A 230686-nucleotide genomic window follows, 5' to 3' on the forward strand; every position below is an offset into this window, starting at 1 on the left:
GCAGTAATTTCGTTTTCTGCAGACATTCGGCTAAAGACTAGAGTGACACTGACCAGGCTAGCAATGGGTATAGCGTAAGCAAGGATTTTAGGTAGGAGCATGATAAACATCTTTAAGATGAAGAACTGTGAAACAGAGGTGTCTAAGCGACTGAGGATTTTGATCATTAAGCCCAGCACAAGTATGAAGGTGAGGACGAGTAGAGAAGCTACGAAAATATATAGTAGGTTCTTTAAAATATGGCGATTAAGTATGTTCATAGTCCAAGCTTATTTTTGGGTCATTTTTCTGTTGCTGAGAAAAGTAATGTCAAATTTAGTTTTTACGAAACCGAATGGCTTGCCACGTTTGTTCTTCCGGGGTGAAAAATATTGGTCGCCCTTGAGTGAGTTCAAGGGTCCAAGCAAAATTGTTGCAGAGCTTTAGCCAATTTTCAGTGAGACGAAGAGTACGTCCATCTAGGGATTGCTGCGTACCCGAACCTTTGGGGTAATGAGCATAAAAAATACCATTTTTGCGTAGAGAGTCAAAAATTTGATTGAGGAAATTGAGTCTATCCTGCGGCTCGACATGCATAAGTGTGGCATTAGCGAAGACCCCATCATATTTATTAGGGCCGAGATCTAGTTGGCTAAATTTTTGGTGGAGAACTTCAGCTTTAATGAGTTTTTGAGCTGCATTACACATTTCCTTAGACCCATCGAGTCCCTCGACTGCGTGCCCTTTGTTTTTAAAGTAAAGTAAGTCTCGTCCGGAGCCGCAGCCTAGGTCGAGGATTTTTGCGGGATTTTCGGCTAGATGAGCCAAGAAATCGGCATAGGGCCAACTCATATCTTCGTGAATTGCCTTGTCGCAATAATCACTAGCGTGTTGATCGTACCAATTTATATTAGTTTCTTCAGTCATAGGAATAAAAAAAGCGGAGTATAGACTCCGCTTTTTAAAAAGAGAACTTAGTGCTTATTCAGCGAAGTATTCTTTAAGACCTGCATCGTTAGGCTTCATTGCTTTGTCGCCTTCGTTCCAGTTTGCTGGGCAAACTTCGCCGTTAGTTTCGAAGAATTGAAGTGCATCAACCATGCGGAGAGCTTCATCAACGTTACGTCCTAGTGGGAGATTGTTAACAACTTGGTGTTGAACTACGCCTTCTTTGTCGATGAGGAAAAGACCACGGAGAGCCATGCCACCACCGAGAAGTACGTCATAATCAGCAGAGATTGTTTTGTTGAAATCAGAAACGATTGGATAACCAACGCCTTCGATACCACCCTGATTTTTAGGAGTGTTGAGCCATGCGAGGTGAGAGAACCAAGAGTCAGTTGAAACACCAACAACTTCAACGCCTTTAGCTTCGAACTCAGCACGTTTTGCTTCGAAAGCGTGAAGCTCAGTAGGGCAAACGAAAGTGAAGTCTAATGGGTAGAAGAAAAGTACAACGTATTTTCCTTTGAATTGTGAGAGAGAGAAGTTTTCGATAACTTCTTGACCTTTAACAGCTTTTTCGCTGAAGTCAGGAGCTTGCTTACCAACTAATACAGCCATGGTATTTTCCTTTGAATTTCATACTTTATCAATGAGACGTGCCTCAATGGACACGATTGCAGAACAAAGGTAACACCAAAGCTGAGGAAAAAAAATTTTTTCCTTTAAAAATTGATTTAAATTAAGTTTTTTTTCAACTTATTTGAAAAATCAATAAATCTAAGGCTAGTTGAACTTGGCTCGAGAGAAAAAATAGGCTGAATCACAGAGTGATTCAGTCCATTGATTTATTCTTGTACCGTGTACTCTCCTGGTTCCTTAAACTCATAAACGGCAGCACCGCGGCTGATAAACTTATAAGCTCTGATTTTGAGGTACTCCGGAATAGAACTGCTGACAGAGCATTCATCTTCACTGAGCTTTACCAGTTTATAACCATCATTATTGAAGGATCCTTTCACAGTGACCTTGGCTCCCGGGCAGGCTTTAATAACTAAGGCACTTGAACCTGAAAGTGCTACATTATCGAGTTTGATGTCTTGGCCGTCGAGTATTAGAGTTGATTCTCCTGAAAGTGAACCACCTTGGACTTTGTTTTTGACTTCTGCGACAGTCATGGCAAAAGAGGGGCGTAAAATGACTTTAGGGCCGAGGGTGAAAGGGACTCCAAGGATGAGCTCTTGGTCAGCGTCGGAAATCTTGACACCAGCTTCTCTGAGGCGTTGACGCCCCACGAGATAGAAGTGGTCTTCAGCAGTAGCACTGGATTCGGGGGGGCTCCCAGCTGCGTACTTGGCTGCCGCATCGATAATATTATTTTTATTGGCAGAGAAACACCATTCACGTGCAAAAATAGAAACACCAACTTTTTCATTTGGGCTAAAAAGTTTTGGTAGATCTTGCATCATCGTTTCTAGGCGAGTGGGTTTCTTGAAAGTAGTTTTACTCTCATCGGCATATTTTGGATTAACAAATTCAGCAATGATGCCTTGAGAAGCCTCTAAGATACGGACATAAGAACTTAATTTGATACATAGGACATTGATGTTGCCCGGAAACATAGAAAAGCCTTGTTCGTTAGGGATATCCCCCTCTGGGCTTACTGTGGCGCGAAGGAGTGGATCAAGCTGGTTATACTCCACGTTGAGAGTGAGGTCAGTATTTTCGCCAACAAGTCTAGCGAGACCACCTACAGCTTCACCGGGAACGCGGTTTACAGCGATTGAGTTAAAGTCATAGTCTTTTTCAGCTGATACGCCAAGGGCTGCAGCGGCTGCATTGAAGACTTGGCCATTGGTATCCTGAATAAAGAGGAAATGCTCAATTCCTTCACGGTGAAGTTTTTTAGCAAGCCCACTTGTGTAAAGCAACATATGAATGTCACCATGACCGTGAGGCTTTAAGATAAGTTCATATTTGTCTTTTAGAGCCATAGAACCTTCATTGTCGGCAATAGCAGGGACGAGTTCTTGACGGAGGATGTGTACTTGCTCTTTCTGAAGGCCAAAGTAATTGTTTTTCTCGAGAGTTTCCATCGTTTTTGGTCCAGTATCACGTGAGACCATGATGATGAAAGGAACTGAACGAGGTGTAGTCATGCGAGCTTCCATAGCCTTGATGCATTGCGCATAGTGAGAAATGTAAGCTGTGGATTCGAGGGTTTCTACTGCAATATCAATCTTGATTCCGTTGTATCCAAGGCGTTCACCTAGGCCACCAGCAACCATGACGATTCCCGTTTTTTCAAATTGTTTTACACCGAGTGCTTCGTAACGGTCGTATTCAGCACCAAATTCTGACAGGTCAACTTTACTAGGTTGCTCGGGTGTGAGACCTTCGAAAGGGTTTTTTCCTTCTTTTGCTTCTGCAAGAAGTTTTTGTGCGTTGGTGATATATGCAGTTAGGCCACCGGGATAATTGGTATTAGTTTTTTCAAGTGTCTCAGCAAAGTTTACTTTTGCATCATCATTCGTACCTGGAGCATCCCAATCAGCAAAAAGGTGAGACTGATTATTCTCGATTAGCTTCGTGAAGAGTTCTTGTTGAGAGTCAGTGAACAGAGTCCAGTTGGCCTTGAATTCTGTGAGTTCTGTTTGATCAAACATGAGTGAATCCTTACTTATAGCCATTGGGGTTTTGTGATTGCCATTTCCATGCGGAGGCAATCATATCATCAAGGTCATACTTTGCATGCCAGCCAAGGTCATTATTGGCAAGACTAGCATCGGCAGTGCATTCGCCAATATCACCTTCTCTACGTGGAGCCACAACAGCTTTGATTTCTTTGCCTGAAATACGACGAAAAGCTTCGATCATTTCTTTGACAGAATAACCACGGCCAGTTCCAATATTATAAATCAGCGTACCTTTATCTTGGCTATCTAGTTTTTCGATAGATTTCACATGGGCTTGAGCAAGGTCAACGACGTGGATGTAATCGCGTACGCCAGTACCATCTGGAGTGTCGTAGTCATCGCCGAAAATGGCAACTTGTTCGCGAATACCTGCAGCTACCTGGCTAACAAAGGGAAGAAGGTTATTGGGGTACTCTGGGTCTTCGCCAATAGTGCCAGATTCATGGGCACCTACTGGGTTGAAATAGCGCAAGAGTGCAACGCCCCAGTCAGTTGCTTTCCCGGTATCCATCAAAATTTGTTCCATCATCGCTTTTGTGTGCCCGTAGGGGTTGGTAGCGCCAATGCGAGCATCTTCTTTGATTGGGACTGTCTCAGGATCACCATAGACTGTGGCCGATGAGCTGAAGACGATTTTATCGACATTGTTTGCTTTCATAACTTCGAAAAGGTTAAGGGACCCAGTGATGTTATTGGAGTAGTAGTAGAGTGGTTTTTCAACCGATTCACCAACGGCTTTTTTTGCGGCGAAATGAATGACGGCATGAACATTGGCTTCTTTTACAAAAACATCGTGTAAGGCTTCTTTGTTTAAGAGGTCGACTTGATAGAAAGATATTTTTTTGCCATTGGCGAGTTTCTCTACGCGACTAAGAGATTCAGTTACCGAATTTGAGAGGTCATCAACAACGACGACTTCATAGCCCGAGTTGAGAAGTTCAAGACAAGTATGGGAGCCAATATATCCTGCACCACCTGTAACAAGTATTTTTTTCATAAGATCGTTTCCTAGACTTTTTTTGTCAGTGCGCCTTGGGCAGCCTGACAGATAATTGTTTGAATTTCTTTACCCGATTTATTTCTATATACAAGTGCGGCTTCATTCGCATATTGTTCGGCATCGCTACTTTTTACTAAATGAATGGAGATTCCACCAAAACCACCACCACTGAGACGTGCACCTAGGCATAGGGGAGAGGCTTTAGCTATTTCAACGAGAGTATCAAGTTCTGGACAGGAATTCTCAAAGTTATCCATTGAACTTTGATGTGAGTCAAATAGGAGTTGGCCAAAAGATGCGAAGTCCGCATTTTTTAAGAATTCCTGAGCTTGAGCAACGCGGGTGTTTTCACCAACTACATGGAGCGCACGTTTAAAATCATTTTCAGCGAGATCATTTTTGTGACTAAGTAGAAGTTCGAGACTGACATCGCGTAGAGCTGTGATCTCTGGATGGAATTTTTGTAGTGTAGCTACGGCATTTTCACATTGCTCACGACGTTCGTTGTATTCGAGACTGAGGTCGTGGGCGACATGAGAGTTGAGTACAACTAATGCTAGTTCAGTGGGAAGAGGTGTATGATTGACGGTAATATCGCGATACTCGCTGATAACAAGTTGCCCTTCTTCGCCTGAGAGTGAGGTGAGCTGATCCATGAGTCCGGTATTGGCGCCGATATAATTATTTTCACACGCCTGACCAATAATCGCTTTCTCTTTGTTGGATAGACCGAGGCCATACAGCTCATCGAGTCCGGTGACAAGAGCCATTTCTAGAGAAGCAGAACTGCTCATACCTGCTGATAGGGGGACGTCTGAAGTAACAAGAGCCTGAAACGCACCAAGTTCATGACCGCGCTTTTGGAGGGCGACAATTGTTCCACGAATGTAATTGGTCCAATCTTTACCTTCTGCAGGTTCCGCAATTCCACTGAGTTTAAATTCGCGAATACCGTCGTTCATGAAGGGGCTGGAAACTTGACAAGTTTCTCCTTCAATTTTACGGAAGCTAATTTGAGTTGTGCAGTTTACCGCAGTGGAGAGAACAAATCCCTCGTTATAGTCAGTGTGGTTTCCAAGAACTTCTAGACGGCCAGGGGCCTGAGCGAGAAGTTCGGGGGATGTGCCGAAAGCTTCGGAAAAGAGTTGTGTGTTGTTTTGGCTCATGGTCTACTTCTTACAGGCCTTGATTTAGTAAGGCCTGTTTTTTTGTTTAGGGTTTAATGAATTACTCAGCTAGGCTCGCATCAATTGGGGAATCTGATGGAATCCCCGGCTTAACGGCTTTCTTAGTGTCCTGAGTAGAAGTTTTAAGTTCAGTCTGTTTTTCAGAGCTACTATCTTTCAAGTTTTGGCTCTCAGTATTTATTTTGCTGTCCTCTTTACTTATGCGCTCCTGTGCAGCTTTTTGAGCAGCTTCAAGTTTTGCTTTGGAGCCAGGGTTATTATGATCTTTACTCACAGCAGAGAAATCGGCAAATGTTGCGTAGATGATGAAAACCATGATAACACATGCTGCCCCAGCGAGGTTGCGGTGCTTCCATGGAGTCATGTCGACAGCTTTCACATCTTCTTGAACGAAGTCTGTGTCTCTTGGCTTAAGTTGACCAATGATGAGCATGGTAACGATGATGATAGCAAAAACTATTCCAAGGAAATGGAAGCCATTAATGTTTTCAATTAATTTAGCTCCAACAGGAACAAAGTAGCAGAAAGGAATAACAGTGAAACCAATCCCCATACCGACTTTTGCAGCTAAGGCAGGGACGCGCTTACTAAGCATACCGACAACGATGACAGCAAATAAAGGAATGAAGTAAATACCGTTCATTTTTTGGAGGTAACCAAAAATACTTTCTTGACCAGCGAGCATCGGAGCAATGAGCATAGAAACAATAGCAATACCGATACCGAATGTTTTACCCGATTTAACGACTTGAGCTTCATCAGCATCTTTATTGATAACTTCTTTATAAAGACCGAGTGAGAAAAGTGTACATGTCGCGTTGAGTGCTGAGTTAAAGGATGAGAGAATGGCACCAACCATAGCGGCGGCAAAGAAACCTGTAAGTGCGGGAGGAAGGGCAAATTGAACGAGTGCACCATAGGCTTTCACGTTTTGATTTTGACCGCCAGAAAGCCTTTCGAGAAGAGTCTGGAATTCGATATTGTTTGTATAGAGATAAAAACCGATCATACCTGGGATGACTAGATAAACAGGACCGAGAAACTTGAGTGCACCAGTGAGAAGCACACCTTTTTGGCCTTCCGCAAGACTGGAAGCACCGAAAGTACGCTGGATGATCTGTTGGTTAGTACACCAGTAGAACATGTTAAGTAGGATAACACCAGAGAAGATGGTTGAAAAGGGAACGGCATCCTTCTTGCCACCAAGTGAATTGAAACGCTCAGGATCTGCTTTTTGCATGATTTCTAGCCCTTCAAACATACCTTGGCCACCACTAACAGCTTGAAGGCCGTAGTAAGCGATTAAGAAACCACCGGCGAGAAGACCAATACCGTTTAGAGTGTCGGACACAGCAACAGTACGAAGGCCGCCAAAAAGAGCGTAGATAGAACCAATAATACCAATGAAAATAACTGTAATCCATAATACAGTAGTATCGTTTTCAACTCCAATTAGTTCGCCGACATTCATCATGGACGAAAGACCTTGCGCACCTGTGTAGAGTACGAGGGGGAGGAGAATGATGGCATAAGCACTGAGGAAAATCATGTCAGCAGCCATACGTGTTTTGTGGTCATAGCGAACATCGAGGTACTGAGGTACTGTGGCGATACCTGAGCGGAGGAATTTTGGTAAGAAGAAAAGTGCCATGATAACGAGGGCAATAACAGCAACAACTTCCCAGACCATAACGTGTAAGCCGTGGTTGAAGGCATCACCATTGAGACCGACGAGTTGCTCGGTAGAAAGGTTAGTTAAAAGTAGAGAACCAGCAATTAACGGGAAGCTTAGGCTTCGTCCGCCAAGAAAATAGCCTTCGCTACTACCGTGATCGTCTTTTCGTGTCCATAGCCATGTGATGAGGCCAACGAGTCCTGTAAAAAACAGGAATGATATGATGGTGCTGTTCATTTTTGTGTTTCTCCTTGTTTTGTAAAAATCATTTATTTAATTTGCAGACTGAGTCACGCTTGATTAGCTCAGGTTCGAAAATGTGATTTTTTGTTTGTGGCGCGTAGTCATCATTTTCGAGGAATTTGAGCATATTTTCGGCCGCGTCTGTAGCGACTTTATCAATATGTGTACTCACAGTTGTTAGTGGTGGTGATAAAAGTTTAGTAAGGTTGATGTTATCAAAGCCAATAATGGATAGATCTTGCGGTATTTGTAATTTGAGTTCTTGAGCAGCACGATAAACACCGATGGCGATATAATCATTAAAGCAAAATAAAGCACTAGGGCGATCGGCTGTTTTTAGTAGCGAAAGAGCTGCGGTGTACCCATCTTCAGCAGAGGATCCACAGGGGAATATGGTATTTGAGTTGATTTCTAAGTTATTATTTTGCATGCATTCAATGAAGCCCGCAGAGCGCTCACGATAAGAGAGTGAACTTTCGGGTCCAGCTAAGTAGGAGATTTCTGTGTGTCCAGATTTAATTAGGTATTGAGTCGCTTCATAGGCGCCATTACGGTTGTTGAAGCCAATTGACATAGATCCTATATCGCGACTTAGGTTGTCGAGCATTATAACTGGTTTTTTATACTGCTTAACAATGGTGCTAATGTTATCTTTTTCTGTGTCTTTAGCGAAGGGCGCAATGAATAGACCGTCAACATTATAGGAATAGAGTGTTTGTAGTGCTTTTCTTTCTCTGTCTAGGTCTGCCATTGAATTCAAAACAATCAGACTGTAACCTTTTTGATGAAGGTGGTCATCGATGATTTTGATCATTTGAGTATAAAAAGGGTTGCTGAGATCGCGGATCAGCATTCCTATTAAATAAGAGGGAAGGCCCTTGAGTGCGTGCGCCATTTTATTGGGGGTGTAATTATGTTCTTTGGCAATGCGTAAGATCTTTTCTCTGGCTTTATCGGAGATGCCACCTTTGCCATTGAGTGCTGCAGAAACGCTGACTCGTGAGTAGCCACAAATATCTGCGAGTTCCTGCATAGAGATCATACTTTACACCTGTTAAGTTGAGTTTTCAAAAAAGGCCCCTTGTATTCAAGGGGCACAAGAAAGTTTACACGAGTAAAGTAGCAGCCTTACTCGTGTAAGTCAAGTGCTTTCAATTATTTTTTTGAGTCGAAGCTGAATTACAAATCATATGGAATGATGACTTATTTCTTCTTTTTCTTCTTCTTTTTAGGTTGTTTCAAACGTTCAAGTTCAGCAGGACTGCGCTCAGAAGCGAATTTAAAAGCGGGGTTTTCTGCTGGAGAATGAGCTTTGTCCATTAATTTTAATAAAGCAGATATTTTTTCTGGGAACTTGGATGACAAGTCTTTTTGTTCAGAAACATCAGCATCCAAATCAAAGAGCTCCATTTTTGGGTTGAGTTCAGTATTAGTTTTATACAAAATTAATTTCCATTTTCCTTGACGGATGGCACGCTTACCTCCCATTTCAAAGAATTCCCAGTAGAGGTAGTCATGTTTGTCTTGTGAGCCTTCTCCTAGGAGCGTGGGGACCATAGAAATGCCGTCAGTGTCTGCCTGCTTTTCAGCACCAGCGAGTTCGCGGACAGTAGGGGAAATATCCCAAAAGGCAGAGATGTGATCTGTCACTTGGCCAGCTTTGATTTTTCCAGGCCAGTAAGCGATCATTGGAGTTCTGACACCACCTTCATACATGTCGCGTTTACCTCCACGGAGGATGCCGTTAGAATCGAAGCTATCGCGCTTATGTCCACCTTCTTGCATTGCGCCATTATCGCTCGCAAACATAATAAGTGTGTTTTCAGCAAGACCTAAGTCTTCGAGTTTTTTAACAAGTAAACCTACGTTATGATCCATATAGGAGATCATGGCAGCAAAAGTCGTTTTTGGCTCACGCTCGTAGGAATAGTGAGGATGTTTTTTTGCAGGGAGGAGTTCTTCTTTTAAGATAGGACGGTATTTAGCTTTCCACTCTTCTTTGGCACGTAAACTCGCGTGAGGTATTTGAAAAGCTAGGTGAAGGAAAAAAGGTCCGTCTTTTTGTCTTTCAACATAATCGAGGGCTTCGTTCATAACGACTTCAGAGCTGTAATTATCTCCTTCATGTAGAGTGTTGTTGGGGTATTCTACTTTAGTGACTTCGCCATTATTTCTCCATAAGTATGTGGGGAAATACCAATGGGCTTGAGTGTGCGAAGTGAATCCGAAAAAGTAATCAAAGCCTTTTTGATAGGGGAGTGCAGCATCGTCGGTATTACAGCCCATGCCAGATTTGCCTATCATCGCGGTGTGATATCCTGCTTTTTGGAGAGCTTTAGGAAAAATTAAGTCATGGGGATCTTGACGCATTTGTAAGTGACCGTTGCCGCGTACGTAGGTATTGCCTGAGTGCTTGCCCTCTAATAGGCAACTGCGAGAAGGGCCACAAACGGTGCTACCAGAATAGTGTTGGGTAAAACGAAGGCCATTGGCAGCCATCTTATCTAAGTGGGGGGTTTGTATGACTTTTTGACCGTAGCACCCTAGATCGCCATAGCCGAGATCATCAGCTAAAATATAAATGATGTTAGGTTTTTCTGCGGCAAAAATACTTAGAGTACAAAAGAGAGAAAATAAAATTGATTTCATGAAAGTCCTTAGCTTAATTGAGTTGTCTTATAAGTTGTTCACAAGATTGATGTAAATCTTTCATCGTTTTAGCAAAAATGTTTTAAAAAAGATATGGCTAGTCAGTACACTAGAGCTTGCGATTGAGTTTCTCGATGATTTGAATCTTGTCCTGTTCAAATAACTCTTCATTGATTTCTCGGCGATAAGCGAAGGCTTTAGAGAGTTCTTTAGTCAGCCGCAGCGGTTGATTAAGAGCAAAACCCGAGGCTTCAATAATACTACTGAGGTTGCGCTTACTTAATTTTATCAAGCTTATGATAAAGGTAGGGATAAGAATAATGAGTAGGGCATTGAAAATACCATTGAAAACATCTGATACATTAAAGGAGGAGAGCTTGGCGATAATGTATGTGAAGGAGGAGCCCAAAGCCGCAAAGGTAAAAATAAGATCTCGAGAAGAGTTGGCGTTACTGTTTTTGCTAGTGGCTGTGGTGTTGAGCTCTTTTTGAATATTTGTCGTACCAGAATTGACTTGCTTTTCTAAGTTTTTTTCTGAGCTGGAGCTGATTTTTTCGATAGCATTGACAATAAGTTCCGAGATTTTTCTAAAGGGATTTACCATGGAGTCGACAAGGCTTACGGGTGTGTCGATAATTTTACTGATTTGAGCATCTCGATGATCACCATTTAAGGTGATGAGAATACCACGCTTGCCAACAGTGTTGATTTTGTTGCGCAAAGCGCAAACGGGAGCGCAGATATATTGTGGTTCATCGTTATTCTTACGATTGACTTTGAGATAAATGCAGAACATTCCGGAACTTTTGGCAACTTTGCTGTGTTCACTGATGTTATCTAGCGGAATGCATAGGTCAAAAACTTTCCCATCTAAGATCAGTGTGCCAGCTTCAAAGGCCGCCCGTTTTTTGGGAATGTAAAAGTATTTATAATTGACGAAATTATTGCAAAAATCAATAAAATATTGCTGTAGGATGATGAGGTCTTTAAGTTGATTGCGAAGGCGAAGTTTATCTCCTAAAATCAGATCATCATAGATGATTTGACTAAGGGTCTCGTAATGATCTTTGTCGAGGTAATCTCTAAGTAATTGCTCATCCAGATGGCTGATGTCTCCTTGAGGCCTTTTGCTCATCCATTTTGAGTAACTATCTAAGGCTTCTTTGGTCTCTTCCCAAGTGCTTTCATTGAGTTCTGTGAGTTGACGACCTAAAATTTTATGGAGGTATTCATTAAAAAATTTCTTGAAAGTTTTTTCGTGGAGTGGGTTTAAAGGCTTGTCTGGACGAAGAGTTTTGAACTTCTTTATGGGGCTGAGTGGAAGTGTGGTAAGTTCTCCATCAACTTTGGCGCCATTTTCAAACTTATCACTGCTTATATTGCTTGTTGAGAGTTCTTTATCCATTGATTCACAGAACTCTAAAGCTTTTCGTGCCTGGAAAAAATGATCAATATGGTCGTGGAGTTGTGTGTATAAGTCCCAGATTTCATCAATGTGATCTTTGAAACTGAGTTCGTGTTTTTCGCCTTCGTCAATCCAGTTTAAATAATCGACAACTTGTTTATGAAAAATATCTAAAGCAGCTTGGTCAAAACCATTGCGTCCAGAGAGATCTTGAGAGTTTTGGCAAGTTTTTACAATGAGTTCAGCAGTTTCACGTAATTCTTTGTCATCTAAATCTTCAGCGGGGACAATACCATCTCCATTGCGGATTCCGCGAGAGAGAAGGAGTTTGTCATTCTCTAAATCTTTTAGTTTAATTAATTTAGGATCAGTGAGGTTCAGGTTTTTACAGACCTCTTCAGCACAATCAACGAGGTCTTGTTGATCAGTTTTTAGGTGAGCAAAATTGAGCTGATCACTCTTATTATCAAAAGCTTCTAGTGAATCGTAATGAGCAAGGATATGTTTTGAAAAATGAATGATGTCTTCGGAAAAAATACGACCCGATTTATTGCGATCTAAGAGCTCTTTGATGGATTTAGGGAAATTCAAATGTTGGCATGGAGCACTGGTGCACATCCAAAAGGCTTCGTGAAGTTCAGGAAGAAGTGCAATGTCATCAGCGCACTCAATAACAAATTGACGACTTCCACCGAAATTTTTAAGTTTAGCTTTGACCATGATGTGAAAAAACTCCCTAAGTAAGTAGTGTTGAAAAACAAGAGTCAATATAAACTGGCAACAGAGAATAAAAAAGGGCAAAGCAATGAATATTGAGATGTGTGAATTTACTGAAAGGCAATATAAAGCCGACTTTTATGGAACTCGTGTAAATCAAGAGATGGTCAATAAAATGATCGATTTAGCTAGAAATCCCTATGAGATTATTCCTGGTTACGCCGATTTTTGCTGTATTCTAGTTTTGAAAAACCGTGACGATTCAGGAAATTATATTTTTTCGGAATTGGAGAGTTTAACTATTGATCGTCAAGAAGCAAAAGCCTTAGGCGCGGAACTTCATTGTGCTTATGAGGCTCGAAATGATAAGGAATTAGCAGTTCTGGTTGATTGGGTCACTGGAATCAAGCCGAGTAAAGCCGAATGGATTCACCTGATTTTATATTCCCGTGAACAAATGGCAAAAGAAGGAGATGAAGTAGAAGCCGATTGGGCGATCGTGTCGATAAATGGAGCTGCGACAAAGGAAGTGGAACCCATGAGACCTATAACTTCGATGCGTAATGCATTAGGAGTAGAAGAGGGTGGCTCGGGTGTGCCGATGGATCGTAAGGCTTATCAAGAGAGCGTTGATTTTTGGTCTAAATACATCATGATTCGCCGAGACGAGGCTTAGTATGAAAGTTGCGGTTGTCGATATAGGATCAAATGCCATAAGAAGTACATTTTATGGCATTGATCAGATTCATGGTGATGAATTGCTAATGAAAAAGCTATCTTATCTACGTTTGCCCATTCGTTTAGGCGAAGACGTTTTCAAAGATGGCAAAATTTCTTTGTCAAAAGTAAGTAAAGTTTTGAGTATGGCGCATGCCTTTAAACATTTATGTATGATTCACGAGGTGACTGATTATCGCCTAGTTGCGACCTCCGCAATGCGAGAAGCTGAAAATGGGCATGAGTTGATAGAATTAGTGAAGTCTCAGAAAGAAGTTGAGATAGAACTTATTTCTGGTGATGAAGAAGCGGAGATGATTTTCGAAAGTATTTTTCTTTGTGAGCAAGTAAAAGCGAATACCTCTTACATGACGATAGACGTCGGTGGAGGAAGTACGGAGATTACTTTTCTAAATAAAGGGAAACGTTGTGAGGCAAAATCCTTTCGTTTGGGTTCAGTACGTTGTCAAAGTGAAGTTGATTCTGAAGAGTGGTCAAGATTTCAAAGCTGGATCAAGAAATATGCTGAACAATATAAACCAAGAAAGGCGATAGGTACTGGTGGCAATATCAACAAGATGCATAGGCTTTGCGGAGTTCGCAATAACAAAACCTTGTCTTTGAAGGACTTTGAAGCGAAGGTTGAATATTTAAAACAGTTTACTTACAAAGAACTCGTAGAAGAAGAAAAATTAAAAACAGACCGTGCCGATGTGATTATTCCCGCATCCAATATTTATCTTGAAGCGATGAAGCAAGCTCAAGTAAAAGAAATCATTGTCCCTAAAGTAGGTCTTGCGGAAGGTGTGGCTAGAAAATTATTTCGTAGGCACTTAGAAAGTTAGTCGAGTGTTTTTAAATAGAAATTCCGATATTTTGCGGAAGTATAAAAAGTAGCTAGGCCTAAGGGTTTACTCGGCTCAACTTCGGGACGAATAGAGAAATTTTTATTCAGAGTCTCAGTATGAATGATTTCTTTGCCATCAACGTAGACTTTTATGAATTTATCTTGCACTATTAGTTCAATATTATACCATTGCTGATTTTTAATGACGACATCACAGGTGCTTTCATTATCTGAAGCATCGAGCTCATTAATGGAAGAAAGTCCTGTAACTGTACCTCCCCAGCCAGAAATGATTAGGCTGCAAAACTGATCTTTTACGGGGAAAGTAAGTCCGACAAAAAAATCATTTCCTTGAGTCCTCATAGCATCCAAGCTAAGTTTATAGTTACTTGTTGGGAGTTGAGGACCAATCCAATTCATTCCTTGAATGGGGTCTCCCATCTCTAGGTTGACGATGTTATTTACAAACTCTAGTTTACCACCACTGCCATAATTGGAGATCTGCCAATTTTCTTTCTTGCTTAGTAAGTTTTTATCCGGCTTCTGTATACTAGAACAAGAGCATAATAAAAGGATTAGTGTGATAGAGATAACTTTCATGAGAATGCCATTTTTTATTTATAATACATGTGAGTTTATAGACTACGAGATGACTTTAGGGATTTTAAATTAAGTAAGGAAGGTTTTGAGGAAAGAAAATTAAAGTTTTTCTTCATAATCTTTAAAAATGTGCACAATAAATTTCCTTTCTTTTCATTAAGGTGGTTTTTTATATTTAGACGCTAACCAAGTCATAGGAGATGATCATGTCAATGTATATGCTTAACTGCCCCACTTGCCTCGTTGAGAAGCCTCAGAGTTGCAAGCATGTTCGTAAAGTTGAAGTCGATGAAAGTAAAGCAATCAAATTTTTTACTTGTCACCAATGTCACAAGAAATATAAAATTCTTGAGGAAAGTGCGGAACATTTAGTTGTGGGTTCTGAGTTAGTTTAACTTAGATTTACATCTACATTATTAAAACCTCACCAGTTGTTGAAACTAAGTGAGGTTTCTTTGTTTATAGAGTATCCAAATTAAGCTCTACGAGTTTTTGGTTTTTCATTTCCTTGGGGGCAACAAGAAAAACTCTAGAACTCGGTATATTGAATTCACTCACTAAAGCTTCTTTAACTGCTTTAGCTCTGTTTAATGCGAGTAGTTCTAATGCATTAGGGTCGAGTGTAGTTTTTTCGAGTAGGAAATTAAATGCAACTTCTTCTGCACTTTGAGTAGGAATGGCTTCAGGAGAACTGACTTCTTCTGCATCATTTCCGTCAGATTTTATGTCTTCATCTTTCTTGGTTTGTAGCGTTTCATTATTTTTATTAGCTTCTACGACTGTTTTCTTAACTGGAGTTCTACGAATGCTTCGGAATTTTCCGACCCCCACTCTTGAACGACGCGAGCGAGTTTTTGTCTGAGTTTGGGTGACACCTAAATCTTCTTGAACTTCAGCAGCACTTTGTAGAGATTTAACTTGCAGACGTTTCTTTAAATTCTTCCAAGATTCACCACTTTCTTGTTCGTATATGGTGGCAAGTGCAAGAGTCTGGAGGTTTGTTTCATCAGGGTCATCATTGCTCAGTAAAGCGGCTTTTACCTTAATTCGTTTTTGCAGATAGTCATTTTTCAACTGTTCAGTGTCAGTATTAAATTCACTATATCCTGTAATATTTAAAGCGAGAGAGGGGCGCTTCTCTAAAGCTGTGCTCAGAGTTTTTAGTTTTGCTTTTTCGATATCATTTAAGTCAAATTTCCCAGCTTCAAACTGTAATTGATTGAGGTCCTCTTGACCGCTGCTTGCGAGATTCGCAAGCAGGCTAAAGGGGGATGTGGCAGCCTTAACGATGATGTTAGAGAATACTTTCCACAGTAAGTTGAGTACACTAAAATTAGGATCGTTGATGTCACCATGGATATTTAAGTCGAGATCGATATTTTTGTTGTAGTCACGGATGAGGGCAACTCCTAATTTGATGGGAAGGTTGACGGCTTTGTCGCTATCAACTGAGTCACCTAATTCGAAGCGGGACATGAGGACTTTATTTTTTCCGTCTAATTCATTGTTCTCTAGGGTGTAATCTAGATCCAAAGATAGTTGACCTTCTTGAAGTTTATAACCTATAAAGGTTCCTGTATAAGGGCTAAAACCTGTGAGTCCAAGGTTATCAAGAGTTAGGTTTAAGTCTAATGCAAATGGACTAGCTAGGAAGCGGCTTTGGCCTTTTACCTTGAGCGGAGCATAATTATCCACAAAGCCTTGAAAGAACCAGTTGGATTCTTGATCAGCATTATTAGTTATGTTATTCACTGTGCCACTGAATTTATCAAGTGAGATTGAGAAATTTGGACTAATGCTGAGGTCTTTAAATTCGCCATGTGCATTATTAATGGTGAACTTTTTTACTTCGATCAAGGGTTTCATATTGCTCTTGTTTTGTTCCACACTAGAAGTTTCTTTTGGCTCAGGTGTTGAATTTGATACTTCCTTTAAAATTGTGCTGAGATTAACTTGAGCCTTCGGATCTACTTCTATGAACATTTTAGGTTCATTTAATTGAATTTCTTCGACTTTTACGGTGAGGTTTAAGGGGTCGATTTCAAAGCCTTGAATAATAAAGTTTTCGAAGGAAACTAGAGGGTCATTTGTGAGCTCATTTAATTGGAAGTTTGAGCTTGTGAAATTTCCTTTGAGTAAAGCTTTGTCATTATCGTATGTGAGTTCTGCCTCGGTAGATATTTTGCATTCATGCAATTTAGCATTTAAAAACTCAGAGAGGTAATTCTGCAGGCTCTTTAATGAAAGGGGTTCTAGGCTTAGTTTGGAATGAACTTTGATGGGGTTTAGGGAAGTCTGTGATATCATCGAGAATTTTGAATGCTGATTAAGTTTGGCATTAAGCGAACTCTCAAAAGAATGGTCGGGACGGTTGCTAAGGTCGGCAACTTTTAATTGAATATCATTAATAGTTTGTTGGGCAGCTTTATTGATGGACTCATCTAAAAAGGCTAAGTTAATTTGATCAAGGTCAATCTTTTTTATAGTAACTTGCCAATCTTTTTGGTTTTCTATTTTAGGGGTTTCTTGCGAAGGTTTTGTTGTGTTTGTGGGCGTAGTCTGGTATTTCTCAAGTGATTGTATGAGTTTAGAAAAGTCACTCGCTTTTATGAAATTTAATTGCTTGTCTTGATCTAAATGGGCATTGAGCTGAAGGCCTTTGAGTTCAATGCTGCCTAAGGTGACTTCTTTCTCACTTAGACTGGAGTGAATTTCTCCAATGAAAAAGTTTCCTAAGTTGATGAGTTCTTTGTCATTGAGTTCTTGGATGACTAATGAGTTTAAGTTTATAGCACCATCACTTGTGCTTAGCTGGAGATTGTCACCAAATTGAATTTTGGCGCGACTCATAAATTCAAAATCGCCAGATCTTACTTTAAAGGGGAGTTCTTTAGCGAAGTGTTCTGCAGCATTGGCAAGATCAATGGATCGTATGTGAAATTCTCCTGCACCGCTACGACTAAGAATATCGAGTTCTCCCATTATATGAATTCGGGAATTTTCATCAACTGATTCATAGGCTTTGAGAAGTTTACTATCACTAAATAAAGCTTTATCAGTAGAATCATCCTTTACTGAAAAGTCGATAAGTTCAACTTCGGTATTTATTTTGCCTTTGGTCAACTGGAATTGCTCATTTAAGGCCAGCTCATATTCAATGATTTGTAGTAAAGAGCCTTGTTCAACAGTGACTGGGAGGCTGAAACGAGTCAAGTATGGGTTAGAAAAGTCCAAGGGGAAATTATTAAGTTGGATTTTCCCTGTGCTATGCACGGGAAAAAGTGCGCCCTCGGAATTTAGTTCAAAGTCAGCTGTTTCATTAATCTTGAATTGACTATTGATTGAAAAGTTTTGAGCGTTATCACTACTTAGATTGTTTAGCTTGAAATTTATTTTTTCAATTTTTGCATGTGGTTTTTGATTAGTACTTTCGTCAGTGAAATAAAGGTTGAGGTCTTCGCCCTGGATTTGTTTGACTAAAAAATTGATAGGCGATTTACTCAATTTAGTTGTTTCTGTGGCAGGAGTTTTTTCGCTCGTTTTGTTTGTCTGTTCCCCAATGAGTGCCTGAGAAAAGGCATCCAATTCTGTTAAGCGGATTGATTTTGGTAAACCTGTTTCGAGTAGAGTGGAATAAGCTTTTGTATCACTAACTTTTATAAGTGGAATGATTAAATTCTGTTCGTTTAGGTCGTATGATGCGTCAGTTATTTCAAATGAATTCAATTGAATCAATGGGGATTCATCTTTGTATTTGACATTAAATTGTTCTAGTGAGAATTTGGCTTCACTAATCTGGAGCTTGAGCTGGTCTTCTAGGGACGCGTTATAGACGAATTCGGTTCCTATATCACCCGATAAAATAGTGAAGGGTAGTTCATCAGCAAAAATATCGCTAATGTTTTTAATTTTTGCTCCATTGATTTTGAGTGAGCCGTGAGATTGAAGGGGTGATAGTGTGACTTGACCTTGCCAGTGTAAGCCAGCATCGTGTTCGGTTAGGACCCTAAAGTCATACTGATTGTTGCTGTCTTTGTTGATTTTTGTGTTGAAGTTACTGATGCTTAAATTGATCAGAGGTACTTGTAGAGATTTCTCTTTAGTTCTTGAGAAATCTTTAATTAAGATTTGCCCATTGCTAATTGTTAGTGAATTTATGGAGACTGGAGGTAAGCTCGTAGGAGCATCGTTTTTCTCAGCTTTTGGTAACTTGTTGAGCGTATCAATGATATCGCTAAAATTAAATAATTTTGCCGTCAGTCGGGATATGTTAACTTTGGGTTCTTTCAGAGCAATCTCTTTAAAGTTCCAAGAAAAAGTGAAGATGGAACTCAATTCAAAATTGATATAAAACTCATCCCAATGAAGGAATTCTTTATTATCCTTTTCAAGGATACTAAAGTTTTTGATACTAAGGCTATTACAAAAAGGGTTGATTGATACTTTCTCAATTTGTACTGGGCGTTGAAGTAAGTTAGATAATTCTTTACTTGCTTGAGAACGAATGATGAGGGGGGCTATCAAGCCTAAGAAAATAAAATAAAAGACTGTGCAGGCAAGTAGTGTGATTCTAATGCGACGCGTTTTTTTTGTTTGCCCTAAGCAGGCGGAGAGTTTTTGGATCATAAAAATAGTTTTTTCTTTTAATTTTACATGATGTTCATCCCAGAATCCAATTTGTTTATGGAGTTTTTGAGGGAAATAACAGAGTTTTAATTGTAGAAATTTTGATTTCCAAATTGAAAAAGTAGATAAAGCAAAGCCTAGAACTTATATTTAGGTATATGCTTTTTTTGGAGTTAGCAATGTCCTTCACACGAATTACCTATTTAATATTTATTTTGAGCTTGTTGTTTTCATGTACCTCAGTGGATGAAGAGGGTGATGAGGCGGTTAAAATTGAAGAAAAAGTCGAACTAGCTGAGAAAGCAGATAAGTCGGTTTTGGGCAGTGTCTTGGAAAATCCAAATGTGTATTTAAATAAGACTTTATCACTTAAGGGTATGCTTGATGCCGTTGAGTTTAAAAAATTAGGGAAACACACCCACTTAGTAAGTTTTAAATTCATACCAGAAGAACGGATAGACGAATGGGCACAAATTCGTTACGATGCGGAGAAGTATACTTTTATAACGCGTTTACAGGAAGCCGACAAGAGTTTTACTAGTCATAAAGATGTGGATTTGTATATTCGCCCCGACGCAGCAAAAAAAATGGCTCTAATGGCACATGATTTCAAGGCAGCATCTCAAGAGGTGAAGGCCATGGGCTATGTGCTTAGTGGCTTAGGTAAGGATTCGCTTTCTTTGGGTGTCGATCAAATTGCGAAGGCCTTTGAGAAATTAGGAGAGGGTTTTTTTGCCCTTGAGGCAGCGGCTAAAAAAGGTGATCTTGAAGATCTGAAAGATGAGAAGGTTCAAAAAAAATGCGAAGAATTTGAAGAATCTCTGCTTAGTGGAGGACGTATTTTATTGCGGCTGTCAAAACAATTACAAACTTCACAGATCCTATTAACTAAGGGACTTCATTCCTTTGATTATGAAAACCGCCTCAGTTTAAAAAACTCTTATGCTATTTTAACTCAAGCAAGTATGATTCGTGCTCATGCTTGGTATAGACGTCAAGAGGGAAAGACAAGTCAAGCAGAAATGAGTTTGGCTTTGGCTGAGGCGCTAACTTTTGTTGGAGAAGGAAATAAAACGCTTCACTTGGGCTTTAAAGAACTTGCGGTAGAACTTGATAAAACGGCGGTTAAATATGCTTTGAAAGCAGGCCCAGCTTTGCAGTGTGCGTATGTAGGTTACAACCGAAGCCACCTCGATCGCTGCTCAAAAAAATTACAACAAGTACCAGGTAACATTCCCGTGACAATTACTGGGACCTTATTAAGGAGTAATCTACGCGAGCAGGTTGGAGTTCTTTGGCTTAACCTAAACTCATTTGAGGTAGATGGTTTCAGTATGCTTTTTCCATTTGACGATAAAAGTAGCTCGGAAATCAAGGCGTCTGATTTCTATGAATGGATGGAAGGAGTGGATGAGAAATGAAATATATTTGCATATCAGTGTTGATACTCACTCTAATGAGTTGTTCGAGCTCAGAAGTAGTTGAAAGAATTGATGCAGAAGCAATACAAGTAGAGATCAAAGATCTCGTGGACACCCCAGAAAAATTTGAGAACAAATTAGTTAAATTTAGTGGCTATTTGATCGGTTCAGAATATTCGCAATACGACGATGCTGAGATATTTATAATTTGTTTAGCAGATGAGCCAATGAGCGGCGACTTGACTGAACGAATTATTTTTCCAGATATTAAATATAAGGTACGCGTTGCTGAAGATGGATATAACGATTCAGTATTAAAGCAATGTTATACACTTAGTCAAAAAGCAGGAAAATTAGGTTTACCAATTGGTGTGGTTGGCGTTTATGCACCAGGTCGACCGTATTTTTATTATCATAAGGGAGTAGATGTGTACTTACAGGAGTTACATATTGACTCACGCATGCTAAATACTGATTATGATGATAAAACAAAATTCTCTCATGATGCCCCCGGGACTTTTAAGAAGGTTTACAAAGGGGGTAAAAAGGTTTTTGAAGTCATAAAAGACTTGATTCCCTAGAGTTTGTGCAAGTTTCATTTAAAGATTTCTAATAAAATCATTAGCAAGTGACTTTTCTAATTAAACTCAAATAAGCTTAAACTAGACTTAAATTCTACAAAAATTGTAAAGTTGGTATGTATTTATTGTGAAGCTGACCTATTTTCCTTGCAAATTTTAAGAGAAAATAAGCAAGGATAAACATATGTCTAGAGTACTAGAGTTTGAGCTTTCTGACGAAGTACAAGAAGAGCTCGTAGAGTTTAAGGGAAAAAAAGAAAACTACGAAAGTGGTGAAATGAGCATGGATGCATGGCAGAAACGCCGTCTCTGGCAGGGTATTTATGGCCAGCGTCAACCCGAAGTTCAAATGATTCGCGTAAAAGTTCCTTACGGTATTACTAACTCAAAACAAGTACGTCAGTTAGCTGCGATGGCAGAAAAACATTCTAATAATGTTTTGCACATTACAACTCGTTCAGCAATTCAAATGCACTATGTACCATTTGCTAACACACCTGAGTTCATTAAAGATTTAACTGAAGTGGGACTCACTTCTCGTGAAGGTTGCGGTAACACAATTCGTAACGTCACGGCAGATCCATTTGCTTCAACAGGTGCTGGTCAGCTTTTTGATGTTGTTCCAGTAGCTAAGCGCGTGGTAGAGCATTCACTACGTAACCCATATGCTCAGAACTTTCCTCGTAAATTCAAAATGACTTTCTCTGGTAATGAAGCAGAAGATAATGGCCATTCATTCATGCATGATGTCGGTTTTATCGCTTCAAAAATTGAAGATGGATCTTACAAGTTTAACGTATATGCCGGTGGCGGTCTTGGTGGTCGTCCAATTGGTGCAGATTTAGTTGATGAAGACCTTCCTGTAGAAGACGCACTTATCTGTGCAACTGCATTTATGCGTATCTTTAATGAGCACGGTAATCGCGAAAACCGCAACAAAGCTCGTATGAAGTTCATTAAACATGAATGGGGACTCGATAAATTTATCGAAGCCTACAAAGCTGAATTCAATCGTATTAAAGAGTCTGAGTATGGTCAATCATTAGTACTTTCTTTTGAAGAAGGTGAGCTTGCTTTACCACAGGATTCTGCGGACGTAAGTAAAGTTAATGCTTTTGTTGATGATGCCGAATGGGTTAAGAACTGTGTTCGCCCACAAAATGTTGAAGACCTTTACACAATTCAAGTAAGAGTTGATCTCGGTGACTTCACTTCTGATCAAGCACGCACACTTAGTGATATCGCAGATAAGTTTGGTTCTGGTGAAATTCGTACCCTACCAAGTCAGAATATCGTACTTACTGATGTGAAATTAGAAAATGTCGCAGGCATTTACGCTGAATTGAAAGCTGCAGGATATGCAAACTCTCAGTTCCACCACATTACAAACGTAGTAGCTTGCCCAGGTCGTTCAACTTGTAACTTGTCAGTGACTTCATCAAAAGGTTTGGCGGAAGCCCTTAACGAATCATTCAAAGACGAAGCCGATATCGCTGAAGTTGGCGATAAAGTTCGTATCAATATTTCTGGTTGTCACAATGGTTGTGGTCGTCACTCAGTCGCTTCAATTGGTTTCAATGGTTCTAGCCGTGTTTTAGGTGACAAAGCTGTACCTTGTGCCATGATGCAAATTGGTGGTGGTGTTGGTTTTGGTCGTCGTGAGATGGCTCGCCGTGTTGGTCGTGTTGCTGCAAAGAAAGCTCCAGAAGCTGTACGCGCAGTAATTGATCACTACAAATCACAGAATTCTGCTCTTAGTTTAGAAGATTGGTTAGTAGAAGTTGATGTAAAAGAACTCAAGCCAATTATCAAGCCTTTTGATGCAGTAGAAGCTTACGATGAAAACCCCGATGTTTATGCCGATTACCAACAAGCGGAAGGCGAAGAGTACTCTCCTGCAGTTGGTGCTGGTGAGTGTGCTGGTGGTGTTCTTAACCTCGTAGGCGAATCACTTGATGATGCACATAACTACATCACAATGGCTCGTAAAGTTTTCGATCAAGAGTTTTTTGCAGATGTTATTTTTAACTCACAAGAAGCAATGCGTCACGCTTTTGATGCCGCTCTTATGCAAGCGGGTGAAAAAGTGTCTGATTATAAAGAAGCCTTCGACAAGTATGTTGAGTTCTTTACTTCAAATACTGTAACACCTGATCCTAAAGCAATTTTAAGAGAAGATACACCTGCTGAAGTTACTTTTGCTTTTGCTGCAGAGTATCTTCAAGCGGCAGAATTATTTGTTAATGATTTTGTTGCTGTATACAACAAAGATAAAGACGCTTGTGCTCCATTCCTCAATACTGAAGAAGAAAAAGATGGTCGCCCATTCTTAGATCTTCGCGGAATTGAATGTCCCATGAACTATGTGAAAGCAAAATTAGTACTCAATGGTTTAGAAGATGGTAAGGAATTAGCGATGATTATTGATACCGGTGATTCTTTCCGTCAAGTGCCTAGTTCACTTAAGAAAGATGGTCACACAGTGGTTGAACTTGACCCGATCAACGATAATCAAAATTATTCTTTGATTGTTTTGAAAAATGGTGAAGCTAACAAGTAAGCCGTTTTAAAGAATCATAAAAAAAGCCCCACAAGATCTACTTGTGGGGCTTTTTATTTTATAGTTAAACTTAGGAAAAAGTACGGGCAAAGGCAATAGTGACAGTGCTACTTTTTTTTGTTAATTCTAAGGCGTATTGATAGGCGTTTTGATAAGCGTCAGCATCGTTTTTAGCATGTAGCAGTACACCGAGAGCACCTTTCTCAGGGGTATAAAATTCATGTAGGTTTAAGCCTCCAATTATACATTTATGTTCATTGAGGAATAAACTGGCATGTAAGTCATTACAGACGTTGCTGTGAACAAATTCTAGATTCTTTAAGAATTTCATTTCGTCATTATTCAAACGGCTGATGCCATATATGACATTTATTTCAGTAGTAGAATTTTTTTTTATTTCTAATAGCTGTTTTAATTTCTTATTGAACTTAAGGACGGGGGTGATGAGGATTATTTTTTTTGTGCTTGGGTCATTAAACGGTGAAAGTGAAATGACAAATCATCATGATTTAAAAATTGGGCCATTAGCTCCTCCTAGAGTACTTAATTCTTGGTCTGAATTAGTAGCTTATGACAGGAAATTAAGCAAATCAAGAAAAATTATAAAGACTTGGCTAATTTTTTCCTAAAACTAATATCTACTTAATAAATTTAGTTTTCGAGCGAGAAGATAGCATTGATTTCAGCCGATATTTTTAAGCTCTTAGGGATTTCGATCGAATTTTTTAACCTTGCAGAAGAGCTACTAGCCCGAGTAAAGCTAAGGTTTTCTCCAAAAGAATCATCAAAACCACCTTCATAAGGATATACCGATAGGATGAAGCGAGAGCCCAGGTCATTAAGTCCTGTGTCAGATATGGCATAGACTGACTTGATCTTAGCACCGGCGATTTCTGCCATGGTTTTTGCCTTATCACGAGCGGTGGCCATGGTATCTTTCATCAGTTGCTTTTTAATGTCTTTGCGTTTTGAAGTGTCGAATTCACTTCTGCTGCCATAAACATGATCGAGTTTGAGTAAATCAGTCATGAATTGAGGGTATATATCGAGTTTGTGAATGGTGATTGTGTAGTTTCGGGAGAAGCGATATGCGGCAATTTTATAACTAGTGCCACTAGATTATTTACTTTTATTATAATTGCGGATGACTTCTTTATTGAGCTCTGAGGCAGTGATGTCTTTACCCAAGATTTTATGTTGCGCTAAAAGTTCTTTAATCAGTTCAGAATTAAGTGCAAATTTATCCATTGCTTTAATGGATTCTTCCTCAGTGACTTGCAGTTTAAAACTTATGGTGGCTATGTTAGGCTTAATGCTGATTTCTGCGTGACCAGTGCTGACTACGAAAGGTTCTGATGGCATATCAGTGGCCATAGCATTGAATATTAAGATAATGAACATGTATAAATACTTCATATGTGTCTCCGTTAGTTTTGTAGACATTAAGTGATGAGAGTACAGATGTGAATAATATTGGACTATTTTTGTGCGTTTTTTAAACTATTTTAAGTCAATTAATGAAGTCGATGAGAGTAAAATGAAAGAAAGAGTTTTAATTACTGGGATACATGGTTTTTTAGGGGCAGAGTTAGCTAATGTCTTATCTAGTAAATTCGAAGTTTATGGAACCTATTTTAGTTCATCACCATCTGAATCAATTCATAAAACGGGATGTTGCGATTTACGCAAATTAAGTGAGGTTAAATCTGCTTTAGATCGAGTAAAACCCCATCGAGTTTTTCATTTAGCAGCATTAAGTGATCCCAATATTTGCGATCGTGAAGCAAAACTTTCAGAAGAGCTCAATTTTCAGGCGAGTACACAATTGGCATCACTCTGTGGCGAGCGAAAAATTACACTAATTTTTACTTCAACAGATTTAGTCTTTGATGGTCGAAAAGGCAATTATTCCGAAGAGGATGATGTGAACCCCTTGAGTCGTTATGCTGAACATAAGGTAATGGCAGAGGAATCAATGCTAGACAATCCATTTGCAAACATCTGTAGGATGCCTCTGATGTATAGTACAAATGATAATAAAAGATCTATGGTGCATGTTATTAAAGAGAAAGTTAAGAACAAAGAGCCTCTAACTTTATTTACAGATGAATTTCGTTCGGCATTACACATTAATTGCGCCTCAAAAGCTCTGATGAAAGCAAGTGTATTAAATGAGGCCGTACTTCACTTGGGAGGACCTCAGCGTCAGAGTCGCTATGAAATGGGAGTGCAGATTGCAGAAGTTTATGGATTGTCTCAAAAATGGATACGTCCATGTTTACAAAAAGATTTACAGATGCCTGCAAAGCGTCCGGCAGATGTTAGTTTAAATAGTGCGAAAGCCCTAAGTTTGGGAGTGATTCCTAGATCTCTTCTAGAGAATTTACTAGTGTAAACCTGGGGTGTTTCTGACAGAACTGTCAGTATTAACTCAAAATTAACACTTTTGTTCATGTAAGCTAGCTCTTTTCTTGTTACAATATACCTAATAATATAAAAACTTGAGTGATAAGATGAAATTCAAATTGACCTGTAGTACTTGTGAACACGTGATGGACCTAGAAGGAACGATTCATGTTGACCGCTTTAAATGCGTTAAATGTGGAGCAGACATTGAACTGCGTCCCGGTCGTATGGAAGAAGGCGTCCGCATTGCGGGCAAGTATCAAACTCTTTATAAAACAAATGATGATGGATATAGTTCTACGTATATTTGTAAAGATTTAAATGATGATGAGTTGAGGTTACTTAGGATATATGATAAGACTTTAACAGATTTGATTAGTAATCCCAAAGAGTTTATAGAATTAGTTGGCGCAGTGTCTTTCATGGCAGGTGAAAATCACATGTTAATTATTGATACAGGCTTGTCGGATAAATATTTGTACCAAGTTATGCCGTTTAGAAAACTTGAAAGTATCGAGCAACTTGTAGCTTACGGATATATCTGGGCGCCTGATCAGGCACTTGACCTTATTTATGAGTTAGTAAAATCTTTGGAGGAAGGTGTGGCTAAGATTGGTACGGGGCATTTTAACCTAAATCCTAATAATATTTTTATTTCAAATAAGGGGAAAGTGCGCTATCAAGGCTTTGGTATCGCACCACAACTGTTGAGTGAAAAATCTTTTGCAAAATCAGAATTACATTTTTTTGATGTGTATTACTTGAGCCCTGAAGTAGCTCGTGGTAAAGGTTATCCAACTCAAGCTAGTGATATCTACTCATTAGGTATGATTCTTTATTATATGATTGCTGGTACCACTCCCTGCGTATCTTCAGATGGTGAAGATGTCGACTACCAAAATCTTGTATTTCCCCAAGCTGTCGAAGCTGAAATTGATGAAGGTTTTTTCAAGATATTTAAATCTATTACCGAAAATGATCCAGCCAATAGGCCACAAAGTTTTAAAGAATTTCGTCAGCAATTAGAGAATTATTTTTCTGCGAAAAATCATCAAAACTTAAATCAAATGGAAGGTGAAAAAACCGACTTATACAAGAAAGACCTATATAAGAAAAAAGTTATTAATCTCCTCAACCCCTTAGGCGATTATAAATCTAAAAACCTTAATGCACCTATGAGTGCTAATGCCGTTCGTCGTAGGATGCTTACTCAAACAGCTTTAGATATTCCCATCGATTTGAGTGAAAAACTTAATGACAAAAAGCGTGTTAAACGCAGACGTATTAAAGCTCATGTTTCACCTACTAAAATTGACCATAGAAATGTTAGAGTACAAAACCAAGCAAACGAAAAATCCCAAGCGCCTCTTTTTATGGGTGTGTTTATAGTTTTAGCAATCAGTTTATCATGGTTGATTTTTGCTAATATGCCTGAAGAAAAACAGGTGGCGCCATTGATAGTTGAAAATGAAAAAGCCTTAGTGATTGAAAAGAATCAAAATAAAGAATTAGAAAGAACAATTAACGCGTCAAAAAAACAACTTGAGTTTAAATTAAATGAGCAATTCTATCTAATTGAAATGAGAAAAAGTGAGCCTGATTTTGATAAGCTCGATAAACAATTACTTCAAGATTTAGACCAAGCAAATAATAATCAGAAAGTAAAGTTGCAAAAGATAGCGAAGGCAATAAATAAGGCGAAATTAGCTGAGCAAAGAAGAATCGTTATTAATTTGAAATCAGAAGTAGGTACAGCTGTTTTTAACAGGGAGTACAATAAAGCTTTAGAAATTTACACTAACTATAAGGGACCATTTGCCCTGGAAACCTTAAAAATTAGAGAAAAGTTGGCTGCCGAATTAAAAAATATAATTAAACAAAAAGAACTTACAGCTAAGCATAGTCAAGATCTTGCACAAAGTTTAATTGAAGTTGCTTTGCGAGAAAAACTTACTGCTGTAGTAGAAAACCTCTTTGCTAAAGAATATAAATTAGCTAGTGCAGGCGTGAAAGAATTATTGCCCTTATATGACTCCGTAGATTTGCTCAATTTTTCAAAACTCATTGAAAAATCAAGCATAGAAGCAATAAATACAGAAATTATGACGACTTTAGCAACTCAAGATGAAGTTCTAGTCTCAGTTAGTTTTAATGGAAGTGATTTTAAGGCAAGCGTAGTTTCTTGCGATTTAGATAATTTAACTGTTGAGGTGAATTTAAATTACTCCAAAGGTGTTATTAAGAAGACTTATAGCATAGATGAATTGAAAGGAGAAGAATTGCAAAAGTGGATTGCTTATGGAGAGGATGAATCAACTAAAGCATTCTTAACAACAATTTTTCATATTTATAGAGACGATTTGATAACAGCCGATAAGTCTTTAGAAACTTATAGGAAAAGTTATGGTGACATTCTTAACTTAGAGTTAAAAGAACGTTTAGCTAATTTGGCTAATGAAGAGATGGAAAGACTTTTTAAAGTGTATAACTACCCATATTTAAGTAATCAAGCTAAGAGTTTAGTGAATGATGATCTAATTGCTTTTTCACATCAGCTGAGACAATTGATAGAATTGTATTCTAGTAGGGTGAATCTCAAAGGTGGTAATGAGTACTATGTAAACTTGTTAAATCAGTTTGATAAATTCACTGAAAGGGATGGGTCTGAAGAGATATTTATAAATAATTCACACAGTAATTTATATTTTAATAAGCAACTTTCAGAAAGATATAATACGGTAAGGGTTTTACCTGGGGATTATGTAGGCGACTTGAAAATTGAAGGAAGAAAAGTCAATCTTATTGGAACAAAAAATGTTACTATTAAAGGTAATTTAATTGTATCTTCTTCTAATATACAAATTAAAAATATAACCTTAATTGGTCGGGTACTCATATATGATAAAGGTAGTCATGTAAATATAAATAACTGTATGATAAAAGGGCCATTGATCGCCTCCAAAGAGGGTGATAATATCAATATTTCCAACTCAATCCTTTCGGGAATTAGAGGAGCGAAAAATAAAAATATTCATGTCGAAAATTCAATTTTAAAGAAACCTATATATGACTTAAGATGTGTGATAAACGGTAATGCAGATTATGAGTTTGTAAATTGTATCATCTATTCTTCTGGGGCACTCATTCATTTCAACAGAGAAAGTAACAAAGGTGATTATAAGAATTGCCTATTGTATGCACCGGGGGCTATTTCAGTAGGACACAAAGGCTCCACTTACTCTTTAGACGAAGCAGATGGTAAAGTCGGTAACTTTAGTAAATGTATTTTAGCGAAGCCAAAGTTTAAAAACGTGAGTAAGGGTGATTTTACTTTGTTAGAATTAAGTGCAGGTTACTTAAAAGGTAGTGACAAAAAATCTATTGGCGTAAGAATGAATGAAGACCTAGATTTACGCTGAAATGTATAATTCCGCATCGCTACAGTTGACGCCTGTGATGTATTGCTTATATTTGAGCTAATTTAATTAGGATCCTATCATGAGTACGTTTTTTATCGTTGGTACCATTTCTTCACTGGATACTTTGAGTGATCTTGCACAGAACCCTATGAAATTAGATGGCTGTGATGTCGTTGAATTGCGCTTTGATGAATACATGGATTTAGCGGAAGCAAAAAGTTTAGCTAAAGAAGTCAGTCAATACCGCCCCATTCTTATCACTATTCGTACCAATAAAGAAGGTGGTACCTGGCAAATTGATGACGCCCACCGATTTGAATTCTTTAAAGAATTTTTTGGTATTGCGACTTACGCAGATATCGAGTTGAAAAGTGATTTGTTTACTTATCAAAAACGTAGTGACTTCCCTAGTGATATGACAATTATTTCTTCCTTCCACAATTATGAAAAATGCCCAAGCCAAGAAGAGATGGCTGATTTGATTAAGCAAGGAGAAGCTTGGGGAGTCGATATTGTGAAGTTAGCTGTGTATTGCAATAAAGCAGAAGACCGTGATATTTTGGAAGAAACTTTGAAATCTCATCCAAATTCAAGTTTAGCTTTGATGGGTATGGGGCCAGAAGGCTTAGAGACGCGTTTCACTTTGCCAAAATTAGGGTCAAAATTCACATACGGCTTTCTTGATAAGCCTGCAGCACCAGGACAGCCATCTTGTATGGCTTTAGCGCAAAAATTGAAATAATTTTAAAAGTGGAATAACTTACTCACAATTATACGTGGATTAGTAAACTTGAACTAAAATAATTAAGAAGAACAATAATAGTATTTTGATATAAATATTATGGAGTAAAAATGAGACAAAATTTAGCAACAAAACAATCCTTCATGGATGAAAATGCACGAGCGCGATTCATTACAAAAACTTATATTAACTTATTTGGCGCGGTCATGGCCTTCATGGCGATAGAATCATTTCTTTTAGAAAATCAACAAGCACAAGAATTGGCGGTGCGTGCTTTGCAAGCAGGATGGTTATGGGTTCTAGGTGGATTTATGATTGTCTCTATGATTGCGACATCTATGGCACGTGCAGCAAGCAAGCCTGTGCAGTATGCAGGTTTATTTTTGTATACGGGGGCTTATGCCTGCCTCTTCTTGCCGCTAATGATGTATGCTCTTCAAGTTGTTCCTGATGGTAACTTAATTTTTGAAGCAGCCATGATCACACTCTCTGGTTTCATTGCGCTCACTGGTATTGCCTTTGTTACGCGTAAAAACTTTTCTTTCTTGCGTGGTTTTCTCATGTGGGGCGGTATTCTTGCGGTAATCGCAATTGTAGCGGGTTCATTAATGGGTTTTAACTTAGGACTTTGGTTTTCAGTAGCGATGGTCGGCTTATCCGGAGCCGGTATTTTATTTACTACTTCAAATATCATTCATGAGTATCGTGAAGATGATTACGTCGGAGCTTCATTAGAATTATTTGCATCTCTCGCAACTATGTTTTGGTATATCTTGCAGATTGTTATCAGTCTCAGTGGCGATGATTAATATCTAAATACATTTACCTTTACAAGGCGTGTCAGATGGCACGCTTTTTTTTATGAGCTCATTCTCCTTTTGAGGGAGAATAGTAGTGTGTAAAAAAAATAATTCACAAAAGCAAGTCACAAAATAAGCCTTTGTGTGGAAAGTCGCCTAAAGGGGCATTATATAACGCGCAAATGAAAAAATAATTTAGGAGACTTGTTTTGAAGAAAAAATCACCTCTCAAGCAAGATATAAAAATGCTGGGTTCATTACTCGGCGATACGATAAAAACTCAGGTTGGACAAGAGTTTTTTGATAAACTTGAAAATATTCGTTTACTTTCCAAGCGTGCTCGAAAAAAAGATGATGAAGCTGCGGATAAAGAACTCAAAGATCTCATTCGTGGTCTTTCTAATGAAGAACTCAAAAATTTAGTTCGTGCCTTTGGCCAGTTTTTAAACCTTGCTAACCTTGCAGAAGCGCATCACTTTATGAGTGACATGAAGGATTATGAAGAAGGTGCCCTTACCAAACACTTAACAAAACTCACGCAAATCATTCCTGAACTTCTGGCTAATGGCAGAAGTAAGCAAGAAATCATCGATACGATTGCAGGAATGAATATTGAGCTCGTTATGACGGCTCACCCGACTGAAGTTAAGCGCAGAACTTGGTTGCATAAGCACGCGCAAATCAATACTTTACTCGATCAGAAAGAAAATTATCGTATGACGCCTTCGGAGCAAAAAGATAATATTAACAGAATCGCTGTTCTTATTACTTCTCTTTGGGAATCCGATGAAATTCGCCGTGTCAGACCTACTCCTTTCGAAGAAGCAAAGTGGGGACTCGCAATTATTGAAGACACGGTATGGGATGCTGTACCACGCTTTATGCTTGAGCTCGACGCAATTGTCGAAAGTTTTACAGGTAAAAAGCTCCCGACTTGGGCAGCTCCGATTAAATTTGCTTCATGGATGGGCGGTGACCGCGATGGTAACCCCAATGTAACACACGAAACAACCGAGCAAGTCTGCCTACGTAATCGTTGGACGGCTTCCGAACTCTATTATAAAGAGATTAATAAAGCGATTCAAAGAATCTCAGAAACTGATTGTAGTGATGAGCTTCGTGCCATCGTCGGTGACGTTCACGAACCTTATCGCGTATTCTTACGTCCTTTCCGTGCACGTTTCCTCGAAACCAAAAAATGGACTCAAGCTCAGCTTGAAGGGAAATCTTACGAGCCTCAGCTGCCATTAATGGAAGATATCAACGAATTCCTTGACGCGCTTCACATTTGTCACCGTTCGCTTGTTGAATGCAGTGGTAAAGATCTAGCCGATGCGAGTGTGTTGAAAATTATTCGTCGAGCAAGCTGCTTTGGTCTCAACATTTTAAAACTTGATGTTCGTCAAGAATCAACTCGCCATAGCGATGTGATTAACGCAATTACCGAACACCTTGAACTCGGTAGTTACGATGAGTGGGATGAAGCGAAGAAGCAAGAATTCCTAGTTCGTGAATTAAAAAGTAAACGTCCACTTTTGCCAAGAGATATTCAATTTGATGCCGATTGCCAAGAAGTTGTTGATACGGTAAAAACAATTGCGAAGCAACCAGAAGAAGCTTTAGGTGCTTATGTAATCTCAATGTCGCGTGCAGCTTCTGATGTATTAGCCGTACACCTTCTTCAGAAAGAGTGTGGCGTTAAGAAACCTTTGCGCGTTGCACCTTTATTTGAGACTCTTGAAGACCTTGAGAACTCAGGCGATATTATGGATACGCTCTTTGGTATTGACTGGTACAAAGAAGCCAGCCATGGTTCACAAGAAGTGATGATTGGCTATTCAGATTCTGGTAAAGATGCAGGTAAACTGGCAGCAAGTTGGGCTCAGTACACAGCTCAAGAAGCTTTGCACCAAGTTAGTGAAAAACACGGAATTAAATTAACACTTTTCCACGGTCGCGGTGGTTCTGTCGGCCGCGGTGGCGGCCCAGTTGAGCATGCACTCATGTCTCAACCTCCAGGTACGGTTGATGGTCGTATGCGTGTAACGGAGCAGGGCGAAGTTCTGCAAGCTAAGTACTCAACGATTGATGTCGCTTGCCACAACCTCCTTCTCTATGTGACTGCAGTACTTCAGGCAACTCTTGCCAAGCCTCCTGTACCAAAGCCTGAATGGCGTGAACTCATGGACAAGATGTCAGTGATTTCTTGCGATGCTTATCGTGATATCGTTCGTGGACGTGAAAACTTTGTTAAATACTTCCGTCAAGTAACTCCAGAGCAGGAGCTCGGTCGCCTTCATATTGGTAGTCGCCCTGCCAAGCGTAAAAAGAGCGGTGGTATTGAATCACTTCGTGCGATTCCTTGGATTTTTGCTTGGACTCAAATTCGTCTCATGCTTCCTTCTTGGCTCGGTGTTGGTGAAGCACTCAAAGTAGCACTTGATGACGACAAGCACGATATGCTTCAGGAAATGATTCAAGATTGGCCCTTCTTCTACTTCCTTATGGATATGATTGATATGGTCCTTGTAAAAACGGATCACCGTGTCGCTAAATATTATGACGAAATCCTTGCAGATGATGATGTGAAAGAACTCGGTTTAGAACTTCGCGGTAAACTCAAGCAGACAATCATGACTGCACAGCAAGTTGTGGCGGGTTTAAGCACTCAGGAAGAGCGCGTAGCACTGCGTGCATCAATCAAAGTACGTAATCCTTATGCAGACACACTCAATTACCTTCAGGGTGAATGTATGCGTCGACTCTACAAAGAAAATCAAGATGGTGACCCCGTTCTTGAAGACGCTGTTATGGCAACCATTGCCGGTATTGCAGCCGCAATGAAAAACACGGGTTAATCAGCACCAAAAAAATACTCTAAACGGCAGTGCGTTCGCGTACTGCCGTTTTTAGTTTGCCCAGCAAAGCTGGAAACCCTATTTGATTGAAGTAGAGTTTGGTCTCTAGGACCAAAGAGAAGTCAATACGAGTGGTGAGCGTCAGATTTATATAGTCAGCGAATGTATGATTTGGCAAGCTCCGCTGGCGATACTACAAGATATATTTTTAAGAGGTCCTTCATACCTCGAGTTATTCATACCTCTTCCATTATAGTGCTTTGTGCTTACGTATGAACTGAAGCAGTTGGTGGATTTATCCAATTATTTAATACAGTGGAAGGAAAGGTATTATCAAATATTTTCGCAGTCAGTGAAGGTGATTCTAAATTTAATATCAGTAAAGTTGAACCATTATTTTCCATGCTATTATGGCAATGAGCACAGGCTGGATCCTTATAATTAAACCATGACAAATACTTCTTATGAAGGCATAAGGCAGCGTGAAATGGGCTGACTTAATCTCGTCGATTTTGATTTATTTATAATGGAAGGACTATTATTCTTTAAGCCATTTTTTGAATTGCTTCCAAGCGTAAACAAAGTCCATTGGGAGGACAATTACTGATATTAGAAAACACAAAATAGCCAATGATGCTATGACGCCACCTATAATCAAAAACAGTGGGTCAGTAGAATTGTTTGCTTGTGTTGTGAACCATATCCCGAGGAGTATTCCACTAGTTAGAAATCCAATAAATAAGTTGTCAATTGTACTGTTTTTGAGTTTAGTGTGAAGCTGAAATTCTTTGATCATCGAAAATAAGCATGGAACTAAAAATACCGATAACTGCACAACCAACATTCCTCCAAAACTTGGGATGGCCATGGGCACCATAACGTCTGAGCCTCTTCCAGTTGAGCTGAGAATAGGTAGAAGCGCCAGTAAGGTTGTTGCAGTAGTCATTAGGCAAGGTCTGATTCGTCTTTGAGCTCCTGAAATCACAGCTGATCGAATTTGTTTTATATCAGTTCTTTTATCTTTATTGAAACTATCCTTTAAATAAGTTCCCATAACCACACCATCGTCGGTAGCAATTCCAAATAGTGCTAAGAAACCTACCCAAACGGCCACTGATAAGTTAATAGCCTTAATGTCGAATAAAGAGCGGAAGTTGATCCCCATAAAGTCGCCTGCAAGAAACCATTCCTGGCCGTAAAGCCATATGAATATAAAACCACCTGCCCAGGCAACTGCAATACCGCTGAAAACCATCATTGTATTGGGGATGTTCTTAAAGTGAAGATAGAGAAGTATAAAGATAACAAACATCGCTAATGGTAGAACAACACGTAGTTTCTTTTCAGCGCGTAGTTGATTCTCATAAGATCCAGAGAAATGATATTTGACACCATCTGGTACAATTAGTTCTCCACTTTTAATGAGTTCTTTTAAGTATTTTTGGGAACTTTCTACGACATCTACTTCTGCGTAATCTTTGAGTTTATCAAAAAGGACATATCCAGTCAAGAAGGTGTCTTCATTCTTTATTACTTGGGGTCCACGAACATAGTTTATTTTTGCGATTTGTTTTAAGGGGATCTGCTGTCCGTTTACACCAGCTATTAATATGTTTTCAATTTCGTCGATAGAATCTCTCAATTCCCGTTGATAGCGAACTCTGACTGGATAGCGTTCTCTACCTTCCACTGTTTTTGTTAGCGGTTTTCCACCGATAGCAACTTCAATGACCTGTTGAACAGTTTTTATGTGAAGTCCATAGCGCGCTATAGCATCGCGATTTATTTCAATTTCTAGGTAAGGTTTTCCTACAATTCTATCGGCGACTACAGCTGCAGGATTAACCCCAGTAACTTTTTTCATATGTTTTTCAAGTTCTACGCCAAATTGTTCAATAGTATCTAAATCAGGACCATTGACTTTGATGCCCATTGGTGCGCGCATGCCACTTTGAAGCATGACGATTCTCGCGGCAATAGGTTGAAGCTTTGGTGCAGATGTCGTTCCAGGTATTTCACCGGCTTTAACAATTTCATCCCATATGTCATTGGGAGAATTAATGCCAACCCACGCATCTCTATTTTCATTACCTTTCAAATGCGAGTCAAGTGGAAGTCGCCAATTTCTGAATGGCATGCCCTGATCGTCTAGAATTAAATGACCAAGATGATCGCGAAGGAATTTGCCTTGTACGAAATATTCTTTCCCATCATTTGCAAGTACAGCTTCGCCGTGGGAATTGCGCATCAAATCAATTGTATTTTTATCAAATTTAAAACGCTGGCGATGCCCCTGGTCATTAACTATATACTCACTTTTATAATTGATGACTGTTTCAAACATCGATATGGGAGCTGGATCCAATGGAGTTTCAGCTCTTCCTAGTTTTCCTACAGCATTGGCGATTTCCGGAATAGCAGTAAAACTTATATCCTGCTTCTGCATGGCATCATAGGCTTCTCCAAGAGAAGCGTGAACCATGGTTGTGGGCATGTAGAGGTATGAGCCTTCATCAAGAGAAGGCATGAATTCTTTCTGTAAACCAGGTGCTTTATGCTTGAGGTTAACATAGAGTTCTGATTTTTTCCACTTGTCCGGGAGCCATGAAAAAGTATTATCAAAGCCAAGCCAAGCTGATGTGCCACAAACTAAAATAATAGTAATTAGACACAGAAATACGGCTTTAAAAGTTAAGACAAAATGCAGAGTCCATTTGTAGATATATTGCCATAAAAGGAAGATACTCAGTAAGCAGAATATTGGGCTAGCAACTGCTGCAAAGTTCTTAAATTCTCCTGCAGATGGGCCTAGGGGTAGCCAGAGTCCCAATGGCAATAGCTATACCGGAAAGAGCGACAATGTTTGCGTCTACTCCAAATATTTTCATGGCAATAAAACATAAGATAACTGCGAAAGGAAGTGTTATAGAAATGATGCCGGAACTTCGCAAATGCATCATCATAACCAGGATTACGATGATGGTTATGAGAACCTGTTGAGTTATGGCTGTCTCAAGGGTGCCTAAAGTTTCTTTAATTAGGCCAGCTCGATCATAAAATGGGACTATTTTAACTTGGCTTAAAGTTAACCATTTAGGTGGATCCTGCCCACTACTAAGAAAGCTTTTCCATTCATCTTGATTGAGCTTAGCTTCTTTAGTGAATGCTTCAAAACCGTTCTCTTCAGCAAAATTACGTACAGCTTTTATATCAACTTGATTGTAGTCGATAATCACTTTACTGGGTAAACCAGGAGAGATTTCTTTTATTTTTCCCTTGAGAGATTTTATCGCTTCCAGTGGGTTTTCTCCATAGCGTACAACGGCCACGCCACCTACGGCTTCGGCACCTTGTTTATCGAGAATACCACGTCTCAATGCGGGCCCAAGGGCCACATTAGCAACATCTTTTACAAGGATGGGGATATTATCGCTAGTTTTCACCACCGTCTTTTCAATATCTTCAAGACTTTTTATGAAGCCAAGACCACGGATGATGTATTCAGCTTTGTTAATTTCAATTGTACGAGCCCCTACATCCATATTAGACATTTTTATGGCCATAAAAATTTGATCCAGCGTAACGTCTTTTATGCGCATTGCTTCCGGATCAACGTCAATTTGATATTCCTGTACATATCCGCCAACTGATGCTACTTCACTGATTCCTTCTGCTCCTAATAGACCATAACGTACGTACCAGTCCTGTATAGAGCGAAGTTCATGAAGATCCCAGCCACCTGTTGGTATACCGTTTTTAGCTAAACCTTCGAGAGTGTACCAGTAGACTTGTCCCAGAGCAGTGGCATCCGGGCCGAGCATGGGTTTCACCCCATCTGGCAGAGTTCCGGCAGGCAGTGCATTAAGTTTTTCAAGAACGCGTGATCGCGACCAGTAAAATTCAGCACTTTCTTCGAAAATGATATAAATTGAACTGAAACCAAACATAGAAAAGCTGCGGATAGTTTTAACTTCAGGGACTCCAAGTAATGCGGTAGTTAGCGGATAAGTCACCTGGTCTTCCATGTCTTGAGGAGAGCGACCGGGCCAGCGAGTAAAGACTATTTGCTGATTTTCTCCAATATCTGGGATGGCATCTACAGGTACTGGATCCCTGGGGAGAGCGTCGATTTCCCAGTCAAAAGGAGAAACCATTACACCCCATGTAAGAGATGCAATGACCAAAAGGAAAACGAGAAGTTTATTCAGTAGGCAAAATTTAATTATTTTGTCCATCATTCCGTGGCTTTCAGGCTTTTTAGTTTTAAGTTCATCCATTATTTCCCCCCTTTATAAACCTCTAGGATGCCACCGCAGCGATACATTCTTGAGCCCCAGTAGGGGTTCTCCACGCGCTCTTCAGTTTGCAGCCATGAAGCCCCCTGGTCGTTAAAGGCCATAGAGCAATAGGCTTCTCTGACAGTTTGTGAGAATGTGCCCTTTTTTGCTAATGGGATCATTATTTTTGAAAGTGTTTCAAAGTCTTTTCTAGCGTCTTCAATGTCCTTGTGATGCATGTGATTAAGCGTTGCAAGCACTTTGTTGTCTACATTCATTTCCTTAAGTTGATCTAAGATGATTCCCGCATCTTTTGCACTAGGTTTTTTATCTAGACTAAGGTTTTTTTGAATTCTTAAATAAGCCCTTAAAGCTACATCAGAAGGATCATTAGATGTTTCTGTAATCGCAATTTTCTCAGTTTCTCTTTTGTAGTTTTCAGTACTTTTTAATTTCTTATTAGGGCCAAAGGTTTTCTGAATATCACCACAGCGATACATCCCACTACCAAAATATGGGTTGGCAACATCCTCTTCATTTTGTAACCATTTAGCACCTTTATCATTAAAGGCCATAGGGCAATAAGCTAAATGGATAGTATCTGAACTGCCAAACTGTTCAGTAAAGCGAATCATTAATTTAGAGAGTGGCTCAAAGCGAACTCTAGCTGTTTCCAGATCTTCACTGTTACTGAGATACTTGATTTTTATGTGTATCTGCTTAGTTAAATTATCCCAGGTGGTCAGAGCTGTGCCATTTAGAGATGATGTGTCGATGCGCTTAAGGGCATTCTCAAATTCATTGCGAATTTGTTTAATTGTAGAGTAATTATCTTTACTGAGATCAGTACTTAACTTTAGGTATGTATTCTGCATAGGAGCAAATGATTTACGGAATTCAGAACTTAGATTAAACACTACGGGTGTATCTATACTTGTTTCACTCATCATGCTTGGCTTCGCCATGATTTGAAGAGCAGAGTCAATTTTAAAGTTACCGTTGACTACAATCAGTTCGCCTTCTTCGAGACCATCTTTTACGATAAATTCGGTTTCAGATCGTTCTCCAAGTGTGACTACTCGTCCTTCATAGATATGATCTTTGTTTTTAACATAAACTACGGCGCGTTTACCAGTTAGTAGTACGGCTGAAGTCGGGATGACCAGGGGGAGCTCAGTTTCTGTATTTTTGATGAGGCCAAGTTCTGCTGCAGGGACTAGGTCCATTCCACAAACAGTACAGTTTCCAGGTTTGTCACTAATCACTTCAGGATGCATAGGGCTGATCCATTTTCCTTTTAGAAGTTGATTGTTTATATGACCGTCTTTCCCAATATTAACTTTGATCGAAGCACGGACAAACATGGCAGGCTTTAAGCGTCCGTCTTCATTTTTTACATTGAGTCTTATTTTTACAGTTCGAGTTTTGGGGTTGAGCACGGGATGAATAAAATTGATTAAACCTGAAAAAGTTTCACCCGGGTAACTTTCAATTTCAAAATCGACTTTTTGAGCAAAGTGAAGCCAGGGTAGATCTGCTTCATAAGCTTCAAGTTCCACCCATAAACTTTGTAAATTGGCGATACTATAAACTGGGTCGCCTTCCTTAACATATGCACCCTCGTCAAGGTGTTTTTTGATGACAACACCACTAATAGGGGAATACTTCTCCATGTGTTCTAAAACTTTTGAACTGGCTTCTATTTTTTCGATCTGTTTATCATCCATACCCCATAGCCTTAATTTATCACGTGCCGCCTGTACAGTGAGCTTAGAACTAGTTTTGATTATATCTGAACTAGAATCTTTTAAATTCTCAGTATAATTTTTAGCCTGAATAAGTTCTTTCTGAGCTATGATAAGTTCAGGTGAATAGATCTTAAATAGATGATCTCCCTTTTTGACATTTATACCGGTGTAATCGACAAATAATCGATCAAGCCTCCCTGAGAAACGGGCACTTACTTGTTTTATTTGAGTTTCATCAAAATTAATTTTACCCGGAAGTTGTATGTAGCGTGTTATTAGCTTTCGTTCTGCTGGTTTAAGCTCAATTTCAGCTAGTTTCTCAGCATAAGCACTCAGTCGAATCTCCCATTCACCAAGCGATTCACCTTTTTTAAGAGGGATTAATTCCATTCCGCAAATGGGACAGGGGACCTTGTCTTTGAGTTTGAATTGAGGGTGCATCGAGCAGGTCCAGATGATTTCCTCTGCAGGAGACGCTGATTTTGCAGGGTCAGATGTAGTTATATCCTGGGGATTAGTAAAATTCTTTCCGATGAAAAATGATAAGGCGGAACTCAAAACTAGGCTCAGAAAAAAAATCACTAGAAGTTTAATTTTATATTTATTCATTTTTCTTCTCCTCCATCAGGACAGACGAGGTAAGCGCCTGGATCTCTGAGTATTGTTTATAAATTTCGTTTTCAGCTTTCAACTCCATGAGTTGAAACTCGAGTAGCTGTCTTTGAAGATCAATAATTTCGATAAAGCGACTTTTTCCTGTTTTATAAGATTCCATTGTAAGCTTTAAGGATTCTTCATTTTTAGGGATTAGTGTGTATTTATAAAGTTTTAGAGCTCGTTCTTTATCTTCTAGCTCGTATAAAGCGATGGCTAGATCACTTTCAAGGCTGCGGAGTTTTTGAGCTTTTTGATATTCGACACTATCGATTTGTCGTAATGTAGCAAGGCGCCTATGGCGATATTTCTTTTGATTAATGGGGATGGTTAATCCAATTGTAGCCATAATCGGATCTTTACCATTATCATCTACATTCATGTCTGAGGAACTAGTTCTAATATATTTGATTCCAATGGAAAAATCAGGATAGGAGTTTTTATGATCTATATTTGATTGCTGTCTTAAGGCCTCACTCAAATGATTAATTTTTTGTATAGAAGGACTACTTTTTAATTTTGCATATAATTTTTTAGAATCTAATGCCATAGTTTTGGGTTTAGCATGACTGAGTTTTAAGGGGAATCCGGATGGATAGTCGAGTATTTCATTTAGCCTTTCTTTGAGTGGCTTTAATCTAAGTTTTAATTCGGCTACCCGATTCTCTGTTTTTCCAATTTCCATTTGTATTTTTAATAAGTCTGTCAGATTACCTCCAGTTCTAATTTTATTTCTGGAAATGGGCTCAAAACTCTTTAATAGAGTTTGGTTTTCTTCATTGATTCTCAAAGCTTCTTTCACATATACGGTATCAAAATAAAGCTTCTCAACCTGAGACAACACGTTTAGTTTTTCATGCTTAAACTCAGCTTCAGCTACCTTAGCACGTTCTGATTGCATGGCTTTATTGAGTTCTATTTTACCAAACCATGGAAATTTTTGCATGATTGAAATAGCTTGTTTTTGGGGACCTACTCGGGTTTCGACTTCATCAATATAGTGAGTGAAGCTAATTTGAGGGTCCGGTAAAGTTCCTTTTGCATAAACACGAAGTAACTCTGATTGCCAATTTAGGTAAGAAGATTTAAGTACAAGGCTGTTTTTAAAAGCTAAATTTGTCAGTTCTGATAAACTTAATGATTTAGAATAATCAGTTACGATTTCAGAAGTGCTCTGGGTGTTTGAGCCTACATGTGGGGATGTTGCATTGATAGTAAGACCAATGGAGGTGCAGGTCAAAAATATGTGAGTGAGTTTCATAAGTCATCTCTAATAAAGTTAATAATTCAAGGGATAATCACAGTTCGACTGTGAAAAAACACATTGAATGACTAACAGAGAAGAGATGAGTTAATGATAAATAAAGGCTTGGTTTTTGGATGTGTTACGGGATTAGGGGGGGCACGTTGGTGTCTACCAACGTTAATTGATTTTATAGTATCTAGCCTATTCTGAAAGGTGAAATCAATAGAAGAAAAGATATGTGTTTTTACAGGTGTATGGTGCTCAAAATTGCTACAGAAAGTATCATTAAAGTTTATTTTGATTTCATCGCAGCATAAATTATTTATTTCTGCAGCGACTCTTTTTGAGGGACTTTCACTGCAACAACTTTTAACTTGCTTTACCTCAGCGTCTACACAGCATGACTCAAAAATATGAATTGTATTTTGTTGTTTACAGTCATAGAAAGGTAACTTGTACAGCATAAACACTGTGATTGTTAGTGCAGCCAAGCTAATCTGTAAAAATTTAAGCATAATGTATCACATAGTTGTTTATTAGAATAAAATTCTATTTTTATCTTTTGTTAGTTCTAACTTATTAAAAACAGGTAAATTCTGACAGATGATTTGAATATTTATTGATAGGTAAACTCAGATAAAGCCTTGTACGGGCTTTTAGTTTTATATCTGCAGTGATTAATGTCTATCTGTTATGGATCTATACTACAGCTTGTTTTCTAGGGTGGCGGCGAAGGCACCATCGTGTTGGGCGCAGGGGTAGAGTTGTTTCGATTCGATGATTTCGAATTGGGGGTGTTGCTCGATAAAACTTTTGACCTGATTGATGTTTTCTTCGTCTTCAATGGAACAGGTTGAGTAACAGATACGGCCACCAGGTTTGAGCATTTTTGCGGATTGCGCAAGAATGTCGGATTGGAGTGCTACGAGTTCATTCAACTTTTTTGTGGTGAATGACCAGCGAGCATCGGGTTTGCGGCGCATGACACCGGTGTTAGAACAGGGGACGTCGAGCAAGATGGCATCAAACTTTTGTTCGAATTCGGAATTGCGGGCATCGAGGCATTGCACGGTGACGTTTGTTTGTTGTGCTAAATTTTCACGTAATTTTTCTAGACGTTTTTCAGATATATCCGAGGCAAAAACTTGCCCACTGCCTTCGAGTAATTGAGAAATCATTAAAGTTTTTCCTCCAGGCGCAGAGCAGAGGTCGGCAATGTTTTCGTTTTTTTGCGGATTCAGCAAAGTGATACACAGGCTTGTGGCAGGATCTTGAATGTAAAAGTTTTCTTGTGCTGTCTTGGAAATGAAATTTGCAGCATCATTTATTTTATAAAAAGTGAAGGGGGCATTCCAAGGTAAATCATCCAAAGGACTCAAAAACTCAGTGGACTCATAATTGATGAGGCGACAATTGAGCTCGGCTTCTTGGCTCAAAACCTGAGCAAATGCCTTGACTTGAATTGGGCTGAAGGATTTTTTCCAATGTTTTTCAAGCTCATCGCCTAAGTTTAGATCATTCTTTGCATCTTGTAGAAGAGTTTCTTTTTGGGTGATCAATTTGTGAAAAAAGGAATTGAGAAAATTGGCCTCATGTTTGGAAAGTATTTTTTTCGCAGTTTCAACTGCGGAATCCGCAAAGCCCTGTGGGGTGATTTTATCCATGTAGAGCATCGCCGCCATTGAAGGGAGAAGAAGGTGCATGACGCGACCACGCGGTCGTTTTGGACTTAGCTTTTTGATGATCTTTTCTAGGCTTTCTTTATTGCGAAAGACGCAAAGGCAGAGCTGACTCGCGCGTTTGAGTTCAAACTCGTTTTGTCCCTCTCGCCTTAAGCGGTTTAATTCGAGGTCAAAGTTCTGGGATTGAGTCCAGTTTTTTAAGAGTTGAGTTGCAAGGCGGAGAGTTTTTAATGTTTTATTGTCTTTCATAGAAAAGGGCTTAGGTTTGTGCTTATTATTTTAAACAAGTGAATAGGGTTTTGTGAAAAGTCAATTTATCGATTTCGGGCTCGACATTGTGGCGCGAACTTTTATGTACACAGTGCCATATGATGGCGCGAGTGTGGGAGTGTTTTTTGCTAAGCAAGCAAATGAGCAATTAACTTGGTTGGCAGGTGCAGCAGGCTTTCAGGCCTTATTTTTGTATTTATTTATTGTCTCTAAGAGACGTGAGTTTGTGAAACAGCAATGGGTCAATTTTGGACTCTTCTCAATTCCTGCAATCATATTGGTGTTTTTTGGCGCGGATTGGTTTTCACTTTTTGGCGCGAGAGAGCAGGGCTGGGCATGGTTAGGTGGAGCGGCTTTGCTCTTTATAGGCTTCCGACAACACTTAGATTTTATGCAAATCCCCAATACTTTGCGAGCCGCGCAAAAAGCTTCTCAAGAAATTGAGAAGCACAGCGGCTTGAGTTTAAGTCGAAAGGCTTTGGTCGCGAGCCTTTTATCATTACCCCTTTTAGGCTTAAATGGAATCACTTATGCAACGGGTATACTGGTATGTCTCTGTGTTTTTCGTGTCAATGCGCGTCGTGCGTGGTTGGCATCATTAATTATTTCAGCGCCAGTTTTATTCATGGAGCAGATTCGCACTAGCGGTGCTTTTTTTAATCAACAAGTCCCCGATTTTTTGCCCATTGTACTCGTTTATGTCTTCGGGACTATTCTGGCTTTTGTCGGTGCCATTCTCACTGAAAAAATATTGTTGGCAGGCAAAGAAAGGCAATTAGCTTTTGCGCAAATGATTCCTGCTATGATCGTTTTAGCCTACACCGCACATTTTCAGCAAAGGCATGTGTTCACGAGCATGTCGGTGATGGGGACGGAGGCAAAACTCATTGTTTGGGGTGATGAAGGGAAGGCGCAAAATACTCGTAATGAGATGTTGGAGATTTATGCCGAAATCAATGATTCCTTAAGTCTCTACCAAGATGATAGTGAAATAAGCTTGCTGAACAAATCCGCACACATCAAGCCAGTGAAATGTTCTGATCTACTCTGGGAAAACGTTGTTTTGGCCAAGCATATGTACGATTTAACTGAAGGGAACTTTGATGTTACTGTGGGGCCACTCATGCGCTTGTGGGGTTTTTACTCCAAAAAGGGTGAGGAACCTAGTGAAGAAGAAATTGAGGAAGTCTTAAAAATAACTGGTCTGGATAAAGTTGTTTTGGATCCAGAGGATAAGACTGTTTTCTTTAAAGTTCAGGGCATGGTTTTAGATTTTGGTGGGATTACCAAAGGCTATGCAGTCGATAAAGTCACAGCAATGCTTCAAGAGCGTGGTTATCAGCGTGGTTTAGTTGATTTAGGTGGTAATATTCGCGTTTTGGCGGAGTCACCACCAGATCGAGAAGGCTATCCCATGGGAATTCGCGATCCTCGCAATAAAGCTCAACAGATCACCCGTGTAGATATGTTAAATAATGCCATTGCGACAAGTGGTAATTATGAACGTTATGTGACTTATAAAGGTATTCGTTATCCTCATATTATTAACCCTAAAACGGGTCGACCTCAACTTGGAGTGGACTCCGTAAGCGTTATTTGTGAAGAAGCTGTCTATGCAGATGCACTTTCTACGGCATTTTTCCTTGGAGGAGAGCCATTATTGAATAAATTAAAAGGAACATTTGAAAACCTTTCTGTCTTGATGCTAGATTTTGATGATGAAGGGCAATTAAAACAATCAATTTTACGTGGACCTCAATTCGAGGGAAGCGCACTGAATTTAATAGGAGAAAAATAATGCGTTTGATTTTACTGATATCGCTTTTTATGGGCTTTGGTTTAGCGGCGAATGATAAACTACCCATGGATCAGAGTTTAGAGCTCGGGAAACTTAAGAATGGAATGAAGTATATTTTACGTGCTAATCCAAAACCTCCTGGTAAAGTATCCATTTATTTACACGTGAGCTCGGGCTCTTTGGATGAAGAAGATAATCAACTTGGTTTAGCTCACTTCTTGGAGCACATGGCCTTTAATGGCTCGGAGAATTTTGCTCCTGGTGAATTAATTAAATATTTTGAATCTATCGGTCTGACTTTTGGCATGCACCAAAATGCCTTCACCTCTTTCGATCAAACGACCTATTCACTCGATTTACCTTCTACTGATGAAGCGACAATGGATAAGGGGCTCTTGTGTATGTCTGACTTTGCCTACCGACTCACACTACCAAAGACTGAAATTGACCGTGAACGCGGTGTGATTCAAGAAGAAGAAGTTGCTCGCGATAGTTTGGGCTACAGAATGCTTAAAAAATCTTTACCAGAAATTTTGCCAAATTCTCGAATTGCGAATCGCTTACCAATTGGAGATATGGAGATTATAAAAACAGCTCCTAGACAACGCTTTGTCGAATTTTATAAGAAGTGGTATAAGCCCGATAACACAACTTTAATTATTGTTGGTGATGCCGATATGAAAATGGTTGAAGGTCTCATAAAAAAACATTTCTCAGCCTGGGAAGGGGAAGTCGGTACTCATGCGAAACCCGAGGTTAAATCATACAAAGAAGATCGCATTGTGGTTTTAACTGACCCGGAATTGACAACTTCTGAGTTAACACTTTATGGTATTGAGCCTGAAGTAGAAGTTCTTGAGACGGAAGCTGATTATTTTCGTAGCCTACAAGATTCAGTAATCTCATGGATGATGAATAAGCGTTTGGCTAAGCTCAAGCAAACAGGTGAAGCAGCATTCTTATCGGCAAGTATTGGACGTGGCGATTTATGGAATGCCGCAACGATGAATCACATTGGAATAGAAGCTAAAAATGAACGCTGGGAAGAAGCTGTCAAACAAGTTTTAACTGAATTGAAACGTCTTGAACAGCATGGCTTCGATGAAACCGAACTTATTAAAGCTCAGAAAGCACAGTTATCTGCCATTGAAAAAGCAGTGCAAACTTACGGAAATATGAGCAATGGGCAAATTATCAGAGCGATTAATAATGATGTGACTCAGGGAAGCTTATCGATGTCACCCATGCAGGAAAAAGTTTACTTAGAAAAATATCTAGATAAACTCAATCTCGTACAATTACATCAGATTTTCTTGAAAAACTATACGAAAGGTCATCGCCTAGCGATGGTACAAATGCCGAGTTCGGTAGACGTACCTTCAAAGGACAAGATTAAAAAATTACTTGATGAATTAGATCAAGTTGAAACTGAGAAAGGTGAGTTTGCAGCTATAAAAGAACGCTTATTAGAACAAGACCCTAAATCACATGAACCCATCAAAGAAACGGTAGAAGCCGATTTAGGTATTAGTGAATTCCACTTTGAAAATGGTTGTGTTTGCCGTCATCGACATATGGACTATGAAAAGGACCAAGTTTATGTGGAGCTCAATATCGCAGGTGGAGTGTTAGAAGAAAAAGAAAATGAATTAGGCTTAACTCGTATGGCGGGGACAGTCTTAAACCAAGCGAGCTCAAGTCATATGAGTTTTAGCGATATTCGCGATTGGCGCATCGGCAAGAAATTTAGTTTGTCTGCGACCGTGGAAACCACGCGTTTACATTTTTCATTAACGTCAACTAAAAAAGATCTACCTTATGCTTTGGAGATGCTTCACATGTATCTCAGTGACTACAAAATTGATGATAAGCTTTTTGAACAGGCTAGAGAAAAAGCTTTAGTATCACTCAAAGAATTACCTAAGAATTCTAGTGCGATGCTAAGTAAAGGACTCTATGAAAGTGTCTGGGATCACGAAAAACGTTTAAATAGCTTTTTTCGTGAAGACTTTCTGAATTCTGTTCAGCGTTCAGTTGTCGAAGCATGGATACAGAAAATTCTTTATAACAACCCAATAGAAATGAGTGTGGTTGGTGATATTAGCCTAGAAGAATCAAAAGCTTTAATTTCAAAATTCCAAGGATCATTAGCGAAGCGTAAAAACTTAAAAGATATATCTTTAGAAATTGGGCAACCCAAGGGTGATGTGTCAGTAAAGGTTCCCGTCAAAACGAAAGATCAAAAATGTCTAATTTTGAGTGGTTGGAATATTACGGATGTAAGCGATAAAGATGGCTTAGCTCTTTTCCTTGCAGGTAAGGTTGCTGCGACGCGTTTGTTTAAGGAGATTCGCGAAAAACGCAATCTAACTTATTCGATTTTTAGTACTTACGCACCTTCACGTCCTTTACGTCAAACGAGTAAATTTTATATCTATTTCACTGCGCAAGTCGATAAAGCAGAAGATGCTGCCAAGCAAGCACGTCAAGTGATTAAAGAACTCAGAGATAATGGAGTTAAAGATGAAGAGCTTGATAAAGTACGTAAACAGATCAAAAACATTTTGGATCAAGAACTCGTGAAACCTAGCTTTTGGGCGGGTAAATTGGGTTCTTTGGATATCGAAGGCGATAGCTTAACGCGCTATAAAACTTTACAAGAAGATTATGCAGCTGTGACGGCAGAGAAAATTCAGGAGTTGATGAAACATTGCTTCAAAGAAGAGAAGTCTTTTCAAGTGATCACAATTCCCGAGGGGGATGATCAATAATTCGATTAGAAACTGATCTAAATACATACGAGATAAAGCTTTTTGTCACTTCTTTTTCTTCTAAGACGTAATTATAATAGAAGAAAATAATGAGTAAGTACTTATGAGCGATGATAAAAATGAATCTGAAAAATTTGTGGAAAACATCCACGACTTAGGTCATTTTTTTGAAAAAGCTTTTGATGATACTGACTCACCAAGTCCACTCTTCGATAAGTTCATCGAAACAGAGCAACGTTACGAGTACTTAGAGAAACTAGATGAAGGCGGTTCAAAAACAATTCATTTAGTTTACGACGAACAAACCTACCGTCCCGTGGCGATGGCGCAGTTAAAAGATGGCGAAAATCGAGAAAAGTTCGACTCGTTTTTGAGTGAGGCTTTCCTGACGGCTTCTTTAGAGCACCCCAATATCATTCCTCTTTATGAAGCGGGCCTTGATGAAAGTAAACATCCTTATTTCACTATGAAGCTCGTAGAAGGACGGAACCTGAGTGACTTAATTCTAGATGCCAAACAAACTCAAAGTCAGGAATATAGTTTACAAAAACTCCTGGATATTTTTCTCAAAATTTGTGATGCGATTGCCTTTGCCCACTCAAGGCATGTCATTCACCTAGATCTCAAACCAGATAATATCCGTATAGGTACTTATGGTGAAGTTTTGGTCTGTGATTGGGGTATAGCGAAATTGATTGAGAAAGGGGATGAGACAAGTCATACTCAGAATAATTTGGATCCCAATATCATTAATGATCACACTTTGGATGGCGTGATTAAAGGTACCTTGGGTTTTATTGCACCGGAACAAATTGAATCTAATATTGGATCTAAATCTAGGCAGACAGATATTTATCAGTTGGGAGCTATTTTATATAATATGCTCTGTTTAGAGAAACCTATTGTCGCTGAGGATAGTAAGCAGTCCATACAAGCGACTCTTGCGGGCGATATCATAAATCCAAAAAAATACTCACATCAATACTTTCTGATCCCAGAGAGTTTGTCAGCAGTAGCTATGAAGGCTTTATCAACAGAGCCAAAAGATCGTTATGATAGCGTACATGATTTAATAAACGAGATTGTTCATTGGCGTGAAGGTTTTGCGACAGAGGCAGAAGATGCCAGCTTTATACGCGCTATTAGCTTGTTAGTGAAACGCCATAAAGCTGTATCTGGACTGATTAGTTTTTTGTTTATAATCACCGCTTTTTTAGTGTTTCAAATTAAAGAAAATGAACAGGAAGCGATTAAGAGTTCTAATCTCGCAGAATATAACGAGTCATTAGCTAAAGAGAGTGAAAGCCGTGCCTTAGAGGCTTTGGCGCTTTACAAGAAAGAAAAAGCCTTGGCAAAACAAGCAGGTATAGAAGCTTCACCTCGTTTGGTAGAAATGGGAGAAGTACATTTACATAAAGGCCACTTTAAGGAAGCTGAACGAGTGTTTAATAGAGCCCGTGATTTAAATGTTGATAATGAGATCGCCCTTTATTTTCAGGCTTTGACGCAATTTGTCAGGCAAGATTTTAAGCAGTTTTTGTATCTGATGAAAAAGAAAAAAAGAATAACACCAGACTCACGAGTCCTTATTAATCTAGCGCAGAAATATTCAAAGCTTCAAGGAATAAACAAGCGTTTAGGATTTAATGATTTAGTTAAGTTGATTAATGAAATACCATTTACTCGCCCAGCTTACTTACTCGCCCTAGATCATCATCAGAGCCATCCACCGCGAGATCAAAAACATACATTAATTAAATTAATTCTAGCAAAAACAAATCCACATGTTAAAAAATGGGAATATGAAATTGAAGATTTACCCTATGGGTACAACTTTGATTTTCGCAAAACTCCACAAATTAGAGACTTAACAGCTTTAAGAGGTTTACCGATTGGTAAGTTGAATTTGGATGCTTGTGAAGTTCATGATGGTAAAGAATTATCAATATTATTAGTTTCGGAATTGAGTATTCGTCATACCAAAATGAAAAAATTAGGTTTTATTTTAAATATGCCACCATTAAAAAAATTGATACTAGATAAGTCGGATCATAGGGGATGGAACTTTTCTAAATACCCTAGAGTTAAAGTAGAACGTCGTTAAGAGAGTTCTGTACTTAAGCGGCGTACTTCTTCACTTAATTTGGTTTGCATGCGCTTTTGATAAACGTAGACCGTATTGCGAGGTACATCCATTTCGCTGGAGATTTCCGTCGCACTCTTTCCCGACTCAAGAGCCAAGAAAACTTCCACCATTTTGTCTGATATTTTTGAACGCAAGTTTTCGAGAGCAAGATTGACAATATAATTCTTCCATTCTTTCTCAGCCATGGCCTCCATTTCATGTAAGCTATCTTCTTTGTAATAAATCCAATGCTCACTTTCAAAGGCTTTTTCCAAGGATTTCTCACGCCTTTGATTTTTCCGGAAGTAATCCATCGCGGTATTTCGCGTGACACGACAGAGCCAAGAACGAAAGCGTTTATTTTTATCGTAGTTAAAATCGGGGAGCTTTTTCCAGAGTTTAAGCAAGACTAATTGAATAATTTCTTTACTATCGTGATGATTGAAATTACAGCCCAGACAAACCATGTAGAGGTATTTTTCATAATAAAAAACAAACTCTTCCCATGATTGTTCATCATGTTGATCACATATCCTTTGTAGTAGTGTAAATCGCGTATTTAAACTGTCTTTACTCATCGTCGACCTAAGTTGTTTTATATAAACTACGTTCTTAAAACAGCTTTTTTTATCTTTTTATTACTTTTATCAGCTTTGAACAAGAAGTGCAAGCCACTAATACATTGGGACGTGGTGCGACCAAGGATATTAAATTGAGCTCTATTAGGAAGTGACTGAGGTCTGTTTGACTGAAGATCTTTCATGATGTTGACTCGAAAAACTAGATATAGTTTAGTAAAATCAAGTATTTCTTCTTGAGAGTAATCATAAAATATATTTTGCGGCGTTCATTGAGTATAGCTATTATGGAGGTGACGATGAAAATACTGATTATCTTTTTTTTGATTATAAATATTTGTGCTCAAGAAGACAAAGTTCTTTCAAAAGGAAAGCAACTTAGATCTGAACAATTACTGTCTTATTATGAAGAGCTCAAACCTTTGCATCAAGAACTCTTAACTAGGGCTTACTGAATTACTCGCCTTTTGAAATGCTCATTCTCGTTAATGAGACTTATAAAACAATAAACGTGCGCGAATAGCTGCTTATAATACTGGCCGAAAAGTGACAAAAAGGCTAAAGCCTTATCCAAGTTCATCACCATGAATACTAAAGCAATAAGTGTTTCGGATGAAGTCCTGGTTTTCGTAAAGATTCGATCGAGTTTATAGCGTCTTTTGGCTACACCAAAACAGCCCTCTACTTCATTTCTTATAGCTTCATCCTGGCGTTGTATTTCCTTTTGTTCTTCACGTAAAATCGCATCTTTGGGAGGTCTTCCAAGACTGGGTCCACTTATCCTTATTCCGTGTTTTTTACAATACGCTCGATTTTCTTTAGTTCGGTAGATTTTATCAGCATGTGCTGATTCGGGATAATAACCGAAACGCTCTTTATATTTTTCAACTTGTGAAATTAGTTCGGTTCCTTCATTATAAGAATCAAAACTAATCGTATCGACAAAGGTCCAGCCATCGACGACACTGATAGATATTTTAGCTCCGAACTCTGTATGAGCTCCAGCTTTCCCGCGAACAATGGGACGAATATGTGGTTGGTGAATACTTACAATGCGATCATCAACACTTGTTACTTTATTATCATACATGTATTGCTGTTGTTGATAAAGTGTCCCGATCACCAGTAGTTCGCGGTATAAACTAGGTTTCAATAGCCCCAGATCGGCATGCTTTTTGAGTTCATTTATACTAGCGAGGTTCCTCCTTACACAATGAAGTTGTCTATTAATCACTTCACGCCTTTTCTTTTTCGATACACGTTTTTTTAGGACAACACTTAAAAAGATTTTTCTGCCGTCTTCACGATAAGTCCGAGGCTTGACCTTATCTTCGGTATTAAAGCGATGACGCCAAAGAATATCGATGATTTCTTCAGTTTTTTCGCGGGCTTTGTTTAGTAAACCAAGATCTGTTGGATAGTGAATATCAGCAGGGACACAACTAGCGTCAACAATTAAAGCACCCTTATTTGACGGAGGATCATTGTCTGAATCCTTATCGGAGTCTTCTTCTTTTGGACGTGTAGTTTTATGTAATAAATCATCAATATCTTTAATATCCTGAGCTCCAAAACGCTTTCGAAAATGAGTCATCATACTCGGATCAAAAGGTGATTCCTGCTTATATCTTTCAAACCCCAAGAAATATTGAAGGTAGGGGTTTTCAGAAATCATTTCTACAGTTTCTTCATCAGTTAAACTCAGCTTTACTTGAATGATCAGGGAACCAAATGCAGTTCTTGCAGGTAGAGCTTTGGGCCCAGTATGGCTGGTGAAATTTAGTGCATAAATTTCTTCTACATCTTTCCATGGTATTGTTGCCGCTAGCTTGACCCAGCGATTATTGATATTGAGTGTTCCGTCTAGAAAATAAGGTAGATTGGCCATTTTGGGCTCTGTGCCCGTATTTTTATACATCTTATGCAAACCTAATGATTGTTTTGAGGGGTTTTGTTTGCATGTAATATAGCATAATTACCACTTATCTCATTGACTATAAGTAATATATGACTTAATAAGTGAGCCCTAACTATACGTGCAGGGGATTGGTTGGCTCAGCACGAGGAGTCGGGTCAAAGTGTAAAAGAGTACATACGGACGCGTCGAGTACGACCCAATGAGCTGAAGAAATATATTTATATTCAAAGAATTGGCAGCTTTAGTGATAAGCAAAGTGAAATTCTTGATAAGACCAAAAAGTACATGAGCCTATGTTTTGGCGTCGAGCTTAAAGAACTGAAAAAAGTTGAAGAGAAATCTATTCCTCAATCTGGGCAACGCATCCACCCGAGCTGGGGTGTAAAGCAGCTCTATACGAAATATTTATTGGCAAATGTACTCAAAAAACCCAAAGATGCCCTGTGCTTAATTGGATTTACGGCAAGGGATTTATACCCTGATCCCGATTGGAATTTTGTTTTTGGAATTGCTCGACCACGAGATAGTCTGGGCTTGTGGTCAATTTATCGCAATGGAGATCCTGCAGAAAGTGAAGCAGCATATCAAACATGCTTAAAAAGAACAATTCGGGTGGCCATCCACGAGGCAGGACACCTATTTAGCATTAAGCATTGTCTCGCGTATACTTGTGTGATGAATGGCAGTAATTCACTGGAGGAATCCGATCGTAAACCACTTCACTTTTGTCCTTCATGTCTTTATAAACTCTGTGGCAATTTAAAGATCAATCCACAAACGCGTTATGCGAAGCTCGCAAAATTTTGTGAAGAAAATAGTTTTAATATCGAGGCAGAATTTTTCAGGAAATTACACGAAGTAAAGAGCAAGAAATGAGCAAGATTAAAGACCTTTCTTGTAGACATTCCATACAAGTTCGCAAATGATTTTGTGTCCTGCTTGATTGGGGTGAATCCCGTCGGGGAGATTCATTTTTGCGTGACCCGCAACGCCTTCCAACAAGAAAGGAATGAGTTCAAGTTTATTTTTACTAGCGAGTGATGTATAGACCTTTTCAAAACTATCGGAATATTCTTGGCCCATATTAGGAGGAGTCTTCATCCCGGCAATAATAATGCGGATTTTGGGCTTGTGTTTTTTACAGTAATCAATTATTGCTTGCAGATTTTGTTCTAAGACCGTCGTGCTCAGGCCACGCAGACCATCATTGGCACCAAGTGCCAAGATTAAAACATCAACATCTTTTTTGAAGATCCATGGAAGCTTGCGAAGACCTCCCGCAGAGGTGCCTCCACTCGAGCCCGAGTTGACAATGATTCCAGGCTGATTTTCTTGTTTTAATTTTTCTTGAAAGAGTTTTGGCCAAGCCTCATCTTCTTGCACGCCATAACCTGCAGTTAAGCTATCGCCAAGGCAAATAATACGTGGTTCATCCCCAATCGCGGAAAGCGCAAAAAGAAAAAATATTCCGATATACTTCATTTGATTCCAATATTAGTTTTTTGGAATATAAGCCAAAGCTTTGGGATGACAACTAAATCATAAATCGAATAAGAAATCATTCAATGTGGTTTATTTAATTTCCCAAACTGAGATATGATCGAGTTGATAACCTGCACCAGAGATATCGATGTTGAAAGTATTGGCGCGTTCGTTCTTGAGTAGTGAATCGGTCACTTTGAGCTTATGACCGTTGATGGTGTACTCTGCGCTGTCGCCTTTGATCCAAGCTTTAACACTGTACCACTTGTCGAATTTGAGTTTGAAATCTGTAGTTTCAGAAATGACTTTTATTTTGGATTTATCACCCGTGAGGTGATTTTCTAGAACGAGAATTGATTTATCAGCAAGCATTGTGACGCGAATGCAGCGGTGTCCCATATCGAAATAGGCTCGTGCTTTACTTGCGGACTTCGCATCGGCAGGTTTATTGATGAGTACTTTAAATTCGCAGATGTAGTCTTTCGGTAAGTCTGGAAAATTGACTCGAGAAAAGTTACTCTTGGCCCATTTGCTTTGCTTGCCAGTTCCTTTGTAGGCAATCACAGGAGGAATGGCATGGAGTTTGCCACCTTCGACTTTGTACTGGGTTTCTTTGTTGAATTTGACGGACTGCTTTGTGACATCACTTGCTTTATCAAATTCTTTTGCGAAAAGGAGTTTTCCTTTTGCGGGCTCAGCAAGGAGTCCGCAAAGGAAGAAAAAATTTAATAAGGTATATTTCATTTTAGTGAAAAGCCTTTATTTGGAATGAGTTTAGGTGCATCAGTTTCTTCCACCCAATTATCGAGGACTTTTTTCAGTACTTGGGCTTTTTCAGGATTGGTAGAGCTGGTATCCTGGGTTTCTTTTTCGTCATTCTTAAGGTCGTACATCTCTACTTTGTCATATTCAGGGAAGTCAATTAGTTTGTGATCGCCTGAGTAGATCACGTGGCGCCAAGAATCACCCCAGATTTTACTACGCTTGTTGAAACGTGCGTACTTTGGGTAATAACAAAAGATATCGCGATCATCAAGCTTGTCGGTTTTTCCAGTTAAGAGAGGGAGTAGAGATACGCCATCGAGTTGCGGGGTTTCGCTTTTGCTAATGTCGCAAAGAGTGGGAAGGATATCTAATCCGCAGATGCGTTGATCTGAAACTGATCCGGCTTTGATTTTTGCGGGCCATTTGAAGATGTAGGGAACGCGCATGCCACCCTCGTAGACTTGGCCTTTTTTTTCGCGGAGGCCGGCATTGAGGTTGCCGTGATAGGAGCCGTTGTCGGAAGTGAGGATTACGAGCGTATTTTCTTCGATGCCGAGTTCTTTAACTTTATCATTAATTTTGCCCACACAATCATCAAGAAGTTTACTCATAGCTGCGATAACGTGAAGTTCCTTGCCGGCTTTTTTGTCTTTGGGAATATCTTTAAGTTTTTCTTTGAAATGAGCGATATAATCAGCACGACAGTCCATGGGGCCGTGCACGAGAAAGAAAGGGAGGAAGAGAAAGAAAGGCTGATCTTCTTTAACTGATTTATCCATGAATTCGATAGCTTTATCAGTGAAATACTCTGTAGAACTGACATCGTCAGGACATTCTACTGGAGGAATAGCCGTAAATTTATAGTGTGCACCAGAACTGACAATGGCATCATCAAAGCCAAAAGCTTTAGGGTGAGATTCGGGCTTGTTTGAGTTGGAAACATGCCATTTGCCGTAGGAAGCCGTTGCGTAGCCCGCATTTTTCATGGCGCGACCAATATTGAATTCCTCAGCTTTGAGTTCTTTGCATTCTGGAACTTGCCAACGGATGAGCTCTTCGCTACCTTTGTGCTGATTGGAAACACGAAAAACCTGGGTACGAGAACCATAGAGTCCACTAATGATGGCACCGCGACTAGGCTTACAGGTGGGGTAATTAGAGATGCCCTTGGTGAAATTCATGCCTTCGGCAATGAGCTGATCCATGTGAGGAGTTTCTAGGTAATCAGTTCCATTGGCTCGTATGCCACCGAAGCCCATATCATCCACAAGAATAAAAATGACATTTGGTTTTGCGCTCGACCCAAAAGAGATAATAGAAAGAGTGAGTAAAGTAAATAAAAATTTAATCATATGTAGTCCTTATAGTTTTGCTTAGACTAACTGCTACAGATATTAGTTAATTGACAGTGTTAAGTAAAAAAGTTTTAATTTGTGCTGTTAACCTTAACTATAGAATGTGTGTTTTATGTTCTAATATCTGTCTTTAAAATGATTTCTTGTAACAAACAATGCTTTTTGCCGTCTATTAATTGTGACAGAAGGCATTTTTTTTATGAAAAATGATTTTCTGTAACAAAAATTACTTATAGGCGTTAATTAATTCATACAGCAGGTGTTCTATAGTTAAGAACTTAAAATTTTTCATAAATATCAGATCTCTGTAGCTGAGACAATTCTTTGATGTCTACTGTGGTAGATGTCGCAACCACACAAAGTATTGAATCAAGATAAAACCCCAGCGGAGGTCTGATATTTATGGGGAACTTTTTATGGAGTATAAGTTGGGATACCACCATTGCTATTGCCCAAGTTATTTGCAGGAAGAGACATAAGCCCTATCATATATTGATTATAGAAAGCGCCTTCAGGAATCCATTTAATTGATTCAACGTGACCATCCATAAAGGCATAATTTGAGGCCGTTCTACCATGTTTGAATTTGGTGCCATCGCCAGAAGTTTGAGTAATGTAACGATTGTCAAAATCAGGTCGAAAGATATTCCTACCTCTGTTGGCATTGCCATCCCAGTGGTAGATATCACTTAAAAGAATTTCTTGAGAGGGATTGTCAACTATAGTAGCTTTGTAGCCAAGCCAGGATTTATCTGGACCACCACCAGAAATACCATAATCAATACTGTACTGATTTTTATCATCAGTAGTATTTTCTTCTAAAGTGGAGGGGCATCCCCACCATACTTCCGCACCGCCTCGTTCCCAGAATTTAGACCATTGATCTTCATCTATACCGATCTTGCCCCCAAGATAGGTGTCTACACCAATGTTCCAATCAGTATTGTTGAATCTTCCAGAATCGATGAAAGTATGGGCAATGTAACCCTTGTAATCGTCGCGAAACATGGCCATCGCGGTATTAACTTGACGAATGCCATTCATGCAGCTCGCTTGCTTAGCAGTTTCACGAGCTGACTTCAAAGCAGGAAGTAAGAGCGAGGCGAGAATACCAATGATGGCAACCACCACGAGTAATTCTATGAGGGTGAATTTAGCTTTCTTCATGTTAATTTCCTAATTTCATTTACTCGTGTAACTGCCGTGGAATCAAGGATTTGACAGAGAAAATTATATTTCTTTGTCTTTTTTGGATTTCTTTTTCGTGGTTGGTGCGGCTTTGTCACTTTTTGTGAGTGAGAGATTTTTGATTTTAAAATCGCCAGTGAATCCACCAAGGAAAAAGCGCAAAGAGCGTTGACGGTCGACTGAGCGTTTTCTTTCTTCAACAGTAAAGATAAAGCTTTGAGTTTCGAAATCAGCAGGGAATTCCGCAATGACTTCTTTGAGGCCGAGGTTCTCATTCTTCTGTTTTTCAGAACTCTTTTTCTTCTTGCTTTTGTTCTCATCACCATAGGCGCCGTAGCATAGAGTGATGGCACCCTCACCTGTGGCACTCAGATCAAATTTGAATTCATATGTTTGTCCAACTTGAAGGTCAACGGGGGTGAGTAAAGAAAGGTATTGACTTGAGGAAGAAAAATTCGGAGCAATATGAAAAACGCCTTTTTTGTAGGACTCCACGACTTTTTTATATTCGGCCCGTTTGCTGACTTTCCAGTTGTCTTTTGGCTTTTTAAATTCGGGATCTTTAAGGAGGTTGTCGGCAAAAGATACAGAGCTTAAGAGAAGAAGTAAAGATAATAAATATTTCATGGTTTTTCCTTAGTTTATAGGTTCATAGAGTTTGAGTTATTGAAGCGTTATTATTGAAAGTGTAAGTAAGAATTAAGTTATTGTATTTCCTTGATCCATTCGATTTGTTTCCAAGTTTCGGGGCCTTCGTTGCTTTGGGTTGCTCCGGGAGTACTGCGGCCTTCGCGAATTACTTGGGCAAAGACTTTTTTGAGTTCTTGAGCTTTTTCAGGATTAGTTTTGATGAGGTTATTTTCTTCTTTGATATCATCAGCAAGATTGATCAGAGCTGTTTTATTGGGGGTATTCAGATAAGAAAGCTTCCAATCGCCAAGGCGAATAGCTAGGTCACCGGGGAAGCTTTGATGAATGAGGATGCGTTCCTTGGCTTTGGGAGCTTCACCTTTGAGTTCCGCGAGTATGGATACACTATCTTCAGCGGTATTGTCGGCAATCTCTTCGCTTAGCAGTTCAGCACAGGTGGCGTAAAGATCATTGAGCGAAACTGTGGAATCGCATTGTGAGTTTGCAGGAATTGCTTTTGGCCATGAAGCAATGAATGGGACACGATGTCCACCTTCGAGGGTTCTGCCTTTGGCACCGGAATAAATGTAATGGGGATTATGCTGATATTTATCAACGATATCTTGAGGTATGGCTTTGAGTGAAGCACCATTATCAGCAGTAAAGATGATTAATGTATTTTCAAACAGTCCCTTCTCTTTAAGAGCTTTGATGACTTCGCCTACGCTCCAGTCGACTTCGAGGACAAAATCTCCGTAAGAACCAGCACCACTTTTACCACGCCATCTTTCGCTAGGCGTTACAGGCGTATGTGGGGCAGTAAGGGGCATATAAAGAAAGAAAGCTTGATCAGTTGATTGATCTTTGATGTACTCAACGGCGCCTTCGGTAATGAGTGGCATGGCATCAGTAGCTTTCATCCCTTCTTGCATGAGTCCTTTGCGCCAAGCAGCTTTAGGGTATTTCTTCATGATGTCATTGAGCTCTTTGCCCGTGAGTCCATTGGCTTTGGCATCTAGGTATTCTTGAGGACGTGGGTAGTGTTCAGTCTTTGGATTTGTAGGAATGAGATTTTGACTACTAATCATGCGATTTTTCATAAAAGCATAAGGTGCCATATCCCAAGAAGCTGCTGGGCCATACCAATAATCGAAACCAAGATCTAGGGGGCCATGTGTGATGGGTTTAGAGAAATCGACGTCTTGTTCAGATTCGATTGTGGATTTCCCTGGTTTGGGAGTCCAGTCGAGGCCGAGATGCCATTTTCCGATCATGGCAGTTTTATAACCATTGCGCTTAAGAAGCGAGGCTACGGTATCGCGTTCTTTGGGAATGAGGCAGGGAGAGTAGGCGTCAAGAACACGTTCTTTAAGTTTAGTCCTCCAAGCGTGGCGACCAGTCAAGAGTGAATAACGAGTTGGCGTACAGACTGAAGAGCCAGAATGAGCATCATTAAAAACACGCCCTTCATTGGCAAGTGAATCGAGTGCGGGAGTTTTGATTTTGGAATGAGAGTTGAGTACACTTACATCCCCGACACCCATATCATCGGCTAAGATATAGACAATGTTTGGTGACTGTGCTTGAATTAGTATGGGTAAGCTAAGTAGGGCTAAAAGTAATTTCATAAATCATTTCCGTTTGTTTTTAAGTCTAACTGTCAACAAAAGCGTTATGTTGACAATAGAATTATAAAGTTTTTCATTTTTCTTTTTAAGCTTGGAAAGCTTTATTAGGAAAAGCAGATCGAATAGGACGCGATATAATGAGTGATTTTCATCCCACTAGGCAAACCTTGATAGCAAAAATCAGGAATCAGCACGACGAAGGCGCTTGGGGTGATTTTGTGGATTTTTATCGTCCCTATATTTACACAGTAGTGACACGTATGGGCCTCAATCATGAAGTCGCGGAAGATACAGTCCAAAAAGTTATCATGACTCTGTGGAAAAAATTACCTGATTTTGAATACATGCCGGACAAATGCAAGTTTCGTACTTGGATGAACAATGTAACTCGTAAAGAAGTTTTGAATGTCTTTCGAACTGACGGCAGGTATCAGAGGCGTATCGAAAAAGCTTCTACAATGGAAGAATGGAAGCCAGATGACTCGATGCCAGATATTTATAGTATTGCCGATTCGGAATGGAAGTTACACGTGTCAAAATTGGCATGGGAAAAAGTAAAGAGTGAATTTTCGGGCAAAGCGATGGAATGTTTTACTTTATTTAGCCAAGGTAAAACGGTAGAAGAAGTTTGTAATGAGCTCGATTTGAAAGTCAATAGTGCCTATGTTTTACGTAGCCGTGTGGGCGACAAGTTAGCCAAAGAGATACGCAGGCTTGATCAGGAGTTGAGTTGATGCCTAAGGGTGATTTGCCCGATGACTTTCTTATGGGGTTTTATGATAAATCTATAGAAGATACCCCAAGTCCTATTAATGAATCGGAACTCATTCAGTCGATTCAGCATATTAATGAGCGCTACCTTACAAAAGTAGAGATTGGTCAAGGTGGGATGAAATTGATTGATTCCTGTGAAGATAGTGTGGCGGGAAGGCGAGTGGCTAAAGCTCGCATGAAAAACTGTCATTCAGCAGCTGATATAGACAACTTTATCCGCGAAGCTCGGCTTACAGCAATGCTGGAACACTCAAATATTGTGCCTCTCTATGATATAGGTGTCGGAGATGATGGCTTACCTTATTTTACAATGAAACAACTGGGGGGGCAGAACCTACAGGAGATCTTAGTTGAGTGCCAGAAGGGAGAAGTACCAGACGATTTTTCATTGACTAAACGTTTAGATATATTTTTAAAAGTTTGCGATGCTATTTCATATGCGCATTCAAGAGGGATTGTTCACTTAGACATAAAACCAGCTAATATTCAGATTAGTGAGTTTGGCGAGGTTTTAGTTTGTGATTGGGGCTTAGCGCGTGAACTTGACCGTAGTGGACGTTGTGAAACACTAGAATTGAGAAAGGAAGATTACGAGACTTTACCCGAGGTGCCAGTTTCCTTGGATCAATCCATAAAGGGAACACCGGGTTTTATGGCTCCCGAACAAATCAATAGTTCAAAATTTGGTAAGCGAACGAGTCAAACAGATGTTTATAACCTCGGTGCCGTCCTGTATGCTTTACTGGTATTAGAGTCTCCATTTGCAGGGGACTCTGTTAAAGATGCGATTCTTCACACGATGACAGGAGAATTGAAATCGACGATTGAATTGAAACCGGAGTTGCGGATTCCGCAAGCACTCGACGCTGTCGTGATGAAAGCCATGTCAGTTGAAAAAATTAATCGTTATGAAAATGCGGATGATTTAGCAGAGGATATTCGCTCATGGTTAGGTGGTTTTGCGACTTCCGCAGAAGAGGCGGGTTTTATACGTAATATGGCCTTAGTCTTTAAGCGGCATAAAATGGGAACTTTATATGCCACTATCTTTTTGGCCCTTTCATTCATAGTACTTGCGGTGGCTTTTCAGAGGATTAATAAAGAAAAAGAAAGAGCTCTAGGATCAGAAGCACTGGAAAAAGAAGCGCGTCAATATGCGGAGAATTCTGAAAAGACATTATCTCGTACAGTAGATGATTTAGAGGAGGAGAAAAAGCAACGTGAGCTGATCTCTATTAAAGCGGCGGAGAATTTTTATTCCACAGCTTTAAACGCTATTCGTAATGAGCAGTATACCAAAGCTTTGACGATGATTCATGACATTCTAGCCCTTAATCCAGATAATCAAAAAGCTTTGATTGAGCGATCGCGATTGATGATTGGGCAGCTTCGTTTTCATGAGGCTTATATAAATCTTGAGAAAGTGAAAGATCAAAAATTAGTCAAACCCTTAGTTGATTTATCTAAGAAATATCGAGTTCTCAAAGAGCGGGAAGGGAATTTAACTATAGATCAAATCTTTGAGCTTCAAGGTGAAATTAAGCAGATTTCAATAGACTTAAACTGGCACATGCAAGGCATGATTAAGCAATGGCTTTCTAAGCATTATCCACTAGAAAAGAGGCTTGAGTTTGCTCGTAGAGTTATTTCTGGAAATGGAAGGCATAAGTTTGAACTTAGAAAAGTAGATGAATTATACGATCTAGATATTAGTGATCATCCAGGTTTAGCCGACATTTCTGTTCTAACTAATCTTCCCTTAAGGAGTTTGAATATGAGTGGGACATCTGTCCGAGATTTGAGTCCCTTGAAAGATATGGCCTTAGAGCTTTTAAATGTACAACAAACATTCGTTTCAGAGCTAGGGGCTTTACAGAAAATGAAGCTTATAGAAATTGATTTGCGGAATTCACATGTGACAAAAATTAGTTCTTTAAATTTTAGCCGAATGAAGCGGATATATTTAAATGAATTTGTCTTAAATTTGACGCCACTATTCAAAGCAACAAGTTTAGAAGAAATTTACTTACCAAAATCGTATCAGAATAAAAAGCATTTACGTCGTCTACCAAAGACGGTAAAAGTCATTCCTTATTGATTATTATAGCTTAGGGAAGTCGCTCGATTTTTATCACGGGGTAAATGGGGTATGAGCTATGATTTTTTGTCACATAGTCATGATTCCAATTTAAGATGACTTTATCCCCTTTTTTTATATTTGAAGGTAGGGGATATATACCTTCGAGAGGCTTTTTATTAAAGTCGGTGAGTTGGACTTGGAATTGCTTTTGTCTGTCACCATATTTACCATTTTTTTGAAATTTGCGGTATTCTAAGATAGTGAAGCTAGCGATCTCTCCAGATTTACCACATTTGTCAGGACAATCACTTGTGCGACCCATGCATTTTTTATATCGAAGACCATCAAAACGAGCAATGGTTTCATGGATTGCTAAGGTTTCGTGCTTCTGATAGGCTTCGGGGGCTTTATTGGAATAACATGAAGTGAATAAAAAAAAGGAAAGAACTACGCTTGGTAGTAATTTCCTCATTTCCTTCTCTTCCGTGGGCTTTTAACCGGAACGGGTATGGGACGAACTTGTGCTTCTGGTGCCTTGGGGATTTTGCTTAAAATAGCAATGGCAATCAGAGCAATAATAAAACTAGTCATTTGATTTCCCGTTATTAATTGTAGTACACGCTAAGGTAATACGAATCTTCGGGGAATTCAAAAAAAATGGGCAGTTAGATTTAAAGAATCTTAATGTTTTTTTAATTTTAGCTTGGGCTATTCATAAACTTCGTGACATTTGTCACAAGATTTCTTGACTTCAGACCATTTCTTAAACTGTTCCTCTCTTTTTAAACTAGGAAGTTGTGCGATGAAATCATCGATATACTGAGCTGTTCTTTGAGCTTCGTCACGGAAAAATTTATCGGGATGCTGAATAGCAATTAAAGCATGACTTTCTTCTTGTAAGATGCTTAATTGTTGGAGCCAGTCATCTTGTATGAGATGATTAGACTTTTGCATGCGATTAAGAAGCCATGTGGGTTCATCCATGTTTTCCATGATTTCGTCAATTTCAACTGATTTATAGTCGTAATTGGGCTCAGAGCTGGTGCAGCTCAAGAATATGGCGCTAGAAATTAAGAGGCGTATTTTCATTATTGCTTGAGATATAAAAGGTTTTCACGAAGTACTTGCATCTTATAAATGATTGAAAGTAAACGATAACGAGATTCCACTAACTGTAGATTAACATCGCTGACTTGCAAGAGTGTTAACAAGCCGGCGCGGTACTGTTCGCGTGCAATTTTATAATTTTCTTCAGCGAAAGCTAGAGCTTGCTTCTCATTGTAAATTTGTTCTGCCAAGCTTTCCCACTGGCTCTCGAGTTGGAGGTATATGCGTGTGCGTTCACGAATTTCTGCTTTTACGGAAAAATCATTGGCAATAATGTTTTTTGATTCAAATAATTGGCGTGAGCTTCTTTGCTTACCATCTAGTATTGCCCAATTTAAAGTGACTCCCACGAGCCAGCCATCTTCTAAGTCATCTGTATCTGGGCCTGTCACACCTGCACTTGCGAGGCCGTAGAGTTCTGGAGCATATTCGGACTTTACCTGTTCAATTTTAGTACGAGAAACATTGGAGTCAGCTTCTAGGGTAGCAATTTCGAGACTCTTATCTAGCATTCTTTTTACCTCTACTAGAAGTTTCTCAACATGTTTTGGGGGAGATAGGGTTTCAATAGATTTGATTTTGGAATGAACTTTGCCAATTGAAGAAGCAAACTCGAACATACTTTCGTTTAAACGTGACTCTTGTGAACGGGTGGTATTGAGGGCTTGCATTTTGCTGACTTTCGTTTGTAGAACATCTACACGACTTAGGGTTCCCGCTTCAAAAAGGCTTTCGGTATCTTGCTCCTCTTCTTCACTCAGTTTAAGACGTTCTTTGGCGACTTCGAGACCCGCTTGTTCAAAAATATACGACCAATAATCGACTCGAGCTTTAAAGCTGAGGTCACGAATCATCATAGCATTTTGTAAGCGGCTTAACTTCACTTCTGCTAAGCCTTCTTCGAGAGCCCATTTTTTGCGACCAAAACCATAGAGGTATTGACTAATGCTGAGTGAGCTATTTAAGCGTTCATCTTCATTATTTTCAAAGCCAAAAGCAAGGGGCTCACTACTATCAAAAAGATTTTCATAGCCTGCGCTGACATCGCCTTGGGTTTTAAAGCGTGAGACTCGTAGATCTTTGTTGGCTTCAGTTTGTTGAATACGTATTTCGCTGTTGCGGATTTCGCTAAGGTTTTTGACGACAAGAGCCCGAATATCATCTAATTTGACTTGCATGGGCTCGGCCTCAGCTTTTTCCTGTGCATAGCTAAAGCTAAGCATCAAAAAGTATATTGTCATAAGCTGCGTTTTCATATTATCTCCTAAGTATTGTGAAAGCGTTTAAAAAATTTATTTTGTCGAAATCTTTCTAGGATTTCAAAAAGTACGGGAATGATTAACAAAGTCATGCTTGTACTTACAGTCAATCCCGCAATAAAAGCGGTAGCAAAAGGACTCCAGGCAATACTGAAATCGGGAATGCCGATGGCCATGGGAAGTAAGCCAGCGATAGTGGTGAATGTCGTCATCATAATGGGGCGCATGCGCTGATGTCCCGCAGTTAGAAGTGCTTCTTGTAAAGGAAGTCCATCTTTGAGTCGTTGATTAATAAAGTTGATGAGGACAATAGCATCATTGATCACTAGACCGGTTAAACCAACTAAAGCCATGAAGCCGTTAACTGTTAAGAATGAACGCTCTGGGCGAATACTGCCTTCGGGCAGTAAGTCGGCACCCACACCTAATAAGGCCATGACAATAATGACTCCAGTAAAACTGAAGATGATATTTGACATGATGAGTAGAGGTTGCAAATAGCTGCGGAATTGACTGGCTAGAATACCATAAATGAGTATAACCGCCAATAAAAAGGCCGATGCTAAAGAGCGATAACTCTTGCCGGTGCTCTCGGATTCGCCACCAAAGGAAATGATTGTTCCGGGGTAGTTTGTGCGATTTTCCTCCCACCATTTATTAAGTTTTGAACTTACATTCAGGGCGCCAATCTTGGTGTCTTCATCGAGGTTTCCAGAGATAGTGACAATTCGTTGGAAATCCCAGCGAATGAGTGAAGATGAAACGCTTTCGGAAGTAAAATGACCGAGGTCACTAAAAAGTACACGTTTACCATCGGCTTGATTGATAAAAGGAATGTTCATTAGGTCGACAGGATCTTTTAAATGACTTGGAGCTAAGCGGAGTTTTAGCGGGATGTCTTCATCTGAGCGTCTAAAGTCAGCAATGTAAGCACCATCTAAACTATCGGCAATAAATCTTTGTACATCGACTTCGGAGAGTTTTAGCCCGGCTAATTTTTCACGATCAATCTTGAAAGAGAGGATATTTGAACGGAGTTGACGGTCGTGTTTTAAGTCAATGATTCCTTCCAGACTCTTTGTCGATTCATCTTCCAGATAAGCCATGATATCTTTAACGGCCTGCATGATGATTTTATCATTATTACCAGAAACACGGACGTTAATAGGCAGTCCCACAGGAGGGCCATCTTTTGCCGCCACGACTTCGAGATCAATGCCATCGACTTCGAACTCAGTTTCAAGTTCTTTGCGCATGTCGCGAATAAAACGAGCGGCATCATCGAATTCACGATCGGCTTTTGGCGGTAACTCAGCCATAACAAAGCCGTATTGATTACTCATGACGGGTTTATAGTCTAAGTCGACGAGCATGCCTGATTGGGAAGTCGTATTTAAAATACTATTCGGCCCTTTGTTGATGAGTTTCGAACTTATTTTTCTAATGACTTTGTCGGTTTCTTCGAGGGGAGTTCCACCAGGCATACGGACATAAATTTGCATGATTGATGTGTTGTCGGGGAAGAATACTAATTTTAGTAGAGGTTTAAAACCAAAAGCAGGCATGATTATAATAAAAATAGCGACGATAAAGAGTAGGGCGGAACTGAATAGGCTGATGATAGGGTGATTGAGGCACCAGCTTAAGCAAGAGTGATAAAATCGTGAGATTTTCCCCAGTATGCCTTCGCGATGAAGGAAGTCATCTAGGCTTTCTTCTTTATGCGTTTCAGGCGCTTCATCTTTCCCGAGTAGATTTTCTAGGTCAATCACATGGAGGGGTAATAAGATTAGGCATTCAACGATACTTATCGTAAGAGCAGTACAAACGGCAATTGGGACAAGAGAAAAGAAATCACCTACTGCCCCAGTCATCAAGAGTAGCGGAAGAAAAGCCGCCATGGTAGTTAGTGTGGCACTGAGGACCGGCCAAAAGACTTCTGAAGTCCCATCGATAACGGCGATTTTGATTTTTTTGCCCATCTCGCGATGGCGTTGGATATTTTCAATCACTACAATCGCATCATCTACCACAATACCTGAGACCAAGACAAAACCCAGCAAGGTGAGCTCGTTGATTGATTGGCCGGTTAGATAAAAGATTAGTAGGCTACCAAGAAAACTGAAAATAATTCCAGAAATGGTGAGGACGGCAGCGCGACAGGCGTACATTACAAAACAACCGAGTACGCCTATGGCCAGAGCTTGGACTAAGGTAGAACTAGAAGCATAACTTACTATGGTGGCGACTAGCGCCAGAATGCTACCGATAGTGGTCAGTTGCTTACTGCGTTTAGCGAGAAACATAAAGAGTAAGTACATGACAAAAATAATGGAAAGTACTAAGCTTTCAGAGAGTATGCCTAAACCATCTTTAATCTTGTTGGTCGTATCCAAGGTGTAGACTACGTCAAAGGAGTATTGGCTATATTCTTTCTTAAACTCTTCAACACTTATTTTAACGTCATCTTTGATTTTGAAGGCGTTACCTGAACGAAGTTTGAGTACCTTACAGGCAGTAGAATCTGCAGCGTTGATGCTATTGATTAAATTTCCCTGTAGTTTTTGAATACCCGACTCTTTGTCAATTGCTAGATCACCTACTGTGATTTGATTGCCTTCGCCATCTTGGCGAACAGTGACTGAATATATATCTTGCGAAGACCGATAACGTTGATCAATTCTGATTAGACTTTCACCTGCGGGACTGGTGATGCTTCCCGAGGGTGGAGCTTGACCAGCGAGGCGCATTTTGTCGGCAACGTCTTGCAAAGTGATACGATGAGCATCAAGTTTGTGGGGGTCTAAGGCAATGACGTATTGCTCTTGATCATCTCCGAGAAGAAGGACTTTCTTAACTTGATCAATTTGTTCGAGCCTAAGACGAAGGTCTTTTGCCAATAAAACGAGAGTTCGTTTTGGGAGCGGATTTTTGGGATCCTTGGAGATGAGATTGACTTGAATAACTGGGAGCCATTCATCGACGTCAGCTTCAGAAAAAAATGGGGTCAGCGGTTCGCCATTTTGAATAGGGAGGCGATTCTGTATTCCCATGACGCGGAAGCGCAGTTCATTATAAAGCGCCTTGTAGTCGGTGTCATCAACAAATTTGACATTGATATTGGAGCGATCGGCCTGAGAAGTTGACTTGATGTAGTCAAGGTTCTCCATACCTCGTAAGCTATCCTCAATTTCTTCTGTGACGAGCCGCTCGACTTCATCGGGGGTGGCACCAGGATACATGGTGGAGATTTGAACTTCACCAAAAGTGAAATTCGGAAACTGTTCTACAGGCATGTTGGGTAAGGCTATGGTGGCACTAAAAATGATCATGCCAACAAAAATGATATTTAGGAGAACTCCTTGTTTAAGGAAAAATGAAATGAAGCCTTTCATTACTTAGCCTTGATAAGGATGGTGTTTTCAGGGATGATACTTTTTTTGATGATGTAAAAACCTTTAATGCGACGTAGAGCTTGGAAAATGATTTTTTCACCTTTGCTATTGATGAGCCAAGTTTGCTCGAGACCTGTATGAACAAAGCTATTGGGGACCATGAGGGCAGGGGAAGGGTAGTCGACCATTAGTTCGAGTTTAACTTCTAAACCACCCGCAGCATCGCTGAGTTCTTGGCTATCAATACGTAATTCCACATGCCTTTTTCGGCTGACAGGATCATAATTTCTATCGCTACGATGAAGTTTACTTTTTAGCGTTTTCTCTTTGTACTTAAGTTGGATCTCATTAGCTTTTAAAACTTCATATTCTTCTTGACTGAGTCGAAAATTAACACTGAGCTGGCGTAAATCTACGACTTGGCAGATGATTTCGTTGGCATTAAGCCAAGCACCGACTTCACTGATCTGAGTGTTGAGGAGCCAACCTTTTGGGCCGTAGATATAGTGACGAGATAATTTTTCTTTAACAAGTTCAGTGGCGACTTCAGCCTCAATGATCTTCTGTTTTTGTAGGGCAATATTTTGATTGACCTCAATGAGTTGGAGTTCCGCTTGGTCGAACTCATATAAAACGCGGTCAAAATTTGATTTGGCAATTTTTCCATCATCACTCAAGAGGCTAATGCGATCCATTTCGAGTTTACGATATTTCACATTGCGCTTCTCAAGTAAGGCGCGGGCTTCTTGAGTTTTAAGGGTTTGCTTTTGGCTTTTAAGTGCGGCTTGTGTGGCTTTAAGCTCTAGTTCAATTAAACTGGTATCTTGTTTGGCAATCAAGATACGATCTTTTGGTCCATCTAAAATTTGACCTTCTTGGGCTTCATAAGAAATTAATCGCGAGGGATATTCGGCTTTGACGTCGAGGGATTTACAGGGTTCCGTAAAACCCGTTATGACTCTGGTGAGTTTTGCGGGATGTTTGTGCGCATCCCAAGTGTCTTCTGTTGCATAGCTAGAGAAAGCTAATAGGATGATAAAACTGATAGATAAATATTTCATTTGAGGAATTCCTCCATGCGATTGGGATCTTTGAGTATTAAACGTAAGTACATTTTTGCCATTCTTTGAGGTTGTGTACGCAATTGTTCTTCGTCGGCCCACTGCATTTGCCAGATAAGGCCATCAATAGTCGCAACTATAAAACAGGCTAAATCTTCGGGGTGATCGATTTTGTTAAAATAGCCTTCATCAAGGCCTCGTTGGTAATCTGCCAGAGCCAAACTTTGCCAATGAGCGACTTTGATTTGGAATTCTTGGCGGACTATGGTTTTGATGTTTGGGTTAGTTGCAATTAAAAGAGAAAGCTCGTAAAAAAGGCGATTCTCTTCAACACCTTTTTTGAAAAATTCAGAAAGTACCGTGTGTATAGTGGTGTAAATGACTTTGACGGGATTATTACTCGAGTTCTCGAATGAGTCGACTAGGCTATCTATACTTGCTTCAACAGCTTGGCAGTTTTCAATGCAGCAATACATGAGGAGTTCTTCTTTTGAATTAAAGTACTCATAGATAGTGCCTTTGCCGACATTAGCATCTTTGGCAATTTTAGAGATTGTGCTATTGGCAAATCCCTTGTCTTTAAAATTTTGACTAGCTGAAGCTAGAATTGTCTCTCGTTTGTTCATTCAAGCCCTCTATCGACTGACTGGTCGGTCAGTTTTTTTGTAGAACTATATCTCATAAATATAAAAAACAAAATATACAGAGGAAATAAAAGCTTTTTGATCTGTGTATTAAGATTATAATTTAGACTCTTTAGGAGTTGTTATTTTAAAAAGCTGTCCAGGTTTTGTAATTCCCTTTGCTTCCAATTTTAATCATTTTTTGGCGTTCTAAATTTTTTAAAGCCTTGATGATTTGGGACTCACCGTGCTTTCTGAATTTCGATAGGACTTTTTCTTGGACTTTACTACTCTCGCAGAACGCGAGTATTTCCTGTGCCAAAAGATCTAAAAATTGAGGAATAGGTGCTTGAGGATAGATAATGGTATAGCCTGGGTTACCATCGATGTCTTCTCCAAAAGTGAATTTGAGTTTATCAGAGTTTTCACTTAGCGTTCTCCTGATGCGTCGCATGATTTTACCGCCTTCGCCAGATGATCCATAGCCATGAATAACTTTGAACGCCTCTCGTTTAGTTTGATATTGCTTATACTCAGTTAAGAAAACTTTTATAGCTTCATCAGCACTGAGTTCATGTAAGTCAACTTTTTTCATATTCAGGGAGGTTTATTCTTATTGGCTAATCTTTTATGGGATCAATAAAAAACGCCAATTGAATATATTCAATTGGCGTTGGAATGAAAAGTAACTAGACTTTATTCAACAATGGGTTGATTGGCTTTATCGAGAAGATCTAGAGTTTTACCTTTGAGCTCTTCTCTGTAGGCTTCGTCACTTGCAAGTACCCAGGCATAGGCAAGAACTTTTTTCTGCGTGTACTCTTCTTGAGTTAGCTCTTTTTTGTATTGCAGTTTAGAGAGCATACTATCGAGAGCATCAATTTTCAGATGTTTGTCGATGAGATCATCAAGGTGAAGCTTTATCCCTTCACTAAGGTCAGCTACCAATACGTCGTGGTTGCTTTTGTCACTCACAATAGATTTGTTGTTGTCGAGTTCTTTTCTGACATCCCGGAACATTTTTGCAACGTCAGTGCTAATTACTTCATTGATGCTGTCAGTTGCCATTCCAAAGTTTTTGTCTGCAAGAGCAATGATCCCTTCTTTAAGTTCGGGTATTTTCTTATCGAGTTGATCAAAAGCATTGGCCATTTCTCTGTTGGCTAAATCTTCAACACCCTGAATAATGTGATCGTTACTAGGGATTTTTTCTTCAATAATATCCATCACCATAGTGGAAATCACCTCTGGTTGAGTGATAGCCTGTAATTTAGATGGTACATAGAAGGCGTAAATTCCCACGATGACTATCAGGATAGAATAAACGATCTTGGTGATGTTCTGTGACTTTTCAGCAGAAACTTCGAGGGCTTCAACTTTTGCAGCAATGACTTCGAGTTGTTTTTGTATGTCGCTCATAATTAGTTTCTCCTATTGTACTGCTGGTTCAACAGCATCTTCTGGAACGATTTGGTATTTTAAAAGGTCGAGTAGTGCTGCGACAAGCTTTCTTTCTGCGAGGCCGGGATCGATTTTTTCAATATTGACGACATCGACGCTAATGGATGTGAGTCGATCAGCAATAGCATCGAACTCAGGTTCAAGCCTAATGATGGTTTCAGCAGAACTGTCCATAACATTTTTAGTGATTCTTACAGCAATACTTTCAATGTTTTCTTCGAGTTCTTTGATTTCAGCCTCTGAGTAAGTTTCCCCAATATTATCAAAGGCAACGTTTAGGGCGTTTTCGAGGAGTTTGTGGATTCTTTCTTCGGTGACTTTACGTAGATCAGTTTCAAGAGATTTTATATGTTTTTCAAATTTCTCGGAGTTTTTAGCATATTCAGCTTTTACACTGGCACTCAAGCTTGGGAGTAGTTCTTTTTGAGCTTTAGCTTTAAGTGAGGTCAGTCGTTGTTTTAAGAGGTCTTCGGCATCATTCTGCAGAGTTTTGACAATGGCTTCTTGGTTATTTTTAAGTTCATTCGCAATGTTATTTAGGCGCATGAATAAGAGGGCGATTAATGCGAGTATGACAACTAAAGCGATGTTTCTAAAAGAGGCTTGGCTCTTTTTGACTTGCTCGATTTTGTCGATTCGCTTCTCGATGTTTTTGATAATTTCTAGGTCTTTACTACCATCTTGTGTATCACTCATATTTTAGCACTCCTTAATCATATGTGTTTTGAGTATGTAAAGAAGTAAAAAACAAATTATTTAGCTTGTCAAGGTTTGCGTTGTAAGATGTGGGGAATGCATTCATATTAGTTGAGTTTTAATTTATAACTTGGGAAGAAAAATTGAGTTACGCAGCAAGTGCTTTTTTATTAACAGGTGAGACAACAGATTTTTCTGGGGGTCGTATAGCTTTTCGTTTTTTTGGTAGATCTCCAGAATTGGGACCAATAGAAATTTTTATCACAGATGTTCCGGGAGTTATTTTTGGCTCTGATATTGAAGATTCAGAGGCCTTGCCAGAGTTTGATCTTAAAGCGACGAATTTAAAGAAACTCAATGGTGAATCATTAAATAATTACTCTTTTAAGAGTCGAAATGCTCAGCACGGTTTGATTAATACATTTAAAGAGAATGCACAGGAAGTGTTTGAGAGTGATATAAAGCATCATGAGCGTTTTTTAATGGAGCTTGGTATACGTGGAGGTTTATGGATTGAGGGCGATGCAAAAGTAAAAGATGGTCGCACAGTTTTTAGAAACCCCAGATTGAAGCCTTATGAAGTTAAAACGGAATTTCGGAAAGCTTCAATAGATATTGAGAATGGGGTCAACATTGATAGCTTGTTTTCGATTGCAGTACATGTCACAGGCTGTGGTCCCGAGCGCAAAAAAGTGTTTATGCTGGATGATCATAGTCATGAAATGAATGATTTCACGACTTGTTATACGACTGAGGCGGACTTGTTGAATGCCTTCATGGATTATATCGCCGCAGAAGATCCAGATATAATTATTGGTTGGAATGTAATTGGTTATGACTTGGCTCAGTTGCAAAGATATTGTGAACGCAATTACCTGGATTTTAAGCTGGATCGCTTAGGTAAAGAACCGGATATTTTCTCTCCCATGATGGGTGTGAGCTTCGCTTTCATGTCGGGGCGTGTGGTAATTGAAGGCATGTCAGCCATAAGAGACATGGGCTATAGCTTTAAAAACAATCGACTCGAGACAGTTGCAGTTGAGCTCTTAGGTGAAGGAAAACTCATTCATGATGAAGATGACAAATTAGCTGAGATTGAACGTCAGTTCCTCGAAGAAAAAGAAAATTTGGCTAAATATAACTTGCAGGACGTGGAGTTAGTTACACGTTTATTTGATAAAATAGCTGTGGTAGAATTTATGGCGGCAAGAAGCTGTTTGTCAGGTGTCATGTTCAGTCAGCTAGAGATTAACAATGCAATTTTAGAAAATTTATGTATCCCCAGTATCCATCGAGGCGGCTATGTTGCGCTTGGCAATGGGGAGAAAAAGACATCGCGAAATGATGCTTATCGTTTCTTGGGCTCCGAGCCTGGTGTGCATGATAATGTTGTGCAATTGCGAACTCCGCAAATCACCGCATGGGTAGCAAGCTTATTCGAAATCGACCCCTATTCATTGAGCCAAGCAGAAGATGGCAGGGAATTACCTTGGGGGACTAAGCGCAATAAAGGGCAAGCTTTTTTAGTAGAAGAATTTGGCAACTTACTCAGCTATAGAAATAAATTAAAATCGCGAGATTGGCAATATCGTGCAGTAAATCATACGCTTAAGCAATGTATGGAAGAGAGTTTGAAGTCAGCTAATCGCTTTTTTACTCCTTCTTATAAAGGTGCAATTATGCAAGCTTGTGCTTGGTTGACAGAAGAAATTAACCAAGGTTTACTTGCGATCTCCGCAAAATTAGTAGCTTGGAACGATACCAACTTATATGTGAGTTTGGAGGAGGGAGCTTCTGTTGATGTGGCAGATCACTTAAATAATTGTCTTAAAAATGCCTGTACAGATTTAGCCTTGGAGGCAGAGTTTCCTTTCTGTGAACAAGTAGATTCATTTGAACGCATCTTATTTATAAAAAGGAATAACGATAATTTCTTGCGTTACGTCTACATAGGTGAGAATGATGAGCCAAAGATTTCAGGTCTCTACAATACAGGGCCCCGTTGGACGCAGTTGGCGCATTACTTTCAAGAAGAGTTGCTCAAGCAGATCCTTAAGAGCGAAGATTGGCAGGCATGGATACGCGAGTTTACAGAAGGAGTTCGCGAAGGGGATCACCGAGATAAGATATCGTATTTCCGAAAAGTTAAACAATCGGATTTGATTGAGAAAAAAGATCAAGCACAAGTGATTGCCTTGCAGAAATTCTTAGACCACTTTAAACCGAGTGCTCCGGTAAACGTTATTTCATATGTCATGACTTTAGATGATGGGCCAGTTCCAAGTGCTTTGAATCCACGAACGCCAGATATTGAGCATTACATCGAATCCCAGATTGCGAGAGTCGCAAACCCTTATTTAGCGCTAGTGGATAAAACTTTTGAGGAGTTGTTTCACGCTGAGCAATTAAGTCTCTTCGAATTTTAGTAGAAAGAGTTGTTTTTATCTAAGGTTCACACAAATTACAAAAAGTTAATTCTAAATTAGAAAGGAAATACAATGAAAAAAGTGATTATCGTAGGCTCAGGCCCTGCGGGACACACAGCTGCTATCTATGCAGCTAGAGCAGAAATGGAGCCACTCATGTTAGAGGGTTTTATGGCAGGCGGAGTTGCTGCTGGTGGTCAATTAACAACCACAACTGAAGTTGAAAACTTTCCAGGTTTCCCTGAGGGTGTTGATGGCATTACTCTAATGATGAATATGCGTGAGCAATCGATGCGTTATGGTACAGAGATTTTGACTGAAACAGTCGATAAAATAGATGTGAGTTCGCGTCCTTTTAAGGTCGAAGCTAATGGTGTTGAATACGAAGCTGGATCTATAATTATTGCAACAGGTGCGACAGCTAAGCGTTTGGGCCTTCCTGGTGAGGAGCAATACTGGCAGAATGGTATTTCTGCTTGTGCAGTTTGCGATGGAGCACTTCCTATTTTCCGTAATAAACCAATGGTAGTTATTGGCGGTGGTGATTCAGCTTGTGAAGAAGCTATGTTTCTTACGAAGTTTGCATCTAAAGTTTATCTAGTTGTTCGTCGTAACGAAATGCGTGCTTCTAAAGTTATGCAGGAACGTACTAAAGCCAATGAAAAGATCGAGATCTTGTGGGAAACATCTCCTGTAGAAGCTTTAGGTGATGGTAAAGTATTGACACATGTGAAAGTGAAAAGCAATGTTGATGGTAGCGAAAGAGATGTTGAAGCTAACGGTCTCTTTTATGCAATCGGACACAAGCCTAACACGGACTTCTTAAATGGTCAGCTCGAACTTGATGATGCGGGTTACATTGTAACTGCACCTGGTACGGCAAAAACATCCGTAGAAGGCATCTTCGCTTGTGGTGATGTTCAGGACCATGAATGGCGTCAGGCTATTACGGCAGCAGGAAGCGGTTGTATGGCTGCGCTATCTGCGGAAAGATACTTAGGCGAGCTCGGCGAAATTTAGTAGCGACACTTAAGTGTTAGAAAAAAGCGACGAATTGATTTCGTCGCTTTTTTTATGCCTTAAAATTTTGTGAAGAAAACAAAGTAGAGGCCGATATTCATGAATACGATAAGCCCGAGTATATGAATGAAGTAATCGGGAAAAAAGTAGAGGCCAACTAGCGATGAGGTGTTACTGAGGGCATAGGTGAAAACGATAAGTTTTTTTGAGAATGCTTGCCCATTCTCATATTTATCTAATAGGTGAGCTAGGCGCGGTGAGCGCATGACGAATTGTCTGAATTTAGGAGAGCATTTTGTGAAGCAGGCTAAGGAGATAACAAGAAAGACCGTGCCAGGAATCACAGGTAGGAGAAAACCAGCTATGGCCATAAGTAAATTAAGCCAACCTAAAATATAAAGTAGGATGACTTTTAGCGGTTTTGTTTCGTGTTGCATTAAGCTAAAAGAAATTCAGCGAGTTGAATATATTGTTCAATAGTGATGTGCTCAGCACGAGCTTTAGGGTCTAGCCCTAGGCTTTCGTAGGCTTCAGCTAATTTAGGTCCCGCAGTACCTTTCATTAATTTGAAAGCGACTTTGCGTCTCTGGCTGAAGGCTGCACGTACAATTTGATTGAGCTTGTTAAGTACCTTAGGTGGAGGAGGATTCTCTCTGAGTTTTAAAGTAACGAATGCCGATTGAACTTTTGGTGGCGGAAAGAAAACTTCGGGGGGGGACAATTCTTAAAATTTTGACATCATATAAGGCCTGGACACGAACAGTTAATGAGCCGTAATTCTTGCTAGAGTTATCGGCAGCTAGGCGCTCAGCCATTTCTCTCTGGAGAAGGAAGTACATTTCTAGTGGAGGGCTTTCAAGTTCAGACATGATTGATATGAAGATACTTGATATAGCATAAGGCAAGTTTGCTAAGCAGCGGAACTCACGAGGTAAATCCAATATTTCTTTATAATCAACTTTGCAGGCATCGCCTTTGTGGAGTGTGAAATTTTCGTGGACTAAATTTCCACTGAGGTAGCGCTGAATGGCAAAATCAAATTCAACAGCATGGACAATGCCACCTAGTTTGAGCATTTCACGAGTGAGTACACCAGCGCCGGGTCCAACCTCGAGAATAGTTTCTCCTTCTTGGATGTCCATAGAGCGACACATTGCGTCAAGCAGGTTGTTGTCGATTAGGAAGTTTTGTCCGCGACTCTTTGCGGGGGCAATTCCGTATTTCTCAAGAGTAGAAAGGAGCTCAGCTTTTTTCATTACTCAACGTACTTTTCAATTTTAGCGCCGCGTTTAAGGTCGCTAATAAATTGTTCACGATAATGCTTTTCTTGGTCTGAATTGAGTTTGCTCTTTATTTGGTCAGAAATTTTTTCTAGTGGAGGGACTTCGGATTTACGTACTTCACTCAATTGAACAAATAGCATTTGGGCAGTTTCCTCAATAGTAATGTAGTCGCCAGGGTTTTTGTCTTTTAGGGCTTCGAGAAAGTCTGGGCGAATATCGCTCATTTTAAGAAAGCCTAAGTCGCCATTGAATTGTGAATCCGATTGAGGCATGAGTTCATCAAAACTTTTACCTTCTTTGAGTTCAGCTTTAAGTTTTGTGACGCGGCTTTCGAAGTCGCCTTTACTTTTATTGATGATGATGAGTTTAATATGCATTTGAGAAGGGCTGGCAAACTCATTCTTGTTCTCAGCATAATAGAGGGCGATGTCGTGGGGGGTTACGACGATTTTCTTTCTGATGAATTCCATTCTCATTAATTCGAGAATGATACCGCGCTCGATTTCTTCGCGGTATTCTTCCACAGTCATATCTTTTTGGTGAAGCATATCATAGAATTTATCGCGATCAGAGCCAAAGCGGCGTGCAATTGATTTCTCAATGCGTTCCTCAAGGACGGAGGAGGGGACTTGGTAAGCATCATTGCTATTGAAATGGTCGAGGATGAGTTGCTCTTCAATGAGAATGTCTAGGGCGCGTCTTCTTAGGTCAATTATTCGAGAGGGAAGTTCAGGACCATTAAAGATTTGACGAAGGCGCATTTCTTCGCGATAAGAGAGTTCTTGGATGTCATAGCTAGTGATGATGTGGCCATTAACTTTTGCCATGATGCTGTCTTTGTAGACGCGTCCTGCGAAAGAGCTAAGGCAAATAAGTGATATTAAAGCAAAAAATTTCATAATTCTATATATTATAATGTGTGATGTTTAAGGCTGTCAAAATTTATTTAGGATGCTAAACTAGCCGACTCAAAAATAAATGATATTTAGAATTACTTTTTTTATGGAAAAAAAACTACAAAGCAACTGGAAAAAAATCGTATTGCTCGTTATTTTGGGGGCTCTATCACTGGAACCATGGTTTTTGGGCGTTTTAAACGGTCAAAATGATGATTTCGACAAAGAACTAGAAGTCGCAGATTTAAAAATCCGCAATTTTGAGTTACGGAAAGAGGTAGAGGAACTGAAGTTAGTAAAAGTTAGATTGCAAAAAGACTTATTATATAAGGGAAAGCAACTGGCGGTTATTGAAGAAGATCTCGCGTTAATTTCGGCTGACGTAAAGCCAGAAGAAGTTAATGCAGTTTTGCTTAAGGAATTGAGTTCGTGTCGCAATGCGATATTGGCTTTGGAACGAAAGCAGGATGAATTTAGAGAATATGGACGAAAAGCATTAAACTCTCTGAAGGCGGAAAAGCTTCTGTTGGATGAGTACGACAATAAAGCAGCTCTGGTTGATCAAGAGCTAAAGATTGTGAAAAACACAGTTTTTGCCACTAAGAAGGAAGGCGCTGCTTATGTTTTAAGTGTTAATGCAGGACTAAATGTTCTCGCAATGAGTCAAGGTTATGCCCAGGGTGTAATTCAAGGTTCAGATTGGAATGTGACGGTTAACGATCGAAAGGTCGCAACCATAAAAATAATAGAAGCTAGGCGCAATAGTAGTTTAGCTTTGATAACAGAGGGACCTGCGAAGCAAATTATTGCAGGTTCTAAAGTAAGTAAAAAATAACTTTTTGGAAAAAAAGAGATACAAATGGAAGCAACAGCAGTTACGAAATACGTGAGAATGTCGCCATTCAAAGCTCGTGAAGTAATGCGCCATGTTAATGGTAAAGCATACAACGACGCAATTGAATTAGTGACACTTGCGGACCAGAAGGCTGCGGGTATCATCAAGAAGACTCTTGAGTCCGCAAAAGCCAATGCTGAGAACAAAGGTGCTGATATCAGTTCACTTTATGTTAAACTTGGTGTTATCGGCGAAGGCCCCACAATGAAGCGTTTTAAACCCAAAGCAAGAGGCTCAGCGGGTAGAATTAACAAACGTACAAGCCACGTAAAAATCATCCTCAGTGATGAGAAATAAAAGGAGTTTACAGTGGGTCAAAAAGTAAATCCAGTAGGATTCAGAATAGGTTATACGAAAGATTGGCGTTCGCGCTGGTTCGCTAGCAAGAAAGAATTTGCTGGTAAACTCGCAGAAGATATTGAAATTCGTAAGCTTATCAAAGGTAGATTTAAAGAATTTGCTGTGTCACGCATCAATATTGAGCGTTTCGCAAACCGCGTTCGTATCGCTATCCACACTGCCCGTCCAGGTCTAGTGATTGGTAGCAAAGGCGCACAAATTGAAGAAGTAAAACTAGAACTAGCCAAACTTGCTAAGGGTAAAGAAGTATTCCTCGACGTTGTCGAAATACGTAACCCTGAGGTAGACGCTGTTTTGGTAGCCGAAAGTATTGCTCAGCAGCTTGAGAGACGTGTTTCTTACCGCCGTGCAATGAAAAAATCAATCCAGGTCGCTATGGACATGGGTGCTGACGGTATCAAAGTAAAATGCGGTGGTCGTCTCAGTGGTGCTGATATTGCACGTAACGAAGTTTATAGTGAAGGTCGTGTACCTTTACAAACAATCAGCGCAAACATTGATTATGGCTTCGCTGAAGCGAATACGACTTACGGTATTATCGGTGTAAAAGTTTGGATATGTAAACCTAAAAATTTGGAGCAGAATTATGGCACTAATGCCAAAAAGGGTAAAGTACAGAAAGGTACAAAGAGGCAGTCTCGCAGGTAATGCGGGTAACTGTAACAAGCTCGACTTCGGTGAGTTTGGTCTTCAGGTTCTAGATCGTGGCTGGATGACAGCTAGACAAATCGAAGCCTGTCGTGTGACTATGACTAGACACACAAAAAGAAGAGCAAAGGTTTGGATCAGAGTTTTCCCTGATAAACCAATTTCTAAGAAGCCACTTGAAGTACGTATGGGTAAAGGTAAGCCAGGACCAGATCACTGGGTAGCTTGCGTTCGTCCAGGTCGTATCTTATTCGAAATGAGTGGTGTAACTCGTAACACAGCTAAAGAAGCTATGGCACTTGCGGCAAATAAACTCGGAATGCGTACTCGCTTCCTTGCTAAAGAGGATCAAATCTAATGAAAGCTGCAGAAGTAAAAAAATTGACTGACGCGGAGCTAATTGAAAAGCTAGGTGAACTCGACAAGGAGCTTCTGAATCTCAGACTCCAGGCAAAAACAGGTCAAATCGAGAATACGTCAAGTATTCGCGAGGCGCGTAAAACTGTTGCCAGAATTAAAACCGAGCAAACAGCCCGCTCTAAATAAGGATTATGTCCATGAGTGAAAATACAAATCAAGAACGTGGCAACCGCAAGCAGCGTGTTGGCGTTGTTACAAGCGACAAAATGGATAAAACCATCGTTGTAACAGTTAACCGCAAAGCGCGTCACGCTAAATTTAAGAAAGTTATTAACATCAGTAAAAAATACTATGCTCACGACGAGAAGAATGAAGCCAAGATTGGCGATCAGGTTGTCATCGCTGAGACAAGACCTACCAGTAAGAAGAAATGCTGGAGACTTGTGAGTATTCAATCTACTGCTGAATAAGGAGAGTTAGAAAATGATCCAGATGCAGACAAGCCTAGAAGTGGCAGATAACACAGGCGCAAAGCGTATTGTGGCTATCACTGTCCTTGGGCAACGCAAAAAATATGCTGGTGTTGGTGACATTATTACTGCTACAGTAAAAGAAGCCAGCCCTAATGGCGTCGTCAAAAAAGGTGACGTAATTAAAGCTGTTGTTGTTCGTACGAGAAAAAGAATCCGTCGTCCAGATGGTTCTTACCTCAATTTCGACAAGAACGCTGCTGTAGTTATCAACGCAAACAATGAGCCACGTGGTACTCGTATCTTTGGCCCTGTTGCTCGTGAACTCAGAGAAAAGAAATTTATGAAAATAGTTTCTTTAGCACCGGAGGTTCTCTAATGAACGATTTTCCAGTAAAAATGGGTGAAGAAGTAGTTATCATTGCAGGTAAAGACAAGTCACGTGCTGACAAAGTTAAATCTGGCAAGGTTACTTCAATCAACCGTAAGAAGCAAACTATTACTGTTGAAGGTCTCAACATCAGTAAGAAAGCTGTTCGTCCAAGTGAAGCAAATCCAGAAGGCGGAATTGTTGAATTTGAAGCTCCGATTCACGTTTCCAACGTGATGAAGAAAGAAAAATACGACGCTCGTACAGCTAAGAAAGCATAGTAGGTATTCAGATGACTTCAATGAAAGAAAAATATAAGAAGGAAGTTGTAGCCGGATTAATTAAGAAATTCGAATATGGTAACGTTAACATGGTGCCAAAAGTCGAAAAAGTAATTCTTAACTGCGGTATCGGTAACAAGCAAGAGCGTGAAGTTCTTGGTGAAGCTGTAAAACTTCTTACGACCATCACAGGTCAAAAAGCTGTAGAAACAAAAGCAAAGAAATCTATTGCGAACTTCAAACTTCGCGAAGGTCAATCAATCGGAACTAAAGTCACTCTACGTGGTGAAATTATGTTCGATTTCCTTACTCGCTTAATCAACAATGCACTTCCACGTGTACGTGACTTCCGCGGTGTAAAGCCTAATGGTTTTGATGGTTCTGGTAACTACACAATGGGTATCAATGATCAGTCTATCTTTACTGAAATTGACCTCGACAAAATCAAACACACAATTGGTATGAATGTAACAATTGTAACAACTGCAAAGTCAGACGAAGAAGGTCGTGAATTACTCGCACTTCTTGGTATGCCTTTCGCTAAGTAAGGAGTTGAACCATGGCTAAGAAATCTTGGATTCAAAGAAACGAAAAGAAAGCAAAAGTAGTAGCTAAGTACGCTGAGCGTCGCGCAGCTTTGAAAGAAGCTGGTGACTACGAAGGTCTTAGTAAACTCCCCCGTAACGCGAGTCCTACTCGTGTTGTAAATCGCTGCTCAGTCACAGGCAGAAAGCGTGCATACTACCGTAAGTTCGGTGTATCACGTCTTACACTCCGTGAGCTCGCAAGTCAGGGTCTTATTCCCGGCATGAGAAGAGCTAGCTGGTAATAAATTAGGAAATTATAAAATGAACGATACAATCGCAGACTTTCTTACTCGTTTAAGAAACGCAGGTATGGCGAATCTCGCCGAACTGAACATGCCTTCTTCAAAGGTTAATGCGTCTATCTCTTCCATCCTTAAAGAGGAAGGTTACATCGCAGACTACGAAGTCGTAGAATTAGAAAATAACAAGAAGGACCTCAAGGTTCAACTTAAATATCACAAAGGTCAGCCACTTATCCAAGGACTCAAAAGAGTTTCAAAAGGTAGCTGCCGTATTTTTGTGAAAGCTGATCAAATTCCACGTGTACGTGGTGGACTTGGTATTGCTGTTATTTCAACTTCTAAAGGTATGATGACTGGTCAGAAAGCTAAAAGTGAAAACATCGGCGGCGAAGTTGTTGCCCTTGTTTGGTAATTTTTAAGGAGATTCATCATGTCAAGAATTGGTAATAAAGCAATTAGCATCACTGCAGGCGTTGAAGTTAAGATTTCTGGTAAAGAAGTCACTGTCAAAGGCCCTAAAGGTGAACTAAAACACACACTTACTCCTCGCGTAGAGGCCAGCGTTAACGCTGACTCAAACGAAGTTGAAGTAACTCGCCAGGACGATAGCCGTTTTTCAAAAGCTGAGCATGGTCTTAACCGCAGTCTTATCAGTAACATGATTGTTGGTGTAAGCACTGGTTGGAAAAAAGAGCTAGAAATCCGTGGTACTGGTTTCAGAGGTGCTGTTCAAGGTAACAAGCTTAACTTAAACCTAGGTTACTCACACCCCATTAACTACGAGATCCCAGCAGGTATCCAGGTGACTATGCCTGAACCTACAAAGATTATCGTTGAAGGAAGTGACAAACAACTCGTTGGTCAAGTATCCGCTAACATTCGTTTCTACAGAAAACCTGATGCCTATAAAGGTAAAGGTGTTCGTTATGCGGATGAGCATATCGCACTTAAAGAAGGTAAGAGCGCTGGTAAATAACAGCTGCGCCCGGAGATAATTATGAGTACTAAAACTACAAAACAACAAAGAAAGCGCAGACACTGGCACATTCGTAGCAAAGTTGCTGGTACAGCAGAAAAGCCACGTATGGTCGTTTCACGCTCTCTTAATCACATATCCGTTCAGTTTATCGATGATGTTGCTGGCAAGACTCTTGCTTCTGCATCTACAAAAGATAAAGCTTTCGAAGGAAACAATACACAAGCAGGCAACAAGGAAGGCGCTTCATTAGTTGGCACGATTGCTGCTAACAATGCAAAAGCTGCTGGAATTAGCAAAGTCGTTTTCGACCGCGCAGGTTTCCGTTTCCATGGTCGCGTAAAAGAGTTAGCTGACGCAGCGCGTGAAGCTGGCTTGGAATTCTAGGAGATAGAAATGAACGATAAGAAAAATCAAAAAGAAAACTCTTCTGACGCTCCAGAGCTCGACGAAAGAGTAGTAACCATTAACCGCTGTTCTAAAGTGGTTAAAGGTGGTCGTAACTTCAGTTTTTCAGCTCTCGTAGTTGTAGGCGATCACAAGGGTAACGTTGGCGTTGGTCTTGGTAAAGCAAACGAAGTTGTAGATGCAATTAAAAAGGGTGTAAACCTTGCAAAAGCTCACATGGTAAATGTTCCTCTTCATAAGATGACACTTCCACATGAATCGACTGCAAAGCACTCTGGTGCAAAAGTTGTTATTCGCCCTGCTTCTGAGGGTACAGGTCTTATCGCTGGTGGCGGTATGCGTGCTGTACTTGAGCTTGCTGGTTACAGAGATGTACTTGCAAAATCACTCGGTTCAAACAATGCTATGAATGTTGTTCACGCAACTATGAAAGCTATTCAACAGCTTGAAAGTCGTGACGAGATCCTCACTAAGCGTGGCCTTAAGAAGGAGAACGCATAATGAAGCTCAACTCATTCAACAAGCAGGCAACTGCCAAAAACCGTAAGCGCATCTGTCGTGGTGACGGTTCTGGTACTGGTCGCACTGGTGGTCGTGGTGAGAAAGGTCAGAAGTCTCGTTCTGGTAGCACAATCCGTCCTTACTTTGAGGGTGGTCAGATTCCACTTTTCCGTCGTTTACCACATAACCGTGGTTTCAAAGCGCGTAACCATAAGCAGTGGACAATTGTCAACCTTTGTGACCTTGAAGAACACTTCAATGCAGGCGACACCATCGACGGTGATTCCCTTGTAGAGAAGAAATTAATTAGTGCTGTAGTAGGCGCTGGTTTAAAAGTTCTCGCCAATGGTGAAATTTCTAAAGCTTTAACTGTTAAAGCTAATAAATTTTCAAAAACTGCTTCTGATAAGATCGCCGCTGCCGGTGGTTCTGTAGAACTAGTTTAGTAATAGGATTCTGTAATGCTTTCAGCTTTTCAAAATATGTTAAAAGTACAAGACCTTCGTAAGAAGTTATTGTACACGGTTTGGGTCATCGTTTTAGTACGTGTACTTAAAAATGTCCCTATACCAGGAATTGATCTTAATGTTCTCGCAGATTTGCTTGATCATGTTAAAAATCAATCTGACAGTGCCAACAAACTTGTTGGTATGGCCAACGTATTTTCTGGTGGAGCATTACAGAAGCTTGCCATTGGTGTACTAGGTATCATGCCGTATATTACGGCATCGATTATCATGCAGCTCATGACTCCTGTGTTCCCAAATTTGGAGAAACTCAAAAAAGACGGATCACATGGACGTCAGAAGCTCAACCAATACACGCGCTACATGACAATTGTTATTTGTGCGGTTCAAAGTGCGATGATGGCTGTAGCCATGCATACGCCCTCAAAACTTTTAGGTGTTCCTGGTTTTGAGAATCTAGTTATTAACAAAGGCTCTGCTTTTGTAATTCAAACAACTATTATCGTTACTGCTTCCGCAATTCTTATTATGTGGTTAGGTGAGCAAATAACTGATAAAGGTTTAGGTAATGGTGCTTCAATTATCATTACTATTAACGTTCTTTCTTCTATGCCTCAGGCATTCGCAGCTGTTTACTCAAAATACCAAGAGGGTGAATGGAACCTTGTTCAAATCCTCGTTGTTGTGGGTATACTCTTTCTCGTTACAGCTGCTACCGTTGCCCTCGTTCAGGGTATGCGAAAAATCCCTTTAAAATACGCACGAGATGCCTCTAGTCGCAATGCGATGATTGAAAAGACATCTTACCTCCCACTCAAAGTCAATCACGCTGGTGTAATGCCGATTATCTTTGCCTCGGCATTGATGATGTTCCCGCCGATGATTATTAATAAAATTGGTGGCGACTTTGCACGAACTGTAGCTCCATTCTTTGATTTCGGTAGCACTTCTTACCTCATTATTCAGGGTGTAATGATTTTAGTCTTCACTTTCTTCTGGGTTGCAACACAGTTCAATCCAATTCAAATTGCTGATGATTTGAACCGTTCTGGCGCTTTCGTTCCTGGTCATAGACCTGGTGAGCCAACTTCTAAGTTTTTAAATGACACAATGACTAGAATTACAGTTGCAGGCGCAATTTTCCTTGTTATATTGGCGCTCCTTCCTTACGTTCTTATGAACGCTTTAGGATCTGGTTCAACTGACTTTATCATTACTCAGTTCTTTGGTGGAACAAGCTTATTGATTATGGTTGGCGTTGTACTTCAAACAATGCAGCAAATTGAAGTTCAGTTAGTCCAGAACAATTACGACGGTTTCATTACCGGCGGAAGATTGAGAAGCCGTAAAGGTTAACATTTTCCGGGCGATTAGCTCAGCTGGCTAGAGCGACTGGTTTACACCCAGTAGGTCGGGGGTTCAAGTCCCTCATCGCCCACCATTTACATATTGCGATTATCGCAAAGCCATTCAGAGAAATCTGAAGACCGAATTATCGGGCGATTAGCTCAGCTGGCTAGAGCGACTGGTTTACACCCAGTAGGTCGGGGGTTCAAGTCCCTCATCGCCCACCATTTACATATTGCGATTATCGCAAAGCCATTCAGAGAAATCTGAAGACCGAATTATCGGGCGATTAGCTCAGCTGGCTAGAGCGACTGGTTTACACCCAGTAGGTCGGGGGTTCAAGTCCCTCATCGCCCACCATTTACATATTGCGATTATCGCAAAGCCATTCAGAGAAATCTGAAGACCGAATTACCGGGCGATTAGCTCAGCTGGCTAGAGCGACTGGTTTACACCCAGTAGGTCGGGGGTTCAAGTCCCTCATCGCCCACCACTCACATATTGTGCTTAGCGCAAAGCCATTCAGAGAGATCTGAAAAAGTACCGAACTATCGGGCGATTAGCTCAGCTGGCTAGAGCGACTGGTTTACACCCAGTAGGTCGGGGGTTCAAGTCCCTCATCGCCCACCACTCACATATTGCGCTTAGCGCAAAGCCATTCAGAGAGATCTGAAAAATTACCGAATTATCGGGCGATTAGCTCAGCTGGCTAGAGCGACTGGTTTACACCCAGTAGGTCGGGGGTTCAAGTCCCTCATCGCCCACCAATTTACATATTGCGCCTAGCGCAAAGCCATTCACATAAATCTGAAAAAGTACCGAATTATCGGGCGATTAGCTCAGCTGGCTAGAGCGACTGGTTTACACCCAGTAGGTCGGGGGTTCAAGTCCCTCATCGCCCACCACTCACATATTGCGCTTAGCGCAAAGCCATTCAGAGAAATCTGAAAAGTACCGAATTATCGGGCGATTAGCTCAGCTGGCTAGAGCGACTGGTTTACACCCAGTAGGTCGGGGGTTCAAGTCCCTCATCGCCCACCATTTTTGAGCCACAGTTATTAGAACTGTGGCTCTTTTTGTTTAATATATAAAAAAGTTTTAAAAAATTTAATAAGTCGCGACAGATTGTCTTTTTCAGTTCCGTATACTCTATAGAGACACTTTCCGAGGAGTATGAAGAAGGCGCTACACAGAGAACTTGATTTTGTTCGTCTTTTTATAGGAATCATAAGCCCATGTCGTAAGACATGGGCTTTTTTTGGCTTACCATATAATCGCCGGGTTTTCTAATAGCTGTAGAACAGATAGCTGTTTATCATTAATATCTTAGGAAATTGCGTTCTCTAAGTGACAGGTCAATTAGCAGTCTATTGTTAAAATATAATTAACATGAGTCTTTAGTGTCAATTTATTGATATTGATACGATTATATACTTAATTCTAATAAAGTAAGTTGGTGTATAATGCGTAAGTTTAGTTTGATTGAGCTCTTAGTTGTCATGGCAATAATTGGTATTTTAGCTTCCTTGGTTTTACCTGCTTTAAGTAAAGCCCGTAGTACAGCAAAAACTATTGATTGCGTCAGTGAGATGAAGCAATATGGAATCGCGCACTTTATGTACCTAAGTGACAATGATACTAAATTTAGTAAGTCATATTATGGTGGAGAACAGTATTATACAAATGATAAAGTGGTGACAGATGGTGCGGCACCACTTCATACTCAAGTGATTTTAGATAGTTTATATACCAACAATAAAGAATTATACATGTGCACAGAGTCACTTGAAACGGGTGCAGACTCATTTAAAGGGGACCGTTCATTTAATACTGAAATCATTCGAAACAATGGTTCTTTTACTCCAGAAGGTATTAATTATCGAGATATTGAACCTAAACAAATTTTTAAGCCATCACAGTTCATGATTTTGACCGATACTAATTCGGGCTGGTTAAAAACTGATACGCCTGAAAGAATCCAAGTGCGTCACAGTAATAAATCAAAGCTCAATCACCTGTGGTTAGATGGAAGCGTCAATACAAAAATTTGGACTTCGTTTTACAATAATGCACAGTGGATTCAGCCTAATGCGAATTCACAAGTTAGTTTTTCAGACACCTTCAGTTTTGACTAAACTTGCTATGTATTAGTTAAAGCAGCTTTAGCTAATCCACAACATAGTTCTGTGAAGCTAAGACCATCGTGCTTAGCAGCCTTGGGCAATAAAGAACTCGCAGTAAAGCCAGGCATGGTATTAGCCTCTAGAATAATAAAATCATCCTTTTCAGGATTCCAGATCATATCGACTCGCATCAAGTGTCGACCCGTGAGGATTGTAAAGGCCTCTTCACCGCATTTTTTTAGTCGTTCACAGACATCTTCGGGAATTTGTTTTGGGGGACAATTATATTGAGTTTTTCCATTGCTATATGTGTACTTTGCATCGTAATCAAAAAAACCTTCTGGAGGAATAATTTCTACTACGCTTAAGGCCTGGCCATCAATGAGACCGACAGTGCATTCAACGCCTTGAAAAAAGCTTTCAACCAGTACGGTGTCATCATTATCAAAAGCTAATTCTATAGCCTTTTGTAAGTCTTCTTCTTTTTCGACCAGGCTAAGGCTAATACTCGAACCTTGACGATTAGGTTTAACCACACAAGGGAAGGATATGTTGTTAGGCAGACCTTCATCCTTTGATCTTAGCACGAATGATTCACAAACGGGAAGTCCCGCTTTGCGGAGTTCACAAACAGTGGCGTCCTTATCGATACATAGTTCACTGGAAGTAATGTCACAGCCTACGTAGGGAAAGCCTTGTTCTTCTATGAGTTTTTGGACCTGGCCATCTTCTCCAAACTCGCCATGGAGGACAGGAAATACGATGTCAGTATCAGCTGATAGTTGAGGAATAGTAAAATCAGTGATGTCTATTTCATTAACAGTATGACCACCATCACGGAGCGCTTTTGCGACAGCTTCTGCAGATTGCAGGGAAATGGATCGTTCGCTAGAGGGGCCACCTTTCAAGACGGCGATTTTAAGAGCTTTAACTACGTTGATTTTGCGATTATCGCTAAAGACGACTTCTTGCTGTAGACGAATGCCACAAGCATCATAAACCCCTTGTTGAACATATTCCATGATACGAGCGTATTCGTCTGCCGAGCATTTGTCTTCATTGATAAAAAAGTTTGCATGTAAGTCAGAGACTCCACAGTGAGGAAAACTAAGAGATTTAAAGCCGTATTTATCAATTAATTGACCAGCTGCCACATCACCAGGGTTACGGAAAGCACAGCCAGGGTTTCTTCCACCAGGTTGAGTTTTTTTACGGAAATCTCGCGTACTCTGTACGATGGCTTTTGAACGTTGAGGAACAGCGGGTTTAAAGTGCATATCAATATGAGTAATAATGAAATCTTTTGGAAGTGAACAAGATCTATATTCCCAAGTGATTTCGTTTGTACTATATGATTTTTCCTCGCCATCTTTATTAAGACCATAGACTGCGCTAACAAATTCTGAGGTCTCTAAGCCTTGAGCACCGGCATTCATACGAATGCCTCCACCAATTGAGCCTGGGACGGCCGCGAGAGCCTCTGCACCGCCAAGATTATCTTCTTGGAGTCGTTTAATGAGTTTGAGCCATTTAACACCAGCGCCAACGCGTGCAGTTTTACCTTTGATATCTATTTCTGAAAAATCTCCTAGACGTAAACGAATGATGAGGCCATCAAAGAGTTGATCACAACCCACCATGTTGGAGCCTGCGCCCAATATGAGTGTTTTTAGTGAATAGCGTTTAGTAAACTTAATGAGTTCTTGGAGCTCAGCGGTAGTTTTTGGTTCATAGCAAGCGTGTTGAGTTTTTCCTGCTCCCAAAGTGGTGATTTCGGCCCATTCGGGTTCATGTAAAATTGTGAGCTCTGGAAGTCGTTCAGAAATGCTATGTGAAATAAGTTGGTTTTTGATCCAAGGAATGATGTCTTTTACTGTAGCAGCACCAATAACAGTGATGATACAGTGCTCAGTAGTAGGTGTTTGTGCGAGTACTTTTTCAGCGTTGTATTCCCAGTCTTCTCCTGTAAATACTTCTGCTTTAGGACTAAGCAGGAGACGAAGTTTCTCTAATGAAGGTGAGTCTTGACGAGAAGACCACGCAGAAAAAGGTGGAGCAAGAAAAATTTTATCGAAGTGTTTAAGCTCTTCGGCAAAGGCTTCGGTATAGGACTCTAAACGCTCATAACGATGAGGCTGAAAGACGGCTATTTTGTAGTAGGGGTCGTATTGCTCTTCAATGGCTGAATTAAGAGCCTTGAGTTCTTTGGGGTGGTGAGCATAGTCTTCAAACAGGGTGAGGAAAGCCGTTTCGAAATGCACTTGTGAGCGTCTTTGTACACCACAAAATTGACTAAGGACTGTTTTCGCGTCTTCAGTATTAATGCCTTCATTTGAACACGCGGCAATTGCGAGGCTCGCATTGAGGCGCATGAAATCGCCTTTTTGGGTTAATTGTAAATCAGAGTCAGTTGAAATGTAATTGATATTGTCAATATTCTTGAGGACTGAGTGACAAGAATTTTCATCGCTTGCGTATAGTGTTTGGCTTTGTTTAGCAAAGCTACGAAAGTTGTCGTAGAGTTGATTGACTCCACCAACACTCCATGAATGGTCGTCGTCAGTGTTGACAAGTACTCCTGTGCTGGGGTTTAAGGCAGCAATCGTGCCATCAGATTCATCGGCCTCAATAATAAGTGGCCCATTGAGATTGAACTTGGCAGCAGGGAAATGATTTGAGTTTAGATCTCCACCTATCATCCAAGAAGCAGGGGTATCCGTTTGCTTAAAAATCCAAGCACACATCGATGTTACGGTAGTTTTGCCATGAGAACCACCTACCGCAATAACTTTAGGAAAACATGTACAGAGTTCTTTTAAAAAATCTTGACGGGAAAGAATACTTAATCCAATATTTGTGGCATTTTCCAACTCAAGGTTATCACTTTTGACAGCACTACTAATGACAACTAGGCTTATACTCGGTTTGATGAGCTCGCCTTCTTGGTGGTAGGAAATACGAATTCCACTATCTTCTAGTTCACGAGTTTTTGGACTTTGTGTTATGTCTGAACCAGAGACTATAATACCCGCTTGGTGGAGGAGTGAAGCCATTGCGGAAAGTCCAGCTCCGCCAATCCCGATAAAATGTACATGTTTCCAAGGAAACATACTAAAGAACCATTTTTACGCCTTCAGTAGCTGAGATATCAGCTCCGACAGCGCGTAGGGACTCAAGAGTTTGGATGGTGCAAGACAATACCCAAGTTTGAAAGTTGCCATTTTTAGATAATGAGCCTTTAGTAACTTTTGTATCGAGTTGGTGTTTCTCTATGATTTGACTGATGTCAGATTCAATATTTGTGGCATCTGCTTTACAGATGATGCGATACTGACATTCAAGAGGGAATTCTAAATGTTGTCCGGGGTCTTCTTGCATGAATTATGTTATCCTAAAAAATTTCTTGTATTTTAACCCCACATATGATTTTTTTCATCAAAAGCAGTGGATATTAATATGCAAAAAATTAATTAAAGATTGTTTTTTAAGGAGCTGTCCATGAAATGGAGCTAGGTTTAGCAAAATCTCCCATGGCACGAATATTTCCTTTGGGGTTAAGGCAGAGTATGTCAATTTTGCGAATAGCGCATTTTAGCACTGTGAAGTTTTCATATGGGAGTTCACTGCTTTCATGATTACTGAAAGAGAAAGGTTGTTTTAAGGCGGCTCTTGGTGTGGGGCCTGCTGAATAGCAAGTTTTACTTGAGTCACTTAATTTTTTCCAATACGCCTGACAAATAAGGTCTTGGTGATGAAGGCTCACACTGCATAATACAGAAAATTGTAAGCCGATTTCTTCATTATAAAAACATAAGCTCAGTTCTGGCTTAGCAGTAAGTGATTCAACTTTAGCGCTTCTCTGGTCCGTAAAAAAAGTAAGAGTGCCTTTATGGAAATCCCTTAAGACAATCTGCATACAAAGTGGTGAGCCTTCCAGATCACAAAGAGCCAAGGAGGCTAAGCGCCACGGATGACCAGAATTTCTTCCGGCTTCTTTAAGTTGCAAGAGGCAAAAGTCACGGAGTGATTCGGCTGATTCAAGCGCAGTTGAGGGGATTTCAATCATGGCATTATCCTTTTAGGTGGGAGAAGAACTCTTAAGTTTATTAAACAAACCATCTGAAATGGCTTTTTCCAAAGCATTCTTACGATGACTTAAAGAGTTTTTGATTTCTTCGCCTAACTCAGCAAAGCTTTTTTTGTAATCCGTAGGAATGAAAAGCGGATCATAACCAAAGCCTTCCTCACCTTTCATTTCGTCTGAAATATGGCCAAGGCATTTCCCCATGCTGGAGCCAATGAGTTGACCATTATGATCAGCAAGAGCAATGACACAAGCGAAGTAAGCTCTGCGATTATCGCAATCTTTCAACTCAGTCATGAGTTTTTTACAGCGACCTTGGTCGTCTAATCCAGGTCCACCATAGCGAGCACTAAAGACGCCAGGCCGACCATCCAAGGCTTCGACGCATAAGCCTGAATCATCAGAGAGAACTGGCATGCCAAGGTGAGCGGCAGATTCCATAGCTTTCTTGCAGGCGTTTCCTTCAAAAGTATCTTTGTCTTCCACAACATCGGGTATGCCACCTACGTCGGCGGCTGATAATACTTCTATACCGAGCTGAGAAAGGATAGTTTTGAGCTCGACGAGCTTGTGTTTGTTATTGGTGGCAGCAACTATTTTCATAATTAAAGTAGCTTAACTGCAGCTTCAGCAAGTTCACTTCTTTCGCCTTTTGTGAGTTTGATGTGAGCAGCTAAGGGATTGTCGCGGAAACGACCCGCAACATAGGCTAAACCATTAGAGTAGCTATCCATGTAGGGATGGTCGATTTGTTCAACGTCACCAGTAAGTACGATTTTCGAGTTTTTACCCATGCGTGTAACAATGGTTTTTAACTCGAGGGGAGAGAGGTTTTGTGATTCATCGATGACCATGTATTGATTAGGAATACTACGTCCACGAATGTAAGTAAGTGGCTCGATTTGCAGTTCTTCCATATCCATTAGGTTTGAGGGTAAAACGGGCTTGGAGCTTCTGCGATCAATGGAGCGAATGAGTTCTACAGCATCAAAAATTGGTTGCATCCAAGGACGAAGTTTTTCATCGATATCACCAGGTAAGAAACCAATATCTTTACCCATGGGCATGATGGGTCGAGAAACTAAGATTTTGTTAAAGGTGAAGTCGCGAAGAACTTGTCGGAGGCCCGCAGCAACTGCAAGGAGAGTCTTACCGGTTCCGGCCACACCTTGTAGGCTAACTAATTTTATGTTTTCATCTAAGAGCGCTTCTAGAACAAAAGTTTGTTCCATGTTTAGCGGGCGTAGTCCTGAAATATCTTCAGAAGAAAAACGCAGGGGGACAATGATGTTAGGCGCATGGATAGCAACGCGAGCCAGTGCGGCAGTTTTATCTTGTCCTTTTAACTTTAAATTGAGGAATTCATTAGGACGTAATTTTATGTCACCTTCATAGTTGAGTGTGCCGATAGCATTAAACTCATCCAGTTCTTCTTGAGAAACGTGGAGTGTATGCCAGCCATTATAATCCATGATCTCTTCAAAGCGATCTTTTTCATAGCCCTCTGCATGGAGGCCGAGAGCATTAGCTTTTAAGCGTAAATTCAAATCTTTTGATACAATGATGATTTTTTTCTTTGGCTGATCATCGCGCATGTTTTTACCAATGGTTAAAACACTATCGCTTGAGATGCCTGCGTCATTTTGTTCTTTTGAAGCTCGGAAAAGGATCTGTAAGGTTCCCTTGTTATTTAGTTCTATTCCTTCTGTTAAAGAACCTCGTTTACGCAATGTGTCCATGGTGCGGTTGAATTCACGGGCATTTTTACCCAGGTCGTTCATCTCTCGTTTGAATTTATCTACTTTTTCAATGACGCTTAGGGGGATAATGACATGTTCTTCGGGGAAAGAGAAGATAGCGTTTGAGTCATTTAGAATTACTGTGGTGTCAAGAATATAGATTTTGTTCATTGAGTTTCCTTCGTCAATTGCCAGCGTTTGTATGATGGAGGAGTCCTATTAACTCCCTAGGATAAAATGACCTTTTAACTTGATGCTTACAAATTATTTTGAACTGAGAAAGTGATAAAGTTTAAGGTTTTTTCTACTTGGGCTAAAGGGTGCTTCTTAGTGTTTGTTTCGCATAAAAAATATTCATTTGTAAGCGTTGAGGGTTTAGTCTCGGGTTATAGAAGCTTTATAAGAGTAATTGCGTAATAAAGCCCGTGTTAGAACTTGTTGCGTAGTGTTTTTTGATATAAAATGTGCCAAAAATTTTAGGATGTATTTTGTTATTTAAATGTGAAAATTGCGGAGGGATGGTTGATTCCGCTGGTTGTGATTACGGCGAAGAGATTATTTGTGGACATTGTGAACAGTCGGCGACAGTGCCTTCATCAATGTTTTCAAAGAATGCTATTATTGACGATTTTATAATTGAGAAGTTTCTTGGTAAGGGTGGAATGGGCATGGTTTATCGTGCACACCAGATATCCTTAGATAGAACAGTTGCATTAAAAATACTCATGCCTTCAGAGAATATGGGGGCAGAGGCAGTTGATGATTTTGTCAAAGAAGCTCGAAGTGCAGCAAGTCTAAATCACCCTCATATTGTACAGGCCTATGCCGTAGGGAAATACGAAGATATTTACTATTTTGGCATGGAATACGTCGAAGGCCAAACAGTTAAAGAACTCATGGATAAAGAGCCCATCCTTGATGAAGATAGCACATTAGCGATAGGTCTCAATATTGCAGAAGCTTTACGTGAAGCGTGGGATCGCAAAAAAATAATCCACCGCGACATTAAGCCAGATAATATCATGCTTACTGATGAAGGTGTGGTTAAACTGATGGACCTAGGTTTGTGCTGTACTCATAATGAAAGTGCTAACGAGAGTGATACAATTACAGGTACACCCCAATATATTTGTCCTGAGCAGATCATGGGGACTGAAATGGACATTCGTGGGGATCTATATAGTTTGGGCGCCACAATGTATCACATGATGACAGGGGAATTCTGTTTTAATGGCAGTGGTTATAACGAGATTTTACGTGGTCATTTAGAGCGTGAGCCAAAACCTTTAACGGAATATGGGAGAAACATTTCTCAAGCTACTTGGGAAGTCATTAAAAAACTTTTAGAGAAGGACCCTGACGATCGCTATCAAAAAGCCCAAGAATTAATTCAAGCAATTCAAGATGCACGATTGGGTAAGACTGGCTTGCCAGATACATTGACTCCCCCAAAAGGAATGAAGAAACCGGAGGGTTTACAAGCTCCTACATCGCTCAAACCACCCACAGCTAAAGATGAAGTAGGTGGAGATGGTTTGAGCTATTCACCGAAGAAAAAAAATATTTTGAAGTCAAAAAAGTTTTTGATTATGGGGGCTATTCTAGCGATTTTAATTGTTTTACGTATTGTCGTGAGTCTAAGTCCAGATGAAGAAGCATTAGCCAATAAAGAGTTCCTTGAAAAGCAAGCGGGGCTTAATGATGAGCAGGCTAAAAAACGAGCTGAGCGCCAAGCTAAAAAAGCTCAAGAAGAAAAAGTGAAAGCTCAAAAAGCGGCTGAAGCGAAGAAGAAGTTAGATGCTCAAAAAGCAGCTGAAGCGAAGAAGGATTTAGACGCTCAAAAAGCAGCTGAAGCTGCCAAAGCGGCTCAAAAAGTATCCACAAAAAATATTGACATTATAGCCAAAAATTTTCTTTGGAGCTACAACTACACATCAAGTCGAGTCTCATCTACATGGATGAAGTCGGACTTTAATGATTCGCTTTGGAAAAAGGGCAATGCCCCTATCGCTTTTGGGACAACTAAACCCGTAGCAAAAACTAAATTACAAAAGATCAAGAAAGGACTTGGAGTTCTTTATGTAAGAAGGAAATTTGTTCTAAAAGAAGTTGATAAAACTCGTGAATACCGTATTGGACTCATGGTTGATGATGGTGCTGGCGTGTGGGTGAATGGTTCTCGAGTTTTTACATGGAATATAGATTCAAAAAACTTGAAGTATAATGGTTTAGCAAAAAGTGAAAATGCCGATACGACTTTAAAGTTTAAAGGTGGCGCTGCTATTCCACATAATAAACTTAAAGCTGGACTCAATGTAATTGCGGTTGAAGTTCATCCCGCGAGTTCCAGAACGACAGATTTGTTTTTTGATATGAAACTCTTTTCTCGCCCTAAAGGCGAGAAAAAGAAAAAGAAATAATTGTTAGATATTTACTAATAAGTTCTTTAAGCTTTTACCATATTCTTCAATTAATGAAATGAGGCAATACTCATTGTCTTTGTGAGCTTGTGAAGTTAATCCAGGCCCAAAGTTGAAGCAAGGGACGCCCATAGCACTCAACTGAGCAACATCAGTCCATGCTTGCTTGGCTTGAACAGGGAAGTTTAATAATTCACAGGCTTTTGCAAAAAGTTCAGTTTCGTGAACCGTACCTGAAGGAGAGTTATCTTTTATGCTGACTTCTAGGCCATCAACTTTTAAGTTGTTGACGAAGTCTAATACGTATTGCTCAGCTTCTTGCGGAGTTCGCACTGGGGCATAACGGAAGTTGACGTTGGCTTCCCATCTTCCGGGAATAGAAGTACGACCGGGAGTGCAGCTTTCTTCTGTAATAGAGAACACATCGAAAAAATCACAGCCAAAGACTTCGTGCTTGACTGGCTCAAGTTCAGCCATCGCTGAAATAAAGGGTAGAGCTTTATAAAAAGCGTTTTCACCATTCCAAGGACGCGCGGAATGGCAAGCCATTCCCGTGCTCACCACTCGAGCATGTAAACTGCCGCAGCAACCAATTTGGATGGTATTGTCAGTAGGTTCTCCTACAATCGCTAGGTCAATACTTTTGAAGAAATCTGGGTACTCACCAATTAAGTCGTAAAGCCCATTATCTTCCATTTTTGTACCTTCTTCACGTGAGTAGATGACAATGCTGATACGTGAACGTTTAAGGATTTCTTCGTGGTTATCTGCTGTGATACGAAAAAAAGCGGCCTCGGCAGCGAGCATGTCTGATCCACCTGCGCCATAAAGTTTATCCCCTTCAATGTGGGGTTTGAACCACTGAGGAACCACGTCTGAATGTCCAACCATAGTAATGTGGGGAAGGTGAGTGTTTTCTTTTCCGAGCTCAATAATGAGACAATCTTTGAATTCACGTATTTCGGGATTCGGAAAGTTGTCTTGTGCAAAATTTTTGATGAAAGCCGTCAATTCTTGTTCATGAAAAGTGGGCGAGGGGATAGAAAGCATTTCTGTGAGTAATTTGATCATGTAAGTAACCTTATATATTGAGTGCGGAGATGCGTTGGGCAATTTCTTCGCATTGATCGAGAGTTGAGCAATAAACCATGCGAATGAAGCCTTCTCCATCTTGACCAAAAGCGGTGCCAGGAGTGAGAACTAAGTGTTGTTCGATGAATAGTTGCATGAGTTGGTCTGAAGTAGTGAATTGTGGGTGAGAGAACCATAAATAAAAGCTGGCTTCTCCACCAAATATGTTAAAGCCTTTTTTCTCTAAAGCTTCACGGATGATTTTTTGTTTGACTTTGTATTCTTCTGAAAAATCTTTGGGGTGTTGGTCATCATCCCATGCTGCTATGGCGGCATCTTGGATAAAATCGGGGGTGCCAACTCCTAATGCAGGACGCATGAGCAAGATTTTCTTCATTAGTTCCGTGTTTGAACTGAGCAGAGCACCAGAACGAAAACCAGTCATGTGAGATCGTTTTGATAAGGAGCGAATGCAGAGCCAATTTTGACTCTGAGGAAAGTCGAGTATGGAACTAGGGAGTTCTCCATAGAAGATATCGTTATAGCATTCGTCTGAGCATACCAAAAAGTCATGCTTCTCGGCGAGAGATAAAAGTTTTTCTAAGTATTCTTTAGATGCAATAGCACTGGTGGGATTATGTGGGGAATTTATCCAGAAAATTTGGCATTTATCCCATTCATCTACCGGTATTGCATCTAAATCTGGGAGAAAGTTGCTTTCTCGGGATACTGGGAGTTCACGAAAGGGGATATTGAATAGCCCAGCACTTGAGGCGTATACGGGATAGGATAGGGAAGGCGCCCAGATTTCTTGACCTTCAGACCAATCGAAAAGTAAAGCTAAATGAAAGACGGCTTCTTTTGATCCATTAGTTGAGCATATTTGTGTGTCTGGGTCAAGTTCTATTTTATGATTGCGATAGGCCCAATCAGAAATGCTTTTTCGCAAAGGGACCTTGCCTTTGAATGATGGATATTGGGAGATTTTGCGATTCTCCAAACTTTTATCCAAACTTTTATATGCCTCGGCATAGGTTCGTTCCACTGGGTCGCCAATAGTTAAGTTGATCACATGGTGACCATCAGCTTTGAGCTGGTTTGCCAAGTTATGGTACTTGCTCAAAGAGTATTCGTTTTTGCTACTGAGATAAGAATTGTATTTCATGAAATTGAATGTGCCCGTAAAAACTTAAATTAATTACTTCAAACATAGAGCGAACTGTGTTTTTTCAAGAAAATTATGATTTTTTCTTCAATCTTACTGGATAAGGGAAAGAGTGGGAGTATTATCCTCCCACACGGCGCGATAGCCAAGCGGTTAGGCAGGGGTCTGCAAAACCTTTTAGATCGGTTCGACTCCGATTCGCGCCTCTTAAAAAATCCTTAGAATTTCGGTTTTAAGGATTTTTTTGTGTCTAGAGAAAAAGTGTGTTGTGAAAGTCGAGGGGGGTATTTAAAGTGCGCTTAGTGTACTAAGACGAGCGGAAATAAAAAGCCTCAGTGAATTCACTGAGGCTTACGGGCTGCTGAGAACTAAATTATTTAGTTTTAAATACTGAAGCAGGTAGTCCTTCTTTATTGTAGAGGTTAGCACTTTTGGCATTTGCTGCCCATGCATAGCGTACTTCTACAGGCTTAGAAATTTCTGGATGAGAAACCTCAACTTGATTTTTTGAAATTATTTTTGCTGTGGCCCATTTCCAGACATTATCAGCACCTTTGATTTGGAAGTGCTGTAATTCTTCTTTAACTTCGACAACGGGATCAAGTAAAACTTTCTTTCCTGTCATTAGGCCAGAGCCGACATGATCAAAATCGATGATGATTTTCGAGCCTGAAATAGTACTAGATTTGTAGAGAGGGCCACTATGAGCTGGAAGTTTTTTGCCATAGCTTTTTGCAAGAGCCCAAAGAGAAAGGCGTTTACCAGCATCGACTTTGTTATGAGGGTGGATATCGTTAGCTTCACCAATATCATTGAGTACAGCTATACCTGTATTAGGGACAGTAAGCGCTGTTAGCAATTGTTGATTAATCACATTAACCCAACCGTCATTATCGACTGGCTGTTCTACTGGATTTCTAAATTGAGCGAGTTGGCAGAAGTAGAAGTCTAGACGATCTTGCTTCCATGCAGTTCTCCAACCTTCGATTAAAGCAGTGAAATGTTTTTGATAATTTTCGTTTTGGTATTTGGCATTTGATTCACCCTGGTACCAAATAGCGCCCTTGACTGCATAGGGGACGAGAGGAGCAATCATGCCATTGTAAAGCGTAGAAGGGATGCGATTGCTTTTTGCTGGATCGGCAAGCATGCGCGGTTTGCGCTGATTAAATTTTTTGCCTTTTTCTTTAGCGACTTTTTTCTTTTCTTCCCATTCGAGTAATTGTTTTTTGTGTAATTCTTTAGCTTTTTCAGGAGTCCACCACTTGTTAGCTTTATCGAGTTTAGCAACTTTTTCTGCAACATAAAAGTTTTTGAGTTCCTCGTTAGTTTGGTATTTAGCCATGGGAACCCAAGGTTCTACTAAAGTGCCGCCCCAAGCGCATTTAATGAGTCCAACGGGAACGTTGAGGGACTTGCGAAGTTCGCGAGCAAAGAAATAGCCTGTAGCAGTGAAATTGATACTGTTGGCAGGTGCGACAGGAAGCCAGTTGCCATTAATGTTTTTTAATTCAGCATCTGGAGAAACTTCTTTTTTAACTTCGATTTGACGGAAAAGTGGGTCATTTGCCGTTTCGATTTCTTTTTTTACGTATTCAGATATAGGATTGTAGAAAGGGTCACGAGCAGGCTTTGTAAGTTGTGTGAGCTTCCAGTCCATGTTTGACTGGCCCGAGCAGATCCAAACTTCGCCAACCAAGATGTCTTTGACGGTAATAGATTCAGCGCCACTTTTTACGCTAAGTTGACGTGATTCTTCTGAGGCGGAAAGCGAATCTAATTTAATCATCCATTTACCATCAGAATCAGCTTTAGTGCTTTTTGTTTGTCCTGCAAATGAGACTTCGATCTCTTGTCCAGAGTCAGCCCAACCCCAGATAGGGACGGCTTGGCCACGTTGAAAGATGGCGCCATCAGAAAAGAGTTGGTGAAGTTTAATTTCAGCAGAGAGCTGGAATGAGCAGAAGAGGGCAAAGATTGCCATAAGAAGTTTATTCATGTGTGTCCTATTCTTAATTTTTATTAGTAGTGTTATAGGTATTATGTTTGTCAGAACTCAAATCTTACAAATTTTATAAAAAAAGACTAAAGTTTTATCTTAGCCTTAATTAAGTAGAAAATTACATTTTGTAATCTTCAAATAACCATGTGGATAGGTAGCGTTCACCAGTGTCAGGTAAGATACATACGATTTTTTTACCTTTGTTTTCGGGACGTTTTGCCAATTCGAGAGCAGCAGTCATTGATGCACCGCAGGAAATCCCACAGAGAATGCCTTCTTTTTGCGCAAGTTGACGAGCGGTTTCGCCAGATTGTTCATCGTTTACCTTGATAACTTCATCCAGTAATTCAGGATTCATGACACCTGGGATGAAGCCTGCGCCAATGCCTTGGATCTTGTGTTTGCCTGGGCCTTCACCACTAAGTACGGCAGATGTTTCAGGCTCAACAGCAACGATTTTTACATTTGGTACTTCTTTTTTGAAAGTTTTAGCACAACCAGTGATAGTGCCACCTGTACCAACACCTGCTACAAAGAAATCGAAGTCGCCGTTCATGTCGGCAATGATTTCTTTAGCCGTAGTTACTTCGTGAATTGCGGGATTGGAGGGATTCTCGAATTGTTGTGGAATCCATGCACCATCGATGTCTTCTGCGAGTTCCGCAGCTTTGTTAATAGCTCCTTTCATGCCATCAGCACCAGGAGTAAGGACGAGTTCAGCGCCAAAAATTCGCATGAGCTGACGACGTTCGACTGACATAGAGTCAGGCATGCAGAGAATGAGTTTATAGCCGCGAACAGCGCAAGTCATGGCAAGGCCAATTCCCGTATTCCCTGAAGTGGGTTCAATCACAGTCATTCCGGGTTTGAGTGTGCCGTTGGCAATGGCATCATCAATCATAGCTTTTGCAATACGATCTTTTACACAAAAACCAGGGTTTGAGGATTCTGTTTTTGCATAAACTTCTGCATAGGCACCCTCGGTGAGTTTGTTGATTTTTACAAGTGGTGTGTTCCCACATAGTTCGAGTACGTCGTTGGCTTTCATTTTCTATCTCTCCTATAGTTGATGAGTTCTTGCGTAAGGTATGAATCTTTTTGGATAGCGCCGAGGCTAAAGTGACTAAAGCCATGTACCATGGGGTCATATTCGCAGCGTTTCATTTGATTGATGAGTTCTTTGGGATCAGTGCGCCATGAAGCTAATCCGGGGACTAACTTTTTGTTAAGAGGATTTTGCTGCTTCCACCAATTGAGTAATGAGGAAAAGCGTTGTTGTGGCGCTGATTCGGGCCAATAGAGCTGTGGTGAGAGGTAATCAACCCAGCCTTCTCGAAGCCACCTGCGACTATCGCAAGCTAATTTGTCAAACGCGCTGGTGCCTTTGACGTCTCTAGGGTAGCCTGGTTTCCAAATGCCAAAGGGACTAATGCCAAATTCTAATTTAGGTTTGAGACGTTTAAGTCCTTTGTGAAGACTGTAGATTAATGTGTTGACTTGATGTCGACGCCACATCTCACGGTCCATCACTTTACTAGGCTTGGTTTTTAGATAAGCACTGTATTCTTTGTGGTCGGGAAAACCTGTGGGAGGTAAGAAATCTTTATATGGGTAGAAGTAGTCATCTAAATGGATACCGTCAAGTTTATAACGGCGTGCACAGTCAAGTATGACTGTTTGAACGTATTGGCGCACGGCTTTAGAGGATGGATTTAACCAGACATAACCTTTTTTTAAAGGTATGCACCAAGCTTTAGCTTTGCGCTGGAGTGAGTTGTGTGCGAGCGGTTCTTTTACAGTTGGGTGTTGAACTCGATAAGGGTTAAACCAAGCATGTATTTTGAGTTTGCGCTTATGGCATTCATCAATCCAATATTGCAGTGGGTCATAACCCGGATATTTGCCTTGGATACCCGTCAAGCGATCCGACCAAGGTTCAAATGCCGATTTATACAGGGCATCGCCATGAGGGCGTACCTGAAAGATAATCGTGTTGAGTCCAAGTTGAACGGCGAGATCTAAGAGTTTTCGACATTCCATTTGTTGTTGAGTAACACTTAATCCTTTGGCGCTAGGCCAATCGGTGTTGGCAACAGAGGCAACCCAAGCAGCACGCATTTTAGATTGCCCCATTAGAGGACTGATCATGAGGCCAAGAAGACATAGAAATACAGCTCTCAAAAGGTTCTTTTGTTTTGAGGTTTGTACACAAGTCGCCATGTTCTAAACTTGTGTAGCTTCGCAAAGTTGATCAAGTATGCGAAGTGCGTAGCCACTATCGATGGATTTTTTAGCAAGTTCAATACCTTCGCTAAGACTGTCGGCTTTACCCGATGAATAAATTCCTGCGCCTGCATTGAGCAAGACAGCATCGCGATATGCGGATTTATCACCTTTTAGTAATGTGCGTAAAGCATCGGCATTATATTGGGGCTCACCGCCTTGGATATCATTTAATGAGGCCATTTTAAGGCCGAAGTCTTCAGGGCAGATTTGATATTCCTTGATCTGATCACCTTGGACTTCAAAAACTTTTGTGGGTGCACAGATCGAAATTTCATCCATGCCGTCACAGCCATGAACAAATAGCATGTGATCGACGCCAAGGACTTTTGCGCTTTCCGCTAAAACCTTGCAGTATTGTTCTGAGTAAACACCAATTAATCCGCGACGTACACCTGCGGGGTTGCACATGGGGCCGAGTAGATTAAATAGGGTTCTAACGCCAAGGGTTTTGCGTACCTCTATCGTATGTTTAACCGCAGGGTGAAGAAGTGGAGCAAAGAGGAAAGTCATACCGATTTCTTCTAGGCATTGGCTCATTTTTTCTGGAGTTATTTGAGTGTTGATGCCAAGGTGACTCAGTACGTCGGCACTACCTGATTTACTGGAGAAAGCTCGGTTTCCGTGCTTAGCTACGCTTACACCTGCACCAGCAGCGACAAAAGCTGAGCTCGTTGAAATATTGAAAGTGTGATGTCCATCACCACCCGTTCCAACAATATCGATAGCATTGGAGTCTTGGCACTTAACTTTGACGGCACCTTCACGCATGACTTGAATACAGGCAGCGAGTTCTTCAGCAGTTTCGCCCTTTGTATGCATTGCGGTTAGCCATCCAGCTTTAAGGATATCGTTAGTTTCGCCACGGAAAATCTCTTGCATGATTTTACGTGTGAGTTCGGAAGTTAAATTGCGGCCAGCGCAAATTTCATTAATAGCAGTTTTGATTGAGTCAGACATGGTCACCACAGCGAGTTATCATTGGAGAATAAGCGGAAAGAGTTCGTCCCATAGCTTTGTGATTGTTAATGTCGACGCGCAGTGCGAAGAAATCACCAGAGTAGATGGGGTAGGGGTACTGACCATCTTCACCTTGGAAGAGTTGACCAAGTATATAGGAAATATCGGGTTCGTGTAAAATAACCAAGGCTGCTTGTTGATTTTTTGGATCAAAAGTGGAGAGGCAATTGAGAACATCGCTTAAGCCTGCTCCTGGGAGTAAGCTAGTGTCCATGTGGACGGGGATATCTCCAAAAGCATCTGAGATTATTTCTCCACTCATCCGTGAGCGATTGAAGGGGCCAGTGAAAATTCCGTGAGGGTGATAATCCATTTTTTTCATAAATTCACTTACGGCAAGGATGTCGCGTTTACCGGGGCCTGATAAGGGTCTTTCAGCATCGTACTGAACATTAGATTCTTCTAGAGCTAAGGCGCGACCGTGTCGCATGAGATAAAGGTACATCTTATTTTGCTCTCCTATTTCGAACTAAATTTTAATTCTATTTCTTTCATAATGTGGTTAAAGTAATCAACACCTGCCACACTATCAGAAATTTCCATTTGAAGGATGGCGGCAATTATGCGACCGTTTTCTTCCCAAAAATACATGTGATCAATATATTGGACACCATTTCTCAAGGAGCGTACTTCCTTGCCATCAATGAAGACCTTTGGTTTGGGGCTGTATTTAATATCTCTTGAAGGTGGGCTTTTGAGTGTATACTCCATGGCTTCATAATTTTCTATAATTGAATTAACCACATACTTTTTTGTGGGCTCTAGTTTAGTGCCTGGTTTATAGACTTGGATCATAATACTTGGAGTTAACTCACTTTTGAAGCGGTAGATGTTACAGTCTTTTTCACGATTTTTACTAAGGTTCAAGTCACGGGAGTAAGAAATTCTGACATCTTGATCTTCATAGTTTTGGAAGAGGTTTTTGTGCATGCTGACTTTGAGTTCTTTGCCATCAGCAGTTTTATAAACACCTTCTTCATTTTCATTGAGAGGGATTTCTTGGCCTTCGATGAGTACAGTATAATTACGTCTATTCTTCTTGCTTTCTACGGCAATTTCGCGCTGATAAATATTGATAATAAATAAAGGTTGTATATACCAGGCACCACCTACTTTACTGATGTGAATGGGGAAGCCGTATTCGATCATTTTGACACGTGCAATCTGATGTCGCTTAGTAATCATATTTTCATTTACGGAGAAAACCTTGCCATTCCAACGAAAGTTTTCACCTTCCTTGAGCCAATCAATATCGAGCTTGCTCAATTCGCGTTTGAGTTGATCTCTTTCTGCTTCATTCTTTTTTTCGCCAGTCCAAAGAACTTTGAGGTTGTGATGGTCGAGGCATAGAGCACGAAGGTTAGCTTCGTTTTTGTCGATCAAGGCATGGACAAAGCGTCGGACAAGTAATTCTGTTTCGGGCATTTTATCTTGCGCAGTGGCAAGTGAACACAAGAATGAGAAAAACAGTAGTACTCTAACTTTCTGCATAAATGGAACTCCAAGATTAATTCAATTCGTAGAACTTAATTGCGATTTATATTTTTGTTAGTCCACCTACATTGCTAGTAGATTATAAATAATATTTTTCTTCATAAGGTGAGGCATAATTGTCGAATAAGCTATCAGATCCAGGTATTTATTTCCGTTGTAACTTCTGTTATAGCAATTTAAATGCGGAACAAGCTTTAGTGAAAACCAAAATTGCTTGCCCCCATTGTCACCGTCGTGTCACAGTGCCGAAGCCCTCTCTGGGTAGAGGACACCTAATGAAAGACTGGGAAGTTGTGCGCCTTTTGGGACAGGGGTCCATGGGTGAGGTCTATGAAGTAGTTGATAGCGCGGGGCATAAAGGGGCTATGAAAATAGTTCACCAAGACTGTATGAGTGAAGACGAGACTCGTTATTTACAAGAAGAAGCGCAAATCCTACTGAAGTTGAGGCATAAAAACCTAGTTAGAGTCGAAGAAGCGGGTTTCGATGATTTACAATACTTTTTTGTGCAGGATCTAGTTGAAGGTAGAAATGTTGATTTAACTTTGAAAAAATATGGAGCATTGAAGTTGGTCGAAGCTTTGCGGATTTGTCGAGATGTGGCATCAGCAATGGACTATTTATGGCGAGAAGGCAAGATTATTCATCGCGATATTAAACCTGAAAATATTATGTTAAGTCGAGAAGGGGTGGTCAAGCTCATGGATCTAGGCATCGGCTTAACCCAAGAGCAGATTCAAAAAGAAGGTTTTGGGGCTGGGACACCTTATTACATGAGTCCAGAAATGATTCAAAAACCATCGGCATGTGATTTTCGTAGCGATATATATTCTCTGGGAATAAGTTTAGTTGAAATGCTGACGACGCAAAAGCCCTATATGGCAGCAGGTCGTGAGGCTGTATTTGATAAGATTCTGACTGAGAATGTAAATTTACAGCAGTTAAACTGTAGTAGGGAAACTAAAGATTTTGTAGCTAGGATGATTAATCGCAATGTCAAAAAGCGTCCTTCATCCTGGAGTGAATGTGTTCAATTTTTTGAGACTTTGATTAAATTAGAGAATCAGGGTTCATCTAGAAAAGAGCATCAATACGTTTATGATTTAGCTGAAGATAAAACCTTTTCCATACAGTATTACCTGACTTTATTCGCTTTCTTTATCTTCTTATTTACCCTGATTTATTTTTTGTTTTAGAGCTGAGGAATCTCAGCTCTAATAAGGGTCTTATTTTTGTGGCTGAGCCTTCTTTTGCGCGATCATTTGAGTGATCTGCTTTTTTATGTTTTTGGCCATGGAGGCACTTTGGCTATTGGCATCTATTGCAATCACTTCATCCATGAGTTTGTCAGCTATTTGCAAAACACCTTCTTTTCTAGGATCATAGCATTTCAGTTTAGCTAAGAGCGCTTTCTGTTTATTTTCGCCACTTAATTGATGTTTGCTAATAAAGTCATCTACCATTTTTTCTGCTTTGGAAATGTCGCCTTGTCGAGCAATTTGAACCACTTGTCCAGCTAATGCTTTAAGCGAACTTTTTAGTTCGTAGGCTTTTTTGAAACCAGTTGTGTCTTCAGGGTCTGCAGCAAAAATCATTTCCATTTCAGCTTTATAGTGAGAGTTGAGTTCTTGTGGAATGGACTCAAGTGCGATAGCAAGTTTTTTTGCTTGTGCAATACCAGAAGTTTTTTTAGCCTCAGCGAAAGCTTGTTTAATTTTCTGACCCTGTCCAAGTAATTGAGTTAAGTGCTTGTTGTAAGTAGCGGGTCCTCCAGCTTGGTAGCCTGTTTTGGCAAAGGGACGCCCCTCTGCATCCATGACTAATATGGTGGGGTAGCCTTGTATTTGATAAGTGTTTTTAAGCTTTTCATTTTGTGCCTTTATTTCATCGCTCTGCACTTTTTTTTGTGGGTAGTCGATTTCTACAAGTATGAAGTGCTGATTGGCAAAATCACTGAACTCTTTGTGATCAAAAACTTCTTCTTTGAGTCGGATACACCAACCACACCAATCAGTACCAGTGAAATCTACGAGAAGAGCTTTGTTTTCTTTGCTAGCCTTTTGTTTAGCAGCTTCGAAATTTGTTTCCCAGCCATCACCTCCAGCGAATAAATTTAGAGATAAAAATAGACAAAGTGCGAGAGATAAAAACTTTTTCATAGACAATCCTTAGTTTTGTTTATACCCATAATAGGCTTGAGATCGTGAAATATCACTTAGAAATCAAGGCTTTTAATTGGTTCTTCACGGATTTGCGTGATTTGCAATAATTAGTAAAAAAGTCGTTCTCATGATTAAGTTTGATTTACCACAATTAAACAAAATAAAGAGAACGACTTATGTTAACAGATAACTTCCTTTCAAATTTTTGGCAAGGTTTCGCAGTTGAAGATTTTTATATAGATAGAGATAAACTTAGAATTAAGCTTATCCCTCATAAAACGGCTTGCTGCGGACGTTGTGGCCTCATGGGCAATTCTATTCATGATATAAGCGAACGTAAGGTACGTGATTTATCATGTTTCGAATATAAAACATATCTAATAATACAAGTACGTAGAGTTAACTGCTTAGTATGTGGAGTAAGAACTGAGCACATACCGTGGCTAGCACCTTATTCTAGGGTGACAAAACGATTGAAGAATTATACTGAAGCTTTGTGCCGCATTCTTCCCATAAGTCATGTCTCGAATCTTTTAGGATTACATTGGACAACGGTAAAGGATATTGATAAGGGGCGTTTAATTCGTGAAGTTACAGAGCCAGATTATAGTAGAATCAAGCAGCTTGTAATGGATGAATTCGCTCTACACAAAGGTCATCGTTACGCAACTGTGATTGCTGATGCAAATACACAGCAGGTTCTATGGATTGGAGAAGGGAGGGCCAGGAAAAATATTCGACCTTTCTTTGAAGAACTCGGTGAGTACTGTCAGAATATTGAAGCAGTAGCAATGGATATGAATACATCTTTTGATTTGGAAGTGAAAGAACACTGTCCACACGCCGAGGTCGTTTATGATCTGTTTCATGTAATAGCAAAATATGGGCGTGAAGTTATTGATCGAGTTCGTGTAGATCGAGCTAATGAGTTGAAAGAGGACAAAAAAGCGAGAAAAGTAGTCAAGCAAGGACGCTGGTTATTACTGAAAAATAAATCTAATCTTCGCGGTTCTCAAGAAATTAAACTTCAAGAATTACTACAAGCCAATAAGCCTCTCGCTGTTGTTTACATGATGAAGCAGGCCTTAAAAGATATATGGTTTTGTCCCACAGTTAAAGAAGCCTTTAATAACTGGAGGTATTGGTTTAAGCAAGTGAAAGAATCAGGAATAAAGCCTCTTGAAAATTTTGCGAGAAAATTAAGACCCTACGTACGAGGCATTTTAGCATCCTCTAAGTTTCCATTAAACACAAGTGTTCTTGAAGGTATGAATAATAAAATCAAAGTAATCAAAAGAATGGCATACGGTTACAGAGATAGTACATACTTTTTCTTGAAAATCAGGGACGCCTTTCCCGGAAAACCGTGAAGAACCTTTTAATTTAAATTTAATATAAGGCGATGGATAATGGGGTACTTGCTTATGAATGTGACTATGTAAGTAATTTAAAGAGCTTGCTCATTTTGTTACATTAATGTAAATAATTATATATATCTTACATAAGTGTAGATATTGTATTATGAGGTGTTACTTTCATTCTTGTTTTTATAACTTGTATAAAATTTGGAAAAGTCATGGCCGTACAAGAGAAAGTTTTAGTTGATAAAAAAGAATTAGTTAAATTCATGCTTCAAGAGCAGCAAGAATTAACGGTGGTTTCTGACTTTGCACAGAAACATGAAAATCAAGAAATCCCACTTCAGCAGGAATACTACGAAAGTCTCATACCATTGAGTAAGCCAGGAGAAGGTGAGCAGTATGCTTTTAAAGTTAATTTGGATGCATGTACAGGTTGTAAAGCTTGTGTAACGGCATGTCATAGCCTTAATGGTTTGGATGAAGATGAAACTTGGCGATCTGTCGGTTTATTAAGGGGTGGGAGCACAGAGGAAGCGCAACAACAGCATGTGACAAGTGCCTGCCACCATTGTTTAGAGCCAGCTTGTTCTGAGGGCTGCCCTGTTAATGCCTACGATAAAGATGAAGTTACGGGGATTGTGAAACACTTGGATGACCAATGTATAGGTTGTCAGTACTGTATTTTGAAATGCCCTTATGAGGTTCCTCAGTATAATAAACGTATGGGGATTGTGCGTAAATGTGATATGTGTACAGATCGCTTGGCAGTAGGGGAAGCGCCTGCTTGTGTGCAGGCTTGTCCTACCAAAGCGATTAGTATTCAAGTCGTCAATCAAGAGGAAGTTTTGGCTGGATCGATGGATAGTACGGTTGTTCCTGGTGCGCCAAATTCCGAGTTTACACAACCAACAACAAGGTTCGAGAGTGATAAACCTTTGTCAAAGAATATGTTGGGTAGTGATTATTATTCCATTAAACCACAACACTCGCACCCACCACTCGTGGGGATGTTGGTTCTGACGCAACTTTCTGTCGGCGCATTTTGTGTGGATACCCTATTTAATTTATTGAATGAAAATGCACTCATAAATGAAATGCAGGGCTTTCACTCGATAGTGGCATTAGCTTTGGGGATATTAGCTCTTAAAGTTAGTATTCTTCACTTGGGACGCCCGCAATTTGCTTTCCGTGCCTTTTTGGGTCTCAGGACATCTTGGTTGAGTCGTGAGATACTGGGTTTCAGTGTTTTTGCGGGACTCGCAACCCTGTACGCGGCTTTGTTTTGGCTGCCACAGATTGAAAATATCATTGGAATAGCCTTGCCAGAGTTCTTGAAAGGGGAGAGCTTGCGTTTGCAGTTGAGTTTAGCCGTGGCCGTGAGTGGAATTATCGGTGTTATTTGCTCGGTGATGGTTTATGATGACTGTAAAAAGGAGCTTTGGCGCGGGTCTATTACGGGTCTTAAGTTTTTTGGTTCGAGTATTGTTCTTGGTTTGAGTACGATTGCATTGGCTTCTTTAGTTGGTGTGTACTTTATTAAGCCGGAGTATGCCACAGAAGTTGCCAAAGTTTATAGTGCTAACCTAGCGATTTTGATTATTATTGCGAGCTTCGCAAAAATGGCATGGGAAGGAGCGATTTTCCGTCATTTAAAGTCGAAAACTTACTCAATGGAAAAACGCTCAGCAATGTTGATGACTAACCATTTGTTAACGGCGACGCGTTTACGTTATCTAGCGGGCTTTGTTGGTGGGGTGGTATTGCCTTTGTTTCTTTACAATATGAGCCAAGAGCAATCAATAGAACTGAGACAATTAATGCATATGCTTTGGGTAGCAGGAGGGATTTTTGTTCTGACCCTAGTGGGTGAATTAAGCGAGCGTTTCTTGTTCTTTGCCGCAATTGTCAGTAAGAAAATGCCGGGAGATGTATAATGAGTAGCAATCTTAAAGAAAAAATTAGTCATGTCATTCGTCAATGGGAAGGGCCTTTAACCAAAGAACTCCTGCGTGAGCCTGCAAAGTATGGTCTTGGACAAGTGCCAGAGAAATTGGTGCCAGATTCCACAACAACTTTAGTTTGTGGTTTTTGTTCGACTGGTTGCGGTTTAAATTTACATTTAAAAGATGGTGAAGCAGTTAATTTAACTCCCGATACAAAATATCCTGTTAATTTAGGGATGGCCTGCCCCAAGGGTTGGGAAGCCTTAGCTCCGTTGAATGCCAATGATCGTGCCAAATCTCCCATGATTCGCATAAAGAATGGCAAATTAGTTGATGTGGATTGGGATAGTGCCATGAAGCGCATGGTGAGTGAGTTTAAGCAGGTTCAAAGCAAGTATGGTGATGAATCAGTTGCCTTCATTAGTACGGGGCAAATTGTTTCTGAAGAAATGGCCTTTTTAGGTGCGCTGACAAAGTTTGGCATGAATATGATTCACGGCGATGGAAATACACGCCAATGCATGGCGACTGCCGTTGTGTCCTATAAACAGTCTTTTGGTTTTGATGCTCCTCCATACACCTATAAAGATTTTGAAGAATCGGATGTTATTGTTTTGGTTGGATCTAATTTATGTATCGCACACCCAATCATGTGGGAACGCGTCGCAATGAATAAAAACAATCCTGAGATCGTGGTGATTGATCCTCGTAAAACCGAGACAGCCGTTGCGGGTACACAGCATTACCCCATTGCGCCAAAATCTGACTTGGCTTTCTTTTATGGTCTCGCGAACCTTTTGATTCAACAGGGGCATATCAAGCAAGATTATATTGATAAATACACCAATGGTTTTGATGGCTTTGTGGAACATGTAAAAGCCTACACACCCGAAAAAGTGGAAGAGGCAAGTGGCATAAACCCAGAGCAATTACAAAAGCTAGTCGATACAATTGCAGCAGGGAAATGCGTGTCATTTTGGTGGACAATGGGAGTGAATCAGAGTCATGAAGGTGTGCGAGTTGCGCAATCATTAATTAATATTGCTTTGATGACGGGGAATATTGGTCGTCCGGGAACAGGGGCAAACTCAATAACGGGGCAGTGTAATGCCATGGGTTCACGCCTTTTTAGTAATACAACTAATCTTCTCGGAGGGCATGATTTTGCGAATGAAACACATCGTGAAAAAGTAGCGGATATAACGGGTGTGCCAGCCGAATCTATCCCCACGAAATTAGGCTGGGCCTACGATCAAATTATTGATGGGATTGCCGAGGGTAAAATCAAAGCTCTTTGGGTGATTGCAACGAATTCTGCACATAGTTGGATTAATCAGCAAAGTTTTCGTGATGTAGTGAAGAAATTAGATTTTCTTGTGGTGCAGGATATGTACCACACGACCGAAACTGCGGAGATCGCAGATATGATTTTGCCTGCTGCATCATGGGGTGAAAAAACGGGGACCTTTATCAACTCTGAGCGCCGTTATAGTATGGTGAAAAAGGTTAAAAAAGCTCCGGGGCAAGCTTTGTCAGACTTTAACATATTTAAATTAGTGGCGCATTATTGGGGTTGCGATGAGATGTTTAAAAAATGGACGAACCCTGAGGCTGTTTTTCAAATGCTTAAGCAATGTACGAAAGATCAGCCCTGTGATATTACAGGTATCAAAGATTATCAAATGATTGATAGTTCTGGTGGTATTCAGTGGCCCTTGCCTGAAGGCGAAGATTTAGTAGAGCATGAACGACGCTTGTTTGCCGACGGAAAGTTTCACCATCCCGATGGCAAAGCTAAATTTCTTTATGAAGAACCCCGTAAACCCTTAGAGGTTCCTTGCCAAGAATACCCCACCTGGTTATTGACTGGTCGTGGGACTTCATCGCAATGGCATACTCAGACTCGAACGAAAAAATCTAGTGTTCTAACTAAGCTTTACCCAAAAGATATTTATGTAGAAATTAATGCTAAGGAAGCTCGTAAACTTAAGATCGAACCCTCCGAATGGGTGTGGGTAAAATCGCGCCGCGGTAAGTTGAAGGCTCGTGCTTGTCCAACTTATCACGTTCAAGAAGGCCAGGTCTTTATCTCCATGCATAACCCCGAATGCAATTATCTAACCTTTCCAGCTTTTGATCCCTATTCGCGTCAGCCATCTTACAAAGCTTGCGCGGTCAAAGTATCCAAGATGGAGTACTGGGAAAAGTAATTTAAAATGGCTTTTCAATAAGTATAAAAAAAGGCGCTCGATGTGAGCGCCTTTTTTAGTGTTTGCGCCCACCGAAGTGGGCGCGATGTCTGAAGATTTAGTCTTCGGAATCTTCTTTAGGTTCTTCGGAGCTTGCTTCGCTTGGCTCTTCGGATTCTGTTGAATTTTCAGCAGTTTCTTCTTTGACGATAGGATTACCATCTTCATCGAGTTCAACTGGGGCTACGATGGGGTTGCCATCTTCGTCCAATTCTTCTTCTTTCTTGTCGCCTTCGACTTCGACAACGCGAGAGGCAGAGATGATGAGGTCAGAAGATTTTTTGAACTTCATGATAGTCACGCCCTGAGAAGCACGTCCGAGTGAACGGATGGGTTCAGCAGAGATGCGAACCATGAGGCCTTCCATAGTGGTCATGATGATTTCGTCAGTATCTTCGATCATCATCACTTCAACGACATAGTCATCTTCTTTGAGTTTGATGTTACGTACACCTTTGGCACCACGTTTAGTGAGGCGGTAGTCATCGACACAAGAGCGTTTACCCATACCTTTCGCAGTGACAACGAGGATGTCTTCACTTTCTTCAACAATTGACATCGCAACAACTTTATCTGATTCTGAAAGGCGGATACCACGGCAACCACGAGTTACGCGACCTTGGGTTCTACAATCAGATTCTTTGAAGTGACAAGCAATACCTTCACGTGTTGAAAGGATGATCTTTTTGTTGCCATCAGTAAGTTTGGCTTCAATGAGGTCATCGTCTTCGTCGAGTACGATTGCTTTAATTGGTTTTTTACGCATGTTTTTGAAGGCAGCGAGTGCAGTCTTCTTAACAACACCATTGCGAGTCGACATCATGATGAAGCGATCTTCGTCATCGACTTTGTCGACAGAGATCATAGCGCGGACATATTCACCTTTCTCAAACTCGAGGAGGTTAACCATGGCTTTACCTTTTGAAGTACGTTGCGCTTCTGGGATATCATAGACTTTGAGCCAGTGCATGCGACCAAGGTTTGTAAAGAACATGATGTAGTCGTGTGTGCAAGCCGTAGTGAGTTGCTTCACGAAATCATCGTCCTTAGTTTCCATGCCTTTGACACCTTTGCCACCGCGGTTTTGAGTACGGTAGATCTCCGTTGGTACACGTTTGATGTAGCCTTCGTTGGAGATTGTGATCGTTGCAGAAGCACGAGCAATAAGGTCTTCGTAGTTAATGTCGCGTTCACCTGGGCGCATTTCTGTACGACGCTCGTCGGCAAATTTGTCACGAACTTCAATGAGCTCTTCTTTCACTACGTCGAGACGCATTTGGCGATTTGCCAAGAGTTCGCGATAGTGAGCAATGCGTTTCATGAGTTCTTCGTATTCAGCAGTTAGTTCGTCGATTGCTAGGCCAGTGAGCTGGCTAAGGCGCATGTCGAGAATGGCTTTTGCTTGTTCGTTAGAGAGTTCGAAGCGTTCTTTGAGTTGGTTATGTGCATCTTCGCGATTAGCAGAGCCACGGATGATTTTGATGACTTCATCAATGTGATCAACGGCTTTGAGTAAACCTTCGAGGATGTGTGCACGGCGTTCAGCTTTTTCGAGTTCAAACTTGATGCGTCGCGTAATGACATCGAGACGGTGGTCAAGGTAAGCTTGAAGAAGTTGTTTGAGGTTGAGTGTCTTTGGCTGTTTGTTATCAACAACTAAGAATTGGCAACCAATTGAAACTGCGAGCTGTGTGTGTTTGTAGAGCTGGTTGAGCACCACTGTTGCCATGGCGTTACTTTTGACGCCGACAACAACACGAATACCGACGCGAGAAGATGATTCATCGTTAAGTGAGGAGATGCCAGTGATAACTTTGTTATTCACTAGGTCAGCAATCTTCTTAACCATATTCTCTTTATTAACTGCGTAAGGGATTTCGGTAATGACGATTTGCTCACGACCGTTCTTTTCGATGATTTCAGCACGACCACGAAGGTGAACACCGCCACGACCAGTTTCATAAAGGCGACGGATGCCGTCGAAACCAATTGAAATACCAGCAGTTGGGAAGTCAGGACCAGGAAGGTGCTGCATCATTTCTTCGATAGTGATCGAAGGTTGCTCGAGTAGGGCTACAGTAGCATTGATGACTTCAGCTAAGTTGTGTGGCGGGATACTAGTCGCCATACCAACACCAATACCTGTTGTACCGTTAACCAAGAGGTTGGGGTAACGAGCAGGAAGTACTGTAGGTTCGTTTTGGCTACCATCGAAAGTAGGTTGCATGTCGACAGTGTTTTTGTCGAGGTCAGTGAGGAGTTCCTCAGCTAAGCGTTCCATACGACATTCAGTATAACGATAGGCGGCGGCAGAGTCACCGTCAATTGAACCGAAGTTACCTTGACCATCGATAAGAACACCGCGCATAGAGAAGTCCTGTGCCATACGAACCATCGTGTCGTATACAGAGCCGTCACCATGTGGGTGGTATTTACCAATAACATCACCAACCACACGAGCACACTTCATGTAAGAGCTGCCCTTTCTGAGGTTGAGTTTGTCCATCGCAAAAAGGACACGGCGCATGCCTGGTTTAAGGCCATCGCGTACGTCTGGGATAGCACGACCAACGTTAACTGACATGGAGTATTGGAGGTAGGCATCCTTGAGGAGGTCTTCAATACCGCTGGGCGTTACTGTGGAGAAATCTTGTTGATTATCGCTCATGGTTTATTCCTTATACATCCAATTCTTTAAGAGTAGTTGAGTACTTCTCGATGAAGTGACGACGGGGTTCAACAATATCGCCCATGAGAAGTGAGAACATGCGTTCTGCTTCGACAGCATCATCCATAGTAACTTGAAGAAGGTCGCGACGCGTTGGGTCCATAGTTGTTTCCCAGAGCTGGTCAGCGTTCATCTCACCAAGACCTTTATAGCGTTGGAGCTTGAGGCCTTGAGAACCTTCGTCTTTAATCGCTTCAAAGAGTTGGATTAGAGTGAAGATTGGCGTGTCGTTATTGCCATCAGTTAAGTTAAAGATCGGATCGGCAAGAGCGTCTTCAGGCTCGAGGAAATGTTTGAGGTTTAGCTTGAGTGTATCAAGTTTCTCGCGGATTTCTTCGATGAGAGTTTTCTCGTGAAGTTCATTGATCTCGATAGATGGGTGAAGTCCAATTTCTTCGGCTGGGGCTTCGTCTTCAACGAGTTCGCCTTCGAGTATTTCACCATCTTCAAGCGCTACGGACTCAGCATCAGTGTCTACAAAAGTAGCAACTGGTTTGAGGCGCTCAGTAGCATCCTCAATGACTTTGGTGAGTTCTTCTTGGCTTTTCGGGAAGTAGATAGAGTAAGTACCATCATCTTCACGAACACCAACGCGGGCGATTGGCAGTGAGCCATCTTCGCCAACGTGCTGAAGGTAAGTCTCTAGAGTCACACCATGATTTTCTAAGCCTTTACCAACCGCAAGTGTGCGCTTGATAATGGCGAGAACATCATTCGTTTCACGTGGAGAGAGAGTGTTTCCTGCAATTTTACTTTCTAGAGTGACTCCGTCGACACCAAGTTCGAGTAGGAAGTTATTGAGCATGGCATCATTTTTGATGTATTCTTCACGCTTACGGCGCACAACTTTATAAAGAGGGGGCTGAGCAACGTAAATGTAACCTGCTTCGATGAGAGGCTTCATTTGACGGAAGAAGAATGTGAGGAGGAGGGTCATAATGTGTGAACCGTCCACGTCGGCATCCGTCATGATAACGATTTTTTTGTAGCGAATTTTAGCAATGTCAAATTCTTGGCCGACACCACAACCAATTGCACTAATGAGTGAACCAATTTCCGTGTTGGCAAAAACTTTATCAATACGTGCTTTTTCAACATTGATAAGCTTACCACGAAGTGGGAGGATCGCTTGAACTTCTGAGTTACGTCCTTGCTTAGCTGAACCACCCGCAGAGTCACCTTCCACAATGAAGATTTCGCATTCATCTGGATCTTTACTGGAGCAACCAGAGAGTTTACCTGCATCGGCGAAGCCCTCGAGAGTGTTAGTTTTGCGAACCATTTGGCGAGCTTTTAGGGCAGCTGCTTGAGCACGGTTGGCCATAAGAGCTTTTTCACAAATGAGCTTCGCTGATTTTGGATTTTCTTCCATGAACTCGCCAAAGCAAGTGTTTACAATGGATTGAACTATGCCGCGAACTTCGCTATTGCCGAGTTTCGTTTTAGTCTGGCCTTCGAATTGAGGCTCGGGAACTTTAACCGAGATAATCGCAGTTAAACCTTCACGAACATCATTACCGGTAACGTTTTTCTCGTTTTTAAATTTAGCTTCGTTTTTCATGTAGGCGTTAACTGTTGTAGTCAAAGCCGCTTGGAAACCAGTTAAGTGAGTTCCGCCTTCAATAGTATTAATATTGTTGGTGTAGGAATAAATGTTTTCCTGGAAACCATCGTGGTACTGGAGTGAAACGTCAGCCGTGACACCATCTTTTTCAGTTGAGAAAGTAACGACATCAGTAACAATTGTTTTGCCTTCGTTTAAGTGCTTGACGAATTCGCCAATACCACCAGGGAAAAAGAAAGTTTCGTGACGTTCGCCATCTTCAGCACGTTCATCAATGAAATTGATGGTTACGCCTGGGTTGAGGAAAGCTAATTCACGAAGTCGCTTGGCTAGGATGTCCCATTTATAGATGCGAGTTTCGGTGAAGATCTCATGGTCTGGTTTGAAGATAACTTCAGTACCATTGATGCTTGATGAGCCGAGAGTTTTTAGCTGAGTTTCAGTCTTACCGCGCTCAAAGCGAATGAAATGAACTTTGCCTTCGCGGTGAACTTTAACTTCCATCCATTCTGAAAGTGCGTTTACACAAGAAACACCAACACCGTGAAGACCACCAGAAACCTTGTAGGAATCTTTGTCAAATTTACCGCCGGCGTGAAGTTTGGTCAATACGAGCTCAACAGCAGGGATACCTTCTTCTTCGTGAACTTTAACTGGGATACCACGACCGTTATCAATAACAGTGACACTGTTGTCGATGTGTAGTTTTACTGTGATGTCGCTACAGTGGCCAGCTAAAGCTTCGTCAATACTGTTGTCCACAACCTCATAGACAAGGTGGTGTAGTCCGCGTTCGTAGGTGTCGCCAATGTACATACCTGGGCGTTTACGAACAGCTTCTAAGCCCTTCATTACCGAGATACTATCAGCGCCGTATTCACCTGCTTGGTTTTCTTGCTCTTCAGACATATATGGGTCTCTTTTTTATTAATACAAAAATGATTAGTGTAGAATGTAAAAAGACTTTACTTTAAAATGACTGTTTTTCTATTGGTATAAGGGTAAGCTTAAGGCTTAAGTAGTGATTAATTGCATAAAAATGGCCTAAAAATCAATTTTATGCCATTTTTACAAAAAATAGGGCTTTGGTAGTTTATGCCCTTTTTGGGCGGTTTAAGGCAAAAGTGCTATTCGCATTAGTTTTTTGGCTCGAATAAGTCGTGTGCAATTTTCAAGGCTTCGAGGACGTGTTCAGGGTTATGATGGTTTTGGAGTGCAGTGAGCAGTTCCTGTTCAGGTATGTTGTTAGCTTTTTCTCCAGGGAACCAATGATCTTTTTGCCCTAGTAAAGCATAGCGCATTATACCATAGGCATTCATATCCAAAGCCGTTGCTAGGTTGTAGAAGCGAAGAATGTCATAGGTGTTGATTTGCCCTGGCGTTTGAAGTGTTTCTGGGAGTTCTTTATCCCAATTATCTGACCATTTTTTTCCGAGTTTTTCGTCTATCTTCTTAGAGATTTTCTGTGCTATATTATTGACTGTTTGACGATCTTCTAGATGAGGAATGATCTTTAAATGTTCATCAAAATCTGACGGGCGGGCTGCGCCTAAGCTGATGGTGTGGACTAAAGGGTTCTGTAAGCAGAATAAATCATTGAACATCATGGGGGAGAACGGTTGGCAGAGTTCGCTGAGGAGAGGGGGTGGCTCATAGAGTTTTCCACCTTTGTCGCTCGGGCTGATTATAAAAACCCCCATGTCGTGCTTTTTTGCTGCTTCAATAGCGGGGTGGTTTTTTTGCATGAAGTAATACCAATGAAGGTTTACATAATCAAACTCGCCAGATTCTATTGCTTCAATAATGATGTCGGTGGAGCCGTGTGTAGAAAAGCCGATGTGTTTAACTCGCCCTTGTTTTTTCCATTCTTTGGCGCGCTCTAGGCAACCCCCTTTACGTAGAGTCCAATCAAGGCGCTCACGATTATTGATGCCGTGAACTCCCATGAGGTCGAGATGCTCAACTTGCAGGCATGACATGCTATCTTCAAAGTCGCGTTGAAAGTCTTCTACATCGGCATGTGGTTGGATTTTGCTCTGCAGGATATATGAATCACGCTCTAATTTAGGCAAGAGTTTGCCAATCTGGTATTCGCTAGTGCCGTATCCATGTGCAGTTTCAATGTGATTGATGCCAAGTTCTAGGCTTCTCATCAGAGTGGCTTCGAGATTTTTTTGATTGTCCTTTTCAACTTTACCAGTTTCATCTCTCACCCAGCTTTGCTGGTAGCGCATGCCACCACAGGAAAAAATGGGAATTTGAATTTCGGTTCGGCCAAAACGTCGAGTCGGTACTTGCATGTGTGTCTCCTAAATTAATTGCCTTAAAATAAAGAGGTGTTGGATAAATGAAAGGACTTGAGAAATTTATTGTGGGTGGGTTAGTCGGAAAGTTAAGCTTATGCGAGGAGCGCAAGGCTTTTTTGTTTTTCGAAGGCAGTGTTGGGTAGTGTGTTGCAGAGGAGCTCGCATAATGAACAGAGATCCATTTTCTAAATCGAAATCAAGTTTGTTCTTGTGGTCTTGCTTATCTCTTATGGAAAAGCGGCGAACCTGCCCAAAACTCAACATGGCAATGAGAGGCTTGTTACCAAGTTCTTTTTCATTGTCAGCGTGCCAGCCGTTAGAGTCGCTACCATCACGGTAGTAATTGGCTAGCATAGAATTGAATTTCCAGTTACTGGCTTTTTCACACTTCATTTTTAGATTTAATAAGCTTTCGGTCCATGGATTAATTTTTAAATTGATTCCCGAGTATTTATAAGAGATTTCTGGGTCGGCAATCCAGGAATGTAGCCTAGGGATCATGTGCTCCTTGCCCATAATACGGATTTGATCACTCTGCCAATTGATTTGATGTTTTAGGTCGTTAAACAAGGCGTTTGCTTGGGATGGAGAGAGGAAATGAGGGTGATAAATGATTTCGCCACTGCAGAATTTGAATGATTGAGGACTCATAAGCTGGCCGTATCCCTTAAGTTTGGATAAAAAATTGATATTAGAGCTATTTTAAACATGTTTAGCAATTAGCTTCAATGATTCTCTTTTTAACATAAATAAACACTAGGAAAAAATATGAACAGCAAGTTCTTTTTTACAACTGCGGCGTTTAGTTTGATGGCGATTAGCTCAGCTTTTGCTCAAGAGCCCGCGAAAGCAGCTACACCAGCCGCTCCTGCAAAGCCAGCAATGACTTTTGAACAAGCAAGTAAAGTTATCAGTTATAATGAAGGTGTTAACTTAGGTCAAAGACTTTCTGAAGCCAAAGAAATGGATTCTGCAGAATTTCTAAAAGGTATTCAGGCAGGTGTTGAAGGTAAGAAAAATACTCTTCATTCACAGCCAGAAATCATGGAAGCTATGAATGTTATGCGTACTGAGATGCAAAAGCGTCAGGCTGCTGAGGCCGCAAAGTTTGCAGAAGAGCAAAAAACTCTTTCAGTAAGTGCCAAGAAAGAAGCTTTTGGTGATAAAGAAGTTACTAAAACTGCATCTGGTTTAGAGTATGTGGTTATGACTGAAGGTGCTGGAGAAAGCCCCAAAGCAAGTGATAAAGTTTCAGTTCATTACACAGGTAAATTGTTAAATGGCACTGTTTTTGATAGTTCAGTTCAACGTGGCGAGCCAATTGAGTTCCCACTTAATGGCGTAATTCCTGGTTGGACAGAAGGTGTACAGCTAATGAAGCCAGGTGCAAAGTATGTTTTCTACATTCCTTCAAATCTAGCTTATGGTCCAAATGGACAAGGTCCAATTCCTGCGAATGCTGACCTAATCTTTGAAGTTGAGTTACTTAAAGTAGTTAAGTAAGTCGGTTTATTTAGATTTTGCGAGCCTCCCAATTTGGGAGGCTTTTTTTATGCTTAAATACTATTGAGAGCTCGGTAAACTTCGGTAAATTTTCTAATTTTAGAGACGGGGATATCTTGGCCGATTGTGCTGGTGTCTTTCATTTTTGACCCTTCCATTTCGATGAACTTAAGTAAAGACTTAAGTTCATTGAGGTCTCCTGGTGTGATTATTCCAACGGTGTTGACTTCTAGGATTTGTTTTTGAATGAGAGTGTTGACTGCTCCTTCGGTTCGTTCAGAAGGTAGGCCTAAGTTATCAGCGATTTGCTTAGCCAATTGTTCGCGACTATAGCCTGGGAGTTCGTTGTTCTCGGAAATGGCTTGGTAATGAATTTCCATGAAAATATAATATGCTTGAGTTACGACAGGTAGGGCACAACTGGCACTAATGAAAGGGTGGACATCACTATTAGTGTTCTGAAGTTTAAAAGCTAAGGATGAAAGGGTTTTTTCTAGCCATGGTGGCATTTTATTTAATTCGTCTAACATCATTTGTCTCGTGATGACTAAGACAGATGTTTCTTCCATGGCGACGGCATTAGCAGAGCGTTTTTTTCCAGTGAGGAGGGATAATTCACCGATGATGGAGCCTTTTTCACAGACATCGAGGACGTTGTATTTATCGTTATCGTCATGATAGACTTCCACACGTCCTGAAACGACAACATAGGCTTCAGTCCCAGTGCTATCTTTGTGGATGAGTTTTTCACCTCTTTTATAGTGTTTTAAACTGCTCGCGTGTTTGCCGCTGAGGTAGTAATCGATTGAACGTGAAATTTGTTCAACAGATTGAAAACGATCATTTTTGTTTTTAGACATAGCCTGAGTGATGATGTCAGTGACTTGCAAAGGAAGGTTATCACAGCCAGGTTGTTCCAAGGGGTGGAGGTATTTCGCGTTTTCAGCGTGATTGAGTAATTTCGCAACTTCTGTGTAGTTATAGGGGGCCTCTAAAGTCAATAAGTGGTAGAGGGTGGCGCCTAATAAAAAAATGTCAGTGAGGCGATCAATTTCGCGGATGTTACCAAAGGCCTGCTCTGGTGACAAGTAAGCTAAACTTCCTTTTATGATGCCGTCGTGAGTTAGGAAGGAATCTTCAAAGCCATTGTTGTCATATGGATTTGTTTTTTCATCTTCATCATTAATGTGTTTGGCTAATCCCCAGTCAACAAGTAGTACCTCACCATAGGGGCCGAGCATGATATTGGCGGGTTTGATGTCGCGATGGATAATGCCTCGGGAGTGAGAGTAGGCTAAAGCATCGCAAACTTTGCGGAAAACATTGAGGCGCGTAAAGAGGTTGTACTTTTTTTCGTAAATGGGGTCTTTGTCTTTGAGTTTATTGATGACTTCGAGAAGTGATTCACCTTCAATTAACTTCATGGTGTAAAAAGGAGCGTTGGTATCTGGAGAAGTACCTACGTCATGAACTGGGATAATGTTTGGGTGCTGGAGTTGGGCGGTGAAGCGTGCTTCCTTTAAAAAAGACTCAACGGTTGAGGGACTCTTAGCGTGCTTAGGGGCAAGTGTTTTCATCGCTAGAATACGGTTGAGTTGGGTGTCTTCAACGGCATCCACTGTGCCCATGCCGCCTTTGCCTAGGTCAGATTTTACTTGATAGCGATTGTTTACGTCGGCTTGAATGTCTTTGAGGATATCAACAGCGGTGCGTGTTCGGGATGGTGGCATTTACAGTGTAATCCTTCAGTTCGTTTTTTAAATCATTTGGAGCCGTACAGTTTACGTAGATAAAGTTGTCTTCATACTTTTCTTGGTGAACTTTACATTGGCGATGAATTAAGGCCATTATATCAAAGCGATCAAAAGGAATGTGGAGTTCGACATCGAATAATTTATGTTCAATGAGCTCGCACATACGTTCTTGCAGTAGTTCAATTCCTTGGCCAGATTTCACTGACATAAAAATACAGTCTGGATAAGCGCTTCGCAAGGAGGCGAGGCTACTTGTATGCTCAACTTGGTCGATTTTATTAAAAGCAATGATGGTTTTTTTTGTATCGGCTTCCAATTCGTTCAAAACTTTGAAGGTTGTGTCCATTTGTTGAAGGGCATCGGGGTCAGAAGCATCAACAACATGGATGAGGAAGTCTGCTACAATAGTTTCCTCCAGGGTAGCTTTAAAGGCTTCTACTAGATCGTGGGGGAGTTTGCGAATAAAGCCTACAGTGTCTGTTAAAAGAATCTCTTGATTATTGTCTAAGAGGATTCGTCGTGTGGTAGGATCTAAGGTGGCGAATAGTTTATCGTCTGCTAGAATGCCTGCATTGGTAAGGCGGTTGAGTAATGATGACTTGCCAGCATTGGTGTAGCCTACAATAGCAGCATTTGGAACGGGTTTTTTACGTCTCTGTTTTCTTTGAGTCGCTCGTTGAGAGCGGACTTTTTTCAATTCTTTTTGGAGTTGGCTGATTCTGGCGCGAACCATGCGTCGGTCTAATTCAATTTGGCGCTCACCTTCACCCTTCATGTTGGCCCCACCTCGTTGACGAGATAGGTGAGTCCAAGCACGAGTTAGGCGAGGGAGGTCGTATTCAGCTCGAGCTAAATCAATTTGTAGGCGTGCTTCTCGTGTTGTCGCCCTTTGCGAGAAAATTTCTAAAATCACTTCCCTACGGTCAATGACTGCAAGGCATGATTCACGTTCCATGTTTCTCTGTTGTGAGGGACTTATGTCTGCATCAAAAACTATTATTCCAGCTTCTGCTTCCATAACATCGTGAAAAAGTTCTTCAGCCTTACCACTTGTCAAAAGGAAGCGTGCACTAGGTTTTTGGTTGCGGATAGCTTTCTTGCCCGCAACGTCAACACCCATAGTGTGCATCAGTTCTTCAAGTTCATCTAAGAGTTGAATGCATTCTTCGTGTTCATCAGCTTTTTTATATACGCCAACGAGAAAAGCGGTGTTATTTTTGTCGAGTTTTTTTTCGTCACTTATGCTCATATTCTGCGACCTAAAGTAAAAGTTTCGGTGATTTGTTTAGAATCCATGCCTTTGGGGAAAGCGGGTAATTTTGTTAAGCCGGCTAGGAAGGTTTTTGCGGCGCGATTTAGTGCGGCGCTTTTGGCGAGTTTAATAATTTTTTTACTAATGATTCTCCCGCTCCGGTCAATGGTGACCTGAACAGTGACGCGGTCTGATGTGCTAATGGCGCTGTCTAGGTATACGCGATCCCATTGTTGGACGAGACCTGCACTGAGGAGTGATTTATATTGTGTGTTAAGTTTAGATTGTTTAGCGGCGTTAGCTTTTGCAGCGGCCTTTTTTGCCGCTGCGGCACGTTCGCGTGCTCTGCGATCAGCAGCCTCTTTTTGTTTTTTCTCTTCAGCTCTTTTATCTGCCTCCCGTTTGGCTTTAGCTTTGCGTTCACGTTCTTTTTTTGCAGCGGCGTCTTTTTGTTTTTTCTCTGCAGCTTTTTTATCGGCTTCTCGCTTGGCGCGCTCTTTGCGTTCACGTTCTTTTTTTGCATCAGCTAATCTTTTAGCTTCAATAGCTTTATTGGCGTTTTTTATGGCCTCTTTTTTTATTTGCTCTGCACGATCGTTTACTTGTGTGTCAGGTTTGAATCTTTCTACTTTTTCCTCTTTGGGTGTTTCCGGCGCTTTCGTTTCGATAGGGTTGCTATGAGGAGTGGGTGTCGGTGGTTCAGGAGAGGGGCTTAGTTGACTGAGGTCAACACTGACGCTCATAGATGTTTCTTTCACCTGTTCTTTTTTCTTTTTTAAAAAAGGTAAGATGAAAAGTGAAATGAGGACGATTCCATGGAGAGCGACTGAAAATAGGAGTAGTGATTTTCGTCTTTTTTTCTTGCCTTCAGTCATGATTGTTTAATTCTCACTAGAAGTGCCTAAGGAGACGTCGCTGATACCAGCTTTTTTAATAGATCTTAATACAGAGATGACTTCGCCGTAGGGACGGCCTTCATCTGCTTTTACAGTAAAAACTTTATTAGTGGTATCCATCGCTGAAATATAGGATTCCAATTCATCGATAGTAAGTTTAATACCCTCAATAATGACTTCGCCGTCTGCGTTGTACCAAACGGTAGTTTCCAGCTCCGGTTGGGGAGGGGCTTGATCACTCATTTGTGGTAGCTTGATACGGTTTTCCATGGCGGGCATAGTGACCATGAAGGTGATCAATAGAATAAAGGTAATGTCAACTAAGGGAGTGACATCAATGTTTGATAGGACGGCATTTTCACGGTGACGTCGAGCCATTTTATTTTTTCACTCTATGTAATGTAAGGTTTCCGATGTAAAAATCGGTGAAATTATCCATGTGTGAAATGAGTGTGCGGATCTTGGCTGTAAGTAGATTGTAGCCGACGACTGAGGGTATGGCAACTAAGAGTCCTGCAACAGTAGTAAGAAGTGCACCAGCAATGCCAGGGGCAATGGCGGCAATATTTGCTGAACCATGTTCGGCCATTCCGCCAAAAGAAGTCATGACACCATAAACTGTGCCTAAAAGACCACAGAAGGGGCTCACAGATACAATTGTAGAGAGGGAGCTCATTTTTCCTTCGTATCTCAAGATCTCATCATTGACAGACTGTTCCATGGATTTGCGAACGGATTCAATTTCAATCGACGAAATCTGACGAGGCAATAAGTTGTCATGAGCAAATGAGAGGAGCTCATGTTCATTAGTATGAAGTAGAGAGATCAATTGATGATTTGCAGAGCTATAAATTTTTCCGATGGGGTGATCTGCATCAAATTCCTGTGTACATTTTAAAAGGCAAGAGCCACGATCTTGGAGTTGAGATTTAAGTTGAAAGGCATTTTTCAAAGCCGTTTTGACTTCAATCCACTTCTCAAGCATTAAAAACCACGAGACAATAGAGACGAAAAAGAGAAGTAGCACAATGAAACGTCCAAAATTATCGGACATCAAGAAGTAGTAATAAGGTGAGCTTTCGTCAAACATAAAGATAACTTTCGATTTTAAGGATTTGTTAAGATAAATGGTGCTTAATTATCTGATATTAAGTCTTTGGGCATTAAAATCAAGAGATTTATTGCCATAATTTATTGATCTAAGATCAAAAAAGGCTTTACGGTAGTTGAATTACATTTGCAGATATGGTAATATTATCAGCAGTTCGAGCTCATGCTCCAAAGTGGAGGTGGGTTCAAAAATTTTTGTCAAAAAAAAATGTGAGATGAAATATGAGTGACAATATACCAAGACCACCACGCCCACCACGTCCAGGAGCTTCAACAGCGGCAGCTCCAGCCCCAAGAAGCGGCATTCGCCCTGGTGGAGATAGTGCAAACGATTTTGGTGACACACGTACAGTTATCCTATCGCGTAAAAGCATGAGTATGATGCAAACGAAGAAAGGTGATGAGAGTAAGGCTCCATCACAGCCTGCGACGCCTCCTGCAATGCAAAAAGCTCGAGTTGAGAATGGTACAGTATATTGTGTGAGTTGCTCGGCAAGTTTCCCTATTGTTTCTGATGAGTTTTATGGCGCTGTTGTAGAATGTCCAGATTGTGCAGCGGAATTTGTTATTCCCACAAAAGCGGAACTCACTTCACCGGCAGCTGCTCCAGCACCGGCACCTGCACGAGCTGCTGCTCCAGCACCAGCTCCCGTGGCAGAAGCTCCTAAGAAAGCGGCTAAGAAACGTAAGCCAGTCAGGAATGTCCCTAAATATATCGAAAGTGAAGTGAAGGACTCAGAAGAAGTCGTCTTTTGTGAGATCAAAGATATGGGTAGCGGTAGTCAAGCAGGTATCGTTGGTGGTATCGTTGCAATGGCTGGTGGTATCGGCGGTGCAGTCATGGGTGGCGGCATCGGGATTGGCGTCGCTGGTGGTGTCGGAGTACTTGGTATCATTCTAGGTATTGTGCTTGGTAAAAAAGCCGGCGGTAAAGTTGCTGCAGCTATTACTGATGAAAGAATTGTTGTGAAACCCGAGTCAGGAGACTGGGTAGTACAAAGTGAGCTCGAGTAGCCTTAAATAAAATAAATTTTGGTTAACCGCAATTCAAGATTGAGTTGCGGTTTTCCTGTTTTTTAGGATAAAACATGAATAAAAAGATATTGGTATTTTTAATCTTCTTGCTTAGTGGCTCTGTATGTGCGCAAGGTTTTGATAATGAGTCGCTTAAAAGAAATGCCGAGAAAGGTGATGAGTTTTCACAATTTTTACTTGGCTTACTGTATAAAAATGGCCAAGGTGTTAAGCAAAGTTTTTTACAGGCAGCAGAGCAGTTTATGTCTGCGGCTAGCCAAGGTAATGGAGCTGCCTGTCATGAGTTAGGGAAATTTTATGAAGAAGGCTTTGCTTATCGTCAATCTTATGAAAAAGCAGCTGAATGGTATCGACGTGGAATTGTTTTTGGCGAGAAGCGTTGCGTTTACTCCTTGGCGAAGCTCTTGGTTGAGTCGCGAGTCAAGAAACATGAAGGGGAAGACGCAGGCAAAATGTTTGAGGAGGCTTGGACATATTTTGAGTCAAAGGCAAAAAATGATGAAGTTGAAGCTAATTATTACTTAGGTAAAATGAGTTTCAGTGGCTGGGGAACAATGCGTAGTCCGCATAAGTCCCTAGAGTATTTTAAGAAAGGTGCAGATGCTTATGATGGCGCGTGTTTATATGAGTACGCACGTTTCTTTCTAAAGGGTATTATTGTTGAGGCAAGTGCAAAGCAAGGGATCGGTTATTTAGAATCAGCGGAAGAAAATTACTCTGTTGATGCAATTAGAATGAAATTGCGATTAGCGCAAGTTGGAGATAAACACCTTTTTCTTTTGCCAAGTAGAGATCAGCAACTCTTAATAGAAAAGCAATTAGCTGACCGTGGAGTTTCCGAGTTTCAATTTACTTATAGTATGCGCTTAAAAAAGTATAATATGAAAGATTTTCGTCTATCGGGGCTTTCCTACCTGAAAGAAGCCGCGGATCAGCAATGGGCACCAGCTGAATATGAGCTTGGCCAGATATTGCTTTTCGGGAAATATGCGGTGAAGCAAGATGTGATAAATGGTCAGCGCTACATAGAATCGGCTGCAGCAGCAGGCCACGCAAAGTCTAAGCGACTTTTACATGACTTGCGAGAGCATTCGGGTAAGAAATAAGTTTAGCTATTTTCGAGCCACTCAGCAAATCGAGGGTTAACCTGCTGAGGAGAAAATTGTAGAATACATGGGCATTCATAGGAATGGCTAGCCTTGATTTTCTGCTCAACTTCTAATGCCTTGCTTTCTTTGCATTTACATAAAAGAATGAATTCCTGTTCTTCTTTGAGCTCACCTTCCCACATGTAGAGAGAGCTGATGTGAGGGATGATATTAGCGCAGGCAATGAGTCGCTCCTCTAGTAAAGTGCGTGCAATTTTTTTAGCTTCATCTTTACTAGAGCAGGGTGTGTAGATTAGGCGCATTAACTAATGGCGTTGTCGACGATGTTTTGAGCGTCTTTTTGGAGTTCTTTAAGGTGCTCTTCGCTGACAAAACTTTCGGCATATATTTTGTATATATCTTCAGTTCCCGAGGGACGAGCAGCAAACCAACCCGATTCAGTTGTGACTTTTAATCCTCCGATTGCAGCACCATTGCCATTAGCATGACTTAATTTTTCTAGGATGGGATAGCCAGCTAGAGAAGTGGCTGTGATATCTTCTGGAGAAAGTTTCTTGAGTTTGTTTTTTTGTTCTGGGCTTGCGGCGGCATCGATACGAGCGTAAATCGGTGCTCCGTGTTTAAGGGTTAACTCAGTGTATAATTGACCTGGATCTTTTTTGGTGACGGCTAGGATTTCTGCTGCCAGTAGACAGAGGATGATTCCGTCTTTGTCAGTCGTCCAAACTTTGCCGTTTTTCCTAAGGAAAGAGGCGCCTGCACTTTCTTCGCCTCCAAAGGCGATTTTCTGATTGACTAGGCCATCGACAAACCACTTGAAGCCTACTGGGACTTCGCAGACTTTTCGTGAAATTTCTTCACCAACTTTATCAATCATACTGGAGCTTACTAAAGTTTTGCCAATTTCTAAATTTTGATTCCATTCAGTGCGGTTTTGATAGAGGTATTGAATGGCAACTGCTAGGTAATGGTTTGGATTTAGTAGACCTGATGAACGAGTCACTATGCCGTGGCGGTCAGCGTCGGGGTCGTTACCAAAAGCAATGTCGTATTGATCCTTGAGTTTAATTAAGGAACTCATGGCCCAAGGAGAAGAGCAGTCCATGCGTATTTTTCCATCACGGTCGCAAGTCATGAATTTAAATGTAGGGTCGACAGACTCATTAACAATAGTGATATCAACACCATATTTCTCTACAATTGGTTGCCAATAGGGCAGGCTGGCTCCACCAAGTGGGTCTGCGGCAATTTTGATTTTGGCATCTTTGATGGCCTTCATGTCAATGACATTTTCAAGATCGGCAACGTAGTTCGGGATGTAATTATAGGCTGTCATATTAGTTGAATTAAAGACTTCATCAGCATTAAGTTTTTTAACATCATCTAAATTGTTGGCAATGATTTCGTTGGCACGATTTTCAACCCAAGTAGTAATATCTGTGTTAGCAGGTCCACCATCAATGGAGTTGTATTTGAAGCCGCCGTCTTCGGGGGGGTTGTGAGAAGGGGTGATGACAATGCCGTCGGCCAGAGCTTTATTTTTTTCATTCCAAGTCAAGATTGCGTGAGAAATGACGGGTGTTGGAGTTGGCTCAAATTCTTCTTGGTAATAGGCTTCGACATCATTGGCTGCAAGGACTTGTAAACAGGAGATTAGTGCCGGTTTAGAAAGTGCGTGAGTATCAATTCCTACATAAAGCGGTCCGGATATTTCTTGAGATTTGCGGTATTCGCAAATAGCTTGAGAAATGGCTAGGATATGAGTTTCATTAAAGGAAGATTTCAAGGAGCCACCACGGTGACCGGAAGTTCCAAAGCTTACTGGAGCTAGATCGGATTTTCTTGTGCTGTATGCGGAGAGTAATTCGTCAATGTTTAAGAGCTGTTCGTCAGTGGGGAGTTTTCCCGCTTGCGGATGAGTTGCCATATAAATATCCTATTTGTTGGGGACTTTTAACCTAGGGATAGGGATTGTAATTTCTTGATGGAAGTTGTTTAAATTAACTTGTTCATCAGATTTAAAAACTGGTATGGGAGAATAGAAATGTTTTGCTGTAAAACCAACGCCAATTAAACCGAGAATCAGAAATATGACAAAGATAGCACTCCACTTTTGGAGGCTTGAGCTCGCGGGCTTACTTGCGTATTTATCGGGGCCTTTTTGAGCGATGTTGTATTGAGTGTCAAATTCTTCGCCACATAGATTAGCATAAAGTTTGAGTGCTTTGTGGTACTCGATGTTAAGTTCGTGACAAAGGTTCTTGATGTAGCTTTTGGTGTAGATGGGGTCGGGTAAATTAGACCGATTCTCTTCTTCCAAGGCAATGATATAAGCTTCTTTGATATTGGTGCGCCTAGCCAGTTCTTTGATTGTATAACTTGCTTTTTGGCGAGCACTCATGAGCATAGTGCCAATGCTCGAATCATCTTCCATTTCGTAGATAGTGGGTGAGTTCTTTAAGTGGCGCGGTTCTTCTACTTCCGAATGAATTTCGTCAAAGAGTTCCTCTTGTTGGCTTTCTGTCGTTTCTTCCTCGTGCTCGAGTTCTGTGTTAGTTAGTTCAAATACACTTTCTTGTGCAGCGGTGTTTAAAACTTCTTCGTATTCTTCGAGTTCATGGATATGAGGTGGAGGACTAGTGTTAAAGCTGGGGCGATCTTCCTCTTCTTCGGGCGGGAGTTCGACACTCGTCAAGGAAAGTTTACCTTTGTCTTGAGGCAATGGTTTATTGCGAAGGATAATGGTTTGCGGTGAATGTATACCAGGTTCGGGGACTGGATCGTTGGACTCTAGCTGTTTGATGGAGTCTGAGTTGTGTGGACTTTGGATGCCCATGGTTTTGGGTTTAGCGCCACTAAAGAGTTCGCCATCCATACTATTGACCGGCTCGTCTTGATTAAGAGAGGAGCTGCTTGTTGTAGTTTCGTCTAAATCTTCGTTTTGAGTGGGCCTCTCTGGCCTTGCTTGTTCATTTGAAAGTGATTTAAATTCAGGATTGTGTTCCAGTTCGGGTGCTTCAGTTCTTGTCTTTTTGATTAGTAGTGAGGGGCCATTAGTCGAAGATCCAGAAGATTTAATTTTTAAGCCAGACGCAGGAGTGGGGGATTCTGAATGTATAATCAGATCGGAATGGCTTTCTTTTACTGCAACATTTTTAATGGTCAATTGCGGGCGGTTTTGATCTACGGGTTCTTCTGTGGTGTCAGCTTCAGAGGTCTCAGTTTCTTTTTTTAAGATCAAAGGCTTAGGAGATTCCTTGTAGAGCGGAAGTTCTTGTTCGAATAAGTTGTCTTCTTCAGTACTCATGAGGGCTCCTCAGGGTTTTTATAAATATCATCTAAAATTTCGCGTTTGCCGGTGTGATCCGCAGGGCTTAAAAAGCCGATGTCTTCAAGTTCTTCGATAATGTTGGCGGCTTTATTGTAGCCAATGCGCATTTTTCTTTGTAGGTATGAGATCGAAGTTTTTTTATCTCTGCGAATGATCTCCATGGCTTGTGAAATGATGCTGTCTTGCTTGTCGTCATCGTTTGCGTAATCTTCACCATCTGTTCCGTTGGAGCTTTCTGTAGATCCAGTTTTTATGATGTCTTTGAAGCGTTGCCCTTGTTGGTTAGAAATGAATTCAACAACTTTTTCTACATCGGCATCAGGAGTCCACGCAGATTGAATGCGCATTAAGGAGCTAGATGCAGGTGGGTTGAATAACATGTCGCCTTTACCTAGAAGACCTTCAGCACCTTTTGTCCCCAAAATAGTCATGGAATCAATATATGAGCCAACTTGGAAGGCAATGCGCGTTGGGAAGTTAGCTTTGATAATACCAGTGATAACATTTGTTCTGGGGCTTTGTGTTGCAAGAACCAGGTGGATGCCGACGGCACGTGCTTTAGCAGCTAGAGTAGAAACTGAATTTTCGATTTCACCTTTGGTGTTTTTGTTGCTCATCAAATCGGCAAATTCATCGATGATAATAACAGTTATTGGTAGTTTGTCTGGAATAGAATTTCCGTTCTTGTCTTCTGTGGGTTCATTTGGTTTTTTAGTGCGATTGTTAAAGTCAGCGAGATTACGAACTCTAACGGCAGCAAGTAGGTCGTAGCGAACATTCATTTCGAAACACGCCCAGCGCAAGGCTGCAGGGACTTGCTCTGACTCAGTTATAATGGGGCATACGAGATGAGGAATGTCCTCGTATGGAGCTAATTCAACTTTTTTTGGGTCTACCATGATGAGCTCAAGTTCATCGGGCGAGAAGCGGTAAAGTAAGCTCATGATCAAGCAATTCATAAAAACTGATTTACCTGAGCCAGTGGTGCCAGCAATGAGGAGGTGGGGGGCTTTGGCCAAGTCCATAACAGAGGTGTTGCCTGTGCCATCTTTACCAAGGGCAATGGGTATCATGGCATCGGAGTTTTTGAAATCTTTGGCTTGAACCATGCCGCGAAGCCAAACGCTAGAATCTTCATCGTTTGGAACTTCTACACCAACGGAGCGGCGACCAGGTATGGGAGTGATGATACGGATCCCCATGGGAGCCTGAAGTTCCATGGTGAGGTTATTGGAGATGCTATCAATTTTTTCCACACGCACCCCCTTTTCAGGGATTATCTCATAGAGAGTGACTCGAGGTCCAGGAAAGGCTTCGCCCATGCGAGCTTTAATTTTGAAGTGCTCAAGTGTTTCTTGGATGATTTCTTTTTTGCGCTGGAGTTCTTCGGTGCTGATTTTTATGCTGGAGTCGCCATCGGTTAGTAATGATGCTGTGGGTAGTTTGTAGCGAGTCGATTTACTTTGGTGTTGAGGCTCAGTGAGTTGACCAGAGAAGATTTCATGTGGTTTCTCATCATCTAAAATATGATCGTCACTTTCTTCTGTAGGTGTGGAGGCGACTAGAGGGAGTTCTTGCTCGCCTTCGGCTTCTTTGTTCTTCTTAGCTTTTTTACGTGGGCTCGCTTCTTGGCTTAGTTCTACAGGTTTTACTTCTTCACTAACAGCGGGTAAAAAATCATCTACTTCTTTACTGGAAACTTCTTCTAATGTATCCTTGTGGTCATTGTTGGTTTGGAACCAAGAAGCAACAGTGTTTTTCAATTGAGAAAAGGAGTTTTCTTTGCTTTCTTTTGGAGCGACAGTGGCTTGAGGGACTTCTTTTTCTTCTTCGCTTTCTGCACTTTCGTTTTTCTGTTTGGGCCAGTCAAAGCTCATAAATACATAGAGGCTATAGGAGATAAGAGCAAGAGATAGGATGATACATCCTAAACGATTGCAAATGTGGTAGAGCCAGCCGTGTTCTGGATTAGCTAATAAGCTTCCGAGAGCTCCGCCGGGGATCTGTGAAATGTTTAGACTTTTACAAAGGCCAGGCATGAAGTCGGGGTAGCACCCTAGGCAAGTGGATATGCCACTCGCAAAGAAAGCGATCGACAGAAAATATACCCAATTAGTTTTGTGTATGTTTAGGTTAATTAAACGTCGGACGGCGGATGTGAAAATTAGAATTGTGATGGGATAAGTACCGAGACCAAAGCTTAAGATCATGAGGTATGAAATACGAGCTCCAAGTGCACCAAATAAATTGGAGTACTGGTGCTCAAGTTTACCCCCTGTGATGGCACTCACATCTGATGGAGAGTAAGAAATGACGGATATGAATACCATAAGTAGCATGGTAAAAATAAAGGTGTGGAGTCCTCGTTCTTTGGTTTTGTGAAAGAGGGTATTAGTACTTTCCATGAAAAACTTTGGCTTGAATTTTAGTTGATTAAACTAAAGGTAATTTGTCTTGCTCAAAAATAAAGGATGGTGAGGCTCCTTGTGACTCAATTTTACTTTTTTTATGGATATTTATCAGTATTGATTTATTGTGCCGGATTAAATCACAAAATCAGGATGATTAATATGGACACAAATACCGTCTTAAAAAAAATTGGAATTGCTTTTAATCTACAGAAACGAGACTTGCTAGATATTTTTGAATTAGCAGGCTACGATGTGAATTCGAGTCAAGTCGGCGCCTTTATGGTTGCACCAACACACAAGAATTTCAAGAAGATGGAAGAGGCAGTTTTGATAGACTTCTTAGATGCCTTGATTTTGTATTCACGTGGAACTAAAGAAGAGCCAAATGTACCTCCCTTTGCGATATTAAATGCCATCCAATCTTTAGCTGAACGAGGAAACGCTGAGGCGCTCACAGCGATAGATGATTGTACTTCTAAAGCACGTGAAGCGATGGAGTCCGGCCTATTTAAGGGCTAGGTTTTATTGCCTTCGCTTTTAGGGCTCTGAGAAAAGCTTTAAGTTTTGAAAAATTAGTTTGAAAAGTTCCTTGCTCTGCATATATTCGTCTATGCAAATATATAAATATGGAAAACGAATATGAGTAAAATACATACAACACATATCTTCACTTCAGAGTCAGTGTCTGAAGGTCACCCGGATAAAGTTTCTGATCAGATTTCTGATGCAATTCTTGACGCTTGCCTCGAGCAGGATTCAGCAAGCCGCGTTGCATGTGAAACTTTAGTAACAACTGATCTAGTTGTTATCGCAGGTGAAATCACTACTAATGCTAAGATCGATTATGAAGCAATAGCGCGCAAAGTGATTAGCGATATCGGTTATGTGTCTGATGGCATTGGTTTTGACTCATCAACTTGTGAAGTTCAAGTTAGAGTTCATGAGCAGTCTGCGGATATCGCACAAGGCGTTGATGAAGGTGCTGGCCTTCATGTCGAGCAGGGAGCAGGTGACCAAGGAATGATGTTTGGTTATGCGTCAAATGAAACTGAAGCTTTAATGCCAGCTCCAGTATTCTATTCTCATAAGATTTTAGAAAAACTTGCTGATATCAGAAAAAATAATCCTGAGTACTCTTTCTTATTGCCAGATTCAAAGAGTCAGGTTTCAATCCGTTATGAACTTGGCAAGCCAGTTGCGGTAACCGCAATTGTCGTTTCTCACCAGCATACGGCTGCAATGGAGATTGCTCAGCTTGAATCACTCGTGAAGCAAGTTGTTGCTGACGTGATTCCTGCAGAACTTCTCAAAGAAGAAATCGTTTATCACATCAACCCGACAGGTAAATTCATCATTGGTGGTCCTCATGGTGACTGTGGTTTAACTGGTCGTAAGATTATTGTAGACACTTACGGTGGTGTTGGTTCACATGGTGGCGGTGCATTCTCAGGTAAAGATCCATCTAAAGTTGACCGTTCTGCTGCTTACTATAGTCGCTACGTGGCAAAAAATATTGTTGCAGCGGGTTTAGCTGAAAAATGCGAGATTCAAGTAGCTTACGCTATTGGAGTTCCTTATCCAATTTCAGTAAATGTCGATACTTACGGCACGGGTACACTAGAAGATGACGCTCAACTCGAAGCAATTGTTAATGACGTTTTCTCCATGAAGCCTGCAGATCTTATTGCAGAGCTTGAACTGAAGACTCCAAGTACTTGGAAATATCATCAGTCAGCGGCATATGGTCACTTTGGACGTAATATTTTCCCTTGGGAGCAAACCAATAAAGTAGAAGCTCTTAAGGCTGCTGCAGGGATATCGTAAAGTGTCTGCGAAATTCATAGGTGCGGGTTCACCACTTGTAGATATACTTGGACCAGTAGATGATGCCTTTGTTGAAAGTGTAGGAGGTGAAAAAGGTGGGATGATCATGGTCGATCACCTTCAATTAGATGAGATTATTAATGCTTTGCCAAGTAAAAAAGTTGCACCAGGTGGTTCAGCTTCTAATACTTTGATTGGTTTGATGAAGCTTGGTGAAAGTGGAGCCTTTTTGGGTAAAGTCGGTACTGATGAACGCGGTAATTATTTTGTTAATGCTTTCGAAAAATCTGGCGGATCTACTCATGCTTTTAAGTCATGTGAACAAACACCTACAGGAACTTGTATCTCTTTGGTGACGCCTGATACTCAAAGAACACTTAGGACTCATTTGGGCGCGGCTGCGGCTTTAACTGTTGATGAAGTTAGTAAAGCTGACTTTGAGGGTTGCACACACGCGCATTTAGAGGGGTATATGCTCTTTAATTACGATTTAGTTATAAAAACACTTCATGCTGCAAAAGAAGCGGGCTGTACTGTTAGTTTAGATTTAGCGGCTTTTGAAGTCGTGCAAGCCAACTCTGAAGTCTTAGCTGAAATCCTTGATCAATACGTGGATATGGTTTTTGCAAATGAAGATGAAGCTAAAGCCTGGTGTGACAGTGATGATCCACAGGTAGCTCTTGATAGTCTTTCTAAGTACTGTGATGTCGTAGCGGTAAAACTCGGCCCAGAGGGTGCCTGGGTAAGAAAGGCAGATGAGACAGTTTTTGTTAATTCTTATAAAGTAGAAGCAGTTGATACAACTGGTGCTGGGGACCTTTGGGCTTCTGGATTCCTCTACGGTCTATACAATGATTATGGACTTGAAAAAAGCGCAAAACTCGGGGCAAAAACTGGCTCAGAAGTTGTGCAAATCATGGGCGCCGTTATTCCCGAGGCTGGATGGGATAGAATTAAAACATTTTTAAATGAACTATAAAGGAAAAAACTTATGAGTTTTTCAGATTATAAAATTGCCGATATTTCGCTTGCGGATTTCGGACGCAAAGAACTAGATATTGCTGAACACGAAATGCCAGGTCTTATGGCAACACGTGAAAAGTATGGTCAAGAGCAACCTCTCAAGGGTCTTAAGATCATGGGTTCACTCCATATGACAATTCAAACAGCGGTTCTCATCGAAACGCTTACAGCTCTCGGTGCAGATGTTCGTTGGTGTTCATGTAACATTTTCTCTACGCAAGATCACGCTGCTGCTGCTATTGCTGCTGCTGGTACACCTGTGTTTGCTTGGAAGGGTGAAACGCTTGAAGAATACTGGGAATGTACTTATAAATCACTCACATGGCCTGATGGTTCTGGTCCTGACCAGATCGTTGACGATGGTGGTGACGCTACTATGCTTATTCACCTCGGTGTAAAAGCTGAAGCTGGCGATGTGGCTTTCCTCGAAACTCCAGGTAGTGAAGAAGAGCAAGTTTTATTCAACCTTATCAAGCGTATTCTTAAAGAGAAGCCAGGTCACTGGACTGAAGTTGCTAAGAAAGTTGTTGGTGTTTCAGAAGAAACGACTACAGGTGTTCACCGTCTTATTCAGATGGAAGAAAGAGGCGAGCTTCTTTTCCAAGCTATCAATGTAAATGACTCAGTAACTAAGTCAAAATTTGACAATGTTTACGGTTGTCGTCACTCACTCGTAGATGGTATCAAGCGCGCTATGGATGTACTTCTCTCAGGTAAAGTTGCCATGGTTTGTGGTTTTGGTGATGTTGGTAAGGGTTCTGCAGAATCACTCGTTAACGAACGCGCTCGCGTACTAGTTTCTGAAGTTGACCCAATCTGTGCACTCCAGGCTTGTATGACTGGTTACGAAGTGACAACAGTTGAAGATGCACTCCCAATTGCTGATATTTACGTCACAACAACTGGTAATAAAGATATCATTACTGCTAAACATATGGCGAACATGAAGGATCAAGCGATCGTTTGTAATATTGGTCACTTCGATAATGAGATCCAAATGGCTGAGCTCGAAGCAATGCCAGGTGTTGTTAAGATGTCAGTTAAAACTGATGATATCCCAGGTGGCCCAGTTGATCGTTACACCTTCGCAGATGGACGTTCAATCTATGTTCTTGCTGCTGGTCGCTTAATCAACCTCGGTTGTGCTACGGGTCACCCAAGTTTCGTGATGTCTAATAGCTTCACAAACCAGACAATTGCTCAAATTGATATTGCTAAAAATGCTGACCGTAAAATCGGTGTTACGCGTTTGAGTAAAGAGTTAGACGAAGAAGTTGCTCGCCTTCACCTCGGTAAACTTGGTGCTAAACTTACGACTCTTAGCAAAGAACAAGCTGATTATATCGGTGTTCCTGTTGAAGGTCCATACAAGCCTGAGCACTACCGTTACTAAACTTTTATAAGTTTATGTAAAAGCCCGAGAATATTCTCGGGCTTTTTTTTTTGTTTTATAGAGAAAAATTTTTCTCTATTTCTAAAACACTTTATAGTAAAGCAGTGTTAATTATGAATATGGAAGTTTAGGTGAGTATACTAAGAAAATTAATCCCTCCCAAAGGATGGAAATTACCAGCCGCAATAGTTGGTGGTGTGTTAGTCGGTTTGATCATTGATTTATTTTATATATCGAATGCAGCCTCATACCTTTCAGATGACCCTGCGACTTGTATGAACTGTCATGTTATGGGCCCCCAACACGCGAGTTGGAGAAATAGTTCGCATCGTGAGCATGCAACTTGTAATGATTGTCATGTCCCTCACGATAGTTTCGTTAACAAATGGCTATTCAAGGGTAAAGATGGAATTCGTCACGCAAGTCTTTTTACAATTCGTGGTAAGAACCAACATCAAACTGTACAAATGCTTGAAGCTGGGCAAAAGGTTGTTCAGCAAAATTGTCTTCGCTGTCATTCACAGCACTTAGGAGAGACTCATGTAGTATCTCCAAATGGAACCGATAGAAACTGTTGGGAGTGTCACAGGCAAGTCCCGCACGGCGATGTGCGTAGTTTATCGGCAAATCACAAAGCAAATACATCTTTATTAAAAACAGAAATTGCCGATTGGCTAAAAAAGAAATAGGAGAAGATATGAGTAATGAAGGAAACGAAAAGGGATTTAATCCCTGGATTGTTTTTGTTTTGACGGCGATTCTTGTTGTCATTGCAGGCCTAATGCTCTCGAATATAAATGAGCGCAAGGTGGAAGCCGTTCGCATGAATATGGTTGGAGCCGATGTGGCGCCTTATGAACCGCGAAGTGAAAAATGGGCAAAAAACTATCCTAAGCAATATGAAGGTTGGAAAGCGACGATGAAGGGAGAGTTTAAATCTAAGCATAATGGTAGTACTATGGTAGATATGCTTGAAGAGAATCCTGACTTTGTTATCCTATGGGCCGGTTATGGCTTCTCGAAAGATTATAATGCCCCACGCGGTCACATGCATGCTGTTGAAGATATTCATAATACACTTCGTACTGGTGGGCCCCAGAAAGAGGGTGATGGTCCTATGCCTGCTACTTGTTGGGCGTGTAAAAGTCCCGATGTGCCAAGAGTAATGAATGAGACAAGCCCTAAGGAATTCTATAAAGGAAAGTGGTATGACCAAGGTCATGAAATAGCAAACCCAATTGGTTGTGCGGATTGTCATGATGAGGAAACAATGAAGTTGACCATAACTCGTCCTGCACTTGTAGAAGCCTTTGAACGTCAAGGTAGAGATATTGAAGATGCCACTCACCAAGAGATGCGTTCACTTGTTTGTGCACAATGTCACGTTGAATATTACTTTGCGAAAGATGGTAATTATTTAACATTCCCTTGGGATAATGGTTTTACTGTGGAAGATATGGAAAAGTACTACGATGATATAAACTTTTCAGATTGGATTCATCCCATTTCGAAAGCTCCAATGCTCAAAGCTCAACACCCTGGTTACGAAGTTCACATGATGGGGATTCACGGCCAGCGTGGCGTTTCTTGTGCGGATTGTCACATGCCTTATAAAACTGAAGGTGGAGTGAAGTTTTCCGATCACCAAATCATTAGTCCTTTAGCAAATATTCAAAATACTTGTCAAGTTTGTCACCGTGAAAGCGAGAGCGAATTCATGCAGAATGTCTTTGAACGTCAAGACAAAATTTTAGAAAGCCGTCAAGAGTTAGAGAAGCTTCTTGTGAAAGCACATATTGAAGCAGGTTTTGCTTGGGAAAAAGGTGCCACTGAAGAGAGCATGAAGCCAATTCTCCAAGATATTCGCCATGCGCAATGGCGTTGGGACTTTGCTGCAGCAAGCCATGGCGGTAGTTTTCATGCCCCGATTGAGATGGGTAGGGTAGTGTCATCAGGTATTCTAAAGGTTGGGGAAGCTCGTATGAAACTAGTTCGTCTCTTGAACTCATTGGGACATACAGAAGCTGTGCCAATGCCCGATATTTCTACGAAAGCCAAAGCTCAGAAATACGTGGGTTGGAATATGGAAAAACTAGAGAAAGAAAAAGCCGAGTTTAAAGCGAAAGTTTTACCTGAATGGAAAAAGAAAACTGAAGAACGTGAAAGTTCATATAAATAGAGCCTTTTGCAAAAGTCATAAAACAAGCTGAATAAAAGTAGAAACATGTTATCTCAATAGTTACCAAAACAAAAAGAGAAAAAACATGAATCTACCCGGCTTATGGGATACCATAGAAAAGTATTTATTTCCAGGCTTAGAAGAACTTTTAGGCGGAGAATTAACTAAGAAAGAGAAAGAGTTTGTTCGCATCTGCACAATAACTGAGCTTGATCAGTTCAGCCATGAATTTGAATGGTGTGGATTTGGGCGACCTCCGAAAGATCATTTTAATATAGTGAAAGCTTACATAGCCAAATCCGTTTATAACTTCGATACAACAAGATCTTTTATAGACTTTCTCAAATCAAGTACAAAGATACGTCGTTTATGTGGTTGGGAATTTGCAAAACAGCTTCCTCATGAAAGTACTTTTTCTAGAGTATTTGCAGAAATCACCGCCTCTCAGCTCTGCCAAAGAATCCATGAATTCTTAGTGGTAAAACATTGTGGAGACACCTTAGTACCGCACATTAGTAGAGATTCTTCAGCAATTGAAGCTAGAGAAAAAGTCATGTCTGAACCAGGGGCTGAGCCTAAAGCCCCTAAGAAACGAGGGCGGCCTAAAAAAGGTGAGATCCGAATTAAAGAAAAAACCGTAGTGGAAAAGCAGGTCGACCGGTCACTTGAAGAAAACTTAAAAGAGCTCCCAACGCACTGTAATAAAGGGACAAAGAAAAACAGTAATGGTTATAAAGTTTCATGGAAAGGCTACAAGCTTCACTTAGATTGTATTGATGGAGATATACCAGTCGCAGGCCTATTGAGTTCAGCGTCTTTACACGACAGCCAAGCGGCAATCCCTTTAGCACAGATTAGCGCACAACGCATAACTAATTTATATGATTTAATGGATGCAGCCTATGATTCACCTTCTATCCATAAATTCAGCCATCTTTTAGGACATAAATCTATTATTGATCACAATCCTAGAAAAACTGGGGAGAAAAAGATTTTTGACCCGCCTGAAAAAGAACGGTACAAACAGCGGTCATCTGTTGAAAGAGTCTTTTCGAACTTAAAAGACAACTATGGTGGTAGGATGATCAGAGTACGAGGACATGCAAAAGTCATGACTCATCTAATGTTTGGCATTATTGCAATAACAGCAAACCAACTCTTCAAGACTATTTAGCAACTAACATAAAACTATACGTCATGATCAACTTGCGTCCATTTTTGGCTTGTTTATACTCACATGTATCCAATTTCGAGATACATGTGAGCGAGATCTTAAGATTTATCCTGGATGAACTTTTTAATCACTCTAATTCAGGACTTTTGCAAAAGGATCAATAGTTTTTAGCATAAAGCTTTGTTTAGGCCCTCAAGTCATTGAGGGCCTTTTTTATACTCAGCTGCTAAACTGGTAGAAAGTAGAGTGTTTGATTGAGTTTGACGAATACGTGCTTATTTTTGCAACGCAGGTAGTTTAAAGTCATCGTTGAATTGAAGCCCTTGAATGGTGATGTTTTTCATGCCCTTGGGCATATTTAGTGTGCCTTTGAAGAGAATGAGTTCTGCGCCATTATTCAATTTGTAATACATGAACCGATTGCTTGAGCGATCAACTTCCCCAAGTAGATTTAACATTTCTTCTTTAGTCATTCCATCTCTAAGCATGTAGGGGACTGCGATATCGAGGTAGCCATGGGGATAAAACAGTTCTTTCCGAGCTTTTTCCCATTCCACTTCTCCCTTAGTTGATTTACTTAGGTGGGATGAAGAGAGGGTGTATTGCGCATCTCCTTTAGAGTAAAGGTAATTTCCTTCTTTGGTGAGTGTGCATTTAGCTGATCGGAAAAACTGATGGTCTAGGGGACTTTCATATTCCCTAATCATTATTTGTTGGCATGAGATATTAATTAAACAAAATATGGATATGAGTATGAGTTTTTTCATTTTTAGACAGTTTCATCAAAGTTAAATAAGAGTTTTAAGCAGAAATCTTTAGCGTCTTTGTTGAGAGAGGTCTCCATTTCTTCCTGGGAATAGTAGCATTGACCTAAGAATAAACCTTCTGCGGGTGCAGTTACACCAGCCTTAGACCTTTTATGTGATTCGAGGGCATTTAGGGTGTGTTGAGGTTCTTGGAATTCCATACCGACATTGACGACCTCGCCGGCCATTGATCGAACCATGCGGTATAGGAAGCCATCTCCAGTGAAGAGGAGGGCGACAATGTGACCAATCTCGATAAGCTCAGCCTTGAAAACAGTTCGAACCGCATGTCCTTGGAGGTTTTTTCGATCTACAGTGAAGGCAGAAAAGTCGTGTTTTCCCTCTAAATACTTGAGTGATTGACGCATTTTTTCTTTGTTGAGCTTTTTGCGCATGTGCCAGGAATAGGGGGCAAGGATAGGACTTCCTGTAGTCGAGTTATCTATAAAGTAGACATAAGTCTTACCTACGCACGAAAAACGAGCATGGAAATCTGGTGAACAAACAATAGCGGAACGAATTCTGATACTTATGGGCAGGAGAGCATTCATGCCCTTTCTTAATGTATCACTAGTGAATTTTGATTCTTTGGGTTCGGTAAAGCTAGCACAGAGGCCAAAAGCATGGACGCCTGCATCAGTTCTGCCACTACCATCTATTTTAATAGCAGAACAATTGTATAAAGTGTTGAGTGCATTTTCGACTTGTTCTTGAACTGCCTCAAAGTCATTCTGGCTTTGCCAGCCAAACCATGTACTGCCATCAAATTGGATCGAAAGTTTATAGGACTTCATGTCGTGTTACTTGTGTAAGAAAGCTCCGCATTCTAGGCATTCTCCAAGGCCTTTGGCCGCTGATGAGATGTCTTTTGTGGAAAGTTTAAGATGGCAAAAGCCGCAGCTATCATCATGAGTGATGGGTACGATGACAGCTCGAAGTCCGCCTTTTGATTTAAAAACACGTTCATAGTGAATGAGAGTCTCTTCATCGACTGTTTTAGCAAGTTTTGCTCGCTCAGCTTCAGTTTCTGGTAAACTTGCTAATAAATTTTTGTGACGTAGATCAAGATCTTTGATATCTTGTTCTATTTTGCCGAGCATAGATTTTAGTTGATCGGCGAGAACTTTTTTTTGCTTTTTGATTTCTTCAACTTTATCTAGGCTTTCTAAGAAAGAGCTTTCCATGTCGTCGACACGGGCGTCGTAAGTTTCAGCTTCTTTGACGAGTTTTGTGTAGGTGGCATTGTCTTTGGTCTCACCTGATTGGATCATGATCTTAGCTTTTTGTTGTTTTAGTTTGTCAATTTCATGATTGAGGTCCTTGCAAGCTTTTTCGGCTTCTTTTAGCTGAGCATTCAGATCTTCATAGGCGGATTTGTCTTTTTTCAGGGTAGAGATGATAGCTTTCTTTTGCTCGGGAATAGAAGCAGATTGTTTTTCGATTTCCGATTTTCTTAAATCTAGATCTTGTATTTCTAAGAGGGTGTTAAGCAAATCCATTGATTTTATCCTTGATATAATTAAGCTCAGTTAAAATTATCGTTTAAAAAACTCTTTGCAAAAGGCTTTTACCGTAAAAAACACTTTTGTAGATGACATATCAAAATTTTGTTAAGAAATAGCTGTAGCTGATGAGTTGATAAGTTTGCAAGTCGCTTGGGAAAGGCATAGATTTGAGTACAAAATTAAAAATCAGGGATGTGTTTGATGGATCAAATTGATTTAGTCAGCAAGGTTAAAGACGTTAAAGATGTTTTAAATACTGTTATACGGGGTAAAGAAGAGGCTGTTGACCTTTTGTTGACAGGTTTATTTTCTGGGGGGCATTGTTTAATAGAGGATGTTCCTGGAGTGGGAAAAACTTCATTGGCTAAGGCTCTTTCTAAATCTGTAGGTTGTGAATTTCAAAGAGTGCAGTTTACTCCAGACTTATTACCTGCGGATATTACTGGTGGGCCAATTTATAGCCAAAAACAAGAAGAGTTTTTGTTCAGGAAAGGCCCCGTTTTCTGTAATATTTTATTAGCGGACGAAATTAATCGAGCATCACCGAGAACTCAGTCTGCATTATTAGAAGCTATGGGTGAAACGCAGGTTACGATTGCAGGTGAATCCTATGATTTAAAACCTCCTTTTATTGTAATTGCCACTCAAAATAGCATCGAGAACCATGGAACCTTTCCACTTCCTGAAGCACAATTAGATCGTTTTGCCCTATCGTTTTCGATGAATTATCCGGATGCTGAATCTGAAAAGGCAATTTTGCTTGATAGACATAAAGGTGATCCGGCCATGTCTATAGAGGCGAAACTTAGCGAGAGTGAGGTTTTAGAGATTCAAGAACATGTTAGAGAAGTCAAAGTTGATGAAAGTATAGCTACTTATATTGTGGAAATTTTAAATAGTAGCCGTCAGCAAGATCAGCTTCGGACAGGGTGCAGTCCCAGGACAGGTTTAGTTATGTACCGTACCGCACAAGCACATGCTTATTTGAACGGCCGTGACTATGTTACCCCTGATGATATAAGACATTTATGTGTACCGGTTTTATCTCATAGATTACATGTAAAAAAACAGGTGAAGAATAGTGGGATAAGTAATGAAGAGATTGTGAAGGATTTCTTCGATCGCGTCAAACCACCTCATTAGGAATCAATGTGTGAACATTAAGCGCTACATAAGTCAGTTTAGAAAGTATATTCTTTTTGGCAACGAGACAACGGGGGATATTCCTTTCCCCTTGTATATGAAAAATCGACAATTTGTTTATTCATTCTTCTATATACTTAACTTTTATACACAGCGTTTTTTACCTTTGAATGTAAGACTACTGTTATGTTTCTGCTTTTTCTTTTTGGTATACTCAATACAAGACCCTGAACATATTTTGATGGTGCAGGGGATTTATTTCTTTGTGACAGCGTTTTTTATCAGCGCTGTAGTAGGACTTATCTTTAGACCACGCGTCAAATTCACCCGCCGTTTACCCTCGCGTTGTATGGCCAATACAGCCATCCAAGTCGACTACCAACTTAAAAATACATCTTCTCGAGCTATTTGGGACTTACGCATGGATAACTTTCCCTTTTTGAATGCGGAGTTTGTTAAAGGGCATGCAGGGAGTGAATATTTAGCAGCTCACGAAGGGCAACATTTGAATACGGTTGTCATTTTCCCTTTTCGTGGTGTTGTTAAATTGCCGAGATCCTATGCTTGCAGTTCATTCCCTTTTGGTATGTTTGCATGGGGTTGTTTAGGTGGCGGAGATAATTCGGTTTTAGTTTTGCCGCAGGTTAGTGATTTAGATGATGTTGATTTGAGTTTCGGTGGTTATGCTGGAGAAGGTGAAGAAGATCGTAATTCGAATTCAAATGATACCGGTGATCAAGAGTTTATGAAGATTAGGGAATACCGAGAAGGTGACCCCGTACGTCTGATTCATTGGTCAGCTACGGCGCGTTTGGGTCGTCCGGTTGTTAAAGATTTTAATGAAAGTAGTCATCGTAAAATATCGATTTATTTAGATGAAGTTTACAATCCCTCGATTTTAAAAGAACGTCACCTAAAAACCTATCCAGTATTCGAAGCTTCAATTAGTTTAGCGGCATCCTTAGTCGATTGGGCCAAGAGAAATAAAGTAGGTATTTCCTATGTCTTTCTCAACAATCGAACTTATGAACTTGATGGTATGACGATCGAAGAAGAAGCAGATTATGCGATGGAATTGTTAGCAAAGGTTCGTAATAATATTGATAAATCAACTCCCGCATTTCCCGAGATGGAAACTTTTTGTACAGCAGAAGATGAGTCTGCATGCTTTGCGATCTTGAATCACCTTAATGACGAGAGAAAAGAATTTATTAAGAATCACCACGTTGGTACAAAGATAATGACAGTGAATCCACGACTAGGGAAAGTCGATGGTATGGAGGTTGTTGATTATAATGAAGTTCTTGAAAATAGTTTGAGGACTCTTTAGATATGGATTTTAGAGAAGAAGCAGAGCTTAAAAAACGTCGCACAATAAGAGGCGCTCAGTTTTTCTGTGTGTTGGTATCATGTCTTCATTATTGGAGCTTAACTCAATCTATCTTGCCTTTAGTGACCTGTATCTTTGTTTTTGTTCCAATCCTTTTTCGGGGAGTGTATTTAAAACTGGGGACACGTACGATTGTTTATACTTTGGTTTCAGCGATGATCTTGTCCGTTTTACCATATCAATTTATTAAACAAAATAATGTCTTTTTTATGCTGCCGGGTAATTTCTTAGTTCCTTTCTGCATTGTAGGTGCCGCCCATTTGTGTTTATTGGAGCAGAAGAGGATTATTCTGTCGGGCTTTTCAACCTTTATATTCTTGTGTTATTTGATTGGAGGTGATCTCAATACAGGGAAAGGAGCTTGGAAAATTAATAACGCCTTTTTTCTTGATTTAAGATGGAACTATTTGATATCTTTTTCCTTGTGTTTAATTGGTCTATTTGTGATGTACCGAGCTTATGGCTTATCTCGCTTTGTGATACGAAATAAAAAAGCGAGTAAGAAATGGCAAGCTAAGCTCATATGTGTCATGTCCTTTATAGGGATTTTTCTACTCTCACCACATTTACAAAAGTCTTCGGTGCCAGCTCTTAGATACGTCGAGAATTATCTATTGACTCAATTGAATAGTATGGGGCGTCATTATCAGCGAGGCGCTAAAAGGTATGAAAATGAAAACAATATTAACCGTCCAGTTCACAATAAGTTTGGGAGAGACTTAGGTGTGATTGTCATGCGTGTTGCGGGGGAATATCCACCTCAATTGCTAAGGTTTTATTCATATGATACGTATGAAAATGGGATTTGGATGCGTGAATTGGAAAACAAGACATCTGTACGTGAAGAGGATAGTGAAGAAGAGACAGTTGAGTTATTAGTTGTTGAAAATTATATTTTGAATCAAAATAAGTACAGTGAAAAGCTTCGAGAAACCACTGTGTACCCCACCAGTTTTTTAAGTGAAAAAATAGTGCCTTTATCTTATGACTCGGCTGGGATTTCTTTGTCAGTAGATAGCTTAGATGCCTATGTTGATAATAGTTTGGAGGCAAAGGGACTTTCTCAGGCCACAGGGATTAAACTTCTCCGGAGTGGTTTAGGGATGGATCGATCGATCACCAAACCGAGCGTAATGACAAAAGAAAATAAAGAGTTTTATTCTCAGGTGCCAGATAACTTAAGTGAGTACCTCAATTTGAGATGGCAAGATATGAGTCCAGTTACTCATAATGTTAGAGAGGCTGCTGAACGCATTAAGGACTATTTCCATCTCAATTACACGTACGATTTAGATTTCGTGAACATGTATTATGAAGAAACCTATGCTTATGATGAAGATTTTGAAACAAAAGATATTATTGAGTTTTTTCTAAGTAGTGATTACAAAGCAGGTCACTGTGAGCTATTTGCAACATCTACAGTGCTTTTGTTAAGAAGTGCAGGTTTTCAAGCTAGATATGTGAGTGGAAGTACTGTTACGGAGCAAGCATCTAGTGGTGATTATATGATTACTCGAGCTAAAGATTTACATGCTTGGGTTGAAGTTTGGGATCCAAAGAAAAAAGTATGGTTTGATCTTGATCCGACTCCATCTCGAGGGGCCTTTTTTAAAGATTATAAACCTCAAGGATTGGATGCTTTTTTTGAGAGTATGAACTTTAAATTGAAAAAAATCTTCAGCTATGTATTACAAGGGGAAATTACAGTAGCCTTAGCCGCAGCTTTTTTTGCTGTCTATAATCCCTTAGTAGATTTTCTTAAAGAACCCATGAATGCGGGCGTAACTAGCCTTTGTATTTTACTGTTGATTACTTGGCGTATTGCCTGCTGGAAAAGAAAAAACAAGAGCGCCTCCCAGGGCATGAATAAAGAATTATTGAAGGCAAGAAAAATGATTCTGTCAATTGCACAAAAATATGTTCCTAGTCCAGAGCAAGGTTCTCATGAATACATGAGTATTGGGGAAATTAATTTCGCTTTAGCAAAGTTGGGTGTGGGTGAGCAAGTTCTTAAAGAAGTTGACTTCTATCAACAGTGCAGGTTCGGAGATCAAGCTTATGGCAAAGAACAATTGAAACAGTTAAAGAACAGTTTCAAATTGATTCCTCGCTTTATAAAAGAATCAAAGCTTTAAGTAACTATCTACGATGCCTAGAGCAACTAAACCATAATAACTTGATGCAGGATCAGCTTTGAGTTCACGACAGTGAGCTATAAAGCCACCAGTGTTTTGATAATGATCGTGGATGAAGTTTAATGTATCATTCTTAACCGAATCAAATGGTTTGTCTAAGTTTTTTAAAGAGAGTAGAGCGTGAGCAGTACTGTTGATGTCGCCGAAAGGCATGATGTGTGTTGCAAGAAAGCCTCCATCATCGGCCTGCTGTTCACAAATCCAGTTATTTAATTGGTGAGGAATATCTTCTTCAATTGATTTTAATAAACATATCGCAAAGTAGGTGGATGCAATAGACCCGTGTTCAGCTTCATACTGATGTCCAAATGCATCATCTTTTGCTTTAATCTTATTGAGTAGATTTAATACTTTAAGTTCTTCAGGAATAGCTTTTTCAATGTTTTGGTAAGTGGAAAATGCTAACCATGAGCCATAGAGACTAGAATGTGGGGATCTTTTTATGTGGCTCCAGCTAGAGTCAGGGCAACGGATTTGTAGTAAATGATCGGCTATGTCAGCAGCGAGAAATTTGTCTGGAGTATAGTTTTTTAATAGAGACCAACAGGCAGAGTAAGCTTCTAAATTTTGTAAATCCATATGTTGGATATTGGGGGCCTTATTTAAGGTGTTAAAAAGTGCCTTTTCGTATTTTTCTATGCCGTCTAGTGATTTTAAGGTGGCAAAGCAATGCCATGCAAGACTTAGGGTTTCTTCAGGTTTTTCACATTTAAATAAATCATTGATAATGAATGATTGAAGATAATCAATCGTAGTTTGTCTTTGCTCTTTATTGAGCAATGAGGCACCATTTGCTAATGCATCGAGTTCTGCTTGGCGAAAATAAAATGCGCTGGTTTCATTTCTCATAATTTCTTAACCTTAAATTTAATGAATTTGAAGGTAGCACTGAATTTGTGGAACGAAATCATAGTTAATGAAATTGGAGCCAAAAAAAGCCACTCAATTTGAGTGGCTTTAGAAAATCTTTTTAGCGCAGATTAGAGTTTGTCGTAATCAGCTTTGCTACAGAATTTAGTGAGCTTAGTACCATCGTCGTCAACAGCTTTGAAAGCGTAGCGAATTGAAGGGCCTTTAGCAGTCTCTTTTTCGTAAGTAACTTTACTTACGCTACCAGAACTGATTTTAACTTTAGCTTTTTTCTTTACGTTGTAGAATTCAATATCCATGTTTTTGCTCCTTAGCATATTTGTTATAGGTGACAATTAAAATTACTTGTTTTTAAAGGGAAAAAAAGTGTTTTTTGAGCTTAGCCCATAGAAATTCGAGAAAAATCCCGATTTTTTCCAAAAAAAGTGCTTTTTGTCATGTCTTATGAGACGTTTTTGAACGTGTTAATTAACTTTTTTTTGAACAGGGTTCGTACAGGAGTGCGGGAAAGATGAATTCAAAAGCTGTTAATTGCGATATATTGTATAAAAAAAATAAAAGTTTTACGCTTATTTAATAACTTCGTGTCTTATGTCTTGGAGTTCGTGGGAAAACTTCGAATAAGTTAAAAGGTTTATCTTAAGCTGGTCAGGTGCTAAGAAAATTAATTCGTTAATGTCATCGGTGCCAATAGAGCTAATGTCAATGCTCTTGAAGTTAATGAGCATGAGTGGACTCAGATCATTGAGAGGAGATCGTCCTTGGATTTTCAGCGAATCGGAAGCAATGTCTACCGTGTCTATATACTTATTAAGTTTTTTTAATAATACTGAAAATAAAGCTTGTCTCTCTTTTAGCGTTATGGCTTCTTTTAATGAGTGACTAAGGTTCGACATTGCTAGGTCATTGTTTTCCTCATCTAAAAATTCATAAATCTTAATAAGATTAGTGGATCTAAATTTTTGAGTGTCCTCAGTCATCTTGAAACAAAGTTTAGCTATGGGCTGATAGTTTTGTCCAAGTGCATCCAGTTTCCATCCAGCCATTTTAAATTACAGATGTGATTAATCGCAGCCAGTTTCAAGATCTTCTCATTTCTTGGATGGTAGACTAAGGCTTGGCTGATTAAGGACCCTGCTTCTCTAGTTTTGAAATTATAAAGTAGTTTATAATGCCTATCCAGTATTAAAGTCGTGTCGTTAAGATTAAGGTTTGATGGATGCGAAGGTAATTTATGGGTGAGCTTATTGTTAAGGTGAGTGTTTAAATTTTTATAATGAAGCGTTAAAGAAAGGACAATGGCAAAAGCAGCACAGAAAAAGATTGTTCTTAGATTTCGTTTACAAAATAATAAAAAGACAGTTCCTTGTCCAGCTGCCTGTGATGAAGGAGCAAAACCATTTATCCAGTTTTCTAAGTCTTGTTTTAGTAGGTGGACGGCTTGATAACGTAGTTCGGGGTCTTCACTCATTGCTTTATTAATTATGGATAAAAGCCCACTGGGGGTATGTTCAGGATCTTTTTGAAAATCTGGGTCAAGAGGTCCACGCAGACTAATTAAACACTTTAACAAAACACCTAATGAGTAAACGTCACAACGCGGGCTTGGATCGAAAACTTTTGATACCTTAAGTTCCGGGGCAATAAAGCCAGGAGTTCCACAGACAATCCGATTAGCTTTAAGTTCTTTCTTTGAATTTAAGTGGTAAGCTAGGCCCCAGTCACAAACTAGGAGCTCACCGAATGACCCCGTTTGGATGTTTTCTGGTTTCAAATCTAGGTGGATAACATCGCGGCTATGAGCATAGGAAATGGCATCACAGATTTTTAGGAACATATTAATTTTATTCTTGAGTACGAGAGCGGGAGAATCAACTTGTTTTTGGCTTTCTCGACGAATTAAATCTGCTAGGTTTTCTCCAGTCAATAAAGGCATTGTAAAGAAAGGCTCACCTTTATCATCGTGGCCAATGTCGTATATGGGCATAATGTTGGGGTGTTCAAGTCTAGCTGTAATTGTGGATTCGCGAGTGAATTGCTCTAGATCTTGTTGGCTACGGATATTTTTGAGTACGGCCATCGCTACGTCTCTCCCACACAGCTGATCGTAAGTTTTATAAATGTGTTTCATTCCACCGCTGCTTAGGCTCTCAGGTTTTTGGTAGCGACATTCGGGGGAAGAGAAGTCTAAGTAGGCATCTGGTTTCCTGCTGTTGGAAGCGGTGTCATCCATTTGTAGGATGTCTCCAAGACCAGAATGCATACTTTCGTATATATTGAGTGTGTCTTGGGGGTCCATATTCATTCCTATAGTATATATCTACATACTATAGAAGAAAAAAAGAGCTTTGAAATTCTGAATCTCAAAGCTCTTTAAAAATTGTCGTAAAATTAATTCTTAGTGTGTGGCTTCTCCGGCACCGCTTGGAATGCGGATGTGTTCGACCATGTCCTGTACTTCTTGTGGAGGCGCTGGAGTGAATGCACTAATCACAAAAGTAACGATAAAGTTAATGAACATACCTACAAAACCAATGCCTTCAGGTGATATACCAAAGAGGTAGTTAGTATGATCTGCAATGAATTGGAAGTAGACTATGTACGCAAAAGTGAAAGTAATACCACAGATCATTCCCGTAACGGCCCCCTCTTTATTGACTCTCTTAGAAAAGATTCCCATTAATAAGGTGGGGAAAAACGATGATGCAGCCAAACCAAAGGCAAAGGCAACTGTTTTAGCCACGAAGCTAGATGGTGGGTTGATGCCGAAATATGAAGCAATAACTAAAGCACCGAATGAAGCCATTCTCGCATAAGCCATTTCCTGTTTATCAGTAATGTTTGGATTAACAATTTTCTTCATGAGGTCGTGAGATATTGAAGTCGAAAGGACTAAGAGCAGACCCGCCGCAGTAGAAAGTGCAGCCGCAACACAGCCCGCCATCACCAAGGCAATTAGCCACTTTGGAAGTCCTGCCATCTCTGGGTTGGCTAAGACAATAATATCCCTATCGTAATAAACTTCGTTTAAATCTGTAGTTAATTCGTTTTTTACTAAACGTTGACCATGATCACCACGCGTTTCAGCTTCCATTACAGGTTTTCCATTAAAGGCTTTGCCTTTGCCATATTGGATGATACCATCGTTGTTCTTGTCAACCCAAGCGATCATCCCTTGGTTTTCCCAGTTTTTAAACCATGAAGGAGCTTCAGTGTAAGTCTTGTTGTTGATCTCATCGACTAAATTAGTACGAGCAAAAAGGCCTAGAGCCGGTGCCGTTAAGTAGATGATAGCAATAAAGAAAAGCGTCCAACAGGCTGATTTTCTTACCGCTTTTACGCTTTTTACAGTGAAGAAACGCACGATAACGTGGGGTAATCCTGCCGTGCCTGCCATGAGCGCGGCAGTAATACAAAACATGTCGGTTGTACTTAGGGATCCATCGGTGTACTTCGTGACCCCCAGTTCGACGGAGAGATCATTCATTTTTTGAAGCAGGGGAACGGCTTCGCCTCCTCCTTTAGTGAAGTCGCCAATTAAGCCCATTTGTGGAATGACATTACCAGTGAGAGCTAATGAGATGAAAATGACTGGAATTGTATAGGCAAAAACCATGACGCAATACTGAGCTACTTGTGTATAGGTGATGCCTTTCATGCCACCCAAGCCAGCGTAGAAGAAAACAATACTTGCACCGATGATCACACCAGTGGCAATTTCAATGTTAAATAGTCGTGAGAAGACAATGCCTACGCCCCTCATTTGACCCATTATATAGGTCATGCAGATAAAAATCGCGCAGAATACAGCGACAAGTCGAGCTGTTTTTGAGTAAAAACGGTCACCGACAAAATCTGGAACAGTAGCTTTACCAAATTTTCTGAGGTAAGGGACCATTAAAGTAGTAAGTAGTACAAAACCACCCGTCCAGCCCATTAAGAAGCGAGAGGCATCATAACCTGATGCAGCGACAATTCCGGCCATGGATATGAAGGTAGCGGCAGACATCCAGTCAGCACCAGTAGCCATTCCGTTGGCTAGCGCAGAAACCCCGCCACCAGCCGTGTAATATTCTTTAGTTGAACCTGCTTTCGCCCAAAGAGCAATGCCGATGTAGATACCAAAAGTGATCCCGATAAAAATAAAGTTCCAAACATCTTGTGACATTAGCTATCCTCACCAAAACCGTGTTTTTCATCAAGCTTATTCATTAAGAATGTGTAAGCTAAGAGGAGAAGGACGAAGCCAATGATGGAACCTTGTTGAGCCATCCAGAAGCCAAAGGGTGCATTGCCAATTTTAGGCATATTTGCATCCATCCAAGTTCTGAACAAAATGGCGCAGCCAAAGCTGATGAAAGCCCAGATTATTAATATGGAGCCAACTATTTTTAGGCTTCCTTTATAGTGCTCTGCAGCACTGTCTTTATTGTCACTCATGTGTATTCCTATCGACTTAATAATTACATATATAAATTGATGATAAAACCCGCCACTAATAAACACCAAGATTTGAATTTTGTTTCGATCGCACGCTTACAAAGAGGGGTTAATGTTGCAGAATTTTGCAAATCTTTGGAGTTTGGGGTCTTGTAGTATCCTTTATAAAGTAAAAAAAGTGGATAAAAGCAGGAGATGAGGCATAAGGGCGGTAAATGACCCAGGTAAATGGCTAGGATTAATGAGGAGAAGGCCAGTACAGTAACAAGGCGATGAAGAGTGAACCCATTTTCGATTCCTAATCTTACGACTAGGTTATTTTTTTGGACCTGTCTATCTGCAGTGAAGTCGGGGATTTCATTCATCAAGATGATAGCAAAACCAAGGAAGCCTAAGAAAAATGACGGCAGCACAATTTCTGCATGGAGCTCGCCAACAATAGCGAAATACATGGCGGCAATAATGAATAAACCGTTATTCAAGAAGATCACAATTTCGCCCAAGCCACGGTGCGAGAATTTAAGTGGGGGGGCAGAATAGCCCCAACATGAGATGAGCCCTAAAATTGCAAAAATTAAAACTTCAATTCTACTGAGGTAAGCAATGATCATGGAACCAATGAGTGCAATTGCGAAAAATAAATAGGACATTTTTAAAACTCGTTTAGGTGCGAGTTTACCTTCTTCCAGGACACGTGTGCCACCACTAAAAGGTGTGTGAATTTCAACTAAAGCATCGTTTCCAGAGATATGATCATAGTACTCATTAATCATATCTGCCCCCAAGTGAAAAAGCAGACAACCAATAAGAATTAAGAAGGTTAAGAGAGGTGCAAAAATTTGATGGTGGTGATATATGAGTAAGCTACCGAGGAAAACGGGCATAGCTGAAATGAAAAAGAACCCTTGCGACATGCGCATAACTTTCATCCAGTTAATTAAGTCTTCGCTTTTTTCGATGTATTTCATGTGTTCCTAATGTGAAATTATTTTTAAATTAGTGGAATGTAGTTTGCTTCATATTTGTTGCAAGTCACCCAGTTAATGCTAGTTTTATGAGCTATTTTTAAAGGAGTTTATAAATGAAGTTTTACAGTCTTATCCCTTTAGCCTTTCTAGTTGCATGTGCAAGCCAAAGATCGGGCCATGCCCCAGCTAATAAAGCCAAAGATAATGTCCCCAAAAAAAGGATTGCAATTAAGAAATACGATACCCCACAAGTTTCTGTCGAGGTGAAAGATCACAAGGGTAAAGTAGTGTCTCGAATTGAAGAGCAAGATATGACCATCTATAAGCTCAGGATTAAGAATTACGAAGATAAGTCAATTGATGAGCTTGAGGAAATTTTAAAAACTTCTAATGCTCAAGTAACTACTGTAATAATTGAGGCGCTCTTTCACCGCGCGATGGATAACTATAATGCCGCAATGATCAAAAAGAGGGAAGAGGGCTTAGAAGACTCACTACCAGTGAATATTGATCAAGTGGTTCGTATATATGCAAGTTTATTAAAGGATAAGCGCGAAGTTGTATTAGAAGAAGATGACACAACATTGTGGATGGAGTCGAAGAGTATTTACGAAATGCCTCAAATTAGAATTTACGCAGCTTATATGGCGCAACGTATCACTAATGGTGAAATAAAACCTTATTCTTTTGAGTTCAAAAAACACCGCTCAGGGATTTTATACTGCGTAAAAAATGACTTCGCACAAGTCAAAGAAGATGTTGCAGCTAATTGGCTGAAATGGTGGGAAGAGTACGGTAAAGAACAGTACAGTAAGTGATTTACAATAATTTAAAGAACTTGCCGTAACTAGGTAGGTAAATAAGTTCTACTTTTGTTGCTGAACCAGAGTTAGCGACAAAATCACCTTGGATAATTACTTTAAGCTTTTCACTATATAATGAGCTTTTTCTATTTTCGTTTTTTTCAGCAATAATAGATAAATTATCGATCAATTCTTCATTTTGGTTATATGGAATTTCTACGGATAGGTAAGGGTTTAAGTATATAGTACTAGAGCTTTCCTTATTAATTACTTTTTGGATTTGGCCATAAATTTGGAAGGTCTTGTTTTTTTTGTGGACTTTATCGTAGACAGGAGAGAAGAGCATAGCGCTTAAGGCATCCGCTTGACGATAAGATAATAAGTCGTGTTTCCAGTGTGATTCATCAGGTGATTTGATGATGATCTTGTTGCTAGAATAGGAAAGCTGAACTCTGTAGTGTAGGTCAATGATGTTGATTAGGTCCATAAGGTTGCCGTCTTCGAGCTTAAAGCTAATAGGTTTTTTGACTTGTAGACTGCCACTATAAATAACTTCGTCTTCTGAGTTGAAAGAAGATTTCAAGTCTTCACAGAAGGGGAGGGAGTCGATCTCTAAACTGATACCAAGAGGTTTACATTTTTTGTTGATGTAATTTATCAGTAGAAATAACTGAGATGTATTAAAGGAAAGTGACCTAAAGGAAATGTTTTCTAGTTGTGAAACTAAAACATCTTTTGGGGATTCTAAGTGAAGGCCATATTTTTCGCTATAGTCACGGTGGATTTTACTTACTCGATTCTCTACGAGTTCAACAGGAAGTTCACTGAGAAGGTTTTGGTCAAGCTGGCCTATATTATCACATACAAGAGCTATCAATAATTTGATGGCTTCAGATTTTTCAGTATTCTCTAATGAATTGTATTTATCACTTAAGATAGTTTGGAGCTGTAGGCCATTGTCAATTAAGCGTTTATCGCATTCTGTTGGTGCTTGTACTAGTAATTTTTTGATGTCGATACCCTTCCCGGTAGTAAGCTGAGATAGGCGATTCATGTAAATTGCGAGTTTGATGTTCTCGGGGGTTTCTCCTTCATCGACATAACGTTGAGTTAAATAAATTGAAAATCCTTCTTTCACGTCGATCCAGAAAGGATCGACCGAGCTTGTGGTAGATTCTTCAGCAATTAGACCAAAACAGAGGGTAATAAAAAACACAAAATGTTTCATTGTACACCGTGTTTGAGTATTAAGTCAATAAACGTACTATAGTCGTTTTCTGGGGTCATTGTTATTTTATTTTTTAGATAACTCTTTGGTTGAGTGAGTGCATAAAGCATGATTACATTTTGGTCAGATGATTTTTTTGATTCAATCAATTCTTCACTTAATTGGGCGAGTTTAAGAGTCGACTCTTTACTGTTAATCAATATTTTTTCTTCAACAGGGCCGTATAATTTATTTTCTACGAAAGAAATATGTTTAGCATCATAAGTAGAAAGTAAGATTTTTGTGTCTTTATAAGATTTCATTTCCTCCAAAGCTTCATAAAAATGGATACTCAGATTTTGGGCATAGCTGTTATCGGTTACGATAGTGGATATTTTTTTGATGTGCTCGTTTATGTTGCCGTTTTTGAGGCTGGAAATAGCTTTTAGGTGGGCCGTTAGTTTTTTCTCTCTCGGATCTACTTTAGGTGTCTGGATTTTTACGATTGCTTTTTCTGCGGGCTTCGGCGTTTTTACGAGTGGCTTTTTTTTTTCAATCACAGGTTTAGGGTTAGTCCTTTTGTCGTTTAAAAGTTTAGCCTCTCGTTTTTCTTGTTTTAATATCTTTTTTGGTTTCGGGCTCTCTGGAGCTTTTTGTTTCGCTATTGCAGGGGGTGTTTCTACAGGTGGTTTCGTTAGAAGTTCTTCTTTGGTAGGTGAATTACTTTGAGGGGTTTTGCTTTCGCGAGTATTAGTATTTTTATTATCAATATTAATTAAAGTTAAAGCAATCGCAGCAATGATGAAAAAGCCAAGTATCACTGCGATGAGAGTGTTCTTACTTTTATTGTTATCTGCGTGGGCGCGATCAAATACTTTTGACTTACTTTTTTTATCTGAACTGCGCTGATAAACACTCGCTTTAAGTTTAAGCTGCTGCAGTGATTCTAATACTTCGGCCCAAGTCTGTGGACGTTTATGGAGGTCTTTCTCTAAGAGGTGGTCGACAAAGTCAGAGACGCCCTGAGGTATTTTGGCTTTAGCTTTTTTTAATGGGATATGATCTTCTTCAATCTGCATGCGCAAAATTTCTTTGAATGATGGATCCTCGAATGGAGGGTGCCCTGCTAACATGTGATATAAAGTGGCACCAAATGAATAGATGTCGGCTCGTGGATCTCCGTTTTCCCACTGATCCAAAATCATTTCTGGAGCAGCATACATAGGAGTAAGCATGATCCCGTCGCTTTCTCCTTGGATTTCGCCACCCATTCTTGCTAAACCCAGGTCAGCTAACTTAGCTTCTCCTTGGCGAGTAATTAAAATGTTGGCAGGTTTTAAATCGCCATGAGTGAGTTGGCGAGTCGAGTTCCCATAGTGCAAGCCTTCCGCAATACCCGTCATGAGGGGTAAGGCATCTTTATAAATGATCGAATCGTTGCTCTTAATTAATTCTAAAACATCGCCACCATCAACAAGCTCCATTGCAAAATAGTAGAGTTCATCTTCGCTTTGTCCAACATCGTAGGCCTGCACAATGTTTTGGTGAGTGAATGCCGCAGCTGCCTGGGCTTCTCGGAAAAAGCCTCTTAAGAAGTCTTGGTCTTGAACAGTGCTCTCAAAGAGGACTTTTATCGCTACTTTTCTGTTGAGGTTAACTTGAGTCGCCGAGTACACGGTGCCCATGTTGCCACTAGCTATTTTTTCGAGTATACAAAACCCGTTAATTAATGTGCCTGGAGGTAATATTTTGAGTCTCTTAGATTTTAAATTTTGAATAATTTAAAAGAGCTCAAGTAAAAATCCAATCTAATACATGCTTGTACTAAGTCACAAGGGCTCTTTTTTGTCACAATATACGAATGTATTCCAGTCAATCTTACTTTTTAAAACTTTTCGTAGTTTTTGTGGGTCTAAAATTTTACTTTCATTACCCGCTTCATGGCAGTTTAGGGTGCGACCATTTCTTTCGGCAATATCATTCCAACGAAGTGCTTGGCCATCAGAGCATAGATAACGACCTGTTGGTACGGGATTCATTACTGATATTTGGAAGCATACTTGAGCGACCAAGTCAATCTTACATAAATTCACGTGTTTTAAGCCGTTCTTGATACGAGCAAGCCATTTATGCGGTTGCCGCAAATTATCATCCCAAAGTAAGCCACAATGTAGAATGCTGGAAAAGTTTTCAAAATAGCTTTCACAGATGGTTCTTGGGTGTGTCGGCTTGAGTTTGGAATCTTCATTTATGACTTCATTGGGGTTGTTAACTTCGTATAAGCTCGCAGTCGAGATCAAAATAGTTTTTTCATAGTTGTTTTTTGCGAACTCCGCAAGAACTTGGGCTTTCGTCCCTAGGTTTTCAATTGTACAGGAAATGATGAGTAGCTTAGCTGCCGGAAGGGTGTTTAAAGAGGAGGTCTCTAAACAAAAATAAAAGTCTCCATCCTCTTCCAATGAACTCGATTTTACATGGTTAAATTGAGCTTTGATTGCAGAGCCCAAATAACCACTGCCAATGATGAGCGCATCTAACATTTAGTTGAGCATGCCAAAGGTGAAGGCTTGAACAAGGCCAATAACCGCCCCAAGCAAAGCACCAAAGGCAGTGATGTAGCGAAATTGCTCACGACTAAAGCCTAAGATGATCTCTTCGAGTTGCTCGATGTCGAGCTCATTGATCCTAGATTCGATTTTGTGACGAATGTCGAGGTGACCACTACTTAATGCCTCTTCGATGGCCTTACTCAAACCATCAATGATTAAGCTCGTCATTTTCGGGGCGATTGATTCGGCTATTTTTGTATAATTGATTTGGGAGCTCTCTTCGCTGATTTTTTCTTTGATGAGCAGGCGAGTCTCATCAGTAGAGAAAGAGGCTAAAGTTTCGTGACTCAAGGCTTCAATTCCCTCCAAGACTTTTTCGCAAATCTTCCCTTTAAAGGGAGAGGCAACCATGGCGACCATAGCTCCCAAGGAGTCAATGGCCTTGTCAATCATCTGTTCTGCTAAGAGGGGCGCTTTTTCAGCACTAATAGTTACAAATTTATCTTTGGCGGTATTTATGAGGGCAGAGTGAATCATGAAGCTAGTTTGATCTAAAAGCTCAGGATTGTTAATGATATTGGGGAGTTCTTGTTCTAGACCCCTAAAGATTTCAATTTCAAGCTGATCATGCATGTCTTGGGAGGTGAGCATGTCATGGATTTCTTTGCCTGATAAAAGGTGTTTTTCAAATGTCTCCGCAATATTCCCCGCAATAACACTGCGCTGTGAAGGAATGACGCCAGGAGTCATGGGAAGCCTAAGGCCAAAAACATAGACGGGTTTATAGGGCCTAAAGAGCATTTTTATGGCGAGCTCATTGGTTACAGCTCCAATTACAGCTCCAATTGCAGGCATGATAATAAATTCTGTCATTGATATCTTCTGTTTTTATAAATTATGGGACTATATATAGCTCCTGTTTCGCTGAAAAACTAACAATGAGTGTTATTGTGTCAATATAAAATATCAAAATGAGGTTTAATTATGCAGGAATATCATGATTTAAATGAGATTTCTCTACAAGAGCGATTAGAGCGTTGTGATGCAGAGCTCAAAGGGCTTTCATTGGTAATGAATAAGTTACTTAAAAACATTGCTGTTTATAGTGACTTTCTTGAAGATGAACTAGAGGACTCCGTTTCAGGGGAACGCTACTTAGAAAAATTACGTCATGATGTGAAGCAAATTGAATCGGTATTTATGACCATGTCGCAAGACTTGGAGTCAACAGTCGATGACCAAGAAAAAGTTAACTTAAGTAGCTTACTGAATGCCTTTTTTAATCGCAGTAGAAAATTACGCGAAGTTAATGATCAGAACTTAGTTAGTGATGAAGATGAGCTCATTATTCAAGCTAATATGGGGCAGCTTTCTTCAGTATTTATGTTCATGAATTCCTTACTTTCCAGCGAGAAACCATATACGCTTTCAGTTGATAAAGTGAACATAAGCCAACAAGAAAACTTAAGTGATGGCATTTATTACTCGATTGAAATGAAGAGTGCAGAAGGTATCAACGAATATGTTCCTGTGAATTATGATGCCGCAATATTTTCGCAGGCGGATCAAAGAGAGATACTCTTTGTGTTAGGTGCTCTTAAGCGTTTTTCTGGAGCATTGTTTTGTAATGAAACAGCAGACCAACTCTCGCTTCAGCTATTATTACCATCAATGGATTATCACGCAGTAGGTGGGCAATTAGATACAGATCTAAGTTCAGAGGCACTCCAAGGGAATGAGACCATTTTAGTGGTTGATGATGAAGACATGATTTGGGATGTTTTAATCGAAAATCTTCAAAATCTTGGTTACATTGTTTTGCTCGCAGAAAATGGCTTAGATGCGGTGGAGATTTATAGGGAGAATCCCGGTCAAATTGACTTAGTCATTCTCGATATGGTTATGCCCGAAATGAATGGGCGTGAAGCTTTTCATGAATTAAAGAAAATTGACGATGAAGTTAAAGTACTCATTTCTTCTGGCTTTATGGCTGAAAATGAGGCTGGAGACTTAATTGAAGCGGGCGCAGCGGCCTTTTTAAGAAAGCCTTATAGAATGATTGAATTGGCAAAGAAATTAAGAGAGCTCTTAACTTAGTTGCGACCGAAGCGTTTTTTAAGTTCACTATCAGCAATATTAATAAAGACTGGACGTCCCTGTGGGCACGAATAAGGAGTCTCGCATTTATCGAGTTCGACTAAGATTTTACTTGAACTCGCTTCGTTAAACTTAATTCGAGCCGAGCTTGTCTTACAGATAGTTTTTGCCAAATTCAGATGAATATCCCGCTTAAGGCTATCTGGATTATTGTGCAGTGAATCAATTAAATCTTTAATAAGCCCCAAGAGGTTGTCTTCTGGGAAATTAAGCGGCGTCGAATCTAGTAACCATGTATTGGCGCCAAAGTGCCTTAATACCAATCCCAGTTGGCTTAATTGAGTATGGTACTTCTCGATGAGGTGTGAGTCGCTGTGATTGAGTTCTAAACTTATGGGGATTAGTAGAGCCTGAGTGTGTTCACTATTGAGTCGATAATTATCCAACATCTGTTCAAAGACAATTCGTTCACGAGCAGCTTTAAGCGATAGGATAATTAGGCCATTTTCACCCTGGCATATAAGGTATTCATTATTATAAAATGAAATAACTTTGAGCTTGTCGAGTCCATGGCTATAAACTTGTTTTTTCGTGACGTCACTATTTTGCGTGTTATTTGAAATACTTACATCGCTAGAGGCTTCATTTTGATTTTCTCCCTCAGTTGGAAGGGCTTTTTCCTCATGACCTGTCTCAGGAGGTGGTGAATCTACATGAACCTTAGGAGTTGTGTTTCTGGCTTCTTTTCTAGGAGTGAATTCTGTAGGGATATCTCTCTTTTCTGGAGCTAAACTAAGTTGAGGTTTAGCTTTTTCCTCATCTGTATCGGGTGATTTTAAGTGGAGGCTCACAGGCCTAGTATGAGTATCGACCTTTGGATTAAGGAAGGCTGGGGCGACTAACTTTTGTTGAGAGCCACTTAGAGCTCTCAATGCAAGTTCCAAAGAGTGTGTAATGACTTGGCAAATGAGCTGAGGTTCACGAAAGCGAACTTCGCGTTTAGCTGGGTGCACATTTATATCGACTCGAGAAGGATCAATTTCGATATAGAGAATACAGGGAGCAAATTGCCCTTTGTTGATAATGCCTTCATAGGCATTGCGAATGGCGCGATTGATTTCGGGCGCAATTATGGGGCGTTGGTTAATGAAAAAACGCTGTTCACGAGAATTGCCCCGAGCTAATCCTGGACGAGAGCAGAGTCCCTTGATAGAGATTCCTGCTTCTTGGTATTCAACATCAATCATGTTTTTTACAGAATCGCGACTCACGAAAGAGCTAAGTCGAGTCCTCATGTCATTACTAGGGGGAATATTATAAACTTTGCGCTTGTCGCAATGCAGTTCCATATGGATGTCAGGTCTTGAAAGAGCTAACTGAATAAAGGTTTCTTGTATATGAAAATCTTCCGTGCGCTGAGATTTAAGGAACTTTTTTCGAGCAGGAACATTATAGAAAAGTTTTGCGACTCGAATACAGGTTCCAGGAGCACAGCCGATCTTGTCGACAGCGGATATTTCACCACCATTAACTTGGATCATAGTACCTTCCAAATCATCATGTAATCGCGTCAAAATGGTGAACCTAGAAACCGAGGCAATACTCGGGATTGCTTCCCCACGAAAGCCATAGCTACTAATACTGTCTAGATCACTAGCATAAGTGATTTTTGATGTGGCGTGTTGCTCGAGGCAAAGCAGGGCATTGTTTTGATTCATGCCAGAACCATTATCAGAAACTTCTATGAGTGACGTTCCCGCATTTTCGGTGCGAATGACAATTCGTGTCGCTCCCGCATCAATGGCATTGTCGACGAGTTCTTTCAAGACCGAGGCAGGGCGTTCTACGACTTCTCCTGCAGCGATTCGATTGGCAATTTCTGCGCTTAAAACTTTAACATCAGCCATTTTATTGGGTCAGGCTCTTTTTAATGAAATTTGAGTTAGGTGAATGTTCAACTAAGTGCTTTGGGAAGAATGATTGATAAGTACTAAAGTTTTTCATTTTTCCCATCAAGGACTCTAGGCCTGACTTGTTGGGAGTACTCATGATAATAAGACTTAAGAAGTCGGCTTCTTTTTGTGTGAAGAGCGGCAGCTCAGTTAAAACTGTGTAGGCGGAGGGGCTTTTTTTCTTGAGGATAAGGCATCTAGCTAGCTTTATTCGCAGCTCTTTGTTGAGTGGGTAAATTTTTAAAGATTCCACGGTGATCTGTATAGCCTTGTCAACTTCTTTGGCGGCTAACAAGCTGTCAGTGTAGCTATTAATAAAGGCTGGGTTGTCTTTGAAATGTGAGTAAGAGTTTTCGAAAATTTTATTGGCAAAGAGGAACTTACCGCTGCTGACCATTCCTTGCGCAGTCGCACTTTGAACTTCGTAGGGAATGGTGTTTTGTTGCTTGATTGTGCTGGGGCGCACATCTTTTTTGAGCAAAAGTAGAGTGCAGAGTATAATCACACCCAGGCTACTTAATAAAGCAAGGATAGCTTTATTATTCATTTTCTTCTTTGTTTAGGCCACTTCTCAAATAGGCTTGGATGAAAGGATCTAAATCACCATCCAAGACATTATTGGTGTTACTTGTTTCAAAAGAAGTTCGTAGGTCTTTGATCATTTTATAAGGGTGTAAAACATAAGAACGAATTTGGTGTCCCCAACCGATGTCAGTTTTTTCACTCGAGTTCGCATCAATTTCAGCGGCGTGCTCAGCTTGGCGTAATTCTTCGAGTTTTGCACCTAACATTTTTAACGCAGTCGCACGGTTTTTGTGTTGCGATCTTTCCATTTGGCAGGCAACGACAATACCAGTAGGAATATGCGTAATTCGCACTGCAGAGTCCGTGGTATTCACGTGCTGGCCGCCTGCGCCTGAAGCACGAAAAGTATCGACTCTGAGGTCTTTGTCATCAATATCAACTTCGGCTTCATCGCCAATATCAGGGACGACATCTACAGAAGTGAATGAGGTGTGTCGACGTTTGTTTGAGTCAAAAGGAGAGATTCTAACTAGGCGGTGAACGCCGCGTTCCGCTTTCAAGTAACCGAACGCCATAGGCCCTTGAATCATGATGGTGCAGTTTTTTATACCAGCTTCATCACCTTCTTGAATAGAGACAATAGACATTTTGTAGTCTTTGGACTCAGCCCAACGTCTATACATGCGAAATAGCATATCAGCCCAGTCACATGATTCGGTTCCTCCTGCACCAGCATTGATGGAAAGGAAGCAGTTGCCGCTATCGTATTTACCTGATAAGAAACTGAGTAGTTCAATATCGTCAAGAGCTTTTTTGAGTGAGGGGTATTCCTCATCCGCATCTTGCATGAGTTCTGAGCCAGCGCCTTCTTCCTCAATGAGCTCTGTGAGGGTGCTAAAGTCCTCGACTCTTGAGCCAAGTTCTTGGTAGGGGATGACAATGTTTTTCAGTGCAGAGACACGATCGACAGTGGTTTTTGCAGCATTACTATCATCCCAAAAGGATGAACTGCCCATTTCGAGTTCTAATTGATTGAGTTCTTGAGTTTTATTAGGGACGTCAAAGGTACCTCCCCAGGTGCTCGAAACGATCTTGAATCGCTTTAACCTGTTTTTGTAATTCGTCTAAAGTCATGTTCTTCCTGAAAATTAATTAATGTCGCCCTTGGTGCGAAAGTTCTTGTCTTGTAAAAAAGTTGCGACTTGGGCTCTTTTATCACCTTGTAGTTCAAGTGTATCTTCTTTGACTGTTCCTCCGCTACCGATCGCTTTTTTTAAATCACTCAGAAGATCCATCATTTCGATGAGTTCGAGAACGGGTTCAAAACCATAGATCACGGTGACAGTTTTTCCGGCGCGTCCCTTTTTTTCTAAGCGAAGGCGACAAGTGGTGTGTTGGATTTTGTTTTTTGTCTTAGAGCTTTCTTCTTTGTCTTTAGCGACACAGTCAATCTCTAAGTCAGCAAAGGGGTTAACTGCAAAGCCTTCTGTTTTTAAAGGTCTTTTTTTATTCTTGCCCATCAAAAAATACCTTGTAATGATTAGCGAGTCTGGGGTTGAGTTCTGTAGCAATCTTTAAGTAGTCTTTGGCAGCTTGTTCATTTTTGAACCACTCCATGAGTAAAGCTGCTTTGAAGTAATCTTCGGCTGCAGATTCTTGTAGAGTTTTGGCAATGCTATCCGGGCTATCGGTAACTTGATCGAGTTTTGAGCTAGCAAAAAATTCAAGAATTTTAGCAAACTGCACGTCTTCTAATTGAGTGACATCAATTTCTAAAGTGAAGGCGGCGCCATTTCGACCCATTAGAAGTTGGTCATTTTTCACTTCCAAGAATCCATCGATGCTATCCTCAAATTCACGTGAATAAACTTTGCCTACGTAAGGTGAATTAGCCAGAACTTTGATCAAGTAAAAACGAATTCGATTAAGGAGGCGTAGGCGCTCATGCTCAATGGCTTTTCTTTGAGAATCAGGTTGAGAATTTAAATAGTCAATGAATTCAGAAATTGTTGGGCTGAAATCCAAGTTAGAAGGATAAGGGCGCTGCTCTTTATTCACTGGGCTAGGAGAAAATTCAGCAAAAGCCTCGTCAAAATTTTCCATTGCCGTTTCAGGCTTAGGCTCGGCCTCAACTACAGGAGCTGTTTCTTCAGGGGTTACTTCGACGACAGGAGTTTCTTCAATAGCTTCAACTACAGGTGCTTCTTCTTGCTTTGGGGCTTCGTTTTCAGTAGCTTCTTCATCTCCATTAGTAACGTTTTCTGCCTCAACTACAACACTTGTGTTTGTAAGTTCAGTAGGGACCTCCTTAGAAGATTCTTCTTCAACAGAATCACTATCAGCTTTCTTGCTAAGCGCAAAACCGGCAATGCCAATGATTAAAATAAGGACTAATACAATCGGGATGAGAGGGGCTTTTTTAGGTCTGTCTTCCAATTCGATTAAAAGGTCCTCGTGGGCCATGTCTGTATCTTGTAATTTGGCATGCTTGAATTTGTCGGCATCCTTTTCTAGAGGAGCTTTTGATACCGGTGTTTTCATTCGAGTCGCAGACATATTGGCTTGTTGCGGATTGCGCAATTTATCAAATTCTTTTTCAACTTCACTCAAGCTGGGGCGTTCTCCTGGGCGAACAGAAAGCATTTTCTGGACGAAATCACAGAGTTCTTGCGGAGTGTCGCGGCGTAATTCCGAAAGGCTTTTTGGTGTGTCGTCAAGGTGTTTATCCATGAGTTCACTTTGGTCTTTTGCCGAATAGGGGAGCTTACCTGTGACCAACTGCTGAGCAATGAGACCGAGGTGAAAAACATCGCCAGATGAGTCGATATCTTGTCCTTTACGAATAATCTCTGGGGAAACAAACTCAGTACCATACATTTCTTTCTTGTCTAATGAACGCATGATCGAGTAAAAAATATTAAAGTCAGTTACTTTGATTTGCCCATCAGAATTGATTAAAATGTTTCGCGGAGTGAGGTGATGGTGGAATTGTTTGTGGCGACTGTATTCAAGAAGTCCTTTACTTACTTCATGTAAAGTTTTTAGGCATGCATTAATCGGTAAAGAGCCATTAGCTTTTGCAATGAAATTTTCTAAGGATTGTTGGTTCATATACTGACTGACAATAAAGAATTGTTCTTCGTGTGTGCCCGAAGTGTAAATGGGCACGATGTTTTGCTGGGTCAGTGTTGCGCTAAGGCTGAGTTTCTCGATAAGAGTATCTACCAAGGCTTTGTTAGATGAAATCTCTTTGTTGAATATTTTGACACATACTTCTCTGTTCAATGATAAGTCTAGGGCGCGGTAGACTGTGGCTATATCGCCTTCCGAAAGCAAATCTTCGAGTAGAAAGTGTTGGAAGCGTTTTGGAACAATAATAATTTCTGAGCAATTACCGCAGGGGACTTTCTCAAATGATTGTTTACTGGAGAAGTCATTGAGTGCACTACAGGCGTGACATTTAACTTTATTGAGACCATTGCTTGACTCTGTTTCTGGAGCGGTGCTCGAAGCTGCGATTTGCTCTTCAGTAGGCTCAGCTATTACTTCTTCTTTTTTCTCAGTAGGCTCAGCTATTATTTCTTCTTTTTTCTCAGTAGACTCAGTCTTGGTAGGCTCAGTTTTTTCTTCTTTTACTTCTTCCTGCTTAGGATTATCTGATTTTGCATCCTCAGTTTTTCCAATATCACTGGGGACTTTATCTTGAATTGTAGCTGCCGCATTAACATCAACTTTGTCTTTAGCGGTGGCATTGAGGATTCTTTGCTTGGCAGCAGCAATTTTATCTTCTAATTCATTGGTCTCGGTATCAGCTTCGTTTTTTTTGTCTGGAGAAGTGGAGTCAAGAACGCGTTGTTTAGCAGCAGCAATGCGTTTGGCAATGTCGTAACTTGAGCCAGCTTCTTCATCTTCTGTACTTGCTTGAGCTGGAGCTTGAGTTTTTTGACCGGGAAGTTTGACTGCAGCGCCTAGGGCTTTGTGGGCAAGGCTTTTGACAGGCTCAGAGGGAGCAGTTTCTTGAGTTTCTGGCTTGGCGACTTTGTTACTTTGTAGAGTAAGGCTTTCTTCAGGTACTTGGATTTTAGCGTTACAGCCTGGGCAATAAAATTTTGAGTCAATGATCAGGCCCGACACATCAAGTTTAGCATTGCAGGCGGGGCAGAAAATTTTACTTCCTTCGGGAAGTGCAGGTTTGCTTACTTGGTCAGACATCAATACTCCTAAGCTAATAAAAAATAATCACATAAGTTAAACGAAAAACCCCGATGCACAACGTTCTTAGTTGTGCTCGGGGTTAAATTTTGAGTGAGAAATATGTCTTAAACTCTAGTTAAAGCTATTTCCAATGAGTAGTCATCAATTTTAAATTCAAAATCATAACTACCTTCTGAGCTAAAAGAAATCGAATTAGTCAGTGTTTCACCACAAATGTATTCTTGATGTTCTTCTATGGCCAGCTGTAGGTTGTCGTCGCTCTTTACCGTCAATGCAATGCGTTCGCCAACGTTGAAGCCAGCATCTTTTCTTGAGCGCTGAATGCGGTTAATCACTTCGCGAGCTAGGCCTTCACGTAAAAGCTCAGGACTGAGTTCACAGTTGAGTTCAATCGAGATTAAACTATTTGAGAGTGCATCATGGCCTTCGCGAGCTTCTCGGAAAATATCGATGTCACCTTGAGTGAAGACCTCACCATCAAGTTCAATGGATCCTTGTCTTTCAAATTTAGCAATCTCAGCTTCACTTAGTTTCTTGATCAAGCCAGTGAACTTACCCATTTGCTTGCCTAGGCGCTTGCCGAGTGCAGGGAAGTTAGGTTTAGTGAAGAAGTTGATGTACTTAGCTTCGTCTTGATCATAAGAAACGGATTTGATATTGAGCTCAGTTTTGATGTAATTTTCAAGGCGCGCGATCTCTTTGAGAAGAGCTTCATCTTTATGAATTACGGTTAACTCCTGGAGTGGAGTTTTGACCTTGATTTTCACTTGATTACGCTTTTGGCGTCCCAACAAAATGATTTGGTTCATGCGGTCAACGGCATCTTCTAGAAGGCTGTTGATTTTGCTTTCGTCAGCCGTTGGATAAGTACATAAGTGCACTGACTCAGGAGCATCGCTAGAAGAGTTCATCTCCTTGAGTTCTTGATAAATGAACTCAGAAAAGAATGGTGCAAAAGGAGCCATGCTTATGCTAAGCTCTTGGAGAGCTGTATAGAGTGTTGAGTAAGCCGCGCACTTATCAGCTTCTAAACCTTCAGCCCAAAAACGTCCGCGATTAAGACGGATGTACGTATTAGTCAAGTCTTCAATGAAAGTGAACAGAGCTGGCACAACATTGTATAGTTGATAGGCATCCATTTCTTTAGAAATGTTTTTCTTCAAAGTCTGTAGATTAGATATCAACCAGTTGTCCGTAATGTTATCGCCTTCTACGTAGTGTTTCGCAGGATCCCAGCCATCTAAGTCGGCATATGTTTTGAAGAATTTAAATGAGTTGAACCAAGGTAGTAAGGCTGTTCTTACCATATCTTTGACGCCCTTATCATCAAATTTCTGTTCTTCGCCTTTCACGAGGCCAGAGGTGATGAGATAGAGACGAAGTGCATCGGCACCGAACTCTTCCATAAGGTTGTCAGGAGCAGTGAAGTTACGCTCAGATTTGGACATTTTACGTCCGTCTTTAGCTAAAACTAAGCCGTTAACGATAACATTTTTAAAGGCGGGTTTATCAAAAATAGCAGCAGAGAGAACTGTGAGTGTGTAGAACCATCCACGTGTTTGGTCTAAACCTTCAGCAATAAATTCGGCGGGGTAGCCCGCGTCAAACATCTCTTTGTTTTCAAAGGGGTAATGAAGTTGGGCATAAGGCATCGAACCCGATTCAAACCAGCAGTCAAATACTTCTGTGATACGTTTGTAAGTACCTTCCTCACCAGGGATAGAGAAGCTGACATCATCCGTGTTTTCGCGGTGTAAATCGCTGAGTTCAACACCAGAAAGTTCTTTGAGTTGTTCAATAGACGAGATACAAATTCTTTTGTCAGTTGTGTCATTTATCCAGATGGGGATAGGTGTTCCCCAAACGCGATTTCGTGAGATGGCCCAATCTCTGGCACCCTCTAACCATTTACCAAAACGACCTTCTTTAATGTGATCGGGAACCCAATGGATTTGTTTGTTGGCAGCAACCATTTTTTCTTTGATGGCTTCAACATTCACATACCACGAGGGGATAGATTTATAGATGAGCGGAGTCTTGGAACGGGGGCAGAAGGGGTAGGAGTGAAGATATGAACTTCTTTCGTAAAGTCGTCCGCGTTCTTTGAGGTCCTTGATAATCTCTTTGTCAGCATCTTTTACATAAACACCAGCATAATCAGTGATTTTATTAGTGAACTTACCCGCGTCGTCAACTGGGCAGACCGAAGCTTTTATACCCTCTTCCTGCATGACGCGATTATCGTCTTCACCAAAGCCAGGTGCAATGTGCACAATCCCCGTACCGCTTTCTGTCGTTACATAATCATCGTTGAGGATTTGGAAACAATTCTCTTCTGCGAGGTCCGCAAAATAAGGGAAGAGTGGTTCATACTGACGACCCTTGAGGTCTGCGCCTGTGACGGTGCCTAGAACCTCTAGAGTGTTTTTCTTGCTGTAGTGTTCAAGACGTGCTTCGGCCATGTAGAATGTGATTTGCTTTTCTTCATCGCGGACTTTGACGTACTTGATATCAGCATTTGTACAAAGGCATAAATTCGAAGGCAAGGTCCATGGAGTAGTTGTCCATGCAGCTAAATAGGCATCTTCATCCTTGAGTTTGAAAAAGATTGTTACGGCGGGATCCTGAACATCTTGGTAGTTGGAACCAGCTTCAAAATTGGAGAGTACAGTTCCTAGTGCAGTTGAAAAGGGAACAACTTTAGTGCCTTGGTAAATAAGACCTTTTTCCCATAGCTGACCAAAAACCCACCATACCGACTCCATGAAATCAGTATCCATGGTCTTGTAGTCATTTTCAAAATCAACCCAGCGGCCAATGCGAGAAATGGTCTTCTCCCACTCAGAAGTAAAGCGTTGGACGATGCCACGACATTCTTCGTTGTAAGCTTTTACACCAATTTTTTCGACGGCGTCTTGTGCACTCATGCCAAGTTTTTTATCAATCTCATGCTCAATCGGTAGGCCATGGCAATCCCAGCCAAAACGGCGCTCGACATAGCGACCTTTCATCGTGAAATAACGCGGGATAATATCCTTTAAAGTGGAGGCAACTAAATGGCCGTGGTGAGGTAGCCCCGTCGCAAAGGGTGGGCCATCATAAAAAATATAGGGTGGGCAGTCTTTTGTTTGCTCCAGAGATTTCTTGAAGATCTCTTGATCTTTCCAGAAATCAAGGATCTTTTTCTCGCTTTCGACGAAAGAAAAATTCTCGTTTTGGTTTTCGTTATCCATGCTTAGCTCGCTAATAAATTTTAAAGTCCGCTAATATGCTTTTTATTTGATTTTATGCCAATCAATTTTTATGATTGCCAAGGGCAACCATTAAGCACCATGAGTTTTCTGTGAAATGCGACCCCTAGAAACACAAAAACCCTTTATCGCTAAAGGGTTTTACAGGGAAAAGATGATTAGTTATTGAGATTTGTTAGTCATTATTTCGATTTACTTTAGTAGATCGGTAATTTTTTGAGATAGTGCAGGAAGCTCATTGACCACAATACTCCAAACAATGCGGTCATCTATGTGACCATATTCATGTGCTAACATGTTTCTAAATGAAATTGCTTCTCTTGAGCCTGGTATAGAATCAATAGTTTGTGGATCAATTTCTCTAATTCGTCTGAGAGCTTCTCCAAGAATTTCAAACTGCCTTTCTACAGCACTTTGAAGCATTAATGATTGGTCGTATTCATTAAATGTTTTAGCCTCACAAAATGTTTTAATATTGTTTGCTGCTTCAGCAGCATCAAATAACCACTTTTTTACTTTATTTTCCATAAAGCCTAATTCTGTCTTTGTTTACTTCATTAAGTAAGAATGGGTTTGATAATGATTTAGGTGTAAGTAAGTCTACATTTTTCCCAAATTTATCTTCAATACTATGAAGAAAACCAAAATAACGTTTTGAAGCGTGTCTGCTCTTAGGTTCCTGAAAATCAATGATGAGATCTAAATCACTAGATTCAGTACCTTCATCTCTAGCAATGGAACCAAATAAGTCAACGAATGCGATATCATATTTTTCGCATACTTCGGGTAATTCTTTCTTTAGTTCTTCAATGATTTTCATAATATTTAAATATAATGACTTCGAACTTAATTGCAATTGCGTGTTCAAAAATCTAATTTCATGTTTGCCTAAAGACTTAAATGAGCTGTATTTTCTATTTAAAATTTGATTCAAAACGAAAATATCAGTTCGATTTTTTGGTTAGACTTTGTTTTTTTATTTTGCTTTGGGTGAGTCTTGAGTATTAGGTAATGAATCTATTACGCTACCTGCAGTAAGTTTAAATAAAGGGTAAATATCCAATTGAGCACTTTTTAAACCTTTAGCCGTCCATTTATTACATGTATTCATTAGATAATAATTTCCTTCGCCTTTATAGAATTGACTGTTACCATAGATACCGTTTTTTAATTCTATTATTTTATTATCCTTTTTTAAAAAACTCTTAGTGAGATAAGTTATAAAAAGAGCATATTTCTCTTTATTTAACCATAGCCGTTTTACTTCACTATTACGGAAATATTGTTGTGGGATTGTAGGCACTTCAACAACATGCATAACAGATGCTGTAGGCCAAAAGATAGCATGCATTGTTAATTTTGAAGTGATTTCGTTAGCTTGATAAAATCCTTTATCTCCCCAACCAAATTCTAAAAATGGAGTATCTCCAAATCTTTGTTTAAGTTGAGGTAATTCTTTTTGGATTGTTTGAGCAGGTATAACAAACCCTGTGTGCCAACCGTGACTTACTATATATATTTCTTGTCCAGAGGTAACAGAAAGTTGTGTTTCTTTTACAACGAATGGTTTTGAAGAACAACTCGATAAAAGTATAAGGGTAATTAGGTATATAAATTTCATTTTTTATTCTAGTCTAACGACCTAAATTACCTGAATTCGAGGAACGAGAATTTCAGGTTCATTTTTTGGTTAGATTTCGGTTTTACTTTAGCCTATTAGACCAGTATTCGGGGAATCTTTTATGGTGGGCAATTGCGACAATCCAAAGAGCATCATTTTCGATTAGATATACAACTTTAAAGGGGAATCTAGATGTACTAATTCTTCTAGTTCCATCTTCGTATAATTTCCATATAGTAGGATTTAGTGCAATGATTTTGATTGTCTTTTTGACTTCTTTGTGAAAATCTAGTCCTAAGCTTTTATAAAGCTCTTCATAGTACTGGATAGAATTATCAAGTTCCTCAATAGCTTGAGGAAGGAACTTTATGGATATCATGAATATTTCTTTTCTAGTTGAGCAAATACTTCATCAGCATCTACTCCAACAGCAGTTCCTTCATTGATTGATTGAACTCTTTTTTGTATTTCTAATTCATAATTAATTGAATCAGATTCTTGATATTCAAGACTTTCAATTAAATCATGTATTAAATGCGCTCGATCTTCTTGTGAAAGACTTAAAGCTTCATTTTCTATTTTTTGTAAAAGAGTCATAGTTCCGTTATCCGTTGTTAAATAAAGATATATTCTTCTTTTCGTAAATCAATCTATTCATTTAATTTATTAATCTAACGATCTAAATGAGCTGTATTTTCTATTTAAAATTTGATTCAAAACGAAAATATCAGTTCGATTTTTTGGTTATGATTTATTGTTTTCTGTATTCATAAAATGGCTTATATCTTCGTAACCACCTTCACCAGTTGAAACACCTCTGGAAAAGTCTATGTATACTTCCCCAAATTTTGTGTCAAATTTCCATTGATCCCACTGATCCATCTCTGTTTCAGAGTATTCCTTCATGAGTTGAAACATTTTTATTATATCATCATTTTTCATGTTTTTTTTCTATCATAACGACCTAAATTACCTGAATTCGAGGAACGAGAATTTCAGGTTCATTTTTTGGTTAGTGCTGATTGTGGACAATTAACTATAGTTTATCAGATAAACGCGCAATGAAATCTACACTGTGGTGTAATAGTCGTAGTACTTCTATACCTGTCTTTGTTTTTTTATAGAAAATGTAATGTTTACCTTCCGCGATGTAATAAATATGACTAGGTAACATTGGATGTTTTCTGCCAATGTCTGGAAAAGTAGAAGTTGATTGAAGTCTATGTTCTAACTGTTCTGTATATACCTCCACTTGAGTAGAACCCCATTCTTCAAGTGTGTAGTTCATAATGTCGATTAAGTCTTGAGTAGCTTTATTTGAAAGCTTGTATGAGTTGGACATTATTTCTTTAGTACCATATTAGCTATATCTGATACTGTTTTATCACTAGTTCCACTGTTTTCAGCTTCAGACAATACCTTTCTTAATTGATTCCAGGCAAGTTCTTCTTTGTGTGAAGCGGATAAACGTCGAAGTGCATCTCTAACAACTTCACTTGCGTTTGAGTAGTAACCAGATTTTACTTGTTCCTGAACATCATTGTATAATTCAGGAGGTAATGAAACATTCATTTGCATATTAAATTCTCCTTATGTAGATAACTGTATGAATATAGCGCTATTTTCATACACTGACAAGTTTTTGTTCTGCACTAACGTTTAAGCTGAGGGAGATTGAGCCTTAGCGAAAATCTTCCTTCCGGCTTTTTGTTAGCTCTTTTCTATTATTCTTTATTTTCTTTCAATTTTTTCTTTTTGTTTTCTTTCAATTTTTTATCTTGTATTTCTTTGATAGAATGTTGACTGAAAAACAAAGAGTTGAGTATAAACCAAAATGCTTTTTTAAGAGTTTTCATTATTATGAGCTAACGTCTAAACTGAGTTTGTACTTTCTATTTAAATTGTGACTCATAACGAAAGTATCAACTCCAGTTACTGGTTCTGTATTTTTCTATTTTCTTTTAATTTTTTCATTTCTATAGAACTATTGCTGACTTCGCATAATTCTAAATTGAGGATTCGACTTTGCTCTAGAATTTCTAGGTTCAGATAAGATTAAATGTGTGCATCCGCGATTTATTGGATCGTCGTTTCTTTCATTATTCTTTATTCTACAGAACGATCTAAATGAGCTGTATTTTCTATTTAAAATTTGATTCAAAACGAAAATATCAGTTCGATTTTTTGGTTCTGTATTTTGTTATTTTTCATTTCTATAAGACTACATTCTATTTGCTGACTTCGCATTTACTCAGATTGTTTTGAGGAATGAATTGCGTTTATTTTTGATGAATTACTGACTTCGCATCTAAATAGAGTAAAACTGCGTTTTGTGGAATAGGTAGTTGACTTTGATGAGATTGATTTATGTTTCGTATTTTCTTGTAATGATCGATCAATTATTGAGTCTTTGGAGATTTGTTTTGTAAGATTCGTTTTCCTCAAAAATATTTTTTATTATTCCTACAGAACGTCTGAGTTTACCTGTTTTCGAGCCTAGGCGAGAATATCAGGTGCGACTCTTTGTTCGGTATAGTTTCTATTTAGTTTGCTCTAAATTCAATTGAGTTTCTAATATGATATTTAATGATTTACGATCATAATCTAAATCAGTATTTCCATATTGATCTTTATTTCGATTTACCCAACTTTGCTTTACTGAATATTGATCACCTTCATTAATTAACTGAAATCCGTATATATAAAAACTTGTCCAACTACGTTGTAGGTAAGTCCAATCATTTATGGTAGTTATATTCCATTTCTCATCTTGGCTAGTTGCTTTATAACCGTTGAGGATTTTTTCATATTCTTGTTTAGAAAATATTCTTTGATAATTCAATGATTCTTTTTCTAACTTATTAACAATTTCATCTACATAATCTAAATCAATAATGAACTTACTTAGGTTCCCATAAATAAAATTCGATTCTATATCAAGTTTGTTTATATCTCTTTCTTTCAAAGTGATATGTTCAATTTTTAATTGATATAGAAGAATGTTGTATTCCGAAGAACCTTTTTCACATTTATCTATTTCTTCCAATAGGTTTTGGATTCTTTGTAAGTCTTTATCCATGATTTTTTTTATTACCGAACGACCTAAATTACCTGAATTCGAGGAACGAGAATTTCAGGTTCATTTTTTGGTTAGTGTTTTCTATTTCGTTAATCTGAATGAATTATCTTTTGGTTGAGATAATAGTTGTGGTTTATGAGTTCTAATATAATCTAGAAATTCTTTTTTATTTTTTATGAAAATCATAGGTAAAAGTATAAAACTTACTCCTGAAAACCATTTCTTTTCAATCATGTATTGTTCTCTTAAAAATGGGATTTTTCTGAACCGTTTTATACTATCCCATTTAAGTTTCATTTTTTGGATTCTCATCCAGTTTCTGTGAAACCCTTGTTCGTCTACTTCAAAAGAAAGTTCTTTTGCAATCATTACGATAAACAGGAAAAATAATAATTGAACTAAACAAAAAATAAAAAACATTTGTCCTCGCATATGAAACCACATTTGAATAGAGGAAACAAATACTAGTGAGTATAATTTTATAGGGCTGTATTCTACTTTCATTATTGATACACTAACGTTTAAGCTGAGGGAGATTGAGCCTTAGCGAAAATCTTCCTTCCGGCTTCTTGTTAGGTCTTCTCATTTTTAGTTTCGTTTGAACTTCTCATTTTTTCATTTTTCTTCATCATTTTCGGCCATGTAAAAATTGCTTGAACTATGCAAAAAGTACTTACGCCTATATGCATGAAGTCAGATGTTGATTCACCTTTGGAGAACCCCGAAAAGATGAACATGCAGAAGAAGTAAAGTAATACTCCGAATAATGCACTTTTGATATAGATTTTAATCATTTTTTATTCTGACCTAACGACTAAGCTGAGGGAGATTTGAGCCTTAGCGAAAATCTTCCTTCCAGCTTTTGGTTCTGTATTTTGTTATTTTTCATTTCTATAAGACTAATTCTATTTGCTGACTTCGCATTTACTCAGATTGTTTTGAGGAATGAATTGCGTTTATTTTTGATAAATTGCTGACTTCGCATCTACACAGATTAAAACTGCGTTTTGTAGAATAGGTAGTTTACTTTAATGAGATTGATTTATGTTTCGTATTTTCTTGTAATGATCGATCAATTATTGAGTCTTTGGAGATTTGTTTTGTAAGATTCGTTTTACTCAAAAAATATTTTTTATTATTCCTACAGAACGACCTAAATGAGCTGTATTTTCTATTTGAAATTTGATTCAAAACGAAAATATCAGTTCGATTTTTTGGTTAGATTTCGTCCTTTTAATTCTCAGAATCATTGTTGTTATCTTCGTTTCTTTTTTCTTGGAATTTAGTAATTATCCCATGTTTAGAATCAAATAAAAAATGTAATATGATAAACAATATAGCTAAACCAAAAGTGATCATTCCAAGAGCTTTTAGCCAGAAATTTTCCATAGGTGCAAGTACTGCAGAAATAATGCCAAGTAAGGTTCCTAGAATCAACATTTCCGGCTGATAATAGCGAACGATTATTTTACTTTTTCTTTTCATTTTTTATTATCTAACGACTTAAATTACCTGAATTCGAGGAACGAGAATTTCAGGTTCATTTTTTGGTTAGCTATTCAATTGTTGGACTAACTACTTTATTGTTTATTTTTACAGTCTGACCTTCTATTAAAATTGAATCATTTTGTTTAAGCTCACCATAATTTTTACCATTTACTGATAACTTTTTATTTTTAATTTTTACTTCTATGTTTCCAACTTTAACACTAGAAGAGGAGTTGTTTCCTAAATTTATGTTGGTGTTACTTGTCGTTGATCCTTCAGTTTTTATAACTACTTCATGACCTCCTATTGTAACTCTAGTTTCTCCTTTAACTTCAAAATCACATCCTGTGAAAATAAGTATCATTAAAAATATGATTAATTTTTTCATTATAATTTCCTATATTTTTGTTAGCTAACGATTTAAATGAGCTGTATTTTCTATTTAAAATTTGATTCAAAACGAAAATATCAGTTCGATTTTTTGGTTAGAATTTGTCCATTTTGATTGTTGATAAGTAGCCAAATCAGGAATAAAACACATGATTCGATCAATTGCTGATTCCGCATTTACTTATTGTGTTTTGAGTGATGATTTGCGTTTAAGTTTGGTGAATTGTTGACTCTGCATTTAGTCAGCTTAATTCTGTGATTCCAAGAATAAAGTGATTTGCTTTGTCAGTAACAATTCGTTCTAGATTTACTATTCCAATTTCCATTCTAACGACCTAAATCACCTGTTTTCGAGGTACGAGAATATCAGGTGCATTTTTTGGTTCTGTATTTTTCTATTTAGTTTATTTGCATAATTAAGTGCAATATAAATCCGATGATACTGAAACTACCTAAAGTACATACAGTTATCATGATTTTATTACCAAAAGAATCGTTCCATTCTTTTTTTAATTTTGTCCGATGTGTTTTGCTAAAAGGATAGAGTCCCGTTGTTTCTGTAAATTGGTGTTGACCAATTTTAGTTAAACAGACAGATAAACTCTTTTTGTAGCTATCCAGGTTTCATCTAATTCCATAAGAATAGCGGACGCTAATCTAAGCAGTGAAGCTTCATTTGGGAAAATAGACACGGTTCTAGTTCGCCTTAGAATTTCTCGATTCTGTCTTTCAATCATATTGGTGGTTCTCAGTTTTGTCCAACAAGAACGATCTAAATCAAATACAGAAAAGCCTTCAGGAAGTGCGGATTCCATCCATTCAGATAATTGAGAAGCACTGTTTTCATACTTTAAGCAAGTAAGCTTTAAAAGTCTTTCGGCGTCCTGTTTTGAAGGGGTATTAAAGATATCTCGAATGTCTTGTGCAACTTCTGAACGCATCGCTTTCTTAGGCACATAAGCCCCCGCATTCTGCTGTAAATGAAATTGACACCTCTGCCATGGGATTGACCCAAAGACAGTTGTTAAAGCGGCTTTCAGTCCCGAATGACTGTCGCTCGTGATCATCTTAAGACCATGAAGTCCTCGAGCATTCAATGATAGGAAAAAGTTTCTCCAATGAACCTCAGCTTCACTTAAAGAGACACTTGTACCTAAAACTGAGCGTTTTCCTGATTCATCTATCCCATAAGCAATTAACAAAGCACAATCTCGAACAGTCTTATCTACTCTAACTTTTTCGTATCTCGCATCCACCAAAAGGTAATGATATTTCCCTAAAGGACGGTTACGCCACTTTTCTAAGCTTTCATCTAGCTCAGATACAACTCGTGACACCTGTGATTTACTCACGGAAAGACCACACATTTTCTCTAGAAGTTTCGTGACTTTTCTTGTCGAAGTTCCCTGAATATAACTCTCGGCCATAGCTGTCATCAAAGCTCGCTCACTTCGTAAGCCTTTTTCTAAAGAACTTGGATAAAAATCGATTTCACCTCTGACTTGAGGAATGTTGAGCTTCATTGCTCCAAGTCGAGTGTTTACGGTTTTGTTTTTATAGCCATTAGCATAACCTAAGCGATTTTCATTGCGTTCATATGGAGCAGCATCAAGAGAATTACTTCTCTCTACTTTCATCGCTTCATTTAGTAATACTCTCATAGCTTCAAGCATTCCGCTTTCGCCGTTTTCTGTGACTTGGTGGATCATTTCTAATAAGACACTACTGTTCTCGTGTGTAGAGTGGTGCATAATAATTCCTTGTGGGTTGTTTTGGTGCAACACCACTCTGCATCTTCTTTACCCCGAGTTACAAACAACTTCCTCAATTTCGCTCCGACGAGAAAGTTCCCATTCTCGCGAAGTCTCGGAAGCTATTCATAACTCTTAAAGTAGAGCTATAGCAGAATTTACAGAAAATTTGGGACACTACCGCTAAAAGTTGCCATAAACAAATCAAATAAGTGTCTTACTGCACTTAGAAAAAGATCGAATAAGACTTCAAATGCTGCGAAAATTAGTGATCCAGTTATATCCATTATTTATTTACAGAACGTCTAAGCTGAGGGAGATTGAGCCTTAGCGAAAATCTTCCTTCCAGCTTTTGGTTCTGTATTTTGTTATTTTTCATTTCTATAAGATATTTGCTGACTTCGCATTTACTCAGATTGTTTTGAGGAATGAATTGCGTTTATTTTTGATAAATTGCTGACTTCGCATCTACACAGATTAATCTGCGTTCTGTAGAATAGGTAGTTCACTTTAATGAGATTGATTTATGTTTCGTATTTTCTTGCAATGATCGATGAATTATTGAGTCTTTGGAGATTTGCTTTGTAAGATGCGATTTGCTCTAGAATCATTTATTATTATTCCTACAGAACGACCTAAATTACCTGAATTCGAGGAACGAGAATTTCAGGTTCATTTTTTGGTTAGAGATTGTTTTTTGTTATTAGTTCTTTGTGTTCTGTATAAGCTTCAGTTGATATGAAAAAACTACAAAACCAATTATCAGATTCAAAAATAATTTCTTCATCACCTTTTTGAAGTTTACAGAACCAAAAAGATGTTATTGGTGAAAATGTCTCTGCTTTATCTATGAGATTCCAACCACTGTTTTCGAATCTTTTTATGATTTCAAAACCTTCACCAGTATCAACTTCAATATTGTAACCTTTGAGCTTTCTTAAAAGAGATCTCTTTTCAGTAATTTTTATCATTTTTTATTATTCTCTAACGTTTAAGCTGAGGGAGATTGAGCCTTAGCGAAAATCTTCCTTCCGGCTTCTTGTTAGATCTTTTCTTTTTTTCTGTTGATAATTAGATTTATTTTTCTTTTTTATTGCTGAGTTCGCATATACTTGGAATCGTATTTGATGCATAGTTTGCGTTGAATTCTGGTTAATTGCTGAGTTCGCATTTAGTCAGTTTAATTCTGTGATTCCAAGAATAAAGTGATGTGCTTTGTCAGTTACGTTTCCCAAGTAATTTTCATTGATTTTATTCTGATCTAACGTCTAAGCTGAGGGAGATTTGAGCCTTAGCGAAAATCTTCCTTCCAGCTTTTGGTTCTGTATTTTGTTATTTTTCATTTCTATAAGACTACATTCTATTTGCTGACTTCGCATTTACTCAGATTGTTTTGAGGAATGAATTGCGTTTATTTTTGATAAATTGCTGACTTCGCATCTACACAGATTAAAACTGCGTTTTGTAGAATAGATAGTTCACTTTAATGAGATTGATTTATGTTTAGTATTTTCTTGTAATGATCGATCAATTATTGAGTCTTTGGAGATTGGTTTTGTAAGATTCGTTTTACTCAAAAATTATTTTTTATTATTCCTACAGAACGTCTAAGCTGAGGGAGATTGAGCCTTAGCGAAAATCTTCCTTCCGGCTTTTGGTTCTATGTTTTTTTTTGATAAAAAAGTTTTTTATTATTCTGTAGATTCCAAGAAGTATAAATGGTGCTCCAAGTATAATACCTAATTCAAATGCTCCTGCTGCTAGGATCATTGACATAAAGAAAATTATAAATGCTCCAGCTACTATGAAACTAAATCCTGAAGTTGTGACTGGAACCTGACATTCTTTACATTTACAAATTTGTGAAAATCTAATTTTCTCAATTTCACAATCTTTGGATTCTAATCCTTTACCGCATTTCGGACAAAAATATGTATTAAAGATGATCATTTATTATTACCATAGAACGACCTAAATTACCTGAATTCGAGGAACGAGAATTTCAGGTTCATTTTTTGGTTAGTTGCTTAAATGTGTTTAGTAGGCCATAAATCACGATCATTTCCAAATATTATTTGTTGTTGTGCTTTAAGTTCATCTTTGAATTGTTTTTCAGTTATTTTATTTCTTATAACTAAATTATGTAATTTTAAATATTCTTGATGATAAAGCTTTTCTTTTTCTTTATGTTCTTGAGTATTTAATTTTTCATATAACTCTAATTCTTTTTCCATGAGTCGATCTAATTCTATGTTATATGAATCATATTCATCTTTACTAACTTTCGTTAGTTGACCAGCTATATCATTCATTTCTGGATCATGAATAACTAAATGATTTTCAGTTTTAAACTCTAGTGTAAACTCATCATACTCTGTTGTTATAATAAATTTTTTTAAATCTTTTTCTTGTTCGATTTTAAAATCAGATTGATAGTCAATTTCTTCTTCATCTGCTTTTATAATTAAACTACCTTTATCAAAATAAAATGATACCAATTCAAAATAGGGCTTTTTACAACTGCCTACTTTTTGTATCCAATAGCCGTTTAAATTCTTTAATTCTTTATTCATTTTTATGTTCAACTAACGATCTAAATGAGCTGTATTTTCTATTTGAAATTTGATTCAAAACGAAAATATCAGTTCGATTTTTTGGTTAGTTTTTGTCTTCTATTTCTTGTTTCTATATTTATAAAATTCTATCATTTGGGATAAATAATTCAGATCTGATTTTGTTCTAAAATCATCATAATTCAGATAATTCTAACTTCGTGCATCTGCGATTTATTTGGGTTCTCATTTCTACAATTTGTTTTTAATTTTATTTCAAACTAACGACCTAAATCACCTGTTTTCGAGGTACGAGAATATCAGGTGCATTTTCTGGTTCTGTATTTTGTTATTTTTCATTTCTATAAAACTAATTCTATTTGCTGACTTCGCATTTACTCAGATTGTTTTGAGGAATGAATTGCGTTTATTTTTGATGAATTGCTGACTTCGCATCTAAACAGAGTAAAACTGCGTTGAGTATAATAGGTAGTTGACTTTGATGAGATTGATTTACATTTCGTATTTTCTTGTAATGGTCGATCAATTATTGAGTCTTTGGAGATGTGCTTTTTTAGATTCGTTTTACTCAAAAATTATTTTTTATTATTCCTACAGAACGACTTAAATGAGCTGTATTTTCTATTTAAAATTTGATTCAAAACGAAAATATCAGTTCGATTTTTTGGTTAGAATTTGTCCATTTTGATTGTTGATAAGTAGCCAAATCAGGGATAAAACAGATGATTCGATCAATTGCTGATTCCGCATTTACTTATTGTGCTTTGAGTGATGATTTGCGTTTAAGTTTGGTGAATTGTTGACTCTGCATTTAGTCAGCTTAATTCTGTGATTCCAAGAATAAAGTGATTTGCTTTGTCAGTAACAATTCGTTCTAGATTTATTATTCCAATTTTCATTCTAACGACCTAAATTACCTGAATTCGAGGAACGAGAATTTCAGGTTCATTTTTTGGTTCTGCTTTTTATTTCTTTCTTCCATTCAGTTTTCATTTGATCGCTAAATCCACCTAAAAAAGGGTGACCAAAACAGAAATAAATTTCACCTTCTTCCATTTGATCATTAACGATTGTTGCTAAAAATATATTTTGATATCTGGAGATATGTGGTTTAAAAGGGTGGTCCCAAAATCCAATTGTTTTCCAATCAACTGTTTTATAACCATTTTCAAGTATCCATTCTTCCATTTGATCCCAATGTTTAGATGATTTCATCATAGACATGATTCCTGGTAAAGTCAGGACAATTAACATTGGTATGAAAATTAGTAATTGGATAATCATATTTTATTTATGCAGAACGATTTAAATGAGCTGTATTTTCTATTTAAAATTTGATTCAAAACGAAAATATCAGTTCGATTTTTTGGTTAGAATTTGTCCATTTTGATTGTTGATAAGCAGCCAAATCAGGGATAAAACACATGATTCGATCAATTGCTGATTCCGCATTTACTTATTGTGTTTTGAGTTATGGTTTGCGTTTAAGTTTGGTGAATTGTTGCCTCTGCATTTAGTCAGCTTAATTCTTTGATTCTAAGAATAAAGTGATTTGCTTTGTCAGTAACAATTCGTTCTAGAGTTATTATTCCAATTTTCATTCTAACGATCTAAATGAGCTGTATTTTCTATTTGAAATTTGATTCAAAACGAAAATATCAGTTCGATTTTTTGGTTCTGTATTTTGTTATTTTTCATTTCTATAAGACTAATTCAATTTGCTGACTTCGCATTTACTCAGATTGTTTTGAGGAATGAATTGCGTTTATATTTGGTGAATTGCTGAGTTCGCATCTACACAGATTAAGACTGCGTTTTGTAGAATAGGTAGTTCACTTTAATGAGATTTATTTATGTTTCGTATTTTCTTGTAATGATTGATGAATTATTGAGTCTTTGGAGATTTGTTTTTTAAGATCCGTTTTACTCAAAAATTATTTTTTATTTTTCCTACAGAACGACCTAAATTACCTGAATTCGAGGAACGAGAATTTCAGGTTCATTTTTTGGTTAGTATTTCGTCTTTTTTTTGTTTTTTAATTTATAAAATCTGATCATTTGAGATAATTATTTCTGATTCAATTTAGTTCTAAAATTATCTAAGTTCTGATCATTGTGAATGTGTGCATCTGCGATTCATGGGATAATCGTTTCTGACATTTAAATTTATTCTATACTAACATGGTATTAGTAGACTAAATATCGCTTGGGATATTTTTGTGGTTTTTGAGTGTGTGTGTTGTTAACATTGTCTGGTCTGGCTCCTTTGTTACATAGTGATATCTAAGTCAAGTATAATAATTGTAGTAATGATTGTAAATAGAGGCTTGTAACAAAGCGACATTTTAGCTGTGGAATTTTGTCGCTATTCCGGATTAGCTGGAATGAGGTTGGATAATTATATGAAATTCATAATTCAAATTTTAAATGAGTTTAGTCGAATAACCCCGGTTTCTCTGTAAGAGAACTGGAGGAAATCGACTAAAATGGGTCGAATAATCCGGAGTTTACTGATGGACATTATAATGTGTCGTCTAAATACAAAGGCAAAAATACCATTTTTATACTAAAAAATAAAAGCTGTTTTTTAAGTGCCCTTTAGCTAGGCAGGCTCCGCATCAAAAGTGGAAAAAGCACTTTTGTAAAAATAGTGGGGACTGTTTTGTGTGAGTGACTCCTACCTCCAAGTAAATATCAATACTTTAATAGAGCAGGGCTTTGCGTACTCCGCAAAGCTTAGGCGAGAAGGTCGCTATAAATTAAATTGAATTTGTAAGCTATTTTTATGAATAAGTACTTTAGTACGGCAACTTGGCACCACGATGTGAGGATGTTTCGTTCGGAAGTGGTGGAGGTGTTTAAGAGCGGTTTGCGGCTGCCACCGTGGGTGAATGGGGTAGATGAACTTATATAGGCAGTCTAGGTACTCTGTCCCCTTCCCAGTGAGGCTTGCCAGCCATCGACGGGCGAATGGTGAGAAGTGAATTTTAAATTTTGAATGATTAGGGACTTAGGGACTAGAGATTGTTTCTCGAACTCTACGGCTCTGTGACTCTGCGTGAGATTTTGTTCAGAATGTAGAATGTGCTTACGAGTGGGTTTCGGTTCCGGCGGTTGGTAGGGATTATGAGATGAGGGAGCGCTGCCCTCATGCACCCCGCGAGGAATTGCCATTCCTCGACCAGGCGGTAGAAGGCGTAGGGATAAGTTAAATTTATGTAGGCAGTTTGGGGACTCTGTCCCCTTCCCAGCGAGGCTTGCCAGCCATCGACGGGCGAATGGTGAGAAGTGAATTTTTAATTCTTAATTTTAAATTTTGAATGATTAAAGAGCTGAAGACCTAGAGTTTTTTTACTCAGCGTCTTTGTGGCTCTGCGTGAGGTTTATTGAAAAGAAAAGTATGAAGCAGGCGAGACGCCTGCGCTCCCATGGGGAGTGTTCGTCACCGCGGACGGATGGGGAGATGAGTGGTGTATTTATAAAAAAGCCCTAGGTCAGTGTGGTGTTACTGAGCTAGGGCTTTGAGTGTATGGTCTTTAGCCTGGTTTAGGCGAAGAGGCCTTTGATGCCTTCCATCCAGTTGATATAAGGTGCTGGAGCTTGGTCTTTGGGGATTTGCTTGACGATTTCTTCGAGCTGATCCAAGCGATTGAAGATGGGGAGGATCACTGGGGCGGCTTGGTGAAAAGCGGTGCCTTGTGGAGCGGCTTGTGCGAGTGCAAAGGCACGCGGGGCTTGTTCCATAAAGGCGTTACCAGCTAGGTAGCGGTCATAAGCTAAGGAGGCGAAGTAGAAGATCTTCGGCATTTCTGCAGGACCAGAGTTGACTGCAAAAGCATAGAGTGATTCAAGCAGTTCGCGACGATTGAAAAGGGCCTCTACAGGGAGGATACCTTTCCAGGTTAGGAAGTAGGCGAGCTGATGTCCAAGTGCTTGGATGTAGCCCTGGATGAGTGGAGCTTGAATATCTTTAGGGAAGATAGCTTCATCATCATTGCCAGTAACTTCTACATAGAGGCGATTAAAGGCTCTGGTCACGACCAAATGTAAGTCTTTTGCGGGAGCCTTTTCCGAGATGGTCTTAACGACATTGCCATCTAAATCATTGAGGTAAAGATTGAGTTCTGCTACTTTATCTACGCCCTCAAATTTGATGCCACCAGTGACTAAGTAATCGGGAGTGATTTCGTCTAGGTTAGCAATCTTTTTCTTTTGTTCTTGGGGCCAGTCACCTCTTCTCATGACAGGGCCTTGATCTTTCATGACGGGGATGAAAGTCGCAGTACGGATGTCGAGACGTGAAGTGACGGCTTCTTTGAAGAAAAGTGGCACTGCAGTACAGAGGCCAGCAACGACGTTTTGCAGTTCTTGAGGAAGTTTGATGGCGGGGTCATTCTCGATATGTAAAGCGGAAAAATAAATGCGCTTGGCTTCTTCGTTTTTAGCGGGTTCAAGCCAATAGGGTTCGCCGAGGGGGTAGAACCATAAGGGCATGCTGATTTTCATAAACTCAACTTCGGGTGAACTTGCTTGAGCTTTTTCTGCGTGTGCTTTAGCAAAAGCTTGACGATCGATATTGGCGAGTTGAGCGGAGAGTTTGAGGATGTGCTGACGAATATTAGCTTGGTCAAATAGTGCAATGCGGTGCAAGAGATCTTTAGCGACATCGATCTGACCTTCGACAATTAATGACTGCACAAAGTTGAGGCCGGGGATGGGGCCTTGAACATCGGGGTTATAGCGAGGCATGAAAATGCTAATGAGTTCTTTGGTCATTTTCTTGTTGCCTAAATCGCCAGTAGCAGTGGCTAAAACTTGACCATTATTCTCTGATTTATCGAGTGCTTTTTCAAAGTAACTTATGGCTTCGTTAGTTTTGTCAGCTTTCATGAGGCGCTGCCCCAAAATCAACTGTGGGAACCAACTGTCATCGTAGCCCGCTAGGCGTTCGAGTTCTTTGTCAATCGCTTCTTCGCCATCTTTTTGTTTGATGAGATCAAGGTGCCAAGCCATGGCTTGTTCTTGGTTTGGATTGAGGTTGATACTTTTGTCGAGAAGACTTGCGGCGGCTTCTTTGTCTTCTGCCATGAGCTGAATGCGTGCTAGAGCCGTGAGCGCATCAGGGGAGTGCTCGTCTTCTTTAATGTAGTTTTCAAGAGTATTGACGGCAGTTTTGTAGTCGCCATTGAGGCTGAGAGTTGTGGCGTATACAACGGCACCGCGTTCAGGATTAGTATCTGTTTTTGAAAGGTGTTCGGCAGCTTCTAGGACTTCACTAAAACAGGCGGCATCAATGCCCATGCTAATGACTTGATAGAGTGCGCTAGGATTATCCCAAGCTTTCTTGATGGTGTCAGGCAGTGCGCTCTCAGCCCATTTTTCGCGATTGATTTCGATGCGACGTCCGAGTTTATCAAAAGTGGTAATGGTTTCGGGGATGTTGCTTTTAAGTTTATCAGCATTTTCAATTAATTTATCATTGAAGACGGGCTCAGGGATGAAATCGCTGGCTTCTGGGTTGGCGTTCACCGGGCTATCTTCCGGGCGACCGAACATTTTCTTTAAAAAGTCCATGTTGTTTCCTATTTGAGTTGTGCGCTGTCCAATTGCATGGTGACAGGGCCGTTATTATTGATTGTTACTTGCATGTTTGCGCCGAAGCGACCTGAGGAGACTTTGCTGACTTGCGGGTCATTTCTGAAGATCGTTAAGAAGTCTTCGTAGAGTTCATTGGCACGTTCGGGCTTAGCTGCTTGAGTGAAGCTGGGGCGGCGTCCCTTTTTGTATTCAGCGCAGAGGGTGAACTGAGAAATGATGAGGATTTCGCCTTTTATATCGCGGAGGGATAAATCGAACTTGCCGTCTTCGTTGGAGAAGATGCGCAAGTCGCCAAGTTTTTTGGCAAGGATTTGTCCATCATAAGTCTCGTCATTTTGTTCGACACCCAAGAGAACAAGGAGTCCTTGCTCAATGCTGCCTAAGAGTTCGCCATCGCTTCTGACTGATGCTGAACTGACGCGCTGAATTAGTGCTTTCATTTAGTTGACGTCAAAGACCTCGGTTCTAATGACATTGGACTCACGTTCGCTGAGCCAAGCACGCATTTTTTTTATGTTCTCAGTTCTTTGATCACCCGTGAAGCGATTTAGGAATTCTTTAAAGAGAGAGAAGAAGGCTTCTTGGAAAACAAATAATGACTCGAGTCTTTCGATGAAGCGCGCTTTGTATTGGAATTCTGTACCATCAGGAAGTTTCATGCTCTTGAAGCAAAAGAAATCTGCATCGAGGGTGAAAGTCCAGGTGTCGTCGCCGCGAGCAATAGCAATTTTAGCCGTTTTAAGTTTCTTGCCATCTTTGAGGGCAGAGTCGGCTTCTGGGCTGAGGGTAGGGATGCCTTTCTTGACAACTGATTCACGAGCACCATTGAGTTCTGTGATGAAATTAAGGGGGCCATCTACTGAGAAGGCAAATACGCCGAGGTCTGGTACGGTGAATTCGGCATCTTCGTATTCGCTGAGGTACCAAAGCCAAGTGAGGAAATCTCTTCCAGGCCAAGTTTCACCAGCTTCTTCTTGGCTATCGGTAAGTTTGATGGAGTCATAGGAAGAGGCGAGTGAGCCCAGTTGCTCGGACATGTAAGTCTGTGGAGTGAGGGGAATGGGGCTTAGACCAGTACTCTCTACGAGTAGTGCCAAGGCAGAGTCAGCACTTTTTGCTGATGAAGTGGCTACGTAGAGGAGTTTATTAGTGGGGTCAATGACGAGGGGGAAACCCTTGATTGTGGGTTGAGTTTCCGCCAAGAGTTCATCGATAATATTCTCTTTGATTTCTTTTTTACGCTTGCGGTTGATGCCACTTAAGTTTTCTTCTTGCATGGTTTGGAATTCAACTTGTGCACACTTGGCCTTGAGAATAGGGGCCGCTACTTTGAGTTCAGATGAACGGAAATGAACTTGAACATAATCTTCGATCATGCAAGTTTCTTCAGTGAAAATACGCTCGAGAAGGTGACGAGCAGTCCAGCCATTAGAGCTTTCGTCTTTTACTTGGTTGAGGGGGAGTGCGGCACTTTCTTCGAAGAGTTCGAGGATGTTTTCGGGGAGAGCTTCATCGAGTCTGTAAACACAGAATGAGAGGGGGCCATTATCAAAAGCCATATTGAGATCCTATAGTTGAATGTTTGAAAATTAATCCCGCTAAGGGACACTTTTTCAAGTAGAGTTCAAGCTCTATATCTCTTCTATAAGCTTTGATTATGGAAAGAATTTTGCCCCTGCTAGTACATTCTAGTTAGGGCATTTTTTGGTAGATTAATAGGGGGCGGCTTTTACTTCGTTTATTGCTGAGTATATGAAGAAACCGCTGCCAGCCATAGTTAGGAGAAAGAGGAAAATCAAAACACCAAGAATGATTTTGCCGTTCTTATCTAATGTTCTATGAGCTTCGTATCCACCGGGACAGACTAATATCCAATAATAGTACCTAAGCATGACAAAGAGAGCAATTAAGGTGGCAAAAGCACCTACGCTCCAGTGGGCTGCAAAAGCAATACCGCCAATGATAATGACAAATTGTTGAAGGTAACGCCAACCTGACATGCCGAGATTGTGGAGTCGTCTAACTTGTAAGACGATACCAACGATGAAAGATATAATACCTAAGGCGATAATCACGGCACCTTTCGCTCCCGTGAATTGTGCGTAAGGGTCGGATGCATCGATGGCATCAGAGCCAGTAATAGCGTAGGAAATTCCCTGGGTGATTATACCAAAAATAAAGGCGTAGAGCCAGTATTTTCCGCGGCCAAGACCACCAAAATCTTCATCGTCAGGTAAGTCATTGGTCGATGCCTTTGGGGCGGCGTAGGCATTTCTACCTTTTTTTACCTTACTTTTGAGCTTCTTGCCCGTTTGCACATTGATTTCACATGTGAGACAAATGATTTTCCCCACGTCTAAGTGTTCGCCACATGAGGGGCAATCGAGACCATCGGGATGATCAATTTCAACTTGTGTGGGTTTGCGAGCTAAGCGAAGTTTAGCTGTTTCGGAGATAGCTTCCTTGTCTTCCTGGATCTCACGAGCTTCCAAGGGCTTTTCTTCGGGCACTTCTTCTTCAGAAGGTATATCCAATTTAGCTGCCTTGGGATCAGAGCCCATTTTTTGTAGTCGTCCACTCGACGATGTTTCCATTAAGTCCTCCTACGACTGTATGGTAATTGAAAGTGATTTTTTATAGATCTAGACCGCCGTTGGAAGGTTTTGTTGATTTCTCTGGGGCGTTTTTTTGCGTTTTTACTTCAGAGGTCTCTTTTTTGGTATCGCTTTCTGTTTTTGCGGTACTCGCACAAGAAGCGAATATGCAAATAAAGAGCAATGCAAGTAGCTGTTTCATCACAAAAGGGTCCTTTTAAGATATAAAAATTTAGTTGATAAATTTACGATCCATTTTATGAGAATGCAAAAGGCCGGAAATAAATTTCCGGCCTTTTATCAAGAGTAATGATTTAAGGATCTAATTAGTCGTCAGATCCCATGCCATCCTCAAATGAACCCTCAGCAATTGGGAATACCAAGTGCTCAGCAGCATATTGGATTGCATTGGCACTCGTTGCATCGAGGTCACGGTAAGCTGATTCCGCTTCTGTAACTAAGGGAGCAGTCTCAGTGCCCATGATGCTGCAATAGCGTTCTACATAACCGAGATCGATCATGAGTTCAGTGAAACGCATCATGTTCATGTCGCCAGTTGGAATATCGCAGAATTGCATAGCACGCTTGCGCCAATCACCCGTCATTGAACGTAGGTTAATGCCAGGGCGTACGAAGAAGTTTTTAATCGCTACGGCATAGATGCGGTCGCCAACTTTGCGGAAGCGAGTTTCAAAGTCTTCACCTTCCCAGCAGTGAGATGGGTCAGCAGTGACGCCTAAGCATTTGTCGCCATCACAAGCTTTTACGAGCTCGATGAAGTCGTCGGCACAGAGTGCTGCTGAGTTTGGATGGATTTCATGGCAAAGGTAGATGCCAAGTTCGTTAGCTTTAGCGCGGATTTTAGCTGTTTTATCTGCAAAGCGTTGGTTACCTTCTTTGATGAGGTCGTACTCTGGGCCAGAGAAGAAACCGAATGGGTAACCCGTTGCCATTTCAAAGCCGTGAGAAATACCCCAGAACATTGGGATGATTTTTACATTGAGCTCAGCCATGAGATCGAGGAAGTTAAGGATGTATTGTTCAGCCCAAGCTTCAATTTCTTCAGGAGACTTTTCCCAAACACTCTTAGGAAGAAAAGGACGGATAGTTTTTGAGCCTGTCCAAGCCGTCGTGTGTACCCAAAAAGGGCAGTGGCAAGAAATGCCATCGAGCTTCATTCCGTGTTTATCAAAAACGGCTTTGATTTCTGCAACTGACATAAAGCCATCGCCACTTTCGATGTGATAATTGGATGGTTCTGCACCTGCAGCACCAGATTCTTTAGCAAAAATCACGAATTCTTCTAGGGATTTGGCACCGTGTTGAGCACCTTCAATACTGGCGTGAAAAACTGTTTTAGCCATGGTTTTCTCCTCTTAGTTTAAATTGCAGTCCATGCTGCGTTATTTTTAGAACTACCCACAACGGCATCGATAAATTTCATGCCACGTACACCATCGGAAATTGTTGGGTAGTCAAATTTGATTTCTTTATTACCATCTTGGAATTCGCGAATTTGATTGACGAAGTTCAGGTAAATATTGGCAAAGGCTTCGAGGTAGCCTTCTGGGTGACCCGCAGGTGTACGGCAAGCATTAGCAGCCGCTTCACCGAGGTAGCCCATACCAGCGCGATAGATTTGTGTGGGATCTTCAAGCCATTTTACAATCATTGTATTGGGTTCTTGCTGACGCCATTCTAGGCCACCTTTCTCGCCGTAAATGCGAATGTTGAGGTTGTTTTCATCACCAACCGAAATTTGCGAAGAATGCAAAATACCTTTAGCGCCATTATTGAAACGCAAGAGTACATTGGCGTCATCATCCAAGAGACGACCATCAACGAATGCGGTTATGTCTGCAGCGAGTTCTTTGATGTGTAAGCCAGTGATGTATTCGGCAAGGTTTTCGGCGTGGGTACCAATGTCGCCTACGCAACCAGCGGCACCACTTTTTGTGGGGTCAGTACGCCAAGCAGCTTGTTTTTGCTCAGAGTCTTCAACTTTAGTTGCAAGCCAGCCCTGTGGGTATTCCACAACAACTTTGCGGATTTCGCCGAGTTTGCCCTCGGCAATCATTTCTTTGGCTTGCTTTACGAGTGGGTAACCCGTGTAATTGTGAGTCAGTCCGTAGAGAAGTCCCGTTTTTGCTACAATGCCTTCAAGTTCGATTGCTTGTTCTGTGTTGAAGCAAGCAGGCTTATCGGAAAGCACGTGGAAGCCGTTTTCGAGTGCCATTTTTGCTGGAGCGAAGTGCATGTGATTTGGTGTGACAATTGCCACAAAATCCATTCTTTCACCTTCTGGTAGAGTCTTCTCTGTGAGGATCATTTCTTCGTAATTGGCGTAGCAGCGTTCTTCTGGAAGGAAAAAGTCTTGTCCAGAGAGTTTTGATTTTTCAGGAGTGGAACTAAAAGCACCACAGACGAGTTCGATTTGTTGATCAATGGCAGCTGCAATTCTGTGTACGGCACCAATAAATGCACCGCGACCACCGCCGACCATGCCCATGCGAATTTTTCTCATGTATTTCTCCTCAGTTAAGTTTTTGGAATGATACAAGCATAAGGCTTGTGGAGCTAATCTTATTGTTTTAATGAGGCATTCTTTTGTAATATCTCGACAAATGGCTATGTTTTTTATACGTGAGATTTTAATCAGAGGCATTATGAGCGATTTTTGGGCAGAAGTGAAGTTAGATGAATCAATTAAAATTTTATTGAATAACTTGCCGGGTGTACAGGTTTTTGTAAAAGACTTGCATGGGCGATTTACTCATGTTAATGAAGAGGCTTTGCAGGCTTATGGTGCCAGCAAACTAGAAGATATTTTAGGGAAGACGGATCACGAAGTATTTGGTGCGAAATTGGCTGAGAATTACGTTAAATCAGATGCCGATTTATTTAGAGAGAAGCAGCCACAAACCAATATTATTGAATTGGTGCGCAATCGCTATGGTCGTGTGGAGTGGGTAGTGACGACCAAAATTCCTTTGTTTAATCACGGTGGTGAGATAATGGGTTTGATGGGGACGAGTCAGAATTTTGGACGTGCGCAAAAAAACTTACAGCCCTATTTAGACATAGCACCTGGTGTCGAATACATGGAAAATAATTACATGAAAAGTTTTTCTGTTGAAAAATGTGCAGACTTATCTCACCTCTCGGTGCGTCAGTTTGAGCGAAAATTCAAAAAGACTTTTCTAACAAGTCCACAGGATTACATCATGAAAACACGAATTCAGCACGCTTGTAATTATTTGCTGAAATCGAAGATGGGAATTGCGGAAGTCGCATTAAAAGTTGGCTTTTATGATCAGAGTGTGTTTACTCGCCAGTTCAAAAAACAGCAGGGCTTAACACCCGGGGCTTATCGCAAAAAATTCACCTAAGGCTTGATTAAGAAGGGTGCCTTTTATTCGCCCTTTTTTGAAATCATGCTATTATACGCGACAAAATTTCAACTTTCGCGGACTCCGCAAAAACTTTAGGCACAGGATTATGCACGACGTACAAATATTTGATACCACTCTCAGAGATGGTCAGCAGGGCAAGGGGATTTCTTTCACCGTAGAAGACAAGGTGAAGATTGCGAAGCTTTTGGATGAAAATGGAGTGAGTTATATTGAAGGTGGTTGGCCCGGAGCTAGCCCCAAAGTTGAAGCCTTTTTTGAAGAGATTAAAAATGTTGAGCTCAAGAACGCGAAGATGGTGGCCTTTGGCTCCACAAGACGTGCGAGCAATACTGCTGAAGACGATGTGTTTTTAAATAAGATAGTTGATTCGGGTGCCCCCGTTGCTTGTATCTTTGGTAAGAGTTGGGATTTGCACGTCCATGAAGCCTTGAAGATAAGTTTAGAAGAAAATTTGGATGTGATCGAGAGCTCGATTGCCTTCCTTAAAAAATCTGGCTTAGAAGTCTTTTTTGATGCCGAGCACTTTTTTGATGGTTACAAGCGCAATCCAGAATATGCAGTCAAATGCTTACAGGCTGCTGAAGCAGGTGGTGCGGAAGTTTTGGTACTCTGTGATACAAATGGCGGAACTCTCCCTTTTGAACTTTCAGAAATCCTCGAAGAGATCAAACCACAATTGAAGACGCCTTTGGGAATTCACGCGCATAATGATTGTGAGTTGGCTGTAGCGAATTCTTTAACAGCCGTCAAGCATGGCGCGGTTCAAGTTCAGGGAACCATAAATGGTTTCGGTGAACGCTGTGGTAACGCTAATTTATGTTCAATCATTCCCTCGCTTAAATTGAAGATGGGAATTGAAGTAGTTAGTGATGAGCAATTGCAGGCTTTAACGTCCTTATCTCATCACGTTTATGAAATTGCCAATTTATCGCCTGTTGATAGTCAAGCTTATGTGGGGAATAATGCCTTCGCACACAAGGGTGGTGTTCACGTTTCCGCTATTTTAAAGAATCCAGAAACTTATGAGCATATTCGTCCTGAATTGGTGGGCAATAAGCAGGAAGTGACGGTTTCGGATCAAAGCGGTTTATCGAATTTAATCTATAAAGCCGAGAAATTTGGTATAGAGATTAACCCCAAGGACCCCAATATAAAATCACTTGTGCAGCGCACCAAAGAATTGGAGAAGATGGGTTTCACTTTTGAAGAGGGTGAAGCCAGTTTTGAACTATTAATGCGCCGTAAGCTCGGTTTGTTTGATCGCTCTTTTGAGCTTTTGGGTTTCCGTGTCATTGATGAAAAACGCGGGCATGATGAAGATGTGATTGTCGAAGCAACTGTAAAAGTCAATGTAAAAGGAACTGTTTACCATACGGCAGCAGAGGGTGAAGGGCCTGTAGATGCTCTGAATAAAGCTCTGCGCAAAGTGCTTGAGGTTCATTTTCCACAATTGAGTACCGTTTTTCTTAACGACTATAAAGTTCGTGTCTTAAACTCTGAAAAGGGTACTTCATCAAATGTTCGCGTCTTGATCGAAAGTACAGATGGTAAGAAAAATTGGGGCACAGTTGGTGTATCAGCTAACCTGATTGAAGCTACTTGGAAGGCGCTTATTGATGCAATTGAATATAAGTTATTGAAAGGTTGATAGCTGTCTAAATTACGTTAAAATCTTTAATAGATTTTAATTTTGAGCAATAAAAAAAGCAGGCCATGATGGTCTGCTTTTTTATACTTAAATTTGATTATCTAGGAACTTAGAAAGGGCAATCCTCTGGATCGTTGATATCATCAAAGTTTGGCATATCGCTCACGGGAGGGCGCGAATTGTTGAGGTCAGCCATGTCATTAGATGGCTGCTGAAAAGCTGGTGGAGCTTGTTGCTGAAAGTTTTGAGCTTGAGGAGCTTGCTGCTGGAAGTTTTGCGCCTGTGGAGCTTGTTGTTGGTATCCACCGCCCTGGTTTTGGGTAGGCTCCCAAGTGTCAATTGTTAGACTATGAGTCTGGCCATACTGACTGGGCTGGCGTCTCTTGTTCATGTTGAGGTTGACATAACCTTTTGCGTTGAGGTTATTCATTAGTGTTTCGAGGTCTTGTTTGTTAAAGGAGATACGGTGAAATGCACCGAAATTACCATTAACTTCCTTGGCACCGCCGACGTAAATTTTTTCGTTAGACATGTTATGATCCTCCAAGTGGTTTTGATCGTTTTCTCTTGTCAGTAATGAATGGAGCTTATCCAAATTTGCTTATTATGATAAGGGTTGCATTTCAATGCTTCAAGTCGACATGAGTGCTAGTTGGCAAATTTATGGGGCAGTAAAAGTGAATTTGTGAGAGAAAGGATTTTTTGAAAAAAAATCAGCAAATTAATCGTCTAAAAGTTTAATCTAAGGCGCGTCTTAATTGCGTGATTAAATGATCGCAAAGATCAGTTTTTGTCGATGCAGGAATTGAGTTTCCCTCGGGGTCGATGATGTAGGTCTGATGGGCTTCGCCATCCATTTCATCGAGATTGTTGGCGACAATGAGTTCGGCATTTGAAGCTTTCAGGGAATTGAGAGCAATTTCATGGAGCTCTTCACGGCTGAGGCCAACTTGAAGTTTAAACTTCACCAAAAATGATTTGGGTGTGGCTAGTCTGATTTTGTCCACTAATTTTTCAGTGGGAATGAGGGGGATGTTGAAGCCATCTTTGGAGCTTTTTTTACCTTGGTAAACATCTGAAGACTGAAAATCAGAAACGGCAGATGAGTGTAGAATGGCATCGAATTGACTTAAATCAGTTTTTTCGAGTAAATCTTTTAGATCATCATAATAAAAAAACTGTTGGACATTCATTTCAGTCCAATCAGAGGTCTGAAATTTGGCGCGTCCCGGTCCCATGAAGAGAGTGACTTTACAGCCTTGTTCTTTAAAGGACCGAGCAATGCGTAGGCCAGTTTCGCCAGAAAAAACGGAGGTTAGAACCCTGACGCGATCAACTGCAGTCCAAGTTGGGCCTGCAGTGACGAGAATGTGTTTTCCGGCGAGACTCATTTAGCAGTCGTCGAATTGACCAGCTTTTGCGAGGGCCGCAGTTTCTACAGAAATGATGTCCGCATAACCTTGGCTAGAAGCAGGGTTCAAGCCATCAGATGCTTCCATGGAACTATCTGCTTCATTATAGAGTGACGCGTAGATGTCAGTCATGCTCTGGAAGAAAATGTTGCCTTTATAAAGACCGAGTTTTACTTCGCCTTCTGCAGACTCAGTTAGCGTGTCAATAGCAGCGCGGGCAGCCTGAACAGTTTTGTCGTAGTAACGACCATCATATACAAGATTTGAAATGAGCTCACCCATCTGCTTGTAGAGCTTGAATGAATTGCGGTCAAGAGTCGCTTGAAGGATGTTTTCTAGACCAGCGTGGAGGAGTTCCATGCCAGGAGCTTCGTAAACACCACGAGATTTAGTACCGATGATGCGGTTCTCTAAAGCATTTTTCATCCAAATACCATTGCGACCAGCGATCTCATTGGCTTTTTCCATAGCTTGAAGTGGGCTTAATTTTTCACCATTGATTGATGTGCAGTAGCCATGTTGGAAAGTGAGGGTGATATCTTCAATTTTGTCTGGAGCATCAGCAGGCCATACGCCCATTGTAGGCTCTACAATAAGGCAGGAAGTTTCGAGCTCTTCGAGGTCTTCTGCTTCGTGAGAGAGTCCTGCGAGGTTAGCATCGGTAGAATATTTTTTCTTCATACCAATAACTGCTGGGATATCGAATTGAGCGAGGTACTCAGCCATTTCTGTACGACCAGGGAATTGCTCGAGGAGTTCAGGGTCGCGCCAGGGAGCATAAACGCCCATTTCAGGAGCGAGAGCACGAGTGTAACGTTCGAAACGCATTTGGTCATTACCACGACCAGTTGCACCGTGGCAGAGAACGTCAACACCATGTTTTTGCATTTCGCGAATAATGCCACGAACTGTAACTGCACGTGCAATACCTGTAGTGTTCCAGTAGCCACCATCGTATGTCGCTGAAGCTTTAATTGTTTCAAAGCAGATTTCTGCCATGTCATCTTTTACATCAACGATGTAAGTTGGTGCGCCGCAGGGCTCCATTTTGGTAACGATATCATTGATATCTTTTTCATCTGGCTGGCCGAGGTCAGCGCTGAAGCAGAGGACGTCGAGTCCTTCTTCCATAAGTCTTTTAGTAACAGTTTTTGAATCGAGACCACCTGAAACGCAGATGCCGATTTTTTTGCCTTTTAAGTCTTTGAGCAACATAATAATTATTCCTTTAAAAATAGATCAATTTGTATCCGCACAATGTAATGAAAAGCAAGGGATTATCAACACCAAATCAAGACTAAATATATGAATGAAAAAAATGCTTAAGAATCCACTCTTTTTTCAGTCCTAAGGACTCAGGAAAAATGTACTTGGGCAATGGTTTCAAAGTCTTCTGGGCATACGGGAATATTATTGATAGGATGAGTCGAAAAGCGCACGCAATCTAAAGAACTTGCTTGTAGAGTAAGTTTAGGGATAGGAATTTTGAAAAAATCATTGAGTATTCCATGGAGGGGAGTTTCTAGATAAGTTCCTAGGGTAATATGCGGCGTAAAGTTTTTTGCGTTAGGGTCGAGTATGGCCTTAGTTATTTCGCTTGTTTTGGTGAGATCACGGCATGCGATGTAGGGGCAGTGGGGGAATGACTGTATTTTTTCTAAACGTATTAGAGGAGGAGCGAGTTTAAGTCTTTGGAGTTTATCGCTGTAATTCAGGAGGGATGTTAAGTTTACTTCATCTTCCTCAAGTGCGTGTTCAGTCAAAAAACCTGCAGGCGCAATGGTAAGGTGTGGTTTTTGTACGGGATGAAGTTTGATTAAATTAGAGAGCTTTAACTGAAAGTGTTGGCACAAGTCCTGGAGGGAATCCTTATTGAATTGATACATCCAGACGACGTAACATTTACGGCCTTTGTGCCATGTTTCGAAGGGGGCAAGTTGTGCGGCTTTTAGATCCATGAGCTCTTCGTGGAGTTTTAACAATTATTCAATCTTAAGGATATTTATTAAAAGTATAGATTTATCTAAGCTTTTTTTCTGAATTCCAGTATAAAGTCAAGGTTTTTCCTTTATGCTGATGTGATCACACTATAGATTGTTTTACTTAAATCGTAGAGGGACATAGAATGAACTATAAGAATAACGAAACTATTTGTAACTATAAGTCTGCGCAGCTTCTCGATCTGTTTCAGATAAGTTCGAAAGATATTGAATTGATTCAATCAGCGGGCAAAGAATTGTCTGAGCACCTTGATGAATTTATTGCCGATTTTTATGTGTGGCTTAAAGATACAGAAGAATTTTCCATATTTTTTTCAGATCAACAACTTTTACAGCAAGTGAAAAATATTCAGAAGATTTACTGGGCGGAGTTTTTAGAAGCTAAAATTGATGAGAAATATGTACTGAGCCGAGAAACAGTTGGGCTGACTCACGCTCGTATTGGCCTATCACTTTCAGCTTATTTTGTGGCAGTTGATCATAGTTTATTTATTTGGATTAAGAGGATCTTAGGCTCAAAGTGTGAAAGTGATTTAGATGCGGTATGTCGAGCCTTTACTAAGTTGGTTCATTTGGATACGATGATTGTTGTAGAAGCCTTTAGTTTTATGACTAATAAAACTATTTCTAAACAGAGTCAGGCGCTGATGGAAATGTCGACTCCCGTTACCGAGATTTGGGAAGATATTCTGATGTTGCCTTTGGTCGGGATTATTGATTCCAAGAGAAGTCAAGATATAATGAATTCAATTCTGAGTAAAATTTCGCAAACTCAAGCGAGAATTTGCATCCTTGATATTAGCGGCGTGGCAGTCGTCGACACAGCGGTAGCCAATCACTTGATAAAAATTAGCAAGGCGACACGTCTGATGGGCTGTGAATGTAATTTCTCCGGGATTTCTCCAGCGATTGCTCAAACTATCGTTGAGTTGGGCATTGATGTGGGAAGTATTAGAACAAACTCAAACCTTAAAGATGCCTTGAATCATGCCTTCGTTAGTCAAGGTGTTAGAATAAGTAAAGGCTAAGGGAACGCCATGAATCATGTTCCCGGACATTTTATAGATAATTATTTATTATATGCTTTGCCTAGTGATTTAGCTGAGGGTGCTTTTCTAGATTTTAGTGAATTTTTATTAAACGAAGTTACTAAGCGAAAAGTGGAATACTTAATACTGGATTATTCGGCTTACCAGATTATGGATAAGACGGAGTTCCTTCGCTGTCGTAGTTTAGTGAACAAGGTCGAGCTCATGGGTGTCAAGGTTATTAACCATGGTTTAAATGCTGGAGTTGTCAGTGTCTTAGTCGATTTAGTTGATGACTTTGGCGGAATGCAATTTACGGGGAGTTTGAGTACAGCATTAACTCTTGTGGGCGATAATGCAAAATTTTAATTGCTATATATATGATGATGTTTCTGTGTCCACGGGGATTATAGAAGCTCGCGAGTGGTTGGGCGAGAGTGTGGTGGATCATCATGTGAAAAGTTTACTTTTGACCGTTTTTGCGGAGTTGGCACAAAACATTATTAAATATGCGAATAGAGGGAAGATTTTGTTGGAAATGACAAAGTTCGAAGGCGAGGAGTGTTTAATGATTTGTTCAAAAGATCATGGGCCAGGGATAGAAGATATAGAAAAAGCCTTGAGTGAAAATTTTAGTACATCGGGAACCTTAGGCTTGGGCCTCCCAGGAGTGAAGCGAATAATGGATGAGTTCCAAATTGATAGTAAATTAGGAGAAGGAACGACAATTAGGACTTTTAAATACTTATGAATGTAGCGACGAAAGTTCAGGCTCTCATTGGTGAGCGCAATTGCGGTGATTTAGGGATGTATAGGAAGTTTAGGAGTGGTGCATTGCTTGCGCTTCTAATTGATGTGACCGGACACGGTGATGATGCGGGGAGATTAGCAAAAAAAATAGAAAATAATCTAGTCTTTCAAGAAGGTCAGTCAGTGGATTCGTATTTAGATGTGATTGATGATTTATGTAGAGGCGAAGTGGGCTGTGCTGCAGGGGTTCTTTCAGTTGACAAAGAAAATCAACTTACTTACGCAGGGGTTGGGAATGTTTTGTGCCACGTTTATAGTAAAGAAGGCAGGAAGAGCTTTGTCTCGAAAGATGGGATGTTAGGTGTTCGTAAGGGAAGTTATTACACCCAAGAGTATCAATTGGAGAGTGGTGATTTAGTGCTAATGCATACGGATGGTTTATACGATTTTAGTAAAAAAGAACTCGTTTTTTTGGAGTATGAAAATATTGATGCAATTGTCCATCGTCTCATGAGGGACTGTGGTAGAATGACGGATGATATGGGATGCCTAGGAGTGAAAATATGATTGAGATTGGCCATATAAAAGTTAAGTCTGAACTATGTTTGTTAGGCTTACGAAAAAAGTTCTACGCCTTGTTTAAAACACTCGGGCTAGATGATCTGAGCTGTGTCCGTAAAGTGAGTTTCGTGTCCGAATTATTGCGGGAACTCAATTGTCAAAGTGAAATCACAGTACGAATTGAACAACAATTAAGCGGCCACTATATACGTTTAGACTTAAGTCAAGAGATAACAAGACCTGCGGATTTAAAGTACTTTTTCACAGAAGTGATTGAATCTGAAGAGCGATTGATTATAAAAGATTTTTTAGTAGAAAAATTTCATTTTAGCAATGAAAGTATCGCGCAAATGCGCAATAAATTTAGTGAAAAAACGGTCGCACAGTTATTGCATGAACTAGAGCTTAAAAATGAAGAGTTGGCCAATCATGGAGCTGTCTTAGAAGAGAAAGTAGTCAAGCGGACTCGCGATGCGGAGAAAGCACGTGAAGAAGCCGAGAAAGCTAATGTGGCGAAGAGTCAGTTCCTGTCAAATATGAGTCATGAATTACGAACACCTTTGAATGGCGTTTTGGGTTACACTCAAGTTTTGCAGAATGCGCCCGATTTACAAGAGAAGTATAAGGGCAGTTTGAAAGGGATTATGAATTGTGGGGAGCATTTATTAACTGTGATCAATGATATTTTAGATATATCTAAAATTGAAGCTGGAAAACTCGATCTTGTATACGATGAAGTTGACTTGGTGAAAATGGTAAATGATACAGAAGATATACTAAGATATAAGGCTTTAGAGAAGAGTTTAAGTTTGAGTCATACGCTTCAAACAGGGATTCCAAAATCTATAAAATCAGATCCGACGAAGTTAAGGCAAATCTTAGTGAATTTAGTGGGTAATGCCGTTAAATATACAGAGCAGGGAAGTGTAGAGCTGAAAATTTTAGTCGAAGAAGGCAAACTGAAGTTTTTAGTCAAGGATACAGGGATAGGAATCCCGAAAGATAAGCAGAATCACGTTTTTGAAGCTTTTCGACAAGATGAAGGAGGGAGAAAAGAAGGTGGTACAGGACTGGGCTTAGCCATATGTGTAAAGCTTGTTGAAGCACTTGGGGGAGAAATTGGTTTAGAAAGTGAAGAGGGTGAAGGCAGTACTTTTTGGTTTACTCATCCAGCGGATTTTGAAGGTGCATTTACCCTAGAAGCCAGCGACCTTGAAGGTGATCAAGAAGGTGAGGGGGAATCAGAGGTAGAAGAAGTTAATACCATTAATTGGCAAGATTTAAGATTAGAAGAAGAGTGGTTGAAGGACTTGGCTGATGCAGCTGATTTGGGAGATTTTAGTGAGCTGGAAAGCTTAGCGAATGAACTAGGTGATGGCAATGATGATCAAAAACTTAAAGAAATAATTTTGGATAAAGCGAATGATTTTGATTTTTCTGGCATTCAGCAACTGATCCAAAAGTATAAGGAGCTGATGAGTGAATAATCTGGCAGAAGATTTAGTTTTAATTGTTGACGATAATGCCAATAATTTACAAGTTTTATTTAAAACGCTAGCGGTTATTGATGCCAAGATTCTTGTCGCCAAGGGTGGCGTACAAGCTTTGACAACAATCGAGAAAGTGAAACCATCATTAATTTTATTAGACATCATGATGCCGGATAAAGATGGCTATGAAGTGTGTGCAGAATTAAAAGAAAATGATGAGACGAAAGATATTCCGATTATCTTTTTGTCTGCTCTCGGTCAAGTACAAGATAAAGTGAAGGGTTTGAACTTAGGTGCAGTAGATTTTATTACGAAACCATTTCAAGCTGAGGAAGTGGTCTCAAGAGTTAAAACGCAATTGCGTTTGAAACGTTTGACAGAAAGTTTAAAAAACAAAAATGCCTTACTGGAGGAAGAATTAAAAAGAATTCAATACTTAGGGGAAGAGGCAAAAAAGGAGCTAAGTGGCCCATTATTAGGATCAAGCGATGCACTCATCAGTTTGAAAGAAAAAATTGAACATTCAGGCGTGATAGCCAAGCCCTTGATGCTCCTAAGTAAACCAGGCTGTGGAGAAAGTGCAATTGCTCGAGAAATTCATCAAGCATCTAAATATAAGGATCGAGCATTTGTTCATTTAAATTGTACTGAGCTCTATCAGAGTCATTCGGGTTTATTACAGAGTGATAATGAATTGATTGAAAAATTTTCTCTTGCACAGGGCGGGTGTATTTATTTTGAGCAAATTAATAAGCTGCCAGTAGCAAAGCAGGAGGATATTATATCTTACGTTCAAGCTCATTGGTCTTCGGGTGGGAAAGAGGATGGCTTGGTGATTTTTCATGCTAATCGAGATTATGACCCTAATGATATACACCCTGCGGTGTTGGATTATTTATGTGAAAATACAATCCAGATCCCTCGTCTTCATGAAAGACTTGCCGATATAGCTGAAATAGCAAAATTTTATATGAAAAAGTACGCTCAAAAACTCAGTAAAACTATTGATACACTTAGTGAAGAAAGTATTAGGAGCTTAGAGCAATACACTTGGCCGGGTGATGTTAATGAACTGGAAAATGTAATTGAAAGAGAAGTTTTTAAGTGTGAGCTCAATATTCTAGAGATCAATAAGCAAAGCCTTGGAGGTCAACAGACTATCGGGGCTTACCAATTAGATAGTTTGTTAGGAGAAGGTGGGATGGGCGAAGTGTGGCGTGGTATGCATCAGCTTTTAGCGAGACCTGCTGCGATAAAATTAATCAAAAACCTCGACTCCAAAATTTTGAGTAAAGATAATTTAACTCAACGTTTCCACCGTGAAGCTAGGTCAACGGCAAATTTACAATCGCCCCATACAGTGACACTCTATGATTATGGAGTGTCGGACTTGGGAGAATTTTATTATGTTATGGAATTGCTAGAAGGTTTAAGTCTTGGAGAATTGATTAATCAGTTTGGGCCACTTCAGCCAAGTCGTGCTCTTTACCTAATGAAGCAAGCCTGCCGAAGTTTGGCAGAGGCGCATGATATGGGTATGGTTCATAGAGATATAAAGCCAGATAATTTGTTTATTGCAAAGTTGGGTGCTGAATATGACTTTTTGAAAATATTGGATTTTGGAATCGTCTCAAACTCACAAGAAGAAGATATTGATTTGACTGCAGGACAACCCATTGGAACACCTAGCTTTATGGCGCCGGAGACAGCGATGGGTAAAGAGTTGAGTGGTTTGGCGGATATTTATTCTTTGGCATGCACCTTTTATGTGGCTTTATCTGGTGAGCACGTTTTTGATGCGCCAACTCCCATGGCAGTAATGCTGAAACATATTCAAGACGAGCCTGTTAATATTCGTGATGTGGCAAAGTTTGATACACCCAAAGGTTTTGCAGATGTATTGATGAGTTGTATGTCAAAAGAGCCCGCAGATCGACCTCAGTCAGCCCTGGATTTATATAATAAGCTTGATGAATTGGAGGATGAATGGACTTGTCAAACAGCACAGGACTGGTGGGTGTCACATGTGGACCTGAAGCAGAACGAGGAATATAGCCAGGCTATGTCGGATGATTTTAAGACTATGGTGATTGATTAAATCAGACAATAAAAAAGCCACTTCGCAATGAAGTGGCTTTTTTGTGGCTTGGTAGCTTTTAGCTATTAACCACCGTAAACTGCGAGCTCACCAAGTTCTTGCTCGATGCGAAGAAGTTGGTTGTACTTAGCAATACGGTCAGAGCGTGAAGCTGAACCAGTTTTGATTTGGCCTGCGTTAACAGCAACTGCGATGTCAGCAATTGTTGTGTCTTCAGTTTCACCAGAACGGTGAGAAACAACTGCAGTCCAACCATTACGGTTAGCCATAGAGATTGCATCAAGAGTCTCAGTGAGTGTACCGATTTGGTTCACTTTAATGAGGATAGAGTTAGCGCAATCAAGCTCAATACCTTTAGCGAGGTAATCAACGTTAGTCACGAAGAGGTCGTCACCAACGAGCTGACATTTGTCGCCAACGAGAGTGTTAAGCTCTTTCCAACCATCCCAGTCATTTTCGTCCATACCATCTTCGATTGAATCGATTGGGTATTTAGCAACGAGGTCAGCAAGGAAAGCTGCTTGTTCTTTAGAAGAGAGGATAGCTCCGCCTTCGCCTTCGAATTTTACGTAGTTGTACTGGCCATCTACGAAGAACTCAGAAGCAGCACAGTCAAGACCGATTGATACGTCAGCACCATCTTCTTTACGACCAGCTTTGTAGCCAGCAAGCTCAATAGCTTTGATAATTGATTCGAGTGCATCTTCAGTACCGTCGAGAGCTGGTGCAAAACCACCTTCGTCACCAACTGCAGTAGAAAGATTACGATCGTGAAGAACTTTTTTGAGGTTGTGGAAAACTTCCACACCCATGCGAAGACCTTCGCTGAAAGTTTTTGCACCGATAGGACGGATCATGAACTCTTGGAAAGCAATTGGAGCGTCAGAGTGTGAACCACCGTTAATGATGTTCATCATTGGTACAGGAAGTACTTTGGCGTTAGATCCACCGATGTAACGGTAAAGTGGGATTTGGAGGAAGTTAGCTGCAGCGTGTGCACAAGCAAGTGATACACCGAGGATTGCATTAGCACCAAGCTTTGACTTGTTAGGTGTGCCATCGAGGTCAATCATAGCTTTGTCGATAGCTGCTTGGTCAGTCACGTCGTAACCGATGAGCTCTTCAACGATGATTTCTTCAATATTTTCAACAGCTTTGAGAACGCCTTTTCCGAGGTAACGGCTTTTGTCGCCATCGCGAAGCTCGATAGCTTCGTGTTCTCCAGTTGATGCACCAGAAGGTACAGCAGCACGGCCAGCTGTTCCGTCTTCTAATATAACTTCTACTTCTACTGTAGGATTACCGCGTGAGTCGAGGATCTCGCGAGCAATAATGTCGATAATAGTTGACATAATTATTATTCCTTAATCTAGTTTTTGTGTTTAAAGCAGGCATATAATAGAGCTGATTTAAAAAATGTCGTGTTGATCAATCAGCTTAGCGTGTCTTAAAGGTTTTTTTCTTATTAAAATCAGTAATGATTTTAGATAAAAAGCCAAGGCTGATCTATCTAAATCAGCTTTGGCTTTTGTCCTGCATAGTTAAGTTTTTGGTTTATCTTAGGGCTTACTGAATTACTCGCCTTTTGAAATGCTCATTCTCGTTAATGAGACTTATAAAACAATAAACGTGCGCGAATAGCTGCTTATAATACTGGCCGAAAAGTGACAAAAAGGCTAAAGCCTTATCCAAGTTCATCACCATGAATACTAAAGCAATAAGTGTTTCGGATGAAGTCCTAGTTTTCGTAAAGATTCGATCGAGTTTATAGCGTCTTTTGGCTACACCAAAACAGCCCTCTACTTCATTTCTTATAGCTTCATCCTGGCGTTGTATTTCCTTTTGTTCTTCACGTAAAATCGCATCTTTGGGAGGTCTTCCAAGACTGGGTCCACTTATCCTTATTCCGTGTTTTTTACAATACGCTCGATTTTCTTTAGTTCGGTAGATTTTATCAGCATGTGCTGATTCGGGATAATAACCGAAACGCTCTTTATATTTTTCAACTTGTGAAATTAGTTCGGTTCCTTCATTATAAGAATCAAAACTAATCGTATCGACAAAGGTCCAGCCATCGACGACACTGATAGATATTTTAGCTCCGAACTCTGTATGAGCTCCAGCTTTCCCGCGAACAATGGGACGAATATGTGGTTGGTGAATACTTACAATGCGATCATCAACACTTGTTACTTTATTATCATACATGTATTGCTGTTGTTGATAAAGTGTCCCGATCACCAGTAGTTCGCGGTATAAACTAGGTTTCAATAGCCCCAGATCGGCATGCTTTTTGAGTTCATTTATACTAGCGAGGTTCCTCCTTACACAATGAAGTTGTCTATTAATCACTTCACGCCTTTTCTTTTTCGATACACGTTTTTTTAGGACAACACTTAAAAAGATTTTTCTGCCGTCTTCACGATAAGTCCGAGGCTTGACCTTATCTTCGGTATTAAAGCGATGACGCCAAAGAATATCGATGATTTCTTCAGTTTTTTCGCGGGCTTTGTTTAGTAAACCAAGATCTGTTGGATAGTGAATATCAGCAGGGACACAACTAGCGTCAACAATTAAAGCACCCTTATTTGACGGAGGATCATTGTCTGAATCCTTATCGGAGTCTTCTTCTTTTGGACGTGTTGTTTTATGTAATAAATCATCAATATCTTTAATATCCTGAGCTCCAAAACGCTTTCGAAAATGAGTCATCATACTCGGATCAAAAGGTGATTCCTGCTTATATCTTTCAAACCCCAAGAAATATTGAAGGTAGGGGTTTTCAGAAATCATTTCTACAGTTTCTTCATCAGTTAAACTCAGCTTTACTTGAATGATCAGGGAACCAAATGCAGTTCTTGCAGGTAGAGCTTTGGGCCCAGTATGGCTGGTGAAATTTAGTGCATAAATTTCTTCTACATCTTTCCATGGTATTGTTGCCGCTAGCTTGACCCAGCGATTATTGATATTGAGTGTTCCGTCTAGAAAATAAGGTAGATTGGCCATTTTGGGCTCTGTGCCCGTATTTTTATACATCTTATGCAAACCTAATGATTGTTTTGAGGGGTTTTGTTTGCATGTAATATAGCATAATTACCACTTATCTCATTGACTATAAGTAATATATGACTTAATAAGTGAGCCCTATCTTATGAACAAAGATTTCTTGGCCCTAATTTGCTGGCAGGCTATTGTGCTAATTGAGGTGCCTAAAGCATTGGACTTATTCAAAACCTAACTGAGCTTTGCCTGGAGTTTTGTTTTGTAAAAACTTACTTGGAGCTTCTTTTTTAAGTATGGCTAGCATAGCTTTTACTTTCTTAGGATGTTGCTTTGATAGATCAGTGGTTTCCCCTGGATCATCAGCAAGATTGAAGAGCAAACCAGGTGGGTGTACGGCTGTTTTGATCCATTCATCCAAACCACCGCGTTCGGTTACTGTGCCGGGAGGAATGAACTTCCAATCACCCATTCGCAGAGCGACTTGAGAAAGGGCTTCTTCGACTAAGTAATCACGTCCAGAATGATCTTTACCCATGAAAGCGTCCAGCATGTTTTTACCATCCGGGCTGGCATCTTTAGGTAATTCTTGACCAATTAGAGCTGCGATACTCGCAAAGATATCAACTTGGCTAACTAAAGCGGAAGAAGTTCCAGGCTCAATTTTTCCAGGCCATGAAACGATAAAGGGCATGCGAGTTCCCCCTTCCCAAAGGCTATACTTACCACCACGAAAAGGTCCGGCTGCTTTATGGGTGCCATTTTTAACTCTAGAACCCTCCCAGTAACCATCAAAGAGTACGGGGCCATTATCGCTAGATAAGATGATTAAAGTATTCTTATAGATCCCATTTTTTTGTAAGGTTTTGATGAGTTTACCTACAGTCCAGTCAAATTGGACAATGGCATCACCTCGCGGACCAAGAGAAGATGAACCCTGGAAACGTGGATGGGGGCGGCGTGGGACGTGATTATCGTGTGCGGCAAAGTACATAAAGAAGGATTGGTCTTTCGAGCTTTCAATAAATTCGATAGCTTTATTGAGGTAGGTGTCTGACATGTCTTCGTCTTTGAAACGTGCGGCATGACCACCTGTCATGGTGCCAATTCGACTTATGCCATTGACGATTGTTCCAGCATGCTGTTTATCTGCTTGTACCGTGAGTAAGTGTGGGTGACTGATACCAGTGGGCTCAGATCCGACGGGTTTAGCATAACTTACTTTTATGGGATCATTGGGATCAAGATCGACGACTTCGCTATTTTCGATATACACCGAAGGAACGCGGTCACCTGTAGCTGCCATGTAGAATGAATAATCAAAGCCGAGCTCACGTGGGGCAGGTTTGATATTGGAATTCCAATCAAATGATCCATCCGCGAGACCCAAACCCAAATGCCATTTACCGACTAGAGCAGTGTTATAACCCGCGGATTTCATATAGGAAGCGATATTAGCTTTGTTGGGGTCAATGATTAAGGGAGCATTGCCAGGAAGAATCTTGGCCGACTTGTTGCGGAAGGCGTATTCACCAGTAAGTAGCGAGTAGCGCGAGGGAGTACAAGTGGCGGCAGAGGCATAGCCAGAGCTGAAGCGTATACCGCTATTGGCCAAACGATCTATGAAGGGAGTTTCTACGCCACTGGCTCCGTAGCAACTTAAGTCGCCATAGCCAATATCATCAGCATAAATGATTAGCACATTAGGTTTTTCAGTGGCCATACCCATACTTGCTAAACAAGTAAGAGATAGGAACAGGGAGAGTTTTTTAAGCATATTAATTCCTTATTTAAGAGGGCTAATTATAAATTTATAAGAATATTTTTTCTTTGTGAGTTGATAAGGCTTAAGTGCAATTGAACCCCAGCTATCATTGCCTCCCACACCAAGTTGTGCATGGTCTAGGTTAATTAGTATATTTGTGCTTCTTTCAAGTTCAAATGAGTATTTAGCCTTCTCAATAGCTTCAGTTGAATAAAATTTAGCGCCACCACTAAGGAAGTTTGCATCGGCAATAAATTTGAGCCCTTGTCCTTTAGCGTTTGTAAAGCTCATCCATCGCATGTCAACTTTATTGCCGTTCTCTTGAGGACGACTATATTCGACCCACTGCTCGTCGACGGTAGAGTTATAAAGTCCTACTGGCTCGAGTTTACGATCGCTATAAGTGGCATTCGGACCACGGCCAAACCAAGAGATCTTGTCGTATTCACCTGGGATCTCTAGGGACATGCCAATGCGATGAGGTGCACCAATTTTTTTATTTGTTTGACTTAGGTCAAAATGATTGCTCAATTTAATTTGACCATTAGCTGCAATTGTATACTGACTTTGAACAGTAGTTTTTACTAGGGGGAAAAAGTATGTCGCATCAACTTGCACAAGGCCTGAAGAAAGCGTTTGAGCTTTGAAACTTTTCAGTTCTTGCTTCTTGGCAGCATTGCGCCAGATTTTTTTGAGTTTTCCGCTATTGGTAGGGATTTTATCGTTGTCAGTGAAGGCTCGCCAGAAATTAACTTTTAGACCTTCAGGCAAAAGTTCTTTGTTCTTGTGTTTGTAGCTATTTAATAAGCCTTTTTCTTTATTGAAATTAACTTCAAAGTTTTTACCTGTGATCACAAGTGATTTTGCGGAGTTCGCAAGTTTTAAGTCATTCTTAATTGGAAGAGTGAGAGCATTAGCTTTACCAGCGAGTTTGAATTGAGCCGTGGTAAGTACATGCCCCGCTTCAACTAGCTCGTTATAATTAGCAGTAGTTTTGAACTTGAGGTTGAGGAAGTACTCGGAGCCAGCATTAGGTTCTATTTTTGGAAGAGGCAGTCTGATTTTTTTCGTCTGATGAGGAGCAATTGCCAGGTCTTGAACTTTTCCAGAATGGATGATCTCGCCATTTTCTTCAATTGACCAATCAGCAGCTACGAGTTTGTCGAGTGAAGTGAAATCAAAACGGTTGAGGATTTCGACTTCGCCAGACTGAAGATGAGGTGCCGTAACTTTAATGTTGCTATAGACTGCTTTTACAGAAAAGAGACCCGGGTGTGGTGTCCAGTCAGAAGCGACTAAACCATTCATACAGAAGTTGCCATCATTGCTATAGGGATTTTCAAACCATCCACCATAAGCAAAGAAAGTTTCTTTGACGGGGCCAATGCCAATATTTTTTGCGAATTCCGCAGGTGTTTTTTGGCGAATACCCTGGTCCATCCAGTCCCAAATAAAACCACCCGTGTAGCGGTCGTTTTTATAAATATTGTCTTCCCAGTATTCTTTTAGATTACCATTACTATTCCCCATAGCATGGGAATATTCACAGAGGATAGAAGGGCGATCTTCGGGACCGATCCAATTTTGATCAGCGTACATGCGTGAGTAGAAATCGCTTGCAGGACTTTTGTACTTATGGCCACCCTCGTAGTGAACGGGTCGGTGAGGGTAGTTGGCTTTTAGCATATCATAGGCCGCCACAAAGTTTGGTCCGATACCTGATTCATTACCGAGTGACCAGATAACAATAGAAGGGTGGTTTTTGTCGCGCTCAGCCATGCGTTTAACACGATCTACAATAGCTTTTTCCCAGCTTGGGTCATTTGCCAGGATATTTTTGTTGCTAGTGGCGCCAAATTCATGCGTTTCAATGTTGGCTTCATCAATTACGTAGATGCCGTACTGATCGCATATGTCGTAGAACTCTGGGACATTGGGGTAATGACTCGTACGAACGGAATTGATATTATTTTCTTTGAAGAGTTTAATGTCTTTAAGCATGTCGTCACGATTAACGATTTGCCCCTTATCGGGGTGGTGTTCGTGGCGGTTAACTCCTTTGAGTTTGACTTTTTGACCATTAACTAAAAAGATGCCACCCTTGATTTCTATTTTACGAAAACCGACTTTGTGAGGAATGACTTGCAGTGTTTCGCCTGATTGGCTTTTTAAAGTGAGAAGGAGAGTGTAGAGGTTTGGGCTCTCAGCAGTCCATTTAGCAGGATTTTTTATAGTCTTATTGAATTTCACTGTCTTTGTAGCGGCTTGGCTTACTTTTGGAAAAACGGCTTTGCCATTTTTATCCAGTAATTCAATATCTAGGCTCGCACCCTCAGCTTTCTCGATGTCGACTTTGACTTGTAGTTCAGCATCTTGGTAATTGCTGTCTAAATCAGTGTTAATCGTAAAATCTTCTACATGTTGAGTCGAGATAGCCTTGAGGGTAACATCTTTGAAAATGCCAGATAAGCGCCAGAAATCTTGGTCTTCGAGAAAAGTACCATCTCCCCAGCGGTATACTTCAGCGGCGAGTGAGTTTTTACCTGGCTTGAGAAATTTTGAAATATTAAATTCGGCGGGCGTACGAGAGCCTTGTGAATAGCCAACATATTTTCCATTGATCCAAAGGTAAAAAGCCGAGTTCACTCCTGCGAATTCGATGTGAGTACTTTTTCCTTTGAAGTTATTTGGAACAGTGAATTGAGTTAAGTATGAGCTAACCGGGTTGTCATTGTTATCAATGTGAGGTGGGTTCTTGATGCTGAAGGGGTATTTGATATTGGTATAGAGTGGTTGCCCGTGTCCTTCAATTTGCCAGTTTGATGGTACGGGGATAGTGCCCCATTTACTGGCGTCGAAATCAGCCTGAAAGAAGTTTTCAGGTCGTTCTGCAGGATTCTTTGACCAATGAAACTTCCAATTGCCATTTAAAGACTTGGTGTTTTGTGTTTCTTGTTGATTCATTTGAACAGCATCATCACGCGTATTATAGACCGTGAAAGTGGCTTGAGGTGCTTCAGTATTAATTTGAATGATCTCTTGATTTTGCCAGTTTTCTAGGGCAAAAATCTGACTAGCTAAGCCAGTGAACATAAATATTTTTTTGTATGTACTCATAATATCCTTCTTATTATTCAATAAATTTTTTATATAGATACGCATAAAGTTTGTTTACTTAACAGTTTTGCTTCTTGTTTTTTAAACATATCCACTAGGTACTCTCCTAACAGTTAGGAGCTTTTTTCTATGGCTAAGAAAACTCTTGTCGAATTTAAAAGTGACGGAAACTTGTTAAAAATTTGCTGATAAAGAGATGTCTAATTCGAATTTTTTTGGTAAATACGAACGTAATCAATTTCAAAATGATTGGGGAAGCGTGTTTCACTCGGATCCCCGCCATTAGTGCCGCCGATGGCGAGATTTAATAGCAAATAATGTTTTTGTTGGAAAGGCTCTTTTGGTCCTCTAGAACTGTCTGGGTTGATTGCTTTTTGTAAGTCAATACTATTTAAAAGTTGATCATCCAAGTAAAGTTTAATAGAGTTCTTATTCCAATCCATTCTCCATACATGGAATTTTTGATCCCAGTTAGGATCCTTGAAATCTTGGTAAGGGGTTTTACTGCTATCCCATTTTGCTTTGTAGGCTTGCTTTGTGCCCCAGCAAGCATTGGCAAGAATCATGTCATTATAGTATTCCATGAGGTCGATTTCACCATTGGAAGGCCATTGTCCTTCAGTGCCTAGAAACCAGATAGCTGGCCAAAGTCCTTTGTCAGCTTTGAGACGTGCTCGGATTTCGAAACGGCCATATTTCCAACTTTGTTTAGAGGTGATACAGCTCGAGGTGTAGTAGATGTTTTTTCTTTTGTTTTGCCATTTTTTTGATTGAGCAATAAAATTTGGATTAAGTTTATTTTCTCGTCGAGCTTCGATAAAAAGAGAGCCGTCTTTACAAAAAGCATTAACTTCTTGATACCATTGTAGTTCGCGGTTGCGTTTAAAGCCTTTTTCAAATTCCCATTTCTCAGGATTGGGGCGCCCATTCTCGTTAAATTCTTCATGCCAAACGAGTCGGTAATCATTAGTAGCCTTAACTGCGATAGAATTGTCAGAGGTTACTGGAACTGTGTCTTTCTTAGAGTTTTCATCACTTTTTTGATTATGCTGGCAAGAGCAAATGAATAAAAGTAAACAAAAATGAGTTAAGATAATTTTCATGTGAGTCCTGTGGATTGTTGTTTAGGCTTCATTACTTCGCAAGAAATGGGAGTCTGACTCAGATAAATCATTTTGATGCTTTTGTTCATTAAATTAGTCGCTATCTATGGATCCTATTTGACGATGTTTTATTTGTGATGCTAAGTTAAAGAAAGTAGATGGAGACGAAAATGAGTTACAGAACCCGTTTAACATTGATGGAACGATTGAAAAACTCCGGAGATGAAAAGTCTTGGGATGAATTTAACGAGATCTATCGTCGTTTTATTTATAGTATTGTACGCTCTATGTACGTCGAGGCTCATTTAATTGATGATTTAATTCAAGATGTACTCTTGTCGGTATGGAAAGCCTTGCCTGGATTTGAATATGATCCAGAAAAAGGACGCTTCAGTTCTTGGCTGGCGACAATTACAATTAATCGAGTCAAAAGTACGCAATTAAAACGTCAGAGGCAGGGAGCGAGAGATCAAAAAGCATTCGAAAATGAAAAAGAGTTGGATGAAGGTGATCTGGAGCATTTAGTCAATCGTGAATGGGCGGCGTTTCTTACCAAAACTGCATGGCAGAATGTGTCTAAAGAACTTTCTCCTGTAATGAAAGACTGTTTTGAGGGGGTGATCGCCGGTAAAAAAGTACGTGATATAGGTAAAGAACTCGATATACCTGAAAATACCGTATCGATTTATAAAAAGCGTGTCTCAGTTATTATGCGGCGTGAAATTCACCGTTTGGAAGAAGAGCTCAATTGAATGATTTGCACCCCTTTTTTACTTAAGGCCTCTCTTAGTCCCGGGCTAAGTTGCTCATGGTGAGTACTAAGCTCTTTTAGAGCAGGGTAAGCGAGTAGCCTGTCCAAGTTTTTGATTTGGGTATTGGCGATATTGAGAGTATGAAGCACTGGTGCTGGCCATGCCCCTAAATCTCTTATATTAGTTTTTTTGATATTTAAAACTTCAACAGATGCTAAGGCTTCTTTGGTGAGACTACTGACTTTTGTATTATTAATATATAATTCTTTTACTTGGCAGTTCTCTAGATGCCACAATCCACTGACATAACTATAGCTGACGTCTAATTTGTTGATTTTGCTTTCTTTTAAAGGGGTCAAATTCCAAAGAGGAGTGTGGGCTAGGTTTAGGCTGTCAAAACTTTTTCCTTTTAAGGATGAAATATTATCGACTTTGGTGCCTTGGAGGTTCAAGGATTGAATGTCTAATCCACGTAAAAAATTATTGTTAATGAAGAAACTATTATTTTGTATGGAGAAGCTATTAGCCGAATACTCAAGATTAAGTCGTTTGATTTGTGAATTGCTAATGTGAATAATGTTCTTGAGCAATTCTAATTGGCCAGTTCCTTGAAACTCATGAAATAAAATTCGGCATTTCAATATTTTGACGGGAGAAGAATCCCCCTTATAACGCATGATTTTTTTGCTAAGTGAATCTTTGTGAGAGTTTTTTAGCATATAGTCATTCAACTTCAACTCCTCATCTGTTGAACGTATTTCTTGCCACAGACCCTGTGCTTTTTCATATTCAGCGTAGGCACAGTAGAGCTTGGCACGCATATTTTTTGCCTCGGTATTATTCGGATCAACTTTAAGGGCTAAATCACAGTACTCAATGGCTTTATCAAGTTCGTAAAAGTGCCAGTGCTCTTGGGCAATATTCAAATACCTAGGGGAAAGTGCGATAGAGAGTTGTTCGTTTTGTTTTTGTTCGTTTATAATTTGTTTGAGATAACTTTCGGCCTGTTCTTTAGCGAGGATAGCTTCTGATTTGGCGCTTAATGCACGACTGCGGCTTTCGGTGATATTCTTTATGTAAAATAAAGATGATAAGCAAAGTACCATCAATGAAGCGATGATTAAGAGACAGCTTTGGCGATTGCGCTTATAAAGCATTTTACAATGGTGCATAAAATTGGCTTCTTCAGCAGAAGGAATGAAATCATTTTGGAAGGCATCCAAGTCATCTAAAAGATCTCGCACAGTTTGATAGCGTTGATCTTTGTTCGCTTGAAGGCATTTAAGCATGATCGAACTTAAACCAGAACTGAGTCTTTGTTTATCAAATTCGGGGAGCTCAGCTAACTGAGTTTTTGCACAAATGCTTTTTAGATCATCGGCATGGAAAGGGGGTTTAATAAAAAACATTGAATAGAGCAAAGCTCCAAGGGAGAAAATATCGCTTCTTACATCAACTTTTTGATTACAGATTTGTTCGGGAGACATGAAACCAGGTGTACCACAAAAAGTATTATCGGCTGATAGAGTTTCTCGGGTAGAAATGAGGGGGTTATCTAAGGGGCTTTCGTGACTCTCAGTAAGGAATATTTCTGCGAGTCCCCAGTCAATGACCAAGACCTCACCATATTTGTCTAAATGGATGTTTTCGGGTTTGAGGTCTAAGTGAAGTACGCCTCTGGAGTGAGCGTAATTCATGGCTTCACAGATTTTTCGGAATAGAGGTAGTATATCGCGTTGGCTCTGTTGATGGCTACAAAGTTCAGATAAATTTGAGCCGCGCAATAATTTACAGACCAAGTAGGGATTGTCGCCAGCATTCATGTCGTAGGCGGGGAGGATATTGGGGTGCTGAAGGTAGGCCGTTATTCTGGCTTCTCTTAAAAAAAGCTCAATAATTTTCTTGTCATCTTTAAGGGGACGTGCGAAAGCTACTTCTCGGCCACTGAGATTGTCGCTAGCGCGATAAATGATTTTTGATCCACCACGGCCAATTTCTTCATGCTGAGTATAGCGTTCATCTGAATTGTCATGAGTTTCTTCGTGTAAAGAGTCGAAGAGATCATTCCATTTGGAGTGCTTATCTACCATGCGGGACCTTAGAGAGATTTAAAAAATTGTTATTGAATTAAACCCCTGAATTTTTTAATTCCAATAAAAATATTTTAGGCCTAAGATTTATGCCATTAAAAGTGGGTGACTGAGAATCAATATTTTTGCAAGAAAACTGCTTAACCCAAGTACTTAAAGCGGTCGTAATCTTGTTTGAGGGGGTGATGATGCTTGTTGCCGTGGTGAAGGGTGCTGACCCATTCGCTGAGTCGTCTTCCGAGGCGTCGGCAGGATTCTTTTACTTTTTCTTCGCGTGGTTCACCTGCACATATACTGCCATAATGGGGCGAAAATTGTTTGTCGACGTAATCAGTGACGCCAAAAGTGAGGAAACCATAATTCATTAAAATAGTTAATAGGGTCATACAGGTGAGTTCGTGACCACCTCCCCATGCTCCAGCGGAACTGAATGCGCAGCCAATTTTACCATCGTTTTTGCCCCAGCCTTCGGCAGGGAGTTTATCCCACCACATTTTCATTTGGTGGGAAACTGTTCCATAATTGGTGGGAGATCCTACAGCAATACCGTCGCACCAGTTCAAATCTTCGTAAGTTGCTTCATCTACAGAGAGGCAGCGAACATCAGCGCCATCAATTTGTTTTGCGCCTTCCGCAACTAATTGAGCCATTTTGCCAGTGTTGCCATCATTGCTATGGAAAAGTACGAGTATTTTTGACATGAGTTTTTCTCACATAATTTTTTAAAGAAATTTACACCATAACTCAGTATGAGATGAGTGTTAAGAACTGCCTACTATGTTGTTCTTAAGGGAATACATATTAGGTATTTAAAAGGACGTATTTAACTTGTTAAGTTTAATTCTAAATTATACCTTCGTTTATTATATATGATATAACAGATGTACTAAATATTTAGAAACTAAATGGGAGTGGCGGTTAGATTAAGTTTGATAGCAAATAGTTATTAAATTAAAGTCTATTATTTCCATGAATTTATGTGGCTTTGCAGTTTTGTGCTTAGCTTTTTCACAACTTCTGCATATTCTGGATTGCCAGCAATATTATAGTTCTCATTGGGATCACGTTGGTGATCGTAAAGCATTTTGGCTGATACGTTTCCGTTATTATTATTGCGCCATTCTGTGTAAAGGAAGCGGTCTGTATGGATGGAGTCACCAGCGTGGTACCTAGAAAAAACTTCACTTTTCCATTTTTTTCGAGGGTTTTTCAGTAGAGGTGCAAAACTTCTGCCTTCGAGGTGGGAAGGCTTATCAAAATTAGCGAGATCGCATAAAGATGGGTAGATATCAACAAATTCAACTAATGCTTTGCTAGGACCGGCGGCTTTTTGTCCGGCGGCGGAAACAATTAATGGAGTATTAAGAGAAGTCTCGAAATTTGCATGTTTACACCAAAGACCATGTTCACCTAACTGCCATCCATGATCACCCCAGAGTACGACGGTTGTGTTCTTCCTAAGATTGTTTTTGTCCAGATGATCGAGAATTCGTCCAATCATGGCATCGGTGAAACTTACACATGCATAATAACCGTGTTTGAGTTCCAGAGCTTTCTCATCAGGAACTGGACCAGTTTGAGGTATGTCATTATACATTTTACGAAGTTCATGCCATTCGTGTCTAGCCTCTCTTGGTGAATTTTTTGGCATTTCAGGATTAGAGGCCAGTTTAAAATCACTGCGCTTGTAATAATCCCAATATTTCTTAGGTGCTACAAATGGTAAGTGAGGCTTTGTAAAGCCGACAGCAAGGAACCAGGGTTTTTGCTTTTTTTCTGTTTTGTCGATATAATCAATTGCGGCATCCGCAAGTTGATGAGTGAAGTATTTTTCGTCTGGTTCATCAGCAGCTTCGCATGAAGCACCTAATGGTTGAAAATTATATTTTCCTCGACCTACCTGATTTTCAGGCAGATGATAATCTCGCATTGAAGGACTTGTGATTAAGGGGCTGTCTTTATGTGTCCATGAACTTAAGTAATCATCTCTTTCATGATAAACTTTGCCGATGCTGATTGTCGTGTAGCCGTTGTTTTTGAAGATGCCTGCCAAATCAGTTACACCACCGGATTCTTTATGCGCTCTCGCATTGTAACGAATAAAGCGATCTTTTGTGGGGCGGAGACCGGTCATAACACTTGCTCGAGATGCACCGCATACGGGTACATTGCAATAAGCTTTGGAAAACATCGTTCCCTGCGAGGCCAAGCGGTCAATGTTTGGGGAAATTACCTGCTTGTTCCCATAACAGCCAAGCTCTGGTCGCAAGTCATCGACAATGATAAATAAGAAATTATTTTTTTCAGAGGCAAAAAGGCTGAGGCTCATTATCCATATTAGAAATGCCATGTAAGATCGTAGATTTAACTTCATTTTAGGCTCCGTTATTTTTTTACTTTTGAATGGGCTTTGACGCTGAGTTCGGATTTCATTCCCAAATCATTTTGATTTTGCATCCATTGAGTCAGCTTAGTTTTTAGAGATTCTTTAATGTCATCGTATTGCGAATTTTGAGCTAGATTATTGAATTCCCATGGGTCCGTTTCTAAATCGTATAGCTCTTCAGCAGGACGCTTAAGGATAAGGTTATGGCGATGTGCCCAGAATTTGTCATTTTGGCCGATTTCCTCCCAGCTGGTCATCCAACCGCCACCATAGGGCTTATACTCGAGGTTGTGAGTGGTAATATTACTTGATATACCCTCGGAGTTTAAGTTGCGAATATATTTGAATTGTTTGTCGCGAACTGATCTAATGGGGAAGGGCATGCCTGCCATTATTCCTCTGTTGGTATGGGCTCCAAATATGAATTCACGATGATCTGATTCCTTAGATATTAGAGTTTTGAGAAAGCTTTTGCCATCGATATTCGATATAGCGTTTCCCGTAGATGCCTCATAAAGAGTTGGAAGAATATCAATAAGGTTTACCATAGCTTTGTTCTGGCTGCCGGATTTGATTTTACCAGGCCAGCGAATGATCATGGGTACTCGGAGACCTATTTCATATAGAGTCCATTTAGCTAGTTTACCAGCACCATGATCTGAGAGAAATATCGTAATAGTATTGTCAGCTTTGCCTGATTCCTGTAGGATTTTTAGGTAACTACCAAATGCTTTATCCATTATTTCAATGTCAGTGTAATAGCCTTCTCTAGTACTACGGGTTTCTGGAGTATCTGGTAAGTAGGGAGGGATGGGGATAGTTTTTGGATCAAAGCCACCACTTTTATGAGGCGCGTGGGGATCGTTGGAGGCAATTATTAAACAAAATGGTTGTGGACTATTTATTATTTTAGAAATTGCTTCTGCAGTTTCAGGTTCGCGATCCATTTTAAAAACGCTCATTGGTTTTATATGCCCTTTACCTGCAAGAACTACTTTGTAACCATGGGATCTAAAATACTGGCCAAAACTTTTCACTCCATTTGTCGCTGCACCATGATTCATGTGAGCACCGTTCCGATGGGGGTAAAGACCGGTGTAAAGCATACTTCTTGCAGGAGCGCACATTGCGGTTGAGGTGAAAGCTCTGTGGAATTTCATGCCCTCAGTGGCGAGCTTATCAATGTTTGGAGTTCGCACAATTTTATTGCCATAGCAACCTACATCAAATGTACTGTGGTCATCGGCAAGGAAGATGAGGATATTTGGTTTTTTAGCTGCTAAAGCGAAATGACTTAGAATAGTCAATGCAATGAATATATATTTGATCATTTAGTAACTCCTTTTGACTGGATTGAAGGGCTTTGAAGAATGCGAAAGTAGGCGGGCTTGGGATCATTGTTACGATCAAAAAGCAAGGGGTGATTTCTGCGATTGGCGATGGGCCATTGGTTTTTCCAGGTGAATTGATCATTGAGTCCCCAGAAGTTGACGCGATCGATTTTGTCGGCGTGCTTCAAGAAGATTCTGAAAATATTTGCGTAGCGTGCAGCGAGTTCCTCCTGTTTAGCTTTAGGCAGACCCTTGCGATAGGGATCCATACTCTGTTTGTAGCTATGGTTTTCGGTGATTTCAGCGCCGCCGCTAAAAGATTTTGGCATGGGTAATACATCGATATCTAATTCAGATATATGTATTTTTAAACCTCGCGATGAGATTTGGTTGATCAAGTTCTCGATAGATTTATCGGAGGGGTAGTCGAGTGCCCAATGAGCTTGGACTCCGATGGCATCGATGCGAATTCCCGCAGCTAAAAGCTGATCAACCATAGATACGATGCCCGTAAGTTTTTTCTTGTTGAAGACATTGAAGTCATTATAGATGAGCTTGGTTGAAGGTGGGAAAACTTCCTGGGCCATTTGAAAAGCCTGTAGGATCCAGTCGTCACCAAGGATTTTTTTCCAAGGTGTGTTTTTCACGGAGCCATCTTCATCGATAGCCTCATTAACTACATCCCATGATTGAATTTTATTGCCATAACGCTTGTGTAATGTGGTGAGATGAAAACGCATGCGTTTGAGCAATTCATCCTTGCTTACAGCTTCACCCTGATCATCTTTAAATAACCAATCAGGATTCTGGCTGTGCCAAAACAAGACATGTCCCACGACTTGCATATTATTTTTCTGGGCAAAATTGACGAGGGCATCGGCGAACTTAAAATCATAGACGCCTTTTTGTGGATTGATGGCCTCCCATTTCATGGCATTTTCCGCAACTAGGCTATTGAATTCTTTTTTTATAAGAGCTTCAAATTTTTCTGGGTGTTGAATAAGTTGTTCTTGGATATTTATGGCACTTCCGATACGAAATTTATCTTTAAAAGCTTCTTTGAGGGAACTTGCGGTTAAACAAAAACTTAAATTTAAAAGTAATAGAGTACGTATAAGCATTCTAATAATTTCCTTTCCAATAATCATTACCATAAGCTTCATACTTAGCAAAAGCACTCGATTCTCTTTGCCATGAAATATGACCATCGATAAATAAACTATTGCCGCCATTATCATGTCGAATACGATCAAATATATAAAATTCATTTAAATTAGAACTTGATAAATCATTACTAAAGCCCAAAACAGTTGTGCGTGCATCGGCGTTTAAAGTCGTGAGCGTAGGCTTGATAATAGTGTTTGGATCAGGGTAGGTGATATAGAGTTCTTTCCAATCTAAGGTGCCATCGTCAGCAAGAAAGAGGTTCATACCGTAACCATAAACATTATTTTTATCAGCGCCGTACAACATCTGATCAATATCCGCATTGTTACAGTGTAAGATATTGGTTTCAGCCATTGGGTTATTATTAACTTCAGTAGGTTTATTATAACCCCAATCTGGTTGGCCTATATAAGGACCTAGAGGTGTCCACCAACGAGCAGCAAAATTGTAGTTACCATCGAAAGAACTTTTCTTATCCCAAGGTGCGGGGTAAGTTCCCCAGTCATCATTATACATGGAAAAGGCAATGGACTGTTGTTTTAGGTTGGATTGACAGACTGCAGTCATGCCTTTTTGGCGCGCCTTGCCTAGACTGGGGAGTAAAAGAGATGCTAAGATCCCAATGATTGCGATAACAACTAAAAGTTCTATAAGGGTGAATCGTTGTTTAGTATTGTAAGTAGACTTCATGATTTATCCTCTTTAGATGAAAGTTCAGTGATAATCTTTTTGTAGAGTGGGCCATCTATTTTATAGAATAAAAGTACGATGAAACAGAGGGTGGAGTAAGCCGCTGGTACAATATTGAAGAGCCAGCGTATGGTTCTATCCGCACTTGCAGTGAGTACCGTATTGGCTTCATAGCCACTTAGAAACATAGCGTAAGCCGCCACGCTACCTGCTAATGCCATGGCAGATTTTTGCATAAAGGAGAAAAAGGCAAAAGGAATACCTTCTGAACGCTGACCCGTTTTCCAGTGGCCATACTCTACTGTATCGGGTAGCATGCCCCACTGAGCGATAGAGCAAAACATCATGGCAAATGAACTTATACCCGAGACCGCAAAAATAAGTGTGAGTTGATCATCGGGAATGAAATGACGTGATAAAGAGAAGATAGCGACTCCAAGACTGGCCCACATAAAAGTTTTGAGCTTGCCAAAACGTTTGGTGATAAAGGGGGTGACAAATGCACCTAACATATTGGCCGGAAGCATCACCATAAAGAAAGTAGATTGTAGATCGGCGTTACCCAAAACATATTTAAAATAATAGAGTGCCACTGCGTTGCCTGTAACCCACACTGCGGTATTAAGTAACATAGCACCTGCCAAAACGAGTAAGGCATCATTTTTGATGATGATGGGTATGATGTCCTTAAGATGATACTTTTCAGCGGGAACTTCGACGCGTTCTTTAGAGAAGAAGAATGAAGTCCACAAAAGGATGATAGAACTCGCTCCCAGTACACAAGCGGCGACAAAGAAGCCTTGTTGTTCAGTGGCAAAGAGATTGACGAAAGGTTTGACGCCAACGCCAATGATTCCGAGGGCAACTACCACAGCAAAAAACATTCGATAAGTAGAGATGACTGCACGCTCTTGTTGATCCTGGGTCATTACAGCACTTATGGAAGAATAGGGCAATGAGACAAGAGTAAAACAGATACCGTGGGTTATGTAGGTTACATAGGCGTAAATGACTTTGCCAGTATCGGAGAGTTCGGGGGTATAAAAACAGGCGAGTAGAATGAGATTGAGCGGAATCGCACCAAATAATATGTAGGGTCTAAAACGACCCCAACGAGATTTTGTATGATCAGCAATGAAGCCCATGATGGGGTCATTGACTGCATCCCAGATTCGAGCTATTAAAAAGAGTCCTGCCACATGAGCGGCTGAGATTCCAAAAACATCAGTATAAAAATAGGCGAGATAAAAGCCAATGAGTTGAAAGTTGAGGTTAATCCCCAAATCACCTAGGCTATAGCGAAATATATCTTTCTGTTTTAAAGCTAACATAGAACTCTCCTAATTAGAGGAAACTAAGGGTTGATAGAGCCGAATACTATTTTTTGTAGTGAAAGCAGTCCTTTTATTTGAGGCATCAAATTCGACGAGCGTGAATACATTTTTCCGCATGAATAATCCTTATGTTTAGTTATCTCAATTTTGATAAACATATAGCTATTCAAAAAGATCATCAATTATAATAAATGGTTGATTTATTAATCAAAATGAAACATCGATTAGGATTGACTTGCTAAATTATCTTCATCGTTTAGCAGGCTACTTCCCGTACAGAGTCCACGTATTGATTTCACAACAGGGTTAAAAAGCGTAAATAGAATTGCTGACGCGTACTCGAGGTAGTGTAATTTACGACGTGGATCATCTTCCGAGGAATGTCGAGGGTGATGCTTAAGTTCCTTCGTCACAGACTTTCGGAACTCGCCAAGTAAACACCAAGGCTTCAGGTCACGTTCTTCTATTTTATTTATCTTACTCATAGTCAAGAAGATAAGGCGGTATAACGATAATTAGAGTTATTGTTTATCACTATATATCAAGAAGTTACATCCGGAGTGACCTAGGTTGCCACAGGGTTGTATAGACCTATGTTTTGGTTTTGAAGCCAGCCGAAACCCTTGTTTAGGCAATATGGATAACTACGGCGCAATAGGAGGCTCGATAGGTTTTCTAATAAGAAAATCGCAAATTTTGACTCTCTTATCGCAGCGCTGAAAAATATTTTTTTTCTCTGTGACTGCTCAGATTAGAGCATTTTAGATGCCGAACACTTCTGTGAGTCAAGCCTTCAAAGGGTGATCCGTTAATTAAAAAAATTTCTAAAAACTACACCTCACCAATACATCAACGATATTCGCATTGATAAAGCCTGTGGATACCTACATCACTCAGAGTTAAATATAGAAGAAATTACCAGTATGACGGGCTTTCAAAACAGATATCACTTCTCTAGAGTTTTAAGAAATTTATTAAAGCATCACCTTCAAAATTTAAATAATCCATCAATGTTTATGGAGACGATCGATGAAATCAACTAAATCATTGCTTTAAAAAGTATTGATGATTCTGCCAGTTTAAGCCTTTTAATTTGTTTACCATTTCTTCATAAGGCGTGCCATCATCTCGGATAAGACCTTGTTTTAAAGTCCCACCTCCCTTATTTTTCTTAAACCGATCGATGTATTGACATCGGTTATAACCAATCATAAAAGGTAGTTTCATCGCCTCGAGATAACTGAGATGACTTTGAGAGGCAATCTCTTCATTTTCTACTGTTTTCCACATGATTTTTTTAAAATCTTTTGTCTTAAAACTAACAGCGTGATCACAAATGATAATCGGTTTTTTCATTTCTTTGTACAGTTGCTCAAATTTGGCATGATTAAAATGTTCTTCACTTGGTTGTACTGATATTACATCAATATACGGCAAAGCCTCTTTAATCACATCATAGACCAGCGACCTTCCTGCATAACGTTCACCAAAAATGAGTGAATTGGGATAAAGTTTTCTGGTAATAGGTCCAATATGAGAATAAACTTCTCTTGCGATCATCACTAAAAACTCCTGATCATTGGCGGCATCCCCCCTGTTTTTCAAGTACTTTTCATATTCTCTTTTGCCCGCACTCCCCTCTGGTAGACTCCGTATGGCATCTACCCAAGTACGGCCCGCCACCTTTTTCGTATCCTTCAAATCCCAACTAGGCATATCCGCCCAGTAAATCCCAATCATAAATGAATTTTCCCCATAATTTCTTTTCATCCTTTCAAGGATAGCTGTTGATTGTTTCTTCCACTCTGAACTAAAAACGTCTGGAAACTCAACTCCCTTTCCTCTCCAGTAACTTACCTTACCCGTTGGATAGGAACTGGCCATAAAGGGAATCCTGACTCTCGTACTTGAATCGTGATCATAGTTCAAGCTATTAAAACCCCAATCATTAAAATTTTTAAATATTTCATTATTTGCACAATCCATGCTTCCACTACAATGATGTTCCAGATAATCAACTTTTGAGTCCTGTTTACTGGTTACATTCATCGTGTGAGTCAATCCAATATTTAAGAAAGCATAACCATCAGGAGTGATTAAAAAAGACTTCCCCTTGTATTTATCCAAATAAAAGTATCCCTTTGCCTTCTTTTTAATATTTAGGTAACCACCATATTTATCAAAGCTCTTTGTTTTTGAAAAAAGTTGTTCATCAGTTGAATGAAGATTAATAGACATAAATATTACTAGTGCTATAATCGAAAATTTTTTATTTAAAGTTCCCATTTGACGTCCTTTTATTGTTTAGTTCAAGGGCATATATTTTATTATAAGACTAAGTGTTAAGTCTAGAAATAGCCGAGACTATCAAAGCTGTCTCTAAAACTGTCATTGCTTTTTTTTTAGATTTTTTTCTAAAGCCAGGTAGTGTGATTCTGCAATCTCTCTAAAGGCCACAGGTGAGAATAGGCGAGATAAAAGCCAATGAGTTGAAAGGTTAAGGTTAACCCCCAAATCACCTAGGCTATAGCGAAATATATCTTTTTGTTTTAAAGCTAACATAGAACTCTCCTAATTAGAGGGAACTAAGGGTTGATAGAGCCGAATACTATTTTTTGTAGTGAAAGCAGGCCCTTTATTTGAGGCATCAAATTCGACGAGCGTGAATACATTTTCCCGCATGAATAATCCTTATGTTTAGTTATCTCAATATTGATAAACATATAGCTATTCAAAAAGATCACCAATTATAATAAGTGGTTGGTTTATTAATCAAAATGAAACATCGATTAGGATTGACTTGCTAAATTATCTTCATCGTTTAGCAGGCTGCCATTTTTACCATCCAAAGTTCCCCAACCTGGGGGAGGGAGCTCGGCACACCAGCCCTTCATCTTGCCGGAAATAGTGCCGTAGTTGGTTGGAGATCCAAGTGAGATGCCGTCGCACCATTTGAGGTCATCGAAACTAGCTTCATCGGTAGATAGAACACGAACTGTAGTGTCTTCGAGTTCGGAAGCGTTCGAGGCGATTGTGTCTGCCATGATTTTTGTGTTACCGCTACGAGAGTGTAAAGTACGAGTATATTGCTCATCTTATATTACCTATTATAAATATAAATACGATAATAACTGGGTCATGATGTTTAATCTATTGCGATAATTGAATGTTAATTCATATAAATGAAACACTTTATGTAGCGATAAGCTTTAGGGCTATTACGTGGAAAAAAGAGAAGATTATTTGATTATTACTGATACGGTAGAATACTCGAGCGGTATTTTTAACCCTACTAATTTTCGGTGATTAATTTGAACTTTAATTCAGGCCTGAGGATTTTTTAAGCGCTTATAGGCACCCGGAGTTATACCTGTTTCTCGTTTGAAAAATAGGTGGAGTGCCTGAATTGAGTAAAAGCCCGTTTGACGGGATATGTCCTCACTGCTCATCTTACAGTGGATGAGTAAGTATTTGACACGTCGCAGTCGCAACTGACGAATAATCTGTCCGGGTGACATGTGGAAATGGGCCCGAAAAGAGCGCTGTAGACCCTGTACAGACATCTCCATTTTTTGAGCTAAGCCTGATGCGTTGATAGTGACATCATCGTAAATGATGGCTAGTGCACGGTTCACTACAGGATTGGAAGAAGCAATGACATCGGTACTTGCTCGGGTGATAGTATTGAGTGGCTCATGTTTTATCAATAATGGAGAGCCTGACTGAGGTTGACTGATCAACACTTCCAGAGCTTCAGCTGCCCTGACACCGAGTCCGTGTTGATCGGTATCAATACTACTAAGGGAAATATGTGAGGCGGTAGAAATAAGTGGATCGTTATCTGCACCTAAAATAGCAACTTCTGAGGGGATCTTGTAAGCCATTGATTCGAGCAAAGCTAACCATTGTGCCGCCCAGCTATCTTCAAAGGCAAAAAGTGCAGCGGGAAATTGTAGTTGGGGTAGTTTCTTTTTCCACCAATCGGAGGAGTGATTGAAGAGGTGTTCATCGTAGATGTTTGGCGAGTTTAAGACGTGGCATTCGTAGCCGGCTTTTTTGAGTGTATTTTTAAAAGATTCACTACGTTCTTCAAACATAGGAAGGCCACATTCGAAAGGGACGTAAAAATTTGTAAATCCTCGTTCTAAAAAATGATTTGCAGCCATTTTTCCGATCATTTCATTATTGGTCACCACACGAGGTACCTGCAATCCGTGTTTTTCTAAACCTAAGTCAATGACCGGGATTTTGTGCTCCTTAAAAAAATCTGAAGTTTCTTTGTGACCGATCATAGTGATTGCACCATCACCACGCCAGCAAGTTGGGATCCCTTGCTGATTTTGGGTTTTGTGCAAACAAAATAAGTCCCAGCCATACTTCTGCGCCACTTTAGCGACTCCTTGATGAACTCTGTTATCATACCAGTCCAATGCTAGAAGAATTTTTTTTGTATTTACTTGTGTATTACTATCCATTGAAGTGCCCCGATGTTTCATTTATGTGTAAACTATAGCTTTCTCTTTTGATTTACGAATCACTAGTGCCATTTTTATTAGTGTGATTTAGCTTGATTTTAATAATCATTGCAAGTTTTACACTAAATAAGTGTAGTATGGAATGAGCAGCCATAGCCCTACATTAAATGTTTCATTTTTATTAATTTTTTGATTATTTATATATATTGTGTGTTTTGCGGATAGGGCCTAGGTTTAGATCAATAAGAAAAATGATGATGAACGTGATTACCTATTATAGACCAAAATACAGGCCTTAGTCAAAGGGTGCTGAATGGGAGCTCACCAGAAAAAGAAAAAGGAATTAAACTATGAATGATCTAGTCCATGAAAATGACTTAAATATACAAAAGAGTGATGCAGAGCTGGTGACTGAAAAGGATTTGCTTAGGGCCTCCACACTGCAGCCAAAATCAGCACCTTTAGTGGAGCATATGTATACAGCAGATCCCTCGGCACATGTCTTTAGTGGTAAAATCTATATATATCCCTCACATGATGTTGAGACAAATCAACCCCTCAATGATGATGGTGATCATTTTGATATGAGGGATTATCATGTTTTTTCACTTGAGAAGCCCTTTGCTAAAGCTACAGATCATGGTGTAGCGCTCGATGTTAAAGATGTGAAATGGGCAGATCGCCAGATGTGGGCTCCAGACGCAGCGGAGAAGAATGGTAAATACTATCTCTATTTTCCAGCGAGGCGTCATGATGGTGTGTTTTCGATTGGCGTTGCGGTCGGAGACGATCCAGCAGGGCCATTTATACCTAATGAGAATCATATCAAGGGAGCTTATAGTATTGACCCAGCAGTATTTCAGGATGATGATGCCAGTTATTATATGTACTTTGGCGGCTTATGGGGGGGGCAACTACAGCAGTGGCGTAATAATGTACGTGGTGAAGATATTTACCCCGCAGATGATGAGCCAGCACTCAATCCCCGTGTAGCAAAATTAGCAGACGACATGATCAGTTTTGACGAAGAAGTTAAGGAAATAGTCATTCTTGATCAGGAAGCTAAGCCCTTATTGGCGGGAGATACCGATCGCCGTTATTTTGAAGGCCCATGGGTACATAAACATAAGGGTAAATATTATTTTTCTTACTCAACTGGTGAAACGCATAAGATTGTCTATGCCACAGGTGATTCACCTTACGGTCCCTTTACTTATCAGGGCGTCATTTTAGAGCCAGTATTGGGTTGGACAACACATCATTCAATCGCTCAATTTGAAGGTAAGTGGTATCTTTTTTATCACGACTCTATGCTTTCACGGGGACAGACTCATCTTCGTAATATTAAGATGACTGAACTTCTTCATAGTGAAGATGGCTCAATTACAACAATAAGTCCTTATTATAATAGTTAATTAAGGACTGATTAAAATAAAAAGTCCGACTCAATCATCAATTTTATTTAACTGTGCAGTAGTACATTGCTATCCATAAAATAGCATTTTTTTACTTATGTTTTTCACAGTCATCCCATAGGACAGGAAAAATTTATTCCTTAATACATTTCCCCGTGTAAATACCTTCTGTTTATTAGATGGATGTTTTGGTTTTGACGAAGTTTCAGTCATTGGCTGTCCCATAGATTTTATGTGAATCCTGGCAAATGCTGCTGATGAGGAGTTGAGTATAGCCTTGGTGGATCACTGGCTGTTCCACAGGATTTGAGGACTGAGTACAATTCAAGCCTCGACCAAAGTACGCCACGGATAACGGTGAATATTCTTGAGAAAGAATATTTTCACTTACTTTGAAATGCCAGAAGACGCAGAGCGTGAAGTTATTATTCACGATCTTTCTGACGAGGAAAAATTTGGCCCTATTACTGGAGAAGTGCTTGAGTGTATTGGAGAAGATGTCAGAGAACAACTCCAATATATCACAGCTCATTATAAGGTTCTTGAAATTCATACCCAAAAGTATGTATTGCCTGGTAACTCCAAAGCTGGGGTTATTACTGCGAACTTACCAGAAGAACCTATCAAAGGCTGTCGTGCTCACGTAAGTTTATTAACTCATGTTCTATTTATAAATTTGCAGATCACCTTCCTTTGTATCGTATTGAGGAGCAATTCAAACGTACTGGTTTACACATTCCTAGGCAGACTCTTTCATCATTGGTA

At 40.1% G+C, this 230686-nt stretch carries 201 protein-coding genes, 9 tRNA genes and 2 pseudogenes (3 of these 212 only partly in view); 79 read left to right on the forward strand and 133 right to left on the reverse strand.

Annotated elements, in window-relative coordinates; all coding sequences use genetic code 11:
- The 10 genes from PQO01_RS03990 to PQO01_RS04035 form a co-directional block, all read right to left on the reverse strand.
- Positions 1-260, reverse strand: partial view of an LptF/LptG family permease gene (locus PQO01_RS03990; RefSeq protein WP_274312753.1) — the 5' end (the start) only. It extends 889 nt beyond the left edge of the window; 260 of the gene's 1149 nt are visible here — the first part of the coding sequence; its start codon is at positions 258-260; its stop codon lies beyond the left edge, outside the window.
- A gap of 55 nt (positions 261-315) precedes the next feature.
- Positions 316-906 (reverse strand): class I SAM-dependent methyltransferase, encoded by a 591-nt coding sequence (locus PQO01_RS03995; protein WP_274312754.1) that lies wholly within the window; start codon positions 904-906, stop codon positions 316-318.
- Between the two features lie 54 nt (positions 907-960).
- Positions 961-1542, reverse strand: a complete 582-nt coding sequence (locus tag PQO01_RS04000) for a peroxiredoxin (RefSeq protein ID WP_274312755.1) — start codon at positions 1540-1542, stop codon at positions 961-963.
- 227 nt (positions 1543-1769) lie between these two features.
- Complete coding sequence (locus PQO01_RS04005) at positions 1770-3587, reverse strand: UTP--glucose-1-phosphate uridylyltransferase (RefSeq protein WP_274312756.1); 1818 nt, start codon at positions 3585-3587, stop codon at positions 1770-1772.
- 10 nt (positions 3588-3597) lie between these two features.
- Positions 3598-4614, reverse strand: coding sequence for a UDP-glucose 4-epimerase GalE (gene galE / locus PQO01_RS04010; RefSeq protein ID WP_274312757.1), 1017 nt, complete (start codon positions 4612-4614; stop codon positions 3598-3600).
- An 11-nt stretch (positions 4615-4625) separates the two neighbouring features.
- Positions 4626-5783: a galactokinase gene (gene galK / locus PQO01_RS04015; protein ID WP_274312758.1), complete on the reverse strand. Its 1158-nt coding sequence runs from the start codon at positions 5781-5783 to the stop codon at positions 4626-4628.
- 61 nt (positions 5784-5844) lie between these two features.
- On the reverse strand, positions 5845-7716 hold the full coding sequence (locus PQO01_RS04020; RefSeq protein WP_274312759.1) for a solute:sodium symporter family transporter: 1872 nt from the start codon (positions 7714-7716) through the stop codon (positions 5845-5847).
- A gap of 28 nt (positions 7717-7744) precedes the next feature.
- A complete protein-coding gene (locus tag PQO01_RS04025) occupies positions 7745-8764 on the reverse strand; it encodes a LacI family DNA-binding transcriptional regulator (RefSeq protein ID WP_274312760.1) in 1020 nt (339 codons plus the stop codon).
- Positions 8765-8925: 161 nt separating this feature from the next.
- Positions 8926-10371 (reverse strand): arylsulfatase, encoded by a 1446-nt coding sequence (locus PQO01_RS04030; protein WP_274312761.1) that lies wholly within the window; start codon positions 10369-10371, stop codon positions 8926-8928.
- Positions 10372-10480: 109 nt separating this feature from the next.
- On the reverse strand, positions 10481-12496 hold the full coding sequence (locus PQO01_RS04035) for a hypothetical protein (RefSeq protein WP_274312762.1): 2016 nt from the start codon (positions 12494-12496) through the stop codon (positions 10481-10483).
- An 85-nt stretch (positions 12497-12581) separates the two neighbouring features.
- Here PQO01_RS04035 and PQO01_RS04040 point away from each other — a divergent pair, with 85 nt between their 5' ends.
- Positions 12582-13169 (forward strand): DUF3228 family protein, encoded by a 588-nt coding sequence (locus PQO01_RS04040; protein WP_274312763.1) that lies wholly within the window; start codon positions 12582-12584, stop codon positions 13167-13169.
- A 1-nt stretch (position 13170) separates the two neighbouring features.
- Positions 13171-14055 (forward strand): Ppx/GppA phosphatase family protein, encoded by an 885-nt coding sequence (locus tag PQO01_RS04045; protein WP_274312764.1) that lies wholly within the window; start codon positions 13171-13173, stop codon positions 14053-14055.
- Here the strand turns inward: PQO01_RS04045 and PQO01_RS04050 are convergent.
- A complete protein-coding gene (locus PQO01_RS04050) occupies positions 14052-14657 on the reverse strand; it encodes a 3-keto-alpha-glucoside-1,2-lyase-like domain-containing protein (protein ID WP_274312765.1) in 606 nt (201 codons plus the stop codon). The genes PQO01_RS04045 and PQO01_RS04050 overlap by 4 nt on opposite strands.
- A 206-nt stretch (positions 14658-14863) precedes the next feature.
- Between PQO01_RS04050 and PQO01_RS04055 the strand changes: the two genes are divergently transcribed.
- Entirely contained in the window at positions 14864-15052 is a 189-nt protein-coding gene (locus tag PQO01_RS04055; RefSeq protein WP_274312766.1) for a hypothetical protein, read from the forward strand.
- A 64-nt stretch (positions 15053-15116) separates the two neighbouring features.
- On the opposite strand, the gene PQO01_RS04060 is transcribed toward PQO01_RS04055, so the two are convergent.
- A complete protein-coding gene (locus tag PQO01_RS04060; protein WP_274312767.1) occupies positions 15117-19283 on the reverse strand; it encodes a DUF748 domain-containing protein in 4167 nt (1388 codons plus the stop codon).
- Between the two features lie 179 nt (positions 19284-19462).
- Here PQO01_RS04060 and PQO01_RS04065 point away from each other — a divergent pair, with 179 nt between their 5' ends.
- The 3 genes from PQO01_RS04065 (at position 19463) to PQO01_RS04075 (ending at position 23845) form a co-directional block, all read left to right on the forward strand.
- On the forward strand, positions 19463-20704 hold the full coding sequence (locus tag PQO01_RS04065) for a hypothetical protein (protein WP_274312768.1): 1242 nt from the start codon (positions 19463-19465) through the stop codon (positions 20702-20704).
- Positions 20701-21285 (forward strand): hypothetical protein, encoded by a 585-nt coding sequence (locus PQO01_RS04070; RefSeq protein ID WP_274312769.1) that lies wholly within the window; start codon positions 20701-20703, stop codon positions 21283-21285. Before PQO01_RS04065 ends, PQO01_RS04070 begins: the two co-directional genes overlap by 4 nt.
- Positions 21286-21469: 184 nt before the next feature.
- The gene (locus PQO01_RS04075; protein ID WP_274312770.1) at positions 21470-23845 is read left to right on the forward strand and encodes a sulfurtransferase TusA family protein; all 2376 of its coding nucleotides are present in this window, start codon (positions 21470-21472) and stop codon (positions 23843-23845) included.
- A 70-nt stretch (positions 23846-23915) separates the two neighbouring features.
- Here PQO01_RS04075 and PQO01_RS04080 read toward each other — a convergent pair whose 3' ends face one another.
- The 3 genes from PQO01_RS04080 to PQO01_RS04090 all read right to left on the reverse strand — a co-directional run bounded on the left by PQO01_RS04080 (position 23916) and on the right by PQO01_RS04090 (position 25261).
- Positions 23916-24191 carry a phospholipase D-like domain-containing protein gene (locus PQO01_RS04080; RefSeq protein WP_274312771.1) on the reverse strand — a complete coding sequence of 92 codons (276 nt, stop codon included), beginning with the start codon at positions 24189-24191 and terminating at the stop codon, positions 23916-23918.
- Between the two features lie 305 nt (positions 24192-24496).
- Positions 24497-24943: an SIMPL domain-containing protein gene (locus tag PQO01_RS04085; RefSeq protein WP_274314058.1), complete on the reverse strand. Its 447-nt coding sequence runs from the start codon at positions 24941-24943 to the stop codon at positions 24497-24499.
- 21 nt (positions 24944-24964) lie between these two features.
- Positions 24965-25261 (reverse strand): SIMPL domain-containing protein, encoded by a 297-nt coding sequence (locus PQO01_RS04090; RefSeq protein ID WP_274312772.1) that lies wholly within the window; start codon positions 25259-25261, stop codon positions 24965-24967.
- Positions 25262-25382: 121 nt separating this feature from the next.
- On the opposite strand from PQO01_RS04090, the gene PQO01_RS04095 reads away from it, so the two are divergent.
- From PQO01_RS04095 to ppc, 5 genes are all read left to right on the forward strand, one after another.
- On the forward strand, positions 25383-26240 hold the full coding sequence (locus PQO01_RS04095; protein ID WP_274312773.1) for an SDR family oxidoreductase: 858 nt from the start codon (positions 25383-25385) through the stop codon (positions 26238-26240).
- A 157-nt stretch (positions 26241-26397) separates the two neighbouring features.
- Positions 26398-29670, forward strand: a complete 3273-nt coding sequence (locus tag PQO01_RS04100) for a protein kinase domain-containing protein (protein WP_274312774.1) — start codon at positions 26398-26400, stop codon at positions 29668-29670.
- A gap of 79 nt (positions 29671-29749) precedes the next feature.
- On the forward strand, positions 29750-30412 hold the full coding sequence (locus PQO01_RS04105) for a type I 3-dehydroquinate dehydratase (RefSeq protein ID WP_274312775.1): 663 nt from the start codon (positions 29750-29752) through the stop codon (positions 30410-30412).
- Positions 30413-30522: 110 nt separating this feature from the next.
- The gene (locus tag PQO01_RS04110; protein WP_274312776.1) at positions 30523-31221 is read left to right on the forward strand and encodes a Bax inhibitor-1/YccA family protein; all 699 of its coding nucleotides are present in this window, start codon (positions 30523-30525) and stop codon (positions 31219-31221) included.
- A gap of 200 nt (positions 31222-31421) precedes the next feature.
- Positions 31422-34070, forward strand: a complete 2649-nt coding sequence (gene ppc / locus PQO01_RS04115) for a phosphoenolpyruvate carboxylase (RefSeq protein WP_274312777.1) — start codon at positions 31422-31424, stop codon at positions 34068-34070.
- Between the two features lie 538 nt (positions 34071-34608).
- Here ppc and PQO01_RS21590 read toward each other — a convergent pair.
- The 4 genes and pseudogenes from PQO01_RS21590 to PQO01_RS04140 form a co-directional block, all read right to left on the reverse strand.
- A pseudogene (locus PQO01_RS21590) lies at positions 34609-38347 on the reverse strand (efflux RND transporter permease subunit).
- A complete protein-coding gene (locus tag PQO01_RS04130) occupies positions 38347-40704 on the reverse strand; it encodes a heavy metal-binding domain-containing protein (RefSeq protein WP_274312780.1) in 2358 nt (785 codons plus the stop codon). The pseudogene PQO01_RS21590 and the gene PQO01_RS04130 overlap by 1 nt, the downstream one beginning before the upstream one ends.
- Positions 40697-41695, reverse strand: coding sequence for a TolC family protein (locus PQO01_RS04135; protein ID WP_476408966.1), 999 nt, complete (start codon positions 41693-41695; stop codon positions 40697-40699). Before PQO01_RS04135 ends, PQO01_RS04130 begins: the two co-directional genes overlap by 8 nt.
- Positions 41696-42699: 1004 nt before the next feature.
- Positions 42700-43926, reverse strand: coding sequence for an RsmB/NOP family class I SAM-dependent RNA methyltransferase (locus PQO01_RS04140; RefSeq protein ID WP_274312782.1), 1227 nt, complete (start codon positions 43924-43926; stop codon positions 42700-42702).
- Positions 43927-43978: 52 nt separating this feature from the next.
- On the opposite strand from PQO01_RS04140, the gene PQO01_RS04145 reads away from it, so the two are divergent.
- The 3 genes from PQO01_RS04145 to PQO01_RS04155 all read left to right on the forward strand — a co-directional run bounded on the left by PQO01_RS04145 (position 43979) and on the right by PQO01_RS04155 (position 50620).
- Entirely contained in the window at positions 43979-45745 is a 1767-nt protein-coding gene (locus PQO01_RS04145) for an FAD:protein FMN transferase (RefSeq protein WP_274312783.1), read from the forward strand.
- On the forward strand, positions 45745-48516 hold the full coding sequence (locus PQO01_RS04150) for a M16 family metallopeptidase (protein WP_274312784.1): 2772 nt from the start codon (positions 45745-45747) through the stop codon (positions 48514-48516). Before PQO01_RS04145 ends, PQO01_RS04150 begins: the two co-directional genes overlap by 1 nt.
- 103 nt (positions 48517-48619) lie before the next feature.
- Positions 48620-50620 (forward strand): serine/threonine-protein kinase, encoded by a 2001-nt coding sequence (locus PQO01_RS04155; RefSeq protein WP_274312785.1) that lies wholly within the window; start codon positions 48620-48622, stop codon positions 50618-50620.
- On the opposite strand, the gene PQO01_RS04160 is transcribed toward PQO01_RS04155, so the two are convergent.
- Positions 50617-51219, reverse strand: coding sequence for an RNA polymerase sigma factor (locus PQO01_RS04160; protein ID WP_274312786.1), 603 nt, complete (start codon positions 51217-51219; stop codon positions 50617-50619). The genes PQO01_RS04155 and PQO01_RS04160 overlap by 4 nt on opposite strands.
- A gap of 299 nt (positions 51220-51518) precedes the next feature.
- On the opposite strand from PQO01_RS04160, the gene PQO01_RS04165 reads away from it, so the two are divergent.
- The gene (locus PQO01_RS04165) at positions 51519-51674 is read left to right on the forward strand and encodes a hypothetical protein (protein ID WP_274312787.1); all 156 of its coding nucleotides are present in this window, start codon (positions 51519-51521) and stop codon (positions 51672-51674) included.
- On the opposite strand, the gene PQO01_RS04170 is transcribed toward PQO01_RS04165, so the two are convergent.
- Positions 51668-53137: an IS5 family transposase gene (locus tag PQO01_RS04170; RefSeq protein WP_274312788.1), complete on the reverse strand. Its 1470-nt coding sequence runs from the start codon at positions 53135-53137 to the stop codon at positions 51668-51670. The genes PQO01_RS04165 and PQO01_RS04170 overlap by 7 nt on opposite strands.
- 132 nt (positions 53138-53269) lie before the next feature.
- On the opposite strand from PQO01_RS04170, the gene PQO01_RS04175 reads away from it, so the two are divergent.
- Entirely contained in the window at positions 53270-54013 is a 744-nt protein-coding gene (locus PQO01_RS04175) for an archaemetzincin (protein ID WP_274312789.1), read from the forward strand.
- A gap of 6 nt (positions 54014-54019) precedes the next feature.
- Here PQO01_RS04175 and PQO01_RS04180 read toward each other — a convergent pair whose 3' ends face one another.
- The 6 genes from PQO01_RS04180 to PQO01_RS04205 all read right to left on the reverse strand — a co-directional run bounded on the left by PQO01_RS04180 (position 54020) and on the right by PQO01_RS04205 (position 60185).
- A complete protein-coding gene (locus PQO01_RS04180; RefSeq protein WP_274312790.1) occupies positions 54020-54619 on the reverse strand; it encodes an arylesterase in 600 nt (199 codons plus the stop codon).
- 90 nt (positions 54620-54709) lie between these two features.
- Positions 54710-55363: a hypothetical protein gene (locus tag PQO01_RS04185; protein ID WP_274312791.1), complete on the reverse strand. Its 654-nt coding sequence runs from the start codon at positions 55361-55363 to the stop codon at positions 54710-54712.
- Positions 55360-56736: a sulfatase-like hydrolase/transferase gene (locus PQO01_RS04190; RefSeq protein ID WP_274312792.1), complete on the reverse strand. Its 1377-nt coding sequence runs from the start codon at positions 56734-56736 to the stop codon at positions 55360-55362. The genes PQO01_RS04185 and PQO01_RS04190 overlap by 4 nt, the downstream gene beginning before the upstream one ends.
- Positions 56737-57153: 417 nt before the next feature.
- On the reverse strand, positions 57154-57906 hold the full coding sequence (locus tag PQO01_RS04195) for a type II secretion system protein (protein WP_274312793.1): 753 nt from the start codon (positions 57904-57906) through the stop codon (positions 57154-57156).
- Between the two features lie 63 nt (positions 57907-57969).
- Positions 57970-58554, reverse strand: a complete 585-nt coding sequence (locus PQO01_RS04200; protein WP_274312794.1) for a hypothetical protein — start codon at positions 58552-58554, stop codon at positions 57970-57972.
- A 77-nt stretch (positions 58555-58631) separates the two neighbouring features.
- Positions 58632-60185, reverse strand: a complete 1554-nt coding sequence (locus PQO01_RS04205) for a sulfatase family protein (protein WP_274312795.1) — start codon at positions 60183-60185, stop codon at positions 58632-58634.
- Between the two features lie 137 nt (positions 60186-60322).
- Here PQO01_RS04205 and PQO01_RS04210 point away from each other — a divergent pair, with 137 nt between their 5' ends.
- Together PQO01_RS04210 and PQO01_RS04215 are read left to right on the forward strand one after the other, a co-directional pair.
- A complete protein-coding gene (locus tag PQO01_RS04210) occupies positions 60323-60919 on the forward strand; it encodes an RNA polymerase sigma factor (protein ID WP_274312796.1) in 597 nt (198 codons plus the stop codon).
- Positions 60919-63057: a serine/threonine-protein kinase gene (locus PQO01_RS04215; RefSeq protein ID WP_274312797.1), complete on the forward strand. Its 2139-nt coding sequence runs from the start codon at positions 60919-60921 to the stop codon at positions 63055-63057. The genes PQO01_RS04210 and PQO01_RS04215 overlap by 1 nt, the downstream gene beginning before the upstream one ends.
- A 10-nt stretch (positions 63058-63067) precedes the next feature.
- Here the strand turns inward: PQO01_RS04215 and PQO01_RS04220 are convergent, their stop codons facing one another.
- The 10 genes from PQO01_RS04220 to PQO01_RS04265 all read right to left on the reverse strand — a co-directional run bounded on the left by PQO01_RS04220 (position 63068) and on the right by PQO01_RS04265 (position 72641).
- Positions 63068-63511, reverse strand: a complete 444-nt coding sequence (locus PQO01_RS04220; protein ID WP_274312798.1) for a hypothetical protein — start codon at positions 63509-63511, stop codon at positions 63068-63070.
- Complete coding sequence (locus tag PQO01_RS04225) at positions 63508-63630, reverse strand: hypothetical protein (RefSeq protein ID WP_274312799.1); 123 nt, start codon at positions 63628-63630, stop codon at positions 63508-63510. Before PQO01_RS04225 ends, PQO01_RS04220 begins: the two co-directional genes overlap by 4 nt.
- 117 nt (positions 63631-63747) lie before the next feature.
- Complete coding sequence (locus tag PQO01_RS04230; RefSeq protein ID WP_274312800.1) at positions 63748-64128, reverse strand: hypothetical protein; 381 nt, start codon at positions 64126-64128, stop codon at positions 63748-63750.
- A complete protein-coding gene (locus tag PQO01_RS04235; RefSeq protein ID WP_274312801.1) occupies positions 64128-65402 on the reverse strand; it encodes a TolC family protein in 1275 nt (424 codons plus the stop codon). Before PQO01_RS04235 ends, PQO01_RS04230 begins: the two co-directional genes overlap by 1 nt.
- An 8-nt stretch (positions 65403-65410) precedes the next feature.
- The gene (locus tag PQO01_RS04240; protein WP_274312802.1) at positions 65411-68800 is read right to left on the reverse strand and encodes an efflux RND transporter permease subunit; all 3390 of its coding nucleotides are present in this window, start codon (positions 68798-68800) and stop codon (positions 65411-65413) included.
- Positions 68800-69861, reverse strand: a complete 1062-nt coding sequence (locus PQO01_RS04245; RefSeq protein WP_274312803.1) for an efflux RND transporter periplasmic adaptor subunit — start codon at positions 69859-69861, stop codon at positions 68800-68802. Before PQO01_RS04245 ends, PQO01_RS04240 begins: the two co-directional genes overlap by 1 nt.
- Entirely contained in the window at positions 69858-70487 is a 630-nt protein-coding gene (locus PQO01_RS04250; protein ID WP_274312804.1) for a TetR/AcrR family transcriptional regulator, read from the reverse strand. Before PQO01_RS04250 ends, PQO01_RS04245 begins: the two co-directional genes overlap by 4 nt.
- Before the next feature lie 145 nt (positions 70488-70632).
- Positions 70633-71079 carry a Smr/MutS family protein gene (locus PQO01_RS04255; RefSeq protein ID WP_274312805.1) on the reverse strand — a complete coding sequence of 149 codons (447 nt, stop codon included), beginning with the start codon at positions 71077-71079 and terminating at the stop codon, positions 70633-70635.
- 101 nt (positions 71080-71180) lie between these two features.
- Entirely contained in the window at positions 71181-71903 is a 723-nt protein-coding gene (locus tag PQO01_RS04260; protein WP_274312806.1) for a hypothetical protein, read from the reverse strand.
- A gap of 12 nt (positions 71904-71915) precedes the next feature.
- Positions 71916-72641 (reverse strand): hypothetical protein, encoded by a 726-nt coding sequence (locus PQO01_RS04265; RefSeq protein WP_274312807.1) that lies wholly within the window; start codon positions 72639-72641, stop codon positions 71916-71918.
- Between the two features lie 143 nt (positions 72642-72784).
- On the opposite strand from PQO01_RS04265, the gene PQO01_RS04270 reads away from it, so the two are divergent.
- Positions 72785-75067, forward strand: a complete 2283-nt coding sequence (locus PQO01_RS04270; RefSeq protein ID WP_274312808.1) for a 3'-5' exonuclease — start codon at positions 72785-72787, stop codon at positions 75065-75067.
- A gap of 72 nt (positions 75068-75139) precedes the next feature.
- Complete coding sequence (gene trxB, locus PQO01_RS04275) at positions 75140-76087, forward strand: thioredoxin-disulfide reductase (protein ID WP_274312809.1); 948 nt, start codon at positions 75140-75142, stop codon at positions 76085-76087.
- A gap of 59 nt (positions 76088-76146) precedes the next feature.
- On the opposite strand, the gene PQO01_RS04280 is transcribed toward trxB, so the two are convergent.
- Genes PQO01_RS04280 through PQO01_RS04295 form a run of 4 tightly spaced genes read right to left on the reverse strand, consistent with a single transcriptional unit; the run spans position 76147 to position 78269 of the window.
- Entirely contained in the window at positions 76147-76524 is a 378-nt protein-coding gene (locus PQO01_RS04280; protein ID WP_274312810.1) for a DUF454 family protein, read from the reverse strand.
- Complete coding sequence (locus PQO01_RS04285; RefSeq protein WP_274312811.1) at positions 76524-76808, reverse strand: rRNA adenine N-6-methyltransferase family protein; 285 nt, start codon at positions 76806-76808, stop codon at positions 76524-76526. Before PQO01_RS04285 ends, PQO01_RS04280 begins: the two co-directional genes overlap by 1 nt.
- On the reverse strand, positions 76720-77343 hold the full coding sequence (locus PQO01_RS04290) for a ribosomal RNA small subunit methyltransferase A (protein ID WP_274312812.1): 624 nt from the start codon (positions 77341-77343) through the stop codon (positions 76720-76722). The genes PQO01_RS04285 and PQO01_RS04290 overlap by 89 nt, the downstream gene beginning before the upstream one ends.
- Complete coding sequence (locus PQO01_RS04295) at positions 77343-78269, reverse strand: SurA N-terminal domain-containing protein (RefSeq protein ID WP_274312813.1); 927 nt, start codon at positions 78267-78269, stop codon at positions 77343-77345. Before PQO01_RS04295 ends, PQO01_RS04290 begins: the two co-directional genes overlap by 1 nt.
- Before the next feature lie 103 nt (positions 78270-78372).
- Between PQO01_RS04295 and PQO01_RS04300 the strand changes: the two genes are divergently transcribed.
- From PQO01_RS04300 to PQO01_RS04420, 25 genes are all read left to right on the forward strand, one after another.
- Complete coding sequence (locus PQO01_RS04300) at positions 78373-79101, forward strand: hypothetical protein (RefSeq protein WP_274312814.1); 729 nt, start codon at positions 78373-78375, stop codon at positions 79099-79101.
- A 24-nt stretch (positions 79102-79125) separates the two neighbouring features.
- Positions 79126-79458, forward strand: a complete 333-nt coding sequence (gene rplV / locus PQO01_RS04305) for a 50S ribosomal protein L22 (protein ID WP_007280387.1) — start codon at positions 79126-79128, stop codon at positions 79456-79458.
- Positions 79459-79470: 12 nt separating this feature from the next.
- Positions 79471-80169, forward strand: coding sequence for a 30S ribosomal protein S3 (rpsC, locus tag PQO01_RS04310; protein WP_274312815.1), 699 nt, complete (start codon positions 79471-79473; stop codon positions 80167-80169).
- Positions 80108-80527: a 50S ribosomal protein L16 gene (gene rplP / locus PQO01_RS04315; protein ID WP_007280389.1), complete on the forward strand. Its 420-nt coding sequence runs from the start codon at positions 80108-80110 to the stop codon at positions 80525-80527. Before rpsC ends, rplP begins: the two co-directional genes overlap by 62 nt.
- The gene (rpmC, locus tag PQO01_RS04320; RefSeq protein ID WP_274312816.1) at positions 80527-80715 is read left to right on the forward strand and encodes a 50S ribosomal protein L29; all 189 of its coding nucleotides are present in this window, start codon (positions 80527-80529) and stop codon (positions 80713-80715) included. Before rplP ends, rpmC begins: the two co-directional genes overlap by 1 nt.
- A gap of 11 nt (positions 80716-80726) precedes the next feature.
- Positions 80727-80999 carry a 30S ribosomal protein S17 gene (gene rpsQ, locus PQO01_RS04325; RefSeq protein WP_274312817.1) on the forward strand — a complete coding sequence of 91 codons (273 nt, stop codon included), beginning with the start codon at positions 80727-80729 and terminating at the stop codon, positions 80997-80999.
- A 13-nt stretch (positions 81000-81012) separates the two neighbouring features.
- Positions 81013-81378, forward strand: coding sequence for a 50S ribosomal protein L14 (gene rplN, locus PQO01_RS04330; RefSeq protein ID WP_274312818.1), 366 nt, complete (start codon positions 81013-81015; stop codon positions 81376-81378).
- Positions 81378-81650, forward strand: a complete 273-nt coding sequence (gene rplX, locus PQO01_RS04335; protein ID WP_274312819.1) for a 50S ribosomal protein L24 — start codon at positions 81378-81380, stop codon at positions 81648-81650. The genes rplN and rplX overlap by 1 nt, the downstream gene beginning before the upstream one ends.
- Positions 81651-81661: 11 nt before the next feature.
- Positions 81662-82198 (forward strand): 50S ribosomal protein L5, encoded by a 537-nt coding sequence (gene rplE, locus PQO01_RS04340; RefSeq protein WP_274312820.1) that lies wholly within the window; start codon positions 81662-81664, stop codon positions 82196-82198.
- Between the two features lie 11 nt (positions 82199-82209).
- Entirely contained in the window at positions 82210-82479 is a 270-nt protein-coding gene (gene rpsN, locus PQO01_RS04345) for a 30S ribosomal protein S14 (protein WP_274312821.1), read from the forward strand.
- 19 nt (positions 82480-82498) lie between these two features.
- A complete protein-coding gene (gene rpsH / locus PQO01_RS04350; RefSeq protein ID WP_274312822.1) occupies positions 82499-82891 on the forward strand; it encodes a 30S ribosomal protein S8 in 393 nt (130 codons plus the stop codon).
- 18 nt (positions 82892-82909) lie between these two features.
- Positions 82910-83455, forward strand: coding sequence for a 50S ribosomal protein L6 (rplF, locus tag PQO01_RS04355; RefSeq protein WP_274312823.1), 546 nt, complete (start codon positions 82910-82912; stop codon positions 83453-83455).
- Positions 83456-83476: 21 nt separating this feature from the next.
- Complete coding sequence (gene rplR / locus PQO01_RS04360) at positions 83477-83842, forward strand: 50S ribosomal protein L18 (protein WP_274312824.1); 366 nt, start codon at positions 83477-83479, stop codon at positions 83840-83842.
- 9 nt (positions 83843-83851) lie between these two features.
- Positions 83852-84364 (forward strand): 30S ribosomal protein S5, encoded by a 513-nt coding sequence (rpsE, locus tag PQO01_RS04365; RefSeq protein ID WP_274312825.1) that lies wholly within the window; start codon positions 83852-83854, stop codon positions 84362-84364.
- Complete coding sequence (gene rplO / locus PQO01_RS04370) at positions 84364-84810, forward strand: 50S ribosomal protein L15 (protein ID WP_274312826.1); 447 nt, start codon at positions 84364-84366, stop codon at positions 84808-84810. Before rpsE ends, rplO begins: the two co-directional genes overlap by 1 nt.
- Before the next feature lie 15 nt (positions 84811-84825).
- Positions 84826-86187: a preprotein translocase subunit SecY gene (secY, locus tag PQO01_RS04375; RefSeq protein WP_274312827.1), complete on the forward strand. Its 1362-nt coding sequence runs from the start codon at positions 84826-84828 to the stop codon at positions 86185-86187.
- An 8-nt stretch (positions 86188-86195) separates the two neighbouring features.
- A tRNA-Val gene (locus PQO01_RS04380) sits at positions 86196-86272 on the forward strand.
- A 56-nt stretch (positions 86273-86328) separates the two neighbouring features.
- A tRNA-Val gene (locus tag PQO01_RS04385) sits at positions 86329-86405 on the forward strand.
- Between the two features lie 56 nt (positions 86406-86461).
- Positions 86462-86538: transfer RNA gene (locus PQO01_RS04390), tRNA-Val, on the forward strand.
- A 56-nt stretch (positions 86539-86594) separates the two neighbouring features.
- Positions 86595-86671 (forward strand) — tRNA-Val (locus PQO01_RS04395).
- Between the two features lie 60 nt (positions 86672-86731).
- Positions 86732-86808 (forward strand) — tRNA-Val (locus PQO01_RS04400).
- Positions 86809-86868: 60 nt separating this feature from the next.
- A tRNA-Val gene (locus tag PQO01_RS04405) sits at positions 86869-86945 on the forward strand.
- Between the two features lie 61 nt (positions 86946-87006).
- Positions 87007-87083 (forward strand) — tRNA-Val (locus PQO01_RS04410).
- A gap of 59 nt (positions 87084-87142) precedes the next feature.
- Positions 87143-87219 (forward strand) — tRNA-Val (locus PQO01_RS04415).
- A gap of 422 nt (positions 87220-87641) precedes the next feature.
- Positions 87642-88313, forward strand: coding sequence for a type II secretion system protein (locus tag PQO01_RS04420; protein ID WP_274312828.1), 672 nt, complete (start codon positions 87642-87644; stop codon positions 88311-88313).
- A gap of 5 nt (positions 88314-88318) precedes the next feature.
- On the opposite strand, the gene PQO01_RS04425 is transcribed toward PQO01_RS04420, so the two are convergent.
- From PQO01_RS04425 to PQO01_RS04445, 5 genes are all read right to left on the reverse strand, one after another.
- Complete coding sequence (locus tag PQO01_RS04425; protein WP_274312829.1) at positions 88319-91411, reverse strand: D-alanine--D-alanine ligase; 3093 nt, start codon at positions 91409-91411, stop codon at positions 88319-88321.
- 1 nt (position 91412) lies between these two features.
- Positions 91413-91679, reverse strand: coding sequence for a DUF493 family protein (locus PQO01_RS04430; RefSeq protein WP_274312830.1), 267 nt, complete (start codon positions 91677-91679; stop codon positions 91413-91415).
- Between the two features lie 106 nt (positions 91680-91785).
- Positions 91786-92367: a PNPOx family protein gene (locus tag PQO01_RS04435; RefSeq protein ID WP_274312831.1), complete on the reverse strand. Its 582-nt coding sequence runs from the start codon at positions 92365-92367 to the stop codon at positions 91786-91788.
- 12 nt (positions 92368-92379) lie between these two features.
- A complete protein-coding gene (rdgB, locus tag PQO01_RS04440; protein ID WP_274312832.1) occupies positions 92380-92988 on the reverse strand; it encodes an RdgB/HAM1 family non-canonical purine NTP pyrophosphatase in 609 nt (202 codons plus the stop codon).
- A 2-nt stretch (positions 92989-92990) separates the two neighbouring features.
- Positions 92991-94295 carry a PhoH family protein gene (locus tag PQO01_RS04445; protein WP_274312833.1) on the reverse strand — a complete coding sequence of 435 codons (1305 nt, stop codon included), beginning with the start codon at positions 94293-94295 and terminating at the stop codon, positions 92991-92993.
- A 317-nt stretch (positions 94296-94612) separates the two neighbouring features.
- Between PQO01_RS04445 and PQO01_RS04450 the strand changes: the two genes are divergently transcribed.
- Complete coding sequence (locus tag PQO01_RS04450; RefSeq protein ID WP_274312834.1) at positions 94613-96544, forward strand: serine/threonine protein kinase; 1932 nt, start codon at positions 94613-94615, stop codon at positions 96542-96544.
- Positions 96545-96547: 3 nt separating this feature from the next.
- Here the strand turns inward: PQO01_RS04450 and PQO01_RS04455 are convergent, their stop codons facing one another.
- Together PQO01_RS04455 and PQO01_RS04460 are read right to left on the reverse strand one after the other, a co-directional pair.
- The gene (locus PQO01_RS04455) at positions 96548-97615 is read right to left on the reverse strand and encodes a M20/M25/M40 family metallo-hydrolase (RefSeq protein ID WP_274312835.1); all 1068 of its coding nucleotides are present in this window, start codon (positions 97613-97615) and stop codon (positions 96548-96550) included.
- A gap of 10 nt (positions 97616-97625) precedes the next feature.
- Positions 97626-98780, reverse strand: coding sequence for a pyridoxal phosphate-dependent aminotransferase (locus tag PQO01_RS04460; RefSeq protein WP_274312836.1), 1155 nt, complete (start codon positions 98778-98780; stop codon positions 97626-97628).
- 135 nt (positions 98781-98915) lie between these two features.
- On the opposite strand from PQO01_RS04460, the gene PQO01_RS04465 reads away from it, so the two are divergent.
- Positions 98916-98986, forward strand: a tRNA-Cys gene (locus PQO01_RS04465).
- A 167-nt stretch (positions 98987-99153) separates the two neighbouring features.
- Here the strand turns inward: PQO01_RS04465 and PQO01_RS04470 are convergent.
- The 6 genes from PQO01_RS04470 to PQO01_RS04495 form a co-directional block, all read right to left on the reverse strand.
- Positions 99154-100779, reverse strand: coding sequence for a sialate O-acetylesterase (locus PQO01_RS04470; protein ID WP_274312837.1), 1626 nt, complete (start codon positions 100777-100779; stop codon positions 99154-99156).
- Between the two features lie 121 nt (positions 100780-100900).
- Positions 100901-101830, reverse strand: coding sequence for a cysteine synthase A (gene cysK / locus PQO01_RS04475; protein ID WP_274312838.1), 930 nt, complete (start codon positions 101828-101830; stop codon positions 100901-100903).
- Positions 101827-102915 (reverse strand): glycoside hydrolase family 10-like protein, encoded by a 1089-nt coding sequence (locus PQO01_RS04480; RefSeq protein ID WP_274312839.1) that lies wholly within the window; start codon positions 102913-102915, stop codon positions 101827-101829. The genes cysK and PQO01_RS04480 overlap by 4 nt, the downstream gene beginning before the upstream one ends.
- A 90-nt stretch (positions 102916-103005) precedes the next feature.
- Positions 103006-104025 carry an anthranilate phosphoribosyltransferase gene (gene trpD / locus PQO01_RS04485; RefSeq protein ID WP_274312840.1) on the reverse strand — a complete coding sequence of 340 codons (1020 nt, stop codon included), beginning with the start codon at positions 104023-104025 and terminating at the stop codon, positions 103006-103008.
- Positions 104018-104530 (reverse strand): SixA phosphatase family protein, encoded by a 513-nt coding sequence (locus PQO01_RS04490; RefSeq protein WP_274312841.1) that lies wholly within the window; start codon positions 104528-104530, stop codon positions 104018-104020. The genes trpD and PQO01_RS04490 overlap by 8 nt, the downstream gene beginning before the upstream one ends.
- Positions 104531-104544: 14 nt before the next feature.
- A complete protein-coding gene (locus PQO01_RS04495) occupies positions 104545-105576 on the reverse strand; it encodes a hypothetical protein (protein WP_274312842.1) in 1032 nt (343 codons plus the stop codon).
- A gap of 119 nt (positions 105577-105695) precedes the next feature.
- On the opposite strand from PQO01_RS04495, the gene PQO01_RS04500 reads away from it, so the two are divergent.
- On the forward strand, positions 105696-106775 hold the full coding sequence (locus tag PQO01_RS04500) for a serine/threonine-protein kinase (protein ID WP_274312843.1): 1080 nt from the start codon (positions 105696-105698) through the stop codon (positions 106773-106775).
- Positions 106776-106805: 30 nt separating this feature from the next.
- Here PQO01_RS04500 and PQO01_RS04505 read toward each other — a convergent pair whose 3' ends face one another.
- Positions 106806-107738 carry a thioredoxin family protein gene (locus PQO01_RS04505; protein ID WP_274312844.1) on the reverse strand — a complete coding sequence of 311 codons (933 nt, stop codon included), beginning with the start codon at positions 107736-107738 and terminating at the stop codon, positions 106806-106808.
- A 179-nt stretch (positions 107739-107917) separates the two neighbouring features.
- Here PQO01_RS04505 and PQO01_RS04510 point away from each other — a divergent pair, with 179 nt between their 5' ends.
- The 3 genes from PQO01_RS04510 to PQO01_RS04520 all read left to right on the forward strand — a co-directional run bounded on the left by PQO01_RS04510 (position 107918) and on the right by PQO01_RS04520 (position 113255).
- Positions 107918-109111 (forward strand): ISL3 family transposase, encoded by a 1194-nt coding sequence (locus tag PQO01_RS04510; protein ID WP_274312052.1) that lies wholly within the window; start codon positions 107918-107920, stop codon positions 109109-109111.
- A gap of 206 nt (positions 109112-109317) precedes the next feature.
- Positions 109318-111036, forward strand: a complete 1719-nt coding sequence (locus PQO01_RS04515) for a DmsC/YnfH family molybdoenzyme membrane anchor subunit (RefSeq protein ID WP_274312845.1) — start codon at positions 109318-109320, stop codon at positions 111034-111036.
- Entirely contained in the window at positions 111036-113255 is a 2220-nt protein-coding gene (locus tag PQO01_RS04520) for a molybdopterin oxidoreductase family protein (protein WP_274312846.1), read from the forward strand. Before PQO01_RS04515 ends, PQO01_RS04520 begins: the two co-directional genes overlap by 1 nt.
- 97 nt (positions 113256-113352) lie before the next feature.
- Here PQO01_RS04520 and gyrA read toward each other — a convergent pair whose 3' ends face one another.
- The 4 genes from gyrA to PQO01_RS04540 form a co-directional block, all read right to left on the reverse strand.
- Positions 113353-115962: a DNA gyrase subunit A gene (gyrA, locus tag PQO01_RS04525; protein ID WP_274312847.1), complete on the reverse strand. Its 2610-nt coding sequence runs from the start codon at positions 115960-115962 to the stop codon at positions 113353-113355.
- 10 nt (positions 115963-115972) lie between these two features.
- Positions 115973-118495 (reverse strand): DNA topoisomerase (ATP-hydrolyzing) subunit B, encoded by a 2523-nt coding sequence (gene gyrB, locus PQO01_RS04530; protein ID WP_274312848.1) that lies wholly within the window; start codon positions 118493-118495, stop codon positions 115973-115975.
- 227 nt (positions 118496-118722) lie between these two features.
- The gene (locus PQO01_RS04535) at positions 118723-119886 is read right to left on the reverse strand and encodes an aldo/keto reductase (protein WP_274312849.1); all 1164 of its coding nucleotides are present in this window, start codon (positions 119884-119886) and stop codon (positions 118723-118725) included.
- A gap of 66 nt (positions 119887-119952) precedes the next feature.
- Entirely contained in the window at positions 119953-120543 is a 591-nt protein-coding gene (locus tag PQO01_RS04540) for an alpha-ketoglutarate-dependent dioxygenase AlkB family protein (RefSeq protein WP_274312850.1), read from the reverse strand.
- A 117-nt stretch (positions 120544-120660) separates the two neighbouring features.
- On the opposite strand from PQO01_RS04540, the gene PQO01_RS04545 reads away from it, so the two are divergent.
- Complete coding sequence (locus tag PQO01_RS04545; RefSeq protein ID WP_274312851.1) at positions 120661-121395, forward strand: FKBP-type peptidyl-prolyl cis-trans isomerase; 735 nt, start codon at positions 120661-120663, stop codon at positions 121393-121395.
- Positions 121396-121448: 53 nt separating this feature from the next.
- Here PQO01_RS04545 and PQO01_RS04550 read toward each other — a convergent pair whose 3' ends face one another.
- From PQO01_RS04550 to PQO01_RS04570, 5 genes are all read right to left on the reverse strand, one after another.
- On the reverse strand, positions 121449-123125 hold the full coding sequence (locus tag PQO01_RS04550; protein ID WP_274312852.1) for a protein kinase domain-containing protein: 1677 nt from the start codon (positions 123123-123125) through the stop codon (positions 121449-121451).
- Complete coding sequence (gene hflX / locus PQO01_RS04555; protein ID WP_274312853.1) at positions 123094-124398, reverse strand: GTPase HflX; 1305 nt, start codon at positions 124396-124398, stop codon at positions 123094-123096. The genes PQO01_RS04550 and hflX overlap by 32 nt, the downstream gene beginning before the upstream one ends.
- Positions 124395-125144 carry a TonB family protein gene (locus PQO01_RS04560; RefSeq protein ID WP_274312854.1) on the reverse strand — a complete coding sequence of 250 codons (750 nt, stop codon included), beginning with the start codon at positions 125142-125144 and terminating at the stop codon, positions 124395-124397. The genes hflX and PQO01_RS04560 overlap by 4 nt, the downstream gene beginning before the upstream one ends.
- A gap of 138 nt (positions 125145-125282) precedes the next feature.
- A complete protein-coding gene (locus PQO01_RS04565; RefSeq protein ID WP_274312855.1) occupies positions 125283-125675 on the reverse strand; it encodes an ExbD/TolR family protein in 393 nt (130 codons plus the stop codon).
- Between the two features lies 1 nt (position 125676).
- On the reverse strand, positions 125677-126387 hold the full coding sequence (locus PQO01_RS04570) for a MotA/TolQ/ExbB proton channel family protein (RefSeq protein WP_274312856.1): 711 nt from the start codon (positions 126385-126387) through the stop codon (positions 125677-125679).
- Positions 126388-126629: 242 nt separating this feature from the next.
- Between PQO01_RS04570 and PQO01_RS04575 the strand changes: the two genes are divergently transcribed.
- A complete protein-coding gene (locus PQO01_RS04575; RefSeq protein ID WP_274312857.1) occupies positions 126630-127421 on the forward strand; it encodes a hypothetical protein in 792 nt (263 codons plus the stop codon).
- Positions 127422-127495: 74 nt separating this feature from the next.
- On the forward strand, positions 127496-128548 hold the full coding sequence (locus PQO01_RS04580) for a tetratricopeptide repeat protein (RefSeq protein WP_274312858.1): 1053 nt from the start codon (positions 127496-127498) through the stop codon (positions 128546-128548).
- A 2-nt stretch (positions 128549-128550) separates the two neighbouring features.
- On the opposite strand, the gene cutA is transcribed toward PQO01_RS04580, so the two are convergent.
- Genes cutA through PQO01_RS04600 form a run of 4 tightly spaced genes read right to left on the reverse strand, consistent with a single transcriptional unit; the run spans position 128551 to position 134287 of the window.
- Positions 128551-128853, reverse strand: coding sequence for a divalent-cation tolerance protein CutA (gene cutA / locus PQO01_RS04585; RefSeq protein ID WP_274312859.1), 303 nt, complete (start codon positions 128851-128853; stop codon positions 128551-128553).
- Positions 128853-130478: a phosphoglucomutase (alpha-D-glucose-1,6-bisphosphate-dependent) gene (gene pgm, locus PQO01_RS04590; protein WP_274312860.1), complete on the reverse strand. Its 1626-nt coding sequence runs from the start codon at positions 130476-130478 to the stop codon at positions 128853-128855. Before pgm ends, cutA begins: the two co-directional genes overlap by 1 nt.
- Before the next feature lie 9 nt (positions 130479-130487).
- Positions 130488-131858: a helix-turn-helix domain-containing protein gene (locus PQO01_RS04595; RefSeq protein ID WP_274312861.1), complete on the reverse strand. Its 1371-nt coding sequence runs from the start codon at positions 131856-131858 to the stop codon at positions 130488-130490.
- The gene (locus tag PQO01_RS04600) at positions 131855-134287 is read right to left on the reverse strand and encodes an FtsK/SpoIIIE family DNA translocase (RefSeq protein ID WP_274312862.1); all 2433 of its coding nucleotides are present in this window, start codon (positions 134285-134287) and stop codon (positions 131855-131857) included. Before PQO01_RS04600 ends, PQO01_RS04595 begins: the two co-directional genes overlap by 4 nt.
- 165 nt (positions 134288-134452) lie before the next feature.
- Between PQO01_RS04600 and PQO01_RS04605 the strand changes: the two genes are divergently transcribed.
- The 7 genes from PQO01_RS04605 to PQO01_RS04635 all read left to right on the forward strand — a co-directional run bounded on the left by PQO01_RS04605 (position 134453) and on the right by PQO01_RS04635 (position 141886).
- Complete coding sequence (locus tag PQO01_RS04605; RefSeq protein ID WP_274312863.1) at positions 134453-134812, forward strand: DUF1456 family protein; 360 nt, start codon at positions 134453-134455, stop codon at positions 134810-134812.
- 120 nt (positions 134813-134932) lie between these two features.
- Positions 134933-136117 carry a methionine adenosyltransferase gene (metK, locus tag PQO01_RS04610; protein ID WP_274312864.1) on the forward strand — a complete coding sequence of 395 codons (1185 nt, stop codon included), beginning with the start codon at positions 134933-134935 and terminating at the stop codon, positions 136115-136117.
- Position 136118: 1 nt separating this feature from the next.
- Entirely contained in the window at positions 136119-137096 is a 978-nt protein-coding gene (locus PQO01_RS04615; RefSeq protein WP_274312865.1) for an adenosine kinase, read from the forward strand.
- Between the two features lie 12 nt (positions 137097-137108).
- On the forward strand, positions 137109-138533 hold the full coding sequence (gene ahcY / locus PQO01_RS04620; protein ID WP_274312866.1) for an adenosylhomocysteinase: 1425 nt from the start codon (positions 137109-137111) through the stop codon (positions 138531-138533).
- Between the two features lie 131 nt (positions 138534-138664).
- Complete coding sequence (nrfH, locus tag PQO01_RS04625; protein WP_274312867.1) at positions 138665-139222, forward strand: cytochrome c nitrite reductase small subunit; 558 nt, start codon at positions 138665-138667, stop codon at positions 139220-139222.
- 8 nt (positions 139223-139230) lie between these two features.
- Entirely contained in the window at positions 139231-140712 is a 1482-nt protein-coding gene (gene nrfA / locus PQO01_RS04630) for an ammonia-forming cytochrome c nitrite reductase (protein ID WP_274312868.1), read from the forward strand.
- A gap of 85 nt (positions 140713-140797) precedes the next feature.
- Positions 140798-141886, forward strand: a complete 1089-nt coding sequence (locus PQO01_RS04635; protein ID WP_274312032.1) for a transposase — start codon at positions 140798-140800, stop codon at positions 141884-141886.
- A gap of 275 nt (positions 141887-142161) precedes the next feature.
- On the opposite strand, the gene PQO01_RS04640 is transcribed toward PQO01_RS04635, so the two are convergent.
- The 3 genes from PQO01_RS04640 to PQO01_RS04650 are packed head-to-tail and all read right to left on the reverse strand — an operon-like array spanning position 142162 to position 144191.
- Positions 142162-142653: a hypothetical protein gene (locus PQO01_RS04640; protein WP_274312869.1), complete on the reverse strand. Its 492-nt coding sequence runs from the start codon at positions 142651-142653 to the stop codon at positions 142162-142164.
- Between the two features lie 2 nt (positions 142654-142655).
- Positions 142656-143486, reverse strand: coding sequence for a tRNA pseudouridine(38-40) synthase TruA (gene truA / locus PQO01_RS04645; protein WP_274312870.1), 831 nt, complete (start codon positions 143484-143486; stop codon positions 142656-142658).
- A 6-nt stretch (positions 143487-143492) separates the two neighbouring features.
- Positions 143493-144191, reverse strand: coding sequence for a zinc ribbon domain-containing protein (locus PQO01_RS04650; protein WP_274312871.1), 699 nt, complete (start codon positions 144189-144191; stop codon positions 143493-143495).
- Positions 144192-144398: 207 nt separating this feature from the next.
- On the opposite strand from PQO01_RS04650, the gene PQO01_RS04655 reads away from it, so the two are divergent.
- The 3 genes from PQO01_RS04655 (at position 144399) to PQO01_RS04665 (ending at position 148865) form a co-directional block, all read left to right on the forward strand.
- A complete protein-coding gene (locus PQO01_RS04655; protein ID WP_274312872.1) occupies positions 144399-145340 on the forward strand; it encodes an AAA family ATPase in 942 nt (313 codons plus the stop codon).
- 265 nt (positions 145341-145605) lie between these two features.
- Positions 145606-146670 (forward strand): DUF58 domain-containing protein, encoded by a 1065-nt coding sequence (locus PQO01_RS04660; RefSeq protein ID WP_274312873.1) that lies wholly within the window; start codon positions 145606-145608, stop codon positions 146668-146670.
- Positions 146671-146672: 2 nt separating this feature from the next.
- Entirely contained in the window at positions 146673-148865 is a 2193-nt protein-coding gene (locus PQO01_RS04665; protein WP_274312874.1) for a transglutaminase-like domain-containing protein, read from the forward strand.
- On the opposite strand, the gene PQO01_RS04670 is transcribed toward PQO01_RS04665, so the two are convergent.
- The 7 genes from PQO01_RS04670 to PQO01_RS04700 form a co-directional block, all read right to left on the reverse strand.
- Positions 148854-149774, reverse strand: a complete 921-nt coding sequence (locus PQO01_RS04670; protein ID WP_274312875.1) for a prenyltransferase/squalene oxidase repeat-containing protein — start codon at positions 149772-149774, stop codon at positions 148854-148856. The genes PQO01_RS04665 and PQO01_RS04670 overlap by 12 nt on opposite strands.
- Positions 149775-149905: 131 nt before the next feature.
- Complete coding sequence (locus PQO01_RS04675; protein WP_007277287.1) at positions 149906-150094, reverse strand: hypothetical protein; 189 nt, start codon at positions 150092-150094, stop codon at positions 149906-149908.
- A gap of 270 nt (positions 150095-150364) precedes the next feature.
- Entirely contained in the window at positions 150365-150841 is a 477-nt protein-coding gene (locus PQO01_RS04680; protein WP_274314072.1) for a hypothetical protein, read from the reverse strand.
- Positions 150793-152094 carry a serine/threonine-protein kinase gene (locus PQO01_RS04685; protein ID WP_274312876.1) on the reverse strand — a complete coding sequence of 434 codons (1302 nt, stop codon included), beginning with the start codon at positions 152092-152094 and terminating at the stop codon, positions 150793-150795. The genes PQO01_RS04680 and PQO01_RS04685 overlap by 49 nt, the downstream gene beginning before the upstream one ends.
- Positions 152095-152193: 99 nt before the next feature.
- Entirely contained in the window at positions 152194-153963 is a 1770-nt protein-coding gene (locus tag PQO01_RS04690) for a sodium:solute symporter family protein (protein WP_274312877.1), read from the reverse strand.
- Entirely contained in the window at positions 153963-154235 is a 273-nt protein-coding gene (locus PQO01_RS04695; RefSeq protein WP_274312878.1) for a DUF4212 domain-containing protein, read from the reverse strand. Before PQO01_RS04695 ends, PQO01_RS04690 begins: the two co-directional genes overlap by 1 nt.
- Positions 154236-154258: 23 nt before the next feature.
- A complete protein-coding gene (locus PQO01_RS04700; RefSeq protein WP_274312879.1) occupies positions 154259-155203 on the reverse strand; it encodes a prenyltransferase in 945 nt (314 codons plus the stop codon).
- Between the two features lie 113 nt (positions 155204-155316).
- Between PQO01_RS04700 and PQO01_RS04705 the strand changes: the two genes are divergently transcribed.
- Positions 155317-156021, forward strand: a complete 705-nt coding sequence (locus tag PQO01_RS04705) for a hypothetical protein (protein ID WP_274312880.1) — start codon at positions 155317-155319, stop codon at positions 156019-156021.
- 1 nt (position 156022) lies between these two features.
- Here PQO01_RS04705 and PQO01_RS04710 read toward each other — a convergent pair whose 3' ends face one another.
- Genes PQO01_RS04710 through PQO01_RS04725 form a run of 4 tightly spaced genes read right to left on the reverse strand, consistent with a single transcriptional unit; the run spans position 156023 to position 160635 of the window.
- Entirely contained in the window at positions 156023-157234 is a 1212-nt protein-coding gene (locus PQO01_RS04710) for a hypothetical protein (RefSeq protein WP_274312881.1), read from the reverse strand.
- Positions 157231-158994: a serine/threonine protein kinase gene (locus PQO01_RS04715; RefSeq protein ID WP_337994446.1), complete on the reverse strand. Its 1764-nt coding sequence runs from the start codon at positions 158992-158994 to the stop codon at positions 157231-157233. The genes PQO01_RS04710 and PQO01_RS04715 overlap by 4 nt, the downstream gene beginning before the upstream one ends.
- A gap of 48 nt (positions 158995-159042) precedes the next feature.
- Positions 159043-159753 carry a hypothetical protein gene (locus tag PQO01_RS04720; RefSeq protein ID WP_274312882.1) on the reverse strand — a complete coding sequence of 237 codons (711 nt, stop codon included), beginning with the start codon at positions 159751-159753 and terminating at the stop codon, positions 159043-159045.
- Positions 159754-160635, reverse strand: coding sequence for a DUF445 domain-containing protein (locus PQO01_RS04725; RefSeq protein ID WP_274312883.1), 882 nt, complete (start codon positions 160633-160635; stop codon positions 159754-159756).
- Between the two features lie 111 nt (positions 160636-160746).
- On the opposite strand from PQO01_RS04725, the gene PQO01_RS04730 reads away from it, so the two are divergent.
- A complete protein-coding gene (locus tag PQO01_RS04730; protein ID WP_274312884.1) occupies positions 160747-161859 on the forward strand; it encodes a response regulator in 1113 nt (370 codons plus the stop codon).
- Here the strand turns inward: PQO01_RS04730 and mutL are convergent.
- From mutL to PQO01_RS04875, 30 genes are all read right to left on the reverse strand, one after another.
- Positions 161856-163766: a DNA mismatch repair endonuclease MutL gene (mutL, locus tag PQO01_RS04735; protein WP_274312885.1), complete on the reverse strand. Its 1911-nt coding sequence runs from the start codon at positions 163764-163766 to the stop codon at positions 161856-161858. The genes PQO01_RS04730 and mutL overlap by 4 nt on opposite strands.
- A 1-nt stretch (position 163767) precedes the next feature.
- Positions 163768-164358 (reverse strand): tetratricopeptide repeat protein, encoded by a 591-nt coding sequence (locus tag PQO01_RS04740; RefSeq protein ID WP_274312886.1) that lies wholly within the window; start codon positions 164356-164358, stop codon positions 163768-163770.
- A protein-coding gene (gene prfB / locus PQO01_RS04745) for a peptide chain release factor 2 (protein WP_337994434.1) occupies positions 164351-165470 on the reverse strand; the annotation gives its coding sequence in 2 pieces (ribosomal slippage) (positions 164351-165397 and positions 165399-165470; 1119 coding nt in all). The genes PQO01_RS04740 and prfB overlap by 8 nt, the downstream gene beginning before the upstream one ends.
- A 14-nt stretch (positions 165471-165484) precedes the next feature.
- Positions 165485-165856, reverse strand: a complete 372-nt coding sequence (locus PQO01_RS04750; RefSeq protein WP_274312887.1) for a translation initiation factor — start codon at positions 165854-165856, stop codon at positions 165485-165487.
- Positions 165843-168548: a protein kinase domain-containing protein gene (locus PQO01_RS04755; RefSeq protein ID WP_274312888.1), complete on the reverse strand. Its 2706-nt coding sequence runs from the start codon at positions 168546-168548 to the stop codon at positions 165843-165845. Before PQO01_RS04755 ends, PQO01_RS04750 begins: the two co-directional genes overlap by 14 nt.
- Positions 168549-168655: 107 nt before the next feature.
- Positions 168656-171784: an isoleucine--tRNA ligase gene (gene ileS, locus PQO01_RS04760; protein ID WP_274312889.1), complete on the reverse strand. Its 3129-nt coding sequence runs from the start codon at positions 171782-171784 to the stop codon at positions 168656-168658.
- A 210-nt stretch (positions 171785-171994) separates the two neighbouring features.
- Positions 171995-172330: a HepT-like ribonuclease domain-containing protein gene (locus tag PQO01_RS04765; protein ID WP_274312890.1), complete on the reverse strand. Its 336-nt coding sequence runs from the start codon at positions 172328-172330 to the stop codon at positions 171995-171997.
- Positions 172320-172736, reverse strand: coding sequence for a nucleotidyltransferase family protein (locus PQO01_RS04770; RefSeq protein ID WP_420792897.1), 417 nt, complete (start codon positions 172734-172736; stop codon positions 172320-172322). Before PQO01_RS04770 ends, PQO01_RS04765 begins: the two co-directional genes overlap by 11 nt.
- Before the next feature lie 42 nt (positions 172737-172778).
- Positions 172779-173423, reverse strand: coding sequence for a TIGR02117 family protein (locus PQO01_RS04775; protein WP_274312892.1), 645 nt, complete (start codon positions 173421-173423; stop codon positions 172779-172781).
- An 82-nt stretch (positions 173424-173505) separates the two neighbouring features.
- The gene (locus PQO01_RS04780; protein WP_274312893.1) at positions 173506-173802 is read right to left on the reverse strand and encodes a type II toxin-antitoxin system RelE/ParE family toxin; all 297 of its coding nucleotides are present in this window, start codon (positions 173800-173802) and stop codon (positions 173506-173508) included.
- Positions 173799-174020: an addiction module protein gene (locus PQO01_RS04785; RefSeq protein ID WP_274312894.1), complete on the reverse strand. Its 222-nt coding sequence runs from the start codon at positions 174018-174020 to the stop codon at positions 173799-173801. The genes PQO01_RS04780 and PQO01_RS04785 overlap by 4 nt, the downstream gene beginning before the upstream one ends.
- A gap of 147 nt (positions 174021-174167) precedes the next feature.
- Positions 174168-174365 (reverse strand): hypothetical protein, encoded by a 198-nt coding sequence (locus PQO01_RS04790; protein ID WP_274312895.1) that lies wholly within the window; start codon positions 174363-174365, stop codon positions 174168-174170.
- 94 nt (positions 174366-174459) lie between these two features.
- On the reverse strand, positions 174460-174765 hold the full coding sequence (locus PQO01_RS21595; RefSeq protein ID WP_420792898.1) for a type II toxin-antitoxin system RelE/ParE family toxin: 306 nt from the start codon (positions 174763-174765) through the stop codon (positions 174460-174462).
- The gene (locus PQO01_RS04795) at positions 174765-175001 is read right to left on the reverse strand and encodes a type II toxin-antitoxin system ParD family antitoxin (RefSeq protein ID WP_274312896.1); all 237 of its coding nucleotides are present in this window, start codon (positions 174999-175001) and stop codon (positions 174765-174767) included. Before PQO01_RS04795 ends, PQO01_RS21595 begins: the two co-directional genes overlap by 1 nt.
- Positions 175002-175962: 961 nt before the next feature.
- Complete coding sequence (locus tag PQO01_RS04800) at positions 175963-176502, reverse strand: hypothetical protein (protein WP_274312897.1); 540 nt, start codon at positions 176500-176502, stop codon at positions 175963-175965.
- Positions 176503-176583: 81 nt separating this feature from the next.
- The gene (locus tag PQO01_RS04805) at positions 176584-177006 is read right to left on the reverse strand and encodes a hypothetical protein (RefSeq protein ID WP_274312898.1); all 423 of its coding nucleotides are present in this window, start codon (positions 177004-177006) and stop codon (positions 176584-176586) included.
- Between the two features lie 729 nt (positions 177007-177735).
- A complete protein-coding gene (locus tag PQO01_RS04810) occupies positions 177736-177987 on the reverse strand; it encodes a hypothetical protein (RefSeq protein ID WP_274312899.1) in 252 nt (83 codons plus the stop codon).
- 70 nt (positions 177988-178057) lie between these two features.
- Positions 178058-178378: a hypothetical protein gene (locus PQO01_RS04815; protein ID WP_274312900.1), complete on the reverse strand. Its 321-nt coding sequence runs from the start codon at positions 178376-178378 to the stop codon at positions 178058-178060.
- Positions 178379-178964: 586 nt separating this feature from the next.
- The gene (locus PQO01_RS04820) at positions 178965-180131 is read right to left on the reverse strand and encodes an IS256 family transposase (protein WP_274312071.1); all 1167 of its coding nucleotides are present in this window, start codon (positions 180129-180131) and stop codon (positions 178965-178967) included.
- A 683-nt stretch (positions 180132-180814) separates the two neighbouring features.
- Positions 180815-181102, reverse strand: coding sequence for a hypothetical protein (locus PQO01_RS04825; protein WP_274312901.1), 288 nt, complete (start codon positions 181100-181102; stop codon positions 180815-180817).
- 658 nt (positions 181103-181760) lie between these two features.
- Positions 181761-182081, reverse strand: coding sequence for a hypothetical protein (locus PQO01_RS04830; protein ID WP_274312902.1), 321 nt, complete (start codon positions 182079-182081; stop codon positions 181761-181763).
- A gap of 77 nt (positions 182082-182158) precedes the next feature.
- The gene (locus PQO01_RS04835; RefSeq protein ID WP_274312903.1) at positions 182159-182704 is read right to left on the reverse strand and encodes a hypothetical protein; all 546 of its coding nucleotides are present in this window, start codon (positions 182702-182704) and stop codon (positions 182159-182161) included.
- Positions 182705-183649: 945 nt separating this feature from the next.
- Positions 183650-183922 (reverse strand): hypothetical protein, encoded by a 273-nt coding sequence (locus PQO01_RS04840; RefSeq protein ID WP_274312904.1) that lies wholly within the window; start codon positions 183920-183922, stop codon positions 183650-183652.
- A 2328-nt stretch (positions 183923-186250) separates the two neighbouring features.
- Complete coding sequence (locus PQO01_RS04845; protein WP_274312905.1) at positions 186251-188278, reverse strand: tetratricopeptide repeat protein; 2028 nt, start codon at positions 188276-188278, stop codon at positions 186251-186253.
- Positions 188279-188286: 8 nt separating this feature from the next.
- Positions 188287-188742 (reverse strand): D-aminoacyl-tRNA deacylase, encoded by a 456-nt coding sequence (gene dtd / locus PQO01_RS04850; protein WP_274312906.1) that lies wholly within the window; start codon positions 188740-188742, stop codon positions 188287-188289.
- Positions 188743-189861 (reverse strand): recombination-associated protein RdgC, encoded by a 1119-nt coding sequence (gene rdgC / locus PQO01_RS04855; protein ID WP_274312907.1) that lies wholly within the window; start codon positions 189859-189861, stop codon positions 188743-188745.
- Between the two features lie 153 nt (positions 189862-190014).
- Positions 190015-190896, reverse strand: a complete 882-nt coding sequence (locus tag PQO01_RS04860; protein WP_274312908.1) for a DUF805 domain-containing protein — start codon at positions 190894-190896, stop codon at positions 190015-190017.
- A gap of 40 nt (positions 190897-190936) precedes the next feature.
- Positions 190937-191098: a hypothetical protein gene (locus tag PQO01_RS04865; protein ID WP_274312909.1), complete on the reverse strand. Its 162-nt coding sequence runs from the start codon at positions 191096-191098 to the stop codon at positions 190937-190939.
- A gap of 124 nt (positions 191099-191222) precedes the next feature.
- The gene (locus tag PQO01_RS04870) at positions 191223-192260 is read right to left on the reverse strand and encodes a sugar phosphate isomerase/epimerase family protein (RefSeq protein ID WP_274312910.1); all 1038 of its coding nucleotides are present in this window, start codon (positions 192258-192260) and stop codon (positions 191223-191225) included.
- Between the two features lie 17 nt (positions 192261-192277).
- A complete protein-coding gene (locus tag PQO01_RS04875; RefSeq protein WP_274312911.1) occupies positions 192278-193420 on the reverse strand; it encodes a Gfo/Idh/MocA family protein in 1143 nt (380 codons plus the stop codon).
- A gap of 142 nt (positions 193421-193562) precedes the next feature.
- On the opposite strand from PQO01_RS04875, the gene PQO01_RS04880 reads away from it, so the two are divergent.
- On the forward strand, positions 193563-194285 hold the full coding sequence (locus PQO01_RS04880; RefSeq protein WP_274312912.1) for an AraC family transcriptional regulator: 723 nt from the start codon (positions 193563-193565) through the stop codon (positions 194283-194285).
- A gap of 109 nt (positions 194286-194394) precedes the next feature.
- Entirely contained in the window at positions 194395-195957 is a 1563-nt protein-coding gene (cimA, locus tag PQO01_RS04885; protein WP_274312913.1) for a citramalate synthase, read from the forward strand.
- A gap of 109 nt (positions 195958-196066) precedes the next feature.
- Here cimA and PQO01_RS04890 read toward each other — a convergent pair whose 3' ends face one another.
- The 4 genes from PQO01_RS04890 to PQO01_RS04905 form a co-directional block, all read right to left on the reverse strand.
- Positions 196067-196489 carry a hypothetical protein gene (locus PQO01_RS04890; RefSeq protein ID WP_274312914.1) on the reverse strand — a complete coding sequence of 141 codons (423 nt, stop codon included), beginning with the start codon at positions 196487-196489 and terminating at the stop codon, positions 196067-196069.
- Positions 196490-196694: 205 nt separating this feature from the next.
- Positions 196695-197348 carry a phosphopantothenoylcysteine decarboxylase domain-containing protein gene (locus tag PQO01_RS04895; protein ID WP_274312915.1) on the reverse strand — a complete coding sequence of 218 codons (654 nt, stop codon included), beginning with the start codon at positions 197346-197348 and terminating at the stop codon, positions 196695-196697.
- A complete protein-coding gene (argG, locus tag PQO01_RS04900) occupies positions 197349-198584 on the reverse strand; it encodes an argininosuccinate synthase (RefSeq protein WP_274312916.1) in 1236 nt (411 codons plus the stop codon).
- Between the two features lie 140 nt (positions 198585-198724).
- Positions 198725-199351 carry a 2'-5' RNA ligase family protein gene (locus PQO01_RS04905; protein ID WP_274312917.1) on the reverse strand — a complete coding sequence of 209 codons (627 nt, stop codon included), beginning with the start codon at positions 199349-199351 and terminating at the stop codon, positions 198725-198727.
- Between the two features lie 143 nt (positions 199352-199494).
- On the opposite strand from PQO01_RS04905, the gene PQO01_RS04910 reads away from it, so the two are divergent.
- From PQO01_RS04910 to PQO01_RS04935, 6 genes are read left to right on the forward strand one after another with little or no spacing between them, the layout of a single operon-like run.
- Positions 199495-200397, forward strand: a complete 903-nt coding sequence (locus PQO01_RS04910; RefSeq protein WP_274312918.1) for a protoglobin domain-containing protein — start codon at positions 199495-199497, stop codon at positions 200395-200397.
- A 9-nt stretch (positions 200398-200406) separates the two neighbouring features.
- Positions 200407-200766 (forward strand): STAS domain-containing protein, encoded by a 360-nt coding sequence (locus tag PQO01_RS04915; RefSeq protein ID WP_274312919.1) that lies wholly within the window; start codon positions 200407-200409, stop codon positions 200764-200766.
- On the forward strand, positions 200753-201148 hold the full coding sequence (locus tag PQO01_RS04920; protein WP_274312920.1) for an anti-sigma regulatory factor: 396 nt from the start codon (positions 200753-200755) through the stop codon (positions 201146-201148). The genes PQO01_RS04915 and PQO01_RS04920 overlap by 14 nt, the downstream gene beginning before the upstream one ends.
- Positions 201145-201714, forward strand: a complete 570-nt coding sequence (locus PQO01_RS04925; protein ID WP_274312921.1) for a SpoIIE family protein phosphatase — start codon at positions 201145-201147, stop codon at positions 201712-201714. Before PQO01_RS04920 ends, PQO01_RS04925 begins: the two co-directional genes overlap by 4 nt.
- Complete coding sequence (locus PQO01_RS04930; protein ID WP_274312922.1) at positions 201711-203195, forward strand: ATP-binding protein; 1485 nt, start codon at positions 201711-201713, stop codon at positions 203193-203195. Before PQO01_RS04925 ends, PQO01_RS04930 begins: the two co-directional genes overlap by 4 nt.
- Positions 203188-205296 (forward strand): protein kinase domain-containing protein, encoded by a 2109-nt coding sequence (locus tag PQO01_RS04935; RefSeq protein WP_274312923.1) that lies wholly within the window; start codon positions 203188-203190, stop codon positions 205294-205296. The genes PQO01_RS04930 and PQO01_RS04935 overlap by 8 nt, the downstream gene beginning before the upstream one ends.
- 65 nt (positions 205297-205361) lie before the next feature.
- On the opposite strand, the gene eno is transcribed toward PQO01_RS04935, so the two are convergent.
- From eno to PQO01_RS04960, 5 genes are all read right to left on the reverse strand, one after another.
- On the reverse strand, positions 205362-206648 hold the full coding sequence (eno, locus tag PQO01_RS04940) for a phosphopyruvate hydratase (RefSeq protein WP_274312924.1): 1287 nt from the start codon (positions 206646-206648) through the stop codon (positions 205362-205364).
- Positions 206649-206862: 214 nt separating this feature from the next.
- Positions 206863-208332 carry an IS5 family transposase gene (locus PQO01_RS04945; protein WP_274312788.1) on the reverse strand — a complete coding sequence of 490 codons (1470 nt, stop codon included), beginning with the start codon at positions 208330-208332 and terminating at the stop codon, positions 206863-206865.
- A gap of 187 nt (positions 208333-208519) precedes the next feature.
- The gene (locus tag PQO01_RS04950) at positions 208520-210073 is read right to left on the reverse strand and encodes a sulfatase family protein (RefSeq protein WP_274312925.1); all 1554 of its coding nucleotides are present in this window, start codon (positions 210071-210073) and stop codon (positions 208520-208522) included.
- Positions 210074-210082: 9 nt separating this feature from the next.
- Positions 210083-213178, reverse strand: a complete 3096-nt coding sequence (gene lacZ, locus PQO01_RS04955) for a beta-galactosidase, LacZ type (RefSeq protein ID WP_274312926.1) — start codon at positions 213176-213178, stop codon at positions 210083-210085.
- A gap of 200 nt (positions 213179-213378) precedes the next feature.
- Positions 213379-214281 (reverse strand): glycoside hydrolase family 16 protein, encoded by a 903-nt coding sequence (locus tag PQO01_RS04960; protein ID WP_274312927.1) that lies wholly within the window; start codon positions 214279-214281, stop codon positions 213379-213381.
- A 170-nt stretch (positions 214282-214451) separates the two neighbouring features.
- Here PQO01_RS04960 and PQO01_RS04965 point away from each other — a divergent pair, with 170 nt between their 5' ends.
- Positions 214452-215033, forward strand: a complete 582-nt coding sequence (locus PQO01_RS04965) for an RNA polymerase sigma factor (protein ID WP_274312928.1) — start codon at positions 214452-214454, stop codon at positions 215031-215033.
- On the opposite strand, the gene PQO01_RS04970 is transcribed toward PQO01_RS04965, so the two are convergent.
- The 8 genes from PQO01_RS04970 to PQO01_RS05005 all read right to left on the reverse strand — a co-directional run bounded on the left by PQO01_RS04970 (position 215006) and on the right by PQO01_RS05005 (position 224516).
- On the reverse strand, positions 215006-217123 hold the full coding sequence (locus tag PQO01_RS04970; protein WP_274312929.1) for a protein kinase domain-containing protein: 2118 nt from the start codon (positions 217121-217123) through the stop codon (positions 215006-215008). The two genes, PQO01_RS04965 and PQO01_RS04970, sit on opposite strands and share 28 nt — an antisense overlap.
- Before the next feature lie 140 nt (positions 217124-217263).
- A complete protein-coding gene (locus tag PQO01_RS04975) occupies positions 217264-217824 on the reverse strand; it encodes a flavodoxin family protein (RefSeq protein ID WP_274312930.1) in 561 nt (186 codons plus the stop codon).
- Between the two features lie 260 nt (positions 217825-218084).
- Positions 218085-219497 (reverse strand): sulfatase, encoded by a 1413-nt coding sequence (locus tag PQO01_RS04980; protein WP_274312931.1) that lies wholly within the window; start codon positions 219495-219497, stop codon positions 218085-218087.
- 11 nt (positions 219498-219508) lie between these two features.
- Complete coding sequence (locus PQO01_RS04985; RefSeq protein ID WP_274312932.1) at positions 219509-220840, reverse strand: sulfatase family protein; 1332 nt, start codon at positions 220838-220840, stop codon at positions 219509-219511.
- The gene (locus tag PQO01_RS04990; RefSeq protein ID WP_274312933.1) at positions 220837-221961 is read right to left on the reverse strand and encodes an endo-1,4-beta-xylanase; all 1125 of its coding nucleotides are present in this window, start codon (positions 221959-221961) and stop codon (positions 220837-220839) included. Before PQO01_RS04990 ends, PQO01_RS04985 begins: the two co-directional genes overlap by 4 nt.
- Before the next feature lies 1 nt (position 221962).
- On the reverse strand, positions 221963-222697 hold the full coding sequence (locus PQO01_RS04995) for a type II secretion system protein (protein WP_274312934.1): 735 nt from the start codon (positions 222695-222697) through the stop codon (positions 221963-221965).
- Positions 222694-224028 (reverse strand): MFS transporter, encoded by a 1335-nt coding sequence (locus PQO01_RS05000; protein WP_274312935.1) that lies wholly within the window; start codon positions 224026-224028, stop codon positions 222694-222696. Before PQO01_RS05000 ends, PQO01_RS04995 begins: the two co-directional genes overlap by 4 nt.
- Before the next feature lie 227 nt (positions 224029-224255).
- Positions 224256-224516 (reverse strand): hypothetical protein, encoded by a 261-nt coding sequence (locus tag PQO01_RS05005; RefSeq protein WP_274312936.1) that lies wholly within the window; start codon positions 224514-224516, stop codon positions 224256-224258.
- Between the two features lie 342 nt (positions 224517-224858).
- On the opposite strand from PQO01_RS05005, the pseudogene PQO01_RS21600 reads away from it, so the two are divergent.
- A pseudogene (locus PQO01_RS21600) lies at positions 224859-225074 on the forward strand (helix-turn-helix domain-containing protein); the annotation flags it as partial.
- Between the two features lies 1 nt (position 225075).
- Here the strand turns inward: PQO01_RS21600 and PQO01_RS05010 are convergent.
- The 4 genes from PQO01_RS05010 to PQO01_RS05025 form a co-directional block, all read right to left on the reverse strand.
- Positions 225076-226317 carry a hypothetical protein gene (locus PQO01_RS05010; protein ID WP_274312937.1) on the reverse strand — a complete coding sequence of 414 codons (1242 nt, stop codon included), beginning with the start codon at positions 226315-226317 and terminating at the stop codon, positions 225076-225078.
- Positions 226318-226419: 102 nt separating this feature from the next.
- Positions 226420-226593 (reverse strand): hypothetical protein, encoded by a 174-nt coding sequence (locus PQO01_RS05015; RefSeq protein ID WP_274312938.1) that lies wholly within the window; start codon positions 226591-226593, stop codon positions 226420-226422.
- A 227-nt stretch (positions 226594-226820) separates the two neighbouring features.
- Positions 226821-227075: an NADPH-dependent FMN reductase family protein gene (locus tag PQO01_RS05020; RefSeq protein WP_274312939.1), complete on the reverse strand. Its 255-nt coding sequence runs from the start codon at positions 227073-227075 to the stop codon at positions 226821-226823.
- Positions 227076-227354: 279 nt separating this feature from the next.
- Entirely contained in the window at positions 227355-228506 is a 1152-nt protein-coding gene (locus PQO01_RS05025; protein WP_274312940.1) for a helix-turn-helix domain-containing protein, read from the reverse strand.
- Positions 228507-228856: 350 nt separating this feature from the next.
- Between PQO01_RS05025 and PQO01_RS05030 the strand changes: the two genes are divergently transcribed.
- Positions 228857-229921 (forward strand): glycoside hydrolase family 43 protein, encoded by a 1065-nt coding sequence (locus PQO01_RS05030; protein ID WP_274312941.1) that lies wholly within the window; start codon positions 228857-228859, stop codon positions 229919-229921.
- Positions 229922-230288: 367 nt separating this feature from the next.
- Positions 230289-230686: the 5' portion of a hypothetical protein gene (locus PQO01_RS21605; RefSeq protein WP_420792918.1), read on the forward strand. The gene runs 4 nt beyond the window's last position; the window shows 398 of its 402 coding nt (coding positions 1-398); it begins with the start codon at positions 230289-230291; the stop codon falls past the right edge of the window.
- Positions 230615-230686: the 5' end (the start) of an IS66 family transposase gene (locus PQO01_RS05035; protein ID WP_420792899.1), read on the forward strand. 159 nt of this gene lie beyond the right edge of the window; only the first 72 of its 231 coding nucleotides appear in the window; the start codon lies at positions 230615-230617; the stop codon falls past the right edge of the window. The genes PQO01_RS21605 and PQO01_RS05035 overlap by 76 nt, the downstream gene beginning before the upstream one ends.

The organism is Lentisphaera marina, from assembly GCF_028745505.1.
Taxonomy (GTDB): Bacteria; Verrucomicrobiota; Lentisphaeria; order Lentisphaerales; family Lentisphaeraceae; genus Lentisphaera; species Lentisphaera marina.

Excerpts from the sequence above, each read along its gene's own strand:
- PQO01_RS05015 (WP_274312938.1), bottom strand. The coding sequence starts at position 226,593 with ATGTTAGCTTTAAAACAAAAAGATATATTTCGCTATAGCCTAGGTGAT.
- PQO01_RS04910 (WP_274312918.1), top strand. The coding sequence starts at position 199,495 with ATGAACTATAAGAATAACGAAACTATTTGTAACTATAAGTCTGCGCAG.
- PQO01_RS04535 (WP_274312849.1), bottom strand. The coding sequence starts at position 119,886 with ATGCAAGTACCGACTCGACGTTTTGGCCGAACCGAAATTCAAATTCCC.
- PQO01_RS04515 (WP_274312845.1), top strand. The coding sequence starts at position 109,318 with ATGGCCGTACAAGAGAAAGTTTTAGTTGATAAAAAAGAATTAGTTAAA.
- PQO01_RS04595 (WP_274312861.1), bottom strand. The coding sequence starts at position 131,858 with ATGAGTACTGAAGAAGACAACTTATTCGAACAAGAACTTCCGCTCTAC.
- PQO01_RS04200 (WP_274312794.1), bottom strand. The coding sequence starts at position 58,554 with ATGAAATATTTATTATCTTTACTTCTTCTCTTAAGCTCTGTATCTTTT.
- PQO01_RS04870 (WP_274312910.1), bottom strand. The coding sequence starts at position 192,260 with ATGGCTAAAACAGTTTTTCACGCCAGTATTGAAGGTGCTCAACACGGT.
- PQO01_RS04100 (WP_274312774.1), top strand. The coding sequence starts at position 26,398 with ATGGACCTAGAAGGAACGATTCATGTTGACCGCTTTAAATGCGTTAAA.
- PQO01_RS04295 (WP_274312813.1), bottom strand. The coding sequence starts at position 78,269 with ATGAAATTTTTTGCTTTAATATCACTTATTTGCCTTAGCTCTTTCGCA.
- PQO01_RS04765 (WP_274312890.1), bottom strand. The coding sequence starts at position 172,330 with ATGGAAAATAAAGTAAAAAAGTGGTTATTTGATGCTGCTGAAGCAGCA.
- PQO01_RS04210 (WP_274312796.1), top strand. The coding sequence starts at position 60,323 with ATGAGTGATTTTCATCCCACTAGGCAAACCTTGATAGCAAAAATCAGG.
- PQO01_RS04970 (WP_274312929.1), bottom strand. The coding sequence starts at position 217,123 with ATGGTAGATAAGCACTCCAAATGGAATGATCTCTTCGACTCTTTACAC.
- rdgB (WP_274312832.1), bottom strand. The coding sequence starts at position 92,988 with ATGAAAATAGTTGCTGCCACCAATAACAAACACAAGCTCGTCGAGCTC.
- PQO01_RS04825 (WP_274312901.1), bottom strand. The coding sequence starts at position 181,102 with ATGATAAAAATTACTGAAAAGAGATCTCTTTTAAGAAAGCTCAAAGGT.
- PQO01_RS04215 (WP_274312797.1), top strand. The coding sequence starts at position 60,919 with ATGCCTAAGGGTGATTTGCCCGATGACTTTCTTATGGGGTTTTATGAT.
- gyrA (WP_274312847.1), bottom strand. The coding sequence starts at position 115,962 with ATGAGCGATAATCAACAAGATTTCTCCACAGTAACGCCCAGCGGTATT.
- PQO01_RS04890 (WP_274312914.1), bottom strand. The coding sequence starts at position 196,489 with ATGTCTAACGAAAAAATTTACGTCGGCGGTGCCAAGGAAGTTAATGGT.
- rpsE (WP_274312825.1), top strand. The coding sequence starts at position 83,852 with ATGAACGATAAGAAAAATCAAAAAGAAAACTCTTCTGACGCTCCAGAG.
- PQO01_RS04470 (WP_274312837.1), bottom strand. The coding sequence starts at position 100,779 with ATGAATAAACTTCTTATGGCAATCTTTGCCCTCTTCTGCTCATTCCAG.
- PQO01_RS04230 (WP_274312800.1), bottom strand. The coding sequence starts at position 64,128 with ATGAAAATACGCCTCTTAATTTCTAGCGCCATATTCTTGAGCTGCACC.
- PQO01_RS04070 (WP_274312769.1), top strand. The coding sequence starts at position 20,701 with ATGAAATATATTTGCATATCAGTGTTGATACTCACTCTAATGAGTTGT.
- PQO01_RS04050 (WP_274312765.1), bottom strand. The coding sequence starts at position 14,657 with ATGAAAGTTATCTCTATCACACTAATCCTTTTATTATGCTCTTGTTCT.
- PQO01_RS04280 (WP_274312810.1), bottom strand. The coding sequence starts at position 76,524 with ATGCAACACGAAACAAAACCGCTAAAAGTCATCCTACTTTATATTTTA.
- rpsN (WP_274312821.1), top strand. The coding sequence starts at position 82,210 with ATGGCTAAGAAATCTTGGATTCAAAGAAACGAAAAGAAAGCAAAAGTA.
- PQO01_RS04560 (WP_274312854.1), bottom strand. The coding sequence starts at position 125,144 with ATGAGCGTCAGTGTTGACCTCAGTCAACTAAGCCCCTCTCCTGAACCA.
- PQO01_RS04480 (WP_274312839.1), bottom strand. The coding sequence starts at position 102,915 with ATGGGGCAATCTAAAATGCGTGCTGCTTGGGTTGCCTCTGTTGCCAAC.
- PQO01_RS04695 (WP_274312878.1), bottom strand. The coding sequence starts at position 154,235 with ATGAGTGACAATAAAGACAGTGCTGCAGAGCACTATAAAGGAAGCCTA.
- PQO01_RS04075 (WP_274312770.1), top strand. The coding sequence starts at position 21,470 with ATGTCTAGAGTACTAGAGTTTGAGCTTTCTGACGAAGTACAAGAAGAG.
- PQO01_RS04740 (WP_274312886.1), bottom strand. The coding sequence starts at position 164,358 with ATGAATAATAAAGCTATCCTTGCTTTATTAAGTAGCCTGGGTGTGATT.
- PQO01_RS04000 (WP_274312755.1), bottom strand. The coding sequence starts at position 1,542 with ATGGCTGTATTAGTTGGTAAGCAAGCTCCTGACTTCAGCGAAAAAGCT.
- PQO01_RS04800 (WP_274312897.1), bottom strand. The coding sequence starts at position 176,502 with ATGGATAAAGACTTACAAAGAATCCAAAACCTATTGGAAGAAATAGAT.
- PQO01_RS04915 (WP_274312919.1), top strand. The coding sequence starts at position 200,407 with ATGAATCATGTTCCCGGACATTTTATAGATAATTATTTATTATATGCT.
- PQO01_RS04795 (WP_274312896.1), bottom strand. The coding sequence starts at position 175,001 with ATGCAAATGAATGTTTCATTACCTCCTGAATTATACAATGATGTTCAG.
- mutL (WP_274312885.1), bottom strand. The coding sequence starts at position 163,766 with ATGGCTGATGTTAAAGTTTTAAGCGCAGAAATTGCCAATCGAATCGCT.
- PQO01_RS04435 (WP_274312831.1), bottom strand. The coding sequence starts at position 92,367 with ATGATTGAAATCCCCTCAACTGCGCTTGAATCAGCCGAATCACTCCGT.
- PQO01_RS04680 (WP_274314072.1), bottom strand. The coding sequence starts at position 150,841 with ATGGCTGGATGGAAACTGGATGCACTTGGACAAAACTATCAGCCCATA.
- PQO01_RS04165 (WP_274312787.1), top strand. The coding sequence starts at position 51,519 with ATGAAAATACTGATTATCTTTTTTTTGATTATAAATATTTGTGCTCAA.
- PQO01_RS04565 (WP_274312855.1), bottom strand. The coding sequence starts at position 125,675 with ATGGCTCGACGTCACCGTGAAAATGCCGTCCTATCAAACATTGATGTC.
- PQO01_RS04265 (WP_274312807.1), bottom strand. The coding sequence starts at position 72,641 with ATGAGTGATACACAAGATGGTAGTAAAGACCTAGAAATTATCAAAAAC.
- PQO01_RS04190 (WP_274312792.1), bottom strand. The coding sequence starts at position 56,736 with ATGATTAAATTTTTATTTACTTTACTCACTCTTTCTATTATCTCTTTT.
- PQO01_RS04550 (WP_274312852.1), bottom strand. The coding sequence starts at position 123,125 with ATGCCACCATCCCGAACACGCACCGCTGTTGATATCCTCAAAGACATT.
- PQO01_RS04495 (WP_274312842.1), bottom strand. The coding sequence starts at position 105,576 with ATGCAGAAAGTTAGAGTACTACTGTTTTTCTCATTCTTGTGTTCACTT.
- trpD (WP_274312840.1), bottom strand. The coding sequence starts at position 104,025 with ATGTCTGACTCAATCAAAACTGCTATTAATGAAATTTGCGCTGGCCGC.
- PQO01_RS04225 (WP_274312799.1), bottom strand. The coding sequence starts at position 63,630 with ATGACTAGTTTTATTATTGCTCTGATTGCCATTGCTATTTTAAGCAAA.
- PQO01_RS04790 (WP_274312895.1), bottom strand. The coding sequence starts at position 174,365 with ATGAAAAATGATGATATAATAAAAATGTTTCAACTCATGAAGGAATAC.
- PQO01_RS04490 (WP_274312841.1), bottom strand. The coding sequence starts at position 104,530 with ATGTACCTTTATCTCATGCGACACGGTCGCGCCTTAGCTCTAGAAGAA.
- ileS (WP_274312889.1), bottom strand. The coding sequence starts at position 171,784 with ATGGATAACGAAAACCAAAACGAGAATTTTTCTTTCGTCGAAAGCGAG.
- PQO01_RS04460 (WP_274312836.1), bottom strand. The coding sequence starts at position 98,780 with ATGAAATACAATTCTTATCTCAGTAGCAAAAACGAATACTCTTTGAGC.
- rplO (WP_274312826.1), top strand. The coding sequence starts at position 84,364 with ATGAAGCTCAACTCATTCAACAAGCAGGCAACTGCCAAAAACCGTAAG.
- PQO01_RS04255 (WP_274312805.1), bottom strand. The coding sequence starts at position 71,079 with ATGAAAAAAGTTGACTTACATGAACTCAGTGCTGATGAAGCTATAAAA.
- rdgC (WP_274312907.1), bottom strand. The coding sequence starts at position 189,861 with ATGGCTTTTGATAATGGCCCCCTCTCATTCTGTGTTTACAGACTCGAT.
- PQO01_RS04600 (WP_274312862.1), bottom strand. The coding sequence starts at position 134,287 with ATGGAAAGTACTAATACCCTCTTTCACAAAACCAAAGAACGAGGACTC.
- PQO01_RS04705 (WP_274312880.1), top strand. The coding sequence starts at position 155,317 with ATGAAGTTTTACAGTCTTATCCCTTTAGCCTTTCTAGTTGCATGTGCA.
- PQO01_RS04810 (WP_274312899.1), bottom strand. The coding sequence starts at position 177,987 with ATGAAAAGAAAAAGTAAAATAATCGTTCGCTATTATCAGCCGGAAATG.
- pgm (WP_274312860.1), bottom strand. The coding sequence starts at position 130,478 with ATGGCAACTCATCCGCAAGCGGGAAAACTCCCCACTGACGAACAGCTC.
- ahcY (WP_274312866.1), top strand. The coding sequence starts at position 137,109 with ATGAGTTTTTCAGATTATAAAATTGCCGATATTTCGCTTGCGGATTTC.
- PQO01_RS04220 (WP_274312798.1), bottom strand. The coding sequence starts at position 63,511 with ATGAGGAAATTACTACCAAGCGTAGTTCTTTCCTTTTTTTTATTCACT.
- PQO01_RS04875 (WP_274312911.1), bottom strand. The coding sequence starts at position 193,420 with ATGAGAAAAATTCGCATGGGCATGGTCGGCGGTGGTCGCGGTGCATTT.
- PQO01_RS04580 (WP_274312858.1), top strand. The coding sequence starts at position 127,496 with ATGAATAAAAAGATATTGGTATTTTTAATCTTCTTGCTTAGTGGCTCT.
- PQO01_RS04920 (WP_274312920.1), top strand. The coding sequence starts at position 200,753 with ATGCAAAATTTTAATTGCTATATATATGATGATGTTTCTGTGTCCACG.
- PQO01_RS04945 (WP_274312788.1), bottom strand. The coding sequence starts at position 208,332 with ATGTATAAAAATACGGGCACAGAGCCCAAAATGGCCAATCTACCTTAT.
- PQO01_RS04110 (WP_274312776.1), top strand. The coding sequence starts at position 30,523 with ATGAGACAAAATTTAGCAACAAAACAATCCTTCATGGATGAAAATGCA.
- cimA (WP_274312913.1), top strand. The coding sequence starts at position 194,395 with ATGCACGACGTACAAATATTTGATACCACTCTCAGAGATGGTCAGCAG.
- rpsQ (WP_274312817.1), top strand. The coding sequence starts at position 80,727 with ATGAGTGAAAATACAAATCAAGAACGTGGCAACCGCAAGCAGCGTGTT.
- PQO01_RS04235 (WP_274312801.1), bottom strand. The coding sequence starts at position 65,402 with ATGAAAACGCAGCTTATGACAATATACTTTTTGATGCTTAGCTTTAGC.
- PQO01_RS04025 (WP_274312760.1), bottom strand. The coding sequence starts at position 8,764 with ATGATCTCTATGCAGGAACTCGCAGATATTTGTGGCTACTCACGAGTC.
- PQO01_RS04720 (WP_274312882.1), bottom strand. The coding sequence starts at position 159,753 with ATGTTAGATGCGCTCATCATTGGCAGTGGTTATTTGGGCTCTGCAATC.
- PQO01_RS04640 (WP_274312869.1), bottom strand. The coding sequence starts at position 142,653 with ATGAAAAAACTCATACTCATATCCATATTTTGTTTAATTAATATCTCA.
- PQO01_RS04055 (WP_274312766.1), top strand. The coding sequence starts at position 14,864 with ATGTCAATGTATATGCTTAACTGCCCCACTTGCCTCGTTGAGAAGCCT.
- PQO01_RS04635 (WP_274312032.1), top strand. The coding sequence starts at position 140,798 with ATGAATCTACCCGGCTTATGGGATACCATAGAAAAGTATTTATTTCCA.
- PQO01_RS04650 (WP_274312871.1), bottom strand. The coding sequence starts at position 144,191 with ATGGATTTGCTTAACACCCTCTTAGAAATACAAGATCTAGATTTAAGA.
- PQO01_RS21595 (WP_420792898.1), bottom strand. The coding sequence starts at position 174,765 with ATGTCCAACTCATACAAGCTTTCAAATAAAGCTACTCAAGACTTAATC.
- dtd (WP_274312906.1), bottom strand. The coding sequence starts at position 188,742 with ATGAAAGCACTAATTCAGCGCGTCAGTTCAGCATCAGTCAGAAGCGAT.
- rplF (WP_274312823.1), top strand. The coding sequence starts at position 82,910 with ATGTCAAGAATTGGTAATAAAGCAATTAGCATCACTGCAGGCGTTGAA.
- PQO01_RS04750 (WP_274312887.1), bottom strand. The coding sequence starts at position 165,856 with ATGGGCAAGAATAAAAAAAGACCTTTAAAAACAGAAGGCTTTGCAGTT.
- PQO01_RS04840 (WP_274312904.1), bottom strand. The coding sequence starts at position 183,922 with ATGATGAAATCATCTAAACATTGGGATCAAATGGAAGAATGGATACTT.
- PQO01_RS04420 (WP_274312828.1), top strand. The coding sequence starts at position 87,642 with ATGCGTAAGTTTAGTTTGATTGAGCTCTTAGTTGTCATGGCAATAATT.
- PQO01_RS04755 (WP_274312888.1), bottom strand. The coding sequence starts at position 168,548 with ATGTCTGACCAAGTAAGCAAACCTGCACTTCCCGAAGGAAGTAAAATT.
- PQO01_RS04090 (WP_274312772.1), bottom strand. The coding sequence starts at position 25,261 with ATGAAGTATTTATACATGTTCATTATCTTAATATTCAATGCTATGGCC.
- PQO01_RS04185 (WP_274312791.1), bottom strand. The coding sequence starts at position 55,363 with ATGAAATATACCTTATTAAATTTTTTCTTCCTTTGCGGACTCCTTGCT.
- PQO01_RS04730 (WP_274312884.1), top strand. The coding sequence starts at position 160,747 with ATGCAGGAATATCATGATTTAAATGAGATTTCTCTACAAGAGCGATTA.
- PQO01_RS04180 (WP_274312790.1), bottom strand. The coding sequence starts at position 54,619 with ATGAAGTATATCGGAATATTTTTTCTTTTTGCGCTTTCCGCGATTGGG.
- PQO01_RS04040 (WP_274312763.1), top strand. The coding sequence starts at position 12,582 with ATGAATATTGAGATGTGTGAATTTACTGAAAGGCAATATAAAGCCGAC.
- PQO01_RS04895 (WP_274312915.1), bottom strand. The coding sequence starts at position 197,348 with ATGAGTCTCGCCGGAAAACACATTCTCGTCACTGCAGGCCCAACTTGG.
- PQO01_RS04135 (WP_476408966.1), bottom strand. The coding sequence starts at position 41,695 with ATGCAAAAATTTCCATGGTTTGGTAAAATAGAACTCAATAAAGCCATG.
- PQO01_RS04575 (WP_274312857.1), top strand. The coding sequence starts at position 126,630 with ATGAGTGACAATATACCAAGACCACCACGCCCACCACGTCCAGGAGCT.
- lacZ (WP_274312926.1), bottom strand. The coding sequence starts at position 213,178 with ATGAGTACATACAAAAAAATATTTATGTTCACTGGCTTAGCTAGTCAG.
- PQO01_RS04170 (WP_274312788.1), bottom strand. The coding sequence starts at position 53,137 with ATGTATAAAAATACGGGCACAGAGCCCAAAATGGCCAATCTACCTTAT.
- metK (WP_274312864.1), top strand. The coding sequence starts at position 134,933 with ATGAGTAAAATACATACAACACATATCTTCACTTCAGAGTCAGTGTCT.
- rplN (WP_274312818.1), top strand. The coding sequence starts at position 81,013 with ATGATCCAGATGCAGACAAGCCTAGAAGTGGCAGATAACACAGGCGCA.
- gyrB (WP_274312848.1), bottom strand. The coding sequence starts at position 118,495 with ATGTCTGAAGAGCAAGAAAACCAAGCAGGTGAATACGGCGCTGATAGT.
- PQO01_RS04965 (WP_274312928.1), top strand. The coding sequence starts at position 214,452 with ATGAGTTACAGAACCCGTTTAACATTGATGGAACGATTGAAAAACTCC.
- PQO01_RS04250 (WP_274312804.1), bottom strand. The coding sequence starts at position 70,487 with ATGAACAAACGAGAGACAATTCTAGCTTCAGCTAGTCAAAATTTTAAA.
- PQO01_RS05005 (WP_274312936.1), bottom strand. The coding sequence starts at position 224,516 with ATGAGTAAGATAAATAAAATAGAAGAACGTGACCTGAAGCCTTGGTGT.
- cysK (WP_274312838.1), bottom strand. The coding sequence starts at position 101,830 with ATGAAAGCCAACGACGTACTCGAACTATGTGGGAACACACCACTTGTA.
- PQO01_RS04835 (WP_274312903.1), bottom strand. The coding sequence starts at position 182,704 with ATGAATAAAGAATTAAAGAATTTAAACGGCTATTGGATACAAAAAGTA.
- PQO01_RS04700 (WP_274312879.1), bottom strand. The coding sequence starts at position 155,203 with ATGAAATACATCGAAAAAAGCGAAGACTTAATTAACTGGATGAAAGTT.
- rplV (WP_007280387.1), top strand. The coding sequence starts at position 79,126 with ATGGAAGCAACAGCAGTTACGAAATACGTGAGAATGTCGCCATTCAAA.
- PQO01_RS04930 (WP_274312922.1), top strand. The coding sequence starts at position 201,711 with ATGATTGAGATTGGCCATATAAAAGTTAAGTCTGAACTATGTTTGTTA.
- rplX (WP_274312819.1), top strand. The coding sequence starts at position 81,378 with ATGAACGATTTTCCAGTAAAAATGGGTGAAGAAGTAGTTATCATTGCA.
- galK (WP_274312758.1), bottom strand. The coding sequence starts at position 5,783 with ATGAGCCAAAACAACACACAACTCTTTTCCGAAGCTTTCGGCACATCC.
- PQO01_RS04775 (WP_274312892.1), bottom strand. The coding sequence starts at position 173,423 with ATGAAATTTATATACCTAATTACCCTTATACTTTTATCGAGTTGTTCT.
- PQO01_RS04095 (WP_274312773.1), top strand. The coding sequence starts at position 25,383 with ATGAAAGAAAGAGTTTTAATTACTGGGATACATGGTTTTTTAGGGGCA.
- cutA (WP_274312859.1), bottom strand. The coding sequence starts at position 128,853 with ATGCGCCTAATCTACACACCCTGCTCTAGTAAAGATGAAGCTAAAAAA.
- PQO01_RS05025 (WP_274312940.1), bottom strand. The coding sequence starts at position 228,506 with ATGGATAGTAATACACAAGTAAATACAAAAAAAATTCTTCTAGCATTG.
- argG (WP_274312916.1), bottom strand. The coding sequence starts at position 198,584 with ATGTTGCTCAAAGACTTAAAAGGCAAAAAAATCGGCATCTGCGTTTCA.
- PQO01_RS04030 (WP_274312761.1), bottom strand. The coding sequence starts at position 10,371 with ATGAAATCAATTTTATTTTCTCTCTTTTGTACTCTAAGTATTTTTGCC.
- PQO01_RS04865 (WP_274312909.1), bottom strand. The coding sequence starts at position 191,098 with ATGAAACAGCTACTTGCATTGCTCTTTATTTGCATATTCGCTTCTTGT.
- PQO01_RS04820 (WP_274312071.1), bottom strand. The coding sequence starts at position 180,131 with ATGCACCACTCTACACACGAGAACAGTAGTGTCTTATTAGAAATGATC.
- PQO01_RS04980 (WP_274312931.1), bottom strand. The coding sequence starts at position 219,497 with ATGAAGTTAAATCTACGATCTTACATGGCATTTCTAATATGGATAATG.
- PQO01_RS04845 (WP_274312905.1), bottom strand. The coding sequence starts at position 188,278 with ATGGACTTTTTAAAGAAAATGTTCGGTCGCCCGGAAGATAGCCCGGTG.
- PQO01_RS04725 (WP_274312883.1), bottom strand. The coding sequence starts at position 160,635 with ATGACAGAATTTATTATCATGCCTGCAATTGGAGCTGTAATTGGAGCT.
- PQO01_RS04540 (WP_274312850.1), bottom strand. The coding sequence starts at position 120,543 with ATGAGTCCTCAATCATTCAAATTCTGCAGTGGCGAAATCATTTATCAC.
- PQO01_RS04290 (WP_274312812.1), bottom strand. The coding sequence starts at position 77,343 with ATGAAAAAAGCTGAGCTCCTTTCTACTCTTGAGAAATACGGAATTGCC.
- PQO01_RS04065 (WP_274312768.1), top strand. The coding sequence starts at position 19,463 with ATGTCCTTCACACGAATTACCTATTTAATATTTATTTTGAGCTTGTTG.
- PQO01_RS04005 (WP_274312756.1), bottom strand. The coding sequence starts at position 3,587 with ATGTTTGATCAAACAGAACTCACAGAATTCAAGGCCAACTGGACTCTG.
- PQO01_RS04300 (WP_274312814.1), top strand. The coding sequence starts at position 78,373 with ATGGAAAAAAAACTACAAAGCAACTGGAAAAAAATCGTATTGCTCGTT.
- PQO01_RS04570 (WP_274312856.1), bottom strand. The coding sequence starts at position 126,387 with ATGTTTGACGAAAGCTCACCTTATTACTACTTCTTGATGTCCGATAAT.
- PQO01_RS04045 (WP_274312764.1), top strand. The coding sequence starts at position 13,171 with ATGAAAGTTGCGGTTGTCGATATAGGATCAAATGCCATAAGAAGTACA.
- PQO01_RS04990 (WP_274312933.1), bottom strand. The coding sequence starts at position 221,961 with ATGCTTATACGTACTCTATTACTTTTAAATTTAAGTTTTTGTTTAACC.
- PQO01_RS04690 (WP_274312877.1), bottom strand. The coding sequence starts at position 153,963 with ATGTCACAAGATGTTTGGAACTTTATTTTTATCGGGATCACTTTTGGT.
- PQO01_RS04510 (WP_274312052.1), top strand. The coding sequence starts at position 107,918 with ATGTTAACAGATAACTTCCTTTCAAATTTTTGGCAAGGTTTCGCAGTT.
- galE (WP_274312757.1), bottom strand. The coding sequence starts at position 4,614 with ATGAAAAAAATACTTGTTACAGGTGGTGCAGGATATATTGGCTCCCAT.
- PQO01_RS04245 (WP_274312803.1), bottom strand. The coding sequence starts at position 69,861 with ATGAAATATTTATCTATCAGTTTTATCATCCTATTAGCTTTCTCTAGC.
- PQO01_RS04860 (WP_274312908.1), bottom strand. The coding sequence starts at position 190,896 with ATGGAAACATCGTCGAGTGGACGACTACAAAAAATGGGCTCTGATCCC.
- PQO01_RS05030 (WP_274312941.1), top strand. The coding sequence starts at position 228,857 with ATGAATGATCTAGTCCATGAAAATGACTTAAATATACAAAAGAGTGAT.
- PQO01_RS04060 (WP_274312767.1), bottom strand. The coding sequence starts at position 19,283 with ATGATCCAAAAACTCTCCGCCTGCTTAGGGCAAACAAAAAAAACGCGT.
- PQO01_RS04655 (WP_274312872.1), top strand. The coding sequence starts at position 144,399 with ATGGATCAAATTGATTTAGTCAGCAAGGTTAAAGACGTTAAAGATGTT.
- PQO01_RS04685 (WP_274312876.1), bottom strand. The coding sequence starts at position 152,094 with ATGGACCCCCAAGACACACTCAATATATACGAAAGTATGCATTCTGGT.
- rpsH (WP_274312822.1), top strand. The coding sequence starts at position 82,499 with ATGAACGATACAATCGCAGACTTTCTTACTCGTTTAAGAAACGCAGGT.
- PQO01_RS04880 (WP_274312912.1), top strand. The coding sequence starts at position 193,563 with ATGAGCGATTTTTGGGCAGAAGTGAAGTTAGATGAATCAATTAAAATT.
- PQO01_RS04780 (WP_274312893.1), bottom strand. The coding sequence starts at position 173,802 with ATGATATCCATAAAGTTCCTTCCTCAAGCTATTGAGGAACTTGATAAT.
- PQO01_RS04155 (WP_274312785.1), top strand. The coding sequence starts at position 48,620 with ATGAGCGATGATAAAAATGAATCTGAAAAATTTGTGGAAAACATCCAC.
- PQO01_RS04975 (WP_274312930.1), bottom strand. The coding sequence starts at position 217,824 with ATGTCAAAAATACTCGTACTTTTCCATAGCAATGATGGCAACACTGGC.
- PQO01_RS04445 (WP_274312833.1), bottom strand. The coding sequence starts at position 94,295 with ATGAACAAAATCTATATTCTTGACACCACAGTAATTCTAAATGACTCA.
- secY (WP_274312827.1), top strand. The coding sequence starts at position 84,826 with ATGCTTTCAGCTTTTCAAAATATGTTAAAAGTACAAGACCTTCGTAAG.
- hflX (WP_274312853.1), bottom strand. The coding sequence starts at position 124,398 with ATGAGCATAAGTGACGAAAAAAAACTCGACAAAAATAACACCGCTTTT.
- PQO01_RS04240 (WP_274312802.1), bottom strand. The coding sequence starts at position 68,800 with ATGAAAGGCTTCATTTCATTTTTCCTTAAACAAGGAGTTCTCCTAAAT.
- PQO01_RS04425 (WP_274312829.1), bottom strand. The coding sequence starts at position 91,411 with ATGTTTCCTTGGAAACATGTACATTTTATCGGGATTGGCGGAGCTGGA.
- PQO01_RS05000 (WP_274312935.1), bottom strand. The coding sequence starts at position 224,028 with ATGTTAGCTTTAAAACAGAAAGATATATTTCGCTATAGCCTAGGTGAT.
- PQO01_RS05010 (WP_274312937.1), bottom strand. The coding sequence starts at position 226,317 with ATGGGAACTTTAAATAAAAAATTTTCGATTATAGCACTAGTAATATTT.
- PQO01_RS04785 (WP_274312894.1), bottom strand. The coding sequence starts at position 174,020 with ATGACTCTTTTACAAAAAATAGAAAATGAAGCTTTAAGTCTTTCACAA.
- PQO01_RS04130 (WP_274312780.1), bottom strand. The coding sequence starts at position 40,704 with ATGAATAAATATAAAATTAAACTTCTAGTGATTTTTTTTCTGAGCCTA.
- rplR (WP_274312824.1), top strand. The coding sequence starts at position 83,477 with ATGAGTACTAAAACTACAAAACAACAAAGAAAGCGCAGACACTGGCAC.
- PQO01_RS04805 (WP_274312898.1), bottom strand. The coding sequence starts at position 177,006 with ATGAAAGTAGAATACAGCCCTATAAAATTATACTCACTAGTATTTGTT.
- rplE (WP_274312820.1), top strand. The coding sequence starts at position 81,662 with ATGACTTCAATGAAAGAAAAATATAAGAAGGAAGTTGTAGCCGGATTA.
- PQO01_RS04830 (WP_274312902.1), bottom strand. The coding sequence starts at position 182,081 with ATGATCATCTTTAATACATATTTTTGTCCGAAATGCGGTAAAGGATTA.
- PQO01_RS04815 (WP_274312900.1), bottom strand. The coding sequence starts at position 178,378 with ATGAAAAAATTAATCATATTTTTAATGATACTTATTTTCACAGGATGT.
- PQO01_RS04995 (WP_274312934.1), bottom strand. The coding sequence starts at position 222,697 with ATGAAGTCTACTTACAATACTAAACAACGATTCACCCTTATAGAACTT.
- PQO01_RS04035 (WP_274312762.1), bottom strand. The coding sequence starts at position 12,496 with ATGGTCAAAGCTAAACTTAAAAATTTCGGTGGAAGTCGTCAATTTGTT.
- PQO01_RS04670 (WP_274312875.1), bottom strand. The coding sequence starts at position 149,774 with ATGAGAAATGAAACCAGCGCATTTTATTTTCGCCAAGCAGAACTCGAT.
- PQO01_RS04020 (WP_274312759.1), bottom strand. The coding sequence starts at position 7,716 with ATGAACAGCACCATCATATCATTCCTGTTTTTTACAGGACTCGTTGGC.
- PQO01_RS04545 (WP_274312851.1), top strand. The coding sequence starts at position 120,661 with ATGAACAGCAAGTTCTTTTTTACAACTGCGGCGTTTAGTTTGATGGCG.
- rpmC (WP_274312816.1), top strand. The coding sequence starts at position 80,527 with ATGAAAGCTGCAGAAGTAAAAAAATTGACTGACGCGGAGCTAATTGAA.
- PQO01_RS04150 (WP_274312784.1), top strand. The coding sequence starts at position 45,745 with ATGCGTTTGATTTTACTGATATCGCTTTTTATGGGCTTTGGTTTAGCG.
- PQO01_RS04430 (WP_274312830.1), bottom strand. The coding sequence starts at position 91,679 with ATGCAAGAAGACCCCGGACAACATTTAGAATTCCCTCTTGAATGTCAG.
- PQO01_RS04925 (WP_274312921.1), top strand. The coding sequence starts at position 201,145 with ATGAATGTAGCGACGAAAGTTCAGGCTCTCATTGGTGAGCGCAATTGC.
- PQO01_RS03995 (WP_274312754.1), bottom strand. The coding sequence starts at position 906 with ATGACTGAAGAAACTAATATAAATTGGTACGATCAACACGCTAGTGAT.
- PQO01_RS04520 (WP_274312846.1), top strand. The coding sequence starts at position 111,036 with ATGAGTAGCAATCTTAAAGAAAAAATTAGTCATGTCATTCGTCAATGG.
- PQO01_RS04260 (WP_274312806.1), bottom strand. The coding sequence starts at position 71,903 with ATGAGCGACATACAAAAACAACTCGAAGTCATTGCTGCAAAAGTTGAA.
- PQO01_RS04505 (WP_274312844.1), bottom strand. The coding sequence starts at position 107,738 with ATGAAAAAGTTTTTATCTCTCGCACTTTGTCTATTTTTATCTCTAAAT.
- PQO01_RS04710 (WP_274312881.1), bottom strand. The coding sequence starts at position 157,234 with ATGAAACATTTTGTGTTTTTTATTACCCTCTGTTTTGGTCTAATTGCT.
- PQO01_RS04675 (WP_007277287.1), bottom strand. The coding sequence starts at position 150,094 with ATGGATATTGAATTCTACAACGTAAAGAAAAAAGCTAAAGTTAAAATC.
- PQO01_RS04195 (WP_274312793.1), bottom strand. The coding sequence starts at position 57,906 with ATGAAGAAAGCTAAATTCACCCTCATAGAATTACTCGTGGTGGTTGCC.
- PQO01_RS05020 (WP_274312939.1), bottom strand. The coding sequence starts at position 227,075 with ATGGCAGACACAATCGCCTCGAACGCTTCCGAACTCGAAGACACTACA.
- nrfA (WP_274312868.1), top strand. The coding sequence starts at position 139,231 with ATGAGTAATGAAGGAAACGAAAAGGGATTTAATCCCTGGATTGTTTTT.
- truA (WP_274312870.1), bottom strand. The coding sequence starts at position 143,486 with ATGAAGTCCTATAAACTTTCGATCCAATTTGATGGCAGTACATGGTTT.
- PQO01_RS04140 (WP_274312782.1), bottom strand. The coding sequence starts at position 43,926 with ATGAAAGACAATAAAACATTAAAAACTCTCCGCCTTGCAACTCAACTC.
- eno (WP_274312924.1), bottom strand. The coding sequence starts at position 206,648 with ATGTCAACTATTATCGACATTATTGCTCGCGAGATCCTCGACTCACGC.
- PQO01_RS04105 (WP_274312775.1), top strand. The coding sequence starts at position 29,750 with ATGAGTACGTTTTTTATCGTTGGTACCATTTCTTCACTGGATACTTTG.
- PQO01_RS04985 (WP_274312932.1), bottom strand. The coding sequence starts at position 220,840 with ATGATCAAATATATATTCATTGCATTGACTATTCTAAGTCATTTCGCT.
- PQO01_RS04960 (WP_274312927.1), bottom strand. The coding sequence starts at position 214,281 with ATGAAAATTATCTTAACTCATTTTTGTTTACTTTTATTCATTTGCTCT.
- PQO01_RS04950 (WP_274312925.1), bottom strand. The coding sequence starts at position 210,073 with ATGCTTAAAAAACTCTCCCTGTTCCTATCTCTTACTTGTTTAGCAAGT.
- PQO01_RS04205 (WP_274312795.1), bottom strand. The coding sequence starts at position 60,185 with ATGAAATTACTTTTAGCCCTACTTAGCTTACCCATACTAATTCAAGCA.
- trxB (WP_274312809.1), top strand. The coding sequence starts at position 75,140 with ATGAAAAAAGTGATTATCGTAGGCTCAGGCCCTGCGGGACACACAGCT.
- PQO01_RS04160 (WP_274312786.1), bottom strand. The coding sequence starts at position 51,219 with ATGAGTAAAGACAGTTTAAATACGCGATTTACACTACTACAAAGGATA.
- PQO01_RS04455 (WP_274312835.1), bottom strand. The coding sequence starts at position 97,615 with ATGATCAAATTACTCACAGAAATGCTTTCTATCCCCTCGCCCACTTTT.
- PQO01_RS04665 (WP_274312874.1), top strand. The coding sequence starts at position 146,673 with ATGGATTTTAGAGAAGAAGCAGAGCTTAAAAAACGTCGCACAATAAGA.
- PQO01_RS04605 (WP_274312863.1), top strand. The coding sequence starts at position 134,453 with ATGGACACAAATACCGTCTTAAAAAAAATTGGAATTGCTTTTAATCTA.
- rplP (WP_007280389.1), top strand. The coding sequence starts at position 80,108 with ATGGCACTAATGCCAAAAAGGGTAAAGTACAGAAAGGTACAAAGAGGC.